General features: G+C 72.5%; 200 protein-coding genes, 4 tRNA genes, 1 other RNA gene and 2 pseudogenes (1 of these 207 running past the window's edge). 97 read left to right on the forward strand and 110 right to left on the reverse strand.

The features are described 5' to 3' along the window. Positions 1–756 precede the first annotated feature (756 nt). Entirely contained in the window at positions 757–1,677 is a 921-nt protein-coding gene (locus tag ACFZAM_RS18325; protein ID WP_391047217.1) for a phosphotransferase, read from the forward strand. A 52-nt stretch (positions 1,678–1,729) separates the two neighbouring features. On the opposite strand, the gene ACFZAM_RS18330 is transcribed toward ACFZAM_RS18325, so the two are convergent. The 5 genes from ACFZAM_RS18330 to ACFZAM_RS18350 form a co-directional block, all read right to left on the reverse strand. Continuing rightward, the gene (locus ACFZAM_RS18330) at positions 1,730–3,328 is read right to left on the reverse strand and encodes a hypothetical protein (RefSeq protein WP_391047219.1); all 1,599 of its coding nucleotides are present in this window, start codon (positions 3,326–3,328) and stop codon (positions 1,730–1,732) included. Positions 3,329–3,492: 164 nt separating this feature from the next. Next, positions 3,493–4,707 carry a GDSL-type esterase/lipase family protein gene (locus tag ACFZAM_RS18335; RefSeq protein WP_391047220.1) on the reverse strand — a complete coding sequence of 405 codons (1,215 nt, stop codon included), beginning with the start codon at positions 4,705–4,707 and terminating at the stop codon, positions 3,493–3,495. 6 nt (positions 4,708–4,713) lie between these two features. After that, positions 4,714–5,292 carry a WHG domain-containing protein gene (locus ACFZAM_RS18340; RefSeq protein ID WP_355334633.1) on the reverse strand — a complete coding sequence of 193 codons (579 nt, stop codon included), beginning with the start codon at positions 5,290–5,292 and terminating at the stop codon, positions 4,714–4,716. Positions 5,293–5,503: 211 nt separating this feature from the next. Continuing rightward, the gene (locus ACFZAM_RS18345; protein ID WP_391047223.1) at positions 5,504–5,782 is read right to left on the reverse strand and encodes a hypothetical protein; all 279 of its coding nucleotides are present in this window, start codon (positions 5,780–5,782) and stop codon (positions 5,504–5,506) included. Between the two features lie 509 nt (positions 5,783–6,291). Then, on the reverse strand, positions 6,292–6,843 hold the full coding sequence (locus ACFZAM_RS18350; protein WP_391047226.1) for a winged helix-turn-helix transcriptional regulator: 552 nt from the start codon (positions 6,841–6,843) through the stop codon (positions 6,292–6,294). 76 nt (positions 6,844–6,919) lie between these two features. Here ACFZAM_RS18350 and def point away from each other — a divergent pair, with 76 nt between their 5' ends. Next, complete coding sequence (gene def, locus ACFZAM_RS18355; protein ID WP_355334644.1) at positions 6,920–7,513, forward strand: peptide deformylase; 594 nt, start codon at positions 6,920–6,922, stop codon at positions 7,511–7,513. Between the two features lie 40 nt (positions 7,514–7,553). On the opposite strand, the gene ACFZAM_RS18360 is transcribed toward def, so the two are convergent. Then, the gene (locus tag ACFZAM_RS18360; protein ID WP_391047229.1) at positions 7,554–8,153 is read right to left on the reverse strand and encodes a molybdopterin-dependent oxidoreductase; all 600 of its coding nucleotides are present in this window, start codon (positions 8,151–8,153) and stop codon (positions 7,554–7,556) included. 261 nt (positions 8,154–8,414) lie between these two features. After that, the gene (eno, locus tag ACFZAM_RS18365) at positions 8,415–9,707 is read right to left on the reverse strand and encodes a phosphopyruvate hydratase (protein ID WP_391047232.1); all 1,293 of its coding nucleotides are present in this window, start codon (positions 9,705–9,707) and stop codon (positions 8,415–8,417) included. 153 nt (positions 9,708–9,860) lie between these two features. Between eno and ACFZAM_RS18370 the strand changes: the two genes are divergently transcribed. Next, positions 9,861–10,751: a winged helix-turn-helix transcriptional regulator gene (locus tag ACFZAM_RS18370; protein ID WP_391047235.1), complete on the forward strand. Its 891-nt coding sequence runs from the start codon at positions 9,861–9,863 to the stop codon at positions 10,749–10,751. 15 nt (positions 10,752–10,766) lie between these two features. Here the strand turns inward: ACFZAM_RS18370 and ACFZAM_RS18375 are convergent, their stop codons facing one another. Then, on the reverse strand, positions 10,767–11,522 hold the full coding sequence (locus ACFZAM_RS18375; protein WP_391047238.1) for a helix-turn-helix domain-containing protein: 756 nt from the start codon (positions 11,520–11,522) through the stop codon (positions 10,767–10,769). A gap of 46 nt (positions 11,523–11,568) precedes the next feature. Between ACFZAM_RS18375 and ACFZAM_RS18380 the strand changes: the two genes are divergently transcribed. From ACFZAM_RS18380 to ACFZAM_RS18390, 3 genes are all read left to right on the forward strand, one after another. Further along, positions 11,569–12,774, forward strand: a complete 1,206-nt coding sequence (locus ACFZAM_RS18380; protein WP_391047240.1) for an MFS transporter — start codon at positions 11,569–11,571, stop codon at positions 12,772–12,774. A 63-nt stretch (positions 12,775–12,837) separates the two neighbouring features. Further along, positions 12,838–13,050, forward strand: a complete 213-nt coding sequence (locus ACFZAM_RS18385) for a hypothetical protein (RefSeq protein ID WP_366823727.1) — start codon at positions 12,838–12,840, stop codon at positions 13,048–13,050. A gap of 189 nt (positions 13,051–13,239) precedes the next feature. Next, positions 13,240–14,415, forward strand: a complete 1,176-nt coding sequence (locus tag ACFZAM_RS18390; protein ID WP_391047243.1) for a type III polyketide synthase — start codon at positions 13,240–13,242, stop codon at positions 14,413–14,415. Positions 14,416–14,619: 204 nt separating this feature from the next. Here ACFZAM_RS18390 and ACFZAM_RS18395 read toward each other — a convergent pair whose 3' ends face one another. Continuing rightward, on the reverse strand, positions 14,620–16,776 hold the full coding sequence (locus ACFZAM_RS18395; protein ID WP_391047245.1) for a SpoIIE family protein phosphatase: 2,157 nt from the start codon (positions 16,774–16,776) through the stop codon (positions 14,620–14,622). Positions 16,777–17,060: 284 nt separating this feature from the next. After that, positions 17,061–17,466: RNase P RNA component class A (gene rnpB, locus ACFZAM_RS18400), an RNA gene on the reverse strand. 254 nt (positions 17,467–17,720) lie between these two features. Between rnpB and yaaA the strand changes: the two genes are divergently transcribed. Beyond that, positions 17,721–18,506 (forward strand): peroxide stress protein YaaA, encoded by a 786-nt coding sequence (gene yaaA, locus ACFZAM_RS18405; protein WP_391047247.1) that lies wholly within the window; start codon positions 17,721–17,723, stop codon positions 18,504–18,506. 93 nt (positions 18,507–18,599) lie between these two features. Continuing rightward, the gene (gene eda / locus ACFZAM_RS18410; protein WP_391047249.1) at positions 18,600–19,217 is read left to right on the forward strand and encodes a bifunctional 4-hydroxy-2-oxoglutarate aldolase/2-dehydro-3-deoxy-phosphogluconate aldolase; all 618 of its coding nucleotides are present in this window, start codon (positions 18,600–18,602) and stop codon (positions 19,215–19,217) included. Positions 19,218–19,293: 76 nt separating this feature from the next. Here the strand turns inward: eda and ACFZAM_RS18415 are convergent. The 3 genes and pseudogenes from ACFZAM_RS18415 to ACFZAM_RS18425 all read right to left on the reverse strand — a co-directional run. Next, positions 19,294–19,989: pseudogene (locus ACFZAM_RS18415) on the reverse strand (histidine phosphatase family protein); the annotation flags it as partial. A gap of 20 nt (positions 19,990–20,009) precedes the next feature. Then, positions 20,010–20,753, reverse strand: a complete 744-nt coding sequence (locus tag ACFZAM_RS18420; RefSeq protein ID WP_355345447.1) for a C4-type zinc ribbon domain-containing protein — start codon at positions 20,751–20,753, stop codon at positions 20,010–20,012. Continuing rightward, positions 20,750–21,673 carry a Nif3-like dinuclear metal center hexameric protein gene (locus ACFZAM_RS18425; RefSeq protein WP_355345323.1) on the reverse strand — a complete coding sequence of 308 codons (924 nt, stop codon included), beginning with the start codon at positions 21,671–21,673 and terminating at the stop codon, positions 20,750–20,752. Before ACFZAM_RS18425 ends, ACFZAM_RS18420 begins: the two co-directional genes overlap by 4 nt. Before the next feature lie 337 nt (positions 21,674–22,010). Between ACFZAM_RS18425 and ACFZAM_RS18430 the strand changes: the two genes are divergently transcribed. After that, positions 22,011–23,414, forward strand: coding sequence for a hypothetical protein (locus ACFZAM_RS18430; protein WP_391047251.1), 1,404 nt, complete (start codon positions 22,011–22,013; stop codon positions 23,412–23,414). A 740-nt stretch (positions 23,415–24,154) separates the two neighbouring features. Here ACFZAM_RS18430 and ACFZAM_RS18435 read toward each other — a convergent pair. Next, on the reverse strand, positions 24,155–24,808 hold the full coding sequence (locus ACFZAM_RS18435; RefSeq protein ID WP_355345326.1) for a TetR family transcriptional regulator: 654 nt from the start codon (positions 24,806–24,808) through the stop codon (positions 24,155–24,157). Between the two features lie 157 nt (positions 24,809–24,965). Here ACFZAM_RS18435 and ACFZAM_RS18440 point away from each other — a divergent pair, with 157 nt between their 5' ends. Further along, positions 24,966–26,435 (forward strand): MFS transporter, encoded by a 1,470-nt coding sequence (locus ACFZAM_RS18440; RefSeq protein WP_391047252.1) that lies wholly within the window; start codon positions 24,966–24,968, stop codon positions 26,433–26,435. Between the two features lie 413 nt (positions 26,436–26,848). Here ACFZAM_RS18440 and ACFZAM_RS18445 read toward each other — a convergent pair whose 3' ends face one another. The 3 genes from ACFZAM_RS18445 to ACFZAM_RS18455 all read right to left on the reverse strand — a co-directional run bounded on the left by ACFZAM_RS18445 (position 26,849) and on the right by ACFZAM_RS18455 (position 29,883). Further along, positions 26,849–27,802 carry a 3-oxoacyl-ACP reductase gene (locus ACFZAM_RS18445; protein WP_391047254.1) on the reverse strand — a complete coding sequence of 318 codons (954 nt, stop codon included), beginning with the start codon at positions 27,800–27,802 and terminating at the stop codon, positions 26,849–26,851. After that, on the reverse strand, positions 27,802–28,887 hold the full coding sequence (locus tag ACFZAM_RS18450) for a Zn-dependent alcohol dehydrogenase (RefSeq protein ID WP_355345335.1): 1,086 nt from the start codon (positions 28,885–28,887) through the stop codon (positions 27,802–27,804). Before ACFZAM_RS18450 ends, ACFZAM_RS18445 begins: the two co-directional genes overlap by 1 nt. Positions 28,888–29,007: 120 nt before the next feature. Next, complete coding sequence (locus tag ACFZAM_RS18455; RefSeq protein WP_391047257.1) at positions 29,008–29,883, reverse strand: MaoC/PaaZ C-terminal domain-containing protein; 876 nt, start codon at positions 29,881–29,883, stop codon at positions 29,008–29,010. A 302-nt stretch (positions 29,884–30,185) separates the two neighbouring features. Between ACFZAM_RS18455 and ACFZAM_RS18460 the strand changes: the two genes are divergently transcribed. The 3 genes from ACFZAM_RS18460 to ACFZAM_RS18470 are packed head-to-tail and all read left to right on the forward strand — an operon-like array spanning position 30,186 to position 33,342. Next, complete coding sequence (locus ACFZAM_RS18460) at positions 30,186–31,229, forward strand: ATP-binding cassette domain-containing protein (RefSeq protein WP_391047261.1); 1,044 nt, start codon at positions 30,186–30,188, stop codon at positions 31,227–31,229. Then, complete coding sequence (locus ACFZAM_RS18465) at positions 31,226–31,957, forward strand: ABC transporter permease (RefSeq protein ID WP_355345344.1); 732 nt, start codon at positions 31,226–31,228, stop codon at positions 31,955–31,957. The genes ACFZAM_RS18460 and ACFZAM_RS18465 overlap by 4 nt, the downstream gene beginning before the upstream one ends. Beyond that, positions 31,954–33,342, forward strand: coding sequence for a histidine kinase (locus ACFZAM_RS18470; protein WP_391047263.1), 1,389 nt, complete (start codon positions 31,954–31,956; stop codon positions 33,340–33,342). Before ACFZAM_RS18465 ends, ACFZAM_RS18470 begins: the two co-directional genes overlap by 4 nt. A 27-nt stretch (positions 33,343–33,369) precedes the next feature. Here the strand turns inward: ACFZAM_RS18470 and ACFZAM_RS18475 are convergent, their stop codons facing one another. Together ACFZAM_RS18475 and ACFZAM_RS18480 are read right to left on the reverse strand one after the other, a co-directional pair. Beyond that, the gene (locus ACFZAM_RS18475) at positions 33,370–37,050 is read right to left on the reverse strand and encodes a LamG-like jellyroll fold domain-containing protein (RefSeq protein WP_391047266.1); all 3,681 of its coding nucleotides are present in this window, start codon (positions 37,048–37,050) and stop codon (positions 33,370–33,372) included. Between the two features lie 364 nt (positions 37,051–37,414). Continuing rightward, complete coding sequence (locus ACFZAM_RS18480) at positions 37,415–38,119, reverse strand: PRC-barrel domain-containing protein (protein ID WP_391047269.1); 705 nt, start codon at positions 38,117–38,119, stop codon at positions 37,415–37,417. A 265-nt stretch (positions 38,120–38,384) separates the two neighbouring features. Between ACFZAM_RS18480 and ACFZAM_RS18485 the strand changes: the two genes are divergently transcribed. Then, complete coding sequence (locus ACFZAM_RS18485; RefSeq protein ID WP_391047272.1) at positions 38,385–38,690, forward strand: hypothetical protein; 306 nt, start codon at positions 38,385–38,387, stop codon at positions 38,688–38,690. Here the strand turns inward: ACFZAM_RS18485 and ACFZAM_RS18490 are convergent. Further along, positions 38,683–39,048, reverse strand: coding sequence for a nuclear transport factor 2 family protein (locus tag ACFZAM_RS18490; protein ID WP_355345356.1), 366 nt, complete (start codon positions 39,046–39,048; stop codon positions 38,683–38,685). The genes ACFZAM_RS18485 and ACFZAM_RS18490 overlap by 8 nt on opposite strands. A gap of 203 nt (positions 39,049–39,251) precedes the next feature. Between ACFZAM_RS18490 and ACFZAM_RS18495 the strand changes: the two genes are divergently transcribed. After that, the gene (locus ACFZAM_RS18495) at positions 39,252–39,857 is read left to right on the forward strand and encodes a response regulator (protein ID WP_391047638.1); all 606 of its coding nucleotides are present in this window, start codon (positions 39,252–39,254) and stop codon (positions 39,855–39,857) included. Between the two features lie 4 nt (positions 39,858–39,861). Here ACFZAM_RS18495 and ACFZAM_RS18500 read toward each other — a convergent pair whose 3' ends face one another. Further along, the gene (locus ACFZAM_RS18500; protein WP_391047275.1) at positions 39,862–40,464 is read right to left on the reverse strand and encodes a TetR family transcriptional regulator; all 603 of its coding nucleotides are present in this window, start codon (positions 40,462–40,464) and stop codon (positions 39,862–39,864) included. A 184-nt stretch (positions 40,465–40,648) separates the two neighbouring features. Here ACFZAM_RS18500 and ACFZAM_RS18505 point away from each other — a divergent pair, with 184 nt between their 5' ends. From ACFZAM_RS18505 to ACFZAM_RS18520, 4 genes are all read left to right on the forward strand, one after another. Further along, positions 40,649–41,638 carry an NAD-dependent epimerase/dehydratase family protein gene (locus ACFZAM_RS18505; protein WP_391047277.1) on the forward strand — a complete coding sequence of 330 codons (990 nt, stop codon included), beginning with the start codon at positions 40,649–40,651 and terminating at the stop codon, positions 41,636–41,638. 199 nt (positions 41,639–41,837) lie between these two features. Further along, positions 41,838–42,221, forward strand: a complete 384-nt coding sequence (locus ACFZAM_RS18510; protein ID WP_391047640.1) for an SRPBCC family protein — start codon at positions 41,838–41,840, stop codon at positions 42,219–42,221. Between the two features lie 86 nt (positions 42,222–42,307). After that, positions 42,308–42,880, forward strand: coding sequence for a hypothetical protein (locus ACFZAM_RS18515; RefSeq protein ID WP_391047280.1), 573 nt, complete (start codon positions 42,308–42,310; stop codon positions 42,878–42,880). 53 nt (positions 42,881–42,933) lie between these two features. Then, complete coding sequence (locus ACFZAM_RS18520; protein ID WP_391047283.1) at positions 42,934–43,845, forward strand: helix-turn-helix domain-containing protein; 912 nt, start codon at positions 42,934–42,936, stop codon at positions 43,843–43,845. Here ACFZAM_RS18520 and ACFZAM_RS18525 read toward each other — a convergent pair. Beyond that, the gene (locus ACFZAM_RS18525; protein WP_391047284.1) at positions 43,796–45,250 is read right to left on the reverse strand and encodes a DHA2 family efflux MFS transporter permease subunit; all 1,455 of its coding nucleotides are present in this window, start codon (positions 45,248–45,250) and stop codon (positions 43,796–43,798) included. The two genes, ACFZAM_RS18520 and ACFZAM_RS18525, sit on opposite strands and share 50 nt — an antisense overlap. A gap of 138 nt (positions 45,251–45,388) precedes the next feature. Between ACFZAM_RS18525 and ACFZAM_RS18530 the strand changes: the two genes are divergently transcribed. The 5 genes from ACFZAM_RS18530 (at position 45,389) to ACFZAM_RS18550 (ending at position 50,060) form a co-directional block, all read left to right on the forward strand. Continuing rightward, positions 45,389–45,976, forward strand: coding sequence for a hypothetical protein (locus ACFZAM_RS18530; RefSeq protein ID WP_391047287.1), 588 nt, complete (start codon positions 45,389–45,391; stop codon positions 45,974–45,976). A gap of 76 nt (positions 45,977–46,052) precedes the next feature. Next, entirely contained in the window at positions 46,053–46,703 is a 651-nt protein-coding gene (locus tag ACFZAM_RS18535) for a class I SAM-dependent methyltransferase (protein WP_391047289.1), read from the forward strand. 140 nt (positions 46,704–46,843) lie between these two features. After that, positions 46,844–47,827, forward strand: a complete 984-nt coding sequence (locus ACFZAM_RS18540; RefSeq protein ID WP_355345388.1) for an N-acetylmuramoyl-L-alanine amidase — start codon at positions 46,844–46,846, stop codon at positions 47,825–47,827. A gap of 138 nt (positions 47,828–47,965) precedes the next feature. Beyond that, positions 47,966–48,805 (forward strand): hypothetical protein, encoded by an 840-nt coding sequence (locus tag ACFZAM_RS18545; RefSeq protein WP_355345391.1) that lies wholly within the window; start codon positions 47,966–47,968, stop codon positions 48,803–48,805. Between the two features lie 244 nt (positions 48,806–49,049). After that, complete coding sequence (locus tag ACFZAM_RS18550; RefSeq protein WP_391047293.1) at positions 49,050–50,060, forward strand: LLM class F420-dependent oxidoreductase; 1,011 nt, start codon at positions 49,050–49,052, stop codon at positions 50,058–50,060. Positions 50,061–50,167: 107 nt separating this feature from the next. Here the strand turns inward: ACFZAM_RS18550 and ACFZAM_RS18555 are convergent, their stop codons facing one another. Then, positions 50,168–50,722: a hypothetical protein gene (locus ACFZAM_RS18555; RefSeq protein ID WP_391047296.1), complete on the reverse strand. Its 555-nt coding sequence runs from the start codon at positions 50,720–50,722 to the stop codon at positions 50,168–50,170. A 184-nt stretch (positions 50,723–50,906) separates the two neighbouring features. On the opposite strand from ACFZAM_RS18555, the gene ACFZAM_RS18560 reads away from it, so the two are divergent. Further along, a complete protein-coding gene (locus ACFZAM_RS18560) occupies positions 50,907–51,194 on the forward strand; it encodes a hypothetical protein (RefSeq protein WP_188285062.1) in 288 nt (95 codons plus the stop codon). 15 nt (positions 51,195–51,209) lie between these two features. Here ACFZAM_RS18560 and ACFZAM_RS18565 read toward each other — a convergent pair whose 3' ends face one another. The 3 genes from ACFZAM_RS18565 to ACFZAM_RS18575 are packed head-to-tail and all read right to left on the reverse strand — an operon-like array spanning position 51,210 to position 54,618. Then, a complete protein-coding gene (locus tag ACFZAM_RS18565; RefSeq protein ID WP_391047300.1) occupies positions 51,210–52,316 on the reverse strand; it encodes a prenyltransferase in 1,107 nt (368 codons plus the stop codon). Next, complete coding sequence (locus tag ACFZAM_RS18570; RefSeq protein WP_355345403.1) at positions 52,313–53,095, reverse strand: class I SAM-dependent methyltransferase; 783 nt, start codon at positions 53,093–53,095, stop codon at positions 52,313–52,315. The genes ACFZAM_RS18565 and ACFZAM_RS18570 overlap by 4 nt, the downstream gene beginning before the upstream one ends. Next, positions 53,095–54,618, reverse strand: coding sequence for a glycosyltransferase (locus ACFZAM_RS18575; RefSeq protein WP_391047642.1), 1,524 nt, complete (start codon positions 54,616–54,618; stop codon positions 53,095–53,097). The genes ACFZAM_RS18570 and ACFZAM_RS18575 overlap by 1 nt, the downstream gene beginning before the upstream one ends. Positions 54,619–54,870: 252 nt before the next feature. Between ACFZAM_RS18575 and ACFZAM_RS18580 the strand changes: the two genes are divergently transcribed. From ACFZAM_RS18580 to ACFZAM_RS18590, 3 genes are all read left to right on the forward strand, one after another. Next, positions 54,871–55,521, forward strand: a complete 651-nt coding sequence (locus tag ACFZAM_RS18580) for a TetR family transcriptional regulator (protein ID WP_391047302.1) — start codon at positions 54,871–54,873, stop codon at positions 55,519–55,521. Between the two features lie 380 nt (positions 55,522–55,901). After that, a complete protein-coding gene (locus ACFZAM_RS18585; protein WP_188285066.1) occupies positions 55,902–56,756 on the forward strand; it encodes a helix-turn-helix transcriptional regulator in 855 nt (284 codons plus the stop codon). An 11-nt stretch (positions 56,757–56,767) separates the two neighbouring features. Further along, on the forward strand, positions 56,768–56,953 hold the full coding sequence (locus tag ACFZAM_RS18590; protein ID WP_188285067.1) for a DUF397 domain-containing protein: 186 nt from the start codon (positions 56,768–56,770) through the stop codon (positions 56,951–56,953). Positions 56,954–57,092: 139 nt separating this feature from the next. Here the strand turns inward: ACFZAM_RS18590 and ACFZAM_RS18595 are convergent, their stop codons facing one another. Together ACFZAM_RS18595 and ACFZAM_RS18600 are read right to left on the reverse strand one after the other, a co-directional pair. Next, the gene (locus ACFZAM_RS18595; protein ID WP_355345411.1) at positions 57,093–57,329 is read right to left on the reverse strand and encodes a ferredoxin; all 237 of its coding nucleotides are present in this window, start codon (positions 57,327–57,329) and stop codon (positions 57,093–57,095) included. Then, on the reverse strand, positions 57,329–58,870 hold the full coding sequence (locus ACFZAM_RS18600) for an aldehyde dehydrogenase family protein (RefSeq protein WP_391047305.1): 1,542 nt from the start codon (positions 58,868–58,870) through the stop codon (positions 57,329–57,331). Before ACFZAM_RS18600 ends, ACFZAM_RS18595 begins: the two co-directional genes overlap by 1 nt. A gap of 132 nt (positions 58,871–59,002) precedes the next feature. Here ACFZAM_RS18600 and ACFZAM_RS18605 point away from each other — a divergent pair, with 132 nt between their 5' ends. Continuing rightward, on the forward strand, positions 59,003–60,043 hold the full coding sequence (locus ACFZAM_RS18605; RefSeq protein WP_391047308.1) for an MBL fold metallo-hydrolase: 1,041 nt from the start codon (positions 59,003–59,005) through the stop codon (positions 60,041–60,043). A gap of 29 nt (positions 60,044–60,072) precedes the next feature. Continuing rightward, on the forward strand, positions 60,073–60,348 hold the full coding sequence (locus ACFZAM_RS18610) for a hypothetical protein (RefSeq protein ID WP_391047311.1): 276 nt from the start codon (positions 60,073–60,075) through the stop codon (positions 60,346–60,348). A 30-nt stretch (positions 60,349–60,378) separates the two neighbouring features. Here the strand turns inward: ACFZAM_RS18610 and ACFZAM_RS18615 are convergent, their stop codons facing one another. Then, a complete protein-coding gene (locus ACFZAM_RS18615; protein WP_355345423.1) occupies positions 60,379–61,548 on the reverse strand; it encodes a steroid 3-ketoacyl-CoA thiolase in 1,170 nt (389 codons plus the stop codon). Between the two features lie 222 nt (positions 61,549–61,770). On the opposite strand from ACFZAM_RS18615, the gene ACFZAM_RS18620 reads away from it, so the two are divergent. Then, positions 61,771–63,018 carry a cytochrome P450 gene (locus ACFZAM_RS18620; RefSeq protein WP_355345426.1) on the forward strand — a complete coding sequence of 416 codons (1,248 nt, stop codon included), beginning with the start codon at positions 61,771–61,773 and terminating at the stop codon, positions 63,016–63,018. An 88-nt stretch (positions 63,019–63,106) separates the two neighbouring features. On the opposite strand, the gene ACFZAM_RS18625 is transcribed toward ACFZAM_RS18620, so the two are convergent. From ACFZAM_RS18625 to ACFZAM_RS18635, 3 genes are all read right to left on the reverse strand, one after another. Then, entirely contained in the window at positions 63,107–64,171 is a 1,065-nt protein-coding gene (locus ACFZAM_RS18625) for a hypothetical protein (protein WP_391047314.1), read from the reverse strand. A 99-nt stretch (positions 64,172–64,270) separates the two neighbouring features. After that, positions 64,271–65,023: a hypothetical protein gene (locus tag ACFZAM_RS18630; protein WP_355345432.1), complete on the reverse strand. Its 753-nt coding sequence runs from the start codon at positions 65,021–65,023 to the stop codon at positions 64,271–64,273. A gap of 110 nt (positions 65,024–65,133) precedes the next feature. Continuing rightward, complete coding sequence (locus ACFZAM_RS18635; protein WP_391047316.1) at positions 65,134–67,200, reverse strand: DHA2 family efflux MFS transporter permease subunit; 2,067 nt, start codon at positions 67,198–67,200, stop codon at positions 65,134–65,136. A gap of 183 nt (positions 67,201–67,383) precedes the next feature. On the opposite strand from ACFZAM_RS18635, the gene ACFZAM_RS18640 reads away from it, so the two are divergent. From ACFZAM_RS18640 to ACFZAM_RS18650, 3 genes are all read left to right on the forward strand, one after another. Next, positions 67,384–68,550 carry a peptidoglycan-binding protein gene (locus tag ACFZAM_RS18640; RefSeq protein ID WP_391047319.1) on the forward strand — a complete coding sequence of 389 codons (1,167 nt, stop codon included), beginning with the start codon at positions 67,384–67,386 and terminating at the stop codon, positions 68,548–68,550. 653 nt (positions 68,551–69,203) lie between these two features. Continuing rightward, a complete protein-coding gene (locus tag ACFZAM_RS18645; protein ID WP_391047321.1) occupies positions 69,204–69,782 on the forward strand; it encodes a hypothetical protein in 579 nt (192 codons plus the stop codon). Between the two features lie 109 nt (positions 69,783–69,891). Beyond that, positions 69,892–70,542, forward strand: coding sequence for an HAD-IA family hydrolase (locus ACFZAM_RS18650; RefSeq protein ID WP_355349995.1), 651 nt, complete (start codon positions 69,892–69,894; stop codon positions 70,540–70,542). Positions 70,543–70,688: 146 nt separating this feature from the next. Here ACFZAM_RS18650 and ACFZAM_RS18655 read toward each other — a convergent pair whose 3' ends face one another. Both ACFZAM_RS18655 and ACFZAM_RS18660 read right to left on the reverse strand, forming a co-directional pair. Continuing rightward, the gene (locus ACFZAM_RS18655; RefSeq protein WP_355349992.1) at positions 70,689–71,270 is read right to left on the reverse strand and encodes a TMEM165/GDT1 family protein; all 582 of its coding nucleotides are present in this window, start codon (positions 71,268–71,270) and stop codon (positions 70,689–70,691) included. A gap of 314 nt (positions 71,271–71,584) precedes the next feature. Next, the gene (locus ACFZAM_RS18660) at positions 71,585–72,358 is read right to left on the reverse strand and encodes an ABC transporter permease (protein ID WP_355350004.1); all 774 of its coding nucleotides are present in this window, start codon (positions 72,356–72,358) and stop codon (positions 71,585–71,587) included. A 401-nt stretch (positions 72,359–72,759) separates the two neighbouring features. Here ACFZAM_RS18660 and ACFZAM_RS18665 point away from each other — a divergent pair, with 401 nt between their 5' ends. Further along, the gene (locus ACFZAM_RS18665) at positions 72,760–73,440 is read left to right on the forward strand and encodes a VTT domain-containing protein (protein WP_355349989.1); all 681 of its coding nucleotides are present in this window, start codon (positions 72,760–72,762) and stop codon (positions 73,438–73,440) included. 78 nt (positions 73,441–73,518) lie between these two features. Here ACFZAM_RS18665 and ACFZAM_RS18670 read toward each other — a convergent pair whose 3' ends face one another. After that, positions 73,519–73,704: a hypothetical protein gene (locus ACFZAM_RS18670; RefSeq protein WP_188285091.1), complete on the reverse strand. Its 186-nt coding sequence runs from the start codon at positions 73,702–73,704 to the stop codon at positions 73,519–73,521. Positions 73,705–73,971: 267 nt separating this feature from the next. Between ACFZAM_RS18670 and ACFZAM_RS18675 the strand changes: the two genes are divergently transcribed. Next, a complete protein-coding gene (locus tag ACFZAM_RS18675) occupies positions 73,972–75,393 on the forward strand; it encodes a family 2B encapsulin nanocompartment shell protein (protein WP_355349985.1) in 1,422 nt (473 codons plus the stop codon). Positions 75,394–75,530: 137 nt separating this feature from the next. On the opposite strand, the gene ACFZAM_RS18680 is transcribed toward ACFZAM_RS18675, so the two are convergent. Further along, positions 75,531–76,289 (reverse strand): DUF4239 domain-containing protein, encoded by a 759-nt coding sequence (locus tag ACFZAM_RS18680; protein WP_391047327.1) that lies wholly within the window; start codon positions 76,287–76,289, stop codon positions 75,531–75,533. Positions 76,290–76,395: 106 nt separating this feature from the next. Between ACFZAM_RS18680 and ACFZAM_RS18685 the strand changes: the two genes are divergently transcribed. After that, complete coding sequence (locus ACFZAM_RS18685; RefSeq protein WP_355349979.1) at positions 76,396–76,629, forward strand: hypothetical protein; 234 nt, start codon at positions 76,396–76,398, stop codon at positions 76,627–76,629. 1,118 nt (positions 76,630–77,747) lie between these two features. Here the strand turns inward: ACFZAM_RS18685 and ACFZAM_RS18690 are convergent. The 4 genes from ACFZAM_RS18690 to ACFZAM_RS18705 form a co-directional block, all read right to left on the reverse strand. Beyond that, positions 77,748–79,034 (reverse strand): histidine kinase, encoded by a 1,287-nt coding sequence (locus ACFZAM_RS18690; RefSeq protein ID WP_391047331.1) that lies wholly within the window; start codon positions 79,032–79,034, stop codon positions 77,748–77,750. A gap of 17 nt (positions 79,035–79,051) precedes the next feature. Further along, the gene (locus ACFZAM_RS18695; protein WP_391047644.1) at positions 79,052–81,055 is read right to left on the reverse strand and encodes an MMPL family transporter; all 2,004 of its coding nucleotides are present in this window, start codon (positions 81,053–81,055) and stop codon (positions 79,052–79,054) included. A 272-nt stretch (positions 81,056–81,327) separates the two neighbouring features. Next, complete coding sequence (locus ACFZAM_RS18700; RefSeq protein ID WP_391047334.1) at positions 81,328–81,879, reverse strand: flavoprotein; 552 nt, start codon at positions 81,877–81,879, stop codon at positions 81,328–81,330. Between the two features lie 140 nt (positions 81,880–82,019). Then, positions 82,020–82,091: transfer RNA gene (locus ACFZAM_RS18705), tRNA-Val, on the reverse strand. Between the two features lie 149 nt (positions 82,092–82,240). Between ACFZAM_RS18705 and ACFZAM_RS18710 the strand changes: the two genes are divergently transcribed. Beyond that, complete coding sequence (locus ACFZAM_RS18710; protein ID WP_355349974.1) at positions 82,241–83,482, forward strand: hypothetical protein; 1,242 nt, start codon at positions 82,241–82,243, stop codon at positions 83,480–83,482. A 119-nt stretch (positions 83,483–83,601) separates the two neighbouring features. Here the strand turns inward: ACFZAM_RS18710 and ACFZAM_RS18715 are convergent, their stop codons facing one another. Then, positions 83,602–83,835 carry an FmdB family zinc ribbon protein gene (locus ACFZAM_RS18715; protein WP_391047336.1) on the reverse strand — a complete coding sequence of 78 codons (234 nt, stop codon included), beginning with the start codon at positions 83,833–83,835 and terminating at the stop codon, positions 83,602–83,604. Positions 83,836–84,070: 235 nt separating this feature from the next. On the opposite strand from ACFZAM_RS18715, the gene ACFZAM_RS18720 reads away from it, so the two are divergent. Continuing rightward, a complete protein-coding gene (locus ACFZAM_RS18720) occupies positions 84,071–84,607 on the forward strand; it encodes a DUF4383 domain-containing protein (RefSeq protein WP_355349968.1) in 537 nt (178 codons plus the stop codon). A gap of 25 nt (positions 84,608–84,632) precedes the next feature. Here the strand turns inward: ACFZAM_RS18720 and ACFZAM_RS18725 are convergent, their stop codons facing one another. Then, on the reverse strand, positions 84,633–85,292 hold the full coding sequence (locus ACFZAM_RS18725) for an O-methyltransferase (protein ID WP_355349965.1): 660 nt from the start codon (positions 85,290–85,292) through the stop codon (positions 84,633–84,635). Positions 85,293–85,346: 54 nt separating this feature from the next. Here ACFZAM_RS18725 and ACFZAM_RS18730 point away from each other — a divergent pair, with 54 nt between their 5' ends. Then, complete coding sequence (locus ACFZAM_RS18730) at positions 85,347–85,973, forward strand: nucleoside/nucleotide kinase family protein (RefSeq protein WP_391047338.1); 627 nt, start codon at positions 85,347–85,349, stop codon at positions 85,971–85,973. A gap of 276 nt (positions 85,974–86,249) precedes the next feature. Here ACFZAM_RS18730 and ACFZAM_RS18735 read toward each other — a convergent pair whose 3' ends face one another. The 3 genes from ACFZAM_RS18735 to ACFZAM_RS18745 all read right to left on the reverse strand — a co-directional run bounded on the left by ACFZAM_RS18735 (position 86,250) and on the right by ACFZAM_RS18745 (position 90,946). Continuing rightward, entirely contained in the window at positions 86,250–87,068 is an 819-nt protein-coding gene (locus tag ACFZAM_RS18735) for an HAD family hydrolase (protein WP_391047340.1), read from the reverse strand. Beyond that, on the reverse strand, positions 87,065–89,668 hold the full coding sequence (locus tag ACFZAM_RS18740) for a phosphoribosyltransferase domain-containing protein (protein WP_391047341.1): 2,604 nt from the start codon (positions 89,666–89,668) through the stop codon (positions 87,065–87,067). Before ACFZAM_RS18740 ends, ACFZAM_RS18735 begins: the two co-directional genes overlap by 4 nt. A 111-nt stretch (positions 89,669–89,779) precedes the next feature. Beyond that, the gene (locus tag ACFZAM_RS18745) at positions 89,780–90,946 is read right to left on the reverse strand and encodes an HpcH/HpaI aldolase/citrate lyase family protein (protein WP_355349953.1); all 1,167 of its coding nucleotides are present in this window, start codon (positions 90,944–90,946) and stop codon (positions 89,780–89,782) included. 163 nt (positions 90,947–91,109) lie between these two features. On the opposite strand from ACFZAM_RS18745, the gene ACFZAM_RS18750 reads away from it, so the two are divergent. Next, positions 91,110–92,024: a TerD family protein gene (locus ACFZAM_RS18750; RefSeq protein ID WP_355349950.1), complete on the forward strand. Its 915-nt coding sequence runs from the start codon at positions 91,110–91,112 to the stop codon at positions 92,022–92,024. Between the two features lie 27 nt (positions 92,025–92,051). On the opposite strand, the gene ACFZAM_RS18755 is transcribed toward ACFZAM_RS18750, so the two are convergent. The 6 genes from ACFZAM_RS18755 to ACFZAM_RS18780 all read right to left on the reverse strand — a co-directional run bounded on the left by ACFZAM_RS18755 (position 92,052) and on the right by ACFZAM_RS18780 (position 96,579). Next, entirely contained in the window at positions 92,052–92,783 is a 732-nt protein-coding gene (locus tag ACFZAM_RS18755; RefSeq protein ID WP_391047344.1) for a Tellurium resistance, read from the reverse strand. 70 nt (positions 92,784–92,853) lie between these two features. After that, positions 92,854–94,029, reverse strand: coding sequence for a DUF475 domain-containing protein (locus ACFZAM_RS18760; protein WP_391047346.1), 1,176 nt, complete (start codon positions 94,027–94,029; stop codon positions 92,854–92,856). A gap of 55 nt (positions 94,030–94,084) precedes the next feature. Further along, positions 94,085–94,660: a TerD family protein gene (locus tag ACFZAM_RS18765; protein WP_355349942.1), complete on the reverse strand. Its 576-nt coding sequence runs from the start codon at positions 94,658–94,660 to the stop codon at positions 94,085–94,087. 111 nt (positions 94,661–94,771) lie between these two features. Further along, on the reverse strand, positions 94,772–95,347 hold the full coding sequence (locus ACFZAM_RS18770; protein WP_188285108.1) for a TerD family protein: 576 nt from the start codon (positions 95,345–95,347) through the stop codon (positions 94,772–94,774). A 108-nt stretch (positions 95,348–95,455) separates the two neighbouring features. Continuing rightward, positions 95,456–95,938: a redoxin domain-containing protein gene (locus tag ACFZAM_RS18775; RefSeq protein WP_391047347.1), complete on the reverse strand. Its 483-nt coding sequence runs from the start codon at positions 95,936–95,938 to the stop codon at positions 95,456–95,458. A 200-nt stretch (positions 95,939–96,138) separates the two neighbouring features. Further along, positions 96,139–96,579, reverse strand: coding sequence for a DUF3052 domain-containing protein (locus ACFZAM_RS18780; RefSeq protein ID WP_188285110.1), 441 nt, complete (start codon positions 96,577–96,579; stop codon positions 96,139–96,141). A gap of 411 nt (positions 96,580–96,990) precedes the next feature. Between ACFZAM_RS18780 and aceE the strand changes: the two genes are divergently transcribed. Beyond that, the gene (gene aceE / locus ACFZAM_RS18785) at positions 96,991–99,738 is read left to right on the forward strand and encodes a pyruvate dehydrogenase (acetyl-transferring), homodimeric type (protein ID WP_355344828.1); all 2,748 of its coding nucleotides are present in this window, start codon (positions 96,991–96,993) and stop codon (positions 99,736–99,738) included. 112 nt (positions 99,739–99,850) lie between these two features. Here aceE and ACFZAM_RS18790 read toward each other — a convergent pair whose 3' ends face one another. After that, positions 99,851–100,117: a small hydrophobic protein gene (locus ACFZAM_RS18790; RefSeq protein ID WP_355344825.1), complete on the reverse strand. Its 267-nt coding sequence runs from the start codon at positions 100,115–100,117 to the stop codon at positions 99,851–99,853. A gap of 404 nt (positions 100,118–100,521) precedes the next feature. Here ACFZAM_RS18790 and ACFZAM_RS18795 point away from each other — a divergent pair, with 404 nt between their 5' ends. From ACFZAM_RS18795 to ACFZAM_RS18805, 3 genes are all read left to right on the forward strand, one after another. Next, positions 100,522–101,688 (forward strand): alpha/beta hydrolase, encoded by a 1,167-nt coding sequence (locus ACFZAM_RS18795; protein ID WP_391047350.1) that lies wholly within the window; start codon positions 100,522–100,524, stop codon positions 101,686–101,688. A gap of 77 nt (positions 101,689–101,765) precedes the next feature. Then, a complete protein-coding gene (locus ACFZAM_RS18800; RefSeq protein WP_355344822.1) occupies positions 101,766–102,119 on the forward strand; it encodes an MmcQ/YjbR family DNA-binding protein in 354 nt (117 codons plus the stop codon). A gap of 38 nt (positions 102,120–102,157) precedes the next feature. Further along, the gene (locus tag ACFZAM_RS18805) at positions 102,158–102,910 is read left to right on the forward strand and encodes a DUF4429 domain-containing protein (RefSeq protein WP_391047353.1); all 753 of its coding nucleotides are present in this window, start codon (positions 102,158–102,160) and stop codon (positions 102,908–102,910) included. Positions 102,911–102,971: 61 nt separating this feature from the next. On the opposite strand, the gene ACFZAM_RS18810 is transcribed toward ACFZAM_RS18805, so the two are convergent. Continuing rightward, complete coding sequence (locus ACFZAM_RS18810) at positions 102,972–103,994, reverse strand: aldo/keto reductase (RefSeq protein WP_355344816.1); 1,023 nt, start codon at positions 103,992–103,994, stop codon at positions 102,972–102,974. Further along, positions 103,994–104,503 (reverse strand): MerR family transcriptional regulator, encoded by a 510-nt coding sequence (locus tag ACFZAM_RS18815; RefSeq protein ID WP_355344813.1) that lies wholly within the window; start codon positions 104,501–104,503, stop codon positions 103,994–103,996. The genes ACFZAM_RS18810 and ACFZAM_RS18815 overlap by 1 nt, the downstream gene beginning before the upstream one ends. Positions 104,504–104,647: 144 nt before the next feature. Between ACFZAM_RS18815 and ACFZAM_RS18820 the strand changes: the two genes are divergently transcribed. Continuing rightward, entirely contained in the window at positions 104,648–105,466 is an 819-nt protein-coding gene (locus tag ACFZAM_RS18820; RefSeq protein WP_355344810.1) for a serine hydrolase domain-containing protein, read from the forward strand. 18 nt (positions 105,467–105,484) lie between these two features. On the opposite strand, the gene ACFZAM_RS18825 is transcribed toward ACFZAM_RS18820, so the two are convergent. Beyond that, positions 105,485–106,198: a pirin family protein gene (locus ACFZAM_RS18825; protein ID WP_391047646.1), complete on the reverse strand. Its 714-nt coding sequence runs from the start codon at positions 106,196–106,198 to the stop codon at positions 105,485–105,487. A 372-nt stretch (positions 106,199–106,570) separates the two neighbouring features. Here ACFZAM_RS18825 and ACFZAM_RS18830 point away from each other — a divergent pair, with 372 nt between their 5' ends. The 5 genes from ACFZAM_RS18830 (at position 106,571) to fabF (ending at position 111,507) form a co-directional block, all read left to right on the forward strand. Further along, a complete protein-coding gene (locus tag ACFZAM_RS18830; protein WP_355344804.1) occupies positions 106,571–107,776 on the forward strand; it encodes a helix-turn-helix domain-containing protein in 1,206 nt (401 codons plus the stop codon). An 89-nt stretch (positions 107,777–107,865) separates the two neighbouring features. Then, positions 107,866–108,816, forward strand: coding sequence for an ACP S-malonyltransferase (locus ACFZAM_RS18835; protein ID WP_355344801.1), 951 nt, complete (start codon positions 107,866–107,868; stop codon positions 108,814–108,816). A gap of 13 nt (positions 108,817–108,829) precedes the next feature. Next, positions 108,830–109,840, forward strand: a complete 1,011-nt coding sequence (locus tag ACFZAM_RS18840; protein WP_355344798.1) for a ketoacyl-ACP synthase III — start codon at positions 108,830–108,832, stop codon at positions 109,838–109,840. Positions 109,841–109,910: 70 nt separating this feature from the next. Continuing rightward, positions 109,911–110,159 carry an acyl carrier protein gene (locus tag ACFZAM_RS18845; RefSeq protein ID WP_355344795.1) on the forward strand — a complete coding sequence of 83 codons (249 nt, stop codon included), beginning with the start codon at positions 109,911–109,913 and terminating at the stop codon, positions 110,157–110,159. 79 nt (positions 110,160–110,238) lie between these two features. Continuing rightward, positions 110,239–111,507 (forward strand): beta-ketoacyl-ACP synthase II, encoded by a 1,269-nt coding sequence (fabF, locus tag ACFZAM_RS18850; protein WP_355344792.1) that lies wholly within the window; start codon positions 110,239–110,241, stop codon positions 111,505–111,507. A 172-nt stretch (positions 111,508–111,679) separates the two neighbouring features. Here fabF and ACFZAM_RS18855 read toward each other — a convergent pair whose 3' ends face one another. Both ACFZAM_RS18855 and ACFZAM_RS18860 read right to left on the reverse strand, forming a co-directional pair. After that, complete coding sequence (locus tag ACFZAM_RS18855) at positions 111,680–112,573, reverse strand: NAD(P)-binding domain-containing protein (protein ID WP_391047360.1); 894 nt, start codon at positions 112,571–112,573, stop codon at positions 111,680–111,682. Between the two features lie 56 nt (positions 112,574–112,629). Continuing rightward, positions 112,630–113,124: a DUF3145 domain-containing protein gene (locus ACFZAM_RS18860; RefSeq protein WP_188285125.1), complete on the reverse strand. Its 495-nt coding sequence runs from the start codon at positions 113,122–113,124 to the stop codon at positions 112,630–112,632. A gap of 453 nt (positions 113,125–113,577) precedes the next feature. Here ACFZAM_RS18860 and ACFZAM_RS18865 point away from each other — a divergent pair, with 453 nt between their 5' ends. Then, complete coding sequence (locus ACFZAM_RS18865) at positions 113,578–114,300, forward strand: SGNH/GDSL hydrolase family protein (RefSeq protein ID WP_391047362.1); 723 nt, start codon at positions 113,578–113,580, stop codon at positions 114,298–114,300. A 79-nt stretch (positions 114,301–114,379) separates the two neighbouring features. Here the strand turns inward: ACFZAM_RS18865 and ACFZAM_RS18870 are convergent, their stop codons facing one another. Together ACFZAM_RS18870 and ACFZAM_RS18875 are read right to left on the reverse strand one after the other, a co-directional pair. Continuing rightward, the gene (locus ACFZAM_RS18870; RefSeq protein WP_355344783.1) at positions 114,380–115,150 is read right to left on the reverse strand and encodes an EI24 domain-containing protein; all 771 of its coding nucleotides are present in this window, start codon (positions 115,148–115,150) and stop codon (positions 114,380–114,382) included. A gap of 421 nt (positions 115,151–115,571) precedes the next feature. After that, entirely contained in the window at positions 115,572–118,127 is a 2,556-nt protein-coding gene (locus ACFZAM_RS18875; protein WP_391047364.1) for a glycoside hydrolase family 3 C-terminal domain-containing protein, read from the reverse strand. 149 nt (positions 118,128–118,276) lie between these two features. Between ACFZAM_RS18875 and ACFZAM_RS18880 the strand changes: the two genes are divergently transcribed. Next, the gene (locus ACFZAM_RS18880; RefSeq protein WP_391047366.1) at positions 118,277–118,912 is read left to right on the forward strand and encodes a TetR family transcriptional regulator; all 636 of its coding nucleotides are present in this window, start codon (positions 118,277–118,279) and stop codon (positions 118,910–118,912) included. A 59-nt stretch (positions 118,913–118,971) separates the two neighbouring features. On the opposite strand, the gene ACFZAM_RS18885 is transcribed toward ACFZAM_RS18880, so the two are convergent. After that, the gene (locus tag ACFZAM_RS18885; protein ID WP_355344774.1) at positions 118,972–119,400 is read right to left on the reverse strand and encodes an organic hydroperoxide resistance protein; all 429 of its coding nucleotides are present in this window, start codon (positions 119,398–119,400) and stop codon (positions 118,972–118,974) included. A gap of 118 nt (positions 119,401–119,518) precedes the next feature. Then, complete coding sequence (locus ACFZAM_RS18890; RefSeq protein ID WP_355344771.1) at positions 119,519–120,529, reverse strand: NADP-dependent oxidoreductase; 1,011 nt, start codon at positions 120,527–120,529, stop codon at positions 119,519–119,521. Positions 120,530–120,678: 149 nt separating this feature from the next. Here ACFZAM_RS18890 and ACFZAM_RS18895 point away from each other — a divergent pair, with 149 nt between their 5' ends. Then, a complete protein-coding gene (locus tag ACFZAM_RS18895) occupies positions 120,679–121,185 on the forward strand; it encodes a MarR family transcriptional regulator (protein ID WP_355344768.1) in 507 nt (168 codons plus the stop codon). Positions 121,186–121,213: 28 nt separating this feature from the next. On the opposite strand, the gene ACFZAM_RS18900 is transcribed toward ACFZAM_RS18895, so the two are convergent. From ACFZAM_RS18900 to efeU, 4 genes are all read right to left on the reverse strand, one after another. Then, positions 121,214–122,242, reverse strand: coding sequence for a hypothetical protein (locus ACFZAM_RS18900; protein ID WP_391047371.1), 1,029 nt, complete (start codon positions 122,240–122,242; stop codon positions 121,214–121,216). Positions 122,243–122,396: 154 nt separating this feature from the next. Further along, positions 122,397–123,899, reverse strand: a complete 1,503-nt coding sequence (locus ACFZAM_RS18905) for an aldehyde dehydrogenase family protein (RefSeq protein WP_391047372.1) — start codon at positions 123,897–123,899, stop codon at positions 122,397–122,399. A 149-nt stretch (positions 123,900–124,048) separates the two neighbouring features. After that, the gene (gene efeB, locus ACFZAM_RS18910) at positions 124,049–125,299 is read right to left on the reverse strand and encodes an iron uptake transporter deferrochelatase/peroxidase subunit (protein WP_355344867.1); all 1,251 of its coding nucleotides are present in this window, start codon (positions 125,297–125,299) and stop codon (positions 124,049–124,051) included. Between the two features lie 131 nt (positions 125,300–125,430). Continuing rightward, on the reverse strand, positions 125,431–127,581 hold the full coding sequence (gene efeU, locus ACFZAM_RS18915) for an iron uptake transporter permease EfeU (protein ID WP_391047375.1): 2,151 nt from the start codon (positions 127,579–127,581) through the stop codon (positions 125,431–125,433). Between the two features lie 247 nt (positions 127,582–127,828). Between efeU and ACFZAM_RS18920 the strand changes: the two genes are divergently transcribed. From ACFZAM_RS18920 to ACFZAM_RS18930, 3 genes are all read left to right on the forward strand, one after another. Continuing rightward, the gene (locus ACFZAM_RS18920) at positions 127,829–128,635 is read left to right on the forward strand and encodes an SDR family oxidoreductase (protein ID WP_391047378.1); all 807 of its coding nucleotides are present in this window, start codon (positions 127,829–127,831) and stop codon (positions 128,633–128,635) included. Positions 128,636–128,871: 236 nt separating this feature from the next. Beyond that, entirely contained in the window at positions 128,872–129,840 is a 969-nt protein-coding gene (locus ACFZAM_RS18925) for an SDR family oxidoreductase (RefSeq protein ID WP_391047381.1), read from the forward strand. 126 nt (positions 129,841–129,966) lie between these two features. Then, positions 129,967–130,809 (forward strand): helix-turn-helix domain-containing protein, encoded by an 843-nt coding sequence (locus tag ACFZAM_RS18930; protein WP_391047382.1) that lies wholly within the window; start codon positions 129,967–129,969, stop codon positions 130,807–130,809. A 68-nt stretch (positions 130,810–130,877) separates the two neighbouring features. On the opposite strand, the gene ACFZAM_RS18935 is transcribed toward ACFZAM_RS18930, so the two are convergent. Together ACFZAM_RS18935 and ACFZAM_RS18940 are read right to left on the reverse strand one after the other, a co-directional pair. Beyond that, a complete protein-coding gene (locus ACFZAM_RS18935; RefSeq protein ID WP_355344748.1) occupies positions 130,878–131,054 on the reverse strand; it encodes a hypothetical protein in 177 nt (58 codons plus the stop codon). A 175-nt stretch (positions 131,055–131,229) separates the two neighbouring features. Then, on the reverse strand, positions 131,230–131,433 hold the full coding sequence (locus ACFZAM_RS18940) for a hypothetical protein (protein WP_391047386.1): 204 nt from the start codon (positions 131,431–131,433) through the stop codon (positions 131,230–131,232). On the opposite strand from ACFZAM_RS18940, the gene ACFZAM_RS18945 reads away from it, so the two are divergent. The 4 genes from ACFZAM_RS18945 to ACFZAM_RS18960 all read left to right on the forward strand — a co-directional run bounded on the left by ACFZAM_RS18945 (position 131,410) and on the right by ACFZAM_RS18960 (position 133,797). Beyond that, positions 131,410–132,336: a hypothetical protein gene (locus ACFZAM_RS18945; RefSeq protein ID WP_391047388.1), complete on the forward strand. Its 927-nt coding sequence runs from the start codon at positions 131,410–131,412 to the stop codon at positions 132,334–132,336. The genes ACFZAM_RS18940 and ACFZAM_RS18945 overlap by 24 nt on opposite strands. 140 nt (positions 132,337–132,476) lie before the next feature. Continuing rightward, on the forward strand, positions 132,477–132,917 hold the full coding sequence (locus tag ACFZAM_RS18950) for a phage holin family protein (protein WP_355344864.1): 441 nt from the start codon (positions 132,477–132,479) through the stop codon (positions 132,915–132,917). Beyond that, positions 132,914–133,534 (forward strand): DUF3618 domain-containing protein, encoded by a 621-nt coding sequence (locus tag ACFZAM_RS18955; RefSeq protein ID WP_391047390.1) that lies wholly within the window; start codon positions 132,914–132,916, stop codon positions 133,532–133,534. Before ACFZAM_RS18950 ends, ACFZAM_RS18955 begins: the two co-directional genes overlap by 4 nt. Then, positions 133,531–133,797, forward strand: a complete 267-nt coding sequence (locus ACFZAM_RS18960) for a DUF4235 domain-containing protein (protein ID WP_391047392.1) — start codon at positions 133,531–133,533, stop codon at positions 133,795–133,797. Before ACFZAM_RS18955 ends, ACFZAM_RS18960 begins: the two co-directional genes overlap by 4 nt. Positions 133,798–134,027: 230 nt before the next feature. Here the strand turns inward: ACFZAM_RS18960 and ACFZAM_RS18965 are convergent. The 3 genes from ACFZAM_RS18965 to ACFZAM_RS18975 all read right to left on the reverse strand — a co-directional run bounded on the left by ACFZAM_RS18965 (position 134,028) and on the right by ACFZAM_RS18975 (position 134,408). Beyond that, positions 134,028–134,101: transfer RNA gene (locus ACFZAM_RS18965), tRNA-Ile, on the reverse strand. 156 nt (positions 134,102–134,257) lie between these two features. Next, positions 134,258–134,330, reverse strand: a tRNA-Asn gene (locus tag ACFZAM_RS18970). A 5-nt stretch (positions 134,331–134,335) separates the two neighbouring features. Beyond that, positions 134,336–134,408 (reverse strand) — tRNA-Asn (locus tag ACFZAM_RS18975). A 210-nt stretch (positions 134,409–134,618) separates the two neighbouring features. Here ACFZAM_RS18975 and ACFZAM_RS18980 point away from each other — a divergent pair. The 5 genes from ACFZAM_RS18980 to ACFZAM_RS19000 all read left to right on the forward strand — a co-directional run bounded on the left by ACFZAM_RS18980 (position 134,619) and on the right by ACFZAM_RS19000 (position 142,385). Further along, positions 134,619–134,918, forward strand: coding sequence for a YtxH domain-containing protein (locus ACFZAM_RS18980; RefSeq protein WP_355344861.1), 300 nt, complete (start codon positions 134,619–134,621; stop codon positions 134,916–134,918). A gap of 116 nt (positions 134,919–135,034) precedes the next feature. Further along, positions 135,035–136,480 carry an FGGY family carbohydrate kinase gene (locus tag ACFZAM_RS18985; RefSeq protein WP_355344733.1) on the forward strand — a complete coding sequence of 482 codons (1,446 nt, stop codon included), beginning with the start codon at positions 135,035–135,037 and terminating at the stop codon, positions 136,478–136,480. Positions 136,481–136,668: 188 nt separating this feature from the next. Beyond that, entirely contained in the window at positions 136,669–138,402 is a 1,734-nt protein-coding gene (locus ACFZAM_RS18990) for an ABC transporter transmembrane domain-containing protein (protein ID WP_391047394.1), read from the forward strand. Positions 138,403–138,452: 50 nt separating this feature from the next. Further along, positions 138,453–140,372 carry an ABC transporter ATP-binding protein gene (locus ACFZAM_RS18995; RefSeq protein ID WP_355344858.1) on the forward strand — a complete coding sequence of 640 codons (1,920 nt, stop codon included), beginning with the start codon at positions 138,453–138,455 and terminating at the stop codon, positions 140,370–140,372. Positions 140,373–140,579: 207 nt separating this feature from the next. Beyond that, on the forward strand, positions 140,580–142,385 hold the full coding sequence (locus ACFZAM_RS19000; protein ID WP_391047650.1) for a phosphatidylglycerol lysyltransferase domain-containing protein: 1,806 nt from the start codon (positions 140,580–140,582) through the stop codon (positions 142,383–142,385). Between the two features lie 23 nt (positions 142,386–142,408). Here the strand turns inward: ACFZAM_RS19000 and ACFZAM_RS19005 are convergent, their stop codons facing one another. After that, positions 142,409–143,587: a sigma-70 family RNA polymerase sigma factor gene (locus ACFZAM_RS19005; RefSeq protein ID WP_391047396.1), complete on the reverse strand. Its 1,179-nt coding sequence runs from the start codon at positions 143,585–143,587 to the stop codon at positions 142,409–142,411. A 120-nt stretch (positions 143,588–143,707) separates the two neighbouring features. Beyond that, entirely contained in the window at positions 143,708–145,651 is a 1,944-nt protein-coding gene (gene dnaG / locus ACFZAM_RS19010; protein ID WP_355344725.1) for a DNA primase, read from the reverse strand. A gap of 151 nt (positions 145,652–145,802) precedes the next feature. Between dnaG and ACFZAM_RS19015 the strand changes: the two genes are divergently transcribed. Then, complete coding sequence (locus tag ACFZAM_RS19015; protein ID WP_391047399.1) at positions 145,803–147,731, forward strand: glycoside hydrolase family 9 protein; 1,929 nt, start codon at positions 145,803–145,805, stop codon at positions 147,729–147,731. 36 nt (positions 147,732–147,767) lie between these two features. On the opposite strand, the gene ACFZAM_RS19020 is transcribed toward ACFZAM_RS19015, so the two are convergent. The 4 genes from ACFZAM_RS19020 to ACFZAM_RS19035 form a co-directional block, all read right to left on the reverse strand. Then, positions 147,768–148,256 carry a GNAT family N-acetyltransferase gene (locus ACFZAM_RS19020; RefSeq protein WP_355344719.1) on the reverse strand — a complete coding sequence of 163 codons (489 nt, stop codon included), beginning with the start codon at positions 148,254–148,256 and terminating at the stop codon, positions 147,768–147,770. 53 nt (positions 148,257–148,309) lie between these two features. Further along, positions 148,310–149,572, reverse strand: a complete 1,263-nt coding sequence (locus ACFZAM_RS19025) for an FAD-dependent oxidoreductase (protein WP_355344716.1) — start codon at positions 149,570–149,572, stop codon at positions 148,310–148,312. Positions 149,573–149,887: 315 nt separating this feature from the next. Further along, the gene (locus ACFZAM_RS19030) at positions 149,888–151,138 is read right to left on the reverse strand and encodes a deoxyguanosinetriphosphate triphosphohydrolase (RefSeq protein WP_391047653.1); all 1,251 of its coding nucleotides are present in this window, start codon (positions 151,136–151,138) and stop codon (positions 149,888–149,890) included. Positions 151,139–151,555: 417 nt separating this feature from the next. Further along, complete coding sequence (locus ACFZAM_RS19035; RefSeq protein ID WP_391047401.1) at positions 151,556–151,987, reverse strand: gamma-glutamylcyclotransferase; 432 nt, start codon at positions 151,985–151,987, stop codon at positions 151,556–151,558. A 140-nt stretch (positions 151,988–152,127) separates the two neighbouring features. Here ACFZAM_RS19035 and ACFZAM_RS19040 point away from each other — a divergent pair, with 140 nt between their 5' ends. The 4 genes and pseudogenes from ACFZAM_RS19040 to ACFZAM_RS19055 all read left to right on the forward strand — a co-directional run bounded on the left by ACFZAM_RS19040 (position 152,128) and on the right by ACFZAM_RS19055 (position 154,268). Further along, complete coding sequence (locus tag ACFZAM_RS19040) at positions 152,128–152,853, forward strand: ElyC/SanA/YdcF family protein (protein ID WP_355344852.1); 726 nt, start codon at positions 152,128–152,130, stop codon at positions 152,851–152,853. A gap of 4 nt (positions 152,854–152,857) precedes the next feature. After that, positions 152,858–153,079: pseudogene (locus ACFZAM_RS19045) on the forward strand (nitrite reductase); the annotation flags it as partial. 47 nt (positions 153,080–153,126) lie between these two features. After that, positions 153,127–153,762 carry an FCD domain-containing protein gene (locus ACFZAM_RS19050; protein ID WP_391047404.1) on the forward strand — a complete coding sequence of 212 codons (636 nt, stop codon included), beginning with the start codon at positions 153,127–153,129 and terminating at the stop codon, positions 153,760–153,762. A 23-nt stretch (positions 153,763–153,785) separates the two neighbouring features. Next, complete coding sequence (locus ACFZAM_RS19055; RefSeq protein WP_391047407.1) at positions 153,786–154,268, forward strand: OsmC family protein; 483 nt, start codon at positions 153,786–153,788, stop codon at positions 154,266–154,268. Positions 154,269–154,276: 8 nt separating this feature from the next. Here the strand turns inward: ACFZAM_RS19055 and ACFZAM_RS19060 are convergent, their stop codons facing one another. Continuing rightward, complete coding sequence (locus tag ACFZAM_RS19060; protein ID WP_391047409.1) at positions 154,277–155,008, reverse strand: hypothetical protein; 732 nt, start codon at positions 155,006–155,008, stop codon at positions 154,277–154,279. Positions 155,009–155,246: 238 nt separating this feature from the next. Here ACFZAM_RS19060 and ACFZAM_RS19065 point away from each other — a divergent pair, with 238 nt between their 5' ends. The 6 genes from ACFZAM_RS19065 to ACFZAM_RS19090 all read left to right on the forward strand — a co-directional run bounded on the left by ACFZAM_RS19065 (position 155,247) and on the right by ACFZAM_RS19090 (position 161,942). After that, positions 155,247–156,356: a LacI family DNA-binding transcriptional regulator gene (locus ACFZAM_RS19065; protein ID WP_355344695.1), complete on the forward strand. Its 1,110-nt coding sequence runs from the start codon at positions 155,247–155,249 to the stop codon at positions 156,354–156,356. A 271-nt stretch (positions 156,357–156,627) separates the two neighbouring features. Then, a complete protein-coding gene (locus ACFZAM_RS19070; RefSeq protein ID WP_391047412.1) occupies positions 156,628–158,070 on the forward strand; it encodes an endo-1,4-beta-xylanase in 1,443 nt (480 codons plus the stop codon). A 243-nt stretch (positions 158,071–158,313) separates the two neighbouring features. Next, a complete protein-coding gene (locus ACFZAM_RS19075) occupies positions 158,314–158,922 on the forward strand; it encodes an isochorismatase family protein (protein WP_391047414.1) in 609 nt (202 codons plus the stop codon). Continuing rightward, a complete protein-coding gene (locus tag ACFZAM_RS19080; RefSeq protein WP_355344686.1) occupies positions 158,919–159,845 on the forward strand; it encodes a DJ-1/PfpI family protein in 927 nt (308 codons plus the stop codon). The genes ACFZAM_RS19075 and ACFZAM_RS19080 overlap by 4 nt, the downstream gene beginning before the upstream one ends. Before the next feature lie 344 nt (positions 159,846–160,189). After that, on the forward strand, positions 160,190–161,107 hold the full coding sequence (locus tag ACFZAM_RS19085; protein ID WP_391047416.1) for an oxidoreductase: 918 nt from the start codon (positions 160,190–160,192) through the stop codon (positions 161,105–161,107). A 112-nt stretch (positions 161,108–161,219) separates the two neighbouring features. Continuing rightward, positions 161,220–161,942, forward strand: coding sequence for a DUF4230 domain-containing protein (locus ACFZAM_RS19090; protein WP_355344680.1), 723 nt, complete (start codon positions 161,220–161,222; stop codon positions 161,940–161,942). Between the two features lie 271 nt (positions 161,943–162,213). Here ACFZAM_RS19090 and ppdK read toward each other — a convergent pair whose 3' ends face one another. After that, complete coding sequence (gene ppdK / locus ACFZAM_RS19095) at positions 162,214–164,937, reverse strand: pyruvate, phosphate dikinase (protein WP_355344623.1); 2,724 nt, start codon at positions 164,935–164,937, stop codon at positions 162,214–162,216. Between the two features lie 412 nt (positions 164,938–165,349). Then, the gene (dusB, locus tag ACFZAM_RS19100; protein WP_391047420.1) at positions 165,350–166,507 is read right to left on the reverse strand and encodes a tRNA dihydrouridine synthase DusB; all 1,158 of its coding nucleotides are present in this window, start codon (positions 166,505–166,507) and stop codon (positions 165,350–165,352) included. Positions 166,508–166,661: 154 nt separating this feature from the next. On the opposite strand from dusB, the gene ACFZAM_RS19105 reads away from it, so the two are divergent. The 3 genes from ACFZAM_RS19105 (at position 166,662) to ACFZAM_RS19115 (ending at position 169,613) form a co-directional block, all read left to right on the forward strand. Next, complete coding sequence (locus ACFZAM_RS19105; RefSeq protein ID WP_391047423.1) at positions 166,662–168,083, forward strand: DHA2 family efflux MFS transporter permease subunit; 1,422 nt, start codon at positions 166,662–166,664, stop codon at positions 168,081–168,083. Further along, positions 168,080–168,676 (forward strand): MarR family transcriptional regulator, encoded by a 597-nt coding sequence (locus tag ACFZAM_RS19110; RefSeq protein ID WP_391047425.1) that lies wholly within the window; start codon positions 168,080–168,082, stop codon positions 168,674–168,676. Before ACFZAM_RS19105 ends, ACFZAM_RS19110 begins: the two co-directional genes overlap by 4 nt. A 121-nt stretch (positions 168,677–168,797) precedes the next feature. Then, positions 168,798–169,613, forward strand: a complete 816-nt coding sequence (locus tag ACFZAM_RS19115; RefSeq protein ID WP_391047428.1) for a DeoR family transcriptional regulator — start codon at positions 168,798–168,800, stop codon at positions 169,611–169,613. Positions 169,614–169,686: 73 nt separating this feature from the next. On the opposite strand, the gene ACFZAM_RS19120 is transcribed toward ACFZAM_RS19115, so the two are convergent. From ACFZAM_RS19120 to ACFZAM_RS19175, 12 genes are all read right to left on the reverse strand, one after another. Then, positions 169,687–172,575, reverse strand: coding sequence for an FAD-linked oxidase C-terminal domain-containing protein (locus ACFZAM_RS19120; RefSeq protein WP_391047431.1), 2,889 nt, complete (start codon positions 172,573–172,575; stop codon positions 169,687–169,689). A 545-nt stretch (positions 172,576–173,120) separates the two neighbouring features. Then, on the reverse strand, positions 173,121–174,581 hold the full coding sequence (locus ACFZAM_RS19125; protein WP_391047433.1) for an aldehyde dehydrogenase family protein: 1,461 nt from the start codon (positions 174,579–174,581) through the stop codon (positions 173,121–173,123). A gap of 158 nt (positions 174,582–174,739) precedes the next feature. After that, positions 174,740–175,792 (reverse strand): cyclase family protein, encoded by a 1,053-nt coding sequence (locus tag ACFZAM_RS19130; RefSeq protein ID WP_391047436.1) that lies wholly within the window; start codon positions 175,790–175,792, stop codon positions 174,740–174,742. Then, entirely contained in the window at positions 175,789–176,820 is a 1,032-nt protein-coding gene (locus tag ACFZAM_RS19135) for an alcohol dehydrogenase catalytic domain-containing protein (protein ID WP_391047438.1), read from the reverse strand. Before ACFZAM_RS19135 ends, ACFZAM_RS19130 begins: the two co-directional genes overlap by 4 nt. Then, on the reverse strand, positions 176,820–177,707 hold the full coding sequence (locus ACFZAM_RS19140) for a shikimate dehydrogenase family protein (protein WP_391047439.1): 888 nt from the start codon (positions 177,705–177,707) through the stop codon (positions 176,820–176,822). The genes ACFZAM_RS19135 and ACFZAM_RS19140 overlap by 1 nt, the downstream gene beginning before the upstream one ends. Continuing rightward, on the reverse strand, positions 177,704–179,161 hold the full coding sequence (locus tag ACFZAM_RS19145; protein ID WP_391047440.1) for an FGGY family carbohydrate kinase: 1,458 nt from the start codon (positions 179,159–179,161) through the stop codon (positions 177,704–177,706). Before ACFZAM_RS19145 ends, ACFZAM_RS19140 begins: the two co-directional genes overlap by 4 nt. 89 nt (positions 179,162–179,250) lie before the next feature. Next, entirely contained in the window at positions 179,251–180,195 is a 945-nt protein-coding gene (locus ACFZAM_RS19150) for a 2-deoxy-5-keto-D-gluconate 6-phosphate aldolase domain-containing protein (protein ID WP_391047442.1), read from the reverse strand. A 50-nt stretch (positions 180,196–180,245) separates the two neighbouring features. Further along, positions 180,246–181,349 carry an ABC transporter permease gene (locus ACFZAM_RS19155; protein ID WP_391047443.1) on the reverse strand — a complete coding sequence of 368 codons (1,104 nt, stop codon included), beginning with the start codon at positions 181,347–181,349 and terminating at the stop codon, positions 180,246–180,248. Continuing rightward, positions 181,346–182,920, reverse strand: coding sequence for an ATP-binding cassette domain-containing protein (locus ACFZAM_RS19160; protein ID WP_391047446.1), 1,575 nt, complete (start codon positions 182,918–182,920; stop codon positions 181,346–181,348). The genes ACFZAM_RS19155 and ACFZAM_RS19160 overlap by 4 nt, the downstream gene beginning before the upstream one ends. Then, positions 182,917–184,101, reverse strand: a complete 1,185-nt coding sequence (locus tag ACFZAM_RS19165; RefSeq protein WP_355344581.1) for a substrate-binding domain-containing protein — start codon at positions 184,099–184,101, stop codon at positions 182,917–182,919. The genes ACFZAM_RS19160 and ACFZAM_RS19165 overlap by 4 nt, the downstream gene beginning before the upstream one ends. A gap of 59 nt (positions 184,102–184,160) precedes the next feature. After that, positions 184,161–184,955, reverse strand: coding sequence for a DeoR family transcriptional regulator (locus ACFZAM_RS19170; protein WP_391047450.1), 795 nt, complete (start codon positions 184,953–184,955; stop codon positions 184,161–184,163). A gap of 359 nt (positions 184,956–185,314) precedes the next feature. Next, positions 185,315–186,253: a helix-turn-helix domain-containing protein gene (locus ACFZAM_RS19175; protein WP_391047452.1), complete on the reverse strand. Its 939-nt coding sequence runs from the start codon at positions 186,251–186,253 to the stop codon at positions 185,315–185,317. A 245-nt stretch (positions 186,254–186,498) separates the two neighbouring features. On the opposite strand from ACFZAM_RS19175, the gene ACFZAM_RS19180 reads away from it, so the two are divergent. The 3 genes from ACFZAM_RS19180 to ACFZAM_RS19190 all read left to right on the forward strand — a co-directional run bounded on the left by ACFZAM_RS19180 (position 186,499) and on the right by ACFZAM_RS19190 (position 189,885). Then, on the forward strand, positions 186,499–187,983 hold the full coding sequence (locus ACFZAM_RS19180; protein ID WP_391047454.1) for an MFS transporter: 1,485 nt from the start codon (positions 186,499–186,501) through the stop codon (positions 187,981–187,983). Between the two features lie 209 nt (positions 187,984–188,192). After that, complete coding sequence (locus ACFZAM_RS19185; RefSeq protein ID WP_391047457.1) at positions 188,193–189,194, forward strand: aldo/keto reductase; 1,002 nt, start codon at positions 188,193–188,195, stop codon at positions 189,192–189,194. A 106-nt stretch (positions 189,195–189,300) separates the two neighbouring features. Beyond that, positions 189,301–189,885: a TetR family transcriptional regulator gene (locus tag ACFZAM_RS19190; RefSeq protein ID WP_391047459.1), complete on the forward strand. Its 585-nt coding sequence runs from the start codon at positions 189,301–189,303 to the stop codon at positions 189,883–189,885. 76 nt (positions 189,886–189,961) lie between these two features. Here ACFZAM_RS19190 and ACFZAM_RS19195 read toward each other — a convergent pair whose 3' ends face one another. Beyond that, positions 189,962–191,344, reverse strand: coding sequence for a glycine--tRNA ligase (locus tag ACFZAM_RS19195; RefSeq protein ID WP_355344566.1), 1,383 nt, complete (start codon positions 191,342–191,344; stop codon positions 189,962–189,964). 172 nt (positions 191,345–191,516) lie between these two features. On the opposite strand from ACFZAM_RS19195, the gene ACFZAM_RS19200 reads away from it, so the two are divergent. The 4 genes from ACFZAM_RS19200 (at position 191,517) to ACFZAM_RS19215 (ending at position 194,708) form a co-directional block, all read left to right on the forward strand. Then, complete coding sequence (locus ACFZAM_RS19200; RefSeq protein WP_391047462.1) at positions 191,517–192,506, forward strand: metal ABC transporter solute-binding protein, Zn/Mn family; 990 nt, start codon at positions 191,517–191,519, stop codon at positions 192,504–192,506. Between the two features lie 14 nt (positions 192,507–192,520). Next, positions 192,521–193,330 (forward strand): ATP-binding cassette domain-containing protein, encoded by an 810-nt coding sequence (locus ACFZAM_RS19205; protein WP_391047465.1) that lies wholly within the window; start codon positions 192,521–192,523, stop codon positions 193,328–193,330. Beyond that, positions 193,330–194,229 (forward strand): metal ABC transporter permease, encoded by a 900-nt coding sequence (locus ACFZAM_RS19210; RefSeq protein WP_355344557.1) that lies wholly within the window; start codon positions 193,330–193,332, stop codon positions 194,227–194,229. The genes ACFZAM_RS19205 and ACFZAM_RS19210 overlap by 1 nt, the downstream gene beginning before the upstream one ends. Positions 194,230–194,294: 65 nt before the next feature. Continuing rightward, entirely contained in the window at positions 194,295–194,708 is a 414-nt protein-coding gene (locus ACFZAM_RS19215; protein ID WP_355344554.1) for a Fur family transcriptional regulator, read from the forward strand. Between the two features lie 383 nt (positions 194,709–195,091). Here the strand turns inward: ACFZAM_RS19215 and ACFZAM_RS19220 are convergent, their stop codons facing one another. The 6 genes from ACFZAM_RS19220 to leuA form a co-directional block, all read right to left on the reverse strand. Next, positions 195,092–195,922 carry an isoprenyl transferase gene (locus ACFZAM_RS19220; protein ID WP_188280782.1) on the reverse strand — a complete coding sequence of 277 codons (831 nt, stop codon included), beginning with the start codon at positions 195,920–195,922 and terminating at the stop codon, positions 195,092–195,094. Between the two features lie 29 nt (positions 195,923–195,951). Then, the gene (recO, locus tag ACFZAM_RS19225) at positions 195,952–196,701 is read right to left on the reverse strand and encodes a DNA repair protein RecO (RefSeq protein ID WP_355344550.1); all 750 of its coding nucleotides are present in this window, start codon (positions 196,699–196,701) and stop codon (positions 195,952–195,954) included. 70 nt (positions 196,702–196,771) lie between these two features. Further along, positions 196,772–197,464: a response regulator transcription factor gene (locus ACFZAM_RS19230; protein WP_355344548.1), complete on the reverse strand. Its 693-nt coding sequence runs from the start codon at positions 197,462–197,464 to the stop codon at positions 196,772–196,774. Beyond that, a complete protein-coding gene (locus ACFZAM_RS19235; protein WP_391047656.1) occupies positions 197,461–198,684 on the reverse strand; it encodes a histidine kinase in 1,224 nt (407 codons plus the stop codon). The genes ACFZAM_RS19230 and ACFZAM_RS19235 overlap by 4 nt, the downstream gene beginning before the upstream one ends. Before the next feature lie 342 nt (positions 198,685–199,026). Continuing rightward, positions 199,027–199,743 (reverse strand): TerB family tellurite resistance protein, encoded by a 717-nt coding sequence (locus ACFZAM_RS19240; protein ID WP_391047470.1) that lies wholly within the window; start codon positions 199,741–199,743, stop codon positions 199,027–199,029. Positions 199,744–199,916: 173 nt separating this feature from the next. Beyond that, positions 199,917–201,680, reverse strand: a complete 1,764-nt coding sequence (gene leuA, locus ACFZAM_RS19245; RefSeq protein ID WP_391047471.1) for a 2-isopropylmalate synthase — start codon at positions 201,678–201,680, stop codon at positions 199,917–199,919. 303 nt (positions 201,681–201,983) lie between these two features. Here leuA and ACFZAM_RS19250 point away from each other — a divergent pair, with 303 nt between their 5' ends. Both ACFZAM_RS19250 and ACFZAM_RS19255 read left to right on the forward strand, forming a co-directional pair. After that, positions 201,984–203,102: a M4 family metallopeptidase gene (locus tag ACFZAM_RS19250; RefSeq protein ID WP_391047474.1), complete on the forward strand. Its 1,119-nt coding sequence runs from the start codon at positions 201,984–201,986 to the stop codon at positions 203,100–203,102. Between the two features lie 8 nt (positions 203,103–203,110). Beyond that, the gene (locus tag ACFZAM_RS19255; protein ID WP_391047658.1) at positions 203,111–203,374 is read left to right on the forward strand and encodes a protealysin inhibitor emfourin; all 264 of its coding nucleotides are present in this window, start codon (positions 203,111–203,113) and stop codon (positions 203,372–203,374) included. 167 nt (positions 203,375–203,541) lie between these two features. Here the strand turns inward: ACFZAM_RS19255 and ACFZAM_RS19260 are convergent, their stop codons facing one another. Further along, positions 203,542–204,357 (reverse strand): transglycosylase SLT domain-containing protein, encoded by an 816-nt coding sequence (locus tag ACFZAM_RS19260; protein WP_355344534.1) that lies wholly within the window; start codon positions 204,355–204,357, stop codon positions 203,542–203,544. 300 nt (positions 204,358–204,657) lie between these two features. Next, on the reverse strand, positions 204,658–206,133 hold the full coding sequence (locus tag ACFZAM_RS19265) for a DHA2 family efflux MFS transporter permease subunit (protein WP_391047476.1): 1,476 nt from the start codon (positions 206,131–206,133) through the stop codon (positions 204,658–204,660). Positions 206,134–206,310: 177 nt separating this feature from the next. Between ACFZAM_RS19265 and ACFZAM_RS19270 the strand changes: the two genes are divergently transcribed. Then, positions 206,311–207,354, forward strand: a complete 1,044-nt coding sequence (locus ACFZAM_RS19270; protein WP_391047478.1) for an AsnC family transcriptional regulator — start codon at positions 206,311–206,313, stop codon at positions 207,352–207,354. Between the two features lie 47 nt (positions 207,355–207,401). On the opposite strand, the gene era is transcribed toward ACFZAM_RS19270, so the two are convergent. After that, a complete protein-coding gene (gene era / locus ACFZAM_RS19275) occupies positions 207,402–208,343 on the reverse strand; it encodes a GTPase Era (protein ID WP_355344525.1) in 942 nt (313 codons plus the stop codon). A gap of 212 nt (positions 208,344–208,555) precedes the next feature. On the opposite strand from era, the gene ACFZAM_RS19280 reads away from it, so the two are divergent. Further along, complete coding sequence (locus ACFZAM_RS19280) at positions 208,556–209,881, forward strand: ammonium transporter (RefSeq protein WP_391047480.1); 1,326 nt, start codon at positions 208,556–208,558, stop codon at positions 209,879–209,881. Then, complete coding sequence (locus ACFZAM_RS19285; protein WP_355344523.1) at positions 209,878–210,216, forward strand: P-II family nitrogen regulator; 339 nt, start codon at positions 209,878–209,880, stop codon at positions 210,214–210,216. Before ACFZAM_RS19280 ends, ACFZAM_RS19285 begins: the two co-directional genes overlap by 4 nt. A 68-nt stretch (positions 210,217–210,284) precedes the next feature. Here ACFZAM_RS19285 and ACFZAM_RS19290 read toward each other — a convergent pair whose 3' ends face one another. Next, on the reverse strand, positions 210,285–210,635 hold the full coding sequence (locus ACFZAM_RS19290; RefSeq protein WP_355344520.1) for a cytidine deaminase: 351 nt from the start codon (positions 210,633–210,635) through the stop codon (positions 210,285–210,287). 139 nt (positions 210,636–210,774) lie between these two features. Here ACFZAM_RS19290 and ACFZAM_RS19295 point away from each other — a divergent pair, with 139 nt between their 5' ends. Next, positions 210,775–210,969, forward strand: a complete 195-nt coding sequence (locus ACFZAM_RS19295) for a hypothetical protein (RefSeq protein ID WP_355344517.1) — start codon at positions 210,775–210,777, stop codon at positions 210,967–210,969. A 159-nt stretch (positions 210,970–211,128) separates the two neighbouring features. Here the strand turns inward: ACFZAM_RS19295 and ACFZAM_RS19300 are convergent, their stop codons facing one another. After that, complete coding sequence (locus ACFZAM_RS19300; RefSeq protein ID WP_391047661.1) at positions 211,129–211,953, reverse strand: helix-turn-helix domain-containing protein; 825 nt, start codon at positions 211,951–211,953, stop codon at positions 211,129–211,131. A 163-nt stretch (positions 211,954–212,116) separates the two neighbouring features. Here ACFZAM_RS19300 and ACFZAM_RS19305 point away from each other — a divergent pair, with 163 nt between their 5' ends. Further along, on the forward strand, positions 212,117–213,598 hold the full coding sequence (locus tag ACFZAM_RS19305; RefSeq protein WP_391047484.1) for an MFS transporter: 1,482 nt from the start codon (positions 212,117–212,119) through the stop codon (positions 213,596–213,598). A gap of 11 nt (positions 213,599–213,609) precedes the next feature. On the opposite strand, the gene ACFZAM_RS19310 is transcribed toward ACFZAM_RS19305, so the two are convergent. Beyond that, positions 213,610–213,963, reverse strand: a complete 354-nt coding sequence (locus ACFZAM_RS19310; RefSeq protein ID WP_391047486.1) for a nuclear transport factor 2 family protein — start codon at positions 213,961–213,963, stop codon at positions 213,610–213,612. 107 nt (positions 213,964–214,070) lie between these two features. On the opposite strand from ACFZAM_RS19310, the gene ACFZAM_RS19315 reads away from it, so the two are divergent. Next, on the forward strand, positions 214,071–214,967 hold the full coding sequence (locus ACFZAM_RS19315) for a LysR substrate-binding domain-containing protein (RefSeq protein WP_391047489.1): 897 nt from the start codon (positions 214,071–214,073) through the stop codon (positions 214,965–214,967). Between the two features lie 98 nt (positions 214,968–215,065). Here the strand turns inward: ACFZAM_RS19315 and ACFZAM_RS19320 are convergent, their stop codons facing one another. The 4 genes from ACFZAM_RS19320 to ACFZAM_RS19335 all read right to left on the reverse strand — a co-directional run bounded on the left by ACFZAM_RS19320 (position 215,066) and on the right by ACFZAM_RS19335 (position 220,359). Then, positions 215,066–216,358, reverse strand: a complete 1,293-nt coding sequence (locus tag ACFZAM_RS19320) for a CNNM domain-containing protein (RefSeq protein ID WP_391047492.1) — start codon at positions 216,356–216,358, stop codon at positions 215,066–215,068. 19 nt (positions 216,359–216,377) lie between these two features. Further along, complete coding sequence (gene ybeY / locus ACFZAM_RS19325) at positions 216,378–216,872, reverse strand: rRNA maturation RNase YbeY (RefSeq protein ID WP_355344834.1); 495 nt, start codon at positions 216,870–216,872, stop codon at positions 216,378–216,380. 13 nt (positions 216,873–216,885) lie between these two features. After that, complete coding sequence (locus ACFZAM_RS19330; protein WP_391047494.1) at positions 216,886–219,009, reverse strand: PhoH family protein; 2,124 nt, start codon at positions 219,007–219,009, stop codon at positions 216,886–216,888. A 219-nt stretch (positions 219,010–219,228) separates the two neighbouring features. Beyond that, positions 219,229–220,359: a PfkB family carbohydrate kinase gene (locus tag ACFZAM_RS19335; RefSeq protein WP_391047496.1), complete on the reverse strand. Its 1,131-nt coding sequence runs from the start codon at positions 220,357–220,359 to the stop codon at positions 219,229–219,231. Between the two features lie 153 nt (positions 220,360–220,512). Between ACFZAM_RS19335 and ACFZAM_RS19340 the strand changes: the two genes are divergently transcribed. After that, positions 220,513–221,826: a 6-phospho-beta-glucosidase gene (locus tag ACFZAM_RS19340; RefSeq protein ID WP_391047498.1), complete on the forward strand. Its 1,314-nt coding sequence runs from the start codon at positions 220,513–220,515 to the stop codon at positions 221,824–221,826. Between the two features lie 186 nt (positions 221,827–222,012). After that, entirely contained in the window at positions 222,013–222,813 is an 801-nt protein-coding gene (locus ACFZAM_RS19345) for an HAD family acid phosphatase (protein ID WP_391047501.1), read from the forward strand. A 14-nt stretch (positions 222,814–222,827) separates the two neighbouring features. Here ACFZAM_RS19345 and ACFZAM_RS19350 read toward each other — a convergent pair whose 3' ends face one another. Beyond that, positions 222,828–223,841 carry an adenosine deaminase gene (locus ACFZAM_RS19350; RefSeq protein ID WP_391047503.1) on the reverse strand — a complete coding sequence of 338 codons (1,014 nt, stop codon included), beginning with the start codon at positions 223,839–223,841 and terminating at the stop codon, positions 222,828–222,830. Positions 223,842–223,870: 29 nt separating this feature from the next. Continuing rightward, positions 223,871–224,522: the 3' portion of a ribonuclease Z gene (locus ACFZAM_RS19355; RefSeq protein ID WP_391047504.1), read on the reverse strand. The gene runs 254 nt beyond the window's last position; only the last 652 of its 906 coding nucleotides appear in the window; the start codon falls outside the window, past its right edge; its stop codon occupies positions 223,871–223,873.

The raw sequence follows: 224,522 nt of genomic DNA on the forward strand, positions 1-224,522 counted from the left end.
CCGGACGGCGAGCCGATCCTTTCAGCGGCGCGGGGTCCCGCGCCTCACCACCCGCCCCAGCGGGGCACTTCGGCCGTCCCCGGACCACCCGCCGGTGGGGGCGCGGGCCCCGGGCGCATGGGGAAGGCGCGCCGCACTGGCGCAGGGCCTGCCTTTAAGGGGCGCGGGGAACTGCGCGCTCAGCCGAAGCGCTCCCGCACCTCACCACCCGCCCCAGCGGGGCAAACTGGTTGCCTCCGGACCACCGGCCGGTGATGGGTTACCCGCGCAGTTCCCCGCGCCCCTGACGGGGCACACCGTCTCTCGTCCGGACGGCGAGCCGATCCTTTCAGCGGCGCGGGGTCCCGCGCCTCACCACCCGCCCCAGCGGGGCACTTCGGCCGTCCCCGGACCACCCGCCGGGGGGGGCGCGGGCCCCGGGCGCACGGGGAAGGCGCGCCGCGCTGGCGCAGGGCCTGCCTTTAAGGGGCGCGGGGAACTGCGCGCTCAGCCGAAGCGCTCCCGCACCTCACCACCCGCCCCAGCGGGGCAATCCGGTTGTCCCCGGACCACCGGCCGGTGACGGGTTACCCGCGCAGTTCCCCGCGCCCCTAACGGGGCCCGCCCTCTTTCGTCCAGACGGCGAGCCGACCTTTTCAGGGGCGCGGGGAACGCTCCCGCGCCTCACCACCCGCCGGAGGGGGCGGGCGGCGCGGACGGCGCGTCTGTGGGGATACGGTCACAGAGGGAACCTCACGGCGAGAGGCGGGACGGCGCGTGGTGGAAGTGGACGGGCACGGGCACGTGACGGCCGACGCGGAGGTTGTGCGGTGGCTGGTGCGGGAGCAGCACCCGGACCTGGCGGAGCTGGAACTGCGTCCGGTGGACGGCGGTTGGGACAACCAACTGTGGCGGTTGGGCGAGGAGTTGGCCGTACGGCTGCCGCGTACGCCGCGCGCACCGGCGCTGCTGGCGAAGGAGCGGCGGTGGCTCCCGCTGCTGGCGCCGCGCCTGCCGCTGCCGGTTCCGACGCCGGTACGCGACGGTGAGCCGTCCGCGCGCTTCCCGCGGCCGTGGGCCGTCACGAGGTGGGTGCCGGGGAGCCCGGCGGACCTCACGCCGATCGGCCGGGGCGAGCACGCGGCCGACGCGCTCGCGGGGTTCCTCACGGCGCTGCACCGGGAGGCACCCGTCGACGCACCGGCCAACCCGGACCGCGGTGTCCCGCTGAAGTCCTTGGCCGACGGGTTCGACCACGGCGTGGCCGCCCTCGCCGAAGGCGGCCTCGACGCGCGCCTGGCCGACGGCGCCCGGCGGGTGTGGGCGGACGCCGTCGCCGCTCCCGAGAGCACCGCCCCGCCAACGTGGCTGCACGGCGACCTCCACCCCGCGAACGTCGTCGTCACGGACGGCACCCTCGCGGGCGTGATCGACTTCGGCGAGCTGTGCGCGGGCGACGCGGCGAACGACCTCGCCGCCGCCTGGCTGCTCCTGCCCGCGGGCGCGGCGCCCCGCTTCTTCGCCGCCTACGGCCGTACGGACCCGGCCGCGATCCGCCGCGCCCGCGGCTACGCGGTCCGGGCCACGCTCGGTCTCATCAGCGTCGGACAGGCGGCCGAGAAGGGCCTGCCCGGCGGAAAGCCCACCTGGGGAGTCGCCGGGCGTGCGGCCCTGGAGCGCGTACTGGCCGACGTCTAGGCCCGGTTGACCAGTCCGGTTGACCAGGACCGGTCGACCAGCCCCGGTACGCCTACGCCCGGTCTGCCGGTTCGTCGTCGCGCCGCCCGCCCGGCTGCCGGGACCCGCGGACCTGGTGGCTCGCCCACCAGATCCAGAAGTCCACTTCCCGGAGGCTGAGTTCACCGATGAGCGCGGCCACCTCGGGATCGTCGGGATCGCGGCCCGTGTCCATCGGCAGCGCCGCGACGCACTCGCGGGCGATTCCACGACCAGTCCGCGTACAGCGCAGCGGTCTGAACGCGGACCGGATGTCGGACGTGGACGGCGTGACGTACACCTCGGACGGCGGCCCGGTGTCGATGGTGCCGTAGGTGGTGTACGACAGGGAGCCGGGGCAACTCCCGCCGCCGATCTGCACGGTACGGCTCGACACGAGCTTGCCGGTGCGCAGTTCGAACACCTTCACCGGGATCGCGATCTTGCGGAATTTCACCTCGCGGGGGAAGTCGGGCAGCAGCTTGTTCTCGTATGGGCAGGTTGTGACCGTCGTGCCGTAGTCCTTGTCGCCGACGCAGACCACGAGTACCGCCTTGGTGACGTCGTCGGCCGACCAGGAGCCGGGCAGTTCGCGGGTGTACTCGTCGTCGCCGTAGAACAGCGCGTGGTGGGTGCCCTTGCGGTAGGGGGCGGCGGCGCTGTACTTCGCCGGTTTCGAGCAGTAGTCGGGCTCGGTGTCGGTCGAAGTGCCCAGCAGCGTACGGACGTTGTCCAGCTCGATGGTCAAGGTGGCCTGCTTGACGCCGCTGCGGGCCTTGGCGGCGAGCCGGTCGCCGGGGTACTGGTCGAGCTGCTGCTGGTAGCGGTCGCGGGCCTTCGCCCACTCCTTGGCCTCCATGAGGTCGTCACCGCAGCCGACGAGCGCGGCGGGCGCGGTCTTCGGGACGACGGCCGCCGCCCGGCCCAAGTAGCCGTGGCCTGGCCTGTGTTGGCGGAGCCAGTCGGTGACCGTGACGGTGTCGCAGGGCACCTTGGTGGGCAGTCGGCCGAGGAAGCCGTTCAGCACGGTGTCGACCATCTTCTCGTGGCCCGGCAGATCCGCGAGTACGGCGGCCAGGCCGTCGAAGCCCGCCGTCAACGCGTGGGTGTCACCGCTCAGTCCGGTGGTCAGCTCGTGCTGCGCCACGCCGAGCCGGTGGCAGGCCCGTACCGTACGGTCGCCGCTCGCGGTCAGCGGCGCGTCGGCCACACGGGGGCCGAACCAAAGACCGTCCTGGGCGCTCAACGCCTGGGCACAGTCGCCGCTCCGGCGCGCGGCGGCCACCTTCCCCTCGGTCCGCGAGGCGTCGAGCCGCAGCAGCCCCGCGACCAGCAGCATCGGCAGGAGGACGGCGAGCGCGATCACCCGCTGCCGAAGGACCGGGCCCCGGCGGCCGAGGAGCAGGTAACCGGCGCTGAGGAGTGAGGCGTTGGCGAGGGCGACGGCCAGCGGGTCGCGCGAGCGCCCGCCGTCGCCCGCGCCCCTGACGGCTCCGGCGATGGCCTGGCCCGCGCCGCCGTCCTCGTTCCCGTCAACGGGGCCCGGACGCTGCCCCGGCAGATAACCCGGCGGGGGCCCCGGCGGCGGTCGCAGCGGGGGCCCCGGCAGCGGTCCCGGCGGCGGCTTCGACACGCCGTCCTGTTCGGATACGTGCCGGGGCTCGGGGTCCGGTGCGGCCTGGGGCGGGTGGTCCCTCTCGGTCCCCTTCGTCGGGCGTGGGCGGTGACCGTCGCCCATTGTCACCACCTGCGCCGGGAGGGGTCCCGGACGCACATCCGCCCTGTTCAGGGGTACTGCTACCGGCTCGCGGCGAAGGCGCCGCTCTCCGCGAAGGCCCGCTCGGCGAAGCGTTCGCCGATACGCCGGTGGGTGGCGGCGTCCGGGTGCAGCTCGTCGGGCAGCGGCAGTTCGGCGTAGTCCGCCTCGCCGTAGAGTTCGCGGCCGTCGAGGTAGTACAGGTGCGGGTCGGTGGCCGCGCGCTCGGCGACGATCCGCTCCAGTTCCGCGCGGATGACGGTCAGGGTCAGCTTGCCCGCCGCCAGCTCCGCCGGGTCGCCGGTGGCGCGGAACCGCAGCTTTCCGGTGCTGAGCGCTTCGAGGTCGAAGGCGGCGGGGCCCGGGGTGTTCTCGTGGATCGGGCTCAGGATCGGCGAGACGACCAGCAGCGGGGTGTCCGGGTGGCCCTCGCGGATGGTGTCGAGGAAGCCGTGCACCGCGGGGCCGAAGGCGCGCAGCCGCATCAGGTCGGCGTTGACGATATTGATGCCGATCTTCACGCTCACCAGGTCGGCGGGCGTGTCGCGCAGGGCGCGGGCCGTGAACGGGTCGAGCAGCGCGCTCCCGCCCAGGCCCAGATTGATCAGCTCCACACCGCCGAGGGAGGCCGCGAGAGCGGGCCATGTGGTGGTGGGGCTCGCCGCGTCGGAGCCGTGGCTGATCGAACTGCCGTGGTGCAGCCAGACCTTACGGCCCCGGTCGGGGACCGGTCCGACGGGCGCGTCGGTGCGCAGCGCGACGATCTCGGTCGTCTCGTTGTGCGGCAGCCAGATCTCGATGTCCTTGTCCGCGTCGGGCAGTTCGGCGAAGCGGAGGGTGCCGGGGTCGCCGGGCTTGTGCTCGGCGGTTCCGGTGCTCATGTCGACGGTCAGGGTGTGGCCGCCGGCCACGCTGCCCTGGCCCGCGGGGCGGCCGTCGACCAGCAGGTCGTAGAGGCCGTCGGGGCGCGGCGGCGCGCCCGCGTACACGCGCTTGGTGGGCAGCGTGTCCAGCTCCACGGTGGTGGCGCGGGTGCGGAACACCAGCCGTACGCCGGAGGGTTGGGACTCGGCCATGGCGAGCTGGGCGTCGGCGCACTGGGCGCGGGCCCGCGCGGGCAGCCGGTGCGGCAGTACGCCGTGTCCGGTGGGCTCCAACTCCAGCGCGCCGCGCACCAGTTCCGCGCCCTCGGACGTGGTGAACAGAGTCGTGGTCCAGTCGCCGTGCTCGGTTCGTGCGTCGTTCTCGGTAGGCATTGCTTTTCAACTTCCGTCTTTTTCCGGCCAGTTCTTCAACAGGGCGTCGAGGGCGTCGATGACGCGTTCCCAGGTGTCCTGGGTGTCGGGCGCGCTGTGGCTGAACCCGCCGCCCATCTCCAGGCCGACGTAGCCGTTGAACACGCTCCCGAGCAGCCGCACCGCGTGCGTCTGGTCCGGCTCGTCGAGGTCGTAGCCGCGCAGGATCGCCCGTGTCATCTCCGCGTGCCGCCCGCCCGCGCTCGCGGCGGCGGCCTGCGGATCGAGGCGGAACTGGGCCGCCGCGTACCGTCCGGGGTGCTCCCGGGCGTAGTCGCGGTACACGTTCGCCAGCCCGGCGAGCGCGTCCTTCCCGGCCCGGCCCGCCAGGGCGGCGGCACCGCGATCGGCCATTTCCGCCAGTGCGAGCTGCGCGATCCCGGTCTGGAGATCGTGCGAATTCCGCACGTGCGAATACAGGCTCGCGACCTTCACGTCGAACCGCCTGGCCAGCTCGGAGACGGTCACCGCGTCGAACCCGACCTCGTCGGCCAGCTCCGCCCCCGCCCGCACCAAACGCTCCCGTGTCAGTCCTACGCGCACCACAGCCGTCCTCCTCGTTACCTAAGTCCATCATGCACATACCTAAAGCCTTTAGGCAAATGACCGCAGTCTGGTGTGACGGCGCCCCCCGCTCATGGTCGGACCGCCGCCGTAAGGCCGCGCGGTGTGGGGCCGCGCGGTGCGGTGTCGCTCACCGCGGGGGCCGCTCGCCGTTGAGCCCGCTCGCCGTGGGACAGAAGGGCCCGGGGCCCGGCTAGTCGATCGGGAAGCGGTAGACCGTCGACTCGCGGGCCCGGAAGCCCAGCCGCTCGTACAGCCGGTTCGCGGCGGCGCGGTCGGGGCGGGACGTCAGGTCCACTGTCCGGGCGACGAGCAGCGTGTGGGCGTCGCACGCCACCAGCCGGTCGATCGCCGCGGCGTCGAGGGGCCGCGCCGTCGCGGACAGCTGCGGCAGCAGCCGGGCGAAGGCGTCGACGAGTTCCTGACCGGTCTCCGGACTGATCTCCCGGACGATCTCCACGCGGGCGTCCATGCGGGGAGCCTATCCAACCGTTCCGCCGCACCGACGCGCCGGAGCCGGGGCGGGCTTGGCCGTAAAACCGGTTGGGCGGGCGATGCGCCGTTGGTAGCGTCCGCAGGACCGTCACACCAGGCGAGGAGGTGGAACCCGTGAAGGCCGGTTCTGACGGGGTGCTCCCTGTCCTCCTCACGGCGTGGACGGCCCGCGTGGACGTCACCGCAGGCGCCGGGATCGCCCGGACGCTTCCCGAGCGCAACACCGCCTGTCTTCTGTGCGGTTCACCGCGCGGACGACGTCAAAAGGCGTCCGTGAACGAGACGTCGCCATGGGTGAGGTCAATGGCCCGCTCCGGCCGCCGCTTTCCCGCTCAGAACAGCCGGCGCTCGTGCTGCTGGGCCACCTCGGCGGCCCGCACAAGAAGGCGCCGCGGACGCTGGGGCGCGCGCAACGCCCTGTGACCGGCGCCGGTTCTCCCGCGCCGGCCCCCGTACACCCGCATCGACACCCTGCGACCTCAGGCCCTAGCCCTCGTCGGGCAGCAGCGGGAAGAGCCGTGCGACGACCGCGACCGGACGGGCCGCGGCGGGGCGGGCCGCCGGATTCGGCTCCCGGTCGCGGTAGCGGGCGAGGGTCTGCCGGATCGCGTCGGCCACGGCGGCCATCTCCTCCGGGGTCAGATACGCGACCGCGCTGAACGCCTCGTCCTGCCGCCACGGGGCGGGAGCGCTGTCGCGCTGGGTCTGCCAGCGCCGGTAGCTCTCGTCCTCCAACCCGCGGGCCAGCTCCCCGAATTCCGTCGCAGGACCCTCCCCCTTCTCCGGCTCCCCCGCCTGCCGGATCCGCCACGGCCGGGCGCGGCCACCGCTGTGCGGGGCCTCCTCGATGTAGCCGTAGCGCGCGAGTTGCCGCAGATGGAACGAGCACAGGCCGGAGCTGTAGCCGAGCCGCCCGGCCGCCTGTGTGGCCGTGACCGTACCGACCTCGGCGAGCAGGCCGAGCAGGTCGCGGCGTACGTCGTGGTCGGGCAGACCGCTGTCCGCCGACGTTCCGGTCTCCGCTTCTTCTTCTGTCACTTTGCAAAGCCTGCTACTTTGCAAAGAGCTTTGCAAGCTTCTGGCCGACGCCACCGCTCCGAGGAGAGTGAGCCCCTTGGTCTCCCGCCCCTTCGACGTGTCCGAGCGCGCCGTCGTGCGCGCCATCACCGTCACCGGCGACGACATCCTGCACCGCCCCTGCCGCGAGGTGACCGAATTCGGGACCACGGAACTGGCCGAGCTGATCGAGGACATGGTGCTCACCATGCACGTCGCCGACGGCGCGGGCCTGGCGGCCAATCAAGTGGGCGTCGGCCTGCGGCTGTTCGTGTACGACTGCTGGGACGACGACGGCGTCCACCACACCGGGCACCTGGTCAATCCCGTGCTCGACGAACCCGCGCCTGCCGACCGGCGGCTCGTCGACGACGCCGAGGGCTGTCTGTCGGTGCCGGGCGCGACGGTGGACGTGCCGCGCACGGACCACGCCGTGGCGCGCGGCTTCGACCAGTACGGCGAGCCGGTCGTCATCGCGGGCAACGGCCAGTTCGGGCGCTGCCTCCAGCACGAGACCGACCACCTGGACGGCCGCCTCTACCTCGACCGCCTCTCACGGCGCGACCGGCGCGAGGCGCTGCGTCAGATGGCCGACCGCCGCGAACACGTCTTCGCCCTGCGCGCGGCCAGGGCCGCCGAGTTGGGCCGCTGACCTCCGCGCACGGGGCTCGGGGGACGCGTCAGGCCGGTCGTCACACCGCCGGGCCGTCGCCGTCCTCCTCCTGGTGGGTGTAGCGCTGCTCCTTCCAGGGGTCCGCGAGGTTGTGGTGGCCGCGCTCCTCCCAGAAGCCGCGCCGGTCCGTCGTCATGTACTCGATGGCACGGAGCCACTTGGGCCCCTTCCAGCTGTACAGATGCGGTACGACCAGGCGTACGGGGAAGCCGTGTTCCGCGGTGAGCTGGTCACCGTTGTGGTGGGTGGCCAGCAGGGTGCCGTCGGCGGTGAAGTCGGCGAGCCGGAGATTGGCGCTGTAGCCGTACTCCGCCCAGGCCATGACGTGGGTGGCGTGCGGCGCCGGGGGCGCCAGGTCCAGCAGGGTGCGGGCGGTGACGCCGAACCACTCGTGGCCGGTCGAGGTCGTCCCGGACGCGCAGTGCAGGTCGGCGGCGACCGTGGCGCGCGGCAGCGCGCTGAACTCCTCAAGGGTCCACGTGTGTTCGCCGCCGGCGGCGGTGGCGCCGAACACCTTCAGGCTCCACCGGTCCGCCCGGAATCTGGGCACGGGTCCGTAGTGCGAGACGGGCCAGCCCCTGACCTTGCGCTGTCCCGGGGGAAGCTCGTCGTTTCCCACTGGGTGATCGTCCTTCCCTGCGGGTCGATGCGGGTCGATGGCACGGCGGCGGTCCCGGTGGTGCGGTGGAGATCCAGCGGCGCGCTGGAATCCGGTGGTGCGAGGAGATCAGGCGTCCGCTCATGCGAGGCCAGACACCGTTAACGATTATCACATGCGGCGGCATCCAGCCCTTTCGCCTCGCATTCGCCGGGCGCCCCACGAAAACCGTTCCCTGGACCCGCTCGACCCCCCGGCCACACCCCCGGGCCCGGCGTGCCGCTAGCGGCGCAGCCCGAGCGCCTCGCGGCCCGCGTACCGCGCCTGCGTCCCCAGCTCCTCCTCGATCCGGATGAGCTGGTTGTACTTGGCGGTGCGGTCGGAGCGCGACAGCGAACCCGTCTTGATCTGACCGCAGCCGGTCGCTACGGCCAGGTCGGCGATGGTGGTGTCCTCGGTCTCGCCGGAGCGGTGCGACATCACGACGGTGTAGCCCGCGCGGTGCGCGGTGCCGACGGTCGCCAACGTCTCAGTGAGCGTGCCGATCTGATTGACCTTCACCAGAACGGAGTTGGCGACGCCGTCGCGGATTCCCTCGCGCAGCAGCGTCTCGTTGGTGCAGAAGACGTCGTCGCCGGTGAGCTGGCAGCGGTCGCCGAGGCGCGCCATGAGCAGCCGCCAGCCGTCGCGGTCGTCCTCGGCCATCGGGTCCTCGATGGACGCCACGGGGTAGTTCGCCACCAACTGGGCCAGGTAATCGGCGTGTTGCTCGACGCTGCGGCGTACGCCCTCGCCGGTGTAGTCGTAGACCCCGTCGCGGAAGAACTCCGACGCGGCGGGGTCCATGACGACGGTGATGTCCGTGCCGGCCTTGTACCCGCTGCGCTCGACGGCGCGTACGACGAAGTCCAGCGCCTCTTCGGCGGTCCGCAGGTCGGGGGCGAAGCCGCCCTCGTCGCCGACCGCGGTGCTGTGCCCCGCGGCCAGCAGGTCGCCGCGCAGGGTGTGGAAGACCTCGGAGCCGATGCGTACGGCCTCGGCGAAGGTGGCCGCGCCGATCGGCGCGATCATGAACTCCTGGAAGTCCAGCGGATTGTCGGCGTGCGCGCCGCCGTTGACGATGTTCATCATCGGCACCGGCAGCAGCCGGGCGTCCACGCCGCCGACGTAGCGGTAGAGCGGCAGCCGGTGCGCGTGCGCGGCGGCCTTGGCGGTGGCCAGGGAGACGCCGAGGATCGCGTTCGCGCCGAGCCGGGACTTGTCGGGCGTGCCGTCCAGCTCGATCAGCGCCGCGTCGACGGCGGCCTGGTCCTCCGCCTCCAGGCCGACGACGACGTCCACGATCGACTCGTTGACGGCGTCGACGGCCCGCCGAACTCCCTTGCCGTGGAAGCGGGCCGGGTCCTCGTCGCGCAGTTCCACCGCCTCGCGGGCGCCGGTCGAGGCTCCGGAGGGTATGGCCGCGCGACCGGTGGAACCGTCGGCCAGCTCGACGTCGACCTCGACCGTCGGATGGCCCCGGCTGTCGATGATCTCGCGGGCGACGACGCGGGTGATGGTGGTCCTGGCGGCCATGGCGGTGGTGCTCCTCACGTGCGGTGCGGACGACAACGACGCGGATGACGACGACGCGGACGGCGACGGCGCGGATGACGATGACACGGACGGCGACGACTAAGTTCCGAGCGAGAACAAAGTGAGTTCAGAAAGTGAATGTACTCTGTGCGGATGAGGATGCACAACGCCGACGAGGACTGCGGGATCGCCCAGGCCGCCGTGGTGATGGCCGACTGGTGGAACGTGCTCGTGCTGCGCGAAATCGCGCGCGGCCACGTGCGGTTCGACGCCCTGGCCTCCGAACTCGGCCTCTCCCGCAAGGTGCTCACCGAACGGCTCGGCGCGCTCGTCGCCCGCGGCGTCCTGCGGCGCAGCCTCTACCAGCGCCGCCCGGTCCGCTACGAATACCTGCTCACCGACTCAGGGCTCGCCCTGCTCCCGCTGCTGGTAGCGATGCAGGACTGGGGCGACCGCTGGGTCCTCGGCGACGGGACGACCACGGCGACCGCGCCGCCGGACGGGGCGGAGCACGCACGCGTGCACGCCCTGGCGGGCGGCGGTACCGATACGGGTACGGGTACGGGCGCGCGGCTGCCCGCGGATCTCCGACTGCCCGCGAGCGACGGCGCCGAGCGCCCCGTCGTCGCCCCGGACGCCGCCGCCACCGTTCTGTTCACCTACCCCGGCACCGGCGTCGACTGGGGCGAGGACCCGATCCCCGGCGCGCCCGGCTGCACACTGGAGAACCGGCTCTTCCGCGACGCCTACGCCGACTTCCGCCGCGCCGACGTCGCCGTCCACGGCGTCAGCACCCAACTCCCCTACGAACAGGCGGCCTTCGCCACCGCCGAAGCCGTCCCGTACCCGCTGCTCTCCGACGCCCAGCAGCGTCTGGCCGCCGCCCTGCGACTGCCGACCTTCCGCGGGGCCGGGCGGCTCCGCCTCAAACGGCTCATCCTCGTCCTCGCCCCCGACCGCACCGTGCGGCACGTCCTCTTCCCCGTCGAGGACATTCCGGCGGCCGTCGAGGAGACGCTGCGCCTGGCGACGGCCGGTCCCTGACCGTCCGCGCAGGAGCTATCCGGCCTGGTCCCGCGACTGGTGCGCGCCCGGCGTATGGCCGAAGGTGCGGCGGAAGACGTCGATGAAGGCGCTGGCGGACGACCAGCCGCACCGGTGGGCCACGGCGGTGACCGGGGTGTTCTCGGCGAGCAGCACCAGGGCGTGGTGGAGGCGGAGTTGGGTGCGCCACTGCGGGAAGGTCATGCCGAGGTCGCTCTTGAAGAGCCGGGACAGCGTACGGTCGCTGGCGCCGACCTGGCGGCCGAGGGCGGTCAGCGTACGGTCGTCGGCCGGGTCGGCGCGCAGGATCGCGCACAGGGACCGGAGTTGGGGCGCGGCCGGCCAGGGCAGGTGGAGCGGCTGCTGCGGTGAGGCGCGCAGTTCGTCGAGCAACACCGCGCGCAGGCGGGCCCGTTCGGGGCTGCCGTCGTCGAGGGTGCGGGTGTGGGCGAGGAGCAGTTCACGCAGCAGCGGGGCGACGGCCAGGACGGTCGGGGTGTCGAGGCCGAGCGGGTTCTCGTTCTCCGGGAGGCCGACCAGGTGGAGTTCGAGTTCGCCGTGGGCCTGGTGGGCGTGGACCGTACCGGCGGGGACCCAGATGGCGCGGGTGGCCGGGGCGACCCAGGAGCCCGCGCTCGTGGTGATGGCCAGCACTCCGCGTCCGGCGTAGACGATCTGGTGGTCGTCGTGCCGGTGCGGGTCGATCTCCGCGCCGGGGGCCAGCCGCTCGGTACGGGTCGGCGCGACCGGCTCATGGCGGATTTTCGTCATTGGTTGGCAGTTTATCGGAAGCCCGACATACCACCGCCTGAAGACCATGGGTGACGTGCCGAAAAACACCTCGATCACGCTGCTGTCCTTCGGGCATGCCTGCGTCGACATCTACCAGGGCGCCGTCGCGGCCCTCGTCCCCTACTTCGTCGCCGAACGCGCCTACAGCTACGCCGCCGCCTCGGGCATCGTGCTCGCCGCGTCCGTCCTGTCCTCCGTGGCCCAGCCGCTGTTCGGCCTGCTCACCGACCGGTGGGCGATGCCGTGGCTGCTGCCGGTGAGCACCGTCCTCGGCGGTGCGGGCATCGCGCTCAGCGGCGTCAGCGGCTCGTACGCGCTCACGCTCGTCTTCGTCGCGGTCTCCGGCGTCGGCGTGGCCGCGTACCACCCGGAGTCCGCGCGCGTCGCCCGCCTCGCGAGCGGGGGCAGCCACAGCGCGATGGGGTGGTTCTCGGTGGGCGGCAACATCGGCTTCGCGCTGGCCCCGCTCATGGTCGCCGCCGTCGTCGCGACGGGCGGCCTGCGCCTCACCCCGCTGCTGGTGCTGCCCGCGCTCGTCGGCAGCGTGCTGTGCCTGCCGGTGCTGCGCGAGCTGGAACGGCGGCGCTCCACCGGGACCTCGGCCGCCGTCGCCGTCGGGCGCGACGACAGGGCGTCCTTCGTGAAGCTCTCCGTGGCCGTGGTCTTCCGCTCGATCGTCTTCATCGGCCTGAGCACCTTCATCTCGCTGTACGCCAAGCAGCGCATGGGCGGCAGTGAAGTGGCGGGCACCGCCGCGCTGTTCGTCCTCTACATCGGCGGCGCGATCGGCTCCGTCCTCGGCGGCTCGCTGGCCGGCCGCTACGACCGCGTCACCGTCACCCGCTGGTCGTATCTGGTCTCGATCCCGTCCGTCGCGGGCGTCGTCCTCGTCCCGGGGCCGGCCCTCTACCTCTTCGTCGCCCTCACCTCGATCGGGCTCTACGTTCCCTTCTCCCTCCAGGTCACCCTCGGCCAGGACTACCTCCCCACCCGTGTCGGCACCGCCAGCGGCATCACGCTCGGGCTCACCGTCAGCATCGGCGGCCTCGCCACCCCCGTCATCGGCGCGGTCGCCGACGCCACCTCGCTGCGTACCGCTCTCGCCCCGCTCATCGTCATGCCCGCCCTGAGCTGGCTGCTGTTCCGGTCCCTCCCCGAGCCCACCGCGCCCCGCTCGTCCCCCGCCGCCGCACCGGAGGACGCGGCCACCGACCCCGCCCTCGCGGGCTAATCCGCGACACGTCGACCGGGCCGCCTCCCGCGCCCCCGGGCCACGGCCCACCAGACTGTCCCCATGTCATCCCCCCGCCGCCGCTGCCCCCAGTGCGGCCGAGAGATCGCCGTCGTGGCGGGCCGCATCGCCCGCCACGACCCACCCCCCGGCCCCCGCACCGCCACCCTCGTCTCCTGCCCCGGCTCCAAATCCCCCGCCGCCCCCACCGCCGCCCAACGCACCCTGGACGGCTACACCATCCCCGACTTTCCCGGCCAACTCCCCTTGTTCTAGACATATCCCCGCACCCACGGAAACAGCCGGTCCGCACGGGCCGCTGGATCCGGCCGAGTTGACCGGTCAGATCGGCGAATTCCTCGACATAGAGGTCGAAACGGTCAATGTGGAATCCGGACTTCCGTTTCGGGGAGAGGGACAATACGGTGATACGGCGCCGTCCGGGCGCCGGGAAGGGGGTGCGGGATGAGCGTGTACATGTGGCCTCCCGCCGTGGTGCCGGGGCCGTACACCATCACTACCGAGGAGATCCTCGCCGAGGTCAACGGCCGTCACCCGGGGGCGAGTTGGCTGAAGCGCGCGGACGGGATGGCCAAGAACACCGGGATCGGGGAGCGGCGGTGGATGCAGCCCCTGGAGGCGATCACGGCGCCGAGCCGCAGCGGCTTCCCCGGGCCCGCGGCCTCAGCGGCGGGCGGGACGGGCGAGACGGGCGAGACCGGCAAGACGGCAGAGGCCGGCCCGCCGGTGCCGCAGACCGTCGAGGAGCGCACCGCGTCGGTGTGGGGGACGGTCCAGGACTGCGCGGAGCGGGCGGCCCGCCAGGCGCTGGAGACCGCGGGAGTCACCCCTGACCAGGTGGATTACGTGGTCACCAGCAACTCGACCACCCCCGCCCTGCCGGGCCTGGACATCGCCTTGTTCAACCGGCTCGGGCTGCGCGAGGACGTGCTGCTGCTGCCGTTCTCGCAGTGGGCCTGCATCGCCGGTACCCGGTCGCTGGCCACCGCTTCGAAACTGCTGGCCGCCGACCCCGGCGCGACGGTGCTGATCGTCATCGCGGAGGCGCTGAGCACCACCTACCAGCCCGACGACACCGGCATCGACTCGCTGCTGATGCGGCTGCTGTTCGCCGACACCGCGGTCGCCGCCGTCGTCCGCGGCCGGCCGGACCAGGGCGCGTTCCTGCGGCTGGACGCCGCGTGGCACCGCACGGTGCCCGGCACCGCCGACATCCACCGGCTGCACACCCGCGCCGACGGGGTGCACTACGAGATGGACCGCTCGGGGCCCAAGTGGGTGCAGTCGACGCTCCCGCCGATGTGGGAGTGGGTGCGCGGCCGTCACACCGACCCGGACTGGCACCCGGACCTGCTGGTGGCCCACCCGGGCGGCACCCGCGTCCTGGAACTCATCCAGGAGAGCGTCCCGAGCTCCTGGCCCGACGTCCCGGGGCCCTGGCCCGACCACCTGCTGGACCACTCCTGGAGCAGCATCGTCACCGGCAACCGTGGCGGCGCCGCCGTATTCGACGTCCTCGACCGCGCCCTCAGCGCGGGCGTACCCGCCGGAGCCCGGACCGTGCTGTACGGAGCGGCGCCGGGGCTGACGGCCACCGCGATGGACGGAGTGTGGCTCTAGCCCGCCGTACGGGACGCGCGGATCACAGGGCCGGTCCGCGCCCAACTGCCCGCCGCCGACGGTCAGTCCGGGGGACACCTACTCGCCGCCAGCGTTCAGTCCGGGGCGAAACTGCCCGCCGCCAGCGTTCAGCCCGGGGCGCAACTGCCCGCCGCCGACCGTCAGTGCGGATCACGCCCACCCGCCGCCGACAGTAGGCCCTGGTCACAACTGCCTTCCTGTGACGGCCAGTTGTGCCCACACCGTGCGCTCCCCCGCGGTCTCCCCGAGCCGCGTCCCCCACGCGGCACTCGTGTGCTGGACGACGAGGAGCCCGCGTCCGCTGGTCTCGGACACTGCGGGGCGGGCGGCCCGCGGCCTGCCGTGCGAGGGGCCGGTGACCTCGCAGATCAGACGGTCGGACAGGTGCAGCAGCCGGAGGGTCACCGGGTCGCCGGTGCCGAACCGCAGGGCGTTGGTGACGAGTTCGGACACCACCAGGGCGCTGCGGCCGTGGGGGTCGGCGATGCCCCACTCGGCGGTGCGGGCGCCGGTCCACGCCCGTGCGCGGGCGACCGCCGTGAGATCGCCCGCGGGCAGGCGGAGTGCGGGCATGTCGGCCGCGGGCAGGCCGTCCATACGCGCCAGGAGCAGCGTGAGGTCGTCGTGCTGCGGCGGCGGCCCGGTGACGTGGTCGACGACCGGGCCGACGACGGCGCTCAGGTCGCCGGTCGCGTAGTGCCAGGACAGTGCCTCCAGCAGGGCGGTCATCCCGTCGTCGAGGTCGCGGCCCGGGTGCTCCACGAGGCCGTCGGTGTAGAGCCCGATCAGGGCGCCCGGCTCGGCGGTGACCTCCAGGGCCTCGTACGGTTCCTCGCGGGCCGTGCCCAGCGGCGGGTGCAGCGGCGGGGCGAGCAGTTCCGCGGCCCCGTCCGGGTGGACCAGCACCGGCGGCAGGTGCCCGGCGCTGACCACGGTGAGCCGCCGGGCGGCCGGGTCGTACACGGCGTAGCAGCAGGTCGTGCCCAGCGCCGCCGCCGCGGCGCCCAGTTCGCCGTCGGTCTCGGCGGTCGCGTGCAGGCTCCCCACGAGGGTGTCCAGGTGGGTCATCACCTCGACCGGCGGGTGGTCGGCGGCGGCCAGGGTCTGGGCGGCCTGGCGCAGTGTGCCCATGACGGCGGCGGCTGCCAGGCCGTGTCCGACGGCGTCGCCGATCACCAGCGCGATCCGGCCGCCCGACAGGCCGATGACGTCCATCCAGTCGCCGCCGAGGCCGGCGCTGTCGGGTGCGGCGGGCCGGTAGGCGCCCGCGGTGTGCATCGCCCGGCTCGGCGAGTGCGGCGGGCGCAGCCTGCGCTGGAGCGCCAGGACCTGCCGGTGCTCGCGCTGATGACGGCGCCCGTGCTCCAGATTCATCGCGGCGCGGAAGGCCAGTTCCTGGACGGCGAGCTGGTCGTCGCCGTCGAAGGCCCCGCGGGGGTTGTCCTCACGCCGCCAGACCGCGACCGTGCCGAGTACGCGCTGCCGCCGGTCGGCGTCGGGGACGGTCAGCGGCGCGAAGGCCACCGCGAGCGGGCCGTGGTCCGGCACCAGGGCCTGTATCAGGTCCGGGTCGTCGCCCAGGGCCCGCTCGATGGCGGCGCGGTCGGGCAGCACGGTGACGCCGGGGTGACCGGTGGTGTCGGAGGCGGGGTGGGCGGGCAGGTCCGGCAGGCGCTCGCCCAGGCGGAGGAAGCCGCGCGGCCACGGCCGGTTCCCCGCCCGGGCGTACGCGGCGCGGCACCGCGGCTCGGTCCGATCGGGCAGGTCCCCGCTCCACAGGCACTGCGCCAGCGACACCGTGACGGCGTCGCCCCAGGGCAGCAGCCCTTCGGCGAGCTGGCGCGCCGTCGTTTCGATCTCCAGGGAGGTGCCCAGGGTCGAGGAGGCGGCGAAGACGTCGAGCTGGGCGCTGACGTCGATCAGGCTGATCACCACCCGGCCCGGAGCCGCCGGGAGGACCGAAAGCGACACCACCGCGGGCGTTCCGTCCGGCCGGATCATGCGCTGGACCCGCGCCAGCAGCGGGCGGCCGGTGGCCAGCACCCGCTCCACCCGGGCGGCGATCGCCGCCGCGTCCTCGGTCGGGAAGAGGTCGGTCGCCCGCGCGCCCGATCCGTCGACCACCCCGTCGAGCCAGGTCCCGGCCAGATCGGCCTCCAGCACGGTCAGCCGCTCGTCGACGACGATGATGCCGAGCGTGTCGTCCGACCCCGCCCCCGACGGCGCGCTCAGCGCGCTGGGCGGCTGCTGCGGAATCATCTCCGTCAGCACGGCACCGACCCGGCCGCCCGCACCGGACGCACCCTCGGAAGAAGCGTGGCTGGAGTTGGGGCTGGTCATCACGGCAAAGTCCGATCATCCGCCAACGGTTGATTTCAGACATTACGGACAATTAGCCAATAAAAACATAAAGAGCAGGTAAAGCGACTCTTTGTTCACCATGACTCACACGGTGTACGGGCCGCGCGATCAGCCCCTCCCGGTGGACCCGCACGCCCCCACCTGCGGTCCAGGACCGCGTCCCGGCAAGAGCCCTCGCGGCACCCAGGAGTGCATCAACGATGCACGACGCGGCTCACCCGACCGTGCTCGCGCCCCGGGCGAGCCCAAGGGGGCGGTGGCGGCAGACGAGTCGAGCTGTACGCCGGGTTCTGTCGCCGGGCGGCCTCGCGGCCGGCCGGGAGACGGCCATCCATCTAGGGCCGGCGTTGCCACCGGCCTCGTGCGGTCTACCCGCGGACTCGGGCGGGCAGCCCTCGAACGTCCGCGCGGGTGCCGTATCGCTACGACGCCCTCTTGACCTTGCTCCGGGTGGGGTTTACCTAGCCGTCCAGGTCACCCTGGACGCTGGTGGTCTCTTACACCACCGTTTCACCCTTACCGGGGACCGAGATCCCCGGCGGTCTGTTTTCTGTGGCACTGTCCCGCGGGTCACCCCGGGTGGCCGTTAGCCACCACCCTGCCCTGTGGAGCCCGGACGTTCCTCGGGAAGCCCCCGAAAGGGCTCCACGCGGCCGTCCGCTCGGCTCGTCTGCCGTGTGGACCATGGTAGTGGCTGCGCGGGGGCGAAGAGCACCGCGGGGTCCGCGACGAGCGTACGGCCGCCCGCCGGGGCCGTCCGGCCGGGCGCGGGCGGACAGGTCCCGTGGGCGGCCCGCCCAGGTCCTACTCTGGTGCGGGCCCCCCGACCAGGCGCGGGCGGCCCGAGCGCGAGCCGTACGACCCCGCGCACCGTGCGACCGCCTGGACCGTACGAACCGCAAGAACCGTATGAAGGAGATGCCGTGCTCGTCCTGTTGCCGCCGTCCGAGGGGAAGGCCACCGGAGGGACGGGGGCCGCGGTCGCGCTGGACTCGCTGTCGCTGCCGGGGCTGAACGAGGCGCGGGCGACGGTCCTCGACGAGCTGGTGGAGCTGTGCTCGGGCGACGAGGAGAAGGCGGCGGAGGTGCTGGGGCTCAGCCCCGGCCTGCGCGGCGAGGTCGCCAAGAACGCGGCGCTGCGGACGGCGCCCGCGATGCCCGCGGCGGAGCTGTACACCGGAGTGCTGTACGACGCGCTGGGCCTGGCGACGCTCGGACGGGCGGCGCGCCGCCGCGCCGAGGAGTCGCTGCTGGTGTTCTCCGGGCTGTGGGGCGCGGTACGGCTCGGCGACCGCATCCCCTCCTACCGCTGCTCGATGGGCGTGAAGCTGCCCGGCGTCGGCGGCCTGGCGGCGTACTGGCGGCGGCAGATGGCCGATGTCCTGCCGGCCGAGGCGGGCGACGGCCTGGTGCTCGACCTGCGCTCGTCGTCGTACGCGGGCGCCTGGAAGCCGGCCGGGGGGGTCGCCGGGCGTACGGCGACGGTCCGGGTGCTCCAGGTGACGATGGTCGGCGGGGTCGAGAAGCGGACGGTCGTCAGCCACTTCAACAAGGCCACCAAGGGCCGTCTGGTCCGCGCCCTGCTGGAGTCCGGCGCCCGGCCGAAGGACCCCAAGGGCCTCGCGCGAACGCTGCGGAAGCTGGGTTTCACGGTGGAGGAGCAGCCGGGTACGGGACGGCTCGACGTCCTGGTGCGCGAGATCCACTGAGGCGCGCGGCGCGACGGTACGGAGCAAGACCCTCGTTGCACTCTGCGCAACGGCCGTTGCGCACGCTGGCGCCCGCCAGGCAGGATGACGGGCATGACTTCCGTGCTCGACCTCGCCCCCGTCATCCCTGTGGTCGTCCTGGAGGACGCGGCGGACGCCGTACCGCTGGCGCGGGCGCTGGTGGCGGGCGGGCTGCCCGCGATCGAGATCACGCTGCGGACGCCCGCCGCGCTGGACGCGATCCGGGCCGTCGCGGACGGCGTCCCCGGCGCGGTGGTCGGCGCGGGCACGGTGCTGACGCCCGAGCTGACGGACGCGGCCGTGGGCGCGGGGGCCCGTTTCCTGGTCAGCCCCGGCTGGACGGACCGCCTCCTCGACGCGATGCGCGGCGCGGGCGTGCCGTTCCTGCCGGGCGTCTCGACCGCCTCGGAAGCGCTCGGGCTGCTCGAACGCGGCGTCACCGACATGAAGTTCTTCCCCGCCGAGGCGGCGGGCGGCGTCGCGTACCTCCGCTCCCTGGCCTCACCGCTCCCCCGGGCCCGCTTCTGTCCGACGGGCGGCATCGACGCGGCCCGCGCGCCCGAGTACCTGGCGCTGCCGAACGTGGGGTGCGTCGGCGGTACGTGGATGGTGCCGGGCGACGCGGTGCGGTCCCGGCGGTGGGATCTCGTGGAGAGCCTGGCGCGCGAGGCGGCGGCGCTGCGGGGCTGACGCCCTCAACAGCCGTACGGAGAAAGCCCGTACGGGAAAGGCCCGCACGGAGAAGGCCCGTACGGGAAAGGCCCGTTCACCGCAGGTGGGCCGTCTCGTTCAGCGAACGCAGCGACGCGTTGCCGTCCGCGTAGTACGCCACCTCCGAGAGCGACGCCGGGGCGAGGTACATGCGGAAGAGCGCTTCGGGCGGCGCGTCCAGGGCGAGGCGCGCGAGCGTCTTGATCGGGGTGACGTGGCTGACGAGCAGGACGGTACGGCCGCGGTGGGCGGTCAGCAGCGCGTCGCGGGCCGCGGCGACGCGGGCGGCGACGTCGGTGAAGCTCTCGCCGCCGGGCGGCGGGACGTCGGGTGAGCCGAGCCAGGCGGTGAGTTCGGCGGGCTGCCGGTCCCGTACCTCGGCGAAGGTGAGGCCGTCCCAGGCCCCGAAGTCCGTTTCGCGCAGGCCCTCTTCGAGGTGGACGTCCAGGCCGAGGCGGTCGGCGGCGATCCGGGCGGTCTCCCGGCAGCGGGCGAGCGGCGAGCTGACGACGGCCTCGATGCCGTGGCCTTCACTCAGTCGCCCCTCGGCGCGCACCGACTCCTCGGCGCGCACCGGCCCTTCGGCGCGTACGGCCAGCGCCGCCGCGGCCCGTTCGGCCTGGCGCCGCCCGGCGGCCGACAGCGACGGATCGCTTCCGCCGCTCCCGGAGAACCGCTTCTCCCCCGTCAGCGCGGTCTCGCCGTGCCGCAGCAGGACGAAGGTGGTGGGCGCCGCCATGTCGGGCGCCGCACCCTCGTGAACCAACGCCACTACAGGCCGGACTCAGCCGTACGCACCAAAATCCGGCGGCAGTTCTCGCACCGTACGACGGTGTTGGCGGGCGCGGCCCTGACCTCGTTCAGCTCGGTGATGTTGAGTTCGAGGCGGCAGCCCTCGCAGCGCTTCTGGTAGAGCCGCGCCGCGCCGACGCCGCCCTGCTGCCCGCGGAGCTTGTCGTACAGCTTGATCAGGTCGTCGGGCACGGTCCCGGCGATGACCTCGCGCTCCTTGGCCGCCGTGAAGCCCTCCGCGTCGATGCTTTCGATGGCGGCGGACTTGCGGGCCTCGGCCTCGGCGACCTTGGCCTGGACGGACTCGACGCGCGCGGCCAGTTCCGTGGCGCGCTCCTGGGCGCCCTCGCGGCGCTCCATGACGTCCAGCACGACGTCCTCCAGGTCGCCCTGCCGCTTGGCGAGCGAGGTGATCTCGCGCTGGAGGTTCTCCAGGTCCTTCGGCGAGGTGACCGCGCCGGAGTCCAGACGCTGCTGGTCGCGGGCGGAGCGCTGGCGTACCTGGTCGACGTCCTGCTCGGCCTTGGTCTGCTCGCGCGCGGTGTCGCTCTCCTCGGTCTGCGCGGCGACCAGCAGGTCACGGAGCTGCGCGAGGTCGGCGCCGAGCCGCTCCAGCTCGGCGTGCTCGGGCAGGGTCTTGCGCTTGTGGTCGAGTTGCGCGATACGCGAATCGAGGGCCTGGACTTCGAGAAGTCGGATCTGGTCGGCGGGCTCGGCGTTCAGCGGGGGGCTCCTGTGCGGCTGGAAGGGCGGGAAGTGGATTGCGGGAGTTCCCGGCCGCCCCGGAATTCCGGGGTGTCCGAGCGCTCCGGGGCGACAGCGTGCGCTGTCCACGGGTCGGTGACCGCGTACGAGACATGGGTGCGCAGCGCCCAGCCGTGCCGGTCGGAGATCTCGTCGAGCTGCGCGGCGGCCTGCTCGCACCACGGCCACTCGGTGGCCCAGTGCGCGGCGTCGACCAGCGCGGGCGGGCCGGACTCGCGCGCCTCGGAGACCGGGTGGTGGCGCAGGTCGGCGGTGACGTACGCGTCGACGCCCGCCGCGCGGACCTCGGCGAAGAGGCTGTCGCCCGAGCCGCCGCAGACCGCGACCGTACGGACCGTGGCCTGCGGGTCGCCGGCGATCCGCAGCCCGGTGGCGGTACGCGGCAGCCCTCGCGCCGCCCGCTGCGCGAATTCGGCCAGCGTCAGCGGTGCGGCGGTCTCGCCGATCCGGCCGAGGCCGCGGCGGCCCGCGGGGTCGGTGGGGTCGGGTACGAGCGGGCCGGTGATCCGCAGGCCGAGCGCGGCGGCCAGGGCGTCCGAGACGCCGGGGTCGGCGCGGTCGGCGTTGGTGTGCGCGACGTGCAGCGCGACCCCGTTCCTGATCAGGTCGTGGACGGCGCGGCCCTTGAAACCGGCCGGGCCGGTCGGCGCCACCGTCGTCGTACCGCGCAGATAGAGCGGGTGGTGCGTGACCAGCAGGTCCGCGCCGATCCGTACCGCCTCGTCGACGACTTCCCGCACCGGGTCGACGGCGAACAGCACGCGTCCGACCTCGGCCTCGGGCTCGCCGCAGACCAGGCCGACGGCGTCCCACGCCTCGGCCAGCTCCGGGGGCCAGAGGGCGTCGAGCGCGGCGATGACGTCGGACAGTGTGGGCACGGTAGGAAGGTTACCTGGCCGCCCGTGTCCGCCGGATGCCGTACGCCGTGACCGCGGGCGCCGGGGGGTGCCACGACGGGTGCGCGGGCCGGTCCGTCAACCGTGCGGCACCCGTTCGGCACCCGTTCGGCACCCGTTCGGCACCCGTGAGTCAAGGGCGCGCGGGGCGCATCCGAGGTCCGCGGGGAGCGCGACCGCTCGCCGGGCGGAGCACATCTGCCCCTTCGCGCGGAGCAGAACGGGAAAACCCGCACTCTTACGTGTGAACCGCACCGAGTCGCGTTGATCGTCCGGAAAAAGGAAAACTACGGTCCTGTGCCGGAGGTGGGTGAGTCATATGAGCGCCAGTACAGATGCCAGTGCCCGTGCCATGGAGATCCCCCCGGCCGTCCGCGTACTGCGCCGGTCGGGCTTCACGATCGCCGCGGACGGGTCGTACGCGGCCTGCCTCGCCGAGGCTCGCGTACCCGCGCCGGAGGGGGACGGGGACGTGGACGAGTACGGCGGGGGCGGCGTCAGCGGCTGGTTCCCCGAGCGGTGGACGCTCGGGCCCGAGCCGTACGCGGTGCCGCTGCCCGGCGCCCAGCCGGAGGAGGCCGGGACACAGGTCGTACCGCTGCCCGACGGCCGCGTCCTGATCCGGCGACGGGTCGCCGACCGCCACGACCTGGCGCTGCTGTATCCGGCGGGGGCCGGTACCGGGGAGGTGCCGATCGGGTCGCTCGGCGGGGATGCAGTAACGCTTCTTCCCCCGTGCCCCTTGGGCGGGGCTGCTTTCGCGCTCGTGTACGAGGGGGGTTCCGGCGAGAGGGGCTCCGCTGGTGGGGGCTCTGGCGAGGGGGGGTCCGCCGATGGGGGTTCCGGCGAGGGGGACTCTGCTGAGGGGGACGGGGTCACGACCGTCTGGCAGGTGTACGGCGCCGGGAAGGACGGGCCCGTCGCCGTCATGCGCGTGCCCGGCCGCTGCACCGGCGGCGTCTGGCTCGACCGTACGGGGCGGCTGCTCGCCGTCGACCGTACGCTCGCCGGCCGCACCAAGGCCGTCGCCGTCGACCTGCGACTCGGCGAGGCCAGCCCGCTCCTCCAGATCACCGAGGACAGCGACGACCGGCTCGTCCTCGCGGAACCCGACAGCGGGCTGCTGCTCCTGCGCAGCGACGCCACCGGGGAGGCGCGGCTCGGCTGGGGCGTCCTCGGCAGCCGTCGGCCGGTACGTTTCCCCGACGCGCTCCAGGTGCCGGGCATCCTGCTCACGCCGGTCGCCGCGCAGCCGGGGCAGATCCTGATGCCTGAGGCGGCGGTGGTCGCGCTCCGCGCGGAGGCGCCGGGCGGGGCGGAGTCACTGGCGCTGTGGCGGCCGGGTGAGCGGCGGCTGCACTGGCGGGCGTCCCCTCCGGGGTGGCTGGGGGCGACGGGGTACTGGGGGGCCGACGATTTGCTGCGGCTGCCGTGTTCGGTGCCGGAGTGGCCTTGCGGGGTGGCGCCGTACGAGGCGCCACGGGTGCGGCCTGCGGCCGGGGCTTCGGGGTCTCGGCGTGGGCGGGGTGCGGTGCCCGCCGCTCTGCCCGGGCCTGGTTCTTCCGCCGGCCGCGGCTCTTCCGGTGGCCTCGGTTCTTCCGGTGGCCTCGGTTCTTCCGCCGGCCTCGGCTCTTCCGGTGCGGCTCTGCCCGCGCCGACGCGGCTGCCCTGGCGGGTGCTGCCGCTTCAGCAGGCGCCGCTGGCTGCCGCCAAGGCGGGGTGACCCCCATGACCGTGACGTCGACCCCGCCAGTAGACTCACCCGAAGCCGCGCATCCGGGCACTCCGCGTGACCACCGCGGGGCGGCTTCGCCGCAGTCCGGGTCGAGTTTGTTCGCGCGCTTTCGGCGTAGGCCGGTTCGTTGTTCCACGGGGATTTCGGGGAGATTCAAGAAGATGTCGTCCGACGCGCGTTCCTCTCACGACCACGGGGGGTCCGGGGACAGCTCGGGGCGCCACCGGGGGCCTGCTTCTTCCTCTGAGGAGGGGGAGGCTCAGCCTCAGGGGAAGCATCGGCGTCCTTCGGACGATTAGCGGGTTTTTCTTTCCCGCCCGCCCACCCGTGCGGGTGTTTTCTTCGTCTGCGGGTGCCGCTTGTGCCTGGTCGGTGCCGGTCCGGGGTACCTCCTCGAAATCCGTCTCACCTGGTCCTGCGTATCCGGTGCCGTTCCTGTTGACGTATTTCTGCGGGGGCACCCCGGCCCGTCCCCTCCGGGTACGTCGGCGTCCGCCTGTCCGGTGGGGGTTGCGGAGGGGGGTGGGTGGGCTGAGGTGCGGGGGCGGCCGTCGGTCCACTGTGGTGCCGGGGCGGGGGTGGGTGGGCTCCGGTACGGGGGCGTCTGGCGGTCCGCTGTGCTGCCGGGACGGGGGTGGGGGGGCTCCGGTACGGGGGCGGTCGGCGGCCGGGGGTGGGGGGCCGCAGGCTTATGGGAGCCGTCCTCGATGCTCGGGGGCGGGGCCGACTTAGGCTTTGGCTTTGGCTTGGAGGCGGAGGCCGGTCAGGGTGAGGTCTAGGGCGGCGCGGAATTGGTCGATGTCGTCGTGGCCGTCGAATTCGTCGACGATTTCGTGGACGAAGGGGAAGTCGGCGGGGTCGAGTTCGCGCCAGGTCTTGGCGAAGCGGCCGAGGAATTCGTCGCGGTTGACGGCGCCGTTGAGGACTTCCGGCGGAGGTTCCTGGCCGAGGTCGACGGCGGAGCCGACGACGACGCCGACGATCGCGGAGACGGCGTGGAAGCGCTGCCGGGCCGTGAGGTCGAGGCGGAGGGTCTGTTCGCCGAGCTTCTCGTAGACGAGCAGGGAGTTGGCCTGCACGTCGGTGTTGCGCATGAAGTAGGCGCCGAGCCAGGGCCGGCGGACGATCGCGTCGAAGAGGCGCAGGGCCATGGCGCGAAGGTCGTCGATCGGGTCGTCGCTCCGCGGAAGGGCCTCGACGTCGGCGAGGATCGCGCCCATCGCGTGGTCGGTGGCGCGGTCGAGTAGTTCGTCCTTGCTCTCGACGTACCAGTAGATGCTGGCGACGCCGCCGCCGAGGCGCTGCGCGAGGGCGCGGAATGTCAGGCCGGGCGCCCCGGCCTCGTCCAGGAGGGCCACGGCCTCCGTGAGGACGGACTCCATCGAGTGAGAAGCCCGTCGGCGTCCCTGGGTCGAGCGGTCTTGCAGGCGTGCCATGGCTCACATCCCCATCGCGATCTTGCGTCGTATCGAACGTTGTTCTATCGTAGCGGATCGTACGTTGTTCGATAACCGAATGACGTTCGATTGGAGGACTGTCATGACCACTCCCACGCTTGAGAAAACGTCACATACCTACCCGTCCCTGAGCGCGGCGTGGATTCCGCTGGCCGCCCTCTGCCTGGCCTTCTTCGTCGAGATGGTCGACAACACGCTGCTGTCGATCGCGCTGCCGACGATCGGCCGCGACCTCGGCAGCGGGACGACCGCGCTTCAGTGGGTCACCGGGGCGTACTCGTTGACCTTCGGCGGCCTGCTGCTCACGGCGGGGTCGATGGCCGACCGGCTCGGGCGCCGCCGGGTGCTGCTGGTCGGACTCGCCGTGTTCGGCTCGCTGAGCCTGTGCGTCGTCCTCGTCACCACGGCGGGCCAACTCATCGCCCTGCGGGCCGCGCTCGGCGTCGCCGCCGCGGCGATGGCGCCGATCACGAACTCACTGGTCTTCCGGCTGTTCGACGACAAGGCCCTGCGCATGCGCGCGATGACGGTGATGATCGTCGTGGGCATGTCCGGCTTCGTCCTCGGACCGCTGCTCGGCGGCACCGCGCTGGCGCATGTGCGCTGGGAATGGCTGCTGGTCGTCAACGCCCCCATCGCCGTCATCGCGTGCGTCGGCGTCCGGCTCGGCGTCCCGGCCGACCGGCCGGAGGACCTGACCCACGACAAGCTCGACCTGCCGGGCGCCGTCCTGAGCGTCGCCGCCATCGGGCTCGCCTGCTACTCCCTGACCAGCGGCGTCGAGCACGGCTGGCTCTCCGCGATCACTCTCGCGTCGATCGCGGGCGCCGTCGTGGCCGCGATCGCCTTCGTCCGCCACGAGCGCGGCACCCCGGCGCCCATGCTGGACCTCAGCCTCTTCTCCAACGGCACCGTCCGCGGCGCCGCCATCGCCCAGATCGGCACGTCCATCGCGATGGCCAGCGTGATGTTCGGGCTGATCCTCCACTTCCAGTACGCCTACGGCTGGAGCCCGGTACGCGCCGGACTCGCCAACCTGCCGATCATCGTGACCATGCTCGCCGCGACCCCCTTGTCCGAATGGCTCGCCCGCCGCTTCGGCCACCGCATCGCCTGCCTCGTCGGCGCTGCCTGCCTGGCTGGCGCGCTCGCCGGTCTCTCCTGGGGCGTCGACCACGGCTACGCCGCCATCGCCGTCTGCATGGTGATCATGACCATCGGACTGCGCACCGTCATGACGATCTGCGCCGTCGCCCTCGTCGACGCCATGCCCAGCAACCGCACCTCCATCGGCGCCGCCCTCAACGACACCGCCCAAGAAGTCGGCTCCAGCGTCGGCACCGCCATGGTCGGCACCCTCATCGCCGCCCTCGTCACCACCCAACTCCCGCCCGGCACCTGGAGCAGCGACCTCGTCGCCTCCTTCTTCCGCGGCGAACGCGTCACCTACGCCCTCCTCTCCCTCCTCGTCGGCCTCATCGCCGCCGGCGGCGCCCTCACCCTCACCAACTCCCACACCCTCGAAGACCCCCCCACCGATTCCCCCGCCTGACCCCCCAGCCCCCTACCGACAGCAACCAGCAGCAACCAGCACCACAGCGGCCCGTCGAACGCCCCCGCACCCGAGCCGACCCCCCACCCACCCCACCGGCGGCCGGACGCCGACGCCCTCACCCCCACCCACCCCCGCCCCGGCACCGCAGCGGACCGTCGGCCGCCCCCGCACCTCAGCCCACCCACCCCCCTCCGGCCACCCCCACCGGACAGGCGGACGCCGACGTACCGGAAGGGGACGGGCCGGGGTGCCCCCGCAGAAATACGTCGACAAGAACGGCACCGGATACACAGGACCAGGAGAGACGGATTTCGAGGAGGTACCCCGGCCCGGCACCGACCAGGCACAAGCGGCACCCGCAGACGAAGAAAACACCCGCACGGGTGGGCGGGCGGGCGGGCAAAGAAAAACTACGAGCGGCGCAGCCCCAACACCTCAACGGCAGCGAAAGACCCCCGCTCCCCCCCTTCGAAATACGGCGTCAACACCCCCTCAAGCTCCCCATACGAAAACACCGACTTCGCCGTCTCGAACCGCGCCGCCACCACCGGCCGTTGCAGAACGGCCACCATCCCCCCGTGCACCACGAAAACCTGCCCGGACACCCCCGCGGCAGCGGGCCCGGCAAGGTACCCGACCAGCGGAGCGACATGCTCGGGGGCCAGCGGATCGAGCCCCCCGGGCTCGGCAGAGCCGAACACATCAAGAGTCATCCGCGTCCGCGCCCGCGGACAAATGGCGTTGGCGGTGACCCCGTACCGCCGAAGCGCCTCCGCCGTGGACGTCGTGAGCCCGACGATGCCCCCCTTGGCGGCGGCGTAATTCGGCTGTCCGGCCGACCCGGCGAGAAACGCCTCGGACGCGGTGTTGACGATGCGCCCGAAGACCGGAGCCCCGGAGGACTTGGCGCGCGAGCGCCAATGCGCGGCGGCGAACCGAATGGTGTTGAAGTGGCCCTTGAGGTGCACCCGGATGACGGAGTCCCACTCGTCCTCGGTCATGGAGAAGACCATGCGGTCGCGGAGAATCCCGGCGTTGTTGACGAGGATGTCGAGCTGCCCGTTGTGCTCGACGGCCAACTGGATGAGTTCCGACGCCTGTTCGTGGTCGGCGACATCGCCGTGGTGGGCGACGGCGCTGCCGCCGGCGGCGGCGATCTCGGCGACGACCTCCTGCGCCGGGGTGGCGGAGGAGGCGCCGGAGCCGTCACGGCCGGGCTGGCCGAAGTCGTTGACGACGACGTGCGCCCCGAGCCGGGCGAGTTCGAGCGCTTCGGCGCGCCCGAGTCCGCGCCCGGCCCCGGTGACGACGGCGGTCCGCCCGGCGAGCGGGAGTTCACCGTTCGGCATTGGCTGATCCCCCATCAGATCGTGATGCTCGTACGCAGCGCGACGCCCGTCCGCATCTGGTCGATCGCCTCGTTGATGTCCTCCAGGCGCACGCGGTGCGTGATCAGCCCTTCGAGGTCGATGCGCCCGGCGCGCCAGAGCCGGATGACGCGGTCGTAGGAGCGCAGGACATCGCCGCCGCCGTAGAGGGACGGCAGGATGCGCTTCTCGTCGAAGAACAGCTCGAACATGTTGATCTGGAGGTTGTCGTCCATGGCGCCCGCGCCGACGATGCACAGGGTGCCGCCGCGCCGGGTGGCGTCGTACGCGGCACGCGCGGTCGCGGACTTGCCGACCACCTCGAAGACGTAGTCGAAGCCCTCGCCCGCGGTGAGCCGGTTCTTGGCGTCGGCGAGGCCGTCGGGGTCGACGGACTCGGTGGCGCCGAAGCGGACGGCGGCCTCGCGGCGGGACTCGACCGGGTCGACGGCGACGATCTCGGCGGCGCCCGAGGCCCGCGCGCCCTGGATGACGCTGATCCCGACGCCGCCGCAGCCGATCACGGCGACCGACGAACCCGCCTCCACCTGGGCGGTGTTGAGGGCGGCGCCGATACCGGTGGTGACCCCGCAGCCGATCAGCGCGGCGATCTCGTACGGCACGTCGTCGGGGATCGGCACCGCGCACCTGGCGTCGACCACGACCTCCTCGGCGAAGGTGCCGGTCCCGGCGAAACCGAAGACGTCGGGTGAAGCGGCGCCGGGGCGGCGGTAGTTGGCGGTGCCCGCGTTGAGGAATCCGGCGATGCACAGCTCGGTCTGGCCGCGCTTGCAGGACGCGCACTCGCCGCACGCGGGCAGCCAGCAGACCAGGACGCGGTCGCCCGCCGTGACGGACGTGACGCCCTCGCCGACCTCGGCGACCTCGCCCGCGCCCTCGTGGCCCGGCACGAAGGGGGCGGGCTGCGGCAGGACGCCGCTCATCGCGGACAGGTCGGAGTGGCACAGTCCGGTGGCCTTGACGCGGATACGTACCTTGCCGGGCCCGAAGCCCGCGGTCTCGATGTCGTCGACGACTTCGAGCTTGTCCTGGCCGGTCTCCTGCTGGATGGCTGCGCGCACGGTACGGCTCCCCTCGGATGGTGCGAAGACGGTGGTCGCTACGGAGGCCCGGCCGACGACCGGGCCGAAAGCTGCTGAGCCGAGAGCCGCCGGGCGCGCGGCCCGGTGTGCCCCACGGGCTCAGGTGTGCTCGATGACGGTGTCCGCCAGGACCGGCGCCTCGTCCCGCTCCACGGCCGACACCGCGGCCACGATCCGGCCGGAGCCCGCGCCGCCGCCGTCCCCGTCCGCCCACATCCGTACCCGCAGCGTCTCGCCGGGGTAGACGACGCCCGCGAAGCGTGTCGCGTACGAACGGATCCGGGCGACGTCGCCGCCGAGCAGCGTGTCGGTGACGGCCTTGAGCGTGGCGCCGTACGAGCACAGTCCGTGCAGGATCGGGCGGTCGAATCCGGCGGTGGCGGCGAATTCGGGGTCGGCGTGCAGCGGGTTCCAGTCGCCCGACAGCCGGTAGAGCAGCGCCTGGTCCTCGCGGACGGGTACGTCAACGGCCTTGTCGGGGGCGCGAGTTGACGGTTCCGGGCGGCGGGAGGGACCGCGTTCGCCGCCGAAGCCGCCTTCGCCGCGGACGAAGATCTCGTTGTCGGAGGACCACAACGGCCCGTCGTGGTCGGCCACTTCGGAGCGCAGCACGATGACGGCGGCCTTGCCCTTGTCGTAGACGGCGGCGACCGATCCGGTCCGTACGGCACGGCCGCTCACCGGCAACGGCCGGTGGAGTACGAGGCGTTGGCCGCCGTGCAGGACGGCGGCGAGGTCCACGTCGATGCCGGGGCCGATCGAGCCGTCCACCGAGCCGGGCCCGCCGCCCGCGACGGTGGCGAAGCTCGGCAGGACGTGCAGCCGGCTCTCCAGCGTGTAGCGCAGTTCGTCCGCGTCGGTGGCCGGGCGCCCGGCGCCGATCCCCAGGTGGTAGAGGAGAACGTCCTTGTGGTTCCAGGCGATTTCGGTGCGGCGCGGCTCGGCCGCGAGGGCCTTGGCGACGTCGATGGGCATGGTCCCTCCGGGGCACTTCCGGTGGCGGCTACTTCCGGTGACGGGTACTTCCGGTGACGGGTACTTCCGGGGCGCTGGCTAGAACATGTTCTAGAGATGGCCCCTGTATAACGCAAAGCCCAGGAAGTGAGAAGAGCTGACACATCGTCAGCTAGTGGGATTCCCGGCCCGCCCCGCCCGTCGACGCGGCGGATTCCCGGCCGCCCCGCCCGCCGGGGCACCGCACCCGTGACATTTGTCCTGCCCCCCTGCGGACATTCCCCTCTGCCCGCCACCCCTCCCCCCTCCGTAGCGTCGTGGCCATGGAGAAAACCCCGTCCACGCCCCGGCCCGACACCCCGCCCGACACCCCGCCCGACGGCTCGCCAAGCACCCCGTCCGACACCTCGCCCGCCGTCCGCTTCACCGCCGTCCACAAGAGCTTCGGACCGGTCAGGGCCGTGGCCGGGATCGACCTGGAGATCGCGCGCGGCGGCACGATGGCACTGCTCGGCCGTAACGGAGCAGGGAAGTCGACCACCATCAGCCTGCTGCTCGGCCTGGACCGGCCGGACGCGGGCGAGGTGCGGCTGTTCGGCGGCCCGCCGCAGGAGGCGGTCAGGGCCGGGCGGGTCGGCGCGATGCTCCAGGACGGGCGGCCGATCCCGCGCGCCACCGTCAAGGAACTGGTGACGTTCGTGGCGGCCACGTATCCGCGGCCGATGCCCGTCGCCGAGGCGCTGTCGCTGGCCGGGATCACGGAGCTGGCGGGCCGCCGCGTGGACAAGCTGTCCGGCGGCCAGACGCAACGGCTCCGCTTCGCTCTGGCCGTCGCGGGCAACCCCGAGCTGATCGTGCTGGACGAGCCGACGGCCGCCCTCGACGTGGAGGCGCGGCGGGTGTTCTGGCGGTCGATGCGCGGTTACGCGGCGCGCGGCAACACCGTGCTGTTCTCCACGCACTACCTGGAGGAGGCGGACGAGCACGCCGACCGCATCCTGGTGATCGACCAGGGCCGTACCGTCGCCGACGGCACCGGCGAGCAGATCAAACAGGCCGTCGGCGGCACGCTCGTCTCGTTCGACCTCGCCGGGTCCGGCTCCGCGGGCCTGCGCACGCTGCCCGGTGTGACCGCCGTCGAGATCCGCGGCGACCGGGCCCTGCTGCGTACCTCCGACTCCGACGCCACCGTCGTCGCCCTCGCGGCGAGCGACCGCGTCCGCCGTCTGGAGGTCGTCCCGGCCAGCCTGGAGGACGCCTTCCTGACCCTGACCGCACCTCACCCGGCGACCGGGACCCCGGCCGCCGAATCCCCGGCGCCGCGCTCCACCCCCGCCCACCCCCTCCAGAAGGAAGCCGTCCGATGACCGAGTACGTGAAGCTCGAAGTCCGGCGCGCCCTGCGCGACCCCGGCTTCATCGTCATGGGCTTCGCCATGCCCGTGCTGATGTACCTGCTCTTCACCAACCTCGGGGTCGGCGGCGACGGCCAGGACAAGATCGACTACGCGCGGTACTACATGGTCGGCATGGCGGCGTACGGCGCGCTCGGCGCGTCGATGGGCATCGGGACCGGCGTCGCCGAGGACAAGGGGCTGGGCTGGCTGCGGCAGCTCCGCGTCACCCCGCTCAGCCCGTTCCGTGTGGTGGTCGGCCGGGCGCTGACCGCCGGGGTGACCGTCCTGCCCGCGATCTGCGCCGTCCTGCTGGCCGGGGCGCTGGTGAACGGCGTGCACCTGGCCGCGTGGCAGTGGGTCGCCACCGCCCTGCTGCTGTGGGTGGGCACGATCCCCTTCACCCTGCTCGGCCTCGGCAACGGCTACGGGCTGACCGCGCAGACCACCGGCGTCACGAGCATGGCCTGCATGATGGGCCTGTCGATCGTCGGCGGCCTGTGGATTCCGGTCGACGCCTTCCCGCGCTGGCTCGCCCGGATCTCCCAGTGGACGCCCGCCCAGCGCTTCGGCCAGCTCGGCTGGAGCGTGCTTGACCGGCACGCGCCCGGCGCGGGTACGGTGGCCGTGCTCGGCGGATGGCTGGTCGTCTTCGCCGGTTACGCCGTCCTCTCCTACCGGCGGGGTGCGCGGACCGCATGACGACGACGCGGCAGGCGACCTCCCGCCGGGACACGTACAGCGCGTACCGAACGGGGACGGTGACCGCCATGACGGCGAACAGCGGCATGGCCGACGGCGTGACCGACCGCCCGGCCGGCGGGGCGGGCCACCCGGCCGGCGGGGCGGACCACCCGGCCGAGAGCACGGACAAGCCGTGCGGCAGGGCCTGGTGGCGGCGCGGCACACCGCACGACTTCGCCCGCGAGATCGAGCACATCAAGTCTCCCGACGGCAACGCGCTCTACCCCTGGCTGCTGATGGTCATCGGCCCCGGCACCGACATCGCCCAGGGCCAGGTCCCCGCCCCCTGGCTCGCGGGCTGCGGCCTCGCGCTGTTCTGCCTCCTGTACGTGTTCACGGTCCGTTCGGCTTTCCACGAGCGGTGGCGCGGGGGGCCGGTCCCGTACCGTCTGCTGGGTGCGCTGGCCGTCTGTACGGCCACGCTGGCCATCGCCTACGGCGGGAATTTCCTGCTGCTGTACACGCTGGTCTCGCTGAGCGTCGGGGCCGTGGCCTCCACCCGCCGCGGCCTCGGCCTGATGCTGACGCCGCTGAGCGCGACCGCCGGAGTCACCGCGAGCACGCACGGCCAGGGCTTCTGGGGCACGGCGGGCCTGGCGTACGGCACCTTCCTGTCCGGCCTGGTCGTCTCGGTGATCATCACGCTCTCCTACGCCGTCGCCCAGCTCAGGGAGACCCGGCAGGAACTGGCGCGCAGCGCGGTCGCCCAGGAGCGGATGCGGTTCTCACGCGACCTGCACGACCTGCTCGGGCACACCCTGTCGGTGGTCGTGGTGAAGTCCGAGGCCGCGCGCCGGATCGCGCCGCGCGACATCGACGCGGCGCTCGCCCAGGTCGCCGACATCGAGGCGGTCGGCCGCCAGGCGCTCACCGAGATCCGCGAGGCCGTCACCGGCTACCGCGAGGGCAGCCTGTCCACCGAACTCGACCGGGCCCGGTCCGTCCTGACCGCCTCCGACATCGAGGTCGTCGTCCAGGAGTCGGGCCCGCCCCTGCCCCCGCAGACCGAGGCGCTGCTCGGCTGGGTCGTCCGCGAGGGCGTCACCAACGTCGTCCGGCACAGCGGCGCGACGCTGACCCGTATCGAACTCGCCACCGGGCGCGGCCGGGCCCATCTGACCATCAGCGACAACGGCCGCGGGTCCTGTCCGCCGCCGTCCGGTCAGGACGGCGACATCAGGACCCGCACCGGTACCGGCCTGCGCGGCCTGACCGAACGCCTCGCCGCCGCCGGCGGCTCCCTCACCTCGGGCCCGGCCGCCGACGGCGGCTTCCGCCTGACGGCCGCCCTCCCGGTGGAGGAGGACGCGGCCCCGGCCGGTCACGCCGTGTCGGCGCGCTGACCGGCCGGGGCCGCCGTCCGACCGGGGTCAGCCGTCGATGACCGACGTGATCTGGTCGGAGTCGGTCATCGCGCCCGACCAGACGCGGATGTCCTCGATCTGGCCCGCCAGGTAGTGCCCCCAGGTCGCGCCGACGTAGGCGCGGCCGCCGGTGAAGTCGCCCGCTCCCTGGACGGCGGTGAAGGGCTGGGTGTCCTGGAGGTTGTCGCCGAGGTAGAGGCTGACCGTGCCGGACTGGGCGTCGAGGACGCCGGTGACCTGGACGGTGCCGTCGGCGCTGCCGCCGCTGGGGTCGTCGTTGGGCGAGACGGCGCCGGTGAAGGTGCCGTCGGTGGCGACCCGGCCGAAGAGCCACTGGCCCTGGGGGACGGTGATGACGTTGCCGTCGTCGTCCAGTGTGGTGGTGGTGCCGGTGTACTTGAACCACACGCCCCACGAGGAGCCGTCGGCCGAGCGCTGCCCCGCGATCTGTTCGGTGTAGCCGACGGGGTGGGTGACCAGGGCCGCCGCGTCGAGCTGGGTGCGGGTGGTGACCGTGAAGGAGCCGGTGTCGTCCACGACGGAGCCGGGCGTGGAGACCGAACCGGTGGCGCCGTCGAGGGCGATGGTGTCGCCGTCGAGGGTGGCGCCGCCCGAGGTGGTCAGGGTGCGGCCGTAACCGGAGGCGGTGTCGGCGAGGGTGGTGCCGGAGGCGCCCGACGGGTCCCAGGCCGCGGTCAGTTCGACCTGGGCCTTGCCGTCGGTGCCGAGCAGCCGCGCCTCGTCGGAGGCTTCCTGCGAGGTCAGCGTCCGCTGCCAGACCTTCACCTCATCGATGCTGCCGGGGAAGTTGTACTGGTACGTCCCCCACTTGTACCGCCCGATCTGGAAGGCGCCGGTCGCCGACCACGAGCCGGTGGTGGTCGCGGTGCCCTGGAGCACGCCGTTCACGTACAGCGCGCTCTGCGAGGTGGCCGGGTCGTAGCTGCCCAGCAGGTGGGTCCACACCCCGGTCCTGGGCGGGGACTTGGCCGCCACTCCGTAGTACGCGGTGCCGGTGTTGGCGTCCTGCTGCTTGACCCCGAAGAACCAGGTGCCCAGGCCGTGGTCGTAGGCGAGGATGAACGGGCTGTACGTCACCCCGTCCTGGGAGAGCACGATGCCGTTGGGCGTGGTGGTGTCCAGCTTCACCCACGCCGAGACGGTGTACGCCGAGCGGGTCTCCAGTACGGGCCCCGCCGTCGAGGCGTACCCCGACGTCCCGTCCAGGTGCAGGCCCTTGTCCGGGGTGCTGCCGCCGTTGCCGTCCGGCAGGTCGCCGCGGCGGCCGTTGGCGTCGCGGACCGCGCCGGTGCCGGACAGCGTCGCGTTGTGCTGCTGCGCCGCCACGGTGGTCGAGGTGTCGACGGCCTGGCCGGCGCTCTCGTCGAAGCTCCACTGCCCGACCGGACCCGCACCGGCCGCGACCAGGAAGTCCTTCACCGTCTCCGCTCCCCACCGCCCGACGACGTCCTTGGCGCGGACGTCCAGGTGGTACGTGCCGGAGGCGGGCGGGGTGATCGTCGCGCTGGTGACCCCGGCCGCGAGCGCGATCCACGCGTCGGACGAGGACAGCTTGTACTCGTAGGCGGTGTTGGTGTCACCGGACGCGGGCCCGAAGACGACCTTGCCCTCCACGCCGGGACCGCCCGCCGGAACACAGGTGTTGGGCAGGCACTCGCTGTAGGTTCGCGCGAAGGTGACCGTCGGCGCCTTGGGGGCGGTGGAGTCGACCTTGAAGTAACACCAGCCGGTGGTCGAGCCGTTGGACGGTCCCGCCAGATAGCTGCTCTGGTTGTCGTAGTACGAACGGGTCCATGTGCGGTACCGGTACAGCGTGCCGTCGGTCAGGGTCGGTGCGGTGGCGACGCCGGGTGAGACGTTGTCGCCGACGAATCCGGTCGCGGGCCGCACGATGTCGCTGAACGCGCTCGACCAGGTGGCGCTGGACGCCGTGTACTTGTCCATGCTGAAGACCGAACGCAGCCGCGCGCCCGACTCGCCGCCCGCCGCCGTCTGCGGCACCGACGACAGCGCGGGCGTCGGGTCGGAGATCACCGACGGGTCGGCGCTCTTGGTCGAGCACACCACGCCGCTGCCCGTGACCAGACCGATCTTCGTCGGGAGCGCGGGGTTGGCCACGTAGTTGACGGACAGCGCCGCGTTGTTCTTGAACCGCTTCCACGCGGAGGTGTCGGACTCGTCGTGCGCGCGCAGTTCGAGGGTGAGCTTGGCGAATTTGCCCGCGGCGAAGTCCGCGACCGTGGGCGTCAGATTCTCATTCGTCTCGTCCGGGTTGTCGGCGAATTCGATCGGCGCGTCAGGGGAGTTGGGGTCGCAGGTCGAGCCGCGGCCGGCCGAGAAGGAGCGGTCGACCATCAGGTCGAGCTCCTTGGGGCGTGACGACCAGGTCGTGGACGACGAGAAGTTGTTCGTGCGCTCCAGGTCCGTCCAGCGCGCGTCGCACTGGAACGCCCAGGGCGAGGTGACGCGGAAGGTCGCCTTCAGGACCTTCTTGCCCTTGAGGGCGCCGGGGGTGAACTGGAAGTAGAGCCGCTGCGTGTAGCCGGGACCGCAGTAGTAGCCGTTCCAGGAGCCGCAGTGGCCGTCGCCCTCGCCGTTGGTGCCGTTGCCCCAGCCGTAGCTGCTGTAGCCGTCGCTGCGCAGGAGGGTGCGCTGCGGGGCGCCCGAGGCGAGCGACACGTCGGGGTCGATGTACAGCGGGTACGCGGCGGTGTCCTTGGCCGCGAGGAGGTGGGGGTCGGGGACGACGGCGACGGAGGTGCCGGTGACGTCCAGCGGGGTGGTGGCGGTGGTGGCGCCGGGGGCCGGGCCGTCTTCGGGGGCGAGGGCCTCGGCGCTGGGCGCGGTCTTTGTGGTGGGCGCGGTCTTGGCGCTGGGCGCGGCCTTTGTGGTGGGCGCCGTCTTCGCCGTGGGCGCGGCCGGGTTGTCGACCGGGTCGGACGCCGTACCGAGCGAGTCCCACATCTGGGCGGCCGAGGACGTGAACAGCTCCTGCCCGTCGGGGCCGACCGCGCTCAGCCCGCCGCTCGCGGTGTCGCTGACGTCCAGGCCGGAGGCGCGCATCCCGAACTCGATCCGCTTCAGCGCCGGATTGGCCGCCGCGGTCGGCGTCTTGACCACCAGCACCTCGCGGTAGCCCTGCGTGGTCGCCGTCATGCGCAGGTCCACGCCCGGCAGCACGTCGGCGTACACGGCGCTCTCGCCGTCCAGCGTCGGGGCGGGCAGCGTGCCGGGCCAACTGAAGGCCAGCGTGCGGCCGTTGCGCCCGATCGTCACCAACGGGGCGGTGCCGCCGCCGGAGAAGGCCAGGTCCACCACGGCCGCCTTCGGAGCCAGGCTCCCGTCGGCCTTCCTGGCCAGTGTCGCGTCCGGCTCGGCCCAGGAGCCGTCCGCCCGCGCGACCCGTATCGGGGCCGTGAACTGGTCGAGCCGCATGGTGATTCCGTCGGGATTCGCGTACGTCGTCGTGTTCTCCGTACGCGCCCCCACCACCTCCACCGGCTGCCCGGACGCCTGCGCCTGGTCCAGGTCCCGCTGCGCCTCGGTCTGCGGTGCGGGCGCGGGGTCCGCCGTCGCGTCCAGGGGCGTCAGCCCCGCCCACGCCACCGTGGCCGCCGCCCCCACCGCGACCCCCCGCCACGCCAGCTTCCGCGCTCTGCGCCGCATACGAATATTCACAGTCCGCCCCCACCCCGTTCCACCCGAACTCCCCTATGAGCGAAGTGGATTCTGTGTCCATCTAACGAAGCGCGTCAATCCTTTCAGGAAAAAATTAAGTGGAATCCCGCCTTCTGCACCTGCCGCCACCTGCTCCGATACGTACCTCGGGGTTCACGAACCCCGAGGTACGTACAGCCTTTTCCCGCCACCCTTTCCGCGGGCCGGATTCCGGGACGAATTCCCCCCGCAGCCCCTTTATCCGCTTTTCCTCCGGTCAGTCCGCCGCCACAACCCCCGCCCAGTCCAGCCCACCCCGCGCCCCGACCCCGGACGCGTAGCCGCCGCCGGCGGTGAAGAACGGGGTCGATCTCTAGGACCTGTCGTCGGGGGCGGGAGGGGGCGGAGGGGTGGAGGGGGTCGCCTCGGTTGTCGGGGTGGGGGTCTCGGAGGAGACGGGGGGCTCCGAGGGGGTGGGGGGCTCGGAGGAGACGGGGGGCTCCGAGGGGGTGGGGGGCTCGGAGGAGACGGGGGGCTCCGAGGGGGTGGGGGGCTCGGAGGAGGTGGATGCGGGTGGGGTGGTTTCGGCGGGGGTGGCCTTGCGGAGGCGGGAGCGGGTGGGGGCGGGGGTCGGGTCGTCGGAGAGTTCCTGGATGTCGTCCATGCCCTCGTCGTGGCCGGTGAGGGGGGCGGTGGGGCGGTCGGCGCCCACGCCCGGGGCGCCGGACGCCTGGCCCTCCGGCGGGAGGAGCCCGTAGTGGGCGTACAACTCCTGCTCCTGGTCGAGTCCGAGGTGCTGCTCGGCGTCCTCGCGCGGCGCGGCCTTGATCGTGTCGAGGTCGTACGCCACCCGCAGCACACCGCCGCCCGTGTCGCGCCCGATCTCGTGCTCGGCGCCTGCCAAGGGGACGAACGTCTCCTCGAAGCCGTGCATCCCGGTCCTCACCGTCACCCACTGCGGCCGACGGTCCCAGTCGTCCACGTACACATGGCTGACCCGGCCGATGAATTGCCCGTGCCGGTCGTGGATCGTCAGTTCCCTCAATGCCTCGGAACTCCCGAAGACGTCATCCGTCATACGAATTCACTCCTCTACGACGTGCCTGCGGCCCAACCGGAAAAGGTGCGGCACCGTCCTCCCGCGAACCGCGTGCCCGACGAGGCCACCTTCTCCCATCCCGACCGCTACCCCGTGGCGGGACACCTAGGGCTTTTCTTTCAGATCATCGGATCTGCGCGCGAGGTCGTCCCGCTCGCCCGGGTGCGGCTGCCGCGCATCGGCTCGATCAGGCGGGAACGCCTCGCGTACGTACCGGTTCCGGCCCGAGGTGCGGCTGCCGAACGTGTACATCCTGTGGCAAGCCCTCACCGAGCGCCCGGACCGCACGGACCCCGAGGGCGGTGTGGCCGGCTTCATCGCCGTGCACGAGCTCGCCGGAGTGTTCCCGGCGGGCTCCTGGGAGCCGGTCCGCGCGTCCGAGGCGCGGTCGGGAGTACGGCTCTGGTCCGGGCGCCCCGCCAAGGCGGCTTCCGGCGAGGCGGCTTCTTCCGGCGAGGCGGCCGATCCCGGTGCCCTCCCCTGGCACGACGTCCTCGCCGAGGTCACGTCGTGGGGAACTCGGGGGCGGCGGGGGAATCGGCCTACTTGATCTCTCCGGCGAAGACGATGACCTGGTCGATGAGGCTCCGCCGCAGATGGACGACGTCGGTTCCCGTCAGGCGGGGGCCTCCGTCGGGAGTGGTGAAGACCCACTCGTACCGGGCCCACTCATCTGGCATGTCCACCGCCGAGCAGCGCTCCATCGTGCCGGCCCCCGCCGGATGGCGCCGGATGTCCAGCACGAAGCGCTCGACCGCCTCGATCCCCTCGCTGCGTCCCAACGGCCCCCAGAAGAGGACATCCGAGGTCAGGGCCTGGGAGAGCAGCCCGGTCACATAGGTGTCGTCCGACGCGTTGAACGCGGAGATGAACGTGTCGATCGCGGACTGCGCGGTCTCTTCATGCATGTACCAGTAGTACCAGCCCACTCGCGGCAATAGTCGCCGTGCGAGCCATGTCCCGGACACGGCGGGCGGACCGCGCGGGCGGGGGCTGTCTAGGGTGGCGGCTGCCTAGGGCGAGGGCTGTCTAGGGTGGGGGGATGACCGACGGGGAGACAGGGCAGGGCGGGGAGCGGGGCGGCGAGCACGGCGACCGGCGGGACGGGGCGCTGACGCGGGTGCTGCTCGCGGAGGACCAGGGGATGATGCGGGGCGCGCTCGCGTTGTTGCTGAATCTGGAGGACGACCTAGAGGTCGTCGCGCAGGTGGCGGCCGGGGACCGGATCGTGGCGGAGGCGCTGGAGGCGCGGCCGGACATCGCGCTGCTGGACATCGAACTGCCGGGGCGCAGCGGGCTCGACGCGGCGGCGGAGCTGCGCGAGCGGCTGCCGTCGTGCCAGGTTCTCATCCTCACCACGTTCGGCCGGCCGGGGTATCTGCGGCGAGCCATGGAAGCGGGCGCGGCCGGATTCCTGGTCAAGGACGGGCCCGTCGAGGAACTGGCCCACGCCATCCGCCGTGTCCTGCGCGGCGAGCGCGTCATCGACCCGGCGCTGGCCGCGGCCGCGCTCAGCGCGGGGCCCAGCCCGCTCACCCCGCGTGAGCGCGACGTGCTCAACGCCGCCGCGGACGGCTCCACCGTCGCCGACATCGCGGCCCGCGTCTTCCTCTCCGAGTCCACCGTGCGCAATTACCTCTCCGCGGCCATCGGCAAGACCGGCACCCGTAACCGCATCGAAGCCGTACGCCACGCGCGCCAGAACGGCTGGCTCTGACCCCTCACGCCAGCGAGGCGAGGAACGCTTCGGCCGCGTCGTCGACGCGGGCGCGGTCGCCGGTGGCGAGGAGGTCGAGGAGCAGGCCGCGAACGGTGGCGATGACGAGGGTGGCCGTACGCACTGCCGACTCGGTTGATACGTCGGGCCCTTGGGCGGCGCACAGGGCGTTCATCCAGTCGGTGACGACGTGGTCGAGGAAGTCGGAGAACTGCTCGGGCGCCTGGAGCGCCCGCCCGTAGACGGCGAAGAAGAGCCGGAACTCGGCGCCTTGGCGCGGGTCCGAGGCGCGTCGCCAGACGGCGCGTACGGACGTCGCCAGATCGGGCTGGTGTCCGGCCGTCTCGTTGGTGGCCTGGAAGATGCGCTCGCGCAGGCGCCCGAGGACGGCCTGGAGCATCTGCTCCTTGGTGCCGAAGCGGTGGACGAGGGTCGTGGGCGACACCCCGAGGGCGGCGGCGACCGGCCGCCACGACACCTCGGAGAAGCCGTGCTCGACCGTGTAGTCGACCACCGCGTCGAGCAGTTCCGCGCGCCGCTGGTGGTCGACGGGGCGCCCCGCCATCGCTGCCTCCGGTTGATCGTCGCGGTCGTTCGTGATCGTCACGGTCCGTCGTGATCGTCGCGGTCCGTCCTGTTCGTCGCGGTCCGCCGTCGTCCATCCTCCCTCGCGCACCGGCCGCCGTCACCGCTTGACTTTTCTTGCACGACCGTACAAAGAATAGAGGGTGACCGCAAGGCCGCCCGCTACGGATCCGCCGGACGGGCGCGCCCCTTTCTGGAGGTTCCCCATGCGCGTTTTCGTCACAGGAGCGTCGGGCTGGGTCGGCCGCGGGCTCGTACCCGAGCTGATCACCGCGGGTCACTCGGTCGTCGGGCTCGCCCGCTCCGATGCCGCCGCCCGGACCCTGCGGTCCGCGGGCGCCGAGGTCCTGCCGGGGTCGCTCGACGACCTCGGCACGCTGCGGGAGGCCGCGGCAGCGTCCGACGGGGTCGTCCACCTCGCGTTCAAGCACGACATCGCCTTCGCGGGCGACTTCGCCGGTGCCACCGACGCCGACCGCGCGGCGATCGAGACCTTCGGCGAGGCCCTGACCGGTACGGACAAGCCCTTCGTCATCGCCTCCGGCATCCTCGGCGTGCTCGGGCTGGCGCCCGGCGTCGTCGCCACCGAACGCGACGGTCTCGCGCGGGCCGCGAGCACGGAGGGCGACACCGATAGCACCGACGGCGGTGACGGCACCACCGCCACTGACAGCACCGACGCCCCGATCAGCGGCTCCGGCGGCCGGATCGGCAACGCCCACTACGTCCAGGCCCTCGCCGGCCACGGCGTCCGCTCCTGCGTCGTACGCCTCCCGCCCGCCACGCACGGCACCGGCGACAACGGGTTCATGCCGGTCGCGATCGGCTTCGCGCGCGAGAAGGGGGCCGCGGCCTACGTCGGCGACGGCGCCAACCGCTGGCCGTCCGTCCACCGCGACGACGCCGCCCGGCTGTTCCGCCTCGCGCTCGAATCCGCGCCCGCCGGTTCCGTGCTGCACGCGGTCGCCGACGAGGGCGTACCGATCCGCGAGGTCGCCGAGATCTTCGCCGCGCATCTCGGCGTCCCCGCCGTCTCCGTCACGGCCGAGCAGGCCGGGGAGTACGTCGGCTGGCTCGGCCGCTTCTGGGCCGTCGACGGCCCCGCCTCCGCGCGGATCACGCGCGATCTGCTCGACTGGCGGCCGACCCGCCCCGGCCTGCTCGCGGACCTGAAGGACGGCCACTACTTCCGCTGAGCGCCGCGGGATTCCCGCGATGTCCGATTCGTTCAAGAAAACGGCGCCGGTCGGCCGTAGCGTCGCGGTCATGGACAACAGCAACGGCACGGACAGCGCAGGCAGGGACGGCGCAGGCAAGGGCGGCGCAGGCAAGGACGGCTCAAGCAGGGACGGCTCAAGCAGGAAGGGCGCAGGCAGGGAATCCCGGCACCTCGGCATCCGTATCGACCGTCCCGTCAAGGACGTCTACGACTACGCCTCGGACCCGGCGAATCTGCCGGAGTGGGCGCACGGGCTGGGCGGCTCGATCGAGGAGATCGACGGTCAATGGGTCGCGCGATCCGCCCCCTTGGGGCGGGTGACCGTCGCCTTCTCGCCCGCCAACGAGTGGGGCGTGCTCGACCACGACGTCACGTTGCCCTCCGGGCGGACCGTCTCCAACCCGGTCCGGGTGATCGCGGACGGCCCGGCCAGCGAGGTCGTCTTCACGCTTCGGCGACAGCCGGAGACGAGCGACGACGAATTCCGGCGCGACGCCGAGTCCGTCACCGCCGACCTGGCCCGGCTCAAGAGCCTGCTCGAAGCGGCCGGACGGCCGTAAGGCGCCCCCGCGGGTGTCAGTGCCGTGCGATAGACAACTCCTCACAGACTCCGGCGGTAGCGGGAACGAGCGATGAGGGGGCCACCATGGCGGTCGAGGGCGCGGCGGCGGATACGGAGGCCGGGCTGGCCGGGCGTACCGAGGTGGTCGGCGGGATCGAATCGCTGGTCCTCGACGGCCGCCGCCTCTGGTTCGGCTTCGACTTCACCTCCGACCAGGTGCTCTCCCCGCTGATCGACGACGCGGGAGCCATGGCGCGGTTCGCCGCGCGGCACATGCGGCAGCGCACCGGCGCCCACGACGAGGCGTACTGGGCGGAGCTGGTCGCGTCGGCCGTCGACAGCTCGGACCTGGTGTGGCGCGACGAACAGCGCGCCTTCACCACGAGCGCCTTGGAGGCCGGGGACGCGGGCCCGGCGGCCGGACACCTGCTGTACCTGCTCGACGCGGCCACCGAATGGGACGGCCACGCGCCCGCGGACCTCCCAGCAGCCGGCCTCCCGGCCGATGTCCCCGCCGACCTCCCCGCCGACCTCCCCGCCGAGGGGGAAGAGGCCGAACAGGCACTGCGCGCCCACCACGCCGTGGGCAACTGGTCCCTGCTCTTCGCCCCCTACATCCGCGGCCTCCCGCACAGGACGTCCGCCCGCGGGCGGTAGCCAGGGACAGGTTCTCCCTGGCTAAAAGGGCGGCGGGCTCGGAGGATGGGAGGGTGATCGACAGGACAGGGCTGGCCGACTTCCTCCGCCGGAGGCGGGAGGCGCTGCGGCCCGCGGACGTCGGCCTGGCCGAGGGGGTACGGCGGCGGACGCCGGGGCTGCGGCGCGAGGAGGTGGCGCAGCTGGCGGGGGTGTCGACGGATCACTACACGCGGCTGGAGCAGGCGCGCGGCTCGGCGCCGTCCGAGTCCGTCGTGGCGGCGCTCGCGCGTGCGCTGCGCTGCGACCCGGACGAGCGGGACCACCTGTTCCACCTCGTCGGGCTGTCGGCGCCGCCGCGCCTGGCCGGGAACCGGATCCGTCCGGGGCTGATCAGCCTCGCGAGTCGTCTGGTGGACGTGCCGGTGTGCATCTACACCGACCTCGGCGAGGTGGTGTGGACGAACGCGCTCCAGGACGCGCTCACCGGCCGGGACATCACGGGCCCCGGCCGCGAGAACAACATCTTCTGGCAGTGGTTCACCGATCCGGCCTGGCGCGCGCGGGTGCCGGAGGAGGACTGGCCGCGGATGTCGGCGGCGCACGTCGGTGACCTCCGCTCGACGTACTCCCGCCGCGCCGGGCACCGGGGCCTCGCCGACCTGGTGCGGGATCTGCTCGACAGCAGCGCCGAATTCCGCGCGCTGTGGGAGCGGCACGAGGTCGCGGTGCGCCGCGCGGACCGCAAGAACGTGCTGCACCCGCGGGTCGGGCTGGTCCGGCTGCGCTGCGAGGTGCTGCTCACACCGGAGGACGACGTACGGATGCTGGCGTCGTTCCCGGTCGAGGGCACCGACGCCGCGGAGAAGCTCGCGCTGCTCCGCGACGACGCGACGGCGGCCCCGACCACAGGCCCGGCTACGGCTACGGCTACGGCTACGACACCGGAACGATCTTCGGAGTCGGCTTCGGCAACAGCGCCGTGAGCGCGGTGCCCACGACCAGGAAGGCCGCGCTGATCAGGAAGGCCAGGGAGTAACCCGAGGTCAGCGCGCGGGCCGCCGACGCTCCCGCGTGCCCGCGGGAGGAGATACGGCTGGCGGCGGCGGTCGCGAGGATCGTGAGCCCGAGTGCCCCGCCGAGCTGGCGGGAGGTGTTGAGGAGGCCGGAGACGAGCCCCTGTTCGCTCATGCCGACACCGGAGGTGGCCGCCGCCGCGATGGGGGTCATCATCAGGCCCGCGCCGAACATGGTGAGGACGCCGGGCCCGAGGATCGAGGTGAGGAAGGCCCCGTCCACGGTGAGCCGGCTCTGCCAGGCCAGACCCACCGCCGAGATGAGCCCGCCCGCCGCGCCGACGATCCGGCTGTCCACGTAACTCATCAGCCGGGGCGCCAGCTTGGAGCCGACGATGATGCTGACGGTGTGCGGCAGGAAGGACAGACCGGCCCGCACCGGGCTGTAGTGCAGCACATTCTGCATGTACAGCGACAGGAAGTACCAGGTGGCGAAGGTCGCGGCCCCGGCCGCGAGCAGGACGGTGTTGGCCGCGGACACCGAACGGATACGGAACAGGCGCAGCGGCATCAGCGGCTGGGCGGTCCTGGCCTCGACGGCGACGAATCCGCCGAGCAGGACGGCGCCCCCGACGATCGGCAGCAGCGCGGTGGCGGACGTCCAGCCGTGCGACTCGCTCTCGGCGATGCCGTACGCGAGGGCGGCGACACCGCCGGTGACCAGGACGGCGCCGGGTACGTCGAGACGGCGGCTCGTACCGCCGCGGCTCTCGGTGAGCCACAGCGCCGCGCCGACGATCACCAGCGCGCCGATCGGCACGTTGACCAGCAGCACCCAGCGCCACGACAGGTAGTCGGTCAGCAGGCCGCCGACCAGGCCGCCCGCCGCGCCGCCGCCCGCGCCGACCGCCGTCCAGGTGCCGATCGCCCTCGTCCGCTCGGGGCCCTCGGGGAAGGACGTGGTGAGGATGGCGAGCGTGGTGGGCGCCAGTACGGCGGCGCCGATGCCCTGGAGGGTGCGGGCGGCGATCAGCAGCCCCGAGGACTGCGCGAGGCCGCCCGCGAGGCTCGCGGCCGTGAACAGGCCGAGGCCGACGAGGAAGACGCGCTTGCGGCCGAAGAGGTCGGCGGCCCGGCCGCCGAGCATCAGCAGGCCGGCGAAGGTGATCGCGTACGCGTTCACCACCCACTGCTGACCGGCCTGGCTCAGCGCCAGGTCCGTACGCATCGACGGCAGCGCCACGTTCACGACGGACACGTCGAGCACCACGAGGAACTGGCCCGCGCACACCGCGACCAGCACCGCCCATGCGGGCGGCGCCGGGCGCCCGGTACGGCGGGGGGTTCGTTCGCGCTGTCCGAGGAGATCGCTCATGGGGACCATGCTGCCGTCCCGCCTGTCACGAAAGCATCGGGATTTTGGCCTACGTCCACCCCCGCCGGGGCCTAGGACATCTTCCGGGGGGTACGTGCTTCGGGACCGGTCCCGGGACAGGTGGGTTTGGCTGTACGCATGAACAACCAGCCTTCCGCGGGCCCGTCCCGTTTCCGTCCGCTCGTGCGCGCCGTGCTGTTCGCGGCCGTGGCCGCCGTCCTCGTATCGTGCGGCGACGGCGGCGCGGGCGGCTCCGGCCGCTCCGACGGCGCGGGCCGTGCCGTACCGGCGTCCCGCACACCGACGACCGCCACGACATCCCCGAGTCCCACCACCCCCAGCCCGTCGACCGCCCCGACGCTGCCCGTGCCGTCGGACGGCACGGACACGGAGCTGTGCAGGGACGGGCGCTGCGAGGTCCGGGTGACCGAGGGCGACACGATTCCGGTGCCCGCGCGGTCCGGTGTCGGACGGCTCACGGTGACCTCGGTCGGGGGTCACACGGTCATGCTGACCGCGCCGCTGATCCAGTCGCAGTTCGACTCCGACGGCGGCTGCCAGATGAGCGTCACCGGCCCGTCGGACGAGGACTCCGGCTCCACCGACCTGACCTGCGAGGCGGGCACCAAGGGGAGGGTGAACAAGCTGAGTCTCCAGCTGCTCGGCGTCGTGGGCAGGGCCGCCGTGCTGCGCATCGGCCTCGCGGCCTCGGGCGCCGACGCATAAGGCCCCGGCCCGGCCCCCATCCCCGCGCCCCGGCCCAGGTCCCGGCCCGCGTCCCAGCGGAAATAAGGTGAACCCCATGACGGATGTGGTGGCGGCGTTCGAGGCCGCGAAGGGGTTCATGCCACGGGACGAGGGCCTGGCCCTGTACGCGGCGGCGAAGGAGGCCGCGGCCGGACTCGGGCTGCCGCTGCTGGAGGTGGGCACGTACTGCGGGCGGTCGACGATCCTGCTGGCGGACGCGGCCCGGGGCGCGGGCACGGTGGCGGTGACCGTCGACCACCACCGGGGCAGCGAGGAGCAGCAGCGGGACTGGGGCAACGGCGAGTACCACGACCCGGAGCTGGTGGTGGAGGAGGCGACGGGGCTGATGGACACGCTTCCGGCCTTCCGCAGGACGCTGTACGAGGCGGGCCTCGAGGAGCACGTGATCGCGGTGGTCGGGAGGTCACCGCAGGTCGCCAGGGTGTGGCGGCAGCCGCTCGGGCTGGTGTTCATCGACGGCGGGCACACCGACGAGCACGCGGGCGGCGACTACGAGGGGTGGGGGCCGCTGGTCGCCGAGGGCGGGCTGCTGGTGATCCACGACGTGTTCGCGGACCCGGCCGACGGCGGGCAGGCGCCGTACCGGGTGTACCGGCGCGCGCTGGACTCCGGCGCCTTCGCCGAGGTCTCGGCGACGGGGTCACTGCATGTGCTGCGCAGGCTGCCGGGCCCGTTCGAACCGTAGCCCGCCGCGCCCCGCGCGGCATACGGCCGAGCGGCCCACGCCACCCGTCGCCGTCACGACCACCTCGCCCTCCGTAGCTCCCCGGCCGCGCCGCGCGACCGCCCTTCAGGGATGTCCGCGAGGCCGATAGAGTCGCTGGCGTGTTCAGGAACGAGTCGTACGGGGGCGGCAAGCGCCGCTCTCTGATCATCGCCGTCGCCGTGGTCGTACCGGCGTGCCTGGCAGGCGGTCTGGTGTACCACGCGGTGGGCGATTCCGGGGGCTCGGAGCAGGACAGCGCGGTACGGGCCGCGCCGACGTCCTCGCCGTCGGCCTCACCGACCTCGGCGGGTACCGGCGACGACGGCCAGAAGGGCTCGGCGCCCCAGGCGGACCTGGCGGGCACGGCCCCGACCGCGCAGGCGACGGCCTCCCCCCGACCGCTCAACACCGCAGGCGCGATGAGGCCGTTGGCGGGAAAGGTCGTCGTCCTCGACCCCGGCCACAATCTCAACAACGCCAAGCACACGGCGGAGATCAACAAACTGGTGAACATCGGCACCGCCCGCAAGGAGTGCGACACCACGGGGACGGAGACCAACTCCGGTTACGCGGAGGCGACGTACACCCTGGACGTCGCGCACCGGGTGCGGGCGATCCTGCTGGCGCGCGGCGCGCAGGTGAAGCTGACGTACGACGGCGACCGGGCGTTCGGCCCGTGCGTGGACGAGCGGGCCCGGATCGGGAACGCGGCGCACGCGGACGCGGCCCTGTCGATCCACGCGGACGGCGCGCCCGCGTCGGCGTCCGGCTTCCATGTGATCGCGCCCACGTCGGTGCACGTGGGCATCGCGGACACCCGTAAGATCGCGGCGCCCTCGTATCTGCTGGCCACGACGCTGCGTTCGCGTTTCGCCGCGGCGACCGGCGAGCACTTCGCCGACTACCTCGGCGGCGGTACGGGGATGACGGTCCGCGACGACCTCGGCGGGCTCAACCTGTCCACCGTTCCGAAGGTGTTCATCGAGTGCGGGAATATGCGCAACGCTCATGACGCCAAGTCGTTGACGGACTCCGCGTGGCGGCAGCACGCTGCCCAGGGGATCGCCGACGGCCTCACCGCCTTCCTCGAAGGGAAGAGGTGACAGGGCTGTAGCAGTCCGGTATGGATCGTGCACCAATGGTCATACCTGGCTGTCCGGACATGATCACACCCGTACGATGGGGCACCGCCCGATTGAGTACGGCCGAGTTAACCGAACTGACAAAGGACAGGACCTGACGTGAACATCCGCTCCCTGACCCGAGGAGACGGCGCGGTGATCGGAGCAGCGGTGCTGCTGCTGATCGCCTCGTTCCTGCCGTTCTTCAGCTTCAAGTCGCCGTTCAACGGCGCGGAAAGTTCGCGGAACCTGTGGCACTCGGACTACTTCCCGATCCTGCCTTCGGTGACGCTGGCCGCGCTGATCGCCGCCGCCGCGGTGGTGCTGGCGCGTACCGGTCCGCTCGTCGGGCGGCAGATCCTGGGGCTCTCCCTTGAGCAGTGGGCTGTCGCGATCTCGCTGTTCGTGGGCTGGACCGCTCTGTGGGCGACGCTGTTCGACAACCCGGACGGCGTCGACAAGGGCGCGGGCAACTGGCTGACGCTGCTGTTCGGCGTCGTCATCGCGGTGGCGGCCCCGCTGTCCAACCGTCTTCCCGCGCTGAAGGCCCCGCTGCTCGGCGCCCCGCGGCCCGCGGCCCAGCCGTACGGTGTCGGCCCCGGCCAGCAGCCGTACGCGGCGGGTCCGCCGCAGGCCGGTTACGGCTACCCGGGCGGCGCGCAGTCCGTCGAGACGCCGTACGGTCAGCCGCAGCAGGCCCAGCAGCCGTACGGTGCGCAGCAGTCGGCGCCGCAGCCGGCCGCCGCGCAGGGTCCGTCGTCGGACTTCACCGCTTTCTGGTTCGCGGTGCCGGTGCCGCGCCCGTTGTTCGCGGAGGACAACCCGGGTGCGCAGATCGCCGAACTGACGCCGGGTACCTGGTACTTGGCCGTGGACCAGCGCGGCTCCGCGCTGATCGCGCAGACCCAGGACGGGCGGCGCGGTGTGCTCCAGGACAGCAGCGGCATCCAGCGCGGCTGATCGTTTCTCCTTCCGGTACGCGACAGCGGCCGGTCCCGCTCCGGGCCTCCGGACGCCGGGACCGGCCGCTGTTCTTTTCCGCCCGCCCGCCTACCTGCCCGCCCCCGGCCCCCCGGCCCCCCAGCCGCCCGCTGCCTGTGTACGGCCCCGCGCCCGGCCGCCGGTCTTCCGGCCCGCGGCGGGCGCGCGTACCCTCCCACTATTCCTGACGCACCGTCAGATCAACTGCCCCCAGGAGGCGTTCATGCGGCTCGGACTCGCGCTCGGTTACTGGGGCCGCGGCCCGGACCCCGGCCATGTGGGGCTGGCACAGGAGGCGGAACGGCTGGGCTACGACTCGGTGTGGACCGCGGAGGCGTGGGGCTCGGACGCCTTCACCCCGCTCACCTGGATCGCCGCGCACACCAGCCGGATCAGGCTGGGCACGGGTATCGCGCAGATGGCGGCCCGCTCCCCCGCCGCCACCGCGATGCAGGCGCTCACCCTCGACCACCTCTCCGGCGGGCGGATGCTGCTCGGCCTCGGCCTGTCGGGACCGCAGGTGGTGGAGGGCTGGTACGGCCGCCCATTCCCGAGCAGCCCGCTGACCGCGACCCGCGAGTACGTGGACGTGATCCGCCAGGTGCTGCGCCGCGAGGCGCCGGTACGGCTGGACGGCCGTTTCCACGCGCTGCCGTACGCCGGTCCCGACGGCACCGGCCTCGGCCGCCCGCTGAAGCCCATCACCCACCCGCTGCGCGCCGCCCTGCCGGTGCTGCTGGGCGCCGAGGGTCCCAGGAACATCGCCCAGACGGTACGGATCGCCGACGGCTGGCTGCCCCTTTACTGGTCGCCGTTCCGTACCGACGCCTATGACGCGCCGCTCGCCGACGCGTCGAAGGACTTCATGGTCGCCCCGCTGGTCCGCGCGCAGGTCTGCGCGGACCCGGCCGACGGGCTGCTCCCGGTCAAGGCGATGCTCGGCTTCTACATCGGCGGCATGGGCGCGCGCGGCCGTAATTTCCACGCCGAGCTGATGGGCCGGATGGGGTACGAGGAGGAGGCCGGGCGGATTCAGCGGCTCTTCGCCGAGGGCCGCCGCGAGGAGGCGGTGCACGCCGTGCCGAACGCCTTCGCCGACGAGATCTCGCTGGTCGGGCCGCGTGAACGGATCGCCGACCGGCTCGCGGCCTGGCGGTCGGGCCCGGTCACCGACCTGCTGGTGACCGCGCCCGACCGGGAGACGCTGCGGGTGCTGGCGGAGCTGAACGCCTAGCGGGCGGCCCGGCGGTGGGCTCCGAGCGCGTCAGCCGACGATGTCCAGAGCCGCCGCTGCCCTGAGTCGCCGCCGCCCTCAGCCGCCGCCCTGAGCCGCCCCTGCCCTCAGCCGCCGATGTCCTTGAGCGACGGCACGTTGTCGGTGACGTCCGCCCCCGCGCTCTTGCCCGCTTCCTTGACCTTGTTGATCACGTCGTCGAAGCTGTTCGCCGCCTGGTCGGCGGAGTCGCCCTTGCGGAGCTTGGCCGGCAGGTCCTTGAGCGCGTCGATGCCCGCCGTCAGCGGTGCCACCGCCTTGCTCAGCGTGGGGTCGGCCTTGGCGTTCCCGGCCGCCGCCTTCAGCCTGTTGTAGGCGAAGGTGCCCGCGAGACCGGCCTTGACCAGCGCGAAGGTCCGGCCGCTCGCGCCCTTCTTGAACTTGCCCGCCTTGTACGGCTTCACGATCCACTGGTACGTGGCCCCGGCCGCGAGGCCCGCGTTGGCGACGAAGCGCGTCTTGGCCAGCTTCTGCTTCTCGACGGTGCTGGTCGGCGACGCGCTCGGGTCCGAACTGCCGGTCGACATGGAGTCCGTGGACTTGCCGCAGGCGGTCGCCGTGAAGAAGGTGACGGCGAGCAGGAGCGCGACGATCGTCCGGCGCAACGGGATGCCTGTCGGCACGGGGACCTCCGGGGTGGCATACGGGCTACGGGTGCGGGGCGTGCGTGATCTTTGGCAGCATCACCCGGCCCCGGTCCGCCCGCCACTCGGGAGTTCTGGCCAGATCCTCACGCTTCGCGAGGGCGCGCCGTCACCGCGGAATCGAAAGGAGTTTCAATCGCCGGAGCCGGGCAATGCGGTTGTCATGGCCAGACGGTATGGCGGTAACCCCGCCGCGGCGATCATCCTCATCGTCGCAGACATCGCTGCACTGATCCTGATCCTGTGGATCTTCTTCTTCGTGTTCGACGCCAACCGGGCGAACGACCTGGTCAACTGGGTCCATCACTCGGCGAATTGGCTCGCGGGATGGTCGAAGGACCTGTTCACGGTGGACAACGCCAAGTGGCGCACCGTGCTCAACTACGGTCTGCCCGCAGCCGTCTACCTGCTGGTAGCGCACGCGGTGGCAGGCCGGGTCAACCGCGCCTGACGTACGGCACGCGTCTCAGCAGCAGCCCGTCCTGCCGGACGCCTCGGGTTCCAGCCCGACCGGCAGCCGTTCCCCGCTGAATACGGCGGTGGTCGCCTCGTCCCCCCCGAGCGCGGCCACCGCCAGCAGCACGGCGGCGGCGGTCCACGCGGTGCGCTCCACCGGCCAGACGGCGTCGTCGTCGTAGACGTACCCCGTCCAGTACAGGCCGTCGTCCGCGCGCAGGTGCCGCATGTCGGCCAGCAACTGTACGGCGCGGTCGGACTCGCCCACCGCCCAGAGCGCCAGGGCCAGTTCGGCGGTCTCGCCGCCGGTCACCCACGGGTTGGGCACCACGCAGCGGACGCCGAGGCCCGGCACCACGAAGCGGGACCAGCCCTCCTCGATCCGCTCCAGCGCGCGCGGCCCGCGCAGCGCGCCGGACAGCACCGGGTAGTACCAGTCCATGGAGTAGCGGTTCTTGTCCAGGAACCGCTCCGGGTGGCTGCGGATCGCGTGCCCCAGCGCGCCGGTCGCCAACTCCCAGTCCGGCTGCGGTTCTTCGCGGTGCTCGGCGATGGCCAGCGCGCAGCGCAGCGCCTGGTGGATCGACGAACTCCCGGTCAGCAGCGCGTCGGTGACGACTCCCCCGCCGTGCTCGGCCGCCTCCCGCTTCCAGCCGATCTGGCCGCCGGGCTGCTGGAGCCCCAGCACGAACTCCACCGCCGCGTAGACCGTCGGCCACAGCCGGTCCACGAACGCGTCGTCCCCGGTGGACAGATAGTGGTGCCACACGCCGACGGCCACGTACGCGCAGAAGTTGGACTCCTGGCCGCGGTCGGTCGGCCGCTGCGGGTCGCCGTCCTGGTAGGCGGCGTACCAGGACCCGTCCTCGTTCTGGTGCCTGGCCAGCCAGTCGTACGCGGCCCGCGCGCGCTCGTGCTCGCCCGCCGCGTCCAGCGCCATCGCCGCCTCGACGTGGTCCCAGGGGTCGAGGTGGTGGCCGCGGAACCAGGGGATCGCGCCGTCCTCGCGCTGGACCGCCGCGACGGCGTCCACCGTCTCCGCGGCCTGCTGGGCGGTGAGCACACCGGGCAGCGCCAGCCGCTCCGTGCGGTCCGGCCTCCGGCTGGGATACGTCACTTGGCGGCGCCCGGGGCGGCTGTGACGTCGGTGTCGTCCGCGGACGGCGAGACGGCGTCCACCGGCAGGTGCGGCTTGGTCGCGTAGGCCACGAAGCTCTTGCCGATCAGCGGGTTGAGCGCCTGTTCGGCGACCCTTGTGGCCAGCGGTTTCTTCATGATGTCCCAGACCAGCAGCTTGTGGTACAGCTTCACCGGCAGCGCCTTGTCGTTGTCCACGCCGACCGCGCACTTGATCCACCAGTACGGCGCGTGCAGCCCGTGCGCGTGGTGCGTGCCGTACGGGCGCAGGCCCGCCTCCCGCATCCTGCCGAGCAGTTCGTCGGCCTTGTAGATGCGGATGTGGCCGCCCTCGACCTCGTGGTAGGCGTCCGACAGCGCCCAGCAGACCTTCTCCGGGCCGTAGCGCGGCACCGTGACCGCGATCCGGCCGCCGGGGCGCAGCACCCGCACCATTTCGGCGAGGACGCCCTTGTCGTCGGGGATGTGCTCCATCACCTCGGAGATGATGACGACGTCGAAGCTCTCGTCGGGAAAGGGGAGTTGGAGGGCGTCGCCCTCCATCGCCACCGCCGACGCGCCCTCCGGCGCCTCGCCCTCCTCCTTCATCGCCGCGAACCAGCGGGCGACTTCGCGGATCTCCTCGCCGTTCCTGTCCAGCGCCACCACGTGCGCTCCGCGCCGGTAGCACTCGAAGGCGTGGCGCCCGGCGCCGCATCCGAGGTCCAGCACGCGGTCGCCTGCGGCGAGCGGGAAACGAGTGAAGTCGACGGTCAGCATCAGCGGTTGCTCCCTACCGGGCCGGACTCGGTCTCGGGGGGCACGTCCCCCATACGTTCACCTTGCGCGAGGGCGCGCCCTTCAGGGGCGCGGGGCACCGCGCGCTCGGCCGGTGCGGCGCCGCGGCTCACCGACCGCCCCAGCGGGGCGGACGCGGTCGGTTCCGCGACCACCGGCCCGGTGGCGGATTGGTCGCGCCCACGCGGCGGCAGCCGCACATCGGACACAGGCCCGCGAGCCCGCGGGGCGGAGGCGATCGCTTCGCGGTACAGGGCCACCGTCGCCTCGGCGGCCCGCTCCCACGTGAAGTGGGCCAGGACGCGGGCGCGGCCGGCGGCGGCGAGCCGCTTGCGAAGGCCGGCGTCGTCGAGGACACGTTCAAGCCCAGCGGCAAGCGCACCGGCGTCGCCCGGGGGCACGGCGAGGCAGGTCTCGCCGTCGGGCCCGGCGACCTCGGGGATGGCGCCGCCGGTGGTGGCGACCAGCGCGGTGCCGGTGGCCATCGCCTCGGCGGCGGGCAGGGAGAAGCCCTCGTAGAGCGACGGCACGCAGGCGACCTCGGCGCCGCGCAGCAGGTCGACCAGCTCGGCGTCGCTGATGCCCTTGACGAATTCGACGGCGTCCGCGAGGCCGAAGTCGGCGATGGCCTCGGCCACGGGCCCCTTCTCCGGCCGTTTGCCGACGACGACGAGATGGGCGTACGGCCGCTGCGCCCGTACCTTGGCGAGCGCCTCGATCAGGAAGACCAGGCCCTTGAGAGGCACGTCGGCGCTCGATGTGGTGACGATCCGGCCGGGCACCTCGGCCACGGAGGGGTCGGGCGAGAAGAGCCGGGCGTCGGCGCCGATCGGGACGGCGCGGATGCGGTCCGGCCGTACGCCCAGGTCCTCGATGATCTCGTCGCGCGACGAACCGGACACGGTCACCACGGACGGCAGGCGGCGGGCCACCCGCTTCTGCATCTGCGTGAAGCCGTACCAGCGGCGCACCGACAGCCGTCGCTTCCAGCCCTGCGCCGCGGCCAGGTCCAGGCGGCGGTCCACGGTGATGGGGTGGTGGATCGTGGTGACCAGCGGCAGGCCGAGGCCGAGCAGCCCGTAGCCGAGCGTCTGATTGTCGTGGACGACGTCGAACTCGGCGCGGCGGGCGGCGAGATGGCGCCGGGCACGGAGGCTGAAAGTGAGCGGTTCAGGGAAGCCGCCGGTCCACATGGTGGCGACCTCGAGGGCGTCGACCCAGTCGCGGTACTCGCCGCGCTTGGGGGTGCGGAACGGGTCCGGCTGCCGGTACAGGTCGAGGCTGGGCAGCTCGGTGAGGGTGACGCCCTCGCCGACCGCGTCCAGCACGGGGTAGGGCTGCGCGCCGATCACCTCGACGCTGTGGCCGAGCGCGGCCAGCTCGCGGGACAGGTGCCGGACGTACACGCCCTGGCCGCCGCAGAAGGGATTTCCCTTGTAGCTGAGCAGGGCAATCCGCAGCGGCCTGGCCTGTGAGGTCACTCCGGCCCCCTTCTCGGTCGCGATTGAGCCGGAGCGTAACCGCTGTCGCGCTAATCTAGAACAAGTTTCAGACTTGATGGTACAGAAAGCCAGTCCACCGGCCGCCGGACGGTCGGATCACGCCGCCGGGGGCGGGGCCCGGTGCGGGCCGAGGGTGACTCGCACCACGTCACCCGCCCTGCCATCATGCACGCAGCGCGGGACACCGGCGGCACGGGCCGACCGGCCCGCGGACCGGCACGCAAACGGGTACGGGAACGGCACGGGATGGGACACATGAGCACTGACTCCAAGCCGTCCAGCCCGCCGCTCCCGCGCGTACCGCCGCACTCCCCCGCGCCGCACTCGCCGCCGCTGACGGAGCGGCAGGAGGCCCGGCGCCGCCGCATCCTGCACACCAGCGCGCAGCTCGCCTGCCGGGGCGGTTTCGACGCCGTGCAGATGCGGGAGGTCGCCGAGACCTCGGGCGTCGCGCTCGGCACGCTCTACCGCTACTTCCCCTCCAAGATCCATCTGCTGGTCGCGACCATGCAGGACCAGCTCGGGCAGTTGCACGGGACGCTGCGCAAGCGGCCCCCGGTGGCGGCCGAGCCGGCCGACCGGGTCGCGGAGACCTTGATGCGGGCCTTCCGCGCGATGCAGCGCGAGCCGCATCTGGCCGACGCGATGGTGCGCGCCCTCACCTTCGCCGACCGTTCGGTCAGCGCCGAGGTCGACACCGTCTCGCGGCTGACCACGGCGATCATCCTGGACGCGATGGGCCTGGACGCGCCCCCCACGGCCGAGCAGCTCTCGGCCGTCCGGGTCATCGAGCACACCTGGCACTCCGCGCTGGTCACCTGGCTCTCCGGCCGGGCCTCGATCGCCCAGGTGAAGATCGACATCCAGACGGTCTGCCGTCTGATCGACCTGACGTCCCCCGAGTAGCGCCCGCGCGAGCGCGGCCGACGCGCTCCCGGCCGAGGGTCACGGGCGAAGATCACGGCCGAGGGTCACGGGCGAAGATCACGACCGTGGCTGGCCGCCACCGCCCGGCGACCGGGGACCCACGACCCCTTCACGGGAACTTCACCGGGCCCTCGCCGACCCGTCGCCCGTCGTACCGTCGGAGCGGGATCGCCGGTAACCGGATACCCGGTCAACACACTTACACCTCAAGGGAGTTGACTGTCCGCGTGCGCGTAAGCGCGCGCAGCATATGGGGCAATAATGCCCCACTGCAACCTTGTCTCCGAAATTTCCAGAAACGATCTGGACCCCGCGTGAGCGGAACGGCAGACTCGGAACCACCATTCAGAAGGGACACCATGCCGCTCAGAAGCACCGCAACCGCCCGCCAGGAGCGCCTCGGTGCGGAGCTACGGAAAATGCGGGAAGCCGCAGCGATCACCGCGCGGGACACCGCGCGGCTGCTCGGCACCGACCCGGCGAAGGTGAGCCACATCGAGGCCGGGCGGCTCGGCGTGAGCGAGGAGCGGTTACGCAGACTCGCGGCGTTCTACGAGTGCGGCGACACCGCGCTGATCGACGCGCTCGTGGTCATGGCCAACAGCCAGGGCCGCAAGGGCTGGTGGGAGACCTACCGCGGCGTCGTACCGGCCGGGCTGCTGGACATCGCCGAGCTCGAACACCACGCCACCCGGCTCCGTACCATCCAGATCACCCACATTCCGGGTGTGTTCCAGACCGAGGACTACACCCGTACGGTCTTCGGCTACGCCATCCCGCCGTTGCCGGACAACGAGCTGGAGGCGCGGGTGGCCCAGCGCATGGAGCGTTCGGGAGTGCTCTACCGGGAGACGGCGCCGCCTTACGAGGCGCTGATCCACGAGGCCGCGCTGCGTATGCGGTTCGGCGGCGGGAAGGTGGCGCGCGCCCAGCTCGAACACATCCAGGAGCTGAGCCATCTGCCGCACATCAGCGTGCGGGTGATCCCCTTCGCGGTGGACGGTCACATAGGTTCCGGCCACGCGATGCTCTACGCGAGCGGTCCGGTACGGCCGCTCGACACCGTTCAGATCGACTCCGCACACGGCATCAGCTTTCTGCACGCGGCACCGCATCTGTCCAATTACCGCGTGCTCTACAACACTCTCGCGGAGGTTGCGCTGGATCAGTCCCGGTCACGGGACTTCATCCGCGACATCTCCCAAGACCTCTGAAAGGCCCGCCGATGATCGCGCCCGCGCCGCTCGTTTGGCAGAAGTCCACGTACTCGCAGGAACAGGGCGAGTGCGTCGAGCTGGCCGAGGACGGCGGCGCGGTCCTGCTCCGCGAGAGCGACGACCCAGGGGTCGTGCTGTGTACGACGCCGACCGCGCTGGCCCGCTTTCTGCGGGCCATCAAACGCGGCGGGTGAGGCGGGGACGGTTCCGGGCCGCCGCGCCCGGTCCGGGCCAGTCCGGCCCGGCGGCCCGGCGGCCCCGCCCGCAAGGGTGACGACGGGTAGCCCGGCCGGGTGATTCCGGCCGGGCGGGCTGTTCACACCGTCCGTCCGGTCACTCCTCCGGCGGGAAGACCGGCTCTCCCGACCCCTGCACGGTCAGGGTGATGGCCTCCACCGGGCAGCTCTCGGCCGCCGCGAGGAGGCCCTCCGAGGCGTCCGCCTCCGCCTCCACCGCGCGGGACTGGCGGGGCACGCCGCCCAGCACGAAGGCGCCGGGGGCGCCGATCGCGCACAGTCCCGAGCCGATGCAGACGGAGCGGTCCACGTCCACGTGCCAGCGGTCGCCCATCAGTCGGTGCCGCCCGCCGCGCCGCCCGCCGTGCCCGCTGCCCCGGCGGCCTCCCGCGCCGGGGCGGCCGGGTAGTCGGCCGGGAGGTGGATCATCTTGTGCTCCAGGTACTCGCTGAACCCCTCGGGCCCGAACTCCCGCCCGAGACCTGAGTCCTTGTAGCCGCCGAAGGGGCCGAGCATGTCGAGGCTGAAGGTGTTGACGGAGTACGTGCCGGTACGCACCTGGCGCGCGATGTCGATGCCGTGCTCGGTGTCGGAGGTCCACACGCTGCCGGACAGGCCGTAGTCGGAGTCGTTGGCGATGCGTACGGCGTCGGCCTCGTCGTCGTACGGCAGCAGGCAGATCACCGGGCCGAAGATCTCCTCGCGGGCGATCCGCATCCCCGGCGCGACGTCGCCGAACAGCGTCGGCTCGACGTACCAGCCGGTGTCCAGGCCGCTCGGCCGGCCGCCGCCGGTCAGCACCTTGGCGCCCTCGCGCTGGCCGATCGCGATGTAGTCCAGGGAGCGCTGCCGCTGGCGTTCCGCGACCAGCGGGCCGACCTCGGTGGCCGGGTCCAGCGGGTCGCCGACCACCAGCGCGGAGGCCGCCGCCGCCAGCCGCTCGGCGATCTCGTCGTAGTGGGTACGGGGGGCCAGGACGCGGGTCTGGGCCACGCACGCCTGGCCGTTGTTCATCCACGCGTTGGGCACGATCCCGGCGACGGCCGCCGTCAGGTCCGCGTCCGGCAGGATCACGGCCGCCGACTTGCCGCCCAACTCCAGTGTCACGCGCGTGAGATGGCGCGCGGCCACCTCCATCACCCGCTTGCCCGCCGCGACCGAGCCGGTGAACGACACCTTGTCCACGCCGGGGTGGCCGACCAGGTACTCGCTGACGTCGCGTCCGGCGGGCACGATGTTCAGCACCCCGTCCGGCAGCCCGGCCTCCCGCGCGATCTCCGCCAGCAGGTAGGCGTCGAGCGGCGACTCCGGCGACGGCTTGAGCACCGCCGTGCACCCGGCGAGCAGCGCGGGCCCGAGCTTCGCCGCCGCCGTGAACTGCGGTACGTTCCACGGCACCACGGCCGCGACGACGCCGACCGGCTCGCGCCGTACCAGGATCGGCCCGAGCGCTCCGGCCCGCCGCTCCTCGTAACGGAAGTCGCGCGCCACGGTGATCGCGGCGTCCCAGACCATCATCGCGCCGAGCGCCTGGGCCAGGACGCTCCAGGAGACCGGTGAGCCGTTCTCCCGGCTGATCAGCCGGGCTATCTCCTCGTGCCTGACCAGGACGGCGTCCTTGATCCGGCCGACGACCTCGATCCGTTCCGCCAACGTCGAGCGGGGCCAGGGCCCTTCGTCGAACGCGGTGCGGGCCGCCGCCACCGCCCGGTCCACATCCGCCCGCGACGCGTGCGGCACCCGTCCGAACACCCGCTCCGTGTGCGGCGACACGACCTCGATCGTCCCCCCGTCCCCCGCCGGATCGACGAACGCCCCTCCGATGAACAGCTTTCCGTGCTCGATGAAGTCGGAACCAGGACCGGGATCGTTCATCGCTGTCGCCTCCGCCGCTCTCGCTGTCTCCGCTCGAACCATTTCTGACGCTCAGTCAGAACTGATACCAGTTCTCGTTATAGTGGGCAATGGACGCGGCACGCCCGGCGGCGGCCGGAGAGGAGCCATCCCATGGCGGACCACGGCACGGCTGGCCGGCGGGAGGACCGGGGTCGGGTGGTCGACCACGGCGGCGGGGTGTGGAGCGTGCCGGTGCCGATTCCCGACAACCCGCTCGGGTACACGCTGGTGCACCTGCTCGACACCGACGACGGTCCGGTGCTGGTGGACAGCGGGTGGGACCATCCGGACTCGTTCGCGGCGCTGAAGCGCGGGCTGCGGGAGGCGGGCACGTCGGTGGGTGACGTCCTGGGAGTGCTGGTGACGCACCACCATCCCGACCACCACGGGCTGAGCGCGCGGGTGCGGGAGGCGTCGGGGGCGTGGATCGCGATGCACGCGGCCGACATCGACGTGGTGCGGCGCACGCGGGAGGCCGAGCCGGGTGTGTGGGTGGAGTACCTGCTGGCGCGGCTGGCGGCGGCGGGCGCGCCCGAGGAGCACCTGGCGCCGCTGCGCGAGTACGGCGGGCAGGCGCTGCCGGGACGGCCGCCCGCGCTGCCGGACCGCGAGATCGTCCCCGGCGAGCCGCTGCCGCTGGCGGGCCGCCGGCTGCGCGCGGTGTGGACGCCAGGACACACGCCGGGGCACGTCTGCCTGTATCTGGAGGAGAGCCGCCGGCTGTTCTCCGGTGACCACCTCCTGCCGGAGATCTCGCCGCACATCGGCCTGTACGAGGACCCGGACGCCGTCGTCGAGACCGACCCGCTCGGCGACTACCTCGACTCGCTCGAACGCATCGCCCGCCTGGCCCCCGCCCAGGTGCTCCCGGCGCACCAGTACGCCTTCGCGGGCGCGGCCGGCCGGGTCGGCGAGCTCCTGGAGCACCACGCCGCGCGCCTGGCCGAGCTCCTCGCCCTCATCACCCCCGGCCCCCGCACCCCCTGGCAGCTCGCCGAGGCGCTGCCCTGGAACCGTCCCTGGTCGCGCATCCCCGCGTCCTCGCGGACCATCGCCGTCTCCGAGACCGAGGCGCATCTGCGGCGGCTGACCAAGGCGGGGCGCGCCGAGCCCGTGCCGGGGTCCGACCCGGTGACGTACCGGGCCGTATAGCGCGGCACCGGGACGTTAGGGTGTTCCTCATGCTCCTGCGCCGCCGCGCCACCACCGTGGCCACCGTCGCCGTCCTGGCACTGGCCGCCCTGACGGCGGCGCCGTCCGCCGTCGCCGCGTCGCCCGACACGCGGTCGCGCGTGACGGCGGCGAGCGCGACGGCCTCGCCCAGCCCGACCGGCGACACGAAGAAGGACGGCGGATCGGCGGGCACCAGTACGTGGCTGATCGTCAGCATCTTCTTCGTCGCGAGCGTCGGCGTGGGCTTCCTGCTCAGCGGCCGCAAGGGCCGCAGGCAGCGCTGACCCCCGCGCGGGGCTCGTCCGGGCGGTGCTTCACAGCCGCTGGATGATCGTGCCCGTGGCGAGCGCGCCGCCCGCGCACATCGTGATCAGGGCGAACTCCTTGTCGGCGCGCTCCAGTTCGTGCAGCGCGGTGGTGATCAGCCGGGCGCCGGTGGCGCCGACGGGGTGGCCGAGCGCGATGGCGCCGCCGTTGACGTTGACCTTTTCGAGGTCCTGGTCGAAGACCTGGGCCCAGGACAGGACGACGGAGGCGAAGGCTTCGTTGATCTCCACGACGTCGATGTCCCGCAGCGTCATCCCGGCCTTGCCGAGGACGGCGCGAGTGGCGTCGACGGGTCCGTCGAGGTGGAAGTGCGGGTCGGAGCCGACCAGGGCCTGGGCGACGATCCGGGCGCGGGGGCGCAGGTGCAGGGCGCGGGCCATCTTCTTGGAGGCCCACATCACGGCGGAGGCGCCGTCGGAGATCTGCGAGGAGTTCCCCGCGGTGTGGACGGCGGTGGGCATGACGGGCTTGAGCCCGGCGAGCCCGTCCATGGTGGTGTCGCGCGGGCCCTGGTCGCGGTCGACCAGCCGCCACATGCCGAGCCCGGCGTGCTGCTCGTCCTCGGTGGTGGGCACCTGGACGGCGAAGGTCTCGCGCTTGAAGCGCTCCTCGGCCCAGGCGCGGGCGGCGCGTTCCTGCGAGATGAGGCCGAGCCGGTCGACGTGCTCGCGGGTGAGTCCGCGGCGGCGGGCGATCCGTTCGGCGGCCTCGAACTGGTTGGGCAGGTCGACGTTCCACTCGTCGGGGAACGGCTTGCCGGGCCCGTGCTTGGAGCCGCTGCCCAGCGGCACCCGCGACATGGCCTCGACTCCGCAGCCGATGCCGATGTCGATGACGCCCGCGGCGACCATGTTGGCCACCATGTGGTTGGCCTGCTGCGAGGACCCGCACTGGCAGTCGACGGTGGTCGCGGCGGTCTCGTAGGGCAGGCCGACGGCGAGCCAGGCGTTGCGCGCGGGGTTCATGGACTGTTCCCCGGCGTGGGTGACGGTGCCGCCGACGATCTGCTCGACGGCGTCGGCCTGGATGCCGGTGCGGCCGAGCAGTTCGCGGTAGGTCTCGCCGAGCAGATAGGCGGGGTGGAGGTTGGCGAGCGCGCCGCCGCGCTTGCCGATCGGGGTGCGTACGGCTTCGACGATGACGGGTTCAGCGGCCATGAAGCTCGTCCTCTTCTCAACTAAACTAGTACGCGTTCTAGTTCTTCCCGCAGTCTTATTACCCGCGGTACGGCGCGCGCAAGAGTCGCGCACGGCCCACGTCGTTCCCGTACGTGATCCACACGCCCGCGGCCCTTGCGACTTGTGGAACTCGTTACTACCTTCGGTCGTATATCTGATGGACCGTCAGACAACTTATGACACGTCAGACCTGGAGTGCCGATGCCCTGTCCCGCGCTTCCCGAAGGCTTCGACTTCACCGATCCGGACGTCTACCAGGACCGCGTCCCCCTCCCGGAACTGGCCGAACTCCGGCGGACCGCCCCGGTGTGGTGGAACGCCCAGCCGCACAACACCGCGGGTTTCGGAGACGACGGCTACTGGGTGGTGACCCGGCACGCGGACGTCAAGGCGGTGTCGACCAACCCGGAGGTCTTCTCCTCGTACACCAACACCGCGATCATCCGCTTCAACGACCGGATCAGCCGCGACCAGATCGACGTGCAGCGCTTCATCATGCTCAACATGGACCCGCCCGAGCACACCCGGCTGCGGCAGATCGTCCAGCGCGGCTTCACCCCGCGGGCGATACGGGCCCTGGAGGACGCGCTGCGGGCCCGCGCCCAGCGGATCGTGACCGGCGCGGCGGAGGCGGGCCGGGGGAACTTCGTCACCGACGTCGCGTGCGAACTCCCGCTCCAGGCCATCGCCGAACTCATCGGCGTGCCGCAGGACGACCGGCTCAAGCTCTTCGACTGGTCGAACAAGATGGCCGCGTACGACGACCCGGAACTCGCCATCACCGAGGAGATCGGCGCCGAGTCGGCGATGGAGCTGATCTCCTACGCGATGAACATGGCCGCCGCCCGCAAGCAGTGCCCGGCCGCCGACATCGTCAGCAAACTCGTCGCCGCGTCCGACGAAGGCAGCCTGACCTCCGACGAGTTCGGCTTCTTCGTGCTCGTGCTGACCGTCGCGGGCAACGAGACGACGCGCAACGCCATCACCCACGGCATGCACGCGTTCCTGACCCACCCCGAGCAGTGGGAACTGTTCAAGGAGCGGCGCCCGGACACGACATCGGACGAGATCGTCCGCTGGGCCACCCCGATCGTGTCCTTCCAGCGCACCGCCACCCGGGACACCGAACTCGGCGGCGCGAAGATCAAGGCGGGCGACCGGGTGGGGATGTTCTACTCCTCCGCCAACAACGACCCCGAAGTCTTCGACGGCCCGGGCACGTTCGACATCCTGCGCGATCCCAACCCGCACCTCGGGTACGGCGGCGGGGGCCCGCACTACTGCCTCGGCGCGAATCTCGCCAAGCTGGAGATCAACCTGATGTTCAACGCCATCGCCGACAATCTGCCGGACATCCGGCTGCTCGGCGACCCGCGGCGGCTGCGCTCGGCGTGGATCAACGGGGTCAAGGAACTGCGAGTCGACTACGGGGGCCCTCACCGTAGGTGAGAGCCCCCGTCCGTCCGCTGTCGTCAGCCGTCGGCCGCGCGCCTGCGCCCGCGCGCGGTCCGGTCCGGCTCCGGCTCCGGCTCCGGCGTCAGATGCCGGTCGTCAGCAACTGCCGTGTCATGTCGCGGTACTTGGTGAGCGCGATCCGCAACTCCTCGGTCCCGGTGCCGTCGCTTCCGTCGTCACCGTGCCACGACCCGCGCAGCGCGGTGCGCCGCTCCTCCAGCAACCGGGTCAGCCGCGCCGCGGCCTCGTCCAGTACGGCGTCCGCCTCGCGCACGGCGCGCTTCGGGTCGTCCACGAAGCCGCCGACCGCGCGGTCCATCCGTCGGCTCAGCCGGTCCACTTCCTCGGCCCCGCCGTCGGCCGCTCCGGACGTGCTGTCCGTCGCGGTCGTGGACGTGTCCGTGTGTGCGGACGTGTCCGTACGTGCGGACTCAGGCGTGGAGGTGTCCGTACGTATGGACGCGGGCGTGGACGTGTCCGTACGCGTGGCCGTGGTCTCCGTCTCGGAGGCGGTGCCGGGCTTGGTGGCGAACGCCGAGGTCCCGGTGCCGGGACCGGACGTGCGCTCGGCCTCCGGCTCGGTCGCGGTGGTCCCGGTCGTCGACTCGGCGGGCGTACGCGGCGCCGGTACGGACGTGCTCGCGCTGGTACCCGTACCCGTGCCGGTCGTCGCCCGCCCGGTGTCGGAGCCGGAGGTCCCGGCAGCCTCAGCGGTTTCGGCGGCCTCAGCGGTCTCGGAGGACTTGGAGGCCCCCGAGGTCCAACGGGCCGACGTGCCCGAGCCGGTGGAGGAAGCCGCTTCGGGCTCCTTCTCCCGCTGTTCGGAGAACTCGGACCTGTCCAGTCTGCCGGGCCGGTCGGTCCCGGACGACGCCTTGGAGGCGGCCCGGCTCCCGGTGCCGGTCTCGGCCTTGTCGGCCTCGGACTCGGACCCGGTCCCAGTGCCGGTCCCGCTCCCGGTCCCGTACGTGGTCGTCCGGGTCTTGCCGGACCCGATCCTGTCCGTGCCGTTGCGCTCCGTGCCGGTCCGGTCGGCGCTGCTGCGGTCCGTGCCGTTCCTGTCGGTGCCGGTCGCGGCCTTCTCCGCCTCGGTCTTCTCGGCCTCGGCCCGGTCGGTACCGGTCTTCTCGGTGTCGCGGTCACTCATCGCTTCATCTCCCTGTCCGTGGTCCTGCTGAGCCGACTCGTCCGGCCGGCGCAGGGTGGTGCACCCCGCTTGGGGGGTCGAGCGGCGCCCAGCCGAACGTCACAGACGTTCGTCCGCGTCGTCGTGCTCCCGCCGCCCGCCGCTAAGGGCCGCGAACCGGCCGCCGAGCGCACCGCGCCGACCGCCCGCCTTCGCGTCCTCGTCGGCCGCGGCGTCGTGCTCCACGACGGGCTCGTCGGCCTCGTCAGCCCGCTCCGTGGTGTTCTTCGTTCCGCGCGCGCTCTCGGTCATCAGCTCGTCGAAGAGCCCTCGCGCGCCCAGCAGCGCCTTGCGCAGGTCTTCCGTGGACTGCCGCTTCTGCGGCGCCGCGGAACCGGGGGCCCCTACGGAGTCGACCAGCGTGTGGGCCTGGCGGTAACCGTGCACCGCGTGCGGGTGGTGGACGGACAGCGCGTCGAAGTGCTCCGGCTCCCGCGCGGCCGGGAAGCCCCGGTCGGCGGCGATCTCGCCGATCAGCGCGTCGGCTTGGCCGACCGCCGCGACGGGCTCGTCCACGAACCGCGCCTGGAGCGCGGTCCAAGCGGCGGTGTACCGCTCCCGCTCCTGCTCGGAGACGGGTCGCAGTTCGAGGTCGCCGTGGCGCTTGACCCGCTCGGCGAGTTCCGCCCGGGTGGCCTTCACATCGCCGTCGTGCCGTTCGAGCACGCGGTCGTACTCGGGTCCGAAGCGATGCTTCAGCCGCGCTCCCGAACCCACACCTCCCGTACCGTCGCCCCTCATCACCAGGGTCGCGATCAGCGCCAGGACAATCAGCGCCACTACGACGATGGCTACAGTCGCTCCGGTGGACATGGCGTGCCTCCCGTTCCTACGGGTCGTCAGACAGTGACGTTCTCTCCCTGCTCGGCTTGCCACTGCCAGGCACCGCAAACGGACGGCTTCAGGACGACGGGCTCGAACCCTCAGGCCGGAGGCGTACGGCCGGCCGCCGGCTGGTGCCGCGTACGGCCCTCGGGGCGGTCCCCGTCGCCGCCGCACAGTTCGCCGCTCAGCTTCGTGACCAGGGCGGCCAGGTCGGCGTGGGCGGCCGGGTCCCAGTCGCCGAGCAGATCGGCGAGGACCGTGCGCCGCGCCTCGGTCAGGCGTCCGGCCAGCGCGTGTCCGGACGCGGTGAGGACCAGCGGACCGCCGTCGCGTACGGCGAAGCCGCGGGACAGCGACTCGTCGGCCGCCGCCTCGATGACCTCGGCGGGCACGGTGGTACGGGCGGCCAGCTCGACCGGGTCGCCCTCGCCGTCGTGGGCCAGCCGCAACAGCAGCCAGCTCGTGGCGGGGTGGATGTCGAGCCCGGCCAGACCGGTGATCCGGGTGTAGAGGTCGCGGCGGGCTTCCCGGCTGCCGAGCAGCGAAAGGCAGCGGGCGATCTCGTCGAGCGAGGACCGCTCCACCGGGTTGGTGCCGAGCGTCTCGCTGGCGTCCGGCACGGTCACCGTGCCCCGCAGCGGCTGCTCCTTGAGCAGCCACGCCAGCAGGAAGCCGACCAGCACGATCGGCACCGCCCACAGGAAGACGGTGGTGATCGAGTTCGAATACGCGTGCAGCACGGGCCCCTTGACGGCCGCGGGCAGCTTGCCGACCGCCGTCGGGTCGGCCTGGAACTGCGCCGGATTGACCCCGGCGGGCAGCGACTTGCCCGCGAAGGCCGATGTCAGCTCGTCGGAGAGGCGGTTGGCGAAGATCGTGCCGAACAGCGAGACGCCGAAGGACGCGCCGATGGAGCGGAAGAAGGTGGCGCCCGAGGTGGCCGAGCCCAGGTCCTCGTACCCGACGGCGTTCTGCACGGCCAGCACCAGCACCTGCATCACCAGGCCGAGACCGAGGCCGAAGACCAGGAAGTACAGGCTCATCACCCAGGTGCTGGTCGTCTCGTCCAGGGTGTGCAGCAGGACGAGTCCGACGGCGATGACGCCGGTGCCCGCGATCGGGAAGACCTTGTAGTGGCCGGTGCGGCTGACGATCTGTCCCGACACCGTGGACGACAGCAGCATGCCGATCACCATCGGGATCATGTGCACGCCGGACAGCGTGGGCGAGAAGCCGTGCACGACCTGGAGGAAGGTCGGCAGGAACGTCATCGCGCCGAACATCGCGAAGCCGATGATGAAGGAGATCACCGAGCAGAGCAGGAACGTACGGTTGCGGAACAGCTTCGGCGGCAGCACCGGCTCCTGCGCGCGGCGCTCGATCGCCACGAACAGCGCGATGAGGACGACTCCGGCGACCGCGAGGCCGATGATCCCGGCCGAACTCCACGCCCAGGTGGTGCCGCCGAGCGAGGTCATCAGCACCAGGCAGGTCGCCGCTGCGGCGATCACCGCCATGCCGAGGTAGTCGATCCGGTGCGCCGTACGGCGGACCGGGATGTGCAGCACCGCGGCGATCACGGCGAGCGCGATGATCCCGATGGGGAGGTTGATGTAGAACACCCAGCGCCAGGAGAGCTGCTCGGTGAACACCCCGCCCAGCAGCGGCCCGAGGACGCTCGCCGCGCCGAACACCCCGCCGAACACGCCCTGGTAGCGACCGCGGTCGCGCGGCGGCACGATGTCGCCGACGATGGCCATCGACAGCACGATCAACCCGCCGCCGCCCAGGCCCTGGAGGGCCCGGAAGGCGATCAACTCGCCCATGTTCTGGGCGATTCCGCAGAGCACGGAGCCGATCAGGAAGATCACGATGACGGTCTGGAAGAGCCGCTTCCTGCCGTACATGTCGCCGAGCTTGCCCCACAGCGGGGTGGCCGCGGTCGACGCCAGCAGATAGGCCGTCACCACCCACGACAAGTGGTCGATGCCGCCCAGTTCGCTGACGATCGTGGGCAGCGCGGTGGACACGATGGTCTGGTCGAGGGCGGCCAGCAGCATGCCGAGCGCCAGGGCGCTGATCGCGATCCGCACCGCTCGCTTGTCCTGGTGCTGCCCCGGCTCTGCCGCCGCCGGGCCCGCGGCGGTCGTGGTGTCCTGGGCCATGGAACGGCTCCTCGCGTCATCCCCCGACGGTCGGAACCTTATATTCCCACCATTTGTACGACTTTGGCCTCCGATACTCGCCCACTTGTGCGGTCAGCGGGCTGCGCTCGCCGCCGGAGGTCGGCATAATCGGCACGTCTTTGCGAATATGCGAAATGCGAACGACGGCCGGGAGGGGAACCAGTGGCGCCGCAGCCGGACGCTGCCCGCGAGGTGGACGCCGAGGCGTCCTCGGCGGGGATACCGGTCGTGCCCGGGGTGCCGCACGCTTCGCCCGAGGTGACCGCCCCGCGGCCGCCGACGCCGCCGCCGAGCGAGCTGGTGCCGCCGGGGGCCCTGGTCACCTGGGACGACTCGGCCGAGCTGGGCCCGCCCGGCCTCCCCGGCGAGCAGGACGAGGGCGGGGAGACGCGGGCGGCGGAGCGTTCCGCCGCGCGGGCCGCCGCGCTCGCCGCCACCGAGGGCTTCCACCCGCTGCGGATGCGCCCCTACGTCGCCGAGCCGGACGGCGAGGCGGGCGAGACGACCGTACGGCCACTGCTGGCGCCCGGCGACGGCGGTCCCGAGACCGCCGATGTCGGGCTGTTCGCCGCGCTGTACTCCGGCGTGGAGTACGCGCCGCGGGGGGACGCCGAGGCCGGGACCCCGGCCGCGTTCGCCGGGGCGGCGGCCGGGACCGGGCTGTACCAGGACCGGGGCAGGCACCGGCGCCGCAGACGGGGCCTGGTGGTGGCCGCGGCCGCGGTCGCCGCCTCCGCGCTGGCCGCGGGCGCCGTCGCCGTCACCGGACAGGTCATGGGCGACGAGCCGCGCACCGACCGGGCGCTGCCGCCGGACCGGACGTCCTCGATGCCGGACGTCGAGCTGCCGACGGAGTCCACCGCCGTCGTGGGCACCGTGGCCGTCGGCGCCCCGCGCCACACGCCCGCGCCGACCACGACCTCCGCCGCGCCGGTGGTGCCCGAGACCGCCACGGCGCCGCCGTCCCCATCTACGACGGCTCCCGCCGCCACCGGCTCCACGCCGTCGGCCCCCGCCGCGCCCGCCACGACCGGCTCCACGCCGTCCGCCCCCACCGCGCCGGCCGACCCGGCCCCCACCACGCCCCCCGTCACCCCGACCTCCCCCGCCTCCAAGATCCTCCAGCTCGGCGACACCGGCGCCGCCGTCTCCGATCTCCAGCAGCGGCTCCGCGACGTGTGGGTCTACCACGGCCACGTCAACGGCTCCTACGACCAAGGGGTTCGCGAGGCCGTCGCCATGTTCCAGATCTGGTACGGCGTCCGCGGCGACCCCATCGGCGTCTACGGCCCCCAAACCCGCACCACCCTCGAACACCAAACCAGCTAGCGCCGCTTTCCGAAAGTCGGGCGCCCCCGCAAGACCCCGGGCTCCGCCCCGACGCTCCCGCACGACACCACCCGCCCCAGCGTGTGCGCCGCGCTGGCGCAGGGCCTGCTTTTCAGGGGCGCGGGACTGTGTTTAATCTGCGGCTGCCGCCGCGTGGGCGCGCCCAGCCACGACGCTCCCGCACGACACCACCCGCCCCAGCGGGGCAATCCAGTTGTCCCCGGACCACCGGCCGGTGGGGGCTGGCCGCGCCGTTCCCCGCGCCCCTGACGGGGCGCACCTCTTTCGCCCAGGCTGCGGGAGGACCTGGTTTTTAGGGGCGCGGGGAACTGCGCGACAAGCCACGACGCTCCCGCACGTCACCACCCGCCCCAGCGGGGCAGACCGGGTGTCCCCGGACCACCGGCCGGTGGTGGGTTACCCGCGCCGTTCCCCGCGCCCCTGACGGGGCGCACCGCCTTTCGCCCGGACGGCGAGCCGATCTTCAAAGGGGCGCGGGGAACTGCGCCACCAGCCACGACGCTCCCGCACGACACCACCCGCCCCAGCGGGGCAGACCGGTTGTCCCCGGACCACCGGCCGGTGGTGGGTTACCCGCGCAGGCTCCCGCGGGCGGCGCCCCGCCGGGAGGGTGGAGGTTCTAGGGTCGAGGGATGGTCACGCAGGCGTTCGGGGTCGCGGAGTTCCAGCTGGTGCTGCTGCGAAGAATGGCGGACCACCAACCGGAATTGGTGGACGAGGCGCTCCGGTCGCTGGGAGCGACACACGCCCAGGCACGCGAGGCGCACAAGAGGTGGCAGGCGAGAGTCCACTCGCGCACGTTCCCGACCGATGAGCGGAGGTACAGGACGGCGCTGGGCCCCCCGGAGACGGAGGAGGAGCGGCGGATCGGCGACCTGACGTGCCGGGCCCTGCGCTGGCCGACGCCCCTGTGGCCGGACCTGAGATTCGAGGTGCTGTGCGCACCGGGCGGCGGCTCGGCGGTGTGGAACGAGTGGCTCGTACGGGCCCCGGAAGCGCCCGCGCCAAGGCTGCGGGAGGTGGCCGACCTGACGCCGTGGTCGTGCACGGTGGACGACGCGGCCAGGGCCTTCCCGCCCGCGGAACCGCTGCCGCCGGACGCGCCGAGCCGTACCCGCGTGGCGCTGACACCGCCCGGCGGCGGCGCGAGGGTGGTCGCGCACTTCACATGGGGCCTGTTGCAGTACGTGGACCAGGGGGACTGGCGCTGAGCGCCCCACTTTTGTACCGTGAGGGAACAAAGTGGTTCCGCCCGCTTCCCTGACCGGCGGGCGGAACCACGTTGCCGTTGATCACCGATGTGCCGAGGAGCCCCAGAACATGCCCGTCCTCTCCGCGAAAGCCCTGCTGCTGGACATGGACGGAACGCTGGTGAATTCGGACGCCGTCGTGGAGCGCTGCTGGCGCGCCTGGGCCGGCCGCCACGGCCTGGACGCCGACGCGGTGCTGAAGGTCGTGCACGGCCGCCAGGGCCACGCGACGATGGCCGTCCTGCTCCCCGACCGCCCGATGGCAGAGAACTACGCGGAGAACGCGCTGATGCTCGCCGAGGAGACCGCCGACACCGACGGTGTCGTGCAGGTGCCCGGTGCCACCGCCTTCCTGGCCTCGCTCGACGGCCGCCCGCACGCGCTGGTGACCTCGGCGAGCGAGGAACTGGCCACGACCAGGATGGCCGCCGCGGGCCTGCCGCTGCCGCCCGTCATGGTGACCGCGGAGCGGGTGAGCGCGAGCAAGCCGGACCCCGAGGGCTTTCTGAAGGGCGCGGCGGAGCTGGGCTTCGCGCCCGAGGACTGCGTGGTGTTCGAGGACGCCGAGGTCGGCATCGCGGCGGCGCGGGCCGCCGGAATGCGCGTGATCGGCGTCGGCCCGCGCGCCGCGGTCCACGCGCCCACCGCGCACGTCGACTCACTGGAGCGGGTGCGGGTCGAGGCCGTCGCGGACGGCGGCCTCCGTATCGTCGTCGACTGAGACGTACGGACGCGACGTACGGACAGGACGCACAGCCGAGACGCACGCACGCACGAGCCGTAGGGCCGTACGGGGCCGCGTGAAAACGAACGGGCCGGACCCTCTTCAGGGTCCGGCCCGCCGTGCCGTACGGACCCGCGGAATCGTCAGCCCGCGGCGGCTTCGTACAGGCTGAATCCGGCGAGCACCACCATCACAGCTGCCGCGATCTTCGTGATCAGCGCCAGCGGCACCCGCTTCATGAGCAGCCGCCCGCCGAAGATGCCCAGGGCCGCGACCGCCCACAGGCCGAGGACGGCGCCGATGCCGACCGAGACCGGGTCGTCGTAGCGGGCGGCGAGGTTGGCGGTCATGATCTGCGTGAGGTCACCGAATTCGGCGACCAGGATGAGCATGAAGCCGGTGCCCGAGACCTTCCAGAAGCTCTGGTTGGCGGGCTCGCGCACCTCCTCCTCGTCGTCGCCCTTGGAGAAGAGCAGCATGGCCGCGCCGCCGAGGAAGAGCAGTCCGACCACGCCCTGGACCCAGCGGTGCGGCAGCAGGGTGAGCAGACTGCCCGCGGCGATGGCGAGGGCGACGTGGACGACGAAGGCGGCGGCGACGCCCACGAAGACGTACGAGGCGCGGTAGCGGGTGCCGAGCATGAGCCCGGCGAGCGCGGTCTTGTCGGGGAGTTCGGCAAGGAAGATCACGCCGAAGACGACGGCGATGACGGTCAGGCTGAGCACGGGGTCTGGTCCTCAATCGGTCGGGCGCCGCACCGAGAGATCCAGGGGAACGTCAAGCCGTATCTGAGATCGCTTCGGCACGGCAGCGTCGGAACACTGCGGCCGAAGGTCTCGCTGGCGGGCTGTACGCGCATCGCGCGGCACATCCGCCTCCGGGCGCCGGCTCAGAACAGCGAACTGCGGCTGAACTGAGCAGTATGTCGACGGTCCGGCGAAGAGCTACTCCCCTTCTGCTCCGACGAGTCTACGCGACGCCCGAACGGGGTACCGCACCGCGAGGTCGCGGGGCCAGGTCCCCCGGCCCGAAGGCCCGGTCACAGGGCCGGAACGCGGGTGATGCGGCCCCGCGCGACCAGTTCCAGGACGACGGAGACCGCGACCGCCTGGACGGCCATCAGCGCGATGAGGACGAAGAACTGCACGGCACCGGCCGACACGGGGCTCGCGCCGCCCAGCAGCATGCCCACGAAGGCGCCGGGCAGGGTCACCAGGCCCACCGTCCTGGTCTGGTCGAGTCCGGGGACCAGCGCCCCGGAGGCCGCCGGTCTGGCGATCTCCAGGCGCGCGTCGCGGTCGGAGAAGCCCAGCGCCATCGCGGCCTCCACCTCGCCCGCGCGCAGCTTCAGCTCCTCCAGGGCGCGCCGCCCGCCGAGCACGGTGGCGGTGAGCGCGCCGCCGATGAGGATTCCGGCCACGGGGATGAGCGCGATCCCGTCGATCGGCACCAGACCGGTCAGCACGAGCACGACGACCACCGGCAGCGCGCCCGCCGCGACGGGCACCGCGGCCCACCACCAGGTGCGGTTGCGGGTGATCCGGCGCCCCGCGGTCCGCGACGCGACCGCGAACATCAGCGCCACGAAGCCCAGCAGCGCCGCCTGGTGCTTGACGACCCAGCCGATGAGGGCGGCGACCACCGCGAGCTGTACGGCCGCCCTGAGGCCCGCCAGGGCGATGCCGCGCGCGTAGTTGTCGTGCTCGTCGGCGAGCCTGGCGTACGCGGCGACCCCGGCGGCCGCCACGAGCAGCGCGGCGAGAACGAAGCCGAGGGTCTTGTCGACCGGCAGCAGGGAGGAATTCGAGGCCAGCGACGTGGACAGCGTCTCGTGGGTGGACACTGGAGGAGCGGGTGCGGAAGCCACAGCGTCACTGTAGGCGGGCGCCCGCCCGGCGCCCCCGCCGATTCCCGCGCGGATCGTACGGATTTCCGATCAGTTCTCTGATCAGCGATGAACGGTCCCGGCGGAAAGTATTCTCGTAGTGATGTCTACTACGTCACGTGCCCTCGCCGGTTCCGGCGGTGCCCCTTGGCGTACGCTGTACGGCTGACGGTGGATGAAGATCTTCGACCACCGGACAGCACCCCTTCAGGACCCGGTTCGACGAGGCGGAACGCCGACGGAGAGCCGGACAGCACGGCAAGTACGAGGTGCCCGGCATCAGACGGGCGCTCCACGGGTACGAATTCGGCCAAGGACGAGGAGGCGCGGTGCTGCAAGGCCTGGGCTCCCTTTTCGACTGGCCCTGGATCTACGTGCTCGTGGCGAGTTCCGTGATCCTCGACGTCTTCGTGCCGGTGCTGCCGAGCGGTGTGCTGGTGATCAGTGCCGCCACCGCCGGGACCGCCAGCTCACGCGACGACATGCTCGACGTCTTCGCGCTGCTGGTGTGCGCCGCCGTCGCGTCCTGCCTCGGCGACCTGCTGGCGTACCGGCTGGCCTTCCGCGGCGGGGACTGGTTCGACCGGAGAGTGGCGTCCTCGCGGCGCCTGGCGGGCGCGCACGAACGGCTCGGACAGGTACTGCACCAGGGCGGCGGCGCCCTGGTGATCCTCGCCCGCTTCGCACCGGCCGGCCGCAGTGTGGTCAGCCTGGGCGCGGGCGCCGCCCGCCGCAGCCCGCGCGAGTTCCTGCCCTGGTCGGCGCTGGCCGGGGTCGCCTGGGCGACGTACAGCGTCGGACTCGGCTGGATCGGCGGCAAGTGGCTGGGCGCGAGCTGGCTCGGCACCCTGATGTCGTTCGTCGCGCTGCTGGGCGCCGGCGCCTTCGCCGCGTACGTCTTCCGCCGGGAGCGCCGCAGCGCGCTGGCCGCGGCGCTGGCCGCCGTGCCGCTCACCATCCCGCCGCAGGTGACGCCCCCGGACCGCGGCTCGGTCGTCGAGGCGCTGTAGCCGCCGCGGCCTCCGCGAGCGGTGGTTCCTGACCGCCGCGTGGCCGCCGCCTCACCTCGGGTGCGGTCCCGCACCCGGTCAGCGGCGACGACGCCGTCTGCTGGGGACCGCCCAGCCCGATCCGACGCCCGCCAGGTGCAGTGCGACGAAGACCAGTCCCGCGAGCAGCAGACTGATCGGCGTGAAGCCCGCGTCCGTGCTCGTGCTCGTGGCGTTGATGATGTACGCGATGGCGAAGATGACTGCCCCGATTGCGGCGAACATCCCGGACCTCCTGTAAGCCGGCCCTCGGGGCCGGCGGTGCTCGTGCGGTGCGGCGGCGCCGGGTGGCGTCCCCACCCACCGGTTGCCCCCGAACTCCCCCCTGACGCACACGGGTTCGAGCGCGCGCGGGGTCGCGCGCCCTGTGCGCCCCACCAAAAGCCGCGATCCGGATTTTCGGAAAGTATTCTCACTCGTTTCGGCAATAGGCAGCACTCTGCGTCACGGAAAGAATGAGGCCGTATCACCCGCTTACGGGAAGGACAGCACATGTCGGTTGATGCGGGCCAGGACACCGCACTCGGCAATCCGCACGACGACCAGGCGCGTACGAGTCTGGACACGTCGGCCGCCAGGAATCTGGCGACGACCACCAAGTCCGCCCCGCAGATGCAGGGCATTTCCTCCCGGTGGCTGCTGCGCGTACTGCCCTGGGTGCAGGTCAACGCGGGCACGTACCGGGTGAACCGCCGGCTGAGCTACTCGGTCGGCGACGGGCGCGTGACCTTCGTGAAGACGGGGTCCGAGGTCCGGGTGATCCCGCAGGAGCTGGGCGAGCTGGCCGCACTGCGATCGTTCAACGACGTCGGCGCGCTGACCGCGCTGGCGGACCGTTTCGTCCAGCGTGAATTCGCGCCGGGCGAGGTCATCGCCGAAGCCGGGACGCCCGCGGACACCGTCTATCTGCTGGCGCACGGCAAGGTCGAGAAGCTCGGCGAGGGGTCGTACGGCGAGCCGACCCGGCTCGGAGTCCTCGCAGACGGCGACCACTTCGGCGACCAGGCGCTGCTCGGCGCCGACGGCGAGTGGGAGTACACGGCCCGCGCGGCCACCGTCACCACGGTGCTGGCCCTGCCCCGGCAGGAGCTCGAACCGCTGCTCGGACAGTCAGAGGCGCTGCGCACACACCTGGAGGCGCACCGCGCGATCCCGCGGCAGCGGGTCAACAAGCGCGGTGAGGCCGCGATCGAGCTGGCGTCGGGCCACAAGGGCGAGGAAGCGCTGCCCGGCACCTACGTCGACTACGAGGTCAAGCCGCGCGAGTACGAGCTGAGCGTCGCCCAGACCGTGCTGCGCGTCCACAGCCGTGTCGCGGACCTCTACAACGAGCCGATGAACCAGACCGAGCAGCAACTCAAGCTCACCGTCGAGGCGTTGCGCGAGCGCCAGGAACACGAGCTGATCAACAACCCCGAGTTCGGGCTGCTGCACAACGCGGACTACGACCAGCGCATCCAGCCGCACGCGGGCCCGCCGCTCCCCGACGACCTCGACGAGCTGCTCAGCAGGCGCCGCGGCACCAAGTTCTTCCTCGCCCACCCGCGGGCCATCGCCGCCTTCGGCCGCGAGTGCACCAGGGCGGGCCTCTACCCCGACCCGGTGGAGGTGCACGGCCACACCGTTCCCGGCTGGCGCGGTGTGCCCATCCTGAGCTGCAACAAGATCCCGGTCAGCACCGCTCGTACCAGCGCGATCATCGCGGTCCGCAGCGGCGAGGACAATCAGGGCGTCATCGGTCTCAACCAGACCGGGCTGCCCGACGAGTACGAGCCGGGGCTCAACGTCCGTTTCATGGGTATCGACGACAAGGCGATCATCAGCTACCTCGTCAGCACGTACTTCTCCGCGGCCGTCCTGGTGCCCGACGCGCTCGGCATCCTGGAGAACGTGAACGTGTCCAACTGGCGCTGACCGCACGGCGGTTCTCCTGAAAGCGGCTCCCCTGCCCGGCCTGGCAGGGGAGCCGCTTCGTTGTGTCCGCCGGGCGCGTTCCCAGCCGCGTCCGCCGGTCGCGTTCCCGGCCGTGCCCACCGGGGCGCGCGCCCTGGTCAGCGGCGCAGTACGAGGTCCCGGAAGACGTCGGCGGAGACGGCGAGTCCGCCGCCGAAGGGATCGTCGAGGTCCCAGATCAGGAACAGCAGGAAGGCGATGAGCGCGCTGAACAGACCGGCGAGCAGCAACTCCTTCGGTGAGCGCCGGATCTGGAGGGTGAAGATCAGTCCGACCGTCACCAGCGCGCCGGTGATCAGGCCGAACCACACCATCCCCGGCATCGTCGCGCCCACGCTCTGGCTGCGCGACGTGCGGGCCTCGTCGACGGCGGCGACCTCGTCGACCAGCGGCTGGTACGCCTGGGCGCCGAGGTCGGACGTGGGCGCGTACTGCGAGACGTCCTTGCGGAGCGTGTCGAGCAACGCGTTGCCCCGCGGCTCCAGTTCGCCGTGGTTCTTCATGTACGGCCACTCCTTGTCGGCCACGAACGCCGCGTAGGCGTTCACGTCCGCGCGGATCCGGTCGCGTACGTCAACGGGATACACCTGCGCCCGCGCGCTCACCTCGTGCAACGCCTGTGCCTCGGCGAGGACTTCGGCCTGTGCCCCGCTCCTCCCCTCCCAGACACCGGCGATGGCCAGACCGAGCACGATCGCGTAGACCACGCCGATCATCATGACCATGTACTCGATGACGTCGGGTGTCTCCGACGGATCGTCGTCCTCGTGGACCTTGCGCGTACGCAGGACGACCACGCCGAGGACCACAGCGCAGACCGCGGCCATCGCGATCACCAGCGCCAACCACTGCGACATGCGGAAATCCCCCTTGTTTCACGTTCAGTTGTTCCTGCTGCGACCGGAGTTGGAGCCGGAGGAGCCGGGCCGCAGGACGGCGACGGCCAGCACGGCGGGCACGGTGGTGAGCATCATCGTGATCATCAGCGACCGGCGGTGCTCCTTCGGCGCCGCGACCGGCGCCGGCGCCTTCTCCGGCCAGTGCACCGCCACCGGGGCGGCGGGCGGCGCGGGTTGGGACCGCGGCACCGGCGCGGGAGCCGGTACGGGTGCGGCGGTGGGTACGGGCTGCGGTACGGGTGCGGGCGCCGGGGGCTTCGGCGCGGGTCTGGGACGTGGCGTCACCGCCGCTTTCTGACTCGGCGTGGGAGTCGGGGTCGGAGTGGGTGTCGGCGTGGGCGTGGGGGTCGGAGTCGGGGTCGGTGTCGGTGTGGGCGTGGGCGTGGGCGTAGGAGTCGGTGTGGGGGTGGGAGTCGGCGTGGGGGTCGGTGTCGGGGTCGGGCACGGCTTCGGATGGTGGTGGTGGCGGTGGCGGTGGCAGAGCCACGTCCAGGGCCACTGGTCCGGCCAGTACCCGCACCAGGGCACATACGGGTCGGGGTGGTGGTAACCGGGCCCGTGATGATCGGGCCGGTGCCGTCCGGGGTCGTGGTCCGCGGGGTCGTGGTGCCCGGGGTCAGGGTGATCCGGGTCAGCGTGGTCCGGGCCGTGATGACCGGGGTCGTGCCGTACGGGCTCGTGGTGCGTCGGCTGGTGCCGTACGGGCTCGTGGCGGTCGGGCACACGGCTGGGCGCGGGCGAGGTCGTCGGCGGGGCCGTGGGCTCGGGATCGGTCCTGTGGGTGGGAACAGACGTGGGCGCGGCCGTACGCGTCGGTTCGGGCGCGGGCGCGGGTGTGGTCGTGGGAGCGGGATTGGGTGTGGGTGCCCGGGTGGGCGGGGATGTGGGACCGGGATCGGGCCGGGAGGGCCGCGTCCGTGTCGGTGCGGGTGTGGGTGTCGACGTCCGGGTCGGTTCCGGACCGGGCGACGCGCGGTGCGACGGCGCGGGCGACGGGGCCTCGGACGGTACGGGCGACGCGTGGTGCGACGGGTGACGGGACGGCTCGGCGGGGCATGACTCCGCTCTGCCGTGGCCCGCTCCCGCCGGGCACCGCGCGCGCGGCTCGGCCGAGGCCACCGCGCCGAGTCCCCACGATCCTGCCGCCATCGTCACGACAAGCAGCGCCGTCCAACCGCGGACGCGCCTCCCCCTAGAAGTGGTCACCCTTCATGGTCAGCATGCGCGCGGCACGTGCCGACGCTTCCCGCGACCGTTCCCCCAAAGGAGTAACGAAGGCGTCAAACCCTCGATTTTCCGCGCGAATCAGCGCCGCCCGCACCGGCCGCCGCGCGGGCGTGACCGGGCCCGACTCGCAGCGGTTGAGGACCAGTTGGGAGCGGTCGCGGGTGCCGGTCCCCCGCGCGGCGGGGCGCGTCAGGCGGGGTCGTGCGGTGCGGCGGCCCCGTCCGTACACGCGTCCGCGCGGGGGGTCAGCGGGAGGTCGGCCGCGACCCGGAATCCGCCTCCGGCGAGGGGGCCCGCCGTCAGGGTGCCGCCGACGCTGCGGACGCGTTCGCGCATGCCGATCAGACCGAAGCCGGGGCCGAGGTCGGGCCCGTGGGCCGGGCCGTGGGCCGGGCCGTCGTGAGGGCTGTCGTGAGGGCTGTCGTGAGGGCCGAGGTGGAAGGTGGGTCCGGGGCCGGGCCGGGGACCCGAGCCGACGGCCGCCCCGCCGTCGTCGGTGATCTCGACCAGCAGCGAGCCGGGGCCGACGCGCACGGTCACCTCGGCCCGCGCCCCGGCCCCCGCGTGCCGGGTGGTGTTCGTCAGGGCCTCCTGCACGATGCGGTACGCGGCGGCCTCGACGGCGGGCGGGATGTGCGGGTCCGCGCCGCCGGAGGAAGCACCTCGCGCCGTAAGCACGTGGAGCCGGGCCCCGGCCGGGCGGGCGAGGTCCGACAGCGCGGCCAGACCGGGCAACGGCCCCTCGTCGGCGGCCCGTTCGCCGTACCGCAGCACCTCCAGCGTGGTGCGCACCTCGACGCGGGCCGCGCGGCAGGTGTCCGCGATGCCGTCCAGCGCCTTGGACACCGCCGCCCGGTCGAATTCCTCGGGCGCCACCGTCATCACGTGCGCGGCCACCGCCGTCTGCACGCCGATCAGCGTGATGCTGTGCGCGAGCAGGTCGTGCAGGTCACGGGCGATCCGCAGCCGTTCCTCCGCCACCCGCCGGGCCGCCACCTCCTCCCGCGTCCGTTCGGCGCGCTCGGCCCGCTGCGTGGTCGCGGCCACCAACTGGCGGTGCACGCGCACGGTCGCGCCCGCCACCAGCACCGCCGCGATCCAGCCCGAGGTCCGCAGCGTGTCCACCGCTCCCCCGGCGTCCGAGACCCAGTCCGCCGCCACCGTGCCGCCGACGACCACCGTCCCGATGGCCGCCGCCCGCCACACCGGGCTCGTGGCCGCCGCCGTGAACAGCAGCGTCATCGAGCCCAGCACCGGCGCCGCGTGCGGATACCCGAGCGCGTGGTACGGCCCGAGGAACGCGACCGTCACCACCAGCGCGGCCGTCGTGTGCGTCCGCCGCCACAGCAGCGGGATCTGGCAGCAGACCAGCAGCGCCCAGCCCAGCGCGTCGGGACGCGTCCCCGGCGTCAGCAGGGCCAGCGGCACCGACAGCGCCGCCAGCCCCGCCGCGAGCGCCGCGTCCTGGCGCGTCACGCGGCGCCCTCGCGGGCTCACCCCCGTTCGCCCGGCGCCGGGCGGCTCAGGGCGCCGGGCCACCAGACCCGGCGGCGCAGCAGCAGCGCGGCCGAGGTCACCAGGAAGGTGCGGACGAGGAAGGTGTCGAGCAGGACGCCGACGGCGATGACGAAGCCGAGTTCCGCGAGCTGGACGAGAGGCATGTTCATCAGGACGGAGAAGGTCGCGGCCAGGACGACACCGGCCGAGGTGATGACGCCGCCGGTGGAGTGGAGCGCGCCGAGGGTGGCCTCGCGTGGCCCGGCGCCGTTGAGCGCTTCTTCGCGCATGCGGTGCATGAGGAAGATGCCGTAGTCGACGCCGAGGGCGACGAGGAAGACGAAGGAGAGCAGCGCGAGTCCTGGATCGGTGCCGTGGAAGCCGAGGACCGGGCCGAAGACGAGGCCGCCGATGCCCAGGGCGGCGCCCCAGACGGCGACGACCGCGACGACGAGCAGCAGCGGCGCGACGAGGGACCGCAGCAGGAGGACGAGGATGAGCAGGACGGCGGCGAGGGTGATCGGGATGACGATGCCGCGGTCGCGCTGGTTGGTGTGCTGGAGGTCGAGCTGCTGGGCGCTGGGGCCGCCGACGTAGGAGCCGGGGAGTCCGGTGCGCAGGGCCTTGATGGTGGCGGTCTCGGCCGCGGTCTGCGGCGGGCCCGCGGTGGTGACGAAGAATTCGCTCCAGCCGTCGGCGGTGCGCCCGGCGCGCACGTCGGTGACGCCTCGGGTGGAGCGGGCGGCGGCCCGCGCGGCCTCGGCGCGGTCGGCGGGCGCGATGACGGCGACGGGACGGCTGCCCTGGTCGGGGTAGGCCGCGCCGAGCATCCGCATGGCGGTGATCGCGTCGGGCTCGCTGCTGAACATGTCCTGCTGCTTGACGCTGCCGGGCAGGTTGAGCACGCCGACGGCGAGGGCGCCGAGCAGCAGCACACCGCCGACGAGCACCGCGACCGGCCTGCGGCCGACGCCGTCGCCGATCGCGACGAAGGCGCCGCGCCGCTGCTTCGGCTCGCTGCCGTGGGCGGGGATCAGCGGCCAGAACACGCGGCGGCCGAGGACGACGAGGACGGCGGGCAGCAGCGTCACCATGGCGAGCAGCGCGCAGACGACGCCCACGGCGGCCGTCGGGCCCATGCCCCGGCTGCTGTTGAGGTCCGCGGCCAGCAGGCAGAGCATGCCCGCGGCGACGGTGCCCGCGGAGGCCAGGACCGCGGGCGCGGCTTTGCGCAGGGCGGTGCGCATGGCGTCGTACGGGCGCTCGGTGCGGCGCAGTTCCTCGCGGTAGCGGGCCACGAGCAGCAGCGCGTAGTCCGTGCCGACGCCGAAGACGAGGATGGTCATCACACCGGAGCTCTGGCCGCTGACGGTGACGCCGAACGCCTGGTTGAGGCCGTAGGTGACCGCCATCGACAGCACGTCGGCGGCGCCCGCGCAGATCAGCGGGATCAGCCACAGCACGGGGCTGCGGTAGATGAGGATCAGCAGGACGGCGACGACGAGGACCGTGGTGTAGAGGAGCGGGCCGCCGAGCGCGCTGTAGACCTCGGCGCTGTCGGTGTCCAGGGCGCCCTGTCCGCCGACCTTCACCGTCAGCCCAGAGCCGCCCTTGGCGACGTCCCTGACCCCGTCCACGAAGTCGGTTCTGGCCTGGGAGTCCTGGCCCGGCGCCGTGGTCGACATCGGGTACATCAGCGTGGTGCCGTCCTTGGACGGCACGGCCCGCGGGGCGTCCCCGGTGAGCCGGTTCGTACGGGCGATCTCGGCGGTCTGCCGCGCGGCGGTGGCCCGGTCGGCCGCGGTGAGGCCGCCGTCGCGGTGGTAGACCACGACGATGTCGGTCGTCTCGCCGCCGGGCAGCGACGCCTGGATCTTGGCCGCCCGCGTGGAGTCCGCGCTGTTCGGCAGGTAGTCCACGACGCTGTCGCGCTGGACGTCACCGAGCCTGGCGGACAGCGGTATCGCGACCGCCAGCACCCCGACCCACAGCGCGAGCATCAGCCACGGCAGCTTCCGCGCCCGGCCCCCGCCCGCCCCTGCGCCCGGCGGCGCGGCGCCCCCGTCACGTACCCCGCTGACCTGCTCCGCGGTCCTCATCCCGGCCTCCCCTTGCGACGAACGACTGATCGCCTCCATCGTCAAGGCGTGACAGCCACGGAACGTCGCGCCAGCGGCGGACATCGCCGTACCCCCGCGGGCGGTACGGGCCGCGCCGTTACATCCACGGGAGTACGGACGCGGCCCGGTCGGCCGGTGGCCCCGGCCCGGTGTCAGCGCAGGTGATCGGGGAGTGCCGCCTTCGCCGCCTCGAACAGCAGGGGCCAGGGGAAGTCGTCCGGGGCGTCCTGGCCGGGCGGGTGGGGGACGAAGCCGCCCTCGCCGTAGAGGACCCTCACCCCGGCCACGCGCAGTTCGTCGACCGACCGGTCGAAGGCGGGGTGCCGGGCGGTGGCGGTGTTCACGCACGGCATCGTCACCAGGGGGATGCCCTTGCCGATGGCCTCGGCCGCGACGCCGACGACGAAGTGGTCGGTGATCCCGAGCGCCCACCGGTTGATCGTGTTGAAGGTGGCCGGTGCGACGGCGATCACGTCCGCGGGCGGCCAGACGTCCGGCTCACCGGGCTTCTTGTACCCGCTGCGCACCGGGTGTCCGGTCAGCTTCGTCAGCTTCTTCGTCTGGGTGAAGAGCCAGTCGGCGGCGGCGGGCGTCAGACCGAGGCAGACGTCCCACCCGGCTCGTTGCGCGCCCTCGACGACCGAGGCGATATCCAGTACCGGGGGTGCGGCGGAGCCGAACAGATAGAGCACGGGGCGCGTCATGACCCCACCCAACCCCGACCGTGACGGGCCACGCAACCGCCCCCGGCCGCCGGGCACTGGGCCAGGGCGGAACACGGAGCGGGACAGGGAAGAGGCCCCTGTCCAAGGACGCTGGACAGGGGCCCGGGGGCTTCCGAGGGTGGGCGTGGACGGTTTCGAACCGCCGACATCCGCCTTGTAAGGGCGGCGCTCTACCACTGAGCTACACGCCCTCGGTGAGTTCGACGTCACAGGTTACCCTGCCCTGGGGCGTGATCAGCAACCACGGGGCCGTGGGGACCGGGCGGTGTGTTCGGGGCGGCCTGGTGGGAGGATGGGTCCGACGGTGGTCGGCGGCGATCTGCGGGGAGAGAGTGTCACGGTGACGACGGCACGTTCGTGGTGGCGACGCGGCGACAATCACCGTGCGGAGGCGCAGGCGGCGAAGGACGCCGCGTCACAGGCGTTCTATGAGCTGGACACGGCGCAGCGCGATCTGGAGATCTCGATAGAGACGATCTCGGCGGTGGACGACTCCCCCGAGGCGCGCCGGGCGCTGGCCGGATTCCGGTCGCTGGGCGAGCGCATCGACCAGGTGAGCGCGGCCTACATCAACACCGTGGACGCGCACGACATCGACCGGGACGAGCTGGACGCGGGCACGGCGGCGCGGGCGCGCACCGAGCTGACGAAGGCCAAGGACGAGCTGGACAGGGCCAAGACCGAGCTGGAGCGTTTCTCCGCGGGTCTCGCGCCGCTGCTCGGCAAGGCGGAGACGCAACTCGCCCGGCTGGCGCCCGCCGTGGAGCGGGCCAAGCAGTCGCTGCTGGCAGCGACGAACGCGCTGGACGGGGTCCGCGCGGTCGGGCTGAAGGCGGACGACCTCGCGGCCCGGCTGGCCGCGCTGGCACCCGAGCTGACCAGGCTGAACGAGGGCGCGAGCAAGCACGGCGTGCAGGAGACCGTCCAGCGGGCCGACGATGTGCGCCGCAAGGCGGACGCGGTGCGGACCGAGGCGGAGCGGCTGCCCGAGCAGGCCAGGGAGATGGACAAACGGCTGGTGTCGCTGCGCACGCGGGTGCAGGCGCTGGCGACGCGGGCCGAGGGCGTGGACCCGGTGCTCAGCGAATTGCGGCGGCGGTTCTCGCTGGCGTGCTGGCAGGACCTCCAGCAGGTGCCCGAGCGGGCCGCGCAGGCGGTACGGCAGGCGGAGACGGCGCTGGCCGAGGCGCGCAAGGCGCGGGACGAGCAGCGCTGGCCGGACGCCACGTCACGGCTGGCGACGGTCAGGGCGCTGATGGACGACGTGGAGGGCGCGGTGTCCGCGGCCGGTGACCGGCTGCGGCAGCTCAACGAGGTGAGCAAGGACCCGAAGGGCGAGGTCGAGAAGACCCGCTTCGCGATCCGGGACGCGCAGCGGCTGGCCATGCAGGGGCGTTCGACGCCGGAGCCGCGGCACGCCCGCCCGCTGGACGACGCGGTGGCGCGCCTCGACCGCGCGGTGGCCGCGCTGGAGGGCAGGCACCCGGATTACTGGGCGTTCCTCACCGAGACCGCAGCGGTGCGCGAGACCGCGAACCGCGTGGTGGCCAACATCCGTGAGGACCGCGCGGCCGGGCGCTGAGCACCCCTGGCCGGTCTCCTGCTCCGGCGACCGGCGGTACGGCCGGACCGGCGTTCATACGACCGGACCGGCATACGTACGATCCGACCGCCGCCCGTACCGGCCCCCGTCCCGCCCGTTCAGCTACAGCAGCCGCCACCGCAGCATCCGCCGCCGCCGTTGCCGCTCGCCGGGGCGGGACCGGCCGACGACGAGGACGAGGACGACGAGGAGCCGACCGCGACCGTCGAGAGCAGCTTCACGGTGTCGTCGTGACCCTTGGGGCAGACGGTCGGGGCGTCCGACTGGGACATGGGGCGGCGCAGCTCGAAGGTGGAGCCACAGGTCTTGCAGCGGTACTCGTAGCGAGGCATGGGCCCAGGGTAGCGGGGACGCGGCCCGCGGAGGGCGTTCCTCCACAGGTCACCCCGGCGTCGCCGGCCGCCGGGAACGATGTGCCGGACTTCGCGCACTGCCGCCCGCTGCCGCAAGCCCCGCGCCGCCGGCCCGTGACCCGGGGTGACCCGCGCGGAGCGCCGGATTCCGGACCCCGGCCTATCCTGGAGGAGCAGCGGCCTCGATTCCCCTTCAGCGAAGGAGGCCGGTCATATGCGACTCGACGATCATCTGCCCGTGGACCACAAGCTGAGCCAGATGTACCGCTTCGGCGCCGGTCTGATGGGCCTGATCCTGGTCGTCTTCGGGATCCTCGGACTCCTCAACGGCGTGTCGTTCCTGTCCAAGGCGGGCGACCGGATCGCCGGGCTGAACTCCAACGGCGCGCTCAGCACGATCTCCATCGTCATCGGCGTGCTGCTCTTCGCCGGGATGGTGAAGGGCGGCAACTTCGCCTCGACCCTCAACATCGTCGTCGGCGTCGCCTTCCTGCTCAGCGGGTTCGTCAATCTCGCCCTGCTGGACACCGGCAGCAACCTTCTGGCGTTCAAGATGTCGAACGTGCTGTTCAGCTTCGCGGTCGGCGTGATGCTGATGTTCTTCGGCATGTACGGGCGGGTGACCGGCGGGCTGCCGCACGACAATCCGTACTGGCGCAAGCGCCACCCCCAGCAGGCAGCCCGCGAGGAGGAGGCCCGGGCGGCGGTGACCACCCGGCGGCCGCCTCCCCGCGGACTGCCGCAGCACTGACCCCGTGACGGTCCTGCCGGAGTGACTACTTCTTACGGGCCAGGGTCAGGCCGTCCGCGACGGTGAGCAGGACGTCGTCCACCCGGTCGTCCGCGCGTACGTGGTCGTTGAACGCGCGGATGGCCGCGGCGCCGCCGGTCGCGTCCTCGTCCACGACCTCGCCGTGGAAGAGCGTGTTGTCGACGACGAGCAGGCCGCCCGGGTTCATGCGCGGCACCAGCTCCTCCCAGTAGTCGGTGTAGGACCCCTTGTCGGCGTCCAGGAACACCAGGTCGATCCACTGGCCGCCGGGCAGCGCCTTGAGCGTGTCGATGGCCGGGGCGATCCGCAGGTCGACGCGGTCGGCGACGCCCGCCTTGGCCCAGGCGTCCTGGCCGACGGCGGTCCACTCCTCGGAGACGTCGCAGGCGATGAGCCTGCCGTCGGCGGGCAGGGCCTGGGCCATCGACAGGGTCGAGAAGCCGGTGAAGGTGCCGACCTCCACGATCTGCTTGGCGCCGGTCAGGCGGACGAGGAAGGCCAGCAGCGGGCCCTGCTCCTCAGCGGTCTGGAGCCCGGCCACATCGGCGAGGCGGGCGTGCGTGGTCTCGACCAGTTCCCGCTGGACGGCGTCCAGCGGCGGGTTGTGCGCGAGGACGTATCCGTAGAGCTCGGGTGTGAGCTGCGGGTTCTTCGTTTCGGACAAGGGTCTTCTCCCTGGTGCGGCGCTCAGGGCCCGTCCGGGCCCTAGGGTGACGGAATGCTCGTGGATGACGCGGTCGCCTTGGTCCCCAGCATTCCAGGCCGGAGGGCTCTGCTGGGGCTGGCGGGCGCCCCGGCCGCCGGGAAGTCGACTCTGGCGCGGCGGCTGGTGTCCGGGGTGAACGACCGGGTGGGCGCGGGGACGGCCGCGTATGTGCCGATGGACGGGTTCCATCTGTCCAACGCGCAGTTGGACCGGCTGGGGCTGCGGGACCGCAAGGGCGCGCCCGAGACGTTCGACGTGGACGGCTACGTCCACCTGCTGCGGCGGCTGCGCGGTGGCCGTCAACACCCGGTCTACGCGCCCGACTTCGACCGGCGCCTGGACGAGCCGGTGGCCGCCGGGCTGGTCGTCGCGCCCGGTGTCCGGCTCGTCGTCACCGAGGGCAATTACCTCGCCGACGACGGTGCCGGGTGGGAGCAGGTCCGTGACCTGCTGGACGAGCTCTGGTACGTCGACGCGCCGCGTCAGCTGCGTGAGCGGCGGCTGCTGCGACGGCACGTGCGCGGGGGGCGCAGCGAGCTTGAGGCCCGGGCCTTCATCGCTGCGAGCGAGCGGCCCAACGCGCGACGCGTAGAGCGCTCCCGCGCCTATTGCACCCGGGTGGTGGCCCCGGGGCACTGACCCCGGGCCCCGGAGCGGTTCCTCTCCGCCGGGGCGCCGGCCACGCGCTGTTTTTGGGGGCGCGGGGAACTGCGCGGCCCGCCCCCACCGGGCTGTCAGCCCGAGAACAGACAGCGTCTGCCCCGCTGGGGCCGGTTTCCAAGGCGCGCCACCGTCGGTGGCTGGTCGCGCAGTTCCCCGCGCCCCTAAAAACAGGCCCTGCGCGACCGCAGCGCACCTGCTGCGTGCCCCTGAAAACAGGGCCCTGGGGCAGGCTGGCCCTGCGCGGGGGCGGCGTTAGAGGGCGTTGCGCATCCGCAGGATGATCTCTTCGCCGGCGGCGACGCCGACCGTGGGGAGGCCGGTGACGTGGGGGGCGGTCCAGCCGGAGTCGGCCAGCTCGCCGTGGCCGGGGCGCCAGCCCTCATCGGCGGCGAGGAGCAGATCGGCGTCGAGGAGGGAGTCGCCGGCGGCGAGGACGCGGTCGGCGCCGGTGCGGCGGACGACCTCGGCGAGGGCGGCGGACTTGCTGAGCGGCAGCGGCACGGCGTAGATCTTGCGGCCCTGGAGGGAGACGGTCCAGCCGCGGGGTTCGGCCCAGGCGGCGAGTTCCTTGACCCAGCCGGCGGGGAGGCGCTCGCGGTCGACCACGAGGTAGGCGAAGAGGTCTTCCGCGATGCGCTCCTTGCGCAGCCACGCGGGGTCGGCGGTGGCGGCGAGGTGGGCGCGCACCTCGTCCAGCGGCGCGGAGCCGTCGGCGAGACGGCGGCGGATCTCGGCGTTCCAGTCGTGGTCGGTGCGGCCGTCGACCAGGAGGTGGCCGCCGTTGGCGCAGATGGCGTACCGCGGCTGGGGTCCGGGCAGGCTGATCCGGCGGTACTGCTTGCGGGTGCGGGTGGTGGAGGGCACGAACTGCCCGGCCTCCGCGGCGAGTCGCACCAGCAGCGCCGCGGCGGTCTCGGTCATGTAGGACAGCGGCTTGGCCTCGTGCACCTCGACGCAGAGCAGGCGCGGCGCGTGCTCGTCGGCCATGGTGAGGGCGAGCGCCGCCGTGGAGTAGATCAGGGTGCGGTCGAGGTCGCTGGCGACCAGCGTGCGGTTCTGACGGGTACTCACTTCGCGTCCACCGCCTTGCCGTCGGTCCCGGTGGCCCCTCGGGTGTAGCGGGGGTGGATGAGACCCACGCAGGAGTACGGCAGCCCGTCCACCTCCTCGACCGGTACGCCGCGCTGTGCGGCCAGCAGGCGGACGTGGTCGAGGTCGGCGCCGACGCCGCGCTGGGCGAGGATCTTCCAGGGCACTCGGCGCAGCAGCACGCGGGTGGTCTCGCCGACGCCGGGCTTGACGAGGTTCACGTCGCCGATGCCGTACTCCTGGCTGATCCGCTCGACCGCGGCCCAGCCCGCCCAGGTGGGTGAACGGTCGGCGGAGCGCAGCGACTTGACGTCCTCGGCGACGGCGTCGCCGACCCGGTCGAAGGCGGCGGTGACGGTGTCGAGGAAGAGCCCGGAGACGTCGGCGCCCGCCAGCTCGCGGTAGAACTTCGCGCCGTGGTAGTCGTCGGGCCCGGTCAGGTCGGCGCGCAGCACGGTGCGCGAAATGAGGCCGGAGACCGTGGAGTTGAGGCACGCGGAGGGGATCAGGAAGTCGTCGCGGGTGCCGTAGGTGGACACGCAGCCGCCGGGGTCGGCGAGCACCGCGATGTCCGGGTCGAAGACGCCTTCGCCGTCGAAGTCCTTGACGGCTTCGGCCAGTTCGCGGGTGATGGCGCCCTTGCCCGTCCAGCCGTCGACGAACACGGCGTTCGCCGCGTCGTGGTGGGCGGCCAGCCAGCTCAGCGCGTTGCGGTCGATGCCCCGGCCGCGGACGATGGAGACGGCGTAGTGCGGCAGGTCCAGGCCGTGCGCGTGCCGGGCCCAGCGGCGCATCAGCACGCCGACCGGGGTGCCAGCGCGGGCCAGCGAGACCAGGACGGCGTCAGGGCCGCGCTCGGCGAGCACGAGTTCGGTGACGGCGCCGACCGCGCGCGCGATGCGTTCGGCGGAGCCGTCGAGGGCGGCCTTGAACAGGTCCTGGTACGCGGCGCTCGGCTGGTACTCGACGGGCAGCGACTCGGCGTAGTGCGCGCCGCCGCTCTGGATGGCCTCCTCGCGCTCCTCGGTCGGCGCTTCCAGCTCGACCTCCGACAGGTCCTTGAGCAGCCAGCCGACCTCGTCCGCCGCGTACGACGAGAAGGCGGGGCCGCGCAGGGGCTCGGGCAGCGGTCGGGCGGTGGCGCTCACAGGGGCGGGGCTCATCGGTGCGGCGTGTCCGTTCGGTCGGGGACGGGACTCGGTTCCGGCGGTGAGCCGGGACCGCAACCGGGCGTGCAGCCGGGGCCGCGGCCGGTAGGTGGGGACGACGGCGACCAGTACGCGGTCGGTGTGCGCGGCGAGCTGGGCGATCAGGCCGCCGGGCCCGTACAGCTCGGGGGTCTCGCCCGCGGAGTCGATGACGCAGACGACCGCGTCGAAGCCCGCGCCCGCCACGTTGTACGCGTACCGGTCGCCGGGGCCGTCGCTGGGCTCGTCGTGGGCGGGGAACACGATCCGGCTGCGGATGGCGTAGCCGGGGTCGTCGACGGCCAGCACCGGCGAGCGGGTGGTGGTGGAGTAGCGCACGTCGAGAGCGCCGCCAGGGGCCGCCTGCGAGCCCTCAAGGCCCGCGTCCGCTGCGGCGGTGTGCCGCCTCAGGCCCTCAAGGCCCGCGTCCGCTGCGGCGGTGTGCCGTCGCAGCGCCTCCGCCAGCCGCAGCGGGGCGTACATCAGCTCCTCGTTGCCGAGGACGAGGACGCGGCGGGCGCCGGGCGGGAGCGCGGCGGCCAGCCGCTGTCCCATCGCGGGCAGCGCGGCCTCCAGGGCGGCGCGGTGCTCGGGCAGGAAGCCGTGCCTGCCGCCGTCCGGCACCCCGGCCGGCCAGTCCAGCTCGACGTGCGTGAGGTCGTAGTAGTCGGCGGGCGCGGGCGGCGGCGTCTCGTGGGCGGCCACCAGGGCCTGGCCGCGCTCCAGCACGCCCTCGGGGAGCGTGACGGCGCCCGCGACCAGGGCGACGACGTCCACGCGGGCGCCGAGTTCCGCCGCGAAGTCCTCCAGCCGCGCCTGGTCGGCGGCGGACCGCATGTCGGTGAGGGCGACCACCACATACCGCTCGCGCGGGTGGCGTCCGTGCAGGTCACGGATGGTGTTGAGGATGGTCTGGCCGGTGGAGAACTCGTCGTCGACGAGGACCAGCGGGCCGCTGCCCGCCAGCAGCGCCGGGTCCTCGGGGAGCAGCAGGTGCCCGGTGGCGTGGCTGTGCTCCTCCTGGAAGCCGCCGCCCGCCGCGACGCCCGCGACCTCGCGCCGGGTGGAGTGCAGGTACGGCACACCGCCGACGCCGTCGGCGACGCAGTGGCCGAGCCCCGTCGCGGTCTCGGCGTAGCCGAGGACCACGGCGTCGGCGACCGCGTCCGGGCCGAGCAGGTCGCGGACCCGCTCGCCGAGCGCGTACGCGGAGCCGTAGACCGCGCGCGGGTCCTGCGGGACGTGCTTGCCGAGGATGTTGGAGACCAGCAGGTGGGCGCGCTTGGGGTTGCGGCGCAGCGCGAGGCCGAGCACTCCGTGCAGGCCCTCGCCCACCAGGCCGATGCCCAGCCGGTCCGCGACCCACTGGCCCGGCCAGGGCGTGTGCGTTGCCATGCGGTGCTTCTCTTCCGTTCGGTGCGAGCGCGGCGCGGGGGCCGTGCTCAGGGCTGGGCGCGGCGCCTGGCCGTGCTCAGGACTGCGCTGGAGGCTGTTCCGGGACCGCGCTCAGGACTGCGGCAGGCTCGCCGCGAGCAGTTCCACGAAGCCGATGTCCTCCTGGGCGACGCCGAAAACCTCGGCGCGGCGCATGGTGCGCTCCGCCCAGGCGCGGTGCGGCTTCACCTCGTTCATCTTGTTGGTGTACGCGGACCGCATGACGCCGCCGCCGGAGCGGTCCTCGTCGAGTATGTCGGCCGCGTCGCAGAACTCCTCGTGCGTGACGACGCTCAGCGCGTGCACGACGGGCACGTGGGTGGGGTGGATGCAGGTCTTGCCCTGGAGGCCGTTGGCGCGGTCCAGCTCGATCTCGCGGAGCAGTCCGTCCATGTCGCGCTCGATGAGGGTGTCGCGCAGGTCCTCGGCCTCGGGGGTGAAGGGGCTGCGGCGCAGTTGCGGCTTGAACATCCGCTCGTGGTGCCTGAAGTACTCCCAGACCGGTCCCGTCACGGTGAAGCCGCTGCCGTCGGCGCGGCCGAGGACGTTGACCACGTCGGCGATCACCGAGGCGACGATCTGCACGTCGTAGGCGGTCATCGCGGGGGCGCGGCGCAGGCCGTAGGAGGAGCAGAAGTCGGTGACGCCCAGGCGCAGGGCGAGCACCCGCTCGCGGTATTTGTCGACCGTCCTGGATATCCCGTAGAGCGTCTCGACCCGGCTCTCCAGGTGCAGGAGCTGCGGGGACTCCAGTACGGGCATGGCGAAAAGGCGCCGCCCGCTGGCGGCCTCCGCGTGCGCCATGGCCTCCAGGAAGGGGACGCCGGTCTCCTCGGTGAACTTGGGCAGCACGAATCCGGACAGCAGTTCCACGGTGCCGCCGAGCCGTGTCACCAGGTCGGTGATCTGCGCGGGCGTGCGGACCCGGATGAACAGCAGCGGAAGCGCCGCCTCCGGCCGGGTCGCGAGATCGGCGAACTGCCGGACGAGATTGGCCTCACCTGCGACGACGTCGCGGTCGTCGATGGAGTCCTCCAGGCACAGGACCATCGACACCACACCCCGGGCGGCCTGCTTCACCACGTCGTCCGCGAGCTGCGGGCGGGTGGCGGGGCTGTAGAGGGTGGCGCCGAGGGCGACCGCGAGCATGCGTGCGGGCGAGTCGGCAGTGAACTCCTGCGGCTCGCGGTGAAACAGTTCGCTCCTGGCTTCAGGAGCGAGGTGCCCGAAGTGTCGCATACGCCCCATTTCGAGGTAGTGAGCCCGATGATATCTGGCCGATTATCGTACGTGCGAGCATGGGGTAGAGGTTCCCTCCACACGTGAAAAACAGGTAACCGCGGCGGGTCCACCGCGTGACCGTCCCGCCCGGCGTTGTGGCGCACGCCACGGGGAGGGCAGGATGACCGGTATGACGCACGTGATGGTGAAGGGCTCGAACACCCCACTGGACGCCCCCGGAATCCGGGCGGTACTGCGCTGGACCCCGGCGTCCGGTTCCCCCGATGTTGACGCCTCCGTGCTGCTGCTCGGTTCCAACGGCAAGGTCCGTTCCGACGCCGACTTCGTCTTCTACAACGAACCGCGCCACCCCTCGGGGCTCGCCCGCCACCTGCCCAAGAAACGCGTCTCCGGCAGCCTGACCGACACCGTCGAGGTCGACCTGGCCGCCCTCGGCTCCGACGTGGACCGCGTCGTGATCGTCGCCTCCTGCGACGGCGGCCCCTTCGCGCAGGTCCAGGACCTGTGCGTGCTCCTCTACGACACCACGGGGCCGCAGCACGCGCCCGTCATCACCTTCGAGGTGCGCCCCGACACCGGCTACGAGACCGCCCTGAACTGCGGCGAGATCTACCGCAAGGACGGCGGCTGGAAATTCCGCGCCCTGGGCCAGGGGTACGACACCGGTCTGGTCGGCGTGGCCACCGAATTCGGCATCGCGGTGGACGACGTCGAGGGCGGCGACTCCGACCGTACCGCCGTACCGGCCACGACCGCGCCGCCCACCGTCTCCCCGGCGGCGCCGCCCACGGCCGGGCCGGTGTCCCAGCAGACCGCGCCGTACGCCCAGGAGCCGGAGCCCGCGCCCACCAGTGCGTACGGATACCCGCTCCAGGCTCCCTCGCCCGGCCACGTGCCCGCACAGCCCGCCTACGGCTACCCGCAGCCCGTGGCGGCCACTACGGCCCCCGCGGTCCACCAGCAGCCGCAGCAGGGCTACCCGGCGTACGGCTACCCGCAGCCGGTGGCCGCCGCCGCCAACGACGGCGGCTTCCAACTGCCGCCGCAGGGACCCCAGTTCCAGTCGGGCAGCTGACCCGCGCGGACAGGCCGCCGGACGCGGTCAGACCTTGGACTTGTAGCCGCGGCCCCACTGGAGGCCCCAGCCGTAGAGCCGGTCGATCTCGGCCTGGAAGCCGTAGACGTACCTGACCTCGCGGCGCACCACCAGCTCGCCCTTGCGGTTCTCGATCAGCACGACGGCGCACGAACGGGCCTGCGGCTCCCGCTCGTTGAGCGGGATCTCGATGCGCGGGCCCGAGGTCGGGAAGATCTCGACCTTCGCGTGCGTGCGGTCGAAGGCGGGCGTGCCGTCGTAGATGTAGACGAAGACCAGCAGCCGCCGGAATTCGTCCCGCTTGTCGAAGTTGATGTACAGCGTCTCGCCCGAGGTGCCGCCGAACCGGTCGTCGCCGCTCATCTGGATGTACGGCGGCGCGTCCAGGTCGCCCAGCAGATTGCCGAGCGGCTGGACAACTCCCTTGCTGCCGTCGGCCAGTTCGTACATGCAGGCCAGGTCGAGGTCGACATTGACCATGGCGGGTCCGGCCGCCTGCACCACGCGCGGTTTGAAGACGTCGAGCTGGCGGCGGAAGAACCCGCCGTTGGAGGTGGCCCAGCCACCGGTGTCGGATGTCCGCATCGACCACGAGAGGTTGACCCGGAGGTTGCCGACGGCCGCTCCCTGCTTGGTCAGCGACACCATCGGGTGCCGCTTGGTGAGTTCCACGGTGTGCGCGTTCGCGACGTCGAACTGCTGCCCGCCGCTCGGCCGCAGAAAACTCCACCAGGCCATCTGCCCTCGCCCTCCCCTGACATGAGGCTGCCCCCGCCGGACGGCGGGGGCAGCGCTGGCGCGACCGGGGTCAGACCCCGCTCGCGACTTCCGCCTTGTCGTCGTCCTTGTCACCGTCCGGTTGCCCGGAGTCTTCCCCGAGTCGGCGGTTGCGTACCACCGAGGACCAGTACGAAGCGGCGATCAGCACCACGCCGACCAGACCGGTGATGACCTCGCTGACGTCGTACTTGATCGTGACGAGCAGGATGACGGCCAGCGCGCCGATCGCGTAGTGCGCGCCGTGCTCCAGGTAGACGTAGTCGTCCAGGGTGCCCTTGCGGACCAGGAAGACGGTCAGCGACCTGATGTACATCGCGCCGATGCCGAGACCCAGCGCGATCTCGAAGATGTCGTTGCTGACCGCGAAGGCGCCGACGACACCGTCGAAGGAGAAGGACGCGTCGATGACTTCGAGGTAGAGGAACATGAAGAACGCGGCCTTGCCCGCCAGGCCCACGACCTGTCCGGTGCTGACGCCGTTGCCGTTCTTCGCCGCGACGGGCTCCGCTCCGCCCGCTTCCGCGCCGTCCTCGTCGTCGTCCTCCAGCCGCTCCTCGAAGAAGCTGGAGACACCGCCGACGATGAGATACGTGAGCAGGCCGCCGACGCCCGCCAGCAGCACCGTCTCACCCTTGTCGATCGTGCCGTGACCGCCGTGCAGCGGGACGCCGGTGGCGACGGTGGTGGCGGCGACGAGCAGCGCGACCAGCGCGACCACGACGGAGAGCATGTCCAGCTTGCCGACCTTGGCCAGCGGCTTCTCCAGCCAGCCCAGCCAGGTGATCTCCCGCTCCTCGAAGATGAAGTCGAGGAAGATCATCAGCAGGAACATGCCGCCGAAGGCGGCGATCGCCGGGTGCGCGCCGGTGACCAGCGCCTCGTAGCGGTCGTGGTCGTTGATCGCGACCCTGACCGCTTCCCACGGACTGAGCTTGGCCGTGATGGCGACGATGATGATCGGGAAGACGAGCCTCATGCCGAAGACGGCGATCAGCACGCCGATGGTGAGGAACATCTTCTGCCAGAAGGCATTCATCTTGCGGAGGATGCCCGCGTTGATCACCGCGTTGTCGAACGAGAGTGAGATCTCGAGGACCGACAGGATCGCGACAATGGCCAGGCCCTTCCAGCCCCAGAGGACGCCGGCCAGGGCGAGGCCGGCGGCAGTGATGCCGAACGACCAGCCGAATGTTCTGAGGAGCACGAGCTACCTACCTATTTCCCTGATGATCACGAGGACCCCCGCGAGGTACGCGGCTTTACGAAACGTTGACCCCGAAGTCTAGGGCGATGCCGCGCAGTCCGGAGGCGTACCCCTGACCTACCGCACGGAACTTCCACTCGCCGCTGTAGCGGTAGAGCTCGCCGAAGATCATCGCGGTCTCGGTCGAGGCGTCCTCGGTCAGGTCGTAACGGGCCAGTTCGGCGCCGTCCGCCTGGTTGAGCACCCGGATGTACGCGTTGCTGACCTGGCCGAAGGTCTGGGAACGGGCGTCGGCGTCGTAGATCGAGACCGGGAAGACGATCTTGTCGACGCGCTCGGGGACGAGGCTCAGGTCCACCAGGATCGTCTCGTCGTCACCGCCGGTGCCGCCGACCAGTTCGTCGCCGGTGTGCTCGACGGAACCCTCCGGGCTCTTGAGATTGTTGTAGAAGACGAAGAACTCGTCTCCCAGGACCCGGCCGTTGCCGCAGAGCAGCGCGCTGGCGTCCAGGTCGAAGTCGGCTCCGGTGGTCGAGCGGGAACTCCAGCCGAGACCGATCTGCACCTTGGTGAGATTCGGCGCGGCCTTGGAGAGGGAGACATTGCCTCCCTTGGCGAGCGTGACGCCCATCGTGTTTCGTTCCTCCCCGTCGCAGGGTGTGCTGGGTGGGTCCTGGGTGCTGGGTGGGCCCTGGGTCCGCCAGGGACGGGCGGCGCCCGGTGGCCGGGCGCCGCGCCGCGATCAGACGTTGACGCCGAAGTCCTGGGCGATGCCGCGCAGTCCCGAGGCGTAGCCCTGGCCGATGGCGCGGAACTTCCACTCCGCGCCGTGCCGGTACAGCTCGCCGAAGACCATGGCGGTCTCGGTCGAGGCGTCCTCGGTCAGGTCGTAGCGGGCCAGCTCGCGCTGGTCCGCCGCGTTGAGCACCCGGATGTAGGCGTTGCGCACCTGGCCGAAGCTCTGCTGGCGGCTCTCGGCCTCGTAGATGGAGACGGGGAAGACGATCTTCGCGACATCGGCCGGGACACCGGCCAGATTCACGTTGATGACCTCGTCGTCGCCCTCGCCCTCACCGGTGAGGTTGTCACCGGTGTGCACCACGGAGCCGTCGGGGCTGGTGAGGTTGTTGAAGAAGACGAAGTGCGCGTCGGAGAGCACCTTGCCCTGGTCGCTGGTGAGCAGCGCGCTCGCGTCGAGGTCGAAGTCGTTGCCGGTGGTGGTGCGGGCGTCCCAGCCCAGACCGACGACGACGGCCGTGAGATTCGGCGCCTCCTTGGTCAGCGAGACGTTGCCACCCTTGCTGAGGCTGACTCCCACGAGTCCTCCCAAATCGGTTCGTGCGTGCTGTGTGCGTGGCGTACGCGTGCACAGATCCTGCGCTGGTGCCGGATCAACGTGCCGAGCTTAGTGACGGGTTCCCGAGGTCTACAGCGATTCGAGCGCCTTTGCGTAGTCGTGAAGATCGCGGGCGTCCGGCAGCCCGTTGACGACGGTCCAGCGCACGGTGCCCTCCTTGTCGATGACGAAGGTGCCGCGCAGGGCGCAGCCCTTGTCCTCGGCGAAGACGCCGTAGGCGCGGGAGACCGCGCCGTGCGGCCAGAAGTCGGACAGCAGCGGGTAGTCCAGGCCCTCCTGGTCGGCGAAGACCCGCAGCGAGTGCATCGAGTCGCAGGAGACGGCGAGCAGTTGCACGTCCGCGTTCTGGAACGCGGGCAGCTCGTCGCGCAGCGCGCACAGCTCGCCGGTGCACACGCCGGTGAAGGCGAAGGGGTAGAAGAGCAGCACGACGTTCTTCCGGCCGCGGAAGTCGGCCAGGCGCACGGTACGGCCGTGCTGGTCGGGCAGGGCGAAGTCGGGTGCCGGGGCGCCGACCGCGGGGATCTCGTGGGCTGCGCTGATCTCGCTCATCGCGCGGGCGTCCCTTCTCGGGGGAGGCGCGGGACCCGGCGCGGCCGTCGCGACCGCCGCAGGGCCGCGACACAGGGTGGGCCAAGCGCGCGGTTCCCCGCTCCCCCGAGGGGGCGCGGGGAACCGCGCGGCCAGCGTGTGACGGGCGGCGGACGGCCGCGGGGCGCAACCCCTGCGGCGGGCCGCCGGTGCCGGGAAAGCTACCGCTTCCCCGCGCGGGCCGTCTTGGGTGTCACGAGACGGCTGCCGGTCCAGTCCTTGGCGGCGTTGACGCTGCTGGTCTGGGCGAGGCCCGCGGTCTGCGCGGCCTCTCCGATCTCGCTGGGCTCGACGTGGCCGTCACGCCCGGTCTTCGGGGTCATGAGCCAGATCGGGGCGCCGGGGTCGACCGTCGACGTGGCGTCGACGAGTGCGTCGGTGAGGTCGCCGTCGTCCTCGCGGAACCACAGCAGGACGGCGTCGGGCACGTCGTCGTACTCCTCATCGGCGAGCTCCTCGCCCGTGAGCTCCTCGATACCCTCTCGAAGCTCCTGGTCGCAATCCTCGTCGTACCCGAGCTCCTGGACCACCTGTCCGGGCTCGAAACCAAGCCGGCTCGCCGGGTTGGTCCGCTCCTCCGCGTGGTCCGCGGTCGCGCTCACGCTTTGCCTCCTGTCATGGGGAAAATCTGCCCGCGCCTGTGCGGGTTATTGGCGGTAGTCCACACGGGCTGGGCGGATCGCGCAAGTACCCGGCGTACGAGACCGTCGAAACGGTGACGATTCGACCGTGTCACCGCAACCCGCACACTCAATGGTGACGCACATCACGGCGGTTTGCCGGTGTTGTGCGTGATTGGAGCCGCGAGTCGGTCGTACGAGCGACTGGGCGTAGAGTTCAGGTTTGGCCTCCCCCAACCTCAGGCCGGGAGGCTCCCGGCCGACCACCGGCCCTGGGGCCGCGCGGCTCATGAGCTGCGGTTACCGCTCGGTAGAGATGACGTATCGAACGACGCGGTACACGATGGAGGCGGCGCGACCCAGCAGAGCTCCACCTAGCAGCGAAGGAACAGCGTGGCTTCCGGATCCGATCGCAACCCGATCATCATTGGCGGCCTTCCCAGCCAGGTCCCGGATTTCGATCCCGAGGAGACGGCGGAATGGCTCGACTCGCTCGATGCGGCCATCGACGAGCGCGGCCGTGAGCGGGCCCGCTATCTGATGCTCCGCCTCATCGAGCGCGCGCGCGAGAAGCGCGTCGCGGTGCCCGAGATGCGCAGCACCGACTACGTGAACACCATCGCCACCAAGGACGAGCCGTTCTTCCCGGGCAACGAGGAGATCGAGCGCAAGATCCTCAACGCCACCCGGTGGAACGCGGCGGTCATGGTCTCCCGCGCCCAGCGTCCCGGGATCGGCGTCGGCGGCCACATCGCCACCTTCGCCTCCTCCGCCTCGCTCTACGACGTGGGCTTCAACCACTTCTTCCGCGGCAAGGACGACGGCCTCGGCGGCGACCAGATCTTCTTCCAGGGCCACGCCTCCCCCGGCATCTACGCCCGCGCCTTCCTGCTCGACCGGTTGAGCGAGGCGCAGCTCGACGCCTTCCGCCAGGAGAAGTCGAAGGCGCCTAACGGCCTTTCCAGCTACCCGCACCCGCGGCTGATGCCGGACTTCTGGGAGTTCCCGACCGTCTCGATGGGCCTCGGCCCGCTGGGCGCGATCTACCAGGCCCGGATGAACCGCTACATGGAGGCGCGCGGCATCGCCGACACCTCCACGTCGCACGTGTGGGCGTTCCTCGGCGACGGCGAGATGGACGAGCCGGAGTCGCTCGGCCAGCTCTCGATCGCCGCCCGCGAGGGCCTGGACAACCTGACCTTCGTCGTCAACTGCAACCTCCAGCGCCTCGACGGCCCGGTGCGCGGCAACGGCAAGATCATCCAGGAGCTGGAGTCGCAGTTCCGCGGCGCCGGCTGGAACGTCATCAAGCTGATCTGGGACCGCTCCTGGGACCCGCTGCTGGCCCAGGACCGCGACGGTCTGCTGGTCAACAAGATGAACACCACCCCGGACGGCCAGTTCCAGACGTACGCGACCGAGACCGGTTCGTACATCCGTGAGCACTTCTTCGGCGACGACCAGCGGCTGCGCAAGATGGTCGAAGGCATGTCCGACGAGCAGATCCTGCACCTCGGGCGCGGCGGCCACGACCACCGCAAGGTCTTCGCGGCCTACACGGCGGCCAAGGAGCACAAGGGCCAGCCGACGGTGATCCTCGCGCAGACCATCAAGGGCTGGACGCTGGGTCCGAACTTCGAGGGCCGCAACGCGACGCACCAGATGAAGAAGCTGACGGTCGACGACCTCAAGCGCTTCCGCGACCGGCTGCACCTGCCGATCACCGACCAGCGGCTCGACGAGGGCTACCCGCCGTACTACCACCCCGGCCGGGACTCCGAAGAGATCCAGTACATGCACGACCACCGCAAGGCGTGCGGCGGTTACGTGCCCACGCGCGTGGTGCGGGCCAAGCCGCTGCCGCTGCCGCCGGAGAAGACGTACGCGACCGCGAAGAAGGGCTCGGGCCAGCAGTCGATCGCCACCACCATGGCCTTCGTCCGCGTCCTGAAGGACCTGATGCGGGACAAGGAGATCGGCAAGCGCTTCGTGCTGATCGCCCCCGACGAGTACCGCACCTTCGGCATGGACGCGTTCTTCCCGAGCGCGAAGATCTACAACCCGATGGGTCAGCAGTACGAGTCGGTCGACCGCGAGCTGCTGCTGGCGTACAAGGAGTCGCCGACCGGGCAGATGCTGCACGACGGCATCTCCGAGGCGGGCTGTACGGCGTCGCTGATCGCGGCGGGCTCGGCGTACGCCACGCACGGCGAGCCGCTGATCCCGGTCTACGTCTTCTACTCGATGTTCGGGTTCCAGCGCACCGGCGACCAGTTCTGGCAGATGGCCGACCAGCTCTCGCGCGGCTTCGTGCTGGGCGCGACCGCGGGCCGCACCACGCTGACCGGTGAGGGCCTCCAGCACGCGGACGGCCACTCGCAGCTCCTGGCCTCCACCAACCCCGGCTGCGTCGCGTACGACCCCGCCTTCGGCTACGAGATCGCGCACATCGTGCAGGACGGTCTGCGCCGGATGTACGGCGAGACCGCGGACGGCAAGCCGGGCGAGGACGTCTTCTACTACCTCACCGTCTACAACGAGCCGATCCAGCACCCGGCCGAGCCCGCGGACGTCGACGTGGACGGCATCCTCAAGGGCATCTACCGCTTCAAGACCGGCGAGGCCGGTACGATCCCCGCGCAGATCATGGCGTCGGGTGTCGCGGTGCCGTGGGCGGTCGAGGCGCAGCGCATCCTCGCCGAGGACTGGAACGTACGGGCCGACGTATGGTCCGCGACGTCCTGGAACGAGCTGCGGCGCGAGGCCGTCGCGATCGAGGAGCACAATCTGCTGCACCCGGAGGAGGAGCAGCGCGTGCCGTACGTGACGCGCAAGCTGTCCGGGGCCGAGGGGCCGTTCGTGGCCGTCTCGGACTGGATGCGGGCGGTGCCCGACCAGATCTCGCGCTGGGTGCCCGGCACGTACTCCTCGCTGGGCGCGGACGGCTTCGGCTTCGCGGACACCCGTGGCGCGGCCCGTCGCTTCTTCCACATCGACGCGCAGTCGGTGGTCCTGGCGGTCCTCACCGAGCTGGCCCGCGACGGCAAGGTCGACCGGTCCGTGCTGAAGCAGGCCGTCGACCGCTACCAGCTCCTGGACGTGGCCTCGGCCGACCCGGGCGCGGCGGGCGGCGACGCGTAGTTCGGCTCCGCCTCGGGTTCACCCGGGCTCCGCACGACAACGGCCTCCGGGCCGAGAGGGCTCTCCCTCTCGGCCCGGAGGCCGTTCGTACGCCCGCGCGGCGCGGGCGGGGCTACTGGGCCACGTAGAGCAGCGCGATGAGTGTGTCGAGCGCGCCGAGGAACAGCGCGATCAGGGCCAGCAGGGGTTTGCGGCCGCTCCAGCGGCGGCCCATCGCGAGCCAGCCGCAGACGACCGCCACGGGGCCGAACACGATGCCCAGGACGAAGAAGCCCACGACCGCGCTGATGACTCCGATGATGCCGAGCCTGCCGCCGGTGCGCTCCACTTCGACTCGGGTGCCGCGGGAGCGTTCGGTCGTGGCGAAACGTCGAGCCATGGTTCCCTCCTCGGGGTCCCGTCCTCGGGTCCTGCCGGTTCGATTGCCCGCTGCGGGCACCGCTATGCCGCGCGGAGGCCGCCTACCGGCCGCGTATCGCCTTGTGAGTGCCTTCCGGCGGGAGGCGGTCACCGGGGGGTGCGTCCGACTGGCGGCAGCCGCGTAACCTCCGGTCAGATCATTCCGTTTCCAAACGTGATCTGACTCACCCTTGACCCGGCCACCCGTCCGGGTCTTCTACGCTGGACCGCGGAGCCGCGCCCAGGGACGCCGTTGTCCGCACGTACTGCCCCACAGCACCTGACGCCCCACCTCCCGCCCCCATATCCCCGCCGCCCGGTTGAACCCGGGACGAATCCGCGAGGCATCTGCGAGTGAGCCTTCTCGAAGCGCGACTGAGCCCCATGTCGATCCGCGCCCTGCTGGCCCTGTCGGTCGTCTTCATCATGCTGGCGACCACCGGCTGGACGGCGCTGCGCCCCGGCGGGGCCGGTGACCCGCGGGCCGCCGCCCTGTCGTCCTGGCGGCACGGCACCATCGCCTCGCACAAGCTGCCGGACCCCGACAGCGGCGCCCGGACGATCGCGCGCTTCTTCGCGTCGCTCACCGGCGGCCAGCGGCTCGCGCTCACCGAGCGGTACCCGCTGATCGTCGGCAATCTCAACGGGGCGCCGCTCACCTTGCGCTACCGGGCCAACCACGCGGCCATCGAGCAGGCCCGCACCGCGGAGACCGCGCGCTCGCACAGCGACCAATTCACCGTGGCGGGCCGGATCGACGCGGCGCGGCGGGCCGCGCGCTACACCTCGCTGCTCAGCGGCCACCGGCAGATCCTCTCCTTCGACCCGACGGGCTCCGGCCGGGTCGCGGAGGTCTTCGGCGACCTGAAGGCCGCCAAGCGGGTCTCCGTCGTCGTCCCCGGCGTCGACACCAACCTGCTCACGTTCGAGCGCGCCACCAAGCCGTACGCGGCCCCGGTCGGCATGGCGACGGCGCTGTACGACGCGGAGCGCGCCGCCGACCCCGGCGTGCGGACGGCCGTGATCGCGTGGGCGGACTACACCACACCGACGGGGCTCGGCCTGGACGCCTCGACGGGCAACATGGCCGAGCGCGGCGCCACCCGGCTGAACGCGCTGCTCAGCGCCTTGCCGCAGCACGCCGAGGTGTCGCTCTTCTGCCACTCCTACGGCTCGGTGCTGTGCGGGGTGGCCGCCCCCGACCTGCCGGGCCGCTCGGTCTCCGACATCACGGTCTTCGGCAGTCCCGGCATGCGCGTGCAGCGCGCCTCGCAGCTCCACACGTCGGCGCACGTGTGGGCGGCGCGGGACAGCTCCGACTGGATCAGCGATGTGCCGCACCTGGAGATCGCCGGGCTCGGCCACGGCGCCGACCCGGTCAACGACTCCTTCGGCGCCCGGGTGATCAGCGCCGCCGGAGCCAGCGGGCACCCCGGCTACTTCGCGCCCGGCACCACCAGCCTGGCCAACTTCACGCAGATCGCCCTGGGCAACTACGCGGCGGTCGCCTGCCAGGACGCGGACGAGGGCTGCACCTCGGGGCTCGCCTGAGGGCCGGGCCGGGCCTCGGCCCGTCCGGGGGCCGGCTGCGGGGGCGGGCTGTCACAGGGCCGCCCTACGCTGGCCGCATGGCCACCTTCGAGGAGTTCGCGGACAGCGCCCTGGCGCTGCCGCGGGCGCACCGGCAGATCACCTGGGGCAGCGAGCACACCTTCCGGGTCGGCGAGAAGATCTTCGCCATGGGCAACCCCGACGGCGCCCATGTGTCGCTGAAGGCGTCCAAGGAGGATCAGACCGAGCTGATCGCCGCCGACCCCGGCACCTTCTCGCCCGCCCCCTACGTCGGCCGCTTCGGCTGGGTGCGCGCCGCCCTGGACTCCGTCGACCCGGACGAGCTCGCGGAACTCCTCACCGAGGCCTGGCGCCGCACGGCTCCGCGCCGCCTGGTCAAGGAGTTCGACGAGGCCGCGGGACGCGCGTAGTTCCTGACGGGGTACCGCCAAGCGGGAGGCCGCTTACGATGGCCCGTATGGGTGATGTGCTGGCCGGAAACAACGCTGAATGGGAGTTCGAACCAGAAGCGGTGGTGATCCGGTACAGCAGAGGCGTACGGGGCGTGAGGTTTCTCCAGGCCCTCGGGGAACGCCGGATTCCGCATGAGGCGCTGGACGGGATCGAACTGCTGGACGGGCGGCGCGGCACCGTCGTCCTGCGGGCGCTGCCCAGGCCCGGCGCCGATCCGGTGATCGAGGCGGCCGGCGGCCAGCTCAAGGAGAGCGCGGACCCGTACCGTCTGGTGCTGCCCGCGCAGTCGCGCACGCTCGCGGAGTACTACCGGGACGAGCTGCGCCCCCTGCTCGGCCCTCAGGTGCGGCACAGCCTCGACGACGGCCCGGCGGAACGTTTCCTCGTGGCCCCACCTGCGGCGCCGCGCTCCTTCAAGGCGTACGACGCGAAGGCGCTGTTCGACGGCCGCACCGTCAGTTTCCGCTGGTTCTGGACGGGCGCGTCGTCCGCGAAGTGGAAAGCGGGCGACCAGAGCTTCCCGGTGGAACAGCTCAGCGGCCTCGACTGGCGCTCGCCCGAACTCCTCCACGGCCATCTGCGGCTGCTGCGCCGCGACGCCGACCGGCAGGAGCAGCCCGGCGAGGCCGACCAGGACCCGGCCGCCGTCGTCTTCGGCCTCGGCTACGGACCCGTGCACGAGTCGCTGCCCTTCGCCGCGGCGGTGCTCGCCGCGATCAAGTCCGCCCGCGTACGGCCGCAGCCGTAGGGCGCGGTCGTACGCGGGCGGGAGGCGCCGTGTAGCGCCGCGTGTGGCTGGATCCGTACGGCTACTCGCGCGCCGCCGACGTACTGCTCATGTCCGGGTAGCGGTCGCCCGCCACCTGCGCGGCGATCGGTTCGAGCAGCTCCAGCTCGGCCGGGGTGAGCGTGATCCGGGTGGCCGCGGTGTTCTCCAGCACGCGGGCGGACTTGCGGGTGCCCGGGATCGGCACCACCGGCAGGCCGTGCACGGCGGCGCGCTGCTGCACCCAGGCCAGCGCGATCTGGCCGAGGGTCGCGCCGTGCGCCTCGGCGACGGCGCGGACCGGGGCCAGCAGGTCCGCGTTGCGCCGGGCGTTCTCGCCGGTGAAGCGCGGCTGGCTCTGCCGGAAGTCGCCGCTGCCCAGCTCGGTGGCCGCGTCGGTGAACGAACCGGTCAGGAAGCCGCGGCCGAGCGGCGAGTACGGCACGAAGGCGATGCCCAGTTCGGCCGCCGCGCCGACCGCGGACTGCTCCACGTCCCGGCTGAACAGCGACCACTCCGACTGGATCGCGCTGATCGGGTGCACCGCGTGCGCCTCGCGCAGCTCCGCGCCGGTCACCTCGGACAGCCCCAGCCAGCGGACCTTGCCCTCCGTGACCAGCTCGCCCATCGCGCCGACCGACTCGCTCAGCGGGACCGCCGGGTCGCGCCGGTGCATGTAGTACAGGTCGATGACGTCCGTGCCGAGGCGGCGCAGGCTGCCCTCGACGGCCTGCCGGATGTACGGCGGGTCGTTGCGGATCGCCCGGTACGAGGAGTCGTCGCGCTTGCGCTCGTTGGCGAACTTCGTCGCCAGGACGATCTCGTCGCGGTGCGCCTTGACGAAGGGGGCCAGGAACTCCTCGTTGTCGCCGATCCCGTACATGTCGGCGGTGTCGTAGAGGGTGACGCCGACGCCCAGGGCCGTCTCCAGCGTCTCGCGGGCCGCGGCCTCGTCGGTGTCGCCGTAGAACTCGCTCATGCCCATGCAGCCCAGCCCCTGGACACCGACCGCGGGTCCTCCGGTGCCGAGGGTCGTGGTGGCGATACGTGAGGTGTCGTCGCTCATCAGGCACCTGTCCTTTCCTGCACTGCGGGGTGCCGCACGGCGGGGGTCCGCGGCGCGGGGTCCTGCACGGTGGAGCACGCGTACGTGCTGATCTTGAAGTCGAGGACCGTCAGGGTGTCCTGGAGCTCGGCGATCCGCTGGAGCACGTCCAGCCGGGTGGACTCCAGCAGCGCCTGCCGGTCGGGGAACGTGTGGTCGCCGCTGCGCACCAGCTCGGCGTACCGGACCATGTCGGCGACCGGCATCCCGGTCAGCCGCAGCTTGCCGACGAAGGCCAGCCAGTCCAGATCGCGGTTGGTGAACCGGCGCTGGCCGGTGTGCGAGCGGTCCACGTGCGGCATCAGGCCGATCCGCTCGTACCAGCGCAGGGTGTGCGCGCTGAGGCCGGTGAAGGCGGCCACCTCGCTGATCGTGTACTGGTCCTGGCCGTCGGGCCGCAGGTGCCCGTCGTCATCCGCGCAGCTCGTCGTATTACTCGGTTTGCTCTTCGCCACCTGCACGACCGTCATACCCTCCACGCTAAGACCTTGGAGTGCACTCCAAGCAAGTGGGCTCCGCGCGCCGGGCCCGCTCCGGTCCCGCCCCGGCCTCGCTCCGGCCTCGCTCCGGTCCCGCCCCGAAGCGCGGCACGGACACGCTTTAAGCTCGCACGCATGGAGAGCTTGCGCCTGATCGAGCAGTGGCCGGTGACGAACGCGGCGGCGGCCGTGGTGCGGCAGGACGGGACGGTGGCCGGGTCGCACGGGCCGACGGGACAGCGGTTCCGGCTCGCCTCGGTCACCAAGCCGCTGACCGCGTACGCGGCGCTGGTGGCGTACGAGGAGGGCGTCTTCGAACTGGACGACCCGGCGGGTCCCGAGGGCTCCACCGTGCGGCACCTGCTCGCGCACGCGTCCGGGCTCGCCTTCGACGAGGACCGGGTGACGGCGCCGCCCGGCACCCGGCGGCTGTACTCCAACGCGGGCTTCGACGTGCTCGGCGAGCACCTGGCCAAGGCCGCGGGCATCCCCTTCGCGGAGTATCTGCGGCAGGCCGTGCTCGAACCGCTGGGCATGACCGCCACCGGTCTGTCCGGCGCGGGCTCCCCCGCCGCCGACGGTGTCTCCACGGTCGACGACCTCGTCCGTTTCGCCGCCGAGCTCCAGGCCCCGCGGCTGCTGCACCCCTCCACCGTGGCCACCGCCACCTCGGTGGTCTTCCCCGGCCTCAAGGGCGTCCTGCCGGGCTACGGCCACCAGAATCCCAACGACTGGGGCCTGGGCTACGAGATCCGCGCCGCCAAGTCCCCGCACTGGACCGGAGCCCTCTCCTCCCCCGCGACCTTCGGCCACTTCGGCCAGTCCGGCACCTTCCTGTGGGTCGACCCGGTCGCCGGAGCCGCCTGCGTCGCGCTCACCGACCGCGACTTCGGGGAGTGGGCGCTGCCGCTGTGGCCGCGCTTCACCGACGCCGTCCTCACCGAGCTGCGCTAGCGCTTTCGGGGAGGGCGGTCAGCCGTACGACGGCTCGGCGTGCATCTCCCACACCAGGTACTCCGCCGGGCCCTCGCACCGCGCCGTGAGCGCGTCCGCGCCGGTGATCCGGGCCGCGTCCCCCGCCGTCAGCAGCTCGTCGCCGAGCCGCACACCGCCGCGGACGACATGCACATAGCGGTACGGGGCCGACGGCAGCGGCGCGCTGTCCGCCGTCACCGGGCGGCCCACGTACAGCGCGGCGGCGCGCTGCCGCAGCCGCAGCGCCCGCGGGGGCGCGTCCGGGGCGCCCGTGGCCAGCAGCGTCAGACCGGGGCCCGGCGGGGCCGGGTCGCTCACGCTCGCGTAGGCCGGGGCCTCCCCGAACGTGTCGGGGTGCAGCCACATCTGAACGAACGTCAGCCGCGTCCCGCCCGCATTGCGCTCGACATGGCGTACGCCGCCGCCCGCGCTCAGCCGCTGGAGCCCGCCGGGGCCGAGGCGGTGCGGCGCGCCGCCCTCGTCCCGGTGCTCCAGCTCGCCTTCCACCACCCAGGTGACGATCTCCGTGTCCCGGTGCGGGTGTTCCCCGAACCCCGCGGCCGGTTCCAGGCTCTCCTCATTGCACGCCAGCAGCAGGCCGAACCGGACGTTCTCGGGGTCGTAGTGACCCCCGAACGAGAACGCGTGCCGCGTCACGATGCCCTTCTCCGGCACCGATCGCATCCTGCTCGCGGCCCGCCGCACGTCGATCACCGCCCCACGATACCCAGACCCCACCCCGCCGGGCCGTGGGCCTGCCCGTGCGGCTGCCGCCGCGCGGGCCCGCTGTCCGCACGACCTGTGCCCCGTCTGGGGCGCTGGGGGGCACCCCCGGCCGGAGGTTGGGGGAGGAACTGCGCGGCCAGCCACGACGCTCCCGCAGGTCACCACCCGCCCCGGCGGGGCAGTTCGGATGTCTCCGGACCACCCGCCGGTGGGGGCTTGTCACGCAGTTCCCCGCGCCCCTAAAAGCCACGTCCTGCGCAAGGTGGACGTACGGGACCGGGGCCGGGTCGAGGAGGGTGGGGGTGATCACCGTACCCGTGGAGCGCGCCCCGCAGGGGATAAGGCAGGCTTGTCCTCGTGCCCGAGCCCTCGCAAAGCCCGCAACCTCCCGCAGAGACAGGCCGCGGCAGCCATGCCGCCACGCTCCGGCGGCTGGAGAAATCCGCCGGAAGGCTCGCCGCGAACGCCATCGCGCGGATGGACGCGCAGTTGCCGTGGTACCGGGCGATGCCACCGGAGAACCGGTCGTGGATCGGCCTGGTGGCCCAGGCCGGCATCGCCGCGTTCACGGAGTGGTTCCGGCACCCCGAGGCGCCGCAGGCGATCAGCACCGACGTGTTCGGCACGGCGCCGCGCGAGCTGACCCGCGCGATCTCGCTGCGGCAGACCGTGGAGATGGTGCGGACCACCATCGAGGTGATGGAGGCGGCGATCGACGAGGTCGCCGCCCCGGGCGACGAGGGCGTACTGCGCGAGGCGTTGCTGGTGTACGCGCGGGAGATCGCCTTCGCGACGGCGCAGGTGTACGCGCAGGCCGCGGAGGCGCGCGGCGCGTGGGACGCGCGGCTGGAGTCGCTGGTGGTCAACGCGGTGCTGTCGGGCGAGGCGGACGAGGGCGTGCTGTCCAGGGCCGCCGCGCTGGGCTGGAATTCGCCGGACAAGATCGTGGTGGTGCTCGGCACCGCGCCCACCGGGGACAGCGAGTTGACGGTCGAGGCCATCCGGCGGGCCTCCCGGCACGCGAAGCTCCAGGTGCTGACCGGGGTGCTCGGCGAGCGCCTGGTCGTGGTCGCCGGCGGCGACGACGACCCGATCCGGGTGGCGAAGGCGCTGATCGGCCCGTTCGCGGCGGGCCCGGTCGTCGCGGGCCCGGTCGTCGGCGACCTGCTGACGGCGACGCGTTCCGCGCAGGCGGCGGCGGCCGGACTCAAGGCGTGCGCGGCGTGGCCGGACGCGCCGCGCCCGGTGCTCTCGGACGACCTGCTGCCGGAGCGGGCGATGGCGGGCGACCGCTACGCTCGTGAACAGTTGGTGGAGGAGATCTACAGACCGCTGGAGGAAGCGGGCTCGGCGCTGCTGGAGACGCTGAGTGTCTATCTGGAGCAGGCGTCATCCCTCGAAGGTGCGGCCCGCATGCTCTTCGTACACCCCAATACCGTTCGCTACCGGCTCCGACGTGTGACCGATGTCACCGGCTGGTCACCCTCCGATGTACGCTCCGCGTTCACCCTGCGCATCGCGCTCATCCTGGGGCGACTGTCCGACGCCGACCGGACGCACTGAGCTTTTGTTGGACACATACAAATCGCCTGACAGTTCTTGGTCCCTGTCCCCACGGGCGGTCATCCCCGTCCGCGAGAGAGAGTGTGAAGGTGCTCGTACTCGTCGCTCCCGGCCAGGGCGCGCAGACGCCCGGCTTCCTGGCCCCCTGGCTCGAACTCCCCGGTGCCGCCGACCGCCTGTCCGGCTGGTCCGCCGCGGCGAACCTCGACCTCGCCCACTACGGCACGAAGGCGGACGCGGACGAGATCCGCGACACCAAGGTGGCACAGCCGCTGCTGGTCGCCGCGGGTCTGCTGTCCGCGGGCGAACTGACCGGCGGGGCCTCCCCGCTGACCCCGGACGCGGTGGCGGGTCACAGCGTCGGTGAGATCACCGCGGCCGTACTGGCCGGGGTGCTGTCCGCCGAGGACGCGATGACCTTCGTCGCGGCCCGCGGCCGGGCCATGGCGGACGCCGCCGCGGTCACCGAGACGGGCATGTCCGCGGTGCTCGGCGGCGACCCGGACACGGTCCTCGCCCACCTCGCCGGTCTCGGTCTGACCCCGGCGAACATCAACGGCGCCGGCCAGATCGTGGCGGCCGGCACCATGCCACAGCTCGCGGCGCTGGCCGCGGACAAGCCGGAGAAGGCCCGCGTCATCGCGCTGAAGGTGGCGGGCGCCTTCCACACCGAGCACATGGCCCCGGCCGTGGCGACCCTGGAGGCACTCGCGCCCTCGCTGGCCGTCACGGACCCGGCGCTGCCCTATGTGTCGAACGCCGACGGCCGGTTCGTGGCGTCCGGCGCGGACATCGTACGGCGGCTCGTCGCGCAGGTGTCCAACCCGGTTCGGTGGGATCTGTGCATGGAGACCTTCAAGGAACGCGGCGTCACTGCGATGATCGAGGTATCGCCCGGTGGCACGCTCGTCGGCCTCGCCAAGCGGGCGCTGCCCGGGGTGCGAACCCTCGCGCTGAAGACGCCGGACGATCTGGAAGCGGCCCGCGCCCTCGTCGCCGAATACGGCACCCCCGCCGAAGCCGTAGACGCAGCCGAATAGGAGCCGTGCAGAGATGACAGCGAAGATCAGGCCGAGCAAGGGCGCGCCGTACGCGCGGATCCTCGGTGTCGGCGGCTACCGGCCGACCCGCGTGGTGCCCAACGAGGTCATTCTGGAGCACATCGACTCGACGGACGAGTGGATCAGGTCCCGGTCCGGGATCGCCACCCGGCACTGGGCGGGTCCGGACGAGACCGTCGCCGAGATGTCGCTGGCCGCGGGCGGCAAGGCCATCGCGGACGCCGGGATCAGCGCGTCCGACATCGACGGCGTGATCGTCGCCACCGTCTCGCACTTCAAGCAGACCCCCGCCATCGCGACCGAGATCGCCCACCGGATCGGCGCGGGCATGCCGCCCGCCTTCGACATCTCGGCGGGCTGCGCGGGCTTCACCTACGGCCTGACGCTGGCCAAGGGCATGGTCACCGACGGCACCGCCAAGCACGTCCTGGTGATCGGCGTTGAGCGGCTCAGCGACCTCACCGACAAGGAGGACCGTGCCACGGCCTTCCTGTTCGGCGACGGCGCGGGCGCGGTCATCGTCGGCCCTTCGGACGTACCCGCCATAGGCCCCACGGTGTGGGGTTCCGACGGCGAGAAGTCCGAGACGATCAAGCAGACCGTCTCCTGGGAGGTCTACCGGGACACGCCCGCCGGGGAAGTCCGTTTTCCGGCGATCACGCAGGAGGGCCAGTCGGTCTTCCGGTGGGCCGTGTTCGAGATGGCCAAGGTCGCCCAGGAGGCGCTGGACGCCGCCGGGATCACCGCCGACCAGCTCGACGCGTTCATCCCGCACCAGGCGAACATGCGGATCATCGACTCGATGATCAAGGCTCTGAAGCTGCCGGACCACGTCGCGGTCGCCCGTGACGTGGAGACCACGGGCAACACCTCGGCCGCCTCGATCCCGCTCGCGATGGAACGGCTGCTCGCCACGGGCAAGTCCAAGAGCGGCGACACCGCGCTGGTCATCGGCTTCGGGGCGGGTCTGGTCTACGCGGCAACTGTGGTTACTCTCCCTTAGTCACACACACCCTCGCGGCGCCGCAGTCCCGCACGCCGCTCACCCAGCAACACATCAAGGAGCGCCGTCAATGGCAGCCACCAAGGAAGAGATCGTCAGCGGTCTCGCCGACATCGTCAACGAGATCGCCGGTATCCCGCAGGAGGACGTCCAGCTCGACAAGTCCTTCACCGACGACCTGGACGTCGACTCGCTGTCCATGGTCGAGGTCGTCGTGGCGGCCGAGGAGCAGTTCGGTGTGAAGATCCCGGACGACGACGTCAAGAACCTCAAGACCGTCGGCAACGCCGTCGACTACATCCTGGCCGCCCAGGTCTGACCGGGCCCCGCCCGCCAGAAAGCCCTACCGGGACGACGCGACTGTCGCCCGCCCTTCTAGACGTGGAGAGACAATTCCTGTGAGTCCGACCAATCGCACCGTGGTCGTCACCGGTATCGGAGCAACCACACCGCTGGGTGGCGACAGCGCGTCGACCTGGGAGGCGTTGCTGGCCGGCCGGTCCGGCGTCCGCACGCTCGACCAGGACTGGGCGGCGGATCTGCCGGTGCGGATCGCCGCGCAGATCGCCGTCGAACCGGGTGAGGTGCTGCCCCGCCCGCTGGCCCGCAAGCTGGACCGCAGCGCGCAGTTCGCGCTGATCGCGGCCCGTGAGGCGTGGGCGGACGCGGGCTTCACCGCGAAGGCGGGCGAGGACCCGGCGGTCGACCCCGACCGGCTCGGTACGGTCGTCGCCTCCGGCATCGGCGGCGTGACCACGCTCCTCGGCCAGTACGACGTGCTCAAGGAGCAGGGCGTCCGCAAGGTCTCCCCGCACACCGTGCCGATGCTCATGCCGAACAGCCCGTCGGCGAACGTCGGCATCGAGGTCAACGCGCGGGCCGGTGTGCACACCCCGGTCAGCGCCTGCGCCTCGGGCGCGGAGGCCATCGGTTACGCCATCGAGATGATCCGCACCGGCCGTGCCGACGTGGTCGTCGCGGGCGGTACCGAGGCGGCCATCCACCCGCTGCCCATCGTCGCCTTCGGCAACATGATGGCGATGTCCAAGAACAACGACGACCCGCAGGGCGCGTCGCGGCCGTACGACTCCGGGCGGGACGGCTTCGTCCTCGGTGAGGGCGCGGGCGTGATCATCCTGGAGTCCGAGGAGCACGCCACCGCGCGCGGCGCCCGGGTGTACTGCGAGGCGGTCGGCCAGGGCATCTCGGCCGACGCGCACCACATCACCCAGCCGGAGCCGTCGGGCCGTGGCATCGCCGCCGCGCTGACCAATCTGCTGCACAACTCCGACCTGAAGCCGGCCGAGATCGTGCACGTCAACGCGCACGCGACCTCCACCCCGCAGGGTGACGTCGCGGAGATCAAGGCGCTGCGCCAGGTCTTCGGCGACGACGTGGACCACATGGCGATCTCCGCCACCAAGTCCATGACCGGTCACCTGCTGGGCGGCGCGGGCGGTATCGAGACGGTCGCGACCGTTCTCGCGCTGTACCACCGCATCGCCCCGCCGACGATCAACCTCAACGACCCGGACCCGGAGGCCGACGCCGACATCGTCCGCGCCGAGGCCCGCCCGCTGCCCGAGGGCACCATCGCCGCCCTCAACGACTCCTTCGGCTTCGGCGGCCACAACGTGGTGCTGGCGCTCCGCTCCTGGAACCGCTGAGGCGCTGCCCGCTGAGCTGTGACGCGTGTGCCCCTGCCGGTCGGTCCGGCAGGGGCACACGCGTGAGGTCGGACCGCCGGGCGCACTGGCGCGGCGGGGTTCGCCGGTAGCCGGCGAGCCACAGGGCGGATCCAAGCGCCCGGAGGCGAGACGGCGGCAAAAAAAGGGGGCGCTACTTCGCTTCGGGGTCGGGGTCGGGGAAGCTCGCGAAGTACGAGGCGGCCATGTCCTCGTCGCCGTGGCCCTGGGCGGAGGCGCGGTGGAAGCGGTCGGCCCCGGCGGCGGTGAGGTCGAGGCGGATGCCGTGCCGGTCGGCGGCGCCGAGGATGAGTCCGGCGTCCTTGGCGGCGGCGTCCACGGTGAAGTTGGGGGCGAAGTCGCCGCTGAGGATGACGGCGGACTTGGCGCGGAGGTAGGGCAGGTCGAGGGGGCCGCCCCCGATGGCTTCGAGGATGTGGTCGCGGTCGACGCCGAGCCCCTTGGCGAGCGCCATGACTTCGGCGGTGCCGTGGGTGACGGCCAGCACCCAGGTGTTGAGGACGAGCTTGAGGCTGCTGGCGGCCCCGGCCGTACCGTCGTCGCCGAGCCAGATGGTGGTGCGGCCGACCGCGTCGAAGACCCGTTCCGCGACCGGGCGGGCGGCGGCGGGGCCCGCGGCCAGTACGGTCAGCTCCCCGGCTTCGGCGACCGGCCGGGTGCCGAGGACGGGCGCGTCGAGGAAGTGCGCCCCGGTCTCGGCCGCCAGCGCGCCCAGTTCGGCCAGCGCGTCGGGCCCCACGGTGCTGCTCTGGACCCATACGACGCCCGCGCGCAGGGCGGGCGCGGCGGCGCGCATCACCTCCAGGACGGAGGGCCCGTCGAAGAGCATGGTGATCACGGCGTCGGCGTCGCGTACGGCGTCGGCCGGGTCGTCGGTGACGCGGATGCCGTCGGCTTCGAGCGGCTGGGCGCGGGAGCGGGTGCGGTTCCAGGCACGGACCTCGTGCCCGGCGGCGGACAGATTGCGGGCCATCCCGGCGCCCATGATTCCGGTGCCGAGGACCGCGACGGTGAGAGTGTCGGACATACCGGCAGGCTATGCCGCGCGGCCCCGCTCGGGGCGCCGACGTACCGCCGACGGGATTAGACCACTTGGTGGAGCCAGCGGACGGGGGCGCCCTCGCCCGCGTAGCGGAAGGGCTCCAACTCGTCGTCCCAGGGCTTGCCGAGCAGCCCGGACAGCTCGCTCTCCAGGTCGGCCTCGCCCATGCGGGCGCGCTGCATCGCGGCGCGCAGCCGGTCCTCGGGGATCAGGATGTCGCCGTGCATGCCGATGACGGCGTGGAAGATGCCCAGCTCGGGGGTGGCGCTGTAGCGCTCGCCCTCGGCGGTCGCGCAGGGCTCCGCCGTGACCTCGAAGCGCAGTTGGTGCCAGCCGCGCAGCGCGGACGCCAGTTTGGACGCGGTGCCGGGCTCTCCCTGCCAGGAGAATTCGGCGCGCCAGGTACCCGGCGAGGCGGGCTGCCGGATCCAGTCCAGTGTGACGCGCACGCCTAGGACGCCCGCGACGGCCCATTCGACGTGTGGGCAGAGCGCGCGCGGTGCGGCGTGCACGTACAGAACTCCACGTGTCGTCACCGGTACCTCCAGTGTGGGACGAGGTTCGCCTTCCCCAGCGGCCTCACACCCGAACTGGCTGCTCTCGGGGCAACATTAGACATTCTGCACTATTCACCACAATCAGGACAACAATCTACGTTTGACGCCCGGCAGTCGCCGATCTCCCGTCTTTTCGCCCGGGTGTCAGGGAAAAAGCTACCGTGCGGCGTCCTTGAGGGAGTCACGTACCGTCGTGCTGGTACGAGATGTCACCCACTCGTCGGAGGGGAGCACCGGATGCGACCGATGCTGCGCCGTGGCCTCGCACTGGCCGTAGGGGCCGTTCTCCTGGGCGGATGCACCGTCAGCGGGTCTCCGCCCGACGGCGGTCGGGGTGAACCCTCCGCACACACCTCGCATTCCGCTTCGGGGCCGCGCGACCCGTCCCCGAAGCCCTCGCCGACCCGCCCCTGGAACGTCCGTCCGCCGTCGGTGGCCGCGCTCGGTGACTCCATCACCCGCGGTTTCGACGCCTGTTCGCCGCTGTCGGACTGCCCCGACGTGTCGTGGTCCACCGGCGACCGCGACAAGGTCGACAGCGTGACGCACCGGCTGGCCGCGACCGCGCCCGCCACCAGGAGCTGGAATCTCGCCCAGTCCGGCGCCCTGGTCGCCGACCTGCCCGCCCAGGCCGAGGCCGCGGCGGCCCACCGGCCCGCCATGGTCACCGTGCTGATCGGCGCGAACGACGCGTGCACCGCCACCGCCGCCGCGATGACCTCGATCGCCGACTTCCGGGCCGACTTCGCCCGCGCGCTGTCGTATCTGCACCGTGTGCTGCCCGGAACGCAGGTGCTGGTGGCCAGCATCCCCGACCTCAAACGGCTGTGGTCGGTCGGGCGGACCAACGTCCTGGGCAAACAGGTCTGGAAGCTCGGCCTGTGCCCGTCGATGCTGCGCGACGCGGACTCGCACAGCGCGGCGGCCGAACAGCGGCGGGACACCGTACGGGACCGCGTGATCGCGTACAACAAGGTGCTCGGGCAGGTCTGCGGACAGTACGAGCGCTGCCGCTACGACGGCGGCGCGGTCTTCGCGTACCCCTTCGGCACGGACGACCTGAGCCGCTGGGACTGGTTCCACCCCAACGAGCGGGGGCAGGCCCAACTGGCCAGGATTCTGGCCCGAGTCGCCTTCGGCGCGAGTCCGGCGTAGGGGCGGAACCGGTCATTTCACGGAGGGATCCGGCCTTTTCGGCGGCGGGGGGGCGGGGACGGTGCGGGGGGGGCGGCCCTCAGTCGTCGGGCCGGCCCTCCTCGGCGGGCTCGCCCGGCGGCAGCACTTCCCTGGCCAGCAGCGTCGCGCCCGCGACGGCGCCGGGCATCAGGAAGACCGCCACCAGCGGCACGAGGAAGGCCAGGACGAGCGGCACGCCGAAGCCGAGGACCAGCGGCAGCCGGGCCCGCAGCACGCGGATGCGTTCGCGCAGCGGTACGTCGCGGCGCTGCATCGCGACCGCGGCGAGTTCCAGGGTGAGGAAGAAGCCGGAGACGCAGAAGCCGACGGCGGGCACCACGGTCTGGCCGAGGACCGGCACGAAGCCGAGCGCGAACAGCACGATCCCGAAGGCCGCGACGCGCACCAGGACCCGGACGCTGTCCACCGTCGAGACCCACAACTCCCGCCACAGCCCCAGCTCGGGCCCCTCGGGCGCCCCGCCCTCGGCCCGGTCCACGCGCGCCGCGACCGTCTCGTAGAACGGCTGCCCGACCAGCAGCGTCACCGCCGTGAACGAGATCACCGCCAGCAGCAGCCCGCCCCCGACCACGACCGCGTCCAACAGCCCCCGGAACGCCCCGGACCACGGCGACGCCCAGTGATCCGCGAAGGGCGTCGCCCACGCGACCATGTCGTCCGTCCACACCAGCAGCGCCACGAGCGCCGCCGCGTACCCGACCAACGTGATCAGCGCGGGCACCATCCCCAGCCGCCACTCCCGCCCGTGGCCTGCGGCCCACTTCTGGCCCAGATACAGCAGCCGCACTCCACCCCAGATCTCCCGCATGCGCGGAGCTTAGAGGACAAGCACGTCGGCCGCCGCCGAGAGGCATACAAGCGCGACCCGACACCCGCCGCCGCCGGGTCAGCCTTCGGCCCAACCCGCCCGCCAGCCACCACGCGCAGCGCCCAACTCGCCTTCGCCGAAGGCCAGATCCCCTGCGGGGCGGCCATCCGCGCCGGTACCCGAACCGCACGGCGCGCGGTCGCCGGACGCGAGATCCCTGCGGGACGGCCAACCGCCGGTTCTCGGACCGCACGGCGCGCGGTCGCCGGACGCGAGATCCCTGCGGGACGGCCATCCGCCGAATCTCGGATCGCACGGCGCGCGGTCGGCGACGGTGGGGACTGCCGCAGGGAAGCCGTCAGCCGAATTGCCCGCCTGCACGGGTGGGGGTCCCCCCGGCGAAGGCAGGGGGAGGGCGGGGTCAGGGGGCGGGGACGGAGAGCGGGGCCGTGAGGCGGGGCGAGGCGATGGAGCGGCCGGCGACCACGGCGTAGGCGCCGGGCACGAGCCGCCACGCGGCGGCGTCCTCGTCCCAGACCTCGGCGGCCCGCCGGGGCACCCGGACGGTCACCTCGACGGCCTCCCCCGCCTCGGCGGCGACGGAAGCGAATCCGGCCAGCCACCGCCCGGGCCGCGCGACGTCCGAGGTCGCCCCCTCGGACGACGCCCCGTCGAGGTAGAGCTGGACGACCTCACGCCCGGCCCGCGCCCCGGCGTTCCGCACCCGCACGGTCGCGGTGACCAGCACGTCCGGCTCCGAACTCTCGGCGACGACCAGCGACTCGTACTCCCAGTCGGTGTACCCGAGCCCGTGCCCGAAGGGATAGGCGGGCGCGACGGCCTGCCGCTCCCACGCGCGGTACCCGATGAACACCCCTTCGTCGTAGGCGAGTACGCCGTCCTGCGGCGTGACCCGGCTGACGGGCGCGTCGGCGAGCCGTACCGGCCAGGTCGTGGGCAGCCGCCCGCCCGGCTCCTCCACGCCGAGCAGGACGTCGGCGAGGGCGGCCCCGGCCTCCTGCCCGGGGAACCAGCCGAGGAGCACGGCGGCCACGTCCTCCCGCCACGGAAGCTCCACCGGGGAGCCGGAGTTGACCACGACCACGGTCCGCGGATTGACGGCGGCGACGCGGGCGACGAGTTCGTCCTGGCGGCCGGGCAGCCGCAGATCGCGCCGGTCGAAGCCCTCGGACTCGACGCGTTCCGTGGTGGCGACCACGACGACGGCGGTGTGCGCGGCCCGCGCGGTCTCGACGGCCTCGGCCAGCAACTCCTCCGGGTCGCGGGCCGGTTCGCCGTGCAGCAGGGCGAACCCGACGGCGAGGATGGGGAGTTCGACGCTTTTGGGCACGGCGTGCACGAGGCTGATCTCGACCCGCTCCCCCGCCGCCAGTTCGACGGTCCCGTGCTCGGCGGGCGTGCCGAGGAACGCCTCGAACGGGTCCTCGTGCTCGCTGCCCTCGACGCCGTCGAACAGCACGTGTCCGCCGACGGTCAGGGTGAAGCCGCCGGTGCCGCGGGTGCCGAAGCGGTGCGCGCCGCTGACCCGCGGGGTGAACCAGCCGCGGGTCTCGACGGTGTGCAGCGCATCGTACGCGACGCCTTCCGGCAGTTCGCCGAGCCACTGGAGCTGGCCGTTGGGCAGCTCCTCCGAGCCCAGTTCGGCTCCGTGTTCGTCGCGGGCGACGGCGGTGAGGGCGAATCCGGGCCCTGCGACGGGCAGTTCCTCGGTGGGGTCGGCGCCGACGCTGTGGCTGAGGGCGACGCCCGCGTGCAGCGCGGCCCGCAGCCCGTCGAGCGGCGAGACGACGTGGTCGGGGAAGACCTGCGCGGAGCCGCCGCCCAGGACGCGCGGGTCGCGGGCGGCGGCGCCGATGAGGGCGATGCCGCCGCCGAGCGGGGTCGGCGCGAGCGGCAGCACGGGCGCGTTGCCGCGTACCTCGTTGCGTACGAGCACGAAGCCGCGGCGGGCGATCTCGCGGGCCAGCGCGTCGCCGTCGGCCGGGGCGGGCCGGTCGGCCACGGCGACGGCGGGCGGCGCGCCCTCCAGCAGGCCGGTGCGGGCGGCGAGCAGCAGGACCCGGCGGGCGGCGGTGTCGACGGCCGCCTCCTCGACGGCCCCCGCGCGTACGGCGGCGGCCAGCGCCTCGCCGTAGACGGTGACCGGTCCCGGCATGGCGATGTCGAGGCCGCCCAGGAGCGCGCCGACGGTGTCGCGGGCGGCCAGCCAGTCGGAGACGACGACGCCGTCGAAGCCCCACTCGCCGCGCAGCACGCCGTTGACCAGCGGGTCGTGCTCGGTCATCGTCGTGCCGTTGACGGCGTTGTAGGCGGCCATGACGCCCCAGGGGCGGGCGCCCGCGACGATCGCTTCGAAGGGCGCGAGGTACAGCTCGCGCAGCGGCCGGGGCGCGATCCGGTTGTCGACGGTGAAGCGCTCGGTCTCCGCGTCGTTGCCGACGAAGTGCTTGACGGTGACGCCCACTCCGCCGTCCTGGACACCGCGCACATAACCGGTGCCGATGGCGCCGGTGAGAAACGGGTCCTCGCTGTACGCCTCGAAGTGCCGTCCGCCCAGCGGCGACCTGTGCAGGTTGACGGTCGGCGCGAGCAGGACGTGGACGCCCTTGCGATGCGCCTCCTGGGCGAGCAACCGTCCTGCGCGGCGGGCCAGTTCGGGGTCCCAGGACGCGGCGAGCGCGGTGGGGCTGGGCAGCGCGGTCGACGGGTCGCCCGCCGTCCAGCGCTTGCCGCGTACGCCGATCGGGCCGTCGGACATCACCAGCGAGCCGAGGCCGATCTGCGGCAGCGCGGGCAGCGTCCACATGTCCTGGCCCGCCAGCAGCCGCGCCTTGGCGTCGAGGTCGAGCTTGCCGAGCGCCGCGTCGACCGCCCGCTCGCGCTCCGCGTCCCCGCGCGCGTCCGCGCGTACGCCCTCGTCCCCTGCTCCGGCCGCCGCCCCGCTGATCGCCGTCATCTTCCGTCCCCTTCCGCCTGTCCCGTACCGCTCCCGTCCCACCGCGCCCACGCTACCTGTCGTACGGTAGGGATAGATGCCATTTCGTAATCTTGTAGGCTCCCGAGCGGCAAAGGCTCCCGAGCGGCAGGGGAAGGGGGCGGGGTGGCGTGGCGGGAACCAGGAGTGAACGGCGGGGCGACCGGCGGGCGGAGATCATCCAGGCCGCGACGGAGGTGATCGCCGAGCGCGGCTACCGGGGTGCCACATTGGTGGCGGTGGCCGAGCGGGTGGGGCTGACGCAGCAGGGGCTGATGCACTACTTCCCCACCAAGGACGCCCTGTTGGTGTCCGTGCTGGAGGCGCGCGACCAGTGGGACATGGCGTCGGCGGCGCTGCACGGCCGGTCGTGGCCGCTGGAGGTGGTGGCCGAGCTGGTCGAGTACAACGCGACCAGGCCCGGCATCGTCCAGGCGTTCACGGTGCTGGTCGGCGACAGCGTCACCGAGGGGCACCCGGCGCAGGAGTATTTCCGCGAGCGCTACGCGCGGGTCCGCGAGGGCGGCGCGCAGGCGCTGCGCGCCGAGTACGGCGACCGGCTGCCGGGCGGCCTCACCCCCGAGCGGGCGGCCACCTTGCTGGCGGCGGTGATGGACGGCCTCCAGGTGCAGTGGCTCCTCGACCCCGGCGCGGTCGACATGTCGGCGGCCTTCCGCGACTTCCTGGCGCTGCTGGCCCCGCCGTCGGAGCCGGGGACGGCCGGACAGCCGTCGCCGTCGGAGCCGGGGACGGCCGGACAGCCGTAAGGACCGCGCTCCTGGGAGCGCGGTCCTTACCGGGGCCGACCGGGTGAGCGGCGGAGAACTCAGACGACGCTCAGGTCCACCGTGATGTTGCCGCGCGTGGCGTTGGAGTACGGGCACACCTGGTGCGCCTTCTCCACCAGGTCCTTGGCGGTGACGTCGTCCACGTTGGGGATGGAGACGGCCAGTTCGACGGTGAGGCCGAAGCCGCCGGAGGCGATTTTGCCGATGCCGACCTTGGCGGTCACGCGGGAGCCGCTGATGTCGGCCTTGGCCTGGCGGGCGACGACGCCCAGCGCGCCCTGGAAGCAGGCGCTGTACCCGGCGGCGAAGAGCTGCTCGGGGTTGGTGCCGTTGCCCGCGCCGCCCATCTCGGTCGGCGGGTTCACGATGACGTCGAGCTTGCCGTCGTCGGTGGCGACGCGGCCGTCACGGCCGTTCTCCGCGGTGGCGACGGCGGTGTACAGGACGTCTACGGGCTGGATGCTCATGAAAGTGTCCTCCTGAGGGGCGGGCGGCCCGCAAGGCACGCGAGCACGCCTGCAACATTTTGTTGAATTTTCGGCCGGGTGTCGAGCCCGGCCGGTCGGTCGGCGGCCGGACGGCGGGTCACTCCGCCGGAAGAGAGACGATCATCTTTCCGGTGTTGTCACCGCGCAGCACGCCCAAGAACGCTTCCAGATTGTTCTCGATTCCCTCCACCACCGTCTCGCGGTACCGCAGCCGGCCGTCACGCAGCCAGCCGGCGGCCTCGCGGACGAACTCGGGGCGAAGGTCCTCGTGGTCGGTGACGAGGAAGCCGCGCAGGGTGAGCCGCCTGCCGACCATCAGGCCGAGATTGCGCGGCCCCGCCACCGGCTCCGTCGCGTTGTACTGCGCGATGGCCCCGCACAGGGCGGCCCTGCCGTGCACCCGCATCGCGCCGACCGCGGCCTCCAGGTGCTCCCCGCCGACGTTGTCGAAGTACACGTCGATGCCATCGGGCGCGGCGGCCTTCAACTGCCCGGCCACCGGGCCGTCCTTGTAGTTGAAGGCGGCGTCGAAGCCGTACTCCTCCACCAGCATCCGGACCTTCTCCGCGGAGCCCGCGCTGCCGATGACCCGCGAGGCGCCCTTGAGCCGGGCGATCTGTCCGGCCTGCCCGCCGACGGCGCCCGCCGCGCCCGAGACGAAGACGACCTCGCCCGGCGCGAATTCGGCGACCCTCAGCAGACCCGCGTAGGCGGTGAGCCCGGTCATGCCGAGGACTCCGAGATACGCGGTGAGCGGCGCCTGGTCCGGGTCGACCCGGACGGCGCGCGCGGCGTCCACCAGGGCGTACTCCCGCCAGGCGAGGCCGTGCAGCACATGGTCGCCGACCGCGAAGTCCTCGGCCCGCGAGGCCACGACCCGGCCGACGGCGCCGCCGTGCATCGGCTGGTTCAGCTCGTACGGCGGCGCGTACGACTTCGCCTCGTTCATCCGGCCGCGCATGTACGGGTCGACCGACAGGTGCAGATTGCGGACCAGGATCTGGCCGGGGCCCGGCTCGGGGACGTCGGTCTCGACCAGCGCGAAGTCTTCCGGCACCGGCCAGCCCTTGGGGCGGGCGACCAGGTGCCATTCACGGCTCTTCGGCATGGGGGAAGTCCTCCTTCGGCGACGGTTCGACCACTGGTCGGCGTCGATCACTGATCAACCGCTGATCAACCATGGAAATGATTCAGGTGCTGAACTAACCATGGACCTTGATGTTTCATGATGTCAAACATTTGGGTAAACTGTTGGTCATGACACGTCGCCGAAGCGATCCCCTGACCGTCGAGGTCGTCGGCCTGATCGGCACCGTCGCCGCCCGCTACCACCAGGAGTACGAGTCGGCCGCCGCCCGCCACCGGCTGACCGGCGCGCAGGCCAAGGTGCTCGCGCTGCTCAATTCGGGGCCGCTGCCCATGCGGCGGATCGCCCGCTGGCTGAAGTGCGAGCCGTCCAATGTGACCGGCATCATCGACCGGCTGGAGGTCAGGGGGCTGGCCGAGCGCCGTACCGACCCGGCCGACCGCCGGATCAAGCTGGCCGCGGCCACCGCCGAGGGCCACGCCGTCGCCGACAAACTCCGCGACTCCCTGGACTTCGCCCGTGAACCGCTCGCCGGGCTCTCCGAACAGGAACGCACCATGCTGCGCGACCTGTTGCGGCAGATGCTGGGCGACGACCCGGCGGACGGCGCGCACCGCGACCACAGCCTCGGTGACGCCCCGGGCGCGGGCCGCGAGCCGGGCGAGGGCGACGGCTGACGCCCGCTGATCCGTCCCCGCGGAGACCCTACTGGCACCACCAGAGCACATGCGTGCACGTCGGCGACGGTGTCGCGGGCGAGGACGGCGGCGCGGTCGTGGTCGGCGGCGCGGCGGTCGTCCTCGTCGGCGACGCGCTCGCGGTGTGCGAGGGCTTCCCCGCGGGGCTGGACGCGGGCGCGCTCTCGGAACGCGAGGCCGACGCCGACGGCGAGCCGGACGCCTTGTCGGACGCCGAGGGGGACGCGCTGCCGCTGGTCCGGCCGCCGCCCTTCGGGACGCCGGGGGTGCCGCTCGCGCCGGTGGACGGCCGGGGCGCGTCGGGCGAGGGGGAGATCGCGGAGACGCCGGGGCCGGGATCGGTGGACGGGCTCGGCGAGCCGCCGGAGAAGGCCGCGACGCCGAACATCGTCAGCGAGCCGACGACCGCGACCGCGCCGACGCCGAGGATCGCCGCCCGCTGGTGACGGCCGCGGCGGCGCCTGGCGGTCCCGCGCAGGTCGTGGTCCTCGCGGTAGCCGCCGCCACCGGCTCCGAGCAGGCTGTCGGCCAGGGCAGTGGGGGCGTCCCGTCGCGGGGCTTCGCCGTACGCGGGGACGTACGGGTCGGCGTACGGGGCGGTGTACGTCCCGCCGTACGCGCTGTCGTCGCCCGCCGTGCCGGGGTCCGTGTCCGGGCCCTCGCCGACGCCGGGGCCGACTCCGACGGCACTGCCGGTACCCGTGCCCGCGCCGCCGGGCTCGGACTCGGCGGCAGTCGGGACGGCGGCGGTCGGGGCGGGGGCGGCCGGGACGGCGGCGGGGCCCGCGTCCGGGCCGAGGCCCGAGTCCCTGAGGAGGTCGTCCACGAGGGAGCCCTCGACAGGGGTCTCCGGTGTCGCCGCGCTCGCGGGCGGCGCCGGGTCGGCGCCGTCCCCTGCGGCGGCCTCCTCGGTGACCGGCGGCAGTTGCGCCGTCTCGGCCTCGTCGGGCAGCCCCGACCGGTCCGCGATCGCGCCGCATCCGGGGCAGGAGAAGGCGCCGTTGAGGTGTCGTCGGCACGTGTGGCAGTAGTTCATGGCGGATGGACTGTAGGGGACCGTCGCGGTGCGGCGGAACCCCGGAGTTCCGCTTGTCCCGGCTTCGCCGGGAAACTCCCCTGCGGACAAGTCGCCGCAGCTCAGGCCAGGTCGGGGCGGTCTGTACAGCGTCGGGCCGGTGCCCGGCGGCGGCTCAGCCGGGCCAGACGAGACTCTGCGTCTCACTGTAGGCGTGCAGCGCGTACGACCCCACGTCCCGGCCGACGCCGCTGCGCTTGAAGCCGCCGAAGGGCGCCTCCATGTTGCGGCCCACGGTGTTGATCCCGACGCCGCCCGCGCGCAGCCGCCGCGCGACCCGGAAGGCGCGGGGCACGTCGGCGGACCACACGTAGTCGATCAGGCCGTAGTCGCTGTCGTTGGCGAGCGCGACGCCCTCGTCCTCGTCGTCGAACGGCAGCACCACGACGACGGGCCCGAAGATCTCCTCGCGGACCACCCGCATGTCGGGCGCGCAGTCGGCCAGCAGTGTGGGGGCGACGTAGAACCCCCTTTCCAGCGGCGGGCGTTCACCGCCCGCCAGCAGGGTGGCGCCCTCCTTGCGGCCGAGCGCGACATACGCCTCGACGCGGTCGCGGTGGGCGGCGGAGATGACCGGGCCGACGACGGTGGCGGGTTGGGCGGGGTCGCCGACGACGAGCCGTCGCGCGTACCCGGCCAGTCGCTCCACCAGCCGTGGGTAGACCGCGCGTTGGGCCAGTACGCGGGTGGGGGCGGTGCAGATCTGGCCGCTGTAGAAGCTGAAGGTGGTGCCGATCCCGGCGACGGCCGAGTCGAGGTCGGCGTCGTCGAAGACCAGCGCGGCGCCCTTGCCGCCGAGTTCCATCAACTGCCGTTTCATACCGCGCCCGCAGGTCTCCGCGATGCGCTGCCCGACGGCCGTGGAGCCGGTGAAGCTCACCATGTCGGTGTCGGGCGACCCGACGACCGCCTCGCCGACGTCGGCGCCCGAGCCGGTCACCACGTTGAGCACACCCGGCGGCAGCCCGGCCTCGGTCAGCGCCTCCGCCATCCGGTAGACCGACAGCGGGTCCTGCGGGGCGGGTTTGACCACGACGGTGTTGCCCATCGCGAGCGCGGGCGCGACCTTGCCCGCCGGATTCGCCCAGGGGTTGTTGTAGGACGTGACGCAGGCGACGACGCCGACCGGCTGCCGGACCGCCAGCGCGCCGAAGACGCCGCCCGCGCCCATCGCGGACGCCTCGTTGAGCTGCGGGAGCAGCGCGGTCTCGGTGGGTTCGAGCGCGCCGCGCGCGTATCGCAGGAAGCGGGCGGCGGCCACGCCGACCTGCATGCCGCGGGCGGTCGCGGCGGTCGCGCCGCTCTCGGCGCCCGCCAGGGCCGCGTACGGCTTCAGTTCGCGCAGGATGATCCGCCCGGCGCGCTCCAGTATCCGGCCGCGCTCCTCGGGGCGGGTGCGCGACCAGCCGTCGAGCGCCTGCCGGGCGGCGGCGGTGGCCGCATGCGCCTGTTCCGGGCTCGCTTCCGGCGCCCGCCCGACCACGCGCTCGGTGGCCGGGTTCAGCACGTCGTAGTGCCCGCGCTCCGGGGCGGTCCACCGCCCGCCGATGAACAGCGCGTCCTCGATCGCCGTCCCGTCCGTACCTGTTGACGTATCCGCCGCCCTGTCCACCGCCATGCCCGCCTCCTCGGCCGCCGGTCCCACCGGAATCCGGCACGGGCACAGCATGCCTGACGGACCGTCAGATGAGGAGAGGCGGACGGCAGCTGATCCGCCCGGCCCGACGGTGTGCTGACGGAATGTCAGGCGGAGAGTCGGGCGGAGGCTCAGGCGGAGAGCAGGCCGCGGCCGAGCCAGTCCTTGGTGTCGCGGACGCCGGGCAGCACGAAGAAGTAGCCGCCGCCGACCGGGGAGATGTAGTCGACCAGCGGCTCGTCGATCAGCCGGGTCTGGGTGGCCTCGAACTGCCGCTGTACGTCCTGCTGGTAGCAGCAGAAGACCAGCCCCATGTCGAGGTTGCCGACCGCGTCCACGCCCCGGTCGTAGTTGTAACCGCGGCGCAGGATGCGGGAGTCGTCGGTCCTGGCGGTGCGCGGGTTGGCCATCCTGATGTGCGCGTCCAGCGGGATCGCGTTGCCCTGCGGGTCCTTGGCGTAGAGCGGGGTGTCGGTCTCCTTCGCGCCGTCCAGGGGCGCGCCGGTGTCCTTGCGGCGGCCGAACATCAACTCCTGCTCGGTGAGCGAGACCCGGTCCCAGAACTCGACCAGCATCCGGATGATCCGGATCGCCTGGTAGCTGCCGCCCGCCGCCCACGCGGGCTCGCCGAGCGCGTCCGTCACCCACACCAGCCGGTCCATCTCCCGGCCGGAGCGCACGTCCGGGTTGGCGATGCCGTCCTTGAAGCCGAGCAGATTGCGCTGCGCGCCGGTCGGCCGGGGCGCGTTCTGGAAGCCGTCCATGCGCCACTTGATCTGCATGCCGCCGCGGGTGTGCCGGGCGATGTCGCGCAGCGCGTGCAGGACGGTGTCCGTGCTGCCCGCGCAGATCTGCAACGACAGGTCGCCGTGGCACTGCGCGGCCTGGAGGTTGTCGTTGGGGAAGGTCCGCATCGGGGTGAGGCGGCGCGGCTTGGCGCCCGCGAGGCCGTAGCGGTCGTCGAAGAGCGAGGAGCCGACGCCGACGGTGACGGTGAGCGCGTCGGCGGGGACGGTCGGGCCGAGGATGCCGTTGTCGGACGGCGGCGCGCCGACGCCCAGGTCGTCGGGGGTGCCGCCCGCGGTGAGGAAGCGGGCCCGCTCGGTGATCGTCCTGAACAGGTCGGCGAGTTCGGCCCTGGTGTCCGCGATGACGTTCAGCGAGACGAAGGTCGCCGCGGCGGGCTGCGGGGTGATGACGCCCGCCTGGTGCGCGCCGTGGAAGTCCACCGCCGCGGCCTGGCCGCGCTGACCCGCGTCGGCCGCCTGGGCGCTGCTGCCGCCGGCCGCCGTGCTCAGCGCGAGGCCGCCGCCCGCCAGCGCCGCCGCGCCCGCGCCCGCGCCGAGCGCGGTCTTCACGAAGGACCTGCGGCCCGCGCCCATCGGGCAGGTGCCGCCGCCCGCCGCGTCACCCCCGTAGCCCTCGTGGCCTTCGGGTCGGGTGGAGTCGGCGGGCATCTGCTGCTTCCCTTCGGGGAGTTGTTCGGGTCCTGGCGCCGTACGGTCCTCGCGCCTCATGCGGACTTCCGGATTTCGAGCAGGTCGGGGACGGGCGCGAGGTCTTCCAGGAGCTGGCCGGTCGCGCCGTCGATCGTCGCGCGGGCCGCCGCGTCGAGCGAGCCGACCGGGGTCCAGGCGGCGCCCTTGTGCGCGCCGTCGAGCAGCCTCTGGAGGCGGGCGATGTCCGCGTCGATCAGGGCCAGTTGCCGCGGGTCCCGCCGGGTGATCAGCGGCCGCAGCACCGTCAACAGCTCTTTCGTACCGGCCAGGTTGGCGTTCGCGGTCGCCAGATTCGTCCCGCTGCCCTCGTCGGTGTCGCCGGTCAGCTCGAACTGGAGGGTGTTCTCCAGGATCTCGTGGCTGCGCAGCGGCAGGTCGGACGGGTCGAAGTCCTGCGTGGGGAACGCCTTGCGCAGGCCCGCCACGTCGGCGCCGAGCCGGACGGCGAGCGGCTTGAGCGAGGCCGCGGACTCGCCGTGCCACAGCCCGTACTCGATGCGGTGGAAGCCGGTGAAGGACGGGTCCTTCTCGCCGCCCGGCAGTCCGTCCTTGCGGCCGTTGATCTTCGCGTCGAAGTCGGCGAAGGTCCCGTAGGCGGCGCCGAGCGCGGAGTACGTGTCGTGCGCGGTGAGCCAGTCGGCGCGCGCCGCGGTGAGGTCGCCCGCCGCGAGGTCGGCCGTCAGTGTGCCGGTCTGGCCGACCAGCCTGCCGAGCCCGGTGTTCACATAGGCGCGGTACGACGCGAGCGGCGGCTGGAGTTCGGACGCGGCCAGCGGCAGGACGGCCTTGGTGGTGCTGCCGCCGGAGACCCGTACGGACGCCGAGGTGACCGCCTTGCCGCTGGTCGGCACGCAGCGCCAGGCGTATTCGCCGCTGCCGACGGTGGCGACCAGGTCGCGGGTGGTGCCGGGGGCCAGGCCCTCGATCTCGCCGTAGACGGCATTGGTGGCGGGGTTGATCAGATAGACCTCGGACGCCTTGTCGCCGGTGTTGCGCATCGAGAAGGTCCGGCGGCCGGGCTGGGGGGCGCTGAAGCCCTTGCCGCACTCGGTCGGCGAGACGGCGACGGTCTGCGCTCCCGCGGGCTTGCCGTCGCCGAAGGCCACGACCAGGCCGCCGATCACGGCGGGGATCGCGACGACGGCGGCCGGGAGCAGCCATACGGGACGGGAGCGGGTGCGGGTGCGGGTGCGGGCGGGCACCGCCGTGACAGCGGGCACAGGGGCGGGGTTCGGTGCGGAAGCGGGGGCCGGTGCGGCGGTGGGGTCCGGTGCGGAAGCGGGCGCCGTCTCCGCCGCGGTCGGCTCGGACGCCGGTGCCTCGGCCGCCTTCTTGGATACGGGCGCGGGCGCGGGCTTGCGCAGGCCGCGTACGAACAGCGTCATGACGATCGCGAGGTAGCCGACGTAGGCGGCGACCTGGAGCCAGGTCATGGCCGGGGTGAGGTTGAGGACGCCCTGGAGGAGGGCGGCGTACCAGGAACCGGCGTCGATGTGCGCGCTGAGGTCGAAGGCGTACGCCGTCTTCCCGGCGAGCACGCCGCCCTCCTGGAGGTCGCGCAGGCCGTAGCCGAGGACGCCCGAGGCGATGACGATCAGGACGGCGCCGGTCATGGTGAAGAAGCGGCTCAGATTGATCTTGAGCACCCGCCGGTACAGGCCCCAGCAGAGCCCCGCGGCCAGCACCAGGCCGATCGCGGCGCCGGCCAGCGGGCCGCCGGACTCCCCCGCGGCGCGGGCGGTGGTCCACAGGAAGAGCGCGGTCTCCAGGCCCTCGCGGCCGACCGCGAGGAAGGAGGTGAGGACCAGCATGCCGCCGCCCATGGCGAGCGCGGCCGTCACCTTCTCCCGGATCTCACCGGACAGATTGCGGGCCGAGCGGCGCATCCAGAAGACCATCGCGGTGACGAAGGCGACGGCCACGACGCTGAGCGTGCCGCCGAACGCCTCCTGCGCGGTCGCCGACAGATTCGCGGCGGTGAAGGTGAGGACCGCCCCGAAGCTCATCGACAGGGCGATGGCGGCCAGGACGCCCGTCCACACCTGCGGGAGCCGGGACTTGGCGTCGCCGCGCACCAGGGTGGCCACCAGGATCGAGACGATCAGCCCGGCTTCGAGACCTTCCCTGAGTCCGATCAGGAAGCTCGGAAACGCGTCGTCCCACATCGATGTTCGTCCTCCCGGACCCGTGCTTAGGTGTGCCTGGCCTGACTTAGGCATACCTATCCTGCGGATCGGGGCCCGCGAAGTCTCTATGCTCCGGTTCCGTATTGGGTAAAAAGGACACCACGTGACACCAGGTGACACCGAATGTGCGCGGGCCGCGCGGGCCGCTCCCCGCTCAAGGTGGGATCGGCGATCCCTGGACAAGTGGGGCCTTCATCCGGCCGTCGCCGCCGCCCACGCTGGAGTCATGACCACGCACACGGACACGACCACCGGCACGACCACGGACAGCGCCGCACCGGCCAGGATCGCGATCGTCACCGGCGCCAACCGCGGGCTCGGCCGCGCCACCGCGCTGCGGCTCGCCGCGGACGGCGTCGATCCGATCATCACCTTCCGGTCGCACGAGGACGAGGCGGCGGCCGTGGTCGCCGAGGCGAGGGCGCTCGGCCGCACCGCGTACGCGCTCCGCCTGGACACCGCGCGGACCGCCGGATTCGCGGACTTCGCCGACGAGGTGCGGCGGCTGCTCAAGGAGGGCTGGGGGCGGTCGGACTTCGACTACCTCGTCAACAACGCGGGCTCCGCCGTGACGGAACCCTTCCTCGAAGCCACCGAGGAAGGCTTCGACACGATGCTGAACGTCCACTTCAAGGGCGTCTACTTCCTCACCCAGCGGCTGGTCCCGCTGCTCGCCGACGGCGGCCGGATCGTCAACCTCTCCACCGGGCTGACCCGCTTCACCAGCGAGGGCCTGTCGGCGTACGCGTCGATGAAGGGCGCCGTGGAGGTGTTCACCCGCTATCTGGCCAAGGAGCTGGGCCCGCGCGGCATCACCGCGAACGCCGTCGCGCCCGGCCCCACCGGCACCGACTTCGGCGGGGGCTTCATGCGGGACGACGAAGGCGTCAGGGCCGCGCTCTCCGGCCAGGCCGCGCTCGGCCGGGTCGGGACCGCCGAGGACATCGGCGGGGTGATCGCCGCGGTGCTGTCCGACGGGACCGGGTGGATCACGGGACAGCGGATCGAGGCGTCGGGCGGGTTCCTGCTCTGACCCGACGGGTTCCCGCTCTGACCCGACGGGTTCCCGCTCTGACCCGGCGGGTTCCCGCTCCAGCCGGGCGGGTTGCTCCTCCGACCTGGCGGTTCCCTCGCCCGCCGCACGGGATACGTATCCGCACGCCGTCCATTTGTGTTCCTCCCCACCCCTCCCCCTCCGCTGGAAGGCGCTCGCCCGCCCCCGCGAATGCGGCATCGCCCGCCCCCACTCACCGTCAGGAGCGAACCGTCATGACACGTAAGAACGCACTGGACACCGCGGTGCCCGATCTCAGCGGAAAACTCGCCGTCGTCACGGGCGGGAGCGACGGGATCGGGCGGGGGCTCGGCGGGCGGCTGGCGCGGGCGGGCGCGGAGGTCGTGCTGCCGGTGCGGAACGCGGCGAAGGGCGCGGCGGCCGTGGAGCGGATCCGGGCCGAGGTGCCCGGCGCGCGGGTGTCGACGCGGGAGCTGGACCTGGCGTCGCTGGAGTCGGTCGCCGCGCTCGGCCGGACGCTGGTCGCCGAGGGCAGGCCGGTCGACATCCTCGTCAACAACGCGGCGGTGATGACCCCGGCGACCCGGCAGACCTCCGCGGACGGCCTGGAGTTGCAGTTCGCGACGAATCACCTCGGGCACTTCGCGCTGACCGCGCATCTGCTCCCGCTGCTGCGCGCCGCGGGCGGCGCGCGGGTGGCGACCCAGTCGAGCATCGGCGCCCGCCAGGGGGCGCTGGCCTGGGACGACCTCCAGGCGGAGCGCGGCTACGCGCCGATGAAGGTCTACAGCCAGTCGAAGCTGGCGGTGCTGATGTTCGGCCTGGAACTGCACCGGCGCAGCGTCGCGGGCGGCTGGGGCATCACCAGCACCCTCGCGCATCCGGGCCTGACCTCGACCAATCTCCAGACGGCCGGGCCGAATCTGGGCCGCGCGAAGCGGACGACCTGGATGGACCGCGCCTTCCGCTGGCAGTCCAGGCTCGGGCTGTTCGTGCAGACCGTGGACGACGGGCTGCGGCCGGTGCTGTACGCGGCGACCGCGCCGGGGGCGGTCGGCGGCGCCTTCTACGGCCCCGGCGGCCTCGGGCATCTGACCGGCCCCGTGGTGGAGCAGCCGCTGTACCGGTCGGCGCGGAGCGAGGAGGAGGCGCGGCGGGTCTGGCAGGTGTCGGAGGAGCTGGCCGGGGTGCGCTTCCCGGACAGTGTGGCCGCCGAGAGCTGAGCCGCGGACGTGCCGGGGGGGGGGGGAAGACCGTGGCCGTACGGGCGGGAGGGCGCGGACGTACAGGCGGGAGACCGGGACCGGACAGGCGGAAGACCGGGGACGTACAGGCGGGAGACTGGGGTCATGGACCGAGAACAGCTGGCGGACTTCCTGCGCACCCGGCGTGAGGCGCTGCAACCCGAGGACGTGGGGCTGCCGCGCGGGCCGCGGCGGCGTACGCGGGGGCTGCGGCGCGAGGAGGTCGCCGCGCTGTCCGGCATGTCGACCGACTACTACGGCCGGATCGAGCAGGCCCGCGGCCCGCAGCCGTCCGCGCCGATGCTGGGCGCCATCGCGCGCGGCCTGCATCTCTCGCTCGACGAGCGCGACCACCTCTTCCGGATGGCGGGGCACAGCGCCCCGGAGCGCGGATCGGGCAGCGACCACGTCAGCCCCGGTCTGATGCGGATTCTCGGGCGCCTGGACGACACTCCCGCGCAGGTCATGACGGATCTCGGCGAGACGCTGACGCAGACCCGGATGGCGCTCGCCCTGCTGGGCGACGAGACCGGGCACACCGGGATGGCCCGCAGCTTCGGCTACCGCTGGTTCACCGACCCCGTCACCCGCCGCATCTACCCCGAGGCCGACCACCCCACCCACAGCCGGATCTTCACCGCCGGGCTGCGCGAGACGCTCTCCCGCCAGGGTCCCGGCTCGCGGGCCGCCGCCCTCGTCGACGCCCTGCTCGCCGTGAGCCCCGAATTCGCCACCCTCTGGAGCGCCCACGAGATCGGCGTCCGCCACCCCGACGACCTCAAACGGATCCGTCACCCCGAGGTCGGCGTCCTCCACCTGCACTGCCAGGTCCTCCAGGACCCCGCCCAGTCCCAGACCCTCCTGGTCTTCACCGCCACCCCCGGCACCGACTCCTACGAGAAGCTCCAGCTGCTGTCGTCGCTGGGCGAGCGCGGCGCGACGGCGTAGTCAGGGAGTCACGTACGGGTACGTCACGTACGGGTACGGGTCCGGCCCCGTACCGCCGCGGTCCGGGGTCAGACCTGTTCCGACTCGCCTTCCACCGCGAGCTGCCACTCCGCCTGGAGGCGGGCCAGTTCCGTCAGCTCGTCCGGGGTCCACGAGGTGCGACCCGCGCTGAGCCGACGTATCCGGGCATTGAGCTCGGCCGCGTCGGCGAACGCGGAATCGGGAGCCGGAGGCGTGCTGGGCATGGGCGCAAACATATCCACGATCCGATAAACGCCCGGTATACGCCGAGCCCATCCCCCGGACCCCCCGGGTGTAATCCATCCCACTCCGGGGCAGACGCGCGGCCGGCCCCTCCGCGCCCCCGGACGGCGCCTCTCAGCGCCGGTCAGCCCTCGGTCGGCGTTCGGTCAGCGCCGGTCAGCGTTCGGGGCAGAGCGTGTAGCGCAGCGTGAGAGCCGCCGGGGGCTGCTGCGCGCGGGGGCGGGCCTCACGGCCGCCGGGGCGCTCGGCGCGGCCGGAGTCCTCGCCGCCGCGGGACCGGCCGCCGCCGACCTGCCGGTCACCCCGCCCTTCTCGCTGGAGGGCGGCGGGGACCAGGTGTTCTGGCGCAAGCCGCTGCACGAGACGTCCTGGGCCATGCAGTCCTTCGCCTACGACAACGTCAACGGCCACATCTACTTCGCCCAGCACCGCCCCGGGGACAACGAGAACGACTCCGACGACGGGGACCCGTCAAAGGCGCACATCCACTACGGCGACATCTGGATCGTCCGCACCGACCTGGCGGGCAACGTGCTCGGCACCATGGCCCTGCACCAGTTCGGCCACGGCTCCTCGATGGCCGTCGAACCCACCGGCGCCGGTTCCGCGCCGTACCTGTGGATCGAGGGCGACAACTACAACGTCGCCAAGGGGGCGTACGAGGACAGCGGCTACCGGCTCACCCGGTTCCGTTACACCGAGGGCATCACCCTCACCTACGGCAACCCGTCGGTGATCCCGATCCAGGACCGTACGCCCACCATCACCACCTACGCGGGCCTGCCCCGCCCCGCGATCGACCCCGTCAACAACATGCTGCTGGTCCGCTACGCCACCCAGTCCACCTCGCCCAACCCCTGGCGGCTGGTGGTCTTCCCGCTGGCGGACGCGGTGGCGGGACGGCTCTCCCAGGACGACAGGAAGGCCGAACGCGCGCTGCCCACCAACGCCCAACTGAAGATCCCGGACGACGCCGCCTTCCAGGGCGTCACCCTGTACGGCGAGTACGCCTACCTCCTCTACGGCGGGTCGGGCGGCCCGTCCTACCTCGCCGCCGTGAGCATGAACGACGCCGGGGGCGGGCACGGCGAGGTCTTCCGCACCACCGCGGGGGCGACGATCCCGGGCCGCGAGCCGCAGGGCTGCGCGATCTGGGTGGCCGACGGCCAGCCCCGCCTCGCCTTCGGCTTCTCCGGCAAGACCGGCACCACGACCGACCCCAGCTTCGACGCGAGCCTCTTCTACAAGAACACCTTCGCCTGAGGGTGCCCGCGCCTTCCCCGTACGTCCCCCGCCCGAGCCGAACCGATGTGCCCGCCACGCGGCCGCCTGCCGAAGCGCGTGTGCGCCCGTCCGGCCCGGGTAGCCGGGCGCATAGGAGACGGAAGGACCGGTGAGTGGTGATGGATCCCGTCGGAACTCGGGCGGCAGGGGACGGCTCCGGAGCGGCGGACGGCTCGGGCGAGCCGTCGGTCGGTGAGCTGGTGTCGCGCGCGACACAGCAGATGTCGCAGCTCGTGCGCGAGGAAATGCGGCTCGCCCAGGCCGAGATGGCCCAGAAGGGCAAACGGTTCGGCATGGGCGGCGGGCTGTTCGGCGGTGCGGGGCTGCTGGCCTTCATCGGTCTGGAGGCGCTGGCCGCCACGGCGGTCGCGGCGCTCGCCCTCACGTTCTCGGTGTGGCTGTCGGCGCTGATCGTCGCGGTGGCGCTGCTGGCGCTCGCCGCCACGCTGGCGCTGGCGGGGAAGAAGGAAGTGAGCCGCGCGACGCCGCCGGCTCCCGAGCAGGCGATCGCCGGTGTGAAGGCCGATGTCGCCACCATCAAGGAAAAGACGAAGCGATGACCATCGACCCGCATGACGAGAAGGACCCGTCCACCCCCGAGGAACTGCGCGCCCAGGTGGAGAGCACCCGTGAGCAGCTCGGCGAGACGGTGGAGGAACTGGCCGCCAAGGCCGACGTGAAGGCCCGCGCCAAGGACAAGGCCGCCGACATCAAGGAGGAGGTCGGCGACAAGGCCGCCCAGGCGAAAGACAAGGCCGCCGAGGTTAAGGACAAGGTCGGCGACAAGGCCGCCCAGGCGAAGGACAAGGTCCAGAGCAAGGTCACCGAGCTGAAGGACCGCGCCCAGACCACGAAGGACGAGGCCCAGGACACCGCTCAGGACACGGCGGCCGACGCGTCGGCCTCGGCCCGGGCGAAGGCGGCCGAAGTCGGCGCGCTGGTCCGGGACAAGACGCCTGAACCGGTGCGGGAGAAGGCCGCCGCCGCCTCGGCCAAGATCGCTGAGGGCACCGCGGCAGTGGCCGCCAAGGTCAGCGAGAAGACCCCCGAGCCCCTGGCCGAGAAGACCCAGCAGGCCGCCGACGCCGTCAAGCGCCGCCCCGGCGCGGCCGTCGCCGCGGCGATCGGCGCCGCCGTGGTGTTCTTCACCGTCCGCTGGAAGAGGGGCCGCAAGTGAACGCAGCGAAGATCGTCTACCGCCCGGTCGGTCTCCTGCTCAGCGTGGCCAGTGGCGCGTTGGCCGGAGCCGCCTTCAAGCAGATGTGGAAGGTGGTCGGGCACGACGACGACACCCCGGACGCGCTGGACGAGGAGCGCGCCTGGAAGGAGGTCCTGATCGCGGCCGCGCTGCACGGGCTGATCTTCGCCGTCGTGAAGGCGGCGGTCAGCCGGAGCGGCGCCACCGCCACCCGGCGGCTCACCGGCACCTGGCCGGCCTGACCCGCGCCCCACGCACGCGGAAAGCGGGGCCGCGCCGCGCGGTCTCACGCCGATCAGCCCTGTCCCCCGCCGAGTTGTGCCACGAGGCCGCCAGGGCGACCTCACCCGGCCCCGTCAAGGACGTGCCGCGGACGCCACTCGGACGGATGCTCGCGCGGGGGGTGTCGGCACCATGATCGCCGCCCCCGGAGACCGTCCGCGAAGTGCCGGCTTCGCGGCACGGCGCAGGGTGGGGCGGGTGGGACTCGAACCCACGACCGACGGATTATGAGTCCGCTGCTCTAACCGGCTGAGCTACCGCCCCGTACGGTGCGCCTCGCGCGCCGTCTGCCGCAGCATAGCTGCTCATACGATCTGTCGCCCTCGCGGGTCACAGACGCGTCATTGGGTGGACTCGCGGGGGCGGGGAGTTGGTTCCCCGGGACATGAAAAAGGACCCCAACGGGGTCCTGATCCGGCGCTCCCCCGACTGGACTCGAACCAGTAACCTGCCGGTTAACAGCCGGCTGCTCTGCCAATTGAGCTACAGGGGACCGAGCTCCCCCGACTGGACTCGAACCAGTAACCTGCCGGTTAACAGCCGGCTGCTCTGCCAATTGAGCTACAGGGGATCGCTCTGCGTGCACCGAATGCACTCGTCAGGGTGTCCCCGGACGGCGCGCGTTCGCTGCGACACATACATTAGCGCAAGTGAGGGGGTGCTCCGCCAACCAGTTGCGCCAGGGTTGTCACCCGGGTGCACAGGGTAGGCGCGCAGCACACGGCACCTTGGCCCGACTTGTCCTATGCCTGACGTGTCCGACGGAAAGAGGGTGGAGCCCATGCGCTACCGGCTGACGTTCATCAGTGGAGCCGTCGTCGGCTATGTGCTCGGCGCGCGCGCCGGGCGCGAGCGGTACGAGCAGTTGCGCAAGAGCGCGCAGCGCGTCGCGCAGAACCCGGCGGTGCGCAACGCGGCGGAGAGCGCCGCGCAGACCGGCAGGAACGCCGCGGTGAAGGCCGCGGACACGGTGACGGCGAAGGTCGGCGACCGGCTGCCGGAGTCGGTGACCGAGCGGGTGAAGGCACTGCGCGACCGCAGCGCGCCGCCCGAGGACGACTGGGGCACCTCCAACACCTGAGGAAGGGCATCCCCGCCCGCATCCCGCCCGCACCCCGCCCGTTTCTCGAACACCTGACGCAACCTGATGCACAGCTGTCACCCCGTACCCGCCCCCCGTGGGGCATCATCTCGTCCATGGGGAAAGTCGCGGGCATAGACAGCTCGACCACCGGTACGACCGTCGTCGTGTGCGACAGCGAGACCGGGGCGGTACTCAGGCAGGGCCATGCGCCGCACCCTCTGGACGACGGCGAGAAGCCGACCGAGATCGACCCGCAGGCGTGGCTGCTGTCGCTGGGCGAGGCGGCCAAGGACGGCGTCCTCGAAGGGGTGCAGGCGATAGGCATCTCCGGGCAGCAGCACGGGCTGCTGGCCCTGGACGCGGGCGGGGTGGCCGTACGCCCGGCGCTGTTGCGCGGCGACAAGCGGGCGCAGGCGCAGGCCGTGGACCTCACCGACGAGCTGGGCGGGGCGGCCGGGTGGGCCGAGGCGGTCGGCTCGGTGCCGCAGGCCGCGTATCCGGTGGCGAAGCTGCGCTGGATCGCGCAGCACGAACCGCAGACGGCCACGCGCATAGCCCAGGTGATGCTCCCGCACGACTGGCTGGTGTGGCAGTTGCTGGGGCGGCCCGCGCGCCGTACAACCGACCGCGGCGACGCCTCGGGCACCGGCTACTGGTCGGCGGCCACCGGCGAGTACCGCACGGATCTGGTCGAGCGGGCGCTCGGCCACCAGGTGGCGCTCCCCGACGTACTGGCCCCCGCCGAACCCGCGGGACAGACCCCCGAGGGCCTGCTGATCTCCGCGGGCACCGGCGACAACATGGCCGCCGCCCTGGGCCTGGGCCTCGGCCCCGGCGACGCGGTGGTCTCCCTGGGCGCGGCCGGCACCGTCTTCGCCGTGCACCACGAGGCGCTGAAGGACCCGACGGGTACGGTCACCGCCTTCGCCGACGCGACCGGCCGCCATCTGCCGGTGGTGCAGGTGCGCAACGCCGTCCGTACGCTGCGCGGCACCGCCGATCTGCTGGGCACCGACCTGGCCGGGCTGTCCGAGCTGGCGCTCCAGTCCACGCCCGGCGCGTACGGACTGGTGCTGCTGCCGTATCTGGAGGGCGAGCGGACGCCCGATCTGCCGCACACCGCGGGGACGCTGGCCGGGCTGCGGCGCGACTCGATGAAGCCGGAGCACCTGGCGCGGGCCGCCTTCGAGGGCATGCTGTGCGGGCTGACAGACGCGCTGGACGTGCTGCGCAACAAGGGCGTCGAGGTGCGCCGGGTGTTCCTGCTGGGCGCGGCGGGCGAGCTGCCCGCGGTGCGCGCCATCGCGCCCGCGCTGTTCGGCACGCAGGTCGTCGTACCGCCGGCCGCCGAGTACGCGGCGCTGGGCGCGGCGCGGCAGGCCGCCTGGTCGCTGGGCGCGGTGCTCGGCTCGCAGTCGCAGACCGAGCCGCCGCCGTGGGCCGAGGCGGCCACGCAACTGCTGGAGCCGGGCGACGACTCGGCCGTGGGGTCAGCGGTGCGTCAGCAGTACGTCGCGGTGCGCGAGCAGACTCACCCGGGGGCCTTTGCCTCGCTTTAATCCCATGCGGCCCGGCGGTGTCGGAAGATAAGATCCTCCGCCGATCAAGACGGGCAAAGGGCGGGCAAAGCTCGGCGGGCCGGGGCAACGTCCCCTCCCCCGCGCTGCGTCTCCGTACGCGCCTTCCGCCGCCTGCGTACGTCCCGCCGGGTACGCGGCACCCGTACCGCCGACACCGAGGTTTCAGTGTGCTGATCAGACTCCTGCGGGCCCACCTGGGCCCGTACAAGCGACCCATCGGTCTCTTGGTACTGCTCCAACTCGTCCAGACCATAGCCACGCTCTACCTGCCCACGCTCAACGCCGACATCATCGACAACGGGGTGGTGAAGGGCGACACCGGCTACATCGTGGGGCTGGGCGGCGTCATGATCGGGGTGACCGTCGTCCAGGTCTGCTGCGCGATCGGCGCGGTCTTCTTCGGCGCCCGGACCTCGATGGCGGTCGGCCGTGACATCCGCGCGTCGGTCTTCGACCGGGTGCAGAGCTTCTCGGCCCGCGAGGTCGGGCAGTTCGGGGCGCCGTCGCTGATCACCCGCACCACCAATGACGTGCAGCAGGTGCAGATGCTGGTGCTGCTGACGTTCACGCTGATGGTGTCCGCGCCGATCATGTGCGTCGGCGGCATCATCATGGCGCTCGGCCAGGACGTGCCGCTGTCGTCGCTGCTGCTGGCCGTGGTGCCGCTGCTCGGCATCGTGATCAGCCTGATCATCCGCAGGATGCGCCCGCTGTTCCGCACGATGCAGACCCGCGTGGACACCGTGAACCGGGTGCTGCGCGAGCAGATCACCGGCATCCGCGTGATCCGCGCCTTCGTCAAGGACGACTACGAGCAGCGCCGCTTCGCCGAGGCCAACGACAGTCTGACCGATGTGTCGCTGGCCACCGGAAAGCTGATGGCGCTGATGTTCCCGCTGGTGATGGGCGTGGTGAACATCTCCAGCGTCGCCGTGCTGTGGTTCGGCGCGCACCGCATCGACAGCGGCGGGATGCAGATCGGCGCCCTGACGGCGTTCCTGAGCTATCTGATGCAGATCCTGATGTCGGTCATGATGGCCACCTTCATGTTCATGATGGTGCCGCGCGCCGAGGTCTGCGCCGAGCGCATCGAGGAGGTGCTGGGCACCGAGTCCAGCGTCATCCCGCCGACCGCGCCCGTGCTGACCCTGCGCCGCCACGGCGACCTGGAGCTGACCGGCGTGGAGTTCGCCTACCCCGGCGCGGAGGCGGCCGTCCTGCGCGGGGTCGACCTGGTCGCCAGGCCCGGTGAGGTGACCGCGATCATCGGCTCCACCGGCAGCGGCAAGTCGACGCTGCTCGGCCTGATCCCGCGGCTGTACGACGCGACGGGCGGCCGGGTGCTGGTCGACGGCGAGGACGTCGCGGAGCTGGCCCCCGCGCTGCTGGCCGAGACGGTCGGCCTCGTACCGCAGAAGCCGTATCTGTTCTCCGGCACCGTCGCGACCAACCTGCGGTACGGCAAACCGGACGCCACCGACGAGGAGCTGTGGCACGCGCTGGAGGTGGCGCAGGCCAAGGACTTCGTGGAGCGGCTCGACGGCGGGCTCGACGCGCCCATCGCGCAGGGCGGCAGCAATGTCTCCGGCGGGCAGCGGCAGCGCCTGGCCATCGCGCGGGTCCTGGTCCGCAAGCCGGAGATCTACCTCTTCGACGACTCCTTCTCGGCGCTGGACTACGCGACGGACGCGGCGCTGCGCCGCGCGCTGCTGCACGAGACCGCCGCCGCGACCGTGCTGATCGTCGCCCAGCGGGTGTCCACCATCCGTGACGCGGACCGGATCGTCGTCCTGGACGAGGGCCGGGTCGTCGGCACCGGCACGCACACCGAGCTGATGACCGACAACGAGACCTACCGGGAGATCGTCCTGTCCCAGCTCACGGAAGCCGAGGCCGCCTGATGAGCGACGACGAGCACAAGCCCGCCGCCGCGCAGCGCCCGCCGCGGCCGATGGGCGGGCCCGCGCGCTTCATGAGCGGAGGCCCGGTCGAGAAGCCGATGGACTTCGGCGGGTCGCTGAAGCGGCTGCTGGGTCTGATGCGTCCCGACCGTTTCCTGCTCTGCCTGGTGCTGGTCCTCGGCACGGCGAGCGTCGCGCTCGCGGTGACCGGGCCGCGCATCCTCGGTCACGCCACCGACCTGATCTTCGCCGGGGTGATCGGACGGCGGTTCCCCGGCGGCACCAAGCAGCAGGCGCTCGACGCGCTGCGCGCGCACGGTGACGGCCGGGTCGCCGACATGCTCAAGGGCATCGGTTTCACGCCGGGCCAGGGCATGGACTTCGACGCCATCGGCAAGGTGCTGCTGGTGGTCCTCGCGGTGTACGTGGCCGCGGCCGTCTTCAGCGTCTTCCAGATGCGCACCGCGACCAAGGTGATCAACCGGGCGATGTTCCGGATGCGCTCCGACGTCGAGGACAAGCTGGCGAAGCTGCCGCTGTCGTACTTCGACCGGCAGCCGCGCGGCGAGGTGCTGAGCCGGGCCACCAACGACATCGACAACATCGGCCAGACGATGCAGCAGACCATGGGCCAGCTGGTGAACTCGCTGCTGACCATCGTGGGCGTGCTGGCCATGATGTTCTGGATCTCCTGGCTGCTGGCGCTGATCGCGCTGGTCACCGTGCCGGTGACGCTGCTGGTGGCCACGCGGGTGGGCAAGCGCGCGCAGCCGCAGTTCATTCAGCAGTGGAAGACCACCGGCAAGCTCAACGCGCACATCGAGGAGATGTACACCGGCCACTCGCTGGTGAAGGTCTTCGGGCGCGCGGAGGAGTCGGCGGCGGCCTTCGAGGAGCAGAACGAGGCGCTGTACCGCTCGGGCTTCAAGGCGCAGTTCATCTCCGGCACGATCCAGCCGATGATGATGTTCATCGGCAATCTGAACTACGTGCTGGTGGCCGTCGTCGGTGGCCTGCGGGTCGCGTCGGGCGCGCTGTCCATCGGTGACGTCCAGGCGTTCGTGCAGTACTCGCGGCAGTTCAGCCAGCCGCTGACGCAGGTGGCGAGCATGTCGAACCTGATCCAGTCCGGCATCGCGTCGGCCGAGCGGGTCTTCGAACTCCTCGACGCCGAGGAGCAGTCGGCGGAGCCGGCGAAGCGGGACGTCCCCCGGGTGCCGGTGCGGGGCCGGGTAGCGCTGGAGGACGTGAGCTTCCGCTACGACCCGGACAAGCCGCTGATCGACCACCTGTCGCTGAAGGTGGAGCCGGGCCACACCGTCGCGATCGTCGGCCCGACCGGCGCGGGCAAGACCACGCTGGTCAATCTGCTGATGCGGTTCTACGAGGTGTCCGGCGGCCGGATCACCCTGGACGGCACCGATGTGGCCACGCTCTCCCGCGAGGAGCTGCGCTCCTCGATCGGCATGGTCCTCCAGGACACCTGGCTGTTCGGCGGCACGATCGCGGAGAACATCGGCTACGGCAGCGAGGGGGCGACCGCCGAGCAGATCGAGGAGGCGGCGCGCGCCGCGCACGCGGACCGCTTCATCCGCACGCTGCCCGAGGGCTACGACACGGTGATCGACGACGAGGGCGCGGGGGTCAGCGCGGGTGAGAAACAACTCATCACCATCGCACGGGCGTTCCTGTCCGATCCGACGATCCTGGTACTGGACGAGGCGACCAGCTCCGTCGACACCCGTACCGAGGTGCTGATCCAGCGGGCGATGGCCAAGCTCAGCCACGGCCGTACCAGCTTCGTGATCGCGCACCGGCTGTCCACGATCCGCGACGCCGACGTCATCTTGGTGATGGAGTCCGGCGCGATCGTCGAACAGGGCACGCACGAGGAGCTGTTGGCGGCCAAGGGCGCGTACGCGCGGCTGTACGCGGCGCAGTTCGCGCAGGCCGTGGCGGAGGTCGACTGAGGTACGAGGGCCGGCCGGGACGGGTGTTCCGTCCCGGCCGACCGGCCGGAGCGGGGGGCCGGAAAACCCGAGGAGCCAGCGGGTACGGCGGCGCGCGGCGTTGGTAGCCTGTGCCGCCGTACCTCCGGAAGGGCAGAAGTGATGAGCAGCGCCACCACCGCGGCGTCGGTCGCGGGTACCGGCACGCGGGCGGGTACGAGTACCCGTATGGGTACGAGCACGGATTCGGGTACGGGTACGAGTACGGCCGAGGGGCCGCGGCAGGGGCGACCGGGCGGTTCCGACCCGGTGCGCTGCCCCGCGCGGCGCGAGACCTCGACGCTGGCGCGGCGCAGCGCGCGGGTGCCGATCTGGTATCTGCGGGTGATCGGCGTCGTCGATCTGCTGTCCGCCGTCTCCCTGACGATCCGTCAGGAGATGTCGAACCACAACACCGGTGAGCTGTTCACGCCGTTCATGCTCTTCGCGGGCTTCGGCTCGGCCGCCGCGACGCTCTTCATGGCCATGATGCTGGCCCGCCACAAGCGCGTGGCCTGGATCGTCTTCATGGCGCTGTGCGGCGGCTACGCGGCCCTGTCGGTGTGGGCGCTGTGCTACGACGACCTGCGACGGCACCCGTTCAACTGGGTCTCCACCGCGCTCACTTTGACCGTGCTGTGCTTCGGCGCGCTCGGCCGCCGCGAATTCCACGGCAAGGGCGACCGCACCAACCCGCAGCTCGCGCTCGCCGTCCTCGGCGTCGGCGCGCTGCTGTCGGTCCTGGTCGGCACCACCCTGGTCACGGCCGTCGGCCCGGAGCGCGCCAGCGTCGGCGACCGCGTCTGGTACGTGGCGCTGCGGCTGACGACGCTGAGCCGCGACTCCGACATCGAGCCGAATCTGCACATCAGCCCGTGGGTCAGCAGCGGCCTCAACCTGGCGGGCCTCGGCCTGCTGCTCGCCGTGCTCTACGCGCTCTTCCGCTCCCCGCGCGGCCGGGACCTCCAGAGCCGCGACGACGAGGACCGGCTGCGCGAACTGCTCGCCCGGCACGGCGCCCGCGACTCGCTCGGCTACTTCGCGCTGCGCCGCGACAAGTCCGTCATCTTCTCGCCCAGCGGCAAGGCCGCCGTCGCCTACCGCGTGGTCGGCGGTGTGGCCCTGGCCTCCGGCGACCCGATCGGCGACGTCGAGGCATGGCCGGGCGCCATCGACGCCTGGCTGGTGGAGACCCGCGACCACGCCTGGATCCCCGCCGTGATGGGCGCCAGCGAGGAGGGCGGCACCGTCTACGCCCGGCACGGCCTGGACGCGCTGGAACTGGGCGACGAAGCCATCGTGGAGACCGACGAGTTCACCCTGGACGGCCGGGCGATGCGCGGCGTGCGGCAGGCGTACAACCGGGTGCGGCGCGCCGGTTACACCACCCGTATCCGGCGGCACCGCGACATCCCGGCCGACGAGACGGCCGCGCTGATCGAGGCCGCGGACCGCTGGCGGGACGGCGCCACCGAGCGCGGCTTCTCGATGGCGCTCGGCAGGCTCGGCGACCCGGCCGACGGCGACTGCGTGATGATCGAATGCCTCGACGGCGAGGGCGAGTTGAAGGCGCTGCTCAGCTTCGTGCCGTGGGGCCCGAAGGGGCTGTCGCTGGACTTGATGCGGCGCGACCGGGACAGCGAGAACGGCCTGGTCGAGTTCATGGTCCTCGACCTGATCGAACGCGCCGCCGACGTCGGCGTGGAGCGGGTGTCGCTCAACTTCGCGATGTTCCGGTCGGTGTTCGAGGACGGCGCCCGGCTGGGCGCGGGCCCGGTGCTGCGGCTGTGGCGCTCGGCCCTGATGTTCTTCTCCCGCTGGTGGCAACTGGAGTCGCTGTACCGCGCGAACGCCAAGTACCGGCCCATCTGGGAGCCGCGCTTCCTGCTCTTCGCCAAGAGCGCGCATCTGCCGCGGATCGGGCTGGCGAGCGCGCGCGCCGAGGGGTTCGTGGTGGCGCCGAGGCCGCTGGCGCGGCTGCGCAGGGACGGCTAGGGCCCGGGGGGCTCCGGGGGGTCTCAGTCGAGGTAGCCGCGGAGCTGGTCGGCGAAGGCGTGGTCGCGGAGCTTGTTGAGGGTCTTGGACTCGATCTGGCGGATGCGTTCGCGGGTCACGCCGAAGATGCGGCCGATCTCCTCCAGGGTGCGGGGGCGGCCGTCGGCGAGGCCGTAGCGGAGCTGGACGACCTTGCGCTCGCGCTCGCCGAGCGTGGACAGCACCGCTTCCAGGTGCTCGCGCAGCAGCAGGAAGGCCGCGGACTCCACGGGCGAGGCGGCGTCGCCGTCCTCGATGAGGTCGCCGAGCGCGACGTCCTCCTCCTCGCCGACCGGCGCGTGCAGCGACACCGGCTCCTGGGCCAGCCGCAGCACCTCGCTGACCCGCTCCTCCGGCAGGTCGAGCTGGGCGGCGACCTCCTCGGTGCTCGGCTCGTAGCCGCGCTCCTGGAGCAGCCGCCGCTGCACCCGCACCACCCGGTTGATCAGCTCCACCACGTGCACGGGGACCCGTATCGTCCTGGCCTGGTCGGCCAGCGCCCGCGACATCGCCTGGCGGATCCACCAGGTCGCGTACGTCGAGAACTTGTAGCCGCGCGCGTAGTCGAACTTCTCCACCGCCCGGATCAGCCCGAGATTGCCCTCCTGGACCAGGTCGAGCATGGTCAGGCCGCGGCCGATGTACCGCTTGGCGACCGAGACGACCAGCCGCAGATTGGCCTCGATGAGGCGGCGCTTGGCCATCCGGCCGAGCACCACCAGGCGGTCGAGGTCGACGGCGAGCTGCGAGTCCAGGTCGGGGAAGGCGCCGAGCTTCTCCTCGGCGAAGAGTCCGGCCTCCACCCGGCGGGCCAGGTCCACCTCTTCGGCCGCCGTGAGCAGCGGGATACGGCCGATCTCGCGCAGATACTGCCGGAAGAGGTCGGCGGACGGGCCCGCGGACTCCTCCCGCGGCGGCCGTACCGGCGCCGCGTCCTCGTCGTCCCGCTCGTCGGTGACCACGCGTTGCTCCGGCACCCGCGACCCCGTGAGGTTCCCTGGCGGTTCCGCCTGGGGCTCCATCGCCACCACCTCGGCCGCGGTCGTGAGGGTCTGGATCTGGGTGTGGATCTGGGTCTGGGTCTGCACGGAAGCGACCTCCAGAAGTGAGCGCGTCCTCGGGCTCGCAGCGCGTCTTGCCGGACAGGCCCTGGGCGCCGTCACCCAGTGTGGCCCACGACGCGGCTCCGCTACGAGGGGCGTGCGCTCCCTTTTTCACACAAGGTCACCGCTCAGGTCCGTGCGGTGACGCAAGGCATATGCCCGGGTGTACGCCCGCGGCGGCTACAGCCCCGCCGCGCCCTGTTCGCGCAGCCGCTGGCCGTACTGCTGGAGCGCCCACAGCTCGCCCAGCGACGCGGTGACCTCGGGCGAGTCCTGCGGGACGCCCTGGGCGGCGAACCGCGCCTGCGTGGCGTGCACCTGGGCCACGCGCCGCTCCACCGCGTTGATCCGCACCCGGACCAGCACCTCGCCCGCGTAGAACTCGGGCGACTTGTGCATCACCGGCTCGACGGCCAGTTCGGTGACCATCATCCGTACGGTGTCGTCGGGCGCGGCCTCGCGGACCCGTACGAGATAGTCGCCGTCGGCCGCCTCGACGCCGCCCGCCTCGGCGATCACCCGGCGCACGGCGGCGTAGGGCGGTCCGGTGAACTCGTCCTCGCCGTACGCGTCGAAGGCCGGGGAGACCAGCTTCGGGTACTGGAGGGCGAGCTTGAGCAGCTCGCGCTCGACGCGGTGGGCGGGGCTGCGCAGGTCCAGGCGGGGACCGCGCGGCGCGTTCTGCGCGGGGACGCCGGAGGACTGCCGGTCGCCGCCCGCGTACGGACCGCCCTGGCCCTGGCGGCCGTACTGCGGGCGGTTGTCGGTGCTGCCGCCGCCCGCCGCGCGGGCCCTGGCCATCGCGCGGACCCGGCGGATGATCGACTGCTCCTCGGACTGCGTGCCGATCCCGGCCATGCCGACCAGCCGGATCGCGTAACGGTCGCGCAGTGCCTGGTTCTTGATCGCGGCGACCACGGCGACCCCCGCGTCCACGGCCGCCACCCGGCCCTCGTCGGTGTCCAGGTTGTAGCGGGACACGATGGAGCGCAGCGCGAAGGCGAACAGCGGGGTGCGGCCGTCGATCAGTCGCTGGATGGCCGCGTCGCCCTCGGCGAGCCGCAGTTCGCACGGGTCCATCCCGCCGGGCGTGATCGCGATCGACGTCTCGGCGGCGAATTTCTGGTCGTCCTCGAACGCCCGCAGCGCGGCCTTCTGGCCCGCCTCGTCGCCGTCGAAGGTGAAGACCACCTCGGCGGTCGAATTGTCCATCAGCAGCCGGCGCAGGATCTTGATGTGGTCGCCGCCGAAGGAGGTGCCGCAGGTGGCGATGGCCGTGGTGACCCCGGCGAGATGGCAGGCCATCACGTCGGTGTACCCCTCGACGACCACCGCCCGCCCGGTCTTGGCGATCTCCTTCTTGGCCAGGTCGATGCCGTACAGCACCTGGGACTTCTTGTAGAGCGGCGTCTCGGAGGTGTTCAAGTACTTCGGGCCCTGGTCGTCCTCGCGCAGCTTGCGCGCGCCGAAGCCGATCACCTCGCCGGTGATGTCCCGGATCGGCCAGATCAGCCGCCCCCTGAAGCGGTCGATCGCCCCGCCCCTGCGGCTCTCGGAGGCCAGCCCCGCGGTGATCAGCTCCTTGTCGGTGAAGCCCTTCCCCCGCAGATACCGCACCAGGTGGTCCCACCCGGCGGGCGCGTACCCCACCCCGAAGTGCTCCGCCGCCGCCTGGTCGAAGCCGCGCTCGGCCAGGAACCTCCGGCCGATCTCCGCCTCCGCCCCGCCCAGTTGCTCCACATAGAACTGCGCGGCGGCCTTGTGCGCCTCGACCAGCCGGATCCGCTCGCCCTGCTGCCGCCCGGGGACATGGCTGCCCTCCTCGTACCGCAGCGTGATCCCGGCCTGCCCGGCCAAGCGCTCGACGGCCTCGGTGAACGACAGATGGTCGAGCTTCATGACGAACGCGAGGGTGTCCCCGCCTTCCCCGCAGCCGAAGCAGTGGTAGAGGCCCTTGGAGGGGCTGACCTGGAAGGAGGGGGATTTCTCGTCGTGGAAGGGGCACAGGCCCTTGAGATTGCCGCCGCCGGCGTTCTTGAGCTGGAGGTATTCGGAGACGACGGCGTCGATCGGGACCGCGTCCCGTACCGCCTTCACGTCTTCGTCTCTGATCCTGCCCGCCACTCGCGCAAGTCTACGGCGCTGGTGGGACAGCGGAGCGCCGGGCGGTGGGTGGCGACGAAGGTCTTGACCCGGGCGGGGGTGAGGACTAGCTTCGCCAATCGTTAGGAACCTTTCCTATTGGGGTTCCGAAGTCGTGGGGAGACACAGCCGCATGCCCGAGCTTCGCAGAAGGCCGCTCCGCAGATGGACCACCGCCGCGGCGACGGCTGTCACCGCGACCGCCGTGCTGGCGGCGCTGTCGCTGGCGGGCGGCGCGGACACCGCCCAGGCCGCGACCACCGGCGAGGTCCGGGTGAACCAGGTCGGCTACGCGGGAAGCGGCGCCAAAGAAGCGTTCCTGCTGGCCAAGAGCGCGGTCGGCGAGACGTCGTGGAAGCTGGTCGGCCGTGGCGGCCGGGTCGTCGCGCACGGCAGCACAGGGGCGAGCCTGGGCCGCTGGAACAGCGCGTATCCGGCCGTCTACCTGATCGACTTCAGCGCGGTGCGCACGCCCGGCACCTACCGGCTGGTGGTCGGCGGCACCGCCACCGCCTCCTCCCCCGCCTTCACCATCGGCTCGGCGAAGGCCGTCTTCGGCCGTCCCGCCGCCGACGCCACCGCCTTCTTCCAGGCCCAGCGCGACGGCGCGAGGACGATCCCCGGGCAGCTGCGGCGCAAGCCGTCGCATCTCAACGACGCGCACGCCGCCGTCTACGCGTGGCCGTCGTTCACCGACCCCGACGGCGACACGGTCAAGGCCGCCCCGAAGAAGATCGCGGGCGCGGCCCCGGTGGACGTCTCCGGCGGCTGGTTCGACGCGGGCGACTACCTGAAGTTCACCGAGACCACTTCGTACGCCGTCGCCGCGCTCCAGATCGCCGCCCGGCAGACCGGCGCGGGCCCCGCGTCGGCCCTCGGCGGCGAGGCGCAGCACGGCCTGGACTGGCTCGACAAGATGTGGGACGGCACAACGAAGACGCTGTACATCCAGGTCGGCCTCGGCTCCGGTACGGACAGCGGCAGCGTCGTCGGCGACCACGACGTGTGGCGGCTGCCGGAGAAGGACGACAAGGACTCCGCGCACCCGTTCCTGAAGAACCGCCCGGTGTTCAGGGCGGGCGCCCCCGGCGCGAAGCTCAGCCCCAACCAGGCGGGCCGGCTCGCCGCCGACTTCGCGCTCGCCGCCCAGCGGTACGCGGCCACCGCGCCCGCGAAGGCCCGCGCGTATCTGAACACCGCGGCGCAGATCTACGGCCTGGCCGACACCCGCCCTGGCACGCTCGTCACCACCGTGCCGTACGGCTACTACCCCGAGACGAGCTGGAAGGACGATCTGGCCTTCGGCGGGGCCGAGTTGGCGCTGGCGGCGCAGCGGCTGCACGACCGGCGCGGCGCGGACTGGCTGAAGCAGGCGGCGAGTTGGGCGAAGGCGCACCAGAGCGAGGCGGGCGCCGACACGCTGAACATGTACGACACCAGCGCGCTCGCCGACCTCGACCTGGCGCGGGCGATCAGGGCGGCCGGGCACCCGCGCGGCCTCGCGGTGACGTACGCCGACCTGGTCGGTTACGTGAAGGGCCAGATCGCCTCCGGGCAACGGCGGGCGGCGGCCGATCCGTTCCACGCGGGCGCGGTCTACGACGACTTCGACGCGGACTCGCACACGCTGGGTCTCGCGGCCACCACGCGGCTGTACCGCTCGGTGACCGGCGACACCTCGTTCGACCGCTTCGCGGTGCAGCAACTCGACTGGCTGCTGGGGGCGAACGCCTGGGGCACGTCCTTCATGGTCGGCCAGGGGCAGACCTTCCCGCGCTGCACGGCGGGCGAGTTGGGCAACCTCGCGGGGAGCCTGACCGGTTCACGACCGCTGGAGGTGGGCGCGATCGTCAACGGGCCCAACGGCGCGGAGCAGTTCAGCGACGGCCTCGGCGACTACCTGGACGGCATGCGGCCGTGCCCGCCCGGCGGCGCGGACCCGTACAGCGCCTTCAACGGGCGCGGCAGCCGGTACGTGGACGACGTGCGGTCGTGGCAGAGCTCGGAGCCGGCGCTGGACATGGACGCGTCGGGGCTGCTGGCCTTCTACCTGTCGAAGTAGCGTTCGGTAACAGGCGGAGAGGCGCTGGGCGACGGCCTACGCGGGACCCCGCGCGAGGTCCTTGGTGACGAACACGTAGTGCGGGCCGATCGGTTCCACGACGAATTCCTCGCCGATCGCCGTGAAGCCGAAGTGCTCGTAGAAACCGGCGGCGGACGTACGGCCGTTGCACCAGGCCAGTTCGGCGCCGCGGGCCGCGGCCTCGCGCAGTCCCGCGATCAGGGCCGCGCCGCCGAACCCCTGGCCGCGGACCTCGGGCGCGCTGCCCATGCCGCGGAAGCGGTACGCGGACGCCCCGGCCGTATCCGCGTCCGCGAGGGCGTCGTCCCCCGACAGCGGCTCGGGGAAGAAGGTGGCGCAGCCCCGTACCGCGCCTTCCTCGTCGTAGGCGGCGATGTGGAACGTGCCGTCGCGCGAGTCCTCCGGATAGACGGCGGTCTCGCGCGGCAGGCCGGTCCGCAGCACCGCCCAGCGCAGGGCGAAGATCTCCTCGACGGGCACGACGGCGGTACGGGTGACGGGCACGGCGGGGTGTCCCTTCCTGGTCGGTCCGGCCGGTCCAGGAAGGAAGCTCCTGGTCAGTCCAGGAACGAGGTTAGTGGCACCGCCGGGTCGGACAGCCGCTCGGGGTCGACCGCGCGGCCGGAGCGGATGAGCTGCTGGATCGGCTCGGTGACGTCCCACACATTGACGTTCATCCCCGCCAGCACCCGCCCCTCGTTCAGCCAGAAGGCGATGAACTGCCGCTTGCCCACATCGCCGCGGCACACCACCTGGTCGTACGAGCCGGGCGCCGCGTTCCCCGAGAACTCCATGCCCAGGTCGTACTGGTCGGAGAAGAAGTACGGAACCCGGTCGTACGACACCGGGCGGCCGAGCATGGCGCGGGCCGCGGCGGGGCCGCCGTTCAGCGCGTTCGCCCAGTGCTCGACGCGCAACCGGCCGCCGAGCAGCGGGTGTTCGGCGTTGGCGACGTCGCCCGCGGCGAAGATGTCGGGGTTCGAGGTGCGCAGCGAGGCGTCCACGGCGATGCCGCCGCCCTCGGCCGGGTCGACCAGGTCGAGTCCCGCGCTCTCGGCCAGCGCGGTGCGCGGGGCGGCACCGATCGCGGCGAGCACGTCGTGCGCCGGGTGCTCCTCGCCGTCGTCGGTGAGGGCGGCGAGCACCATGCCGTCCTGGCCGGTGATCTCGGTGAGCCGGGCGCCGAAGTGGAAGCGGACGCCGTGCTCGGCGTGCAGGTCGGTGAAGACCGCGCCCAGTTCGGGGCCGAGCACCGAGTGCAGCGGGGTCGGCGCGGACTCCACGACGGTGACCTCGGCGCCGTAGCCGCGGGCCGCGGCGGCGACCTCCAGGCCGATCCAGCCCGCGCCCGCCACCACCAGGTGGCCGTTCTCCCGGCCGAGGCTGGTCAGCACGTGCTTGAGCCGGTCGGCGTGCGCGAGCCTGCGCAGGTGGTGCACCCCGGCCAGGTCGGTGCCCGGGATGTCCAGGCGGCGCGGCTCGGAGCCGGTGGCGAGCAGCAGCTTGTCGTACATCAGGGTCGTGCCGTCGCCGAGGCGGACGAATTTGGCGGCCGGGTCCAGGTGCACGACCGGCTGGCCCAGGTGCAACTCGATGTCGTGCTCGGCGTACCAGGAGGTGTTCTGCACGAAGACCGAGTCGCGCTCGTCGGCGCCGGTCAGATAGCCCTTGGACAGAGGCGGGCGTTCATAGGGGTGGTCGCGCTCGTCGCCGATCAGTATCACCCGGCCGGTGAAACCCTCGGCCCGGAGCGTTTCGGCCGCCTTCGCCCCGGCGAGCCCTGCTCCGACGATCACGAAGGTTTCGTGTGCGTCCACCACGGTGGCCCTCCAGGCGGGTCGGCGATCGGTACGTGTGCGAGCGTACGTGTACGTGTCGTGCGGTGCTGCGTGCGTGGTGCTTGTGCGTGGCGCTTGTGCGTGGTGCTTGTGCGTTCTGTTCGTGCGTCGTGCGGTGCGTCTGAGGGCGCGTCGTGCTCGTGCGTCCTGCTTGTGCGTACATACGAGCGTCCCGCACGTCAGGGCCGTCCGGAAGAGCGCCGCGCCGTCCTTCCCCTCGTGCTTCTTCTGCCCAGTGGGCATCCGGCCATATGCCGGGCGGGTATCCCGGCGTACCGGACGCCCCGTTTCCGGCGGTTACGCGTGCAGCCGGGCGTGCAGGGCGGTGGCCGCCGCGTCGGTGAGGGAGGCGATCTGGTCGACGACGGCGCGGCGGCGGGCGCGGTCGTCGGGGGCGGCGTCGAAGATCCCGCGGAACTGCGGGTCAAGGCCCTCGGGGGCCCGCTCCAGCAGCCGCTGCGCCAGCTCGCCGATCACCACGCGCTGCTCGGCCCGGCGTTTGGCCTGCGCGGCGCGCTGCATGACGTACCGGTCGGCGACCGCCTTGAGAACGGCGCATTCGAGCCGCTGCTCGCGCGGCACGACCAGCTCCGCGCGGTAGCGGGTGAGGCGGCCGGTGCCGTAGCGCTCGCGGGTGGCGCTCTCGGCCGCCAGGCAGAAGCGGCCGATGAGCTGGGAGGCGGCGTCCTTGAGCCGCGCCTGGGCGAGGGCGGTGCCGTCGTAGCCGTGCGGCCACCAGGGTTGGTCGAGGAGCCGGTCGAGGGCCGCGGCCAGCTCGGCCGGGTCGGTGCCGGGCGGCACATAGCGGGCGGCGGCGCAGCCGAACACCTCGGCGCGCTCGGGGGCGGAGGTCAGCGCGCCGGGGTCGATGTGCCCGGCCTGGAGGCCGTCCTCCACGTCGTGCACCGAATACGCGACGTCGTCGGCCCAGTCCATGACCTGCGCCTCGAAGCACTGGCGGCCGTCGGGCGCGTCCTTCCGCAGCCAGCCGAAGACCGGCAGGTCGTCCTCGTACGCGCCGAATTTGGGGCTGCCGGGCGTGGTGGGGTGGCCGCCGCGCGCCCACGGGTACTTGGTCGCCGCGTCCAGCGCGGCGCGGGTGAGATTGAGGCCGACGCTGACCAGCGCGTCGCCGCCCGCCGGGTCCGGCACGAATTTCTTCGGCTCGATCCGGGTCAGCAGCCGCAGGCTCTGCGCGTTGCCCTCGAACCCGCCGCAGTCCTCGGCGAATTCGGCCAGGACCAGCTCGCCGTTGTGCCCGAACGGCGGGTGCCCGAGGTCGTGCGCCAGACACGCCGTCTCCACCAGGTCGGGGTCGCAGCCGAGCGCCGCGCCCAGTTCCCTGCCGACCTGCGCGCACTCCAGCGAGTGCGTCAGCCGGGTGCGCGGGCTGGTGTCGATCGCCGCCGCGCTGTTGACGCCCGGGTCCACGACCTGCGTCTTCCCGGCCAGCCTGCGCAGCGCCGCCGAGTGCAGCACCCGCGCCCGGTCGCGCTGGAACGCCGTACGGCCCGGCCTCTTGTCCGGTTCCGTGACATACCGCTCCATATCGGCCTCGCCGTAGGGCCCGTACCGCTCGTACGGGCCCAGGTGCGCGGATGCCGCCCGCTGTGACCGGTCCTTCTCTTCCATACCCGTGACGGTAACCGGCCCCGGTGACCGGCGGCGTACGCGCGGGGGGCGGACCGGGCGCGCGACCGGCGGCCGGGCCGCCGTGGCCCGCGCTGACCTGCCCCGACGGCGCGCGTCGGCGCCCAGGAGCGTTTCGTCGTACCGGAGAGCTTCGTCGTACCGGAGGGCTTCGTCGTACCGGCGCAGTACGAGTTCGGCCATTGAGCGCGGCTACGGCCTCGGCGACGGTCGGCGCGGCGGCGGAGGCGTACGCGGGCAGCACGGGCACCCCGCCGAGGCGCGCGCCGGGTTGCCTCGTCGTTCGCGCGGGCGCGAGAGCCGGTTTCGGTGCTCTCACCCGGCCGCGGGTCCGCTGTGAGGCCACCGGCCGCCGGAGACCCGCTCGCCGGAGAGCAGCAGCTCACGGGCGGTGCGGTCGGCCGCGAAGTACACCCAGGCGGGGGTCGGTCCGCCCGCCGTGCGCACGTGCGTACGGCGGCGCTCGTAGAGGTTGGCGGGGGCGCCCGGCGCGTACTCCTCCAGCCGGTCGAGGTCGGCGAGGACGTCCGCGTACGCCTCGGGGCCGACCGCCGCCAGCGCCCCGTGGACAACGCCCTCGCCCGCCGGGTCGGGGACGGCGTACGGGTAGCCGGGGCCGTGGAAGAGCAGCGCGCCGGGCAGTTCGGCCGGTGTCCAGGTCAGGGCCCGGCCGCGCAGCACGCCGTGGTTGCGCCCGCCGGGCAGCAGCGTGCCGTAGAGGAAGAAGGGGAGGCGGGGGTCGGTCACGCGGGCGCTCCGGGGGCGTTGTCAGTGGTGGGTCCTACTGTGATCCATAACGCAACCGGGCGGGGGTGTCCGGCGTCGGTCACGGAGGGGGCACGGGTCGGCGAGGGGCGGGGGCGATGGCGGGTCAGGGGGTGGACGGTATGACGTGGGCGCGGACGTGGGGGGCGCGGGTCCGGGGGTGGAAGCCGTCATGGGCGCGGTTGCCGCGCACGCGGCGGGGGTGGCGGCGGCTGCTGCGGTGGAGCGTGGCCGTGTGCGTGCTGGCGCTGCTGCCCGCGACGTGGCTGCGGCTGGCCGACGGCGGGCGCGTCCGCACGCTTGCCGACGTGCCGAAGGAGCCGGTGGCCGTGGTCTTCGGCGCCGGGCTCTGGGACGGGAAGCCGTCGCCGTATCTGGCGCACCGGCTGGACGCGGCGGCGACGCTGTACCGGACGGGCCGGATACGCGTGGTGCTGGTCACCGGCGACAACAGCCGTACGTCGTACAACGAGCCGGGTGCCATGCGCACCTACCTGGCCGCGCACGGCGTGCCCGCCGACAAGGTCGTCCTGGACTACGCGGGCTTCGACACCTGGGACTCGTGCAGCCGCGCCAAGCGCGTCTTCGGGGTCGACCGGGCCGTCCTGGTCAGCCAGGACTTCCACATACGCAGGGCCCTGGCGCTCTGCGAGGCCGCCGGGATCGACGCCTACGGGATCGCCGTCGACGAGCCGCACGACGCCACCTGGTACGCGGGCGGCGTACGGGAGTTGCTGGCCGCGGGCAAGGCGGCGGCGGACGTGGTGATTCGCCCGAACCCGCACTTCCTGGGGCCGCGCGAGCCGGGGGTCGCACGCGCCCTCACCGCGGGCGGGGCCGTGCGCTGAGGCGGACGGGCCGGAGGTGGTGGAGCGGACGGCGTTCCCGGTTAACCGGGGGGCGTTGTGCGGCGAGGGCCGCGCCTCGACCGAGGTGCTGTCCACGGCGGTGCGGCTGACCGGGCCGCTGGTACGGGGCGCGGACGGCGAGTCGGCGCCCGCGAGCTGGGAGGAGGCGCTGGACCGGGTCGCGGCGGGGCCGCTGCGGGTCCGGGCGGAGAAGCACGCCCCGGCCTTCTGCATGCATTGCATGCAATGCATGCGGAGGCTAGCCTCGGCCGTGTGCAGCAGACCGATGCCGCCCGCGCGCGGCTGCGTGACCTGATCGTGGACGGTGCCTACGCGCCGGGCCAGCGGCTCACCGAGACCGAGGTCGCGCTGTCGCTGGAGATGAGCAGGACGCCGGTGCGCGAGGCGTTCCGCGCGCTGGTCGCCGACGGGCTGGTCCACTCGGCGGGGCGCGGTGTGCGGGTGGTCGCGCTCGACGCGGAGGCGCTGCGCCACGCCTACCAGGTGCGGGCCGCCCTGGAGGCGCTCACCGCCGAGCTGGCCGCCGGGCGCCAGGCCGAGGGCCGGATCGCCCCCGCCGACCTGGCCGAGCTGGTCCGCGAGGCGGACCGTACGGAAGAGGCCACGCTGGCCGGGCGCCTCGCCGAGGCCGTCGCCCACAACCGCCGCTTCCACGGCCGGATCGCCGTACTCGCCGCGAACCCCGTGGCGCTCGCCTCGCTCGACCGGCTGTGGGACCAGATCCTCGTCTCCACCCGCGCCTCCCTCGACCCGCCCCACCGGCCCGCCCAGGTCAACGCCCAGCACCGGGAGCTGCTGGCCGCGATCACCGGGGGCCGGGCCCGCGAGGCGGCCGAGGCGGCCCGCCGCCACGTTCTGGACACCTGCGGCGCCCGATTCACCGACTGAGCGACCCGAAGGGACATCGAGCCATGCCGTCAGCCCGTCAGCACTCCTACGAGACCGAGGTCGTCTGGACCGGCAACCGCGGCACGGGCACCAGCTCCTACCGCGACTACGACCGTACGCACGAGGTCACCGCGGCCGGACTCCCCGCCATCTCCGGCTCCGCCGACCGCGCCTTCCGCGGTGACGCCGACCGTTGGAACCCCGAGCAGTTGCTCCTCGCCGCGCTCTCCCAGTGCCACCTGCTGTCGTACCTCCACGTCTGCGCCGTCAACGGCGTGGTCGTCACCGGCTACACCGACCACGCGACCGGCACGATGCGGGAGACCGGCGACGGCGGCGGCCACTTCACCGAAGCCGTGCTCCGGCCCGCCGTCGAGGTCGCCTCCCCCGCGATGGCCGCCGCCGCCCAGGCCCTCCACGAGGAGGCCCAACGGCTGTGCTTCATCGCCAACTCGGTGAACTTCCCGGTGCGGCACGAGCCGTCGGTGACGGTCTCGGCCCCATGAGCGTCCGGTTACGCGCCCGGTGCGGTGCCGGGTGCGGCCTCGGGGGCGGTCTCGGGGTCGTCGTCCCCGTCCCCGTCCCCGTCCGCTTCGGCGTCGCCGACCGTCAGCGTCCTCGTCACGTAGCTGTAGCCGTCCTCGTCCTCGGGGTCCTCGTCCTGCGGCCACAGGCGGACCGCCCGGCCGCCCGCCGCCCGGATCGCCGCGCCGTCCAGTTCCACCGACGCTTCACGCACCCCGGCGTCGAGCCACGAGGTGAAGACGGTCACCGGGCCGTCCGGCGGCAGCGGATACGTCCAGAAGCTCGCCTCCCATGTCAGACCGCTGCCGCCGCCGCCCTGGCTGATCAGGCGGATCGCCTCCGTGTCGTCGTCGCCCGGCCAGGGCACCGGCATCCCGCCCTGCGTCGCGACGCGTCGGCCGTCCGCGTACCGCAGGCCGAGCCGCAGATTGCTCTGCGGCTCGGGCGGACGCAGCGGGTTGGACCGGCCGTCGAGGGGATTGCCCAGCCAGGCGCCGTTGGCCGGGGTCCTTCGCAGGACCGCGCGCAGGTGGAACACGAAGCCGTTGGGGTACGCCCGCAGCCCGCCGATCCAGACCGCCGCCCGGTCCGAGCGCAGCAGCACCACGTCACCCGGCACCGACGCGGGAAGCACGTAGACGGACCGTTCCCACGGGGGACGCGGCCGGGGCTCCGGCTCCGGCGCGGTCGGCGGTTCTGGCACGTCCTGGAAGAAGCTCATCCCGTCACCGTCGCACCCTCCCTCCCCCTGCCGCCCGCCCGGAATCGGCCATGCCACCCCCGTTTCCGGCCGCGCGGCGTCACGGCTGGCCGTGCGGCTCCCCGCGCCCCGAGGGGCACAGGCAAGCGGTGAGGGACCACACGGAGAATGATTCGAGTCGGTTACCGATTGTTGCCGGGGAAACAGGGGGCACCCCGGGGTCGGACGGATGGGGCGGCGGCGGGCTACGATCGCAGGCATGAGCGCCGCAGACGTACCGTCCAGGACAGCCGACCAGCCCGACACGCCGTCGAACGGCGCGGCGGGAGCGGCGGGCCGCGCGAGCGCGGGCGGAAACGCGGGCGGCAGCGCCGGCGCGGCCACCCTCGCCGAGATCGCCCGGGCCGCGGGCGTCTCGGCTCCGACTGTTTCGAAGGTGCTCAACGGCCGCGGCGATGTCGCGCCCGCCACGCGGAGCAGGGTGGAGGAGCTGCTGCGCCTCCACGGCTACCAGCGGCGGCGCGGCAACGCGCAGCCCGCGCCGCTGCTCGACCTGGTCTTCCACGAGCTGGAGAGCGCGTGGGCGATGGAGGTCATCCGGGGTGTGGAGAACGTGGCGCGGGTCGAGGGCCTGAGCGTGGTGCTCTCGGAGTCGGCGGGCCGCCTGAGCCCCGGTCAGACGTGGGTGGACGGGGTGCTGGCCCGGCGTCCGACCGGCGTCATCCTCGTACTGTCCGGGCTCGACCCGGCCCAGCGGGCGCAGCTCACCAGCCGGGACATCCCGTTCGTGGTGATGGACCCGGCGGGCGACCCCGGCGAGGACGTGCCCGCGATCGGGGCGACCAACTGGCAGGGCGGGGTGGCCGCCACCCGGCACCTGCTGGAGCTGGGGCACCGGCGGATCGGTGTGATCGGCGGCCCGGCGGGGATGATGTGCAGCCGGGCCAGGATCGACGGGTACCGCGCCGCGCTGGAGACCGCGGGGGTCGCCTTCGACCCGGCGCTGGTCAGGGCGGGCGACTTCCACCACGAGGCCGGTTACACCGCGGGACTCGAACTGCTGCGGCTGCCGGAGCGGCCCACCGCCGTCTTCACCGGCAACGACCTCCAGGCGCTCGGACTGTACGAGGCGGCGCGCGAGCTGGGGCTGAGCATTCCGGGCGACGTGAGCGTGATCGGCTTCGACGACCTGCCGCTGTCGCGCTGGATCAGCCCGCCGCTGACCACGGTCAGGCAGCCGCTGACCGAGATGGCGGAGGCCGCCGCCCGGCTGGTGCTCGACCTGAGCCGCGGCAAGCAGCCGAGCACCCTGCGGGTGGATCTGGCGACCCGACTGGTGGAGCGCAGCAGCACGCAGTCCCCCGCCTAGGCGTCCTCGCGCCCCCGCGCGCTCACCCACCCGCGAGCCCGCGCGCCCGCCCGCACGCCCGCACGCCGAGGCGTACGCGTACCGCCCCGTCCGAAGTGCGGTGATTGCCGGGGGTGTTGACGGCCGGGTGGGGTGCCCGTAGGGTCTGCGCCGCAGTCGGAATTCGTATCGAAACATTCGATGCGTTCCTCCCTCGTCCCACGCGCATCGCTCGCAACCACGCGTACCGAACTGCCTGCTCCAATCCCCCACTTGGAAGAGGTATTCACACATGTTCTCCAAGCGAGCCCTCAGATCCGCCATCGGCGGATCCGGCGCGGCGCTGCTGGCGGCGACGGCGGCGCTGATCGCCGTCACCGTGCCGTCGGCACACGCCGCGGACCCGCCGCTGCGCGACCTGGCCGCGGCCAAGGGCATCTACATGGGCACCGCCCTGACCGCGAGCGAGGCCACGGGTGCCAGCGGGCCCATCGCGGGCGCCCAGTTCGGCATGGTCACTCCCGGCAACGAGATGAAGTGGGACACCGTCGAGCCGAGCCGCGGCACGTACAACTGGGCGCCGGGCGACTCGATCGTCAACTTCGCGCAGGCGCACAACATGCAGGTCCGCGGCCACAATCTGGTGTGGCACAGCCAGCTCCCCAACTGGCTGACCTCCGGCAGCTTCAGCAACACCGAGCTGCACAACATCCTGATCAAGCACGTCACCGACGAGGCCACGCACTACAAGGGCAAGGTCGTCCACTGGGACGTGGTCAACGAGCCGTTCAACGAGGACGGCACCTTCCGCCAGGACCTCTGGTACAACCAGCTCGGCTCGTCGTACATCGCGGACGCGTTCACGGCCGCCCGCGCCGCCGACCCGGGCGCCAAGCTCTACCTCAACGACTACAACGTCGAGGGCACGGGCCCCAAGAGCGACGGCATGTACAACCTGGTCAAGTCGCTGAAGCAGCAGGGCGTTCCGATCGACGGCGTCGGCTTCCAGGCGCACCTGATCCTCGGCCAGGTGCCGTCGACCCTCAAGGCCAACCTCCAGCGCTTCGCCGACCTCGGCGTGGACGTGGCCATCACCGAGCTGGACATCCGGATGCAGACCCCGTCGGACGCCGCCAGGCTCCAGCAGCAGGCCAATGACTACACCTCGGTGGTCAACGCCTGCCTGGGCGTGTCGCGTTGTGTGGGCATCACGGTGTGGGGCGTCTCCGACGCGACCTCGTGGATCCCGGGTGTCTTCCCCGGCCAGGGCGCGGCTCTGCTGTACGACGACAACTACCAGCCCAAGCCCGCCTACACCGCGGTGCGTACGGCGCTCGGCGGCAGCACGACCACCACACCGCCGACCACACCGCCCACCACGCCCCCGACCACTCCGCCCACCACACCGCCCGGCGGTGGCGGCTGCGCGGTGTCATACGGGGTCAACCAGTGGAACACCGGCTTCACCGCGAATCTGACGGTGAAGAACAACGGCTCCGCGCCGGTCAACGGCTGGACGCTGAAGTGGACTTTCGCGCCGGGCCAGACGGTCACGCAGGCGTGGAACGCGACGGTCACCCAGAGCGGCACCGCGGCGACGGCCACGAATCTGTCCTACAACGGGACGATCGCGGCGGGCGGCACGGTGGACTTCGGCTTCAACGCCAACTGGTCGGGCAGTAACCCGAAGCCGACCGGCTTCACTCTCAACGGCACCGCCTGCACGGTGAGTTGAGAGCCGGGCGAGCGGGCGGCTACTCCTCGACGACGTGATGCACCGGCACCGCCACCGCGTCGTCGTCGAGACACCGCCCGCTCGCCGAACGCGGCGATGTCGAGGGGCGGGGCGGCGTCGGGCGGTCCGCGGGCGAGTCCGACGCGGGGGCGTACCTCGGTGCCCCGCCGCGTGACCGGATCGTTCCGCAGCGGGGCATGATCGGGTCAACCCGGGGGCCCGCGCCGGAGGCACGATCGAGTCATGGCTGACAACACGAACCCCGCGAGCGCGACCGCGCTCATCGTCATCGACGTCCAGGAGTCCTTCCGGCAGCGGGAGAGCTGGCAGGCCGCGTCCGACCCCGACGTGGCCACGCGGGTGGCGCGGCTGGTCGACTACGCCCGCGAGCAGGGGCACCCGGTGATCTGGGTGCTGCACTCCGAGCCGGGCTCGAACACGGTCTTCGACCCGGAGAGCGGCCACGTACGGCTGATCGACGGGCTGACCCGCGCCGAGGGCGAGCCGCTGCTCGTCAAGACCGCGCACAACGCCTTCACGACCACGAATCTCCAGCAGATCCTCACCGCGCGCGGCATCCGCTCGCTGATCACCTGCGGCATCCGCACCGAGCAGTGCGTGGAGACCACGACGCGGCTGGCCTCCGACCTCGGCTACGACGTCACCTTCGTGGTGGACGCGACCGCCACCGAGCCGATCGAGCACCGCGACGCGCCGGCGGGCCGCCCGCTCGCCGAGGTGCTGGCCGACCCGCGCACGCTGCTCCCGGCGGACATCATCGCGCGCACCGAGTACGCTCTCGCGGGCCGCTTCGCCACCGTCTCGACCGTCAAGGAGCTGACCGGATCGTGACCCGGGTCGTCTTCCTGCTCGTACCCCACCTGCATCTGCTCGACCTCGCGGGCCCCGCGCAGGTGTTCTCGACGGCCGCCGACTACGGCCTCGGGTACCGGCTGGACTACGTCGCCGAGCGGGAAGACGTCCCCACCGCCCAAGGGGTCGCGCTGCGCGCGGCCACCGAACCGCCCGCGCTGACGGCCGACGACCTGATCGTCGTACCGGGCTGGCGGGCCCACACGCTGCACGAGAACGGCGCGCTCACGCCCGCGACCCTGGAGTGGCTGCGCGCGCACCACGCGGGCGGCGGCACCGTCGCCAGCGTGTGCGCGGGGGCGGACGCGCTCGGCCGGGCCGGGCTGCTCGACGGCCGCCGCTGCACCACCCACCACGACGTGCAGGACGAGCTCGCCCGCGACTATCCGCGGGCCACCGTCGTACGCGACGTCCTCTACGTCGTGGACGACCGGGTCGTCAGCTCCGCCGGGATCGCCAGCGGCATCGACCTCGCGCTGCACCTGGTCGCCGTCCGCCACGGGCCGGGCGCCGCTGCCCGCGTCGCCCGGCAGATGGTCGTCTACGCCCGGCGCAACGGCGACGAGCTCCAGACCAGCGCCATGCTCCGGCACCGCGGGCACCTCAGCGACGCCGTGCACCGGGCCCAGGATCTGATCGACGCCCGCTTCGCCCACCACCTCGCCCTCGCCGACCTCGCCGCCTCCACCGGGCTCAGCGAGCGCACCCTCACGCGGCGCTTCACCGCCTCCACCGGGCTCACGCCGCTCCGCTACCAACAGGAGCTGCGCATCGAGCGCGCCGAGCATCTCATCGGGCAGGGGGCCACGCTCGAAGCCGCGGCCCGCGCCGTCGGTTTCCAGGACGCCCGCATGCTCCGGCGCCTCCGCGCCCGCCGGCGCCCGGACCTCGCCTCCGCGTGAGGCGGTGGCCCCTTTCGCGCTCACCTTGCGCACGGCTCGTGCCCCGTCGGAGCGCGGGGAGCTGCGCGGCCCACCCCCACCCGCCGGTGGTCCGGGACCAACCGAACTGCCCCGCCGGGGCGGGTGGTGACCTGCGGGAGCGCGGTGGTTGGTCGCGCAGTTCCCCGCGCCCCTAAAGATCGGCCCACCGCCCGCAGCAGAGGAACCGTCCCGGGGCCGCGCCCCTGAAGACCGGCCCACCGCCCGCCGCGAAAGAACCGTCCAGGACGGGACCCTTCGGGGGCACCGTACGCCGCGAAGGGCCCTACCCTGACGGGTAGTCAGGTGTGAGGGAGGGGGGCGTCATGAGCTGGACGGCGGAGAGCGTTCCGGACCAGTCCGGGAGGACGGCCGTGGTGACGGGCGCGAACACCGGCATCGGTTACTGCACGGCCAGGGAACTGGCCCGCCGCGGCGCCCGCGTGACGCTGGCGTGCCGGGACGCGGAGCGCGCGACGGCGGCGCTGAAGCGCCTCCAGGCCGAAGTGCCCAACGCCCAGGCGGTGTTCAGGCCGCTGGACCTGGCCGACCTGGGAAGCGTGCGGGCGTTCGCGGAGGCGTACGAGGAGCCGTCGCTGGACCTGCTGGTCAACAACGCCGGGGTGATGGCACTGCCGTACGGCCTGACCTACGACGGCTTCGAGAAGCAGTTCGGGGTGAACCACCTGGGGCACTTCGCGCTGACGGGCCTGCTGCTGCCACGGCTGCGCGAGGCGGACCGCGGGGCCCGGATCGTCGTGGTGTCGAGCGTGGCGCACGTGCTGGCCGGGGTGCGTCTCGGCGACCTCAACGCAACCCGCGGGTACCGCCGTTGGACGGCGTACGGCCAGTCGAAGAGCGCGAATCTGCTCTTCGTGCACGAGCTGTCGCGGCGGCTCGCGGCGGCCGGTTCGGGGATCGTGGCCGCGGCGGCGCACCCCGGTTACGCGGCGACGGACCTGCACACGCGCGGGGCGCTGATGGAGGGCCGCAGGGGCGTGGAGCGTGTCTACGTCTTCGGCAACCGGCTGCTGGCGCAGTCGGCCGAGCGGGGGGCGCTGCCCACGCTCTACGCGGCGACGGCGCCCGGTGTCGCCCCCGACTCCTTCACCGGCCCGCGCGCGCCGGGCCTGCGCGGCGCGCCCGCCCGCGCCTGGCGGCTGCCCAGGACCCGTGACGACGTGACCGGCGAGCTGCTGTGGGAGGCGTCGGAGCGGCTGACGGGGGTCACATACGCCCTGTGAGCCGCCGGGCACGACCCCGGACCGGCCGTGCCAACTCACCTATGTCGAGCGCATGTTCGGCTCATGGAATCGCCGAGCGCGGGTACCCGGCACTTCAGGAGGTGACGCGGTCATGGCGATCAGTGGTGCTGCGGGACGTATGCCCTGGTGGGCGCGGACAGCTATCGGAGTGGTCGTACTCGCGCTGCTGTTCCTGTTGCTCGGCAAGGCCAATCTGCTGCCCGGTATACCGAATCCGTTCGCGGAGAAGGACAAGGACCGCAGCGGTCCCGTCCTGTTGAAGTCCATCCAGGACATGAACCGCTTCGAGGGCGCGAGCGGCAACTTCGAGGTCGTCGTCGACCTGGAGAAGGACGCCAAATTCCTGCCGTCCGCGGTGCGCGGCAAGCGCACGCTGTACGTCGGCGCGGGCAGCGTCGACGCGTACGTCGATCTCGGTTCCGTCGGCAACGACGCGGTGAAGGTCTCCGCCGACCGCAAGTCCGCGACGATCCGCCTGCCGCACGCGGCACTTGAGCGGACCTCGCTGGACACCAAGCATTCCTACGTCGTCTCGCAGCAGCGCGGCTTCTTCGACCGGATCGGCGACTTCTTCGGCGACAATCCGGGCAACGCCCAGCAGCTCAACGAGCTGGCCGCGCAGAAGATCCAGGACGCCGCCAAGCAGACCGAGTTGGGTGCGCGGGCCGAGACCAACACCAAATTCATGCTGGAGCACCTGCTGACCTCGCTCGGCTTCGAGCACGTGAACGTCGTCTTCGGCCCGCCCCCGAAGACCGCCCCGACGCCCAGCGGCAGCGCGACTCCCACCACGGCCAGCCCCACGTCCTCCTGACCCCGTCTCAAACGGTCGCCTGGGCCGCACCGCTACGGTGCGGCCCAGGCGACCTCTTTGTTCTCATCGCGGGTGCGCGCCTCGGATCGTGGGCGTGGGACGCCGCGGCGCCGGCATGGCCGGGCCGTGCCCCGGCGTACGTGAAAGCGCCGGGGGCGGCGCTTCCGCACGAAGCGTCGCCCCCGGCGGGGTGGGGTCGGGATCGGGTCGCCGGTCGGTGAGGGTGCCCCCAGGGCAAGGGGCGTCCGGCGGCGGTCCGGGCCCGGCCCGGTCAGGTGGTCGGCGTGGGGGGACGGGCGGCGGCGCGGCCGGCCTCCAGGCGGGCGACGGGGATGCGGAAGGGCGAGCAGGAGACGTAGTCGAGCCCGACGTCGTGGAAGAAGTGGACGGACTCGGGGTCGCCGCCGTGCTCGCCGCAGATGCCGAGCTTGAGGCCGGGGCGGGTGGCGCGGCCGGCCTCGCAGGCGGAGCGGACCAGCGCGCCGACGCCGTCGCGGTCGATGGTCTCGAACGGGGAGACGCCGAAGATGCCCTTCTCCAGGTAGGCGGTGAAGAAGGACGCCTCGACGTCGTCGCGGGAGAAGCCCCACACGGTCTGGGTGAGGTCGTTGGTGCCGAAGGAGAAGAACTCGGCGGCCTCCGCGATCTGACCGGCCGTCAGCGCGGCGCGCGGCAGCTCGATCATCGTGCCGATGGCCATGCCGAGCGAGGCGCCGGTGGCCGCCTCGACCTCGGCGATGACGCGGTCGGCCTCCTCGCGGACGATCTCCAGTTCCTGCACGGTGCCGACCAGCGGGATCATCACCTCGGGGCGCGGGTCGCCCTTGACGGACTTGCGGTGCGCCGCCGCCTCCGCGATGGCCCGTACCTGCATGGCGAACAGGCCGGGGATGACCAGGCCGAGGCGTACGCCGCGCAGGCCCAGCATCGGGTTCTGCTCATGGAGCTTGTGGACGGCCTGGAGCAGCCGCAGGTCGTTCTCGTTGGCGTCCCTGCGGGACTCGGCGAGCGCGACCCGTACCGACAACTCCGTGATGTCGGGCAGGAATTCGTGCAGCGGCGGGTCCAGCAGCCGTACGGTCACCGGCAGTCCGTCCATCGACTCGAACAGCTCGATGAAGTCGGCCTTTTGCAGCGGCAGCAGCGCGCCGAGCGCCTCTTCCCGCTCGGTGTCGGTGTCGGCGAGGACCAGTCGCTCGACCAGCTCGCGGCGCTCGCCGAGGAACATGTGCTCGGTACGGCACAGGCCGATGCCCTGCGCGCCGAAGCGGCGGGCGCGGTTGGCGTCCTCGGCGTTGTCGGCGTTGGCGCGTACTTGCAGCCGGCGGACCCGGTCGGCGTACGCCATGATCCGGTGCACCGCCTGGACGAGTCCGTCGGCCTCGTCGGCCCCCGCGTGCATGCGGCCCTCGAAGTACTCGACCACCGGGGACGGTACGACGGGCACCTCGCCGACGTACACCTTGCCCGAGGAGCCGTCGATCGAGATGAGGTCGCCCTCCTCTATCACCACGCCCCCCGGCGCGGTCAGCCGTCGCCGCTTGGTGTCGACCTCCAGCTCCTCTGCGCCGCACACGCAGGTCTTGCCCATCCCGCGGGCGACGACGGCGGCGTGCGAGGTCTTGCCGCCGCGGCTGGTGAGGATGCCCTCGGCGGCGATCATGCCGTTGAGGTCGTCGGGGTTGGTCTCGCGGCGGATCAGGATGACCTTCTCGCCGGACCGCGACCACTTGACGGCGGTGTACGAGTCGAAGACCGCCTTGCCGACGGCGGCGCCGGGCGAGGCCGCGATGCCCCAGCCGATCCGCCGTACGTTCCCGCTGTCGGCGACCGTGTCGTCGAAGCGCGGGAACATGAGCTGCGCCAACTGCGCGCCGTTGACCCGTTGCAGCGCCTCCGCCTCGCTGATCAGGCCCTGGTCGACGAGCTGGGTGGCGATCCTGAAGGCCGCCGCCGCGGTCCGCTTGCCGACCCGGGTCTGGAGCATCCACAGCTTGCCGCGCTCGATGGTGAACTCGATGTCGCACAGGTCGCGGTAGTGCGTCTCCAGCGTCTCCATGATCGAGATGAGCTGGTCGTACGACGCCTTGTCGATGCCTTCGAGGTCGGCGAGCGGCACGGTGTTGCGGATACCGGCGACGACGTCCTCGCCCTGGGCGTTCTGCAAATAGTCGCCGTACGTGCCCTGGTGGCCGCTGGCCGGGTCGCGGGTGAAGGCGACGCCGGTGCCGGAGTCAGGGCCGAGGTTGCCGAAGACCATCGAGCAGACGGTGACGGCGGTGCCCAGGTCGCCGGGGATACGTTCCTGGCGGCGGTAGAGCTTGGCGCGCTCGGTGTTCCAGGAGTCGAAGACCGCGCGCACGGCGAGGTCCATCTGCTCGCGCGGCTCCTGCGGGAAGTCCCGGCCGGCCTCCTTGGCGACGATCGCCTTGAAGTCGTCCACGAGCTGTCGCAGATCGGCCGCGTCCAGACCGAGGTCGCTGTCCGCGCCCTTGTGCCGCTTGGCCTCGTCCAGCGCGTCCTCGAAGAGGTCGCCGTCCACACCGAGCACGGTCTTGCCGAACATCTGCACAAGACGCCGGTAGGAGTCCCACGCGAAGCGCTCGTTGCCCGCCTGCTGGGCGAGCCCGGCGACCGACGCGTCGGACAGGCCGATGTTGAGGACGGTGTCCATCATGCCGGGCATGGAGAACTTCGCGCCCGAGCGGACCGAGACCAGCAGCGGGTCGTCCGGCTGGCCGAGCTTCTTGCCCATCCGCTGCTCCAGCGCGTCGAGGTGCGCACTCACCTCGTCGCGCAGCGCGGAGGGTTCCGCGCCGGTTTCCAGATAGACCCTGCACGCCTCGGTGGTGATGGTGAAACCCGGAGGGACGGGCAGGCCGAGGTTGGTCATCTCGGCGAGGTTCGCTCCCTTGCCGCCGAGCAGGTCCTTGAGGTCTTTGTTGCCCTCAGTGAAGTCGTAAACGAACTTCTGCTTCTTCTGTCGTGCCGACACGGGACTCGACTCCTCGCGACCGGGATGCCCTGACGGCGGGGAGCGTACCCAGGTCGAAGGCGCCGCAGTGCGTCCATGACCTCGACACACGGCGGTAACCGCCCGTCTGCCGGTGTCTCCGGGGCGGGGGGCTCGCCGGCCGGTGTTCGCACTCCGTTCACGAGTCGAACGGACGGTTTCACTCCGGTGGTCGCTTCGGCGACTCGGTCTACGGAGCGTCACGTGGCGCCGTGCCGCGTGGACACAGCGGGGGTGGCACCGCGTGCCATGCCTTCGGAAGGTGCGACACCCCTCTTCGCGCTCGTTTGAGCGCGAGCCCTATCAACCGTGGCGCGAATCACGCCTCGCGTCTCACATGCTGGACGGCGGCCAGGGCCCGCTCCGGCCGTGCGCGGCCGGCGTTCCCGGACGGTTAGCCGCCCGAGGTGTCGGATTCGGCGTCCTCCGTGAGCACGGCGCAGTCGTACGGGTCGTTGAGCCAGCCGTCCGGGAGGACGACCCGCTTGCCGGGGGCGGTACGGCCGCGCGGGCCGTCGGCGTGCGCGGGCCAGGGCTGGGTGAGGTCGAGGCCGCCGAGGTGCTCGTCCATCTCGGCCAGCGACGAGGCCGTGGCCAGCGCCCGGCGCGCGTCCGAGCCGACCGAGAAGCCCTTGGTGTACCAGGGCACGTGCTTGCGGAAGTCGACGACACCGCGTGCCTCGTCCCCGATCCACTCCCCCAGCAGCTCCGCGTGCCGCCGCATCACCCGCGCGACCTGCCCGAAGTCGGGGGTGGCGGGCGCGGCGCCGCCCTCGAAGGCGGCGACCAGGTCGCCGAAGAGCCAGGGCCGCCCGAGGCACCCCCGGCCGACCACGACACCGTCGCAGCCGGTCTCCCGCATCATCCGTACCGCGTCGTCCGCGCACCAGATGTCGCCGTTGCCGAGCACCGGGATCTCGGGCACGTGCTCCTTGAGCCGCGCGATGGCGTCCCAGTCGGCGGTGCCGCCGTAGTGCTGGGCGGCGGTGCGGCCGTGCAGCGCGACCGCCGTCACACCCTCCTCGACCGCGATCCGGCCCGCGTCGAGATACGTGAGGTGGTCGTCGTCGATGCCCTTGCGCATCTTGATGGTGACCGGCAGGTCGCCCGCGTTGCCGACCGCCTCGCGCAGGATCGCCCGCAGCAGATTGCGCTTGAACGGCAGCGCGGACCCGCCGCCCTTGCGGGTCACCTTCGGCACCGGGCAGCCGAAGTTGAGGTCGATGTGGTCGGCCAGATCCTCGTCCACGATCATCCGCACGGCCTTGCCGACGGTCGCCGGGTCGACACCGTAGAGCTGGATGGAGCGCGGTGTCTCCGAGGCGTCGAAGTGGATGAGGTGCATGGTCTTCTCATTGCGCTCGACCAGCGCGCGCGTCGTGATCATCTCGCTGACGAACAGCCCCTTGCCGCCGCTGAACTCGCGGCAGAGCGTGCGGAAGGGCGCGTTGGTGATGCCCGCCATCGGGGCGAGCACGACCGGCGGCCACACGGCGTGCGGGCCGATCCGGAGGGTTTCCGGGCGGGTGAGCGTGGCGGCGTCAGCGGTCATGCCGTCCATTGTCGCGTACTCGCGCACGGCCCTCGGCCGAGATTGGTTGTACGATCAAAATGATTCTGGTCGTACAATCGTTGGTGTCAGCACCTATGACGCCGCCCCCGTACCGGCGACGAGCGCCAAGAACCGACAAGAGGAGCCCGGACGCATGCCTGAGCTGACGCACCGGCGTCGGATGCTCATCCTGGGGATCTGCTGCATGAGCCTGCTGATCGTCAGCCTGGACAACACGATCCTGAACGTGGCGCTGCCGTCGATGAGGCGGGACTTCCACGCCTCCGTCTCCGGCCTCCAGTGGACGATCGACGCGTATCTGGTGGTGATCGCCTCACTGCTGCTGCTCTCCGGCTCCACGGCCGACCGGCTCGGCCGGAAGAAGATCTTCCGGATCGGGCTGGTCTTCTTCACGCTCGGTTCGCTGCTGTGCAGCCTCGCGCCCGGTCTCGGCTGGCTGATCGCCTTCCGGATGATCCAGGCGGTCGGCGGCTCGATGCTCAACCCGGTGGCGATGTCGATCATCACCAACACCTTCACCGACGCCCGCGAACGGGCCCGCGCCATCGGCGTGTGGGGCGGTGTCGTCGGGATCAGCATGGCGGCCGGACCGATCGTCGGCGGCGCGCTGGTGGAGACCGTCGGCTGGCGGTCGATCTTCTGGATCAATCTGCCGGTGGGCGTGCTCGCCCTGATCCTCACCTCGCGCTACATCCCCGAGTCCCGCGCGCCCCGGCCGCGCCGCGTCGACCCGGTCGGCCAGGTGCTGGTCATCGCGCTGCTGGGCTCGCTCACCTACGGCATCATCGAGGGCTCGGGCGCGGGCTGGACCTCCCCGCTGATCGTCGGCTGCTTCGTCGTCACGGTGCTCGCGCTGCTCGGCCTGACGCGGTACGAGAAGCGGCGCACCGACCCGCTGATCGACGTGCGCTTCTTCCGCAGCGCGCCCTTCAGCGGCGCGACCCTCATCGCGGTCAGCGGCTTCGCCGCGCTCGGCGGCTTCCTCTTCCTCAACACCCTCTACCTCCAGGACGACCGGGGCCTGTCCGCCCTCGACGCCGGGCTCTACATGCTGCCGATGGCCGTGATGTGCCTGGTCTTCGCGCCGCTGTCCGGGCGGCTGGTCGCCTCGCGCGGCCCGCGCCTGCCGCTGGTGCTCGCCGGTCTCACCATGACGGCCAGCGGCGTGATCTTCGCGGTGCTGGACGCCGAGTCGTCCAACGCCCTGCTGTTCACCTCCTACGTCCTGTTCGGCATCGGCTTCGGCCTGGTCAACGCCCCGATCACCAACACCGCCGTGTCCGGCATGCCCCGCGCCCAGGCCGGGGTCGCGGCGGCCGTGGCGTCCACCAGCCGCCAGATCGGCCAGTCGCTGGGCGTCGCCGTGATCGGCGCCGCGCTGGCCGCCGGAATGCAGACCACCGCCTGGTGGATCATCTCGGGCTGCGGCGCCTCCGTCCTGCTCATCGGTACGCTCACCACCGGACGCTGGGCCCGCGGTACGGCCGAACGCGCGGCCGATCTGCTCGTGCCCGAAGAAGACGACACCCCCCGAATCCCGGTGAGCACCTCATGACGACGACGCCAGAAGCCACGAGTTCCGTCGGTACGGTCTCCGGTCCTACGGTCTCCGGTCCTACGGTCTACGCCGGTCGTACGGCCTCCGCCGACGCTGTCACCGTTGACGCTGCCTCCGTTGACGCTGCCTCCGGCGGGGAAACCGGCCGTACGGACACGGTCGGCCCGGCGGACGCGGCCGATGCCACCGCGGAGCGGATCTGGCGCAATCTGCGCACCTACGTACTGGAGCGCAACGAGCGCCGCAAGGAGACCTCGGAAGCGCTGGGCATGAGCTTCTTCCGGGTCAAGGTGCTGCGCCGGGTCGCCGCTTCTCCCGCCCGGCTCAGCGAGTTGGCGGCCGAGCTCTCCTCCGACCGCCCGTACACGACGCTGGTGGTGGACGACCTCGCCAAGCGCGGTCTGGTCGAGCGGCACGAACACCCCGCGGACCGGCGCTCCAAGATCGTGACGGCCACCGCCGAGGGCCACGCCGCCGCGGATCGCGCCAACGCCATCATGGGCGCCCCGCCGGAGTCGCTGAGCGCCCTGTCGGCCGCCGATCTGACGGCGCTCGACCGCATCGTGGCGGCCCTGGCGGCCCAGGACTGAGCCCGCCTCGACCACCGCTTCGACCGCGGCTTCAGCCGCCGCCGCGGCCACCGTTTCAGCCGCCGCCGCGACCGGCTGGCTGTCCCCGTCCCCAAGGGGGTGATGGTCTAAGGTCTGGACGGTGACGCCAGAAGCCGATGACCGCGCTGCCGAGGAGGCCAGGCCCGCGTTCCCCACCGAGCGCCGACGGGCCCTGGTGGAACTGCTCAGGGAGCGGCGCAGGCTGACCGTCGTGGAGATCTCGGAGCGGTTCCAGGTCACCGCGGAGACGGTGCGCAGGGACCTGGTGGAGCTGGAGCAGACCGGCGCGCTGCGCCGGGTGCACGGCGGCGCGATCCTGCTGGACAACGAGCACGGCATCCCCGGTCTCGCCCAGCGCACCCGGATCATGGCCGAGGAGAAGACGGCGATCGGCGCGGCGGCGCTCGCGCACATGCCGACCGGCGGCGCGGTGCTCATCGACGCGGGCAGCACCACCGGACGGCTCGCCGATCTCTACGCAGGCGGGCCGCAGTTGGTGGTGATGACCAACTCACTGCCCATCGCCGTCACGATGACCGGCAAGCCGGGCGCGGCCGTCTACACGACCGGCGGGCGCGTCCGCAACGACACGCTCGCCGAGGTCGAGATGCTGACGCTGCGGGCGCTGGACGAGGTCAAGGTCGACGTCGCGTTCCTGGGCACCTCGGGGATAACGGTGGACCACGGCTTCTCCACCTCGGACGTCTCCGAGAGCGCCGTCAAGCGGACGATGATGGCCTCCGCCCGGCGGGTCGTGGTGCTGTGCGACCACTCGAAGATCGGCACCGCGCTGTTCTCCCGTTTCGCGCCCGTGGACGGCCCCGACCTGCTGATCACCGACTCGGGAATCAGCGCCACGCAGCTCGCGGAACTGCGCGGCGCCGGCCTCGAGGTGCAGGTGGCCGAGCCGGTCTGACGTCGTCACGGCGTCGCCCGCACAGCCGTCGGCCGCCGAACCGTCGCCCCCTGACCGTCCCCCCTTAACCGTCTTAACCGTCGTCGCCGTCCTTCACCGCCCGGCCGTCGGACTCGTCGAGCGCGGACGCGAGCAGTTGGGCCAGATGGACCGCTCCGGCGCCGGCCGCGAGGTCGTCGATCTGGGTGCGGCAGGAGAATCCGTCGGCCAGCACCGGGCCGGTGCGCTCCGCCGTCTCCAGCGCGGGCAGCAGGGCGGTCCGCGCGACGGCCACCGAGACGTCGTAATGGCCGCGCTCCACACCGAAGTTGCCCGCGAGCCCGCAGCAGCCGCCGACCGCCGTGACGTCGGCGCCCGCCGTGCGCAGCAGTTCCTCGTCCGCCCGCCAGCCCATCACCGCCCGCTGGTGGCAGTGCGGTTGGGCGACGGTCCGGACGCCCGACAGGTCCGGGGGGCTCCAGCCGGGCGTACGGCTCAGCAACTCGGCCAGGGTGACGGTGAGATCGGCCACCCGCCGCGCCCTGGGGTCGTCGGGCAGCAGCTCGACGCCGTCCCGGCGCAGCACGGACGTGCACGACGGTTCGAGGCCGACGATGGGCACACCGTCGGCGACGGCCGGCTCAAGTGCCGTGTACGTACGGCGCAGTTGTCGGCGCGCGCCGTCGAGCTGGCCGGTGGAGATCCAGGTCAGCCCGCAGCAGACCTGACGGCCGGTCAACTCGACGGCGTATCCGGCCTGTTCCAGTACGCGAACGGCCGCCGTGCCGACCTCGGGCGAGAACGACTGGGTGAAGCTGTCCACCCACAGCAGCACGCGGGGGCGGGACGGGCGCGGGCCTCGGTCGGCGCGGTCAGCGCGGAAGGACGCCCGGAAGGTGCGGCGGGCGAAGCGGGGCAGCCCGCGCCGTCCGTCGATCCCGCCGAGCCGCTTGACCAGCGCGCCGACCCACCGGTTGCCGAGCAGCGCGTTGCTGACACCGGCCAGCCGGGTGGCGAGCCCGGCGGTGCGCGGCAGCCAGCCCAGCGAGTAGTGCGTCACCGGGCGGAGCCTGCGCCGGTAGCGCTGGTGCAGCACCTCCGCCTTGTACGTGGCCATGTCGACGCCCGCCGGGCAGTCGCTCGAACACGCCTTGCACGACAGGCACAGGTCCAGTGCCTCGTGCACCGCCGGGTCGGCCCAGCCGCCGTCCACCAGGTCGCCCCTGATCATCTCCTGGAGCAGCCGGGCCCGGCCGCGGGTGGAGTGCCGCTCCTCCCCCGTCGCGAGGTACGACGGGCACATCGCGCCGCCCGAGGTCGTGAGGTCGGCGCGGCACTTGCCGACCCCGACGCAGCGGTGGACGGCGCGGGTGAGGTCGCCGGAGTCGTGCGGGTAGGCGAACGCGCCGGTGACGACGGGCAGTTGCGGCCGGACCCGCAGGTCGGCGTCGAGCGGCGCCGGGTCGACCAGCACACCGGGGTTGAGCAGGGCGCCGGGGTCCCAGACCGCCTTGACCGCGGCGGCGGCGCCCAGCGCGGCGGGCGAGTACATCCGGGCGAGCAATTCGCCGCGGGCGCGGCCGTCGCCGTGCTCGCCCGACATCGAGCCGCCGTGCGCGGCCACCAGGTCGGCGGCGTCCTCGAGGAACGCCCGCATCCGGGCCGCGCCGCCCTCGTCCCGCAGACCGAAGTCGAAGCGGCCGTGCACACAGCCGTCGCCGAAGTGCCCGTACAGCAGGCCGTCGTAGTGGTGCTGCCCGAGCAGCGCGTCCAGGTCCCGCAGGTAGGCCCCGAGCCGTTCCGGCGGTACGGCGGCGTCCTCCCAGCCGGGCCAGGCGTCGGCCCCGCCGGGCGTGCGGCCCGCCAGGCCCACCCCGTCGGTACGAATCCGCCACAGCGCGGCGATCCGGCCCGGGTCGGTCACCACCTGGCCGTCCACCGCGCCGGACGCGGCCAGTACGGCGCGGGCCGCGTGCTCCGCCTCCGCGAGGCTCGCGCCGCCGGTCTCCACCAGCAGCCAGCCCGCGCCGCGCGGCAGCGCGGGCACGGCGGCGGCCCCCTTACGGCGGACCACGACCTCGACCAGCCGCCGGTCCATGCCCTCGACGGCCAGCGGGCCCAGGGCCACCAGCGCCGGGGTCGCGTCGGCGGCGGCGGGCATGTCGGGGAAGCCGAGCACCGCGAGCGCGCGGGCCGCGGGCGCGGGCACCAGCCGTACGGTGGCGTCGAGCACCAGCGCCAGGGTGCCTTCCGAGCCGACGAGCGAACTCATCACGTCGAAGCCGCGCTCGGGCAGCAGCGCGTCCAGCGCGTAGCCGGACGCCTGGCGCGGGAAGCGGCCGTACTCGGTCCGCAGGACGGCCAGGTGCGCGTCGGCCGTCTGCCGCAGCCGGGTGTTCAACTCCGCGTCCGACGTACCGTGCTGATCGGCCGTCACCTGGCGGCCGTCGGCCAGCAGCAGCCGGGCGGACACCACATTGTCACGGGTGTTGCCCCAGGCCACGGCGTGCGCGCCGCAGGCGTTGTTGCCGATCATCCCGCCGATGGTGCAGCGGTCCGCGGTCGACGGGTCGGGCCCGAGCAGCAGGCCGTGCGGCGCGGCCTCGCGCTGGAGGCGGGCCTGGACGGTACCGGCGCCCACGGTCGCGGTACGGCGCTCGGGGTCGATCTCGGCGACCGCGTCGAGCGCGGTGAGGTCGAGGACGACGCCGGGGCCGATCGCGTTGCCCGCGACCGAGGTTCCGGCGCCGCGTGCCACCACGGACAGCCCGAGCCGGTGGCAGTGGGCGACGGTGTCGACGGCGTGCGCCGCCGACTCCGCGCGCACCACGGCGACCGGGGGCACCCGGTAGTTGGACGCGTCGGAGGAGTACAGCGCACGGGTGCCCGCGTCCAACCGCACGCTGGGGCCGAGCAGTTCGCGCAGGCGGCGGGCGCCGCCCGCCGCGTCGCCCGGCCCGTGGGGTGCGTTCGGCTTGTCCATCGCGTTCGTTCCGTTCCTGTCGTCGCTTCCCCGCCGCGTCCGGACGGCGGGGCCACGAGGTCGTCGCCGCGAGGTCGTATCCCGCCGCCGTCACCACGACGGCGGCACCCCGCGGCCGGCGGGGGCGTCGGTACCGGTCCCGCCCACCTCTTCGGCGCCGCCCGGCGACCCCGGCACGCGGCGGAGTCCCGGTCGGCGGCGAGGTGCCCGCGCCGGTCGTCGGGCGGGCCGTCCCCGTAGTAGACCGCCTCGGCCGGGCAGACCGGCTCCCACGCGCCGCGGTCCACCCGCTCGCCCGAGTGGATGTACGGCGCCCGCGCGCTGTCGCCTGCGCGGTCGGCCGGGCGTTTTCGCCGGTGCGCGCCGTGTCGGGCGCGGCGGCGCACGCGCGTCCGGTCACTCGTCGGCCAGGACACTCGTTGGCCAGGTCGTTCGTCGGCCAGGACATCGGGCCGACCGGCCGCTCCCCCCTTGGTGCGGCCGGTCGGCCTCCCCCCGGGCCCGCGGACGTGGCGGCTTCCCCTCCGCGTCCGCCCGCGGGCCGGTCATGACGCGCTGCCGGGCGCTGACGCCTGGTACACGCTCTTGGTCCAGGTGAAGAAGTCCACGGCGGTCTGTCCCTGCTCGCGGTAGGTGTTGGTGGAGGAGTCGCCGACCCCGCCGAAGGGGACGTTCAGCTCGACCCCGCTGGTCGGCCGGTTCACCTTGATCACTCCGGCCCGCACCTCGGAGCTGAACCGGTGCACGGTGTCCAGGTCGTTGGTGACCACACCGGCCGTCAGGCCGAAGCGGGAGTCGTTGACCAGGTCGATGGCCTGGTCGAGGCCCGTGGCGTCGAGCACCGCGACCACCGGGCCGAAGACCTCCTCCTGGGCGACGGTGTCGGCGGGCCGCACGCCGGTCAGCACCGTGGGGCCGAACAGCAGGCCGTCCGGGTCCGCGCCGCCGACCACGGTCCTGGCCCCCTCGGCCAGGGCCTTGTCCACGTAGCCCAGATCGGTGGCGAGTTGGGCGCCGCTGACCACAGGGCCCATCCGTACGCCGTCGGTCAGTCCGTCGCCGGGCCGGTAGGCCGCGGCCTCCTCCCGCAGGGCGTCGAGGAAGGCGTCCTTGACGCCCGGCAGGCAGATCACCCGGCTGGTCGCGGTGCACGCCTGGCCGGTGAGGCCGAAGCCGCCCGCGGCGACGATGCGCGCGGCCACCGCGGCGTCGGCGTCGTCGCAGACCACGACGGCGTTCTTGCCGCCGAGTTCGAGCTGCACCCGGATGCGGCGCGGCGCGGCGGCGGTGTAGATGCCCGCGCCGACGCCCACCGAGCCGGTGAAGGTGACCGCGTCGATCCGCGGCGACGCGACGAGTTGGGCGCCGATCCGGGCGCCGGAGCCGGTCAGCAGGGTGAACACCCCGTCGGGCAGGCCGGCTTCCTGGAGCACCCTGGCCAGGTGCCAGGCGCCCGCGGGGGCTATCTGGGCGGGTTTGAGCACCACCGCGTTGCCGCTGACCAGGGCGGGCGCGGACTTCCAGGCGGGGATGGCGATCGGGAAGTTCCAGGGGGTGATGACCGCGACCGCGCCCAGCGGTTCGCGTCGGCTGTAGACCAGGTCGGTGCCCGCGGCCGAGGGGTACGTCGTGCCGCCGATTCGCCAGCCCTCGCTGCCGTAGAAGCGCAGGATGTCGGCGGCCCGCGCGACCTCGCCGCGCGCCTCCGCGAGGGTCTTGCCCTCCTCGCGGGTGATGTCCCGGGCGGCCTCGTCCGCACGGTCGTCGAGGAGCGCGGCGGCCCGCTCCAGAATCCGGCCGCGGGCGGGGGCCGGGGTGCGTCCCCAGTCGCGGGCGGCGGCGTGGGCGGCGTCCAGCGCGCGCTCCACGGTGGCGGCGTCGAGGTCCGCGCTGAGGCTGACCCGCTGACCGGGGACGGCCGGATTGTCCCGTACCGCCGTCGGGGCGCCGGTCCATCGCCCGCCCACCAGGGACTGAATCTCCAGGACGTCCATGCTGTCGGTCATCTCCTGTGGTTCTCAAGGCCGTTGGGGCCGTCGGAAGTCGTCGGTGGCGTCGGGTCCTCGGTGGCGTCGGGTCGTCGGTGGCGTAGGGTCCTCGGTGGCCCCGGTGGCCCCGGTGGCCCCGGCGCCGTCAGCTCCTTCGGGTCGTACGGGTCCCCGCGTCACTTCAGCGCGAGGGCGTTGGCGGTGGAGCCCGCCGCGCCGGTGAGGTGGAGCGGGGCCGCGGTGAACAGCCCCTCGTGGACGCCGTCCTGGGCGCAGTCCTCGGCCAGGGCCGCGAGGTCGAACAACTCGCCCACCGCGAGCCCTAGTTCGGCGATCAGCGTGTGGTGCAGGAAGGTCTCGGGCCCGCTCATGTCGAACGGCATGGCCTCCACCGCGGGGCAGTCGGCCGCGACCGCGGACAGCTCCAGGCCGCGCAGCCACCGTCTGGTCTCCTGATCGACGGCCAGGCCCGGCGAGGCGAAGAAGCCCTCCGCCGCCAGCGCCTCGCGCGCCGCCCGGTCCAGCCCCTCGTACCAGCGCGTCCAGCCGAAGTGCAGCAACAGGACGTCGCCGGGCCGCGGTTGGGTGCCCTGCGCGGCGAGCGCGGCCGTCACGTCGGCCGCGGTGTAGGCGACCCGGCGGGAGCAGTCGCCGCCGTGCCGCCCATGTCCGACCAGGTCGGCCAGGACGAAGCGGCCCGCGATGCCGCGCCGCGCCCAGTGCTCGATGCCCAGCGGCCCCGCCGCCGCCGCGATGTCGGCGGCCCGGTGGCCGCCGTAATAGGTGCCGTCGGGGCCGCGCACGTGCGCCAGCCCGTCCCACTGCGAGGACCCCTGCGGGTAGAAGGAGTCGAGGCGGTCGTCGAAGCCGTTGCCGAGGTCGATACGGGTGTGCGTGTGGCGGCCCCTGCCGAGGATCGGCGGGTCGGGCAGGGCCAGGTCCCAGTTGAGCGAGAAGACCCGGCCCCGGGTCACCAGCGCGGCGGCGTCCCTGACCCGCTCGGGCGTCTGCCGCGCCACGGCGCCCAGTTCGCCGACGACGGCCTCGGCGGTGCCTGTGGTACCGGTGAGGGCCGACGTACCCGAAGCCGAGTCGTGCACGGCCGACGTACCCGAAGCCGAGTCGTACGCGTCCGACGTACCGGAAACCCCGGCCGTCGAAGCCGAGGCCGCACCGGATGTCCCGTCCTCCCGGCCCCCGTCGGGCTCCTCGCCCCGCGTGCCGGTCATGACGCGTCCACCGAGATCATGGCCTTCATGGCCACCTTGCCCGCCGCCGCGTCGGCCAGCGCCTTCGGCCCCTCCTCCAGCGCGTAGTGGTCGGAGACCAGGTCGTCGACCTCGACCGCGCCGCTGGAGACCAGCTCGATGGCGCGCGGCCAGGTGTGGGCGTAGCGGTGGACGGTGGTGAGGGTGAGTTCGCGGTAGCGGATCAGGGTGGACGACAGCGTGATCGTCGGCGCGGCGGGCACTCCGACCAGTACGGCCCGGCCGCGCGGCCGCAGCCGGGTCATCCCGTCGTCCAGCGCGGTGGGCGCGCCCGAGCACTCCAGGTAGCAGTCGAGGTCAGCGGCCACGTCCTGGAAGGCGGTGCCGGGGTCGGCGCCGACGTGAGCGGTCTCCACGCCGGGCGTGGAGTGCGCGAGCCGGGCCAGTCGGCGCTCGTCGACATCCGCGACGATCACCCGGCCCGCCTTCTCGGCCAGGGCCACCCGCGCCACCAGGGTGCCGATCGGGCCCGCGCCCGCGATGAGCACCTGCTCGCCGGGGAGCACGGCGGCCCGGCCGACGGCCCATACGGCCACCGACAGCGGTTCGAGCAGGGCCGCCCGGGTCGCGGTCATCGCGGCGGGGACGGCGTGCACCGCGCGGCGCGGCAGCACCACGCGCTCGCGCGCCAGCCCGGCGTGCGGCGGCATCCCGAGGAAGCGCATCCGCGCGCAGAGGTTGTACGTACCGGCCAGGCACTCGCGGCACCGGCCGCACCACAGGCCGGGTTCGACGGCGACCAGGTCGCCGGGGGCGAGGTCGCTCACCCGGTCACCGGTCTCCAGGACGGTGCCGGACGCCTCGTGGCCGAGCACGTGCGGCCCGGTGAGCCGGAAGGCGCCGATCCGCCCGTGCGCGTAGAAGTGGGTGTCCGAGCCGCAGAGGCCGACCCGCGCGACCGCGACGCGTACGTCGTCGGCGCCGAGCGCTTCCTCGTCGGTCTCGCCGAGCGCCGCGTCATGGGCGCCCCGCAGGGTGAGAGCACGCATCACGCCACCTCCGCGGCATCGCTCGCGTGCGCGAGCGGATCGGCGAGGTCCGGCGGATCGGGTTCGCCGGAGGGTTCGAGGGTCGGTTCGAGGCCGAGGAAGTCCGCGGTCGGCCCGAGTTGGTGGAGGAGCATGTGGACGCCGGGCACGACCGTGCATCCCGCGCGCCGCGCGTGGTCGAGCAGCCGGGTCCTGGCGGGCTTCATGATGATGTCGCTGACGGCCGTGGCGGGGCTGAGCGCGGCGAGGTCGACGGGCAGCGGATCGGCGGCGCGCATGCCGACCGAGGTGGTGTTGACCAGGACGTCGACGTCGGCGGCGGAGTCCCGCTCGCGCACCTCGCAGCGCACGGCCGGGTAGTGGCGGCCGACCTGCTCGGCCAGGGCGACGGCGCGGGCGGTGGTCCGGTTGCGGACGGCCAGGTGCGAGACGCCCGCGGCGGCCAGCGCCATGGCGACGGCGCGCGCGCTGCCGCCCGCGCCGAGCAGCAGCACCCGCGCGCCCTCCAGCCGCACCCCGTGCGCGCGCAGCCCCGCGACCAGGCCGGGGCCGTCGTACTGCCCGCCGAGCAGCCGCCCGTCGGGCAGCCTGCGGATGACGTTGCTCGCCCCGGCCCTGACGGCGTCCTCGGTGAGGTCGTCGAGGAGCCCGGCGATGTGCTCCTTGTGCGGCATGGTGACCCCGATGCCCGCCAGGTTCTTCCAGGCGCGCGCCGCGGCGACCGCCTGCGCCAGATCCTCGACCCCGACCTGGTACGGCACCACGGCCGCGTCGATGCCGCGCTGGCGGAAGAAGCGGTTCATCACCTCGGGCGTGCGCACATGGGCCACCGGGTCGGCGAAGTGCGCGTAGATCCGGGTGTGCCCGGTGATGGGGTGGGACGTCATGATGCGGTGAACTCCGTCCAGTCGTCGATCCAGGTGCCGAGGTCGGGGATGAGTCCGCAGGCCAGCGCCGCCATCCGGGCGGCGCCGCAGGCGCCGGCCTCGGCGCCGACGGGCAGCCGGACCGAGCCGAGCACGCGGGCGCGGACCGCCCTGATGTAGCCGGACGTGTACCAGCCGCCCGCGGCGATCAGCGCGTTGCCGGGGCCGCCGAGCGCGTCGAGCAGGCCGATCGCGTCGCGGCAGCGCCAGGAGGTCAGTTCGACCAGTACGGCCCACGCCTCGGCGTCCGGCAGTCCGTGGAGGGCGGCCACCACGGCGGCCGGGTCGAGCGGGGCCATCGGCCGGGCCGCGCTGCCGAGGGTGACGGCGAATTCGGCCGCGCGGCCGGTCGCGGGCAGGCGGGCCGCGGCCCTGCCGAGCGCGTCGACGTCGGCGAGGGTCCGTTCGGCGCCGAGCCGGTCGTCGAGCAGGGCGCGCAGCAGGCGTCCGGTGCCGAGGACGCCGAAGAGGTAGTCGCGGCCGGGGATGATGTGCGGACCGCGCTCGAATCCGGCGGCCACCGCCCGGGTCAGCGGGCCGGGGTCCTTGGCGGCGGGCCGGGAGCGGATCAGCGCCTCCCCGGTGCCGAGGCTGTCGAAGCAGTCGTCGGGGTGTACGGCCCCGGCGCCGATCGCGCCCGCCAGGTGGTCGTGGCCCGCGACGGTGACGACCGCGCCGCCGACCAGCGGCAGACCGGCCCGCGCGGTGCCGGTGGGCGACCCGGCGGGCAGCAGTTCCGGCATCGCGGCGGGGTCGAGCCCCGCCCGGTCCACGCCGTGCTTCCACCACTCGCGGGCGGTCACGTCCATGAAACCGCTGCGCGCGGCGAGCGACCACTCGGCGGTGGCCCGGCCGCCCGCCCAATGGGCGGCCCACTCCGGTACGTTCAGCCAGCTCACGGCCTTGCCGGTCGGGCCGGACCTCGTACCGGAAGCGGTGGACGTAACCGTCCGGGGCCCGGCGGACGACGCCGACCGTCCGTCCAGTCGGGGCAGCAGCCACGCCACCTTGACGGCCGAGGCGCGGGTGGTGGGCCGCAGGCCGGTGGTGGCGGTGAAGCCGTCGCCCTGTTCGGCGAGGAGAGCGGCCAGTTCGTCCGCCCCGCTGGTGTCGAACCAGGCCACGGCCGGTGCGACGGGTGTGCCGTCGGCGGCGAGCGCGTACCCCGCCTCGGCCATGCCCGCGAAGCCGACGGCGAGCGCGTGGCGGCCGGGCAGGCGGTCGGCGAGCTGCCGGAAGAGGCCGTCCAGCGCGCCGGACAGGTCCTCGTGCCCGAGCACCGTCGTCCCGGCGGCGAGCCGCCACGGGGTGTCGGCCCTGACCACCGCCAGCTCGTGGCCGCGCTCGTCGGTGGCGCACACCTTCACCGTGGTGGTGCCGATGTCCACGCCGACGACGCATGCCGTCCTTGCCATCACAGCCTCCTCAGCCGAAGATCCGGAATCCGCCGCTTTGTCCTGTCTACCGGTCGCGCGCCCGTCCGTACGGCCACGGCACGGTCCGGTCAGCGCGCCGCGCTCGGCACGTCCTCTCCGAGGGAGTACGCGGTGACCAGCCGTCGCAGCCGGCCGGCGATCGAGGCGACCACCTGCTCCTCGTCGAGGTCCCCGCGGAGATAGCCGTCGAAGGCGTCGATCCACAGGCTGCGGCCGATGGCGAAGCCGATGTAGCCGTCCACCCCGCGGATCTGCCGCACCCACTCCGCGACCGCGTCCATGTCCGCGCCGCCGCCGAGCAGCACCAGGGAGGTCGGGTACGGCGCCCCGGCCCGGCAGTGGTCGGCGACCACCGCGTAGTCGGCCTCGGCGGCCAGCGGCTCCAGCTTCCACACGTGCGGCCACACGCCCGCGTCCTGGTACTCCGAGACCGTCCGCAGCAGCAGTTCCGTGTGGTGCGCGCGCTGCCAGCGCTCCTTGTCTCCGCCTTCCGCGGCGAGCTGCGCGTCGGTCGGCGGGACCAGCATCTCCAGCATGAAGGGCCGCCGGTTGGCCTGGCACCAGTCGAGCACCTGGCGGGCGCGGGCGGTCTGCCGGGCCCTGCGCCCGGCGGGCAGTTCGGGGTTGTGCACGATGAGCGCCTTGACCATGTCCGGGCCGAGCGCGTCCAGGCGGGCGGCGAAGTCGTCGCCGCCGGTGAGGACGAACTCGCCGGTGTTGATGTCGAAGACCGGGGACCGGCTCTCCTCGACGGGCAGCACCAGGCAGCAACCGGCCTCCCGTACGCGGGGGATGGTCCGTTCGCCGTACTCCTCGTCTATCAGCACCCCGAGGTTGGCCGGGTCGGTGCCGCCTTCGGCGATCGTGCGGACCAGCGCGTCGAAGGCCAGGTCCTTCACCCGGCCGAACGCCTCCCGGCGTTCGGCGGCCGGCACCGCGTCACCGAACAGCCCGCGCATCACCGCCCGGTGGTCCATGGCCAGGACCAGGAGCGGATGGGGGACGTCAGTCATCGTGTGTCCTTTCGAGAGGGGGTGGGGCAGCGGCCGACCGGACGGGCGGGTCATGCCGGACCCCGGCGTTCACCGGTCCTGCGGCGGGCGACGAAGCGCGCGGCGAGGACGGCGACCAGCAGGGCGAGGCCGTTGAAGAGCGGCTGCACCCAGAACGGGACGCCGAGCAGGCTCAAGCCGTTGAAACCGACGGCGAGCAGCAGGATCGCGACGATCACACCGGGCACGTTGTAGAAGCCCGGACGGTAGGTGGTGACGCCCAGGAACGCGGCGGCGTAGGCGGGCAGCAGCAGGTCGGGGCCGAGACTGGGGGTCACGGAACCGGCCTGGCCGAGCTGGAGCACGGCGGCCAGCGAGACCAGCCCGCCGGCGCAGCCGAAGGCGAGGATCTTGTACCGGCCGGTGCGCACACCGGCCAGGAACGCCACGCGCTCGGAGCCGCCGATCGCGTACAGCCGGGCGCCGACCGGGGTGTGCTGGAGCAGGTAGAAGCAGATGACGGCCACGATCGCGACGATCCACACCGCCCAGGCGACCTGCACCGCGTAGCCGCGGCCGAGGGTCTTGGCCAGGCCGGGAACGGTCGTGAGGATGGCGCCGTTGCTGAGCATCAGGGTCATCGCGGAGAGCACGATTCCCATGCCCAGGGTCGCGATGAACGAGTTGATGCCGAACACCACGTTGAGCACACCGTTCCAGGCACCGGCCACCACCCCGCAGCCGGCCATCGCGAGGAACACCGCGGTCACCGGCCAGCCCTGGCCGGTCAGATAGGCGCCGAGCATCGCGCAGAAGCCGAGCAGATAGCCGACCGACAGGTCGAACTCGCCGACGATCAGCGGGAAGAGCACCGCCAGCGTCATCAGCGCGATCACGGACTGGCTGACCAGCAGCGAGGTCCAGTTCTGCCGGGTGGCGAAGTTGGGGGTGGCCATGCTGAACACCACGATCAGCACCACCAGCAGCACGATCTGGGCGTAGCGCTGGATGAGGGCTTCGCCGATCGTACGCAGGAGGCCGGCGCCGTGGGACCGCCCGGCAATCGGTTGCCGGTCGGCGGCCGGTTGCCGGTCGGCGGCCGGTTGCCGGTCGGCGGTCACGGCGCCCCCGGTCAGCGCGTCGGGCTTCGCTGTGTCGAGGTCTTCTCTGCTCATCTCGGACCGTCCTCCTGTGGACTCGCCACGATCCTGGCCAGCTTGACGGGGTTGTCGGGGACGGGGATCTCCTGCGCCCCGGCGCCGGGGCGCAGCACCACCATCCGGTCGCAGTACGCGGTGAGCTGCTCGAACTCCGAGGAGAACAGGACCGCGCCCATGCCCTGGTCCACGCGTTTCCTGACCGCTTCGAACATCAGGAGCCGCGCGCCCGGGTCGACGCCGTTGGTCGGTTCGTCGAGCACCAGGACCTTCGGGTCGGTCGACAGCCACTTGCCGAGCAGCACCTTCTGCTGGTTGCCGCCGCTGAGGCTGCCGAGGGAGGCGGAGGGGTCGCGCGGCCGTACGTCGAGTTCGCGGATCACCCGGCCGATCGCCTCCCGCAGCGCCGACCCGCGGTGCCAGAACCGGCGCAGCGAGGGGAGCGCGATGTTGTCGGCGACGCTCAGGACGGCGACGCCGCCGTGCGAGAGCCGGTCCCTGGGCAGCAGCGCCACGCCCTGCCTGCGGGCGGTGGAAGCGGTCCAGGCGCGGGTGGGTTCGAACCCCCGCAAGCGGACGGTGCCCGAGCGGGGCGGCACGCCGCCCGCGAGGAGATACGGCAGTTCGTCCACGCCGGAGTCGGGCAGGCCGGTGACGCCGACGATCTCGCCCGCGCGGATGTCGAGGTCCAGCGGGTCGAGCCGGTGGCCGGTCAGCCCGCGGATCTCCATCAGAGTCCGGTCCGCGCCGTCCACGGGCGGCGCCCCCGCGCCGTACGCCTCGCGGGAGCCGGGGGCGGCGGGCTCCTTGCGGTGTCCGGCCCCGGCCGCCTGCTCGGCGGCCAGCCGCTGCTCAGGGAGCATGTACTCGATGATCCGGGCCGCGCTGACCTCGGCGGACGGTCCCTCGTACTGCGTACGACCGGCCGCCAGCACGGTGAGGCGGTCGGCGTACTGGGTGATCTCGCCGATCCGGTGGGTGACCATGAGGACCGCCGTGCCCCGGTCGGCGAGCCTGCGGACCAGGCCGAGGACCTGTTCCGCGTCGTCCTGCCGCAGCGAGGCGGTGACCTCGTCGAGGACGAGGATGCGGCTGCCCTGTCCGGTGGCGACGGCGAGGGACACCATCGCCCGTTCGGCGGGGCCGAGTTCGGCGCAGGTGGTACGGGCGTCGACCGGCACCTCGTGCTCGTCGAGCAGCCGCTGCGCGCGCCGTACCAGCGCCCGGTGGCTGAGCCCGAGGGCGGGGACGCCCTCGAAGCCGCCGAGCAGCGCGACGCAGTCCGCGACCCTGAGCGTGTCGACCAGCGGCGCCTCCTGGTGGACGACGCCGACGCCCGCCGCGCGGGAGTCCATCGGCGACGACCACTCCTGCGGGGCGCCGTCCACCAGCAGGTGGCCGCTGTCCGGGCCGAACACCCCGCTCATGATCTTGATCAGGGTGGACTTGCCCGAGCCGTTCGCCCCGGCCAGCGCGTGCACCGCGCCGGGGACCAGGCCGAGTGAGACGTCCCACAGGGCCTGGGTGGCACCGAAGGTCTTGCACAGCGAGCGCGCCGCCATGACCTCATCGGTTGCCCGGGTGGTCACTTCGTGCCCCAGAGCTTGTGGTACTCGGCGGCGACGTCGAACGGCAGCTTCCACTGGTCGTTGTTGCCGATCATGTTGTCCTTGGTGAGCAGGACCGTGATGGCGCCCTCGTTGGCCGGTTCGACGGCGGGCTGCTTCTGCACCGTGCGGATCATCTGGTCGACGGTCGCGTAGCCGTACAGCGAGGGGATCTCGATGACGGTCGCGCCCTGGATGTCGCCCTCGCGGATGAACTGCCGGTTGATCGGGTCGCCGACCGCGCTGACCAGCTTGACCTTGGCGCCGAGACCGGCCTGCCTGATCGCGTTGACCTCCGCCGCGGCGGCGGCGTCGAAGCCGGTGTAGACGTAGGTGGCGTTCGCGTGCTGCTGGAGGGTCGAGACGGTACGGGTGCCCAGGGCGCCCGAGGCGATCTCGTCGGTGGTGAAGTTGACCGGCTTGAGCACCTTGCACGCCGCGCACTTCTTCATCTCGGCGACGAAGGCGTTGTACGTGACCGTGTTGGACAGGTACTCGCTGGTGATGACCGGCTGGACCACGGCGGTGCCCTTGGAGTCGGCGATCACCCAGTCCGCCTGCATCCGGCCGTTGGCGCCGTAGTCGGGTGCCACGTCGAGGTCGAAGTCGATCTGGCCGGGCTCCAGTTCGGGCTTGGGGTTGGGGGAGCCGGTGCCGTTGTTCATCGAGATCACCGGAATCCCGGCCTTCTTGGCTGCCTCCAGGCCCTGCTGGACGAGCTTGGAGTCGATGGAGACCGTGGCGATCACATCGGCCCGGTTGGAGACGGCGTTGAGGATCATGTTGTTCTGGGTACGGGCGTTGGACTGGCCGTCGTAGATCGTGGGCTTCCAGCCGAGGGTCTTCACGATGCCCTTGACCGCTTCGGCGGGGGTGTTGCAGCCGCCGATGGCGACACCGCACGGGATGATCGCGACCTTGATGTTCTTGGGCACGGTGACCGGCTTGTCGGTCGGTCCAGCGAAGGACTCGGGACCCTTCTGCGCGGCCTGCACCGCGGTGACGAACTGGCTGACGTCCTGGCTCTGCCCGGAGTCGGCCGCGCCGCTGTCACCGCCGGAGCCGTCGTTGGAGGGCGCGCACGCGGTGGCGAGCCCGAGCCCGATGCACGCGGCAGCGATGACCGCTGCCCTCGCCCTTGACGTGAGGACTGTGGAAGGCATACCTCGCTCCTTTGCGGTGGTACACGTCGCCGTGGCGGCGGTGTCTGCGGGATCGCTTGTCATGGGATCGGAACCACTTCGATCGCCAGCCCGGAGGACTCCAGGGCCCGCAGCAGTTCCGGTGGGGCGTCGGCGTCGGTGATCAGGAGATCGGGCTGGGAGGTGTCGGCGAACCGGGCGAAGTGGTCCTTGCCGATCTTGCTGCTGTCGCAGAGGACGACGGTCCGCTTGGCGGCGCGGATCATCGCCTCCTTGACCGCGGCCTCGGCCGGGTCGGGGGTGGAGAAGCCGTGCCGGGGCGAGACCCCGTAGGTGCCGATGAAGGCGACGTCGACGTGGACGCGCGCGATGGCGCCGAGCGCGGGGGCGTCGACCTCGGCCAGGGTGTTGGCCCGGACGCGGCCACCGAGGGTGTGGACGCTGAGTCCTTGTTTGCCCGCGAGCGCGATCGCCGCCTGGAGGCTGTTGGTCATGACGACCAGCGAGGGACCGCCGGGAAATATCTCGGCCATCCGGCCGGTGGTGGTCCCGGCGTCGATGATCACCGCGCCCTCGTCGGGCATGTGCTTGACCGCGGCGTGGGCGATCAGGTCCTTCGCCACCGCCATCAGCCGCCTGCGCGACTGGAGGTCGGGGACGAGGTGCTCACGGTCGAGGAGGATCGCTCCGCCGTGCACCCGCTGGACGAGACCGCGGCGCTCCAGCAGCACCAGATCGCGGCGGATCGTCTCCGACGTCACCTCCAGCCGGTCGGCCGCGGCGACGACTTCGAGCCGCCCGTTGGCCTTGAGCTGGTCGAGCAGCGCTCGCCGACGTTCCTCCGCGAAGTGCGCGGATGTGCCGTTAACGCTCATCGCGGGCCCTTCCGTGCCAACCTCACTTTTGCTTCGTGTGGAATTCATACCTGTATCCACGCAATGCCACAAGAGGCTGTGCGAGGAAGAGTGTCCGAATGAGACATTCCGTGGCCGATGAGCGACCAAGCATGACCATAGAGTGACGAGTTGATCACGTGGAGGAGCGTGAAGCGGGCATTCCCTCCCATAGGCTCCCTATGGAAACGCCACACCCGTCATGGGTCTGTGTGGATATTCCAAATCCGCAGACGCGCCCGGCCCCCCGCGCCGAGGAGGCACGGGGGGCCGGAAGGGGGCCGGAAGGGGGCCGGAAGGGGGGTCCGCCGGCGGCCGGAAGGCCGGGGTTCGCTCGCGGATCAGCCCGCGATCGGCTGCCGCTCCTGCGCGGAGACCAGCGCGTGCAGCCGGTTGAGGCGCTCGCGGGTGAGGTCGTCGGCCGGGGTGTACGTGGTCAGGCGGGGGCCCTGCTGCGGGCCGAGCCACAGGTGGGTGAAGTCGAAGGAGAGCAGGCCGACTTCGGGGTTCAGATAGCGCTTGATGTGGCCGTCGGGCTGGAGCACCTCGTGCCGTTCCCACATCTCGCGGAAGTCGGGCGAGCTCTGCTGGAGCCGCTTGAGCAGCTCGCGCCAGGCGGGCTCCGCCAGGTGCTGGGCCATCGAGACGCGGAATTTGGCGGCCATCAGCCGGATGCTCTCCTCGCGGTCGACCATCCGCTCGCGCCACAGCGGGTCGGTGAACGACAGCCACATGACGTTGCGGTCCTCGACGGGCAGCGCGTCCAGGTCGCTGACCAGCCTGCCGTAAGTGCGGTTGTACGCGATCACGTCGTACCGGCTGTTGACGACCGCGGCGGGCAGCGGCGCGAGCTGGTCGACCATGGCGAGCAGCGCGGGTGACATGCCGGGGCATTCCAGGTGCGGGTGCGGGTCGGCGGTCCCGGCGAGGGTGAACAGGTGCTTGCGCTCGTTGTGGTCGAGCATCAGGGCGCGCGCGATGGCGTCGGCGACCTGCCCGGAGACCTGGATCTCCCGCGCCTGCTCCAGCCACGTGTACCAGGTGACCCCGACGGCGGCGAGCTGTGCGACCTCCTCGCGGCGCAGTCCGGGCGTCCGGCGCCGACGGCCGGGCGGCAGCCCGACCTGGTCCGGTGAGATCCGCTCCCGGCGGCTGCGCAGAAAGGACGCCAGCTCCTGGCGGCGGCTCTCCGCGGCGGCGGCCTCGGGCACATCGGCCCCGGAGACGTCCAGCGAGACGCTCCCCTGACCCGACGGGGCGGCGGCCGAGTCCGGCGACACGGTCCCCGTCCCCGCGGGAACGGGGACCGAATCCGGGGAAACGACGCCCGAATCCGGGGCGACAGTGCCCGGGCCCGGGGTCACGGTGCTCGGCGGGAAAGCGCTGGCGTCTGCGGTCATATTCCCAGAGTGCCCGATCCGGCAGCCGGTTGCCAGGTGGTGCGTATACCTGGATAAACGCTCTCTGGTACCACCCTGAGAACGGGTCCAGTGTGGACCATGTGACCGACCGAATGGAACCCACCATGACCTCCCGGGCTCAGGTGCTCCCCCGCGTGACCCGCATCGGGGCGCCCGCCCGGAACTCTTCCGTCCCCACCCGCTCGCACTCCCCCGCCCCGGCCCCCGGCCTGAGCTCCCTCGGCCTGCTGACCGTGCTGCTCGGCGCGGCGCTGCCGATGGTGGACTTCTTCATCGTCAACGTGGCCCTGCCCACCATCGACCGCGACCTGCACGCCGGACCCGCGGTCCTGGAGATGGTCGTCGCGGGCTACGGCGTCGCCTACGCGGTGCTGCTCGTGCTCGGCGGGCGGCTCGGCGACATGTTCGGCCGCCGCAATCTCTTCCTGTGGGGCCTCGGCCTGTTCGCCGTGACCTCGCTGGCCTGCGGCGTCGCCCCCTCCGCCTGGACCCTGGTGGCGGCCCGCGTCGCCCAGGGCGCCGCCTCCGCGCTGCTGCTCCCGCAGGCGCTGGCCACCATCCAGTCCGCGACCTCGGGCGGCGCCCGCGGCAAGGCGCTGAGCTACTACGGCGCGACCGCGGGCATCGCCAGCGTCGTCGGCCAGGTGCTCGGCGGCGTGCTGGTCTCCGCGGACATCGCGGGCAGCGGCTGGCGGGCGATCTTCCTGGTCAACGTGCCGGTGGCGGCCGTCGCGCTGGCGCTGGCGCTGGCGCTGAAGTCGGTGCCGGAGACGCGGTCCGCGCACCCGGCCCGTATCGACAAGCCCGGCACCGCACTGCTCGCGGTCACGCTGATCACCCTGCTGCTGCCGCTCACCGAGGGCCGGGCGGCCGGCTGGCCGCTGTGGTCGTGGGTGCTGCTCGCGGTCTTCCCGCTCGCCGCGGCGGCCTTCGTGGCGGTCGAGCGGCGCGGTGAGCGCGACGGCGGCAATCCGCTGATCCCGCCGTCGCTGCTGCGCGTCCACAGCGTGCGCAGCGGTCTGCTGCTCATCGTGCCCTTCTGCCTCGGCTTCGGCGGCTTCATGTTCGTCGTGGCGGTGGCCATGCAGGACGGGCTGCGCTTCGGGGCGCTGGAGGCGGGGGCCGCGCTGGCCCCGCTGTGCGCCGCCTTCTTCGCCGCCTCGCTGCTCGGTCCGCGGATGGTGGCCCGCTTCGGCCGCCGTGTGGTGACCGCGGGCTCGCTGGTCCAGGGCGTCGGCCTGGTGGCGCTGGCCGCGACCTTCCACTACGGCGGCACGGGTCTGAGCATCGCGGAGCTGGCGCCGAGCATGGCCGTGATCGGCTTCGGCCAGGGCTTCGTCCTGCCGGTGGTGCTCCGGATCGTGCTCAGTGAGGTGCCGGCCGCGCAGGCCGGGGTCGGCAGCGGCGCAATGGCGACCACCCAGCAGTCCAGCCTCGCGCTGGGCGTGGCCACTCTCGGCACGCTGTTCCTGACCCTGTCCGGTTCGATCGGCGTACGGGACGCCCTGGTCTGGGCGCTGGTCGCGCAGCTCGCGGCGGTGGTCGCGACGGTCGCGCTGAGCACCCGGCTGCCGCGCAGAATCGTCTAGCGACGGGCACCTCGGCCCGAAGTCCCCGCCCCGAACCGGCCCCGGTCCGCGCCCCCGAGAGGACCGGCCCACCGCCCCGGGCCGAGGACGGCCCCCAGGGGCACGGTCGCACGAAATGTGGACTGACAGATGTTGATATCTGTCAGTCCACATGTGACGGTGGAGGCGCACACCCGTCCCGCCGACGACCCCGAAGGGGACCCCCACCGATGCGCACCCGCACCCTCGGCACCACAGGACCCGTCGTCTCCGCCCTCGGCCTCGGCTGCATGGGCATGTCCGGCGCGTACGGCGCCTCCGACGACGCCGAGTCCGTCGCCACCATCCACGCCGCGCTGGACGCGGGCGTGACCCTGCTCGACACCGGCGACTTCTACGGCATGGGCCTGAACGAACTGCTGATCCGCGACGCCCTGCGGGCCCGCCCCGGCAGCCGCGACCAGGCCGTCATCAGCGTCAAATTCGGCGCGCTGCGCGATGTCGAGGGCGGCTTCGGCGGCTACGACGGCCGCCCTGTCGCGATCCGCAACTTCCTCGCGTACTCCCTGAACCGGCTCGGCACCGACCACATCGACATCTACCGGATCGCCCGCGTCGACCCGGACGTGCCGATCGAGGAGACCGTCGGCGCGATCGCCGAGCTGGTCCAGGCCGGGCACGTCCGGCACATCGGGCTGTCCGAGGTCGGCGCGGAGACGCTGCGCAGGGCCGCCTCCGTCGCCCCGATCGCCGACCTCCAGATCGAGTACAGCCTCTTCTCGCGCGGCATCGAGGACCGGATCCTGCCCACCGCCCGCGATCTCGGCATCGGCGTGACGGCGTACGGCGTGCTCTCGCGCGGGCTGCTCAGCGGGCACTGGACCCGGGGCAGCGGCACGGAGGCGGGCGACTTCCGCAGCTACAACCCGCGCTTTTCCGGGGAGAATCTGGAGCGCAACCTCGGCCTGGTCGAGGCGCTGCGCGAGGTCGCGGACGGCAAGGGCGTCACGGTCGCGCAGGCCGCCATCGCCTGGGTGCTGTCCCGCGGCGACGACATCGTGCCGCTGATCGGCGCCCGCCGCAGGGACCGGCTCACCGAGGCGCTCTCCGCGCTCGACCTGACGCTGGACGCCGCGGACATCGCCGACATCGAGCGGGCCGTCCCGGCCGCGGAGGTCGCGGGCACCCGCTACGACCCCCGGCAGATGACCCATCTGGACAGCGAGCGCTGAGCCGGCGGCGCCCTGCCGCACACTGGACGGCGACGGCCCCGGCGATCTCGGCGGCCGTCGCCGTCGCAGAAGCCGTGTCCCGACCCGCCGAAAGGCCGCCTCTCCCATGCCGCCGGAGCCCCTGACCCGTGACCGCGTCCTCGAAGCCACCGAGGACGTGCTGCGCCGCTACGGCCCCGCGAAGGCCACGGTGGTCGATGTGGCGCGGGCGCTCGGGGTCAGCCACGGCAGCGTCTACCGGCACTTCCGCAGCAAGGCGGAGCTGCGCGAGGCGGTCACCCAGAAGTGGCTGGCCGAGGCGCACGCGGCGCTCGCGGACATCGCCGCGGAGGACGGGCCGGCGCCCGAGCGGCTGCCGCGCTGGCTCGCCGAACTCTTCGCGGCCAAGCGGCGCAAGGCCGGGCTCGACCCGGAACTCTTCGCGACCTTCCAGGCGTTGGCGCGCGACAACAGCGGCGCCGTCAGCCGCCACGTGCAGGAGACGATCGGCCAGCTCGCCGGGATCGTCGCGGACGGCGTCAGGCGCGGTGAGTTCGCCCCCTGCGACCGGGCGGCCACCGCCCGCGCCGTCTGGGACGCCACCTGCCGCTTCCACGACCCGGCGCACGCGGCCGAGTGGACCCTGCCGGGTGTCGACGCCGAGTTCACGGCGGTGTGCGAGCTGGTGCTGCGCGGCCTGCGCGCGGACTGACGCACGGGACGACGAGGGCGGGGCCGCGCGATCCGGTCCGTCCGGCTCGCGCGGCCCCGCCCGTGTGCAACCGGCGTCAGCAGCCCAGCAGTCGGCTGCCCAGGTAGGTCTCCACCTGGTCGAGCGACACGCGCTCCTGCTTCATCGTGTCGCGCTCGCGGACCGTCACCGCGTTGTCCTCGAGCGTGTCGAAGTCGACGGTCACGCAGAACGGCGTGCCGATCTCGTCCTGGCGGCGGTAGCGGCGGCCGATGGCGCCCGCGTCGTCGAACTCGATGTTCCAGTTGGCGCGCAGGGCGGTGGCCAGGCCCTTGGCCTTCGGGGACAGCTCGGGGTTGCGGGAGAGCGGCAGGACGGCGACCTTGACCGGCGCGAGGCGCGGGTCGAGCCGCATCACGGTGCGCTTCTCCATGACGCCCTTGGCGTTGGGCGCCTCGTCCTCGTTGTACGCGTCGAGCATGAAGGCCAGCATCGCGCGGTTGACACCGGCCGCGGGCTCGATGACGTACGGGAACCAGCGCTCGCCCGCCTCCTGGTCGAAGTAGGAGAGGTCCTGGCCGGACGCCTTGGAGTGCGAGGAGAGGTCGTAGTCGGTGCGGTTGGCGACGCCCTCCAGCTCACTGAACTCCTGGCCGCCGAAGTTGAAGCGGTACTCGATGTCGGCGGTGCGCTTGGAGTAGTGGGAGAGCTTCTCCTTGGGGTGGTCGAACCACCGGATGTTCTCCTCCCGGATGCCCAGGCCCGTGTACCAGTTCCAGCGCTCCTGCATCCAGTACTCGTGCCACTTCTCGTCCTCGCCGGGCTTGACGAAGAACTCCATCTCCATCTGCTCGAACTCGCGGGTGCGGAAGATGAAGTTGCCCGGCGTGATCTCGTTGCGGAACGACTTGCCCATCTGGGCGATGCCGAACGGCGGCTTCTTGCGCGAAGTGGTCTGCACCTGGGCGAAGTTGGTGAAGATGCCCTGCGCGGTCTCGGGCCGCAGGTACGCCACCGAGCCCGCGTCCTGGGTCGGGCCGAGGTGGGTCTGGAGCATGCCGGAGAACTGCTTGGGCTCGGTGAAGGCGCCCTTGGTGCCGCAGTGCGGGCAGTTGATGTCGGCGAGGCCGTTGGCCGGGGGCTTGCCGTGCTTGGCCTCGTACGCCTCCTCCAGGTGGTCCGCGCGGTAGCGCTTGTGACAGGAGGTGCACTCGGTGAGCGGGTCGGAGAACGTGGCGACGTGGCCGGAGGCCACCCAGACCTCGGGGGCGAGGATCACCGACGAGTCGATTCCCACCACGTCCTCACGGGAGGTCACCATGGCGCGCCACCACTGGCGCTTGATGTTCTCCTTCAGCTCGACGCCCAGCGGCCCGTAGTCCCAGGCGGCCTTGGAGCCGCCGTAGATCTCACTGCTCGGGAAAACGAAGCCACGGCGCTTGCTCAGGCTGACGATGGTGTCGATCTTGTCGGCGGCCACGGTGCTCTCTTCAGTACGACGAAGCGGTCAGTTGCCTCAGATTACCGGCGGGTGCGGTCCCCTTATCAAATCCGTTCCGGAACCCGGCTCCAGGAACCCGGCCGGGAGCGGATCGCGGACCCCGCCCTACGGATATTGACAATCGTTTCCACGTCAGATGAAAATGACAGTCATGAACATCCATCGCCGCCCGATATCCGCCGTCTCCGTCGCCGCCGCGGCCGTGCTCGGCCTGCTGGCACTGTCGGCCTGCTCCGGCGCCGACGCCTCCGAGAACACCTCGGGTGACTCCAAGACCGGCGGAAAACTCAAGGTCACGGCCGCTTTCTACCCGCTGGAGTACCTGGCGGCGCAGATCGGCGCCGACCATGTCGCGGTGACCGACCTCACCAAGCCGGGCGTGGAGCCGCACGACCTGGAGCTGACGCCGAAGGAGACCGGCAGGCTCGGCCAGTCCGATGTGATCGTCTACCTCAAGGGCCTCCAGCCCGCCGTGGACGACGCCGTGAAGCTCTCCGGTGTCAAGCACAAGGTCGACGCCGCGTCGCTGACCCCACTGGAGTCCCACGGCACCGAGGTGGACGGCACGCACCACACGACCGGCGACAACGGCACCGGCGGCGGCAGCGAGGAAGGCGCGGGCGCCGACCCGCACATCTGGCTGGACCCGGTGAAGTACGCCGAGGTCGCCAAGGGCGTCGGCAAGGCGCTGGAGCAGGCCGACCCGGCGAACGCGGCGGCGTACGGCAAGAACACCGACGCGCTGGTCGCCCGGCTCACCGCCCTGGACACCGCATTCCGCGACGGCCTGAAGAACCGCGCCTCCGACACCTTCGTCACCACGCACGCCGCCTTCGGCTACCTCGCCGAGCGGTACGGGCTGGTCGAGGAGGCCATCAACGGCATCGACCCGGAGAGCGAGCCCAGCGCGGCGCGGGCCAAGGCGCTGCACGACCTGGTGAAGAGCAAGCACGTGTCGACCGTCTTCTTCGAGACGCTGGTCAGCGACGCCACCGCGAAGACCCTCGCGGGCGACCTGAGGCTGCGCACCGACGTCCTCGACCCGATCGAGGGCATCACCGACAAGTCCAAGGGCACCGACTACTTCCAGGTGCAGCGGAGCAATCTGACGGCCCTGCGCGCGGCGCTCGGCGCGAAGTGACGGAGGTCACCGCCATGGACCAGCAAGCCGTCGAAGCGGCCGGGGACACCGGCGCGGTCACGGACCCGGTCATCGCGCTCAGCGGCGCCACCGCCACCCTCGGCGCTCGCCCCGTACTGCGCGGCATCGACCTGACCGTCGGGCGCGGCGAGGTCGTGGCGCTCCTCGGCGCCAACGGCTCGGGCAAGTCCACGGCGGTGCGCGCGGTCATCGGCCAGGTGCCGCTGACCGGCGGCTCGCTGGAGCTGTTCGGTACGCCGCTGCGCCGCTTCCGGCAGTGGGCGCGGATCGGGTACGTGCCGCAGCGCACCACGGCGGCCGGCGGCGTGCCCGCGACCGTACGCGAGGTGGTCTCGGCCGGGCGGCTGGCCCGTACCCGGCTGCGGCCGATGCGCCGCGCCGACCGGGCGGCCGTGGACCGGGCCATCGCCGTCGTCGACCTCACCGACCGCGCGGGCGACTCCGTGGACGCGCTCTCCGGCGGCCAGCACCAGCGGGTGCTGATCGCCCGCGCGCTGGCCGGGGAGCCGGACCTGCTCATCATGGACGAGCCGATGGCGGGCGTGGACCTCGACAGCCAGCGCATCCTCGCGGCGACCCTGCGCGCCCAGGTCGCGGCGGGCACCACCGTCCTGCTGGTCCTGCACGAACTGGGGCCGCTGGAACCGCTGATCGACCGCGCGGTCGTGCTGCGCGACGGCTGCGTGACGTACGAGGGCGCGCCGCCACGGGCACTGGGACAGCACGCCCTGCCGGGCCACGACCACGTACACCCGCACGCGGACACCTCGGCCGCGCCGGTCAGGACGGGACTGCTGAGCTGATGGAATTCCTCGACTACGCCTTCATGCAACGGGCCCTGATCGCCGCCGCGCTGGTCGGCCTCACCGCGCCGGCCATCGGGATCTACCTCGTGCAGCGACGGCAGGCCCTGATGGGCGACGGTATCGGCCATGTCGCGCTGACCGGCGTCGGCCTCGGCTTCCTCCTCCAGTCCAACCCGGTCTGGATGGCCACCGCCGTCTCGGTGGCGGGCGCCGTCGCGATGGAGCTGATCCGCTGGTACGGCAAGACGCGCGGCGACATCGCGTTGGCCATGCTCTTCTACGGCGGCATGGCGGGCGGTGTGATGCTGACCAGCCTCGCGCCGAACGGCTCCAACGCCAACCTGGAGACGTACCTGTTCGGTTCGATCACCACCGTCTCGCCGTCCGACATCACCACGATGTGCCTGCTGGCGGGCTTCGTCATGCTGGTGACCGTGGGTCTGCGGCGGCAGCTCTTCGCGGTGTCGCAGGACGAGGAGTTCGCGCGGGTCACCGGGCTGCCGGTGCGGCTGCTGAATCTGCTGGTCGCGGTCACGGCCGCGCTCACCGTCACGGTCGCGATGCGCGTGGTCGGGCTGCTGCTGGTCAGCGCGCTGATGGTGATCCCCGTCGCGGCGGCGCAGCAGGTCACCCGCAGCTTCCTGGTCACCTTCGTCAGCGCGGTGGCCATCGGCGTCACCGTGACACTGTCCGGCACCGTCACCTCGTACTACGTGGACGTGCCGTCCGGTGCGACGATCGTCCTGATCACCATCGGGCTCTTCATCGTGCTCACCGCGCTCGCCACTCCGCTGGCCAGGAAACGCGCCAGGCGGGCCGCGGCGGAGCGGGAACGGTGCACCCTGGAGGTGGAGGTGCCCGCCGCCCGCGGCGCCGCCGACGAGGTACCCGCCTGAACGGAACGGCCTGGCACAATGGGCCGTCCGGACAGGTGCACGAAGCGACCCAGAAGGAGGCACCGGTGACCACCCATCCCGTACGTGGCCGCTCCACCCGGCAACGGGCCGCCGTGTCGGCCGCTCTCTCGGAGGTCGACGAATTCCGCAGCGCGCAGGATCTGCACGACATCCTGAAGCACCGCGGCGACTCCGTCGGGCTCACCACGGTCTACCGGACCCTTCAGTCGCTGGCCGACGCGGGCGAGATCGATGTCCTCCGGACCGGTGAGGGCGAGTCCGTCTACCGCCGCTGCTCCGGCGGCGGCCACCACCACCACCTCGTCTGCCGCGTCTGCGGCAAGGCCGTCGAGGTCGAGGGGCCCGCCGTCGAGAAGTGGGCCGACGCCGTCGCCGCCGAGCACGGCTTCGCCGATGTCGCCCACACCATGGAGATCTTCGGCACCTGCTCCGACTGCGTCGAGCACCCCCAGCCCTAGCCCACCCCCAAGGGCCTCCCCCGCCCTTCCCCGACCCCGCCCGGACGGCTCTTCCACCGGGGCGGTAGGCCGGTCTTTCCCGGGCGCGGCCCCCGGACGGCTCTTCCACCGGGGCGCCGGCCACGTGTTTTCAGGGGCGCGGGGAACTGCGCGCTCAGCCCCCACCGGGCTTTCAGCCCGAAAACACACAGCAACTGCCCCGCTGGGGCCGGTTTTCAACGGCGCGCCACCGCTGTGGCTGGTCGCGCAGTTCCCCGCGCCCCCAAAAAAGCAGGCCCTGCGCAAGGGCACCCGGCGGCCGGGAAGATCGGGCCGCCGTCCAGGGCGGAGGAACCGTCCGGGGGCGGCCCCGGGAAGGATCGGGCCACCCCGCCCGGGAGGGGCTAGGCGCGTTGGTCGCCGGCGAGCTGGGCCTCGTTGGGGATGGCCCCGCCGAAGCGACGGTCGCGCGAGGCGTATTCGACGCAGGCCCGCCACAGATCGCGCCGGTCGAAATCGGGCCACAGCACGTCCTGGAAGACCATCTCGGCGTAACTGCTCTGCCAGAGCAGATAGTTGGAGGTGCGCTGCTCACCGCTGGGACGCAGGAAGAGATCCACGTCGGGCATGTCGGCGTAGTAGAGATACTTGGCGAAGGTCTTCTCGTTGACCTTGGACGGGTCGAGCCGCCCGTCGGCGACATCACGGGCGATGGCCTGCGCCGCATCGGCGATCTCGGCGCGCCCCCCGTAGTTGACGCAGAAGTACAGCGTCATCGCGTCATTGTCGACGGTCTGCTCCTGGGCGACCTGGAGCTCCTGCACGACGGACTTCCACATCTTGGGCATGCGCCCGACCCACCGGATACGGATGCCGAGTTCGTCCATCTCGTCGCGGCGCCGCCGGATCACGTCCCGGTTGAAGTTCATCAGGAAGCGCACCTCCTCGGGCGAGCGCTTCCAGTTCTCGGTCGAGAAGGCGTACAGCGAGAGGTTCTTGACGCCGATCTCCAGGCAGCCCTTCAGCACGTCCAGGACGACGCCCTCGCCGACCCGGTGGCCCTCGGTGCGCGGCAGGCCGCGCTCCTTGGCCCAGCGGCCGTTGCCGTCCATGACGACGGCCACGTGCTTGGGCACCAGCTCGCTCTGGAGCTTCGGCGGACGCGCCCCCGACGGGTGCGGGTCGGGTGTCCGGTACGAGCTTCGGGAACGGGCCAGAATCCCGTGACGTGCCATGGTGGTACTTCTCCTCATGCCTTCTCGGCTCAGGTCTTCTCGACGAACCGCAGGGAGCGCAGTCCGCGCTCCAGGTGCCACTGGAGGTAGGCCGCCACCAGCCCGCTGCCCTCACGGCAGTGGCGCGGCTCGCAGGCGTCCGCGGTCTCCCAGTCGCCGCCCAGCAGCGCGCCGAGCAGTTCCAGTGACTCCCGTGAGGGTACGACGCTTCCCGGCACCCGGCAGTCGCCGCAGACGACTCCTCCCGCCCCGACCGAAAAGAACCGGTTGGGACCGGTCATACCGCATTTGGCACAGTCGTCGAAGCTGGGCGCGTATCCGTTGACGGCCAGCGACCGCAGCAGGAAGGCGTCGAGCACCAGCCGCGGCTCGTGGTCGCCCGCCGCGAGCGTCCGCAGCGCGCCGACCAGCAGCAGATACTGCTGCACGGCGGGCTCGCCCTCGTGGTCGGTGAAGCGCTCCGCGGTCTCCAGCATCGCGGTGCCCGCGGTGTAGCGGTCGTAGTCGGTGACGATCGAGCCGCCGTACGGCGCGATCGTCTCGCCCTGTGTGCACAGCGGCAGACCGCGGCCGACCAGTTCCCCGCCGCGGACGAAGAACTGCACGTCGACGTGGCTGAACGGCTCCAGGCGCGCGCCGAACTTCGACTTCGTCCTGCGCACACCGCGGGCCACCGCCCGTACCCGTCCGTGCCGCCGGGTGAGCAGCGTGATGATCCGGTCCGCCTCACCCAGCTTCTGGGTGCGCAGCACGATGCCGTCGTCGCGGAACAGACTCATGGGCCCATTCTCGCGTACGGCGGGAGCGGTACGGCGACGGACGGCCGACCGGCTGCCGCCGGGCCCCGGCTCAGCGGTCGGCGCCGGGCGCGACCAGGCCGGACTCGTAGGCGGTGATGACGAGTTGGGCGCGGTCGCGGGCGCCGAGCTTGCCCATGATCCGGCTCACGTGCGTCTTGGCGGTGAGCGGGCTCAGGCCCAGCGCCTCACCGGTCTCCGCGTTGTTCAGGCCGCGCGCGACCAGCGTGAGGACTTCGCGCTCGCGCTCGGACAGCCCGCCGAGCCCGGCCGGGGCCGGGGCGCTGACCAGCGGCCGGTCCGGCAGCCGCAGCACCCGGGCGATCAGCCGCGCGGTGGGGCCGGGTGACAGCAGCGAGTCCCCGGCCGCCACGGTACGGATCGCGTCCAGCAGCTCCGCGGGCCTGGTGTCCTTGACCAGGAAGCCGGACGCGCCCGCGCGCAGCGCCGACACCACGTGCTGGTCGTCGTCGTAGGTGGTCAGTACGAGGATGCGCACACCCGCCAGGTCGTCGTCGGCGGCGATCCGCCGGGTGGCCTCGATGCCGTCGAGCTCCGGCATGCGGATGTCCATCACGATGACGTCGGCGCGGGCGCTGCGCGCCTGCTCGACCGCCTCCAGGCCGTTCGCCGCCTGCCCGACCACCTCCATGTCGCGGGCGGACTCCACCAGCATCGCGAACGCGGCCCGCACCAGCGTCTGGTCGTCGGCGAGCAGCACGCGGATCGGCGGCGGCGAGGTCATCTGTGGTCTCCCTGGTGATCGACGGTGAGCGGCAGCACGGCGCTGACCGCGAAGCCCGTACGGTCCTGGCGCGGCCCCGCGGTGAGGGTGCCGCCGACGCTGCGGGCGCGCTCGCGCATCCCGGCGATGCCGAAGCCCTCGGTGCGCCCCTCGGCGCGGTTCGCGGGCGCGGGGCCGCCGCAGGAGCCGTCGTCCTCGATCAGCAGGTGCAGGGCCGTCTCCCGGCGGTCCACCCGTACGGTGATCAGCGGGCTCGGGACCCCCGCGTGCCGTACCGCGTTGGTGAGCGACTCCTGGACGATCCGGAAGGCCGCGGCGCCCACCGCGGGCGGCACCGGCGCGACGCCCACGGCGTCGCCCAGGTCCACCCTGGCCCCCGCCGCCTCGGCGGCCTTGGCGAGGGCCGGTATCCCCGCGAGGTCGGGCAGCGGGCCGTCGCCGTCCGCGCGCAGCACCCGCAGCGTGGTCCGCAGCTCGGCGCGGGCCTCCCGGCAGGTGTCGGCGATCGTGTCGAGCGCGGCGGCCACCGCCGTACGGTCGAGCCGGTCGGGGTCGGCGACCAGGATGTGAGCGGCCACCGACGTCTGCACGCCGATCAGGGTGATGCTGTGCGCGAGCAGGTCGTGCAGGTCGCGGGCGATCCGCAGCCGCTCCTCCGCGACCCGGCGGGCCGCCTCCTCCTCGCGGGTGCGCTCGGCGCGCTCGGCCCGCCCGACGATCGCGGCCACGTAGTTGCGGTGCATCCGCACCACCTCGCCCGCCACCGCGACCGCGACGATCCAGCCGGCGCTCTTGAGCATGTCGGTGCCCGCGTGCGGCGCGCTGATCGTCGACATGATGGCCGCCATCAGCGCGATCACCGTCGGCAGCAGCAGGAACGTACGCAGGGGCGGCCCCGCGACCGCCAGCGCGTACAGCGCCACCATGCTCGACGGGATCGGCGCCACCTGGATGTTCTCCAGGTAGTGGTACGGCGCCACGAACGCCAGCATCCCGAGCATGCACACCAGCGGCGAACGCCGCCGCCACACCAGCACCAGCGCGCTGCCCACCAGCAGCGCCCAGCCCGCCAGGTCCGGCCGCCCGCTGGCCGGCTCCTCCGGCAGACAGCACGCCAGGAACGCCTCCACGGCGAACACGAGCGCGGCGAACGCCACGTCGGCGGGGGCGACCCGCGGTCCCGGCGCCGCCGGGATGCGCGGGGCGCGCAGAAGGTCCATGGTGAGCGCCACGGACCCATCCTCCCGGACGCGGGGTGCGCCGAGCCAGGTCACGGGGTCGCGGCGGGGCGCAGACGCGCCAGCGGTACGGCCCTGAGCCGCGGTACCGCCCACGGACGTGTGGTGACGTTCATGGGCTCCTCCGAAAGCCGAGGTCTTCTCCTACCGTCAGCTTCCTCCGCCGGGCTCGCCTTCCTCGTCCCGCCCAGGACCGATCCGGGGGCTACTCCCCCAGGAGTACGCCCTTCTTCGCGCAGGGCCTGTGCCCCGTCAGGGGCGCTGGGGGGCACCTTGAGAACAGGCCCTGCGCGCCAGGGCGCCCACGCGCGGGCGGACCGCAGGTCAGAGGGCCGCGGCGGCTCCGGCGAGGAGGCGGTCGATGTCGGTGAGGGGCAGGGAGAGACAGCGGCCGACGGCTTCGAGGACTTCGCGTTCCGCAGGAAGGTAGGGCCCGTCGGCGAGGGCGATGTGCGCGCCCTGGAGGAGAACCCGCTCGCGCCCGAGCGGCTCGAGGTGGTCGGCCAGCGGCTCGAGCGCCTCGTGGAGCTCGATGGACAGCCAGCTCCCGCACCCGTCGACCTCGTCGGCGAAGGAGTCGGGCCCGAGGGGGGCACCCCCCGAGCCGGAGGCGCCGTACCGGCCCTCGTCGGCGACGATGGCGGCGAGCAGCCCGAGCAACTGGTCCTCGGTGCAGTCGGAGAACCCGGCGGAGCGCACGGCGCCGACGGCGGCCTCGCGGGCCGGGCGGCCGGTGGCGCCGCCCGCGGTGAGGACGGCGAGCGCGATGGTGTGCACGGCGTCCCGCAGCATCGCGGAGAAGCGGGTGGTGGTGGGCCGCAGCAGGACGTCGGAGGCGTACTGCCGGTGGCAGGCGGTGCACTCGATGACGGTGCCCGCGGGGCCCCGGCGCAGGACCGGCACATTGAGCACGGTCAGTCTGCGGGTGCCGGTTCTGCGGTGGTAGGCACGGTCGCCGCCGCAATCAGGGCAGAAGAACTCACCGTCGTCCTCGGTGTGCCACGCCGTTCGCACACCCCAGATACACAGCCTCAGCTTCATCACGCTGCACCCTCCGGCCGTTCGGCAACGCTGCCGCACTGCCGTGATGTTAGCCACAGTCGGCGGTCGCAGTCAGTACCGCGTAAGGGGCAATTGCCTTGCGAGGGTGCTCGAACCGGTCCGCCCGGGGGTTTTCGCCCCTCGGACGGACCGGGTGAACCGGGTCAATCCCGTCAGCGCGCGGCCCGGTTGACGGCCGAGACCAGCGCCTGCAACGACGCGCGGGTGGTGTTGGGGTCGATGCCGATCCCCCACAGCACCTTTCCGTCGATCGCGCACTCGATGTACGAGGCGGCCCGCGCGGAGGCGCCCTCGCTCATGGTGTGCTCGGAGTAGTCCAGGACGCGGGCGTCGATGCCCACCCCGGCCAGCGCGTCGACGAAGGCCGAGATCGGGCCGTTGCCCGTACCGCTCAGGGTGGTCTCGACGCCGTCGACCACGGCCTCGACGGTGAGGGCGTCGGTGCCGTCGCTGGAGGTGGACGTCTGGGCGGAGCGCAGGGCGACCCGGCCCCACGGGTTGTCACTGGTGGGCAGGTACTCGTCCTGGAAGACCGACCAGATCTGCGCGGGGGTGACCTCGCCGCCCTCGCTGTCGGTCTTGGCCTGGATGATCCGGGAGAACTCGATCTGCATGCGCCGCGGCAGGTCCAGCTTGTGGCCGTTCTTCAGCACGTACGCGACGCCGCCCTTGCCGGACTGCGAGTTGACGCGGATGACGGCCTCGTACGAGCGGCCGACGTCCTTGGGGTCGATCGGCAGGTACGGCACCGCCCACTCGATGTCGTCGACGGTCTTGCCCTCGGCGGCGGCGGTGGCCTCCATCGCCTCGAAGCCCTTCTTGATGGCGTCCTGGTGGGAGCCGGAGAAGGAGGTGTAGACCAGGTCGCCCGCGTAGGGGTGGCGCGGGTGGACCTCCATCTGGTTGCAGTACTCGGCGGTGCGACGGATCTCGTCGATCTGCGAGAAGTCGATCTGCGGGTCGACGCCCTGGCTGAACAGGTTCATGCCCAGCGTCACCAGGTCGACGTTGCCGGTGCGCTCGCCCTGCCCGAACAGGCAGCCCTCGACCCGGTCCGCGCCGGCCATGAGCGCCAGTTCGGCGGCGGCCACGGCCGTACCGCGGTCGTTGTGCGGGTGCACGGACAGGCACACGTACTCGCGGCGGGACAGGTTCCGCGACATCCACTCGAAGCGGTCGGCGTGCGTGGAGGGGGTGGAACGCTCCACGGTGGCGGGCAGGTTGAGGATGATCTCGCGGCCCGGCTCGGGCTGCCAGACGTCCATCACGCCCTCGCAGACCTCCAGGGCGAAGTCCAGCTCGGTGTCGGTGAAGATCTCCGGGCTGTACTGGTAGCCGAAGACGGTGTCGTCGCCCAGGATCTTCTCGGCGTACTCCATCACCAGCCGGGTGCCGTCCACCGCGATCGCCTTGACCTGGTCACGGCTGCCGCGGAAGACGACGCGGCGGAAGACCGGCGCGGTCGCGTTGTACAGGTGGACGGTGGCGCGGGGTACGCCGCGCAGGGCCTCGACGGTGCGCTCGATCAGTTCTTCGCGCGCCTGGGTCAGGACGGAGACCGTCACGTCCTCGGGGATCGCGTCGCCCTCGATCAGGGAGCGTACGAAGTCGAAGTCGGTCTGGCCCGAGGACGGGAAGCCGATCTCGATCTCCTTGTAGCCCATGCGGACCAGCAGGTCGAACATCTCGCGCTTGCGGGTGGGCGACATGGGGTCGATCAGCGCCTGGTTGCCGTCGCGCAGGTCCGTGGAGAGCCAGCGGGGCGCCTGGGTGATGCGGGCGTTCGGCCAGGTGCGGTCGGCGATGTCCACGGCCTCGTAGTGGCCGTACTTGTGGACCGGCATCACACTGGGGCGCTGGCGCGCGGTGGCCGTGGTGATGGGCGTGGGACGGCCGACGCGATTGGGGGTTGTCATGGGGCTCTGGCTCCTCGGGGGTCCGGCTGAGTGTCGGCCGACGGCGATGGCACGCCTGAACTCCGCGGGGAGGGGGTCGGCCTACGACTACAGGCCCTCGCCGCGGCAGCTAAGGAGAAGCAGCCCGAAACGCATGATGGGACGACCATAACCGAGGCGGCCGGAATCACGTAGCCGGTACGAAGATCCTCTCAGCATGCAAGATGCACGGTTCTGTCCACTCAAACCATGATCCTTCGCTCCTTTTCGTCAATCATCGTCGCAACCCGTGACAGCGACTGTGACGCGTGCCACATTGCCGCCATGACTGCCACGCATGCGCCCAACGCCGTCTTCTGCACGATCGTGCCGCCGCACGTGCTCGACAAGCTGTCCCGTTCCGAGGACTCCGGGGTCTCGGGACCCGCCCGCCGCACCCTGGAGCAGGACGCGCTGCAACGCACCAGGCGCCGCCTGACCACGGTGATCGGCGCCACCGCCGTCACCGGGGCCGCCGCCTCCGACCAGCCGCGACGGACCGTTCACGACGCCAAGCACCAGGACACGCTGCCGGGGCGCAAGGTGCGCGCCGAGGGCGCCAAGCCGTCCAAGGACGCGAGCGTCAACCGGGCGTACGACGCGCTCGGCGCGACCTTCGAGACGTATCTGAAGGCGTACGGGCGTCACTCGATCGACGACGCGGGCCTGCCGCTGGTGGCCAGCGTCCACTACCTCCAGGGCTACAACAACGCCTTCTGGAACGGCCAGCAGATGGTCTTCGGGGACGGCGACGGCGAGATCTTCCTGGACTTCACCCTTCCGCTGGACGTGATCGGCCACGAGTTGACGCACGGCGTCACCCAGTACAGCGCCAACCTGGACTATTTCGGGCAGTCCGGCGCGCTCAACGAGTCCGTCTCCGATGTCTTCGGCAGCCTCATCAAGCAGTTCACGCTCGGGCAGAGCGCGGAGCAGGCCGACTGGCTGATCGGCGCCGGGCTGCTCGCACCGGGCGTCGACGGCCACGCGCTGCGCTCGATGAAGGAGCCCGGCACCGCCTACGACGACCCGCGGCTCGGCAAGGACCCGCAGCCCGGCACGATGGACGGCTACGTCACCACCTCGCGCGACAACGGCGGCGTGCACATCAACTCGGGCATCCCCAACCACGCCTTCTACCTCCTGGCGGCCGAGCTGGGCGGCAACGCCTGGGAGCAGGCCGGGCAGATCTGGTACGACACCCTCACCGGCGGCTCGCTGTCGCCGCACGCCCAGTTCGCGGACTTCGCCGCGGCCACCGCCGCGGCGGCCAAGGCCCGCTACGGTGAAGGCGAGCAGCACCAGGCGGTGCTCTCGTCCTGGTCCCGGGTGGGCGTCGCTCCGGCCGCCGCCCCCGCGGCCGAGGTCCCCCGCCAGCAGCCCGGCCAGCCGCAGGAGGCGTGACACAGCCCATGCGTATCGAGGTGGTCCGCTCCGGCGGCTTCGCGGGCATCCCCCGCCGCGCCGCCCTCGACACGGCGGGCCGCCCCGACGCGGGCCGCCTCACCTCCCTGGCCGAGGCCGTCCTGGCCGCTCCGCCGCCCTCGGGCCCCCCGGTCCCCGACGGCTTCACCTACGCCATCACCGCCGACGGCCGCACCGCCCACTGCGCCGACCCCCACCTGACCCCCGCCCAACGCGAACTGATCGAGGCGGTCCTGGGCGAGGGCGCGTAGGCCGCCCCCGTCCGAAGACCTGGAATCCCGGTGACCGACCCGCTGCTTCTCACGGGCGTCTAGGCACCTGGCCGGCCGGACCGGCGGGCGCCGCTGACGCCGGAAGGGCGGCGGGGCCGTGGGGCCTCGCCGCCCTTCCGGGGTGCGGTGGGTGGTGAAGTGCGCGATCAGTACGCGGAATTCACGTTGTCCATCGAGCCGTAGCGGTCGGCCGCGTAGTTGCAGGCGGCGGTGATGTTGGCGACCGGGTCGTAGATGTCCCACGAAGTACCGGACACGTGGTAGGTCTTGAAGGTCGGGTCGATCACCTGGAGCAGGCCCTTGGAGGGAATGCCGTTCCGGGCATTGATGTCCCAGTTGTTGATGGCCTTCGGGTTACCGCTGGACTCGCGGATGATGTTCTTGTGAATCCCGTTGTAGCTGGCGGGAATTCCCTTGGAGTGCAGGATGTCCAGCGACTGCTTGATCCAGCCGTCGAGGTTGTTCGAGTAGGACTTGGCGGCGGCCTTGACGGGCGTGGCGGCGGCGGCCTTCTTCGGCGCGGCGACGGGAGCGCGCTTGGTCGAGCGGTTCGCGGCGGACTTCTGCTTCGCGCGGTCGGCGGCGTCGGCCGCGGCCTTCTTCTTGGCGGCCTCGGCGTCCGCCTTCTTCTTCGCGGCGTCGGCCTGCTTGGCGGCCTCGGCCTTCTTCGCCGCGTTGGCCTGGTCGGTCTTCTTCTGCGCGGCGTCCCTGATGGACTTCTGCGACGCGAGGCCGGTCTGCGCGTTCAGGTCCTTGACCTGCGTACCGGTGGAGACCGAGAACCCGGCCGGGTTGCTCGCCGCGGTCGCCGAACCGGCACCTGCGGTCGCTTCCAGACCGGTAACGGTCAGCACGACCGCGGCAGCGGCGACAGCGCCGGCGGCCGTGATCTTGTGCTTCTTCGGCATCCGGTTGAACGCGGTGAACGTAGGGAGCTTCTTCGGGATCGTGGGGAGCTGCATTCGGGAATTACCTCTTCCTCCGTAGCGGACCAGTGAATTGTTAGAGGCGGGCAATTCAGAGGTCAAAGACCCCGTCTACGGATTGCATTCGTAGACGGGGTCGGGAGGAGGCGTTTTCCCGTCAATACGGGAGGCGCGGTGTACTAAGCGGCTTCGTATGTGACCTGCGTCCTATCGAGGGGATCACAAAGGGGTGCCCCCTCTGTCGCGGTGCGTGAAAGAGGGGGCACTTTGTGTGTCCGTCATATGTGGCGCCGGTCACTCAAAAGCGGGTGAATCGGGTGAAGCGGTCGTCGGCCGTCATTTCAGGCCGGTGGCGACCTCCTCCACCGCGCTGACCTGGGGCTTTCCCTCAGCCTCGGCCGAGGCGTCACCGTCGGCGGCCGGAGCGGGAGCAGAGGCGGCAGCGGCGGGGCGGAGCGTGGCCAGGACGAGCACGGCTCCGGCCAGCGCGGCGACCGCCGCGTAAAGGGAAATGCGGTCCAGGCCCGAGGCGTATCCGGCCCGCAGCGAGCCGCCGCCCGCGGTCGTGTCGCGCAGCCGCGAGGTGAAGACGGCGCCGAATACCGCGATGCCGAGCGTCATTCCGAGCTGGCGGAAGGTGTTGACGGCGGCGCCCGCCATGCCCGCGCGCTGCGGGGGCACGGCCTCCACGGCGGCCGAGACCAGAACGGGGGTGGCCAGCCCCGCGCCCACACCGACGATCGCCAGGCCCGCGAAGAGGGCGGACTGCCCGGACGAGGCGTGCACGGACAGCCACAGCGCCGCGCAGCCCGCCGCGATCAGGACGAGACCGCCGGCGATCGGCAGCCGGGGCGCGACGCGGTGCATGTGCCGGCCCGCGACGGCCGCTGCCAGGAAGGACGCCCCGGCCAGCGGCATCAGGGCCAGACCGCCGCGGATCGGGCTGAGGCCGAGGACGTTCTGGAGCCACAGTGAGAGGTAGACCAGGCCGCTGAAGGCCGCCGCCTGGTAGAGCAGGGCGCCGCCGAGCAGGCCGGAGAAGCTGGCGCGGCGCAGCAGCGCCAGGTCGAGCATGGGGTGCGCGGACCTGGCCTCGGCGACGACGAAGCCGACGACGGCCAGGGCGGCGACCGCGAAGGCGGTCAGGGTCAGCGACTCGGTCCAGCCGTGCTCGCCGCCGCGGATCAGCGCGTACGTGAGCGAGGCCGCCGCGAGGGTGAAGGCGGCGGCGCCCGGCAGGTCCAGGCGTCCGGCGCCGCGCCGCCCGGCGGGCAGCACCTTCAGCGTGAGCGCGACGGCGACGACCGCGATCGGCAGGTTGACCAGGAAGATCGCCTGCCAGCCGAAGCCCTGGGTGAGCAGGCCGCCGAGGATGGGCCCGGCAGCGGCGGCGGCGCCGTTGACCGCGCCCCAGACGCCGAAGGCGGTGCCGCGGTCGCGGCCGTGGTAGGTCGCGGACACCAGCGCGGCCGAGGTGGCGAACATCGCGGCGCCGCCCACGCCCTGCACGGCCCGCGCGGTGATCAGCGCGGCGGTGTTCGGCGACAGGGCCGCCGCCAGCGAGGCGAGGGCGAAGACGACGAGCCCGGCCGCGTAGATCCGCCGGTGTCCGAAGAGGTCGGCGAGCGAGCCCGCCACCATCAGCAGGGCGGCGAGGGCGAGCGCGTAGATGTCCATCACCCACTGCAAGGAGGTGAAGGACGCGTCGAGGTCGGACGCCATGCTCGGCAGGGCGACGTTCACGATGGTGACGTCGACCAGCAGGATGAAGGCGCCCAGGCAGATCGCCACGAGGGGCAGCCATTTGCGCATGGGTGGAACTCCGTTCGGGAGCGGACCTCGCGGGCCTGACGGACCTCAAGGGGTCCGCGAGTCCGGCGGATCGTGCGGATCGTGGGGTGCAGCGGTTCCCACGATCCGTGACGCCCGGTCCGCGCCACAGTCAGCGATGCCTTGGCGGCGGAATCCGACATCCCCTAGCCTTGCCCGATGGAATCCGACACGACATGGGACATGCTGGAGGGACTCGACGAGCTGGACCACCGGGTCGTGCACGCCCTCCAGATCGACGGCCGGGCGCCGTTCCGCCGGATCGGCGAGGTGCTCGGCGTCTCCGACCAGACCGTGGCCCGCCGCTACGGCCGCCTCCGCTCCAGCGGACTGCTGCGGGTGGTGGGCCTGACCGACCCGCACCGGATCGGTGTGACGCCGTGGTTCGTACGGGTGCGGTGCACCCCGGACGCGGCGGCCTCGGTCAGCGAGGCGCTGGCCCGGCGTACCGACACCCGCTGGGTCAGCCTCATCTCGGGCGGCACCGAGATCTTCTGCCTGGTGCAGGCCGCGCTCCCCCAGGGGGACGACTCGCTGCTGCTCCAGAAGCTGCCGCGCACACCGCGCGTGGTGCAGGTGACCGCGCAGGCGATGCTGCACGTCTTCTTCGGGCAGGATCTGAGCCCGGTGACCAAGGCGGGCTGGCTGAGCGCGGACGAGGCGCGGGCGCTGGTCGTGGCGGACGCGCAGGCCCCGGCCCCGGAGAGCACGGCGCCGTATCCGCTGGCCTCCGACGACCAGCCGCTGCTCGACGCGCTCGCGGTGGACGGCCGGACGCCCGCCGCCGAACTGGCCGAGGTCACCGGCTGGTCGCAGACGACGGTACGGCGGCGCATGTCGGAGCTGCGGGCGGCCGGGGTCCTCTACTACGACCTGGACTTCGACCGGCGCGCGCTCCAGCCCGCGCTGAGGACGGGGCTGTGGCTGGAGGTCGAGCCCGCCCGTCTGGCCGAGGTGGGGGCGGCGCTCGCCGCCCACCACGAGATCGCCTTCGCGGCGGCGACCACCGGCACGGCCAACGTCTACGCCTCCGTGAACTGCCAGGACGCCAGCGCGCTCTACCGCTATCTGACCGGGCCCGTCGCCGAGCTGCCCGGCATCCGGCGTACCGAGACCTCGCCCCTGCACCGCACGATCAAGGGCGCGAGCCCCCTGCCCGCCCCCAGCGCCAGGACCCGCCTGGCGGACGCCGACCGCACCTGACCCGCCGCGGGCGGCCCACGGTCGGCGAACCGCGAGCCGGCCGCGGGTCAGAAGCCGAGCTTGCGGAGCTGCTTCGGGTCGCGCTGCCAGTCCTTGGCGACCTTCACGTGGAGGTCGAGGAAGACCGGGGTGCCCAGCAGGGCCTCGATCTGGGTGCGGGACTTCATGCCGACCTCCTTCAGGCGGGCGCCCTTGGGGCCGATGATGATGCCCTTCTGGCTGGGCCGCTCGATGTAGAGGTTGGCGTGGATGTCGAGCAGCGGCCGGTTCTCTGGGCGGCCCTCGCGCGGCAGCATCTCCTCGACGACGACGGCGATGGAGTGCGGCAGTTCGTCGCGTACGCCTTCGAGCGCGGCCTCGCGGATCAGCTCGGCGACCATGACCTGCTCGGGCTCGTCGGTGAGGTCGCCCTCGGGGTAGAGCAGCGGGCCCTCCGGCAGCAGCGGCACCAGCAGGTCGGCCAGCAGCTCGACCTGGTCGCCGCCGGTCGCGGAGACCGGCACGATCTCGGCCCACTCGATGCCGATGTCGCGGCCGAGCTTGTCCACGGCGAGCAGCTGCTCGCGCAGCGTCTGTCCGTCGACCAGGTCGGTCTTGGTGACGATGGCGACCTTCGGCGTCTTCTTGATCCCGGCCAGCTCGCGCGCGATGAAGGTGTCGCCGGGGCCGAGCTTCTGGTCGGCGGGCAGGCAGAAGCCGATCACGTCGACCTCCGACCAGGTGGTGCGCACCACGTCGTTGAGCCGCTCGCCGAGCAGCGTGCGCGGCTTGTGCAGCCCCGGGGTGTCGACCAGCACGAGTTGGGCGTCCGGCCGGTGCACGATGCCGCGCACGGTGTGCCGGGTGGTCTGCGGCCGGTTGGAGGTGATCGCCACCTTCTGGCCGACCAGAGCGTTCGTGAGGGTGGACTTCCCGGCGTTGGGGCGGCCGACGAAACAGGCGAAACCGGACCGGTGCGGGGTGTCTGCGGGCTGGGTACGAGCGCTCATGCGCCCATTCTCCCCGAAGACGGGGGTGCCTGAGCCCGCCCCCGCCCGTACGGCACCCGCCGGGGCCCTTCTCCGGCGGCCCGCGGGTGACGGCACGGTGATCTGCCGGAAACCCTCGCGCAACACGAAACACGGCGGAAACACGTATGCCCACAACCGGAAATACGCGCCCGTGACGCTCTTCCCCAGCCGTCCATGGAAGGGACTCCCCCGTGCTGCTCCTGTCCGCCGGTCAACCCGCGGTCGACGCGGGCGACACCGCCTGGCTGCTGGCCGCCACCGCGCTGGTCCTGCTGATGACCCCCGGCCTCGCGCTCTTCTACGGCGGCATGGTCCGCAGCAAGAGCGTCCTCAACATGTTCATGATGAGCTTCGTGTCGATCGCGCTGGTCACCGTGGTCTGGCTGACCGCCGGTTACACCCTCGCCTTCGGCCCCGACGCCGGCGGCCTCGGCCTGATCGGCGGCCTGGACCACCTCGGGATGCACGGCATCACCCCGACGACCGTCACCGGCCATGTGCCGACCCTGCTCTTCGCCGCCTTCCAGCTCACCTTCGCGATCGTCACCGCCGCGCTGATCAGCGGCGCCGTCGCGGACCGCGCGCGGTTCGGCGCGTGGGTGGTGTTCGTCCTGGTGTGGACGCTGGCCGTATACGTACCCGTCGCGCACTGGGTGTTCGGCACCGGCGGGTGGATCGTCGGCGAACTGGGCGCGCTGGACTTCGCGGGCGGGACCGTCGTGGAGGTGTGCTCGGGCTCCTCCGGGCTCGCGCTGGCGATCGTGCTCGGGCCCCGGCTCGGCTTCCGCAAGGACTCGATGCGCCCGCACAATCTGCCGCTGGTGCTGCTCGGCGCGGGCCTGCTCTGGTTCGGCTGGTTCGGCTTCAACGCCGGGTCCGCGCTCGGCGCCAACGGCCTGGCCGCCGCCGCCTTCGTCAACACCCAGGCGGCGGGCTGCGCCGGGCTGCTCGGCTGGCTGCTGGTCGAGAAGCGCAGGGACGGGCACGCCACCACCCTGGGCGCCGCGTCCGGCGCGGTCGCCGGTCTCGTCGCCATCACCCCGTCCTGCGGCAGCGTCGACATGGTGGGCGCGCTGGTCGTCGGGCTCTGCGCCGGGGTGCTCTGCTCGTACGCCGTGAGCTGGAAGTTCCGCTGGGGCGTGGACGACTCGCTCGACGTGGTCGGCGTCCACCTCGTCGGCGGCGTGGTCGGCACCCTGCTCATCGGCCTGCTCGCCACCGCCACCATGACCGGCGGCCCCGAGGGCCTGTTGTACGGCGGCGGCCTCGGCCAGCTCGGCAGACAGGCGGTCGCGGTCGCGGCGGTCGGGGCGTACGCCTTCGCCGTGACGTACGGCATCGGGCGGGCGATCGACCGGCTGATGGGCTTCCGGGCGAGCGAGGAGGAGGAACGGACCGGCCTCGACCTGACCGTGCACGCCGAGACCGCCTACGATCACGGCGTACTGACGCACGGCACGTCGCTCCCCGCGCACAAGGCCGCTGCTCACGTCCCGGACAGGAGCACCCTCGGATGAAGCTGGTCACCGCGGTCATCAAGCCGTTCAAACTGGACGACGTGAAGACCGCACTCCAGGAGATGGGCGTGCACGGCCTCACCGTCACCGAGGCCAGCGGCTACGGGCGCCAGCGCGGCCACACCGAGGTCTACCGCGGCGCCGAGTACCGGGTCGACCTCGTCCCCAAGGCCCGGGTGGAGGTGCTGGTCGAGGACGCCGACGTCGAGGCCGTCATCGAGACGCTCGTGGCCGCGGCCCGCACCGGCAAGATCGGTGACGGCAAGGTGTGGGCGGTGCCGGTCGAGACGGCCGTACGGGTCAGGACCGGGGAGCGCGGACCCGACGCGCTCTAGGGTGCCTCCCGCCGCGCCGGACAGGCCCCAGGGCCTGTCCGGCGGATCACGAACGGCCCCTTCGACCCCTAGCCCGCGGTGACCGTGCTCCGGACCGTACCGTCCGGGGCCGCGAGGATCACCGGCGTGGCCGGGCCGCCCAGGTCCCCGACGACGGCGCGGTCCCGGTCCGCGGCGGCGGTCTCCGCCGTGACCACGACGGCCGCCTCCAGCGAGGTCGCCCCGCTCGCCACCGCCATCGCCACCGCCGTCTGGAGCGCGCTGAGATTCAGCGACGCCAGCGCCACGGGGCCCGCCACATAGGTCCGGCCCATCTCGTCCCGTACCGCCGCGCCTTCCGGCGCGCCGTTACGGGCACGGACCGACCGGGCCAACGTGATGAGTTTCCGGTCTTCCGGGTCCACGGTCGCATCGCTCATGCGCCGACCTTATCCGCCGCCCCGCACGCGCCTTCGCGGAGGTGGCCCCCGGTGTCGTCACCCTGGGTGGCCGAAGATGCGCGGAAAGCGAACCGCGCTTAGCGTGGGTCGTGCAGTCCTCCTCGTCTGAGGTGATTCGATGCTTCTGCACCTGCCCTTCGTCATCGTCCTCGCCGTCGCGGCCTTCTTCCTGAAGCGGAAGGGCTCGATGAAGGCGACCCACGCTCTCGTCTGCGGTGCCTTCGGGTTCTATCTGGCGGACACGAGCCTGGCCACGTCGATCCAGGCGGCCAGCGCCAACCTGGTCTCGATGATCGGCACCTTCGGCACCTGAGGTCCCGAGAGCATGAGTGCCTGAGGTCCCGAGAGCCCGAGGTCCCGAGAGCCCGGGTGCCCGAGAGCCTGAGTGCCTGAGGTCCCGAGTGCCCGAGACCCCGGCGATCCGGACCCGTCCGGGGGACCCGCGGGCCCGGAAATCCTCAGGCCCCCGCGGTCAGCTCGCCCGCTCGTCCACCGAGCGGAACGACCCGCGCCGCTGCTCCGGTGACGCCAGCCACTGGAGCTTGGCGGCGGTGTCGGTGTCCGGCAGCGGATTGTGCATCACGATGGTGAGGTCGGGGCGGGCCGGGATGCGCAGTTGGGTGCTCTCGAAGTGGAGGTCGCCCACGAGCGGGTGGCTCAGCTCCTTAATGAGCTGGCCGCTGGGCTGGACGTCGCCGAGCGCCCACAGCTCGGCGAATTCCGTGCTGACCGCCGCCAGTTCGGAGACGATCCGGTGGAAGCCCTCGTCGTCCGGGTACTCCGAGGCGGCGGCGCGGTACTGGGCGACGATGGTCGCCGCCAGCGTCGCGTGCCGGTCGGCGCGGCCCCGGTAGACGGGGTCGGTGAAGAAGCTGACCAGGCAGTTGGTGTCGCGCGCGGTGAAGGCGAAGGTCTGCCGGGCCGGCTCGTTGAACGCCAGGATGTTCCAGTAGGCGTCCATGATGTGCGCGGGGAACGGCGACCAGGACTCGATCAGCCGGTAGAGCCCCTCGCAGAAGTCGGCGTCGGGCACCGCTTCCGGCAGCGGCGGATTGAGCCCGGCGAGCACGTACAGATGGCGCCGCTCCGGACCGGTCAGGCGCAGCACGCGCGCGACCGCGTCGAGGACCTGCGGGGAGACGGTGATGTCGCGTCCCTGTTCGAGCCACTGGTACCAGGACGCGCCGACCCCGGCCAGCACGGCGACCTCCTCGCGGCGCAGCCCCGGTGTGCGGCGCCGGGCGCCGCCGTCCGGGAGTCCGGCCTGCGCGGGCGAGATCCGGGCCCTGCGGGCCATCAGGAAGTCCCGCAGTTCCCGGCGGCGGTGCGGCTTCGACGACAACGGCGCGGACACGGTCTGTTCCACTCGCTCCCCCTCGGCCTGCGGCCTGGCTGGTGGTCCGGCCACCAGCATAAAGGGCGGCTCCCCACCGGCCCGGGGATCGCCGGAAGGTGGTCGCATGGCAACCGACACCACCGCGTCCCCTTCGAGCACGTCCGCCTCGGGCCCCGGCACGGGCCCCGCCTCGGGCCCCGCCTCGGGCACGACGGGCGCCCTGCGCGCCCCGGCTCCCCAACACCTCGGCATCCGCGCCAAACTGGTGCTCCTCGTGCTCTGCGCCGCCCAGTTCATGATCTCCCTGGACTTCTCCATCCTGAACGTGTCGCTGCCCGTCCTCGGCTCCGACCTCGGTATGAGCAGGGCCAATCTCCAGTGGGCGGTGACCGCCTTCGCGCTGCCGTCCGGCGGATTCCTGCTGCTCTTCGGCCGGATCGCCGACCTGTACGGGCGGCGCCGGCTGTTCCTGACCGGTCTCGCGGTCTTCGCCGCCGCCTCGCTGCTGGCCACCCTCGCCTGGAACCCGGCGGCCTTCCTGGCCGCGCGGGCCGTGCAGGGCCTGGGGGCGGCGGCCGTGGTGCCGACCGGCATGTCGCTGCTGACCACGACCTTCCCCGAAGGGCCGCTGCGGGAGCGGGCGTTGGGGATCAGCGGCACGCTGCTGTCGCTGGGCTTCACCATCGGCATGGTGATGGGCGGCACGCTCACCGACGCCTTCGGCTGGCGGTCCACGATGGCGCTGCTGGCCGCCGCGGGCGTCCTCGTCCTGGCCGCCGCGCCCGCGCTGCTCACCGAGTCGCGGCACCCGCGCCGCCCGCGGATCGACGTACCCGGCGCGGTCACCGTGACCGGCGGGCTGCTCGCGGTGATCTACGCGCTGTCCACGGCCGCGCAGCGCGGCTTCGGCGGCGCCGACGTGATCGCCGCCCTGGTGCTGGGCGTCGCGCTGCTGGCCGCCTTCGTGGCGGTGGAGTCGCGGGCCGCCGAGCCGCTGGTGTCGCTGCCGATGCTGCGCCGACGCACGGTGGCCTGGGGCAATCTGGCCGGGCTCGCCACCTTCTCGATGATGAGCACGGTGGTCTTCCTGCTCACCCTCTACCTCCAGGAGATCCGCGGCCTGTCGGCGTTCCGCACCGGCCTGGTCTTCGGTGTCCAGGGCGTGGCCGCGGCCGTCACGGGGATGACCGCGGCGCGGGTGATCGGCCGGATCGGCACCCGCGGCACGCTGCTGGCCGGTCTGGTCGTGCAGGGCGCGCTGACCGCCGTGCTGGTCCTGCTCGGCCCCGGCTCCTCCGGCACGTGGCTGGCGATGGCCGGGGTCACGCTGGCGTGCGTCGGCCACCTGTGGGTGATCGTCTCGTACGGGATCACCGCGACGTCCGGGCTGCCGGACCACGAACAGGGCCTGGCCACCGGACTGGTGACGAGCAGTCAGCAGATCGGTCTGACGGTCGGCATCCCGCTGCTCTCCGCGCTGGCGTCCAGCCGGGCGCACCTGCTGTCCGGTATCCACCTGGCGCTGGCGGTGGACGCGGCCGTGCTGCTCGCGGTGGCGGTCATGGTCGCGGTGGGGCTCGGCCGCGGCCGTACCGCCGGGGTCTGAGCGGCCAGGGCTCAGCTCTCCGGGCGGTCCAGGACGCGCAGCCAGCGGCCGTCCGGCTGGCGGCGGGCGACCTGGACCCGGCCACCCGTGCCGTCCTTCGGGCGGGTGGAGGTCAGCGCGAGGTCACCGCTGATCAAGGTGGGCAGCGGCTCCTCGACCTCGAAGACCGGCTTGGCGGCGAGCAGCCCCGCGTACAGCTCGCGCAGCGCCGCCGTGCCCCGCGACGGGCGGTCGATCGGGAAGGCGACCACGGCGTCCGGTTCGAAGAGCTCCAGAATCCCTTCCAGGTCACCGGAGTTGACCCGCTCCACGAACAGCCGGGCGATGTCCTCCGGGTGGGCGGCGTAAGCGCGGTTCTCGGTCATGGTGTGGCGCTCCCTCGTGTGCTCCTCGGTTCCCCCGCTGTCCATTCTCGACGGCCCCCGTCCATAAGTCCAAGATCTGGATCTTCTGCGAGCTAGCATGTCCGGTTATGGAACTGCGGCAGCTCGAATACTTCGTGACGGTGGCCGACGAGGCGGGATTCACCCGGGCGGCGACCGCCTTGCACGTGGCGCAGCCGGGGATCAGCGCGCAGGTCAGACAGCTCGAACGGGAGCTGGGGCAGCCGCTGTTCGACCGCTCGGGCCGTACCGTGCGGCTCACCGAGGCCGGGCGCGCGGTGCTGCCGTACGCGCGGGCCGCGCTCGACGCCGTCGCCGGGGCGCGGCTGGCGGCGCAGGAGCTGACCGGGCTGGTACGCGGCCGGGTCGCGATCGGCACCGTCACCTCGCTGGGCGCCGACATGGACGTGCCGGGGATGCTCGCCGGTTTCCACGACGCGTATCCGGGCGTGGAGATCACGCTCGGCGAGGACACCTCGGACCGGCTGCTGGCCGGGCTGCGCGACGGGCGCTACGACCTGGCCTTCGCCGGGATCGCCGGGGAACCGCCCGAGGGCATCGGGACGCAGACGGTCATCGACGACGCGCTGGTGGCGGCCGTCGCGCCCGGCGACCCGCTGGCCGGGCGCCGGGCCATGCCCGTCAAGGCGCTCGACGGGCGGCCCCTGATCGTCCTGCCCACCGGCACCGGGCTGCGGGCCGCCGTCGACACCGCGTGCGCGGCGGCGGGCTTCACGCCCCGGATCGCCTTCGAGGCGGGCAACCCTGAAGTCCTCGCCGCCCTCGCGGAGCGCGGCCTCGGCGTCGCGCTCCTGCCGGCCGGTCTCGCCGCCTCACGTCCCGGCCTGCGCGTCCTGCCGCTGACCCGGCCCGCGGTCCGCTCCCGGCTGGCGCTGGCCTGGCGGGAGCACGCGGGCGCGTCCCCCGCCGCCAAGGCGTTCCTCGCCCACGCCCGCCGCTTCCTCGCCGAGCGCGCCCGCCCCTGACGGGCCGACCGTCCTCAGAAGCCCGGGGGTCTCAGGGCCCGGGGGTTTCAGGAGGCCGGGGGTTTCAGGGGCTCGGGGGTCTCAGGAGGCCGGGGGTCTCAGGAGGCCGGGACCTCCGCGACCGGGTCGACCCGGACGGTGTGGATACGGTTGCGGCGGCCCGCGGGCGCCTCGGCCGTCAGCCGCAGCGCGGCCGTACCGCGGTCGCCCGACCCGTCCTCCGGCAGCGGCACCACCGTGGTGGCACCGGGGATCGGGACCCGGCCGAGGGACTTGGCGAGCAGCCCGCCCACCGTCTCCACGTCGTCGTCGTCGAGTTCCACCCCGTACAGGTCACCGAGGTCGCCGATGTCCAGGCGGGCCGTGACGCGGTACGAGCCCTCGCCCAACTCCTCGACCGGGGGCGTCTCGCGGTCGTACTCGTCGGTGATCTCGCCGACGATCTCCTCCAGGATGTCCTCGATGGTGACGATCCCGGCGGTCCCGCCGTACTCGTCGATCACCACGGCCACGTGGTTGCGCTCCTGCTGCATCTCGCGCAGCAGGTCCCCGGCGTTCTTGGTGTCGGGCACGAAGGACGCGGGCCTGATCAGCGTCGAGACCGGCTCGGACTCCGACTCCCGGTTGATGTGCACCCGGCGCGCCAGGTCCTTGAGGTAGACGAAGCCGACGACGTCGTCCTCGCTCTCCCCGGTCACCGGGATACGGGAGAAGCCGCTGCGCAGCGCCAGCGTCATGGCCTGACGGATCGTCTTGAACCGTTCGATCATGACCAGTTCGGGCCGCGGCACCATCACCTCGCGGACGATGGTGTCGCCCAGTTCGAAGACCGAGTGCACCATGCGGCGCTCCTCGTCCTCGATCAGCGACTCGGACTCCGCGAGGTCCACCATCGCGCGCAGCTCGGCCTCGCTCGCGAACGGGCCGCGCTTGAAGCCCTTGCCGGGCGTCACCGCGTTGCCCAGCAGGATCAGCAGCCCCGGCACCGGGCCCATGACGCGGGCCAGCGGCAGCAGGACGTACGAGGCGGCGGTCGCGGTGTTCATCGGGTGCTGGCGGCCGATGGTGCGCGGCGAGACGCCGACGGCCACGTACGACACGAGCACCATGACGCCGATCGCGACGGCGAGGACTTCCCAGGTGCTGTCGAAGTGCCGGTCGCACACGACGGTGATCAGGACGGCCGCGGCCGTCTCGCAGCCGACCCGCAGCAGCAGGGCGACATTGAGGTAGCGGGTCGGGTCGGAGGCCACGGCCAGCAGATTGGCGGCGCCCTTGCGGCCGGAACGCAGCGCGTCCTCGGCGCGGAAGCGGGACACGCGGGCGATGGCCGTCTCGGCGCAGGCGGCGAGCCAGGCGACGACGACCAGGACAACAGCGGAGACGATCATGCGGAAGTCACCGTCGGCGTCAGTGGGTGGTGGGCGCGGGCGACGGGCCCTCGGCCCCTTGCTCGTCGCGCCAGCCGTCCAGAATGGCCTTCTGCAGACCGAACATCTCGGCCTTCTCGTCGGCTTCCTCGTGGTCGTAGCCCAGCAGGTGGAGGACGCCGTGGACGGTGAGCAGTTGCAGCTCCTCGTCCATGGAGTGCTTCGTCGGCGCCTCCTCCGCCTGCTTCTTGGCGACCTCGGGGCAGAGCACGATGTCGCCGAGCAGCCCCTGCGACGGCTCCTCGTCCTCTTTCCCCGGACGCAGCTCGTCCATCGGGAAGGACATGACATCCGTCGGCCCCGGCAGGTCCATCCACTGCATGTGGAGCTGCTCCATGGCGTCGGCGTCCACCACGATCACCGACAGTTCGGAGAGCGGGTGGATTCGCATGCGCTGAAGGGCGTAGCGGGCGGCGTCCAGGACCGCCCGCTCGTCGATCTCCCAGCCGGACTCGTTGTTGACGTCGATCGCCATGATGGTGAAGTGGTTACTTTCCGTTGGCACCGGTCGCGCCGGCGATGCTGTCGTCGTAGCGCTCGTAGGCGTCCACGATGCGTCCGACCAGCTTATGGCGCACCACGTCCGTGCTCGTCAGCCGGGAGAAGTGGATGTCCTCGATATCGGTGAGGATGTCCTGGATCTGCCGCAGCCCGCTCTTCGTCCCGTTCGGCAGGTCGACCTGCGTCACGTCACCGGTGATGACGATCTTCGAGTCGAAGCCGAGCCGGGTGAGGAACATCTTCATCTGCTCGGCGCTGGTGTTCTGCGCCTCGTCGAGGATGATGAACGCGTCATTGAGCGTGTTGTGCGTCAGCAGATAGTCCTCGGTGACGTAGAGCGAGTCGGCCGCCGCCACCTGGATGCACACCGCTTCCTCACGGCCCGCGGGCTCGATGCTGTCGATGAACCGCATGGGGCGGCCACCCCCGCCGGCCGCGTCATACGTGTCGCGCTTGCGGGCCAGCCGAAAGGGCTCGATGCCCTCGGGGAGCCGGATGTCGATGATGTGGGCGTCCCGGCGGTGCTGGATGTCCCGTCCCCCGGCCCTTCCGGGCTTCCGGCCCTCGGCCGCACGTCGACGGGTGTACGCGACTCCGCCGAGCGACTGGACCAGCGCGATGACATCGTCCCTGAGCAGGATCGATGTCGTCGTGTACTGGATACGGCAGGTGCGATCCGACTGAGTGACCGGCCCTCCGTCGGAGTCCAGCAGACCCTGGAGCAGGGCCAGCCGGATCTCGGCGGAGTTGTTGAGATAACTGTCCGGCACGAACTTCGAGCCCGACGTGTTGCCGAGGAGGTCAAGGGTGCGCAGCGCCGCGGTCACCGGGTTCACGGTGGTGATGACATCGCCGGTTGTCCTGACACGGTTGAGCGTGTAGTCAGGCCCGCCCTTGTGCCGGACGGTCACGCCGGGCAACGCCGCTTCCAGAGCGGTGACGAGTTCCGGGTCGGCGGTGGCGAACGACGGTGTGGTGGAGCCGGTGAGGCACCCGTCTCCGAGCAGGAGACCGAGGGCGTACGGGTCCATCGGGACGTCGCGCTCCGGGAAGCACACCGGCGCCGTGAGCAACGGAAGCTCATACCGGCGGGCGTGGGCCGCGCGGAGGCTGCCGATCATCTCCTTGGTCTCCAGGACGCGCCACGGCTTGTCGCGGCGCTTGTCCGAAGCCGTCCTGACCGTCCACAAGTGGTCCCCGCAGGCCAGTGTCGAAGCCCCGTCCTGGGCCGTGACACGGTAGATGTCCTTCTCGCCCTGCGGATAGACACCGAGAACCGGGGTCGGTTCGCCGTCGGATCCGACGACGAGGTCACCGACCTGGAGGTCGCCGATCGGACGCCAACCGTCCGGTGTCAGCACCTTCGTGAAGACCGGCTGCGCCCTGCCGCGCATGTATGCCAGCGGGGCGACCTCGATCGTGCCCGCCGCCATCAGGCGGGGGATGGAGTCGGCGTCGAGCATGTCGTGCAGGGCGTCGTAGAGCGGGCGCAGGTACGGGTCGATCTTCTCGTAGAGGGTGCCGGGCAGGAAGCCGAGGCGTTCGCCGGCCTCGACCGCGGGGCGGGTGAGGATGATCCGGCTGACCTGCTTGGACTGGAGGGCCTGGACGGCCTTGGCCATGGCCAGGTAGGTCTTGCCGGTGCCCGCGGGGCCGATGCCGAAGACGATGGTGTGGGTGTCGATCGCGTCCACGTACCGCTTCTGGTTGAGCGTCTTGGGGCGGATCGTGCGGCCGCGGCTGGACAGGATGTTCTGCGTGAGGACCTGGGCGGGCGTCTCCGCGTCCGGGTCGACCGCCGTGCCGTTGGCCCTGAGCATGGCGATGGAGCGTTCCACCCCGTCCTCGGTCATCGGCTGGCCGGTGCGCAGCACCAGCATCATCTCGTCGAAGAGCCGCTGGACCAGGGCCACCTCGGGGGCTTCGCCGACGGCGCTGATCTCGTTGCCTCGGACGTGGATGTCGACGGCCGGGAACGCCTGCTCGATCACGCGGAGGAGAGCGTCTCCCGATCCCAGGACGGTCACCATGGGGTGCTTGGCCGGTACGACGAAGTGGGCGCGCGCCTGCTGCGGCGGCTGCGGCTGCTGCTTGGTCGGTGTCTGAGTCATGGGCCGGCGCTAGGGCCTGCTCATCCCGCTTTCTGCTGATCGGCAGGCCCGGAGGGGCCTGGGGGTTCCAAGCGTACGACGCCGCGCCGCGCCCGCCGAGGGGATTTGGCGGTGTGCCCGCGGCGGAAGGGGCACGGGGAGCCACGCGGGGAGCCGCGTGGGCAGGGGCGCGGGCGAGGGTCCGGGCGGGGGTGCGGGGAGCGGCTCGCGGGCCGGGGCTCAGGCGGGGCGGAAGCCGACGGTGGGGACCGCGCGGCGCAGCGGCCAGGGCCGGGGGTCGGTGGGCAGCAGGGCGTCGAGGAAGGCGTAGCGGCCGAGCGGGGAAGCGGGGTCGCAGGGGCCCGGGTCCGCGGCGGCCCGCGCCCGCGCCTTCGTCTGCTGCCACCAGGCGGCGATCTCGGCCCAGCCGGGCGCGGACAGCGAGCCGCCGAACTCCTGCACGGACAGCGCCGCGCACAGCGACGCGAAGGCCAGCCGGTCGGCCAGCGGCCAGGCGGCGAGCGTGCCGGTCACGAATCCGGCGACGAAGACGTCGCCCGCGCCCGTGGGGTCCAGGGCCTCCACGATCAGGGCGGGCACCTCGGCCGTCTCTCCGCTGCCGGAGTCCACGGCGAAGGCGCCCTCGGAGCCGAGGGTCACCACCGCGAGCGGCACCCGTTCGGCCAGGGCCCTGGCGGCCTCGCGCGGGCAGGCCGTCCGGGTGTACCGCATGGCCTCCTCGGCGTTCGGCAGAAACGCGGCGCAGTGCCGTAGCCCATCCAGGTCTGCCGGGTCCCAGCGGCCGGTCTCGTCCCAGCCGACGTCCGCGAAGACCTTCGTCCCCGAGGCGGCGGCGGCCCCGATCCACTCCTGGTCCCGCTCCTGGTCGCCCGCCCTGCCGTGGTGCCCGAGCGACGCCACCGCCGCCCGCGCGGGCGGCGGGCAGGCGGGAACCGACTCCTGCGCGGGCGGCGCCTCGTGCCCGTGGCTGACCATCGTCCGCTCGCCCTCGTACGCCATCGACACCGTCACGGGCGAGTGCCAGCCGGGGATGCGCCGCGACGGCGCCAGGTCGATGCCCTCGCCCGACGACAGGCTGTCCCAGCAGTAGTCGCCGTACACGTCGTCCCCGAACGCCGCCGCCAGCGTCGTCCGCAGCCCGAGCCTCGCCAGCGCCGTCGCCATGTTCGCGATCCCGCCGGGGCTCGAACCCATCCCCCGCGCCCACGACTCGGTGCCGCGTACGGGCGCGCTGTCCAGTCCCGTGAAGATGATGTCCAGGAACACGGTGCCGGTCAGGTAGACGTCGGTCGCCGGGTCGCCCGCCGCGCGGAGCGTGCCGAGGGGGTCGAGAACGGGCATGTCGTCCATCCCGTCACTGTGCCACGGCGTCCGCGCCCGGGGCTGCACGTACCGCCACCTGATGTCGGTTGACGCACCGCGGGGCCGGTGGGCGCGGCGAGCCCCCGCCGGGGGAAGATCCGGGGGACGACATCAGCCAGGCAGGACGGAAGGTCACCGCGCATGCGCCTGACGATTCTGGGAGGCGGCGGCTTCCGCGTGCCCCTCGTGTACCGAGCCCTGCTCGACGATCCCACGGTCAGTGACGTCGTGCTGTACGACACGGACCCGCGGCGGCTGCGGGTGATCACGGCGGTGCTGGCGGCGATGCCGGGCGGCCCGCCGGTGCGGGCGACGACGGACCTGGACGACGCCCTGCGCGGAGCGCGGTTCGTCTTCTCGGCGATCCGCGTCGGCGGTACCGCGGGCCGCGTCTCGGACGAGCGGGTGCCGCTGGCCGAGGGCGTGCTGGGCCAGGAGACGGTCGGCGCGGGCGGGGTGCTGTACGGGCTGCGGACGCTGCCGGTCGCGACGGCGGTGGCGGAACGGGTCAAGGCGGTGGCGCCGGACGCGTGGGTCATCAACTTCACGAATCCGGCCGGGATGGTGACCGAGGCGATGAGCCGGGTGCTGGGCCCGCGGGTGATCGGGATCTGCGACTCGCCGGTGGGGCTGGTGCGGCGGGCGGCGCGGGCGGCGGGCGCGGACCCGGACGGACCGGGCTTCGGCTACGACTACGTGGGCCTCAACCACCTCGGCTGGCTGCGGAAGTTGACGGTCGACGGTACGGACCTGCTGCCGGGTCTGCTGGCCGACCCGGCGGCGCTCGGCACCTTCGAGGAGGGCCGGCTCTTCGGCCCCGAGTGGCTGGGCGCGCTGGGCTCGCTGCCCAACGAGTATCTGCACTACTACTACTTCCGGCGCGAGTCGCTGGCCGCGGTGCGCGCCGCGGACGCCACGCGCGGTGAGTTCCTGGACCGGCAGCAGGGCGCGTTCTTCGTCGCGGCCGATGAACAGCCGGGCCGGGCGCAGGAGTTGTGGGAGCGGACCCGGCGGGAGCGCGAGGAGACGTACATGGCGGACAGCCGTGCCGCGTCCGGCGGTTGGGAGCGCGACCCGCACGATCTGGACGGCGGCGGTTACGACCGGGTGGCGCTCGCGCTGATGCGGGCCATCGCGCGGGACGAGCGGACGACGCTGATCCTCAATGTGCCGGGCGGCGGGGCGGTGCCGTTCCTCGACCCGGAGGCCGTGGTCGAAGTGCCGTGCGAGGTCGGGGCGTTCGGGGCGAGGCCGCTGCCGGTGGCGGCACCGGACGAGCACCAGGCGGGGCTGATGCTGGAGCTGAAGGCCGTGGAGCGGGCGGCGATCGAGGCGGCGGCCACCGGTTCGCGCCGGGCCGCGCTGCGGGCGCTCGCGCTGCACCCGCTGGTGGACTCCCCGGCGGTCGCGGCGCGAATCCTGGCGGCGGCGCTCCCCGACGACGGCCGACGCTGACGGGCGGGCGCCCGGCCGGCCCCATCCGGGCCGCCCGGCGCAACGGCCTCTGAACTGCGGGTTAACTCAAGGGAAACGAGTTGACGGAACCCGCGCTCGGTGCCACGCGCGTAGACCTCCCTTGACCAGCCAGGATCGACGGGTCTAGGTTCACCGGCACCAACCGAGCGTTGAAGGAGCACCGTCATGCCCCGAGCCCGACTCTCCGCCCGCACCCGCACCTTGGCCGTCGCCGTGGTCGCGGCGTCGCTGGGCGCCACGGTCTACGGAGTCGGCGTCGCCGGCGCCCACGATTCCGTGCCGCGCAGCGACAAGCAGATCCCCAACCTCACCGACGTGGTCAGTGAGATCAAGGCGTACTACGGCGACACCGTGGACGCCTCGGGCGAGCACTTCGCGTCGCCGAGCGGCAACTACGCCAAGCAGGTCGCGGGCATCGAGGCCAAGGCCAAGCAGTATCTGGCCCACGAGGTCGGCCACGGAGGCCGCGGCGGCCACGCGGCCAAGCCCGCCATCGTGCTGGACGTCGACGACACCAGCCTGAACACGTACAACTACGAGCTGGAGGTGGGCTTCGCCTACACGCCCGCCAGCAACTCGGCGTACATCGCGAACAAGAACATGGACGCCGTCTTCGGCATGGAGAAGCTGACCAACTGGGCGGCGGACCAGGGCATCACGGTCTTCTGGGTCACCGGCCGCCCGGAGGCCCAACGCGCCGACACCGTACGGAATCTGGCCGCCGTCGGCTACAAGCCGGCCGCCGACGCCGCGCACCTCTACCTGAAGAACGCGGCCAGCCCGCCGTCGTACCTGCCGTGCGGCTCGACGTGCACGACCATCGAGTACAAGTCCGGTACCCGCAAGCACATCGAGTCGCTCGGCTACAACATCGTCGGCAACTTCGGCGACCAGTACAGCGACCTGACCGGCGGCTACGCGGACAAGTCCTTCAAGCTGCCGAACCCGATGTACTTCCTGCCGTAGGACGCGAAGAGGCGTCAGCCGAACGCGTACGCCTCCACCTCGGCCAGGCACGCCGCCCTGCGCGGCTCGTCGTGGTCGAGGAAGGCGGCGAGGAACGAATTGCGGGCCAGGGTGCGCTCGTCCTCCTCGGTGAGAGCGAGGGCGGCGCGCACCGCCGCGAAGTTGTCGTCCGCGTAGCCGCCGAAGTAGGCGGGGTCGTCGGAGTTGACGGTGACGCGCAGGCCCTCCGCGAGCATGCGCGGCAGCGGGTGGGCGGCCAGTGAACCGACGCAGCGCAGCCGGACGTTGGACAGCGGGCAGACCGTCAGCGGCACCTGTTCGCGGACCAGCCTGGCCACCAGCGCCGGGTCCTCAAGGCAGCGGATGCCGTGGTCGATCCGCTCCACGCCCAGCACGTCGAGGGCCTCGCCGATGTACGCGGGCGGCCCCTCCTCCCCCGCGTGCGCGACCCGCCGCAGCCCGGCCGCCGCAGCCCGCTCGTACACCTCGCGGAACTTCGCGGGCGGGTGCCCGACCTCCGCTGAGTCCAGGCCGACGCCGGTGATGAGGCCGGGGCCGGCGCCCGAGCCGAAGTACGGGCGCGCCGCCTCGAAGGTGTCCAGCGCCGACCGCTCGGACTCGTCCCGCAGGAAGCACATGATCAGGCCGCCGCTGATCCCGTGCCGCCGCCCCTCGCGCTCCAGCGCCCCGGCCAGGCCCTCCACGACCGTCCCGATCGGCACCCCGCGCGCGATGTGCGCCTGCGGGTCGAAGAACACCTCCGCGTGCCGTACGCCCTGCTCCGCCGCCCGCGCCAGATACGCGCCCATCAGCTCGGCGAAGTCCTCCTCGGTGCGCAGGACGGCCATCAGCGCGTAGTACAGGTCGAGGAAGGACTGGAGGTCGGTGAAGGAGTACACCTGCCGCAGCGCCTGGGCCGTCGGGTACGGCAGCGCGACCCGGTTGCGCGCGGCGAGCTCGAAGGCCAGCTCGGGCTCCAGGGTGCCCTCGATGTGCAGGTGCAGTTCGGCCTTGGGGATGGGGGGCATGGCGGGGTTCGCTTTCAGGGAGTTCGGGCTCAGCGGCGGCGCGGGACCGGGACGCGGATCAGGTCGTGGGCGACGGTCAGCTCGCCCTGGTAACCGGCCGTCCTCGCCTGCCGTTCGAAGACGGCCGGATCGTCGTAGCGCTGCGAGAAGTGGGTGAGGACGAGGTGCCGTACGCCCGCGTCCCGTGCGACGGCGGCGGCCTGACCGGCCGTCAGATGGCCGTAGTCGGCGGCCAGTCCCGCGTCCTCGTCCAGGAAGGTCGACTCGATGACCAGCAGGTCGCAGCCCTCGGCGAGGGCGTGGACCCCGTCGCACAGCCGGGTGTCCATGACGAAGGCGAAGCGCTGGCCGCGCCGCACCTCGCTGACCTGGTCGAGCGTGACGCCGTTGAGACCGCCGTCGCGTTGCAGCCGGGCGATGTCGGGACCCGCGACACCGTGCTCGGCCAGCCGCTCGGGGAGCATCCGGCGGCCGTCGGGTTCGACGAGCCGGTAGCCGTACGACTCGACCGGGTGGGAGAGCCGGCGCGCCTCCAGCGTGAAGGCGGGGGTCGTGGCGAGCACCCCGTCGGCCGCGACCGGCGCCTCGCGCAGGTCGGCGGCCTCGTGGTAGGCGGTGGCGTACCGCAGCCGCTCGAAGAAGCGCTGCCCACTGGCCGGGTAGTGCGCGGTGACCGGGTGC

This window comes from Streptomyces sp. NPDC008079 (genome assembly GCF_042957385.1).
GTDB lineage: Bacteria > Actinomycetota > Actinomycetes > Streptomycetales > Streptomycetaceae > Actinacidiphila.

Excerpts from the sequence above, each read along its gene's own strand:
- ACFZAM_RS18460 (WP_391047261.1), top strand. The coding sequence starts at position 30,186 with ATGGAGAAAACCCCGTCCACGCCCCGGCCCGACACCCCGCCCGACACC.
- ACFZAM_RS18595 (WP_355345411.1), bottom strand. The coding sequence starts at position 57,329 with ATGGGCGACCGCTGGCACGTGGACGTGGACCGCTCCGTCTGCATCGGC.
- ACFZAM_RS18810 (WP_355344816.1), bottom strand. The coding sequence starts at position 103,994 with ATGAGCGACGACACCTCACGTATCGCCACCACGACCCTCGGCACCGGA.
- ACFZAM_RS19085 (WP_391047416.1), top strand. The coding sequence starts at position 160,190 with ATGAGCTGGACGGCGGAGAGCGTTCCGGACCAGTCCGGGAGGACGGCC.
- ACFZAM_RS19075 (WP_391047414.1), top strand. The coding sequence starts at position 158,314 with ATGGCTGACAACACGAACCCCGCGAGCGCGACCGCGCTCATCGTCATC.
- ACFZAM_RS19330 (WP_391047494.1), bottom strand. The coding sequence starts at position 219,009 with ATGACTCAGACACCGACCAAGCAGCAGCCGCAGCCGCCGCAGCAGGCG.
- ACFZAM_RS19300 (WP_391047661.1), bottom strand. The coding sequence starts at position 211,953 with ATGGCCCGCAGGGCCCGGATCTCGCCCGCGCAGGCCGGACTCCCGGAC.
- ACFZAM_RS19170 (WP_391047450.1), bottom strand. The coding sequence starts at position 184,955 with ATGAGCGTTAACGGCACATCCGCGCACTTCGCGGAGGAACGTCGGCGA.
- ACFZAM_RS19210 (WP_355344557.1), top strand. The coding sequence starts at position 193,330 with ATGGAATTCCTCGACTACGCCTTCATGCAACGGGCCCTGATCGCCGCC.
- ACFZAM_RS18755 (WP_391047344.1), bottom strand. The coding sequence starts at position 92,783 with ATGGCCTGGTGGAGTTTTCTGCGGCCGAGCGGCGGGCAGCAGTTCGAC.
- ACFZAM_RS18750 (WP_355349950.1), top strand. The coding sequence starts at position 91,110 with ATGACCGGTATGACGCACGTGATGGTGAAGGGCTCGAACACCCCACTG.
- ACFZAM_RS18475 (WP_391047266.1), bottom strand. The coding sequence starts at position 37,050 with ATGCGGCGCAGAGCGCGGAAGCTGGCGTGGCGGGGGGTCGCGGTGGGG.
- ACFZAM_RS18585 (WP_188285066.1), top strand. The coding sequence starts at position 55,902 with ATGCCGCTCAGAAGCACCGCAACCGCCCGCCAGGAGCGCCTCGGTGCG.
- ACFZAM_RS18720 (WP_355349968.1), top strand. The coding sequence starts at position 84,071 with ATGCGACTCGACGATCATCTGCCCGTGGACCACAAGCTGAGCCAGATG.
- ACFZAM_RS18680 (WP_391047327.1), bottom strand. The coding sequence starts at position 76,289 with ATGTCGCAGTGGTTGGCGCTGGTGATCGCGATGGCCGCGGTCTGCGCT.
- ACFZAM_RS18610 (WP_391047311.1), top strand. The coding sequence starts at position 60,073 with ATGCTCCTGCGCCGCCGCGCCACCACCGTGGCCACCGTCGCCGTCCTG.
- ACFZAM_RS18615 (WP_355345423.1), bottom strand. The coding sequence starts at position 61,548 with ATGGCCGCTGAACCCGTCATCGTCGAAGCCGTACGCACCCCGATCGGC.
- ACFZAM_RS18440 (WP_391047252.1), top strand. The coding sequence starts at position 24,966 with ATGACCACTCCCACGCTTGAGAAAACGTCACATACCTACCCGTCCCTG.
- ACFZAM_RS18535 (WP_391047289.1), top strand. The coding sequence starts at position 46,053 with ATGACGGATGTGGTGGCGGCGTTCGAGGCCGCGAAGGGGTTCATGCCA.
- ACFZAM_RS18795 (WP_391047350.1), top strand. The coding sequence starts at position 100,522 with ATGTCGATCCGCGCCCTGCTGGCCCTGTCGGTCGTCTTCATCATGCTG.
- ACFZAM_RS18635 (WP_391047316.1), bottom strand. The coding sequence starts at position 67,200 with ATGGCCCAGGACACCACGACCGCCGCGGGCCCGGCGGCGGCAGAGCCG.
- ACFZAM_RS18620 (WP_355345426.1), top strand. The coding sequence starts at position 61,771 with ATGCCCTGTCCCGCGCTTCCCGAAGGCTTCGACTTCACCGATCCGGAC.
- ACFZAM_RS18845 (WP_355344795.1), top strand. The coding sequence starts at position 109,911 with ATGGCAGCCACCAAGGAAGAGATCGTCAGCGGTCTCGCCGACATCGTC.
- ACFZAM_RS19000 (WP_391047650.1), top strand. The coding sequence starts at position 140,580 with ATGGGTACGAGCACGGATTCGGGTACGGGTACGAGTACGGCCGAGGGG.
- ACFZAM_RS19220 (WP_188280782.1), bottom strand. The coding sequence starts at position 195,922 with ATGGCACGTCACGGGATTCTGGCCCGTTCCCGAAGCTCGTACCGGACA.
- ACFZAM_RS18995 (WP_355344858.1), top strand. The coding sequence starts at position 138,453 with ATGGGCGGGCCCGCGCGCTTCATGAGCGGAGGCCCGGTCGAGAAGCCG.
- ACFZAM_RS18505 (WP_391047277.1), top strand. The coding sequence starts at position 40,649 with ATGCGCGTTTTCGTCACAGGAGCGTCGGGCTGGGTCGGCCGCGGGCTC.
- ACFZAM_RS19125 (WP_391047433.1), bottom strand. The coding sequence starts at position 174,581 with ATGACCGACAGCATGGACGTCCTGGAGATTCAGTCCCTGGTGGGCGGG.
- ACFZAM_RS19270 (WP_391047478.1), top strand. The coding sequence starts at position 206,311 with ATGGAATCCGACACGACATGGGACATGCTGGAGGGACTCGACGAGCTG.
- ACFZAM_RS18470 (WP_391047263.1), top strand. The coding sequence starts at position 31,954 with ATGACGACGACGCGGCAGGCGACCTCCCGCCGGGACACGTACAGCGCG.
- ACFZAM_RS19260 (WP_355344534.1), bottom strand. The coding sequence starts at position 204,357 with ATGCAGCTCCCCACGATCCCGAAGAAGCTCCCTACGTTCACCGCGTTC.
- ACFZAM_RS18395 (WP_391047245.1), bottom strand. The coding sequence starts at position 16,776 with ATGACCAGCCCCAACTCCAGCCACGCTTCTTCCGAGGGTGCGTCCGGT.
- ACFZAM_RS18525 (WP_391047284.1), bottom strand. The coding sequence starts at position 45,250 with ATGAGCGATCTCCTCGGACAGCGCGAACGAACCCCCCGCCGTACCGGG.
- ACFZAM_RS18985 (WP_355344733.1), top strand. The coding sequence starts at position 135,035 with ATGGGGAAAGTCGCGGGCATAGACAGCTCGACCACCGGTACGACCGTC.
- ACFZAM_RS18465 (WP_355345344.1), top strand. The coding sequence starts at position 31,226 with ATGACCGAGTACGTGAAGCTCGAAGTCCGGCGCGCCCTGCGCGACCCC.
- ACFZAM_RS19350 (WP_391047503.1), bottom strand. The coding sequence starts at position 223,841 with ATGCCCCCCATCCCCAAGGCCGAACTGCACCTGCACATCGAGGGCACC.
- ACFZAM_RS18905 (WP_391047372.1), bottom strand. The coding sequence starts at position 123,899 with ATGGCGGTGGACAGGGCGGCGGATACGTCAACAGGTACGGACGGGACG.
- ybeY (WP_355344834.1), bottom strand. The coding sequence starts at position 216,872 with ATGGCGATCGACGTCAACAACGAGTCCGGCTGGGAGATCGACGAGCGG.
- ACFZAM_RS19185 (WP_391047457.1), top strand. The coding sequence starts at position 188,193 with ATGCGCACCCGCACCCTCGGCACCACAGGACCCGTCGTCTCCGCCCTC.
- ACFZAM_RS19235 (WP_391047656.1), bottom strand. The coding sequence starts at position 198,684 with ATGGACCTTCTGCGCGCCCCGCGCATCCCGGCGGCGCCGGGACCGCGG.
- ACFZAM_RS19290 (WP_355344520.1), bottom strand. The coding sequence starts at position 210,635 with ATGAGCGATGCGACCGTGGACCCGGAAGACCGGAAACTCATCACGTTG.
- ACFZAM_RS18740 (WP_391047341.1), bottom strand. The coding sequence starts at position 89,668 with ATGGCAACGCACACGCCCTGGCCGGGCCAGTGGGTCGCGGACCGGCTG.
- ACFZAM_RS19345 (WP_391047501.1), top strand. The coding sequence starts at position 222,013 with ATGCCCCGAGCCCGACTCTCCGCCCGCACCCGCACCTTGGCCGTCGCC.
- dusB (WP_391047420.1), bottom strand. The coding sequence starts at position 166,507 with ATGACCGCTGACGCCGCCACGCTCACCCGCCCGGAAACCCTCCGGATC.
- ACFZAM_RS18550 (WP_391047293.1), top strand. The coding sequence starts at position 49,050 with ATGCGGCTCGGACTCGCGCTCGGTTACTGGGGCCGCGGCCCGGACCCC.
- ACFZAM_RS18480 (WP_391047269.1), bottom strand. The coding sequence starts at position 38,119 with ATGACGGATGACGTCTTCGGGAGTTCCGAGGCATTGAGGGAACTGACG.
- ACFZAM_RS18955 (WP_391047390.1), top strand. The coding sequence starts at position 132,914 with ATGACCATCGACCCGCATGACGAGAAGGACCCGTCCACCCCCGAGGAA.
- ACFZAM_RS18890 (WP_355344771.1), bottom strand. The coding sequence starts at position 120,529 with ATGCCGAAGAGCCGTGAATGGCACCTGGTCGCCCGCCCCAAGGGCTGG.
- eda (WP_391047249.1), top strand. The coding sequence starts at position 18,600 with ATGACTTCCGTGCTCGACCTCGCCCCCGTCATCCCTGTGGTCGTCCTG.
- ACFZAM_RS18630 (WP_355345432.1), bottom strand. The coding sequence starts at position 65,023 with ATGTCCACCGGAGCGACTGTAGCCATCGTCGTAGTGGCGCTGATTGTC.
- ACFZAM_RS18895 (WP_355344768.1), top strand. The coding sequence starts at position 120,679 with ATGACACGTCGCCGAAGCGATCCCCTGACCGTCGAGGTCGTCGGCCTG.
- leuA (WP_391047471.1), bottom strand. The coding sequence starts at position 201,680 with ATGACAACCCCCAATCGCGTCGGCCGTCCCACGCCCATCACCACGGCC.
- ACFZAM_RS18430 (WP_391047251.1), top strand. The coding sequence starts at position 22,011 with ATGAGCGCCAGTACAGATGCCAGTGCCCGTGCCATGGAGATCCCCCCG.
- ACFZAM_RS19070 (WP_391047412.1), top strand. The coding sequence starts at position 156,628 with ATGTTCTCCAAGCGAGCCCTCAGATCCGCCATCGGCGGATCCGGCGCG.
- ACFZAM_RS18775 (WP_391047347.1), bottom strand. The coding sequence starts at position 95,938 with ATGAGCGAGATCAGCGCAGCCCACGAGATCCCCGCGGTCGGCGCCCCG.
- ACFZAM_RS18800 (WP_355344822.1), top strand. The coding sequence starts at position 101,766 with ATGGCCACCTTCGAGGAGTTCGCGGACAGCGCCCTGGCGCTGCCGCGG.
- ACFZAM_RS18715 (WP_391047336.1), bottom strand. The coding sequence starts at position 83,835 with ATGCCTCGCTACGAGTACCGCTGCAAGACCTGTGGCTCCACCTTCGAG.
- ACFZAM_RS18650 (WP_355349995.1), top strand. The coding sequence starts at position 69,892 with ATGCCCGTCCTCTCCGCGAAAGCCCTGCTGCTGGACATGGACGGAACG.
- ACFZAM_RS18625 (WP_391047314.1), bottom strand. The coding sequence starts at position 64,171 with ATGAGTGACCGCGACACCGAGAAGACCGGTACCGACCGGGCCGAGGCC.
- ACFZAM_RS18820 (WP_355344810.1), top strand. The coding sequence starts at position 104,648 with ATGGAGAGCTTGCGCCTGATCGAGCAGTGGCCGGTGACGAACGCGGCG.
- ACFZAM_RS19295 (WP_355344517.1), top strand. The coding sequence starts at position 210,775 with ATGCTTCTGCACCTGCCCTTCGTCATCGTCCTCGCCGTCGCGGCCTTC.
- ACFZAM_RS19040 (WP_355344852.1), top strand. The coding sequence starts at position 152,128 with ATGACGTGGGCGCGGACGTGGGGGGCGCGGGTCCGGGGGTGGAAGCCG.
- ACFZAM_RS18455 (WP_391047257.1), bottom strand. The coding sequence starts at position 29,883 with ATGCCCATCGACGTCGCCAAGGCCCTCGCGGCCGAGCCGCGCCGCACC.
- ACFZAM_RS19205 (WP_391047465.1), top strand. The coding sequence starts at position 192,521 with ATGGACCAGCAAGCCGTCGAAGCGGCCGGGGACACCGGCGCGGTCACG.
- ACFZAM_RS18590 (WP_188285067.1), top strand. The coding sequence starts at position 56,768 with ATGATCGCGCCCGCGCCGCTCGTTTGGCAGAAGTCCACGTACTCGCAG.
- recO (WP_355344550.1), bottom strand. The coding sequence starts at position 196,701 with ATGAGTCTGTTCCGCGACGACGGCATCGTGCTGCGCACCCAGAAGCTG.
- ACFZAM_RS19155 (WP_391047443.1), bottom strand. The coding sequence starts at position 181,349 with ATGAGCAGAGAAGACCTCGACACAGCGAAGCCCGACGCGCTGACCGGG.
- ACFZAM_RS18600 (WP_391047305.1), bottom strand. The coding sequence starts at position 58,870 with ATGAACGATCCCGGTCCTGGTTCCGACTTCATCGAGCACGGAAAGCTG.
- ACFZAM_RS19265 (WP_391047476.1), bottom strand. The coding sequence starts at position 206,133 with ATGCGCAAATGGCTGCCCCTCGTGGCGATCTGCCTGGGCGCCTTCATC.
- ACFZAM_RS18370 (WP_391047235.1), top strand. The coding sequence starts at position 9,861 with ATGAGGATGCACAACGCCGACGAGGACTGCGGGATCGCCCAGGCCGCC.
- ACFZAM_RS19310 (WP_391047486.1), bottom strand. The coding sequence starts at position 213,963 with ATGACCGAGAACCGCGCTTACGCCGCCCACCCGGAGGACATCGCCCGG.
- ACFZAM_RS19335 (WP_391047496.1), bottom strand. The coding sequence starts at position 220,359 with ATGGACGACATGCCCGTTCTCGACCCCCTCGGCACGCTCCGCGCGGCG.
- ACFZAM_RS19055 (WP_391047407.1), top strand. The coding sequence starts at position 153,786 with ATGCCGTCAGCCCGTCAGCACTCCTACGAGACCGAGGTCGTCTGGACC.
- ACFZAM_RS18560 (WP_188285062.1), top strand. The coding sequence starts at position 50,907 with ATGGCCAGACGGTATGGCGGTAACCCCGCCGCGGCGATCATCCTCATC.
- ACFZAM_RS18745 (WP_355349953.1), bottom strand. The coding sequence starts at position 90,946 with ATGCGACACTTCGGGCACCTCGCTCCTGAAGCCAGGAGCGAACTGTTT.
- ACFZAM_RS18675 (WP_355349985.1), top strand. The coding sequence starts at position 73,972 with ATGTCGGTTGATGCGGGCCAGGACACCGCACTCGGCAATCCGCACGAC.
- ACFZAM_RS18790 (WP_355344825.1), bottom strand. The coding sequence starts at position 100,117 with ATGGCTCGACGTTTCGCCACGACCGAACGCTCCCGCGGCACCCGAGTC.
- ACFZAM_RS19190 (WP_391047459.1), top strand. The coding sequence starts at position 189,301 with ATGCCGCCGGAGCCCCTGACCCGTGACCGCGTCCTCGAAGCCACCGAG.
- ACFZAM_RS18435 (WP_355345326.1), bottom strand. The coding sequence starts at position 24,808 with ATGGAGTCCGTCCTCACGGAGGCCGTGGCCCTCCTGGACGAGGCCGGG.
- ACFZAM_RS18645 (WP_391047321.1), top strand. The coding sequence starts at position 69,204 with ATGGTCACGCAGGCGTTCGGGGTCGCGGAGTTCCAGCTGGTGCTGCTG.
- ACFZAM_RS19305 (WP_391047484.1), top strand. The coding sequence starts at position 212,117 with ATGGCAACCGACACCACCGCGTCCCCTTCGAGCACGTCCGCCTCGGGC.
- ACFZAM_RS19130 (WP_391047436.1), bottom strand. The coding sequence starts at position 175,792 with ATGACCGGCACGCGGGGCGAGGAGCCCGACGGGGGCCGGGAGGACGGG.
- ACFZAM_RS19240 (WP_391047470.1), bottom strand. The coding sequence starts at position 199,743 with ATGAAGCTGAGGCTGTGTATCTGGGGTGTGCGAACGGCGTGGCACACC.
- ACFZAM_RS18950 (WP_355344864.1), top strand. The coding sequence starts at position 132,477 with ATGGATCCCGTCGGAACTCGGGCGGCAGGGGACGGCTCCGGAGCGGCG.
- ACFZAM_RS19340 (WP_391047498.1), top strand. The coding sequence starts at position 220,513 with ATGCGCCTGACGATTCTGGGAGGCGGCGGCTTCCGCGTGCCCCTCGTG.
- ACFZAM_RS19015 (WP_391047399.1), top strand. The coding sequence starts at position 145,803 with ATGCCCGAGCTTCGCAGAAGGCCGCTCCGCAGATGGACCACCGCCGCG.
- ACFZAM_RS19165 (WP_355344581.1), bottom strand. The coding sequence starts at position 184,101 with ATGCCTTCCACAGTCCTCACGTCAAGGGCGAGGGCAGCGGTCATCGCT.
- ACFZAM_RS19140 (WP_391047439.1), bottom strand. The coding sequence starts at position 177,707 with ATGACGTCCCACCCCATCACCGGGCACACCCGGATCTACGCGCACTTC.
- ACFZAM_RS19145 (WP_391047440.1), bottom strand. The coding sequence starts at position 179,161 with ATGGCAAGGACGGCATGCGTCGTCGGCGTGGACATCGGCACCACCACG.
- ACFZAM_RS18930 (WP_391047382.1), top strand. The coding sequence starts at position 129,967 with ATGGACCGAGAACAGCTGGCGGACTTCCTGCGCACCCGGCGTGAGGCG.
- ACFZAM_RS18445 (WP_391047254.1), bottom strand. The coding sequence starts at position 27,802 with ATGGGGGATCAGCCAATGCCGAACGGTGAACTCCCGCTCGCCGGGCGG.
- ACFZAM_RS19060 (WP_391047409.1), bottom strand. The coding sequence starts at position 155,008 with ATGAGCTTCTTCCAGGACGTGCCAGAACCGCCGACCGCGCCGGAGCCG.
- ACFZAM_RS19030 (WP_391047653.1), bottom strand. The coding sequence starts at position 151,138 with ATGGAGCGGTATGTCACGGAACCGGACAAGAGGCCGGGCCGTACGGCG.
- ACFZAM_RS18490 (WP_355345356.1), bottom strand. The coding sequence starts at position 39,048 with ATGCATGAAGAGACCGCGCAGTCCGCGATCGACACGTTCATCTCCGCG.
- ACFZAM_RS19065 (WP_355344695.1), top strand. The coding sequence starts at position 155,247 with ATGAGCGCCGCAGACGTACCGTCCAGGACAGCCGACCAGCCCGACACG.
- ACFZAM_RS18855 (WP_391047360.1), bottom strand. The coding sequence starts at position 112,573 with ATGTCCGACACTCTCACCGTCGCGGTCCTCGGCACCGGAATCATGGGC.
- ACFZAM_RS18935 (WP_355344748.1), bottom strand. The coding sequence starts at position 131,054 with ATGCCCAGCACGCCTCCGGCTCCCGATTCCGCGTTCGCCGACGCGGCC.
- ACFZAM_RS18580 (WP_391047302.1), top strand. The coding sequence starts at position 54,871 with ATGAGCACTGACTCCAAGCCGTCCAGCCCGCCGCTCCCGCGCGTACCG.
- ACFZAM_RS18390 (WP_391047243.1), top strand. The coding sequence starts at position 13,240 with ATGAGCGTGTACATGTGGCCTCCCGCCGTGGTGCCGGGGCCGTACACC.
- ACFZAM_RS18765 (WP_355349942.1), bottom strand. The coding sequence starts at position 94,660 with ATGGGCGTCACGCTCGCCAAGGGAGGCAATGTCTCCCTCTCCAAGGCC.
- ACFZAM_RS19315 (WP_391047489.1), top strand. The coding sequence starts at position 214,071 with ATGGAACTGCGGCAGCTCGAATACTTCGTGACGGTGGCCGACGAGGCG.
- ACFZAM_RS19230 (WP_355344548.1), bottom strand. The coding sequence starts at position 197,464 with ATGACCTCGCCGCCGCCGATCCGCGTGCTGCTCGCCGACGACCAGACG.
- ACFZAM_RS18840 (WP_355344798.1), top strand. The coding sequence starts at position 108,830 with ATGACAGCGAAGATCAGGCCGAGCAAGGGCGCGCCGTACGCGCGGATC.
- ACFZAM_RS19200 (WP_391047462.1), top strand. The coding sequence starts at position 191,517 with ATGAACATCCATCGCCGCCCGATATCCGCCGTCTCCGTCGCCGCCGCG.
- ACFZAM_RS18375 (WP_391047238.1), bottom strand. The coding sequence starts at position 11,522 with ATGACGAAAATCCGCCATGAGCCGGTCGCGCCGACCCGTACCGAGCGG.
- ACFZAM_RS19120 (WP_391047431.1), bottom strand. The coding sequence starts at position 172,575 with ATGGACAAGCCGAACGCACCCCACGGGCCGGGCGACGCGGCGGGCGGC.
- ACFZAM_RS18345 (WP_391047223.1), bottom strand. The coding sequence starts at position 5,782 with ATGGACGCCCGCGTGGAGATCGTCCGGGAGATCAGTCCGGAGACCGGT.
- ACFZAM_RS19105 (WP_391047423.1), top strand. The coding sequence starts at position 166,662 with ATGCCTGAGCTGACGCACCGGCGTCGGATGCTCATCCTGGGGATCTGC.
- eno (WP_391047232.1), bottom strand. The coding sequence starts at position 9,707 with ATGGCCGCCAGGACCACCATCACCCGCGTCGTCGCCCGCGAGATCATC.
- ACFZAM_RS18605 (WP_391047308.1), top strand. The coding sequence starts at position 59,003 with ATGGCGGACCACGGCACGGCTGGCCGGCGGGAGGACCGGGGTCGGGTG.
- ACFZAM_RS19150 (WP_391047442.1), bottom strand. The coding sequence starts at position 180,195 with ATGACTGACGTCCCCCATCCGCTCCTGGTCCTGGCCATGGACCACCGG.
- ACFZAM_RS19320 (WP_391047492.1), bottom strand. The coding sequence starts at position 216,358 with ATGATCGTCTCCGCTGTTGTCCTGGTCGTCGTCGCCTGGCTCGCCGCC.
- ACFZAM_RS18700 (WP_391047334.1), bottom strand. The coding sequence starts at position 81,879 with ATGACGCGCCCCGTGCTCTATCTGTTCGGCTCCGCCGCACCCCCGGTA.
- efeU (WP_391047375.1), bottom strand. The coding sequence starts at position 127,581 with ATGTGGGACGACGCGTTTCCGAGCTTCCTGATCGGACTCAGGGAAGGT.
- era (WP_355344525.1), bottom strand. The coding sequence starts at position 208,343 with ATGAGCGCTCGTACCCAGCCCGCAGACACCCCGCACCGGTCCGGTTTC.
- ACFZAM_RS18815 (WP_355344813.1), bottom strand. The coding sequence starts at position 104,503 with ATGACGGTCGTGCAGGTGGCGAAGAGCAAACCGAGTAATACGACGAGC.
- ACFZAM_RS19110 (WP_391047425.1), top strand. The coding sequence starts at position 168,080 with ATGACGACGACGCCAGAAGCCACGAGTTCCGTCGGTACGGTCTCCGGT.
- ACFZAM_RS18885 (WP_355344774.1), bottom strand. The coding sequence starts at position 119,400 with ATGAGCATCCAGCCCGTAGACGTCCTGTACACCGCCGTCGCCACCGCG.
- ACFZAM_RS18980 (WP_355344861.1), top strand. The coding sequence starts at position 134,619 with ATGCGCTACCGGCTGACGTTCATCAGTGGAGCCGTCGTCGGCTATGTG.
- ACFZAM_RS19135 (WP_391047438.1), bottom strand. The coding sequence starts at position 176,820 with ATGCGTGCTCTCACCCTGCGGGGCGCCCATGACGCGGCGCTCGGCGAG.
- ACFZAM_RS18515 (WP_391047280.1), top strand. The coding sequence starts at position 42,308 with ATGGCGGTCGAGGGCGCGGCGGCGGATACGGAGGCCGGGCTGGCCGGG.
- ACFZAM_RS18920 (WP_391047378.1), top strand. The coding sequence starts at position 127,829 with ATGACCACGCACACGGACACGACCACCGGCACGACCACGGACAGCGCC.
- ACFZAM_RS19285 (WP_355344523.1), top strand. The coding sequence starts at position 209,878 with ATGAAGCTGGTCACCGCGGTCATCAAGCCGTTCAAACTGGACGACGTG.
- efeB (WP_355344867.1), bottom strand. The coding sequence starts at position 125,299 with ATGGGCGCGGGCCGCAGGTCCTTCGTGAAGACCGCGCTCGGCGCGGGC.
- ACFZAM_RS18380 (WP_391047240.1), top strand. The coding sequence starts at position 11,569 with ATGGGTGACGTGCCGAAAAACACCTCGATCACGCTGCTGTCCTTCGGG.
- ACFZAM_RS18385 (WP_366823727.1), top strand. The coding sequence starts at position 12,838 with ATGTCATCCCCCCGCCGCCGCTGCCCCCAGTGCGGCCGAGAGATCGCC.
- ACFZAM_RS18900 (WP_391047371.1), bottom strand. The coding sequence starts at position 122,242 with ATGAACTACTGCCACACGTGCCGACGACACCTCAACGGCGCCTTCTCC.
- ACFZAM_RS18805 (WP_391047353.1), top strand. The coding sequence starts at position 102,158 with ATGGCCCGTATGGGTGATGTGCTGGCCGGAAACAACGCTGAATGGGAG.
- ACFZAM_RS18730 (WP_391047338.1), top strand. The coding sequence starts at position 85,347 with ATGCTCGTGGATGACGCGGTCGCCTTGGTCCCCAGCATTCCAGGCCGG.
- ACFZAM_RS19255 (WP_391047658.1), top strand. The coding sequence starts at position 203,111 with ATGCGTATCGAGGTGGTCCGCTCCGGCGGCTTCGCGGGCATCCCCCGC.
- ACFZAM_RS18670 (WP_188285091.1), bottom strand. The coding sequence starts at position 73,704 with ATGTTCGCCGCAATCGGGGCAGTCATCTTCGCCATCGCGTACATCATC.
- ACFZAM_RS18695 (WP_391047644.1), bottom strand. The coding sequence starts at position 81,055 with ATGCTCGCGCTGTGGGTCGGGGTGCTGGCGGTCGCGATACCGCTGTCC.
- ACFZAM_RS18870 (WP_355344783.1), bottom strand. The coding sequence starts at position 115,150 with ATGCGGGAGATCTGGGGTGGAGTGCGGCTGCTGTATCTGGGCCAGAAG.
- ACFZAM_RS19180 (WP_391047454.1), top strand. The coding sequence starts at position 186,499 with ATGACCTCCCGGGCTCAGGTGCTCCCCCGCGTGACCCGCATCGGGGCG.
- ACFZAM_RS18570 (WP_355345403.1), bottom strand. The coding sequence starts at position 53,095 with ATGCTGACCGTCGACTTCACTCGTTTCCCGCTCGCCGCAGGCGACCGC.
- ACFZAM_RS18335 (WP_391047220.1), bottom strand. The coding sequence starts at position 4,707 with ATGCCTACCGAGAACGACGCACGAACCGAGCACGGCGACTGGACCACG.
- ACFZAM_RS18530 (WP_391047287.1), top strand. The coding sequence starts at position 45,389 with ATGAACAACCAGCCTTCCGCGGGCCCGTCCCGTTTCCGTCCGCTCGTG.
- ACFZAM_RS18875 (WP_391047364.1), bottom strand. The coding sequence starts at position 118,127 with ATGACGGCGATCAGCGGGGCGGCGGCCGGAGCAGGGGACGAGGGCGTA.
- ACFZAM_RS19090 (WP_355344680.1), top strand. The coding sequence starts at position 161,220 with ATGGCGATCAGTGGTGCTGCGGGACGTATGCCCTGGTGGGCGCGGACA.
- ACFZAM_RS19250 (WP_391047474.1), top strand. The coding sequence starts at position 201,984 with ATGACTGCCACGCATGCGCCCAACGCCGTCTTCTGCACGATCGTGCCG.
- ACFZAM_RS18925 (WP_391047381.1), top strand. The coding sequence starts at position 128,872 with ATGACACGTAAGAACGCACTGGACACCGCGGTGCCCGATCTCAGCGGA.